205 protein-coding genes and 3 pseudogenes (1 of these 208 only partly in view) are annotated in these 225,018 nt (G+C 67.9%); 119 read left to right on the forward strand and 89 right to left on the reverse strand.

The features are described 5' to 3' along the window. The 5 genes and pseudogenes from CFB39_RS32155 to CFB39_RS32165 all read left to right on the forward strand — a co-directional run. Positions 1-1,733, forward strand: a 1,733-nt coding sequence (locus CFB39_RS32155; RefSeq protein ID WP_144030344.1) for an RHS repeat-associated core domain-containing protein, incomplete at its 5' end; no start/stop codon positions are given. Positions 1,734-1,741: 8 nt separating this feature from the next. Continuing rightward, positions 1,742-2,149 carry a hypothetical protein gene (locus CFB39_RS39775; protein WP_144030345.1) on the forward strand — a complete coding sequence of 136 codons (408 nt, stop codon included), beginning with the start codon at positions 1,742-1,744 and terminating at the stop codon, positions 2,147-2,149. Positions 2,150-2,243: 94 nt separating this feature from the next. Continuing rightward, positions 2,244-2,642: pseudogene (locus CFB39_RS32160) on the forward strand (DUF4329 domain-containing protein); the annotation flags it as partial. Next, on the forward strand, positions 2,632-2,967 hold the full coding sequence (locus CFB39_RS39780) for a hypothetical protein (RefSeq protein WP_124579295.1): 336 nt from the start codon (positions 2,632-2,634) through the stop codon (positions 2,965-2,967). The pseudogene CFB39_RS32160 and the gene CFB39_RS39780, both read left to right, overlap by 11 nt. 143 nt (positions 2,968-3,110) lie before the next feature. Further along, positions 3,111-3,422, forward strand: a complete 312-nt coding sequence (locus CFB39_RS32165; RefSeq protein WP_373452759.1) for a hypothetical protein — start codon at positions 3,111-3,113, stop codon at positions 3,420-3,422. Between the two features lie 310 nt (positions 3,423-3,732). Here CFB39_RS32165 and deoC read toward each other — a convergent pair whose 3' ends face one another. Next, entirely contained in the window at positions 3,733-4,413 is a 681-nt protein-coding gene (gene deoC / locus CFB39_RS32170; protein ID WP_089475975.1) for a deoxyribose-phosphate aldolase, read from the reverse strand. A 146-nt stretch (positions 4,414-4,559) separates the two neighbouring features. Here deoC and deoR point away from each other — a divergent pair, with 146 nt between their 5' ends. Beyond that, a complete protein-coding gene (deoR, locus tag CFB39_RS32175; RefSeq protein WP_089429503.1) occupies positions 4,560-5,330 on the forward strand; it encodes a DNA-binding transcriptional repressor DeoR in 771 nt (256 codons plus the stop codon). Positions 5,331-5,352: 22 nt separating this feature from the next. Here the strand turns inward: deoR and CFB39_RS32180 are convergent, their stop codons facing one another. Genes CFB39_RS32180 through rbsK form a run of 3 tightly spaced genes read right to left on the reverse strand, consistent with a single transcriptional unit; the run spans position 5,353 to position 8,749 of the window. Continuing rightward, on the reverse strand, positions 5,353-6,405 hold the full coding sequence (locus tag CFB39_RS32180; protein ID WP_089475976.1) for an aldose 1-epimerase family protein: 1,053 nt from the start codon (positions 6,403-6,405) through the stop codon (positions 5,353-5,355). Positions 6,406-6,407: 2 nt separating this feature from the next. Further along, positions 6,408-7,781, reverse strand: coding sequence for an L-fucose:H+ symporter permease (gene fucP, locus CFB39_RS32185; protein WP_089429505.1), 1,374 nt, complete (start codon positions 7,779-7,781; stop codon positions 6,408-6,410). A 41-nt stretch (positions 7,782-7,822) separates the two neighbouring features. Further along, entirely contained in the window at positions 7,823-8,749 is a 927-nt protein-coding gene (rbsK, locus tag CFB39_RS32190; RefSeq protein WP_089429506.1) for a ribokinase, read from the reverse strand. An 811-nt stretch (positions 8,750-9,560) separates the two neighbouring features. Here rbsK and CFB39_RS32200 point away from each other — a divergent pair. Beyond that, positions 9,561-10,238, forward strand: a complete 678-nt coding sequence (locus CFB39_RS32200) for a heavy metal response regulator transcription factor (protein WP_027786146.1) — start codon at positions 9,561-9,563, stop codon at positions 10,236-10,238. Continuing rightward, a complete protein-coding gene (locus CFB39_RS32205; protein WP_089475977.1) occupies positions 10,235-11,695 on the forward strand; it encodes a heavy metal sensor histidine kinase in 1,461 nt (486 codons plus the stop codon). Before CFB39_RS32200 ends, CFB39_RS32205 begins: the two co-directional genes overlap by 4 nt. Here CFB39_RS32205 and CFB39_RS32210 read toward each other — a convergent pair. Genes CFB39_RS32210 through CFB39_RS32220 form a run of 3 tightly spaced genes read right to left on the reverse strand, consistent with a single transcriptional unit; the run spans position 11,673 to position 17,967 of the window. Further along, positions 11,673-13,232: an efflux transporter outer membrane subunit gene (locus CFB39_RS32210; protein ID WP_089475978.1), complete on the reverse strand. Its 1,560-nt coding sequence runs from the start codon at positions 13,230-13,232 to the stop codon at positions 11,673-11,675. The genes CFB39_RS32205 and CFB39_RS32210 overlap by 23 nt on opposite strands. A 31-nt stretch (positions 13,233-13,263) precedes the next feature. Beyond that, complete coding sequence (locus tag CFB39_RS32215) at positions 13,264-14,679, reverse strand: efflux RND transporter periplasmic adaptor subunit (protein ID WP_089475979.1); 1,416 nt, start codon at positions 14,677-14,679, stop codon at positions 13,264-13,266. A gap of 48 nt (positions 14,680-14,727) precedes the next feature. Further along, a complete protein-coding gene (locus CFB39_RS32220; protein ID WP_089475980.1) occupies positions 14,728-17,967 on the reverse strand; it encodes an efflux RND transporter permease subunit in 3,240 nt (1,079 codons plus the stop codon). Positions 17,968-18,234: 267 nt separating this feature from the next. Here CFB39_RS32220 and CFB39_RS32225 point away from each other — a divergent pair, with 267 nt between their 5' ends. Next, positions 18,235-18,702 (forward strand): MEKHLA domain-containing protein, encoded by a 468-nt coding sequence (locus tag CFB39_RS32225; protein ID WP_089475981.1) that lies wholly within the window; start codon positions 18,235-18,237, stop codon positions 18,700-18,702. A gap of 236 nt (positions 18,703-18,938) precedes the next feature. Further along, positions 18,939-19,247 carry a DUF4148 domain-containing protein gene (locus tag CFB39_RS32230; RefSeq protein ID WP_089476506.1) on the forward strand — a complete coding sequence of 103 codons (309 nt, stop codon included), beginning with the start codon at positions 18,939-18,941 and terminating at the stop codon, positions 19,245-19,247. A 71-nt stretch (positions 19,248-19,318) separates the two neighbouring features. Here the strand turns inward: CFB39_RS32230 and ansP are convergent, their stop codons facing one another. Beyond that, positions 19,319-20,809: an L-asparagine permease gene (gene ansP / locus CFB39_RS32235; protein WP_089475982.1), complete on the reverse strand. Its 1,491-nt coding sequence runs from the start codon at positions 20,807-20,809 to the stop codon at positions 19,319-19,321. 457 nt (positions 20,810-21,266) lie between these two features. Between ansP and CFB39_RS32240 the strand changes: the two genes are divergently transcribed. The 6 genes from CFB39_RS32240 to CFB39_RS32265 all read left to right on the forward strand — a co-directional run bounded on the left by CFB39_RS32240 (position 21,267) and on the right by CFB39_RS32265 (position 24,956). Beyond that, on the forward strand, positions 21,267-22,073 hold the full coding sequence (locus CFB39_RS32240) for a transporter substrate-binding domain-containing protein (protein ID WP_046546696.1): 807 nt from the start codon (positions 21,267-21,269) through the stop codon (positions 22,071-22,073). Positions 22,074-22,162: 89 nt separating this feature from the next. Continuing rightward, the gene (locus CFB39_RS32245) at positions 22,163-22,849 is read left to right on the forward strand and encodes an amino acid ABC transporter permease (protein ID WP_089429512.1); all 687 of its coding nucleotides are present in this window, start codon (positions 22,163-22,165) and stop codon (positions 22,847-22,849) included. Beyond that, positions 22,846-23,496, forward strand: a complete 651-nt coding sequence (locus tag CFB39_RS32250) for an amino acid ABC transporter permease (protein ID WP_089475983.1) — start codon at positions 22,846-22,848, stop codon at positions 23,494-23,496. The genes CFB39_RS32245 and CFB39_RS32250 overlap by 4 nt, the downstream gene beginning before the upstream one ends. Continuing rightward, positions 23,483-24,232 carry an amino acid ABC transporter ATP-binding protein gene (locus CFB39_RS32255; RefSeq protein ID WP_089475984.1) on the forward strand — a complete coding sequence of 250 codons (750 nt, stop codon included), beginning with the start codon at positions 23,483-23,485 and terminating at the stop codon, positions 24,230-24,232. Before CFB39_RS32250 ends, CFB39_RS32255 begins: the two co-directional genes overlap by 14 nt. A gap of 173 nt (positions 24,233-24,405) precedes the next feature. Further along, entirely contained in the window at positions 24,406-24,690 is a 285-nt protein-coding gene (locus CFB39_RS32260; protein WP_089475985.1) for a DUF4148 domain-containing protein, read from the forward strand. Beyond that, the gene (locus CFB39_RS32265) at positions 24,687-24,956 is read left to right on the forward strand and encodes a hypothetical protein (protein WP_089475986.1); all 270 of its coding nucleotides are present in this window, start codon (positions 24,687-24,689) and stop codon (positions 24,954-24,956) included. The genes CFB39_RS32260 and CFB39_RS32265 overlap by 4 nt, the downstream gene beginning before the upstream one ends. Here the strand turns inward: CFB39_RS32265 and CFB39_RS32270 are convergent. Then, positions 24,884-26,026 (reverse strand): FAD binding domain-containing protein, encoded by a 1,143-nt coding sequence (locus CFB39_RS32270; protein WP_089475987.1) that lies wholly within the window; start codon positions 26,024-26,026, stop codon positions 24,884-24,886. The two genes, CFB39_RS32265 and CFB39_RS32270, sit on opposite strands and share 73 nt — an antisense overlap. 143 nt (positions 26,027-26,169) lie before the next feature. Between CFB39_RS32270 and CFB39_RS41190 the strand changes: the two genes are divergently transcribed. The 4 genes from CFB39_RS41190 to CFB39_RS32290 are packed head-to-tail and all read left to right on the forward strand — an operon-like array spanning position 26,170 to position 29,732. Then, on the forward strand, positions 26,170-26,511 hold the full coding sequence (locus tag CFB39_RS41190) for a hypothetical protein (RefSeq protein WP_179257767.1): 342 nt from the start codon (positions 26,170-26,172) through the stop codon (positions 26,509-26,511). After that, complete coding sequence (locus tag CFB39_RS32280) at positions 26,493-27,230, forward strand: YoaK family protein (RefSeq protein ID WP_089475988.1); 738 nt, start codon at positions 26,493-26,495, stop codon at positions 27,228-27,230. The genes CFB39_RS41190 and CFB39_RS32280 overlap by 19 nt, the downstream gene beginning before the upstream one ends. Positions 27,231-27,282: 52 nt before the next feature. Further along, positions 27,283-28,236, forward strand: coding sequence for a VOC family protein (locus tag CFB39_RS32285; protein WP_089475989.1), 954 nt, complete (start codon positions 27,283-27,285; stop codon positions 28,234-28,236). A 14-nt stretch (positions 28,237-28,250) separates the two neighbouring features. Continuing rightward, positions 28,251-29,732 (forward strand): alginate export family protein, encoded by a 1,482-nt coding sequence (locus CFB39_RS32290; protein WP_089476507.1) that lies wholly within the window; start codon positions 28,251-28,253, stop codon positions 29,730-29,732. 322 nt (positions 29,733-30,054) lie between these two features. Here the strand turns inward: CFB39_RS32290 and CFB39_RS32295 are convergent, their stop codons facing one another. Continuing rightward, positions 30,055-30,336, reverse strand: a complete 282-nt coding sequence (locus tag CFB39_RS32295) for a XapX domain-containing protein (protein WP_089475990.1) — start codon at positions 30,334-30,336, stop codon at positions 30,055-30,057. 307 nt (positions 30,337-30,643) lie between these two features. Between CFB39_RS32295 and CFB39_RS32300 the strand changes: the two genes are divergently transcribed. The 3 genes from CFB39_RS32300 to CFB39_RS32310 all read left to right on the forward strand — a co-directional run bounded on the left by CFB39_RS32300 (position 30,644) and on the right by CFB39_RS32310 (position 33,572). Beyond that, entirely contained in the window at positions 30,644-31,330 is a 687-nt protein-coding gene (locus CFB39_RS32300) for a hydrolase (RefSeq protein ID WP_046546706.1), read from the forward strand. 165 nt (positions 31,331-31,495) lie between these two features. Beyond that, positions 31,496-31,663: a DUF1427 family protein gene (locus CFB39_RS32305; RefSeq protein WP_089475991.1), complete on the forward strand. Its 168-nt coding sequence runs from the start codon at positions 31,496-31,498 to the stop codon at positions 31,661-31,663. Between the two features lie 19 nt (positions 31,664-31,682). Then, a complete protein-coding gene (locus CFB39_RS32310) occupies positions 31,683-33,572 on the forward strand; it encodes an amidohydrolase (protein ID WP_089475992.1) in 1,890 nt (629 codons plus the stop codon). A 325-nt stretch (positions 33,573-33,897) separates the two neighbouring features. Here CFB39_RS32310 and CFB39_RS32315 read toward each other — a convergent pair whose 3' ends face one another. Then, positions 33,898-34,818, reverse strand: a complete 921-nt coding sequence (locus CFB39_RS32315; protein ID WP_089475993.1) for a helix-turn-helix domain-containing protein — start codon at positions 34,816-34,818, stop codon at positions 33,898-33,900. A 398-nt stretch (positions 34,819-35,216) separates the two neighbouring features. Here CFB39_RS32315 and CFB39_RS32320 point away from each other — a divergent pair, with 398 nt between their 5' ends. The 3 genes from CFB39_RS32320 (at position 35,217) to CFB39_RS32330 (ending at position 41,071) form a co-directional block, all read left to right on the forward strand. Then, a complete protein-coding gene (locus CFB39_RS32320; RefSeq protein ID WP_089475994.1) occupies positions 35,217-38,276 on the forward strand; it encodes a winged helix-turn-helix domain-containing protein in 3,060 nt (1,019 codons plus the stop codon). A gap of 144 nt (positions 38,277-38,420) precedes the next feature. After that, positions 38,421-40,319 carry an amidohydrolase gene (locus CFB39_RS32325; protein ID WP_256991497.1) on the forward strand — a complete coding sequence of 633 codons (1,899 nt, stop codon included), beginning with the start codon at positions 38,421-38,423 and terminating at the stop codon, positions 40,317-40,319. 74 nt (positions 40,320-40,393) lie between these two features. Further along, entirely contained in the window at positions 40,394-41,071 is a 678-nt protein-coding gene (locus tag CFB39_RS32330; protein WP_089475996.1) for a phosphohydrolase, read from the forward strand. 78 nt (positions 41,072-41,149) lie between these two features. Here the strand turns inward: CFB39_RS32330 and CFB39_RS32335 are convergent, their stop codons facing one another. The 7 genes from CFB39_RS32335 to CFB39_RS32365 form a co-directional block, all read right to left on the reverse strand. Next, on the reverse strand, positions 41,150-42,262 hold the full coding sequence (locus tag CFB39_RS32335) for an alkene reductase (protein WP_089475997.1): 1,113 nt from the start codon (positions 42,260-42,262) through the stop codon (positions 41,150-41,152). Between the two features lie 89 nt (positions 42,263-42,351). Continuing rightward, on the reverse strand, positions 42,352-43,569 hold the full coding sequence (locus CFB39_RS32340) for an MFS transporter (protein WP_089475998.1): 1,218 nt from the start codon (positions 43,567-43,569) through the stop codon (positions 42,352-42,354). Positions 43,570-43,746: 177 nt separating this feature from the next. Then, complete coding sequence (locus CFB39_RS32345; RefSeq protein WP_089475999.1) at positions 43,747-44,664, reverse strand: LysR family transcriptional regulator; 918 nt, start codon at positions 44,662-44,664, stop codon at positions 43,747-43,749. A 102-nt stretch (positions 44,665-44,766) separates the two neighbouring features. Beyond that, on the reverse strand, positions 44,767-47,028 hold the full coding sequence (locus CFB39_RS32350) for a molybdopterin cofactor-binding domain-containing protein (protein WP_089476000.1): 2,262 nt from the start codon (positions 47,026-47,028) through the stop codon (positions 44,767-44,769). Continuing rightward, positions 47,028-47,528, reverse strand: coding sequence for a (2Fe-2S)-binding protein (locus CFB39_RS32355; protein ID WP_039362674.1), 501 nt, complete (start codon positions 47,526-47,528; stop codon positions 47,028-47,030). Before CFB39_RS32355 ends, CFB39_RS32350 begins: the two co-directional genes overlap by 1 nt. Continuing rightward, positions 47,525-48,811, reverse strand: a complete 1,287-nt coding sequence (locus tag CFB39_RS32360) for a cytochrome c (protein ID WP_089476001.1) — start codon at positions 48,809-48,811, stop codon at positions 47,525-47,527. Before CFB39_RS32360 ends, CFB39_RS32355 begins: the two co-directional genes overlap by 4 nt. 336 nt (positions 48,812-49,147) lie before the next feature. Beyond that, complete coding sequence (locus CFB39_RS32365; RefSeq protein WP_089476002.1) at positions 49,148-49,420, reverse strand: UBP-type zinc finger domain-containing protein; 273 nt, start codon at positions 49,418-49,420, stop codon at positions 49,148-49,150. 226 nt (positions 49,421-49,646) lie between these two features. Between CFB39_RS32365 and CFB39_RS32370 the strand changes: the two genes are divergently transcribed. Further along, entirely contained in the window at positions 49,647-50,918 is a 1,272-nt protein-coding gene (locus CFB39_RS32370; RefSeq protein WP_089449366.1) for an NAD(P)/FAD-dependent oxidoreductase, read from the forward strand. Positions 50,919-50,943: 25 nt separating this feature from the next. On the opposite strand, the gene CFB39_RS32375 is transcribed toward CFB39_RS32370, so the two are convergent. After that, positions 50,944-52,404, reverse strand: coding sequence for an efflux transporter outer membrane subunit (locus CFB39_RS32375; protein WP_089476003.1), 1,461 nt, complete (start codon positions 52,402-52,404; stop codon positions 50,944-50,946). Further along, on the reverse strand, positions 52,401-53,447 hold the full coding sequence (locus tag CFB39_RS32380; protein WP_089476004.1) for an HlyD family secretion protein: 1,047 nt from the start codon (positions 53,445-53,447) through the stop codon (positions 52,401-52,403). Before CFB39_RS32380 ends, CFB39_RS32375 begins: the two co-directional genes overlap by 4 nt. 83 nt (positions 53,448-53,530) lie before the next feature. Here CFB39_RS32380 and CFB39_RS32385 point away from each other — a divergent pair, with 83 nt between their 5' ends. Beyond that, the gene (locus CFB39_RS32385; protein ID WP_089476508.1) at positions 53,531-55,099 is read left to right on the forward strand and encodes an MFS transporter; all 1,569 of its coding nucleotides are present in this window, start codon (positions 53,531-53,533) and stop codon (positions 55,097-55,099) included. Between the two features lie 85 nt (positions 55,100-55,184). Here CFB39_RS32385 and CFB39_RS32390 read toward each other — a convergent pair whose 3' ends face one another. After that, a complete protein-coding gene (locus CFB39_RS32390; RefSeq protein ID WP_089476005.1) occupies positions 55,185-56,165 on the reverse strand; it encodes an alpha/beta fold hydrolase in 981 nt (326 codons plus the stop codon). 369 nt (positions 56,166-56,534) lie between these two features. Between CFB39_RS32390 and CFB39_RS32395 the strand changes: the two genes are divergently transcribed. The 4 genes from CFB39_RS32395 (at position 56,535) to CFB39_RS32410 (ending at position 61,555) form a co-directional block, all read left to right on the forward strand. After that, complete coding sequence (locus CFB39_RS32395) at positions 56,535-56,966, forward strand: DUF3331 domain-containing protein (RefSeq protein ID WP_089476006.1); 432 nt, start codon at positions 56,535-56,537, stop codon at positions 56,964-56,966. A gap of 543 nt (positions 56,967-57,509) precedes the next feature. Beyond that, positions 57,510-59,318, forward strand: a complete 1,809-nt coding sequence (locus tag CFB39_RS32400) for a winged helix-turn-helix domain-containing protein (RefSeq protein WP_089476007.1) — start codon at positions 57,510-57,512, stop codon at positions 59,316-59,318. A 240-nt stretch (positions 59,319-59,558) separates the two neighbouring features. Continuing rightward, complete coding sequence (locus CFB39_RS32405) at positions 59,559-59,972, forward strand: DoxX family protein (RefSeq protein ID WP_089476008.1); 414 nt, start codon at positions 59,559-59,561, stop codon at positions 59,970-59,972. Between the two features lie 89 nt (positions 59,973-60,061). Then, the gene (locus CFB39_RS32410; RefSeq protein WP_089476009.1) at positions 60,062-61,555 is read left to right on the forward strand and encodes a mechanosensitive ion channel family protein; all 1,494 of its coding nucleotides are present in this window, start codon (positions 60,062-60,064) and stop codon (positions 61,553-61,555) included. A 35-nt stretch (positions 61,556-61,590) separates the two neighbouring features. On the opposite strand, the gene CFB39_RS32415 is transcribed toward CFB39_RS32410, so the two are convergent. Next, on the reverse strand, positions 61,591-62,499 hold the full coding sequence (locus tag CFB39_RS32415; RefSeq protein WP_089429538.1) for a LysR family transcriptional regulator: 909 nt from the start codon (positions 62,497-62,499) through the stop codon (positions 61,591-61,593). A gap of 121 nt (positions 62,500-62,620) precedes the next feature. Between CFB39_RS32415 and CFB39_RS32420 the strand changes: the two genes are divergently transcribed. Further along, a complete protein-coding gene (locus tag CFB39_RS32420) occupies positions 62,621-63,526 on the forward strand; it encodes an AraC family transcriptional regulator (protein WP_089476010.1) in 906 nt (301 codons plus the stop codon). A 186-nt stretch (positions 63,527-63,712) separates the two neighbouring features. Here CFB39_RS32420 and CFB39_RS32425 read toward each other — a convergent pair whose 3' ends face one another. After that, positions 63,713-64,390 (reverse strand): hypothetical protein, encoded by a 678-nt coding sequence (locus CFB39_RS32425; protein ID WP_089476011.1) that lies wholly within the window; start codon positions 64,388-64,390, stop codon positions 63,713-63,715. A gap of 106 nt (positions 64,391-64,496) precedes the next feature. Here CFB39_RS32425 and CFB39_RS32430 point away from each other — a divergent pair, with 106 nt between their 5' ends. After that, the gene (locus CFB39_RS32430) at positions 64,497-65,660 is read left to right on the forward strand and encodes an aldose epimerase family protein (RefSeq protein ID WP_089476509.1); all 1,164 of its coding nucleotides are present in this window, start codon (positions 64,497-64,499) and stop codon (positions 65,658-65,660) included. Between the two features lie 27 nt (positions 65,661-65,687). Here CFB39_RS32430 and CFB39_RS32435 read toward each other — a convergent pair whose 3' ends face one another. Continuing rightward, positions 65,688-66,545, reverse strand: a complete 858-nt coding sequence (locus CFB39_RS32435) for a PhzF family phenazine biosynthesis protein (protein WP_089476012.1) — start codon at positions 66,543-66,545, stop codon at positions 65,688-65,690. Between the two features lie 246 nt (positions 66,546-66,791). Between CFB39_RS32435 and CFB39_RS32440 the strand changes: the two genes are divergently transcribed. Further along, entirely contained in the window at positions 66,792-67,448 is a 657-nt protein-coding gene (locus tag CFB39_RS32440) for a CoA pyrophosphatase (protein WP_089476013.1), read from the forward strand. A 32-nt stretch (positions 67,449-67,480) separates the two neighbouring features. On the opposite strand, the gene CFB39_RS32445 is transcribed toward CFB39_RS32440, so the two are convergent. Beyond that, the gene (locus CFB39_RS32445; protein ID WP_089476014.1) at positions 67,481-68,452 is read right to left on the reverse strand and encodes an AraC family transcriptional regulator; all 972 of its coding nucleotides are present in this window, start codon (positions 68,450-68,452) and stop codon (positions 67,481-67,483) included. Positions 68,453-68,546: 94 nt separating this feature from the next. Between CFB39_RS32445 and CFB39_RS32450 the strand changes: the two genes are divergently transcribed. The 3 genes and pseudogenes from CFB39_RS32450 (at position 68,547) to CFB39_RS40985 (ending at position 70,371) form a co-directional block, all read left to right on the forward strand. Next, entirely contained in the window at positions 68,547-69,377 is an 831-nt protein-coding gene (locus CFB39_RS32450) for an oxidoreductase (protein WP_089476015.1), read from the forward strand. 279 nt (positions 69,378-69,656) lie between these two features. Continuing rightward, positions 69,657-70,172, forward strand: a pseudogene (locus CFB39_RS40980) (alpha/beta fold hydrolase); the annotation flags it as partial. Positions 70,173-70,200: 28 nt separating this feature from the next. Beyond that, complete coding sequence (locus CFB39_RS40985; RefSeq protein WP_256991535.1) at positions 70,201-70,371, forward strand: alpha/beta hydrolase; 171 nt, start codon at positions 70,201-70,203, stop codon at positions 70,369-70,371. 141 nt (positions 70,372-70,512) lie between these two features. Here the strand turns inward: CFB39_RS40985 and CFB39_RS32460 are convergent, their stop codons facing one another. Then, a complete protein-coding gene (locus tag CFB39_RS32460; RefSeq protein ID WP_089476016.1) occupies positions 70,513-71,433 on the reverse strand; it encodes a LysR substrate-binding domain-containing protein in 921 nt (306 codons plus the stop codon). A 165-nt stretch (positions 71,434-71,598) separates the two neighbouring features. Between CFB39_RS32460 and CFB39_RS32465 the strand changes: the two genes are divergently transcribed. Then, a complete protein-coding gene (locus CFB39_RS32465) occupies positions 71,599-72,249 on the forward strand; it encodes a LysE family translocator (RefSeq protein WP_089476017.1) in 651 nt (216 codons plus the stop codon). Between the two features lie 58 nt (positions 72,250-72,307). Continuing rightward, positions 72,308-72,682 (forward strand): gamma-glutamylcyclotransferase family protein, encoded by a 375-nt coding sequence (locus CFB39_RS32470; RefSeq protein WP_089476018.1) that lies wholly within the window; start codon positions 72,308-72,310, stop codon positions 72,680-72,682. A gap of 43 nt (positions 72,683-72,725) precedes the next feature. Here the strand turns inward: CFB39_RS32470 and CFB39_RS32475 are convergent, their stop codons facing one another. Both CFB39_RS32475 and CFB39_RS32480 read right to left on the reverse strand, forming a co-directional pair. Then, a complete protein-coding gene (locus CFB39_RS32475; RefSeq protein WP_373452756.1) occupies positions 72,726-73,442 on the reverse strand; it encodes a DUF3142 domain-containing protein in 717 nt (238 codons plus the stop codon). A 7-nt stretch (positions 73,443-73,449) separates the two neighbouring features. After that, positions 73,450-75,618, reverse strand: coding sequence for a hypothetical protein (locus CFB39_RS32480; protein WP_089476019.1), 2,169 nt, complete (start codon positions 75,616-75,618; stop codon positions 73,450-73,452). 455 nt (positions 75,619-76,073) lie between these two features. Between CFB39_RS32480 and CFB39_RS32485 the strand changes: the two genes are divergently transcribed. The 3 genes from CFB39_RS32485 to CFB39_RS32495 all read left to right on the forward strand — a co-directional run bounded on the left by CFB39_RS32485 (position 76,074) and on the right by CFB39_RS32495 (position 79,163). Next, positions 76,074-77,594 (forward strand): hypothetical protein, encoded by a 1,521-nt coding sequence (locus tag CFB39_RS32485; RefSeq protein WP_089476020.1) that lies wholly within the window; start codon positions 76,074-76,076, stop codon positions 77,592-77,594. A gap of 32 nt (positions 77,595-77,626) precedes the next feature. Beyond that, positions 77,627-77,962, forward strand: coding sequence for a hypothetical protein (locus CFB39_RS32490; RefSeq protein ID WP_069249419.1), 336 nt, complete (start codon positions 77,627-77,629; stop codon positions 77,960-77,962). Between the two features lie 148 nt (positions 77,963-78,110). Then, a complete protein-coding gene (locus CFB39_RS32495) occupies positions 78,111-79,163 on the forward strand; it encodes an AraC family transcriptional regulator (protein ID WP_089476021.1) in 1,053 nt (350 codons plus the stop codon). Positions 79,164-79,208: 45 nt separating this feature from the next. Here CFB39_RS32495 and CFB39_RS32500 read toward each other — a convergent pair whose 3' ends face one another. From CFB39_RS32500 to CFB39_RS32510, 3 genes are all read right to left on the reverse strand, one after another. After that, positions 79,209-80,621, reverse strand: a complete 1,413-nt coding sequence (locus CFB39_RS32500; protein ID WP_089476022.1) for a 3-deoxy-D-arabino-heptulosonate 7-phosphate synthase — start codon at positions 80,619-80,621, stop codon at positions 79,209-79,211. Between the two features lie 142 nt (positions 80,622-80,763). Continuing rightward, entirely contained in the window at positions 80,764-81,537 is a 774-nt protein-coding gene (locus CFB39_RS32505; RefSeq protein WP_179257768.1) for a GNAT family N-acetyltransferase, read from the reverse strand. Positions 81,538-81,591: 54 nt separating this feature from the next. After that, a complete protein-coding gene (locus CFB39_RS32510) occupies positions 81,592-82,353 on the reverse strand; it encodes a 2-keto-4-pentenoate hydratase (RefSeq protein WP_089476024.1) in 762 nt (253 codons plus the stop codon). Positions 82,354-82,648: 295 nt separating this feature from the next. Between CFB39_RS32510 and CFB39_RS32515 the strand changes: the two genes are divergently transcribed. Both CFB39_RS32515 and CFB39_RS32520 read left to right on the forward strand, forming a co-directional pair. Next, complete coding sequence (locus CFB39_RS32515) at positions 82,649-83,128, forward strand: universal stress protein (protein WP_089429556.1); 480 nt, start codon at positions 82,649-82,651, stop codon at positions 83,126-83,128. Between the two features lie 11 nt (positions 83,129-83,139). Beyond that, positions 83,140-83,331: a DUF2964 family protein gene (locus CFB39_RS32520; protein WP_089476025.1), complete on the forward strand. Its 192-nt coding sequence runs from the start codon at positions 83,140-83,142 to the stop codon at positions 83,329-83,331. 103 nt (positions 83,332-83,434) lie between these two features. Here the strand turns inward: CFB39_RS32520 and CFB39_RS32525 are convergent, their stop codons facing one another. Further along, positions 83,435-84,619, reverse strand: coding sequence for a tetratricopeptide repeat protein (locus tag CFB39_RS32525; protein ID WP_256991498.1), 1,185 nt, complete (start codon positions 84,617-84,619; stop codon positions 83,435-83,437). 301 nt (positions 84,620-84,920) lie between these two features. Between CFB39_RS32525 and CFB39_RS32530 the strand changes: the two genes are divergently transcribed. Next, entirely contained in the window at positions 84,921-86,654 is a 1,734-nt protein-coding gene (locus CFB39_RS32530) for a site-specific integrase (protein WP_089476027.1), read from the forward strand. A 92-nt stretch (positions 86,655-86,746) separates the two neighbouring features. Here the strand turns inward: CFB39_RS32530 and CFB39_RS32535 are convergent, their stop codons facing one another. Next, positions 86,747-87,313 (reverse strand): SMI1/KNR4 family protein, encoded by a 567-nt coding sequence (locus tag CFB39_RS32535; protein ID WP_089476028.1) that lies wholly within the window; start codon positions 87,311-87,313, stop codon positions 86,747-86,749. Positions 87,314-87,603: 290 nt separating this feature from the next. Between CFB39_RS32535 and CFB39_RS32540 the strand changes: the two genes are divergently transcribed. Both CFB39_RS32540 and CFB39_RS32545 read left to right on the forward strand, forming a co-directional pair. Next, positions 87,604-87,927, forward strand: a complete 324-nt coding sequence (locus tag CFB39_RS32540; RefSeq protein WP_089476029.1) for a TfoX/Sxy family protein — start codon at positions 87,604-87,606, stop codon at positions 87,925-87,927. Between the two features lie 89 nt (positions 87,928-88,016). Beyond that, the gene (locus CFB39_RS32545) at positions 88,017-88,928 is read left to right on the forward strand and encodes a hypothetical protein (RefSeq protein WP_089476030.1); all 912 of its coding nucleotides are present in this window, start codon (positions 88,017-88,019) and stop codon (positions 88,926-88,928) included. A 26-nt stretch (positions 88,929-88,954) separates the two neighbouring features. On the opposite strand, the gene CFB39_RS32550 is transcribed toward CFB39_RS32545, so the two are convergent. Then, complete coding sequence (locus CFB39_RS32550) at positions 88,955-91,132, reverse strand: DUF4132 domain-containing protein (RefSeq protein WP_089476031.1); 2,178 nt, start codon at positions 91,130-91,132, stop codon at positions 88,955-88,957. Between the two features lie 132 nt (positions 91,133-91,264). Then, entirely contained in the window at positions 91,265-91,825 is a 561-nt protein-coding gene (locus tag CFB39_RS41290) for a helix-turn-helix domain-containing protein (RefSeq protein ID WP_089476032.1), read from the reverse strand. 606 nt (positions 91,826-92,431) lie between these two features. On the opposite strand from CFB39_RS41290, the gene CFB39_RS32560 reads away from it, so the two are divergent. Next, entirely contained in the window at positions 92,432-93,856 is a 1,425-nt protein-coding gene (locus CFB39_RS32560; RefSeq protein ID WP_089429568.1) for a PLP-dependent aminotransferase family protein, read from the forward strand. Between the two features lie 53 nt (positions 93,857-93,909). Here the strand turns inward: CFB39_RS32560 and CFB39_RS32565 are convergent, their stop codons facing one another. From CFB39_RS32565 to CFB39_RS32575, 3 genes are all read right to left on the reverse strand, one after another. Next, the gene (locus tag CFB39_RS32565; protein ID WP_089460086.1) at positions 93,910-95,349 is read right to left on the reverse strand and encodes an MFS transporter; all 1,440 of its coding nucleotides are present in this window, start codon (positions 95,347-95,349) and stop codon (positions 93,910-93,912) included. Between the two features lie 166 nt (positions 95,350-95,515). Beyond that, the gene (locus CFB39_RS32570; RefSeq protein ID WP_089476033.1) at positions 95,516-96,667 is read right to left on the reverse strand and encodes a CaiB/BaiF CoA-transferase family protein; all 1,152 of its coding nucleotides are present in this window, start codon (positions 96,665-96,667) and stop codon (positions 95,516-95,518) included. A 7-nt stretch (positions 96,668-96,674) separates the two neighbouring features. Next, positions 96,675-97,616, reverse strand: coding sequence for a hydroxymethylglutaryl-CoA lyase (locus tag CFB39_RS32575; protein ID WP_089476034.1), 942 nt, complete (start codon positions 97,614-97,616; stop codon positions 96,675-96,677). A 155-nt stretch (positions 97,617-97,771) separates the two neighbouring features. Here CFB39_RS32575 and CFB39_RS32580 point away from each other — a divergent pair, with 155 nt between their 5' ends. Further along, positions 97,772-98,689, forward strand: coding sequence for a LysR family transcriptional regulator (locus tag CFB39_RS32580; RefSeq protein ID WP_089476035.1), 918 nt, complete (start codon positions 97,772-97,774; stop codon positions 98,687-98,689). Positions 98,690-98,763: 74 nt separating this feature from the next. Here CFB39_RS32580 and moaD read toward each other — a convergent pair whose 3' ends face one another. The 5 genes from moaD to fdhD form a co-directional block, all read right to left on the reverse strand. Then, on the reverse strand, positions 98,764-99,021 hold the full coding sequence (moaD, locus tag CFB39_RS32585) for a molybdopterin converting factor subunit 1 (protein ID WP_089476036.1): 258 nt from the start codon (positions 99,019-99,021) through the stop codon (positions 98,764-98,766). 56 nt (positions 99,022-99,077) lie between these two features. Beyond that, positions 99,078-99,647 carry a molybdenum cofactor biosynthesis protein MoaE gene (locus CFB39_RS32590; protein WP_089476037.1) on the reverse strand — a complete coding sequence of 190 codons (570 nt, stop codon included), beginning with the start codon at positions 99,645-99,647 and terminating at the stop codon, positions 99,078-99,080. A gap of 46 nt (positions 99,648-99,693) precedes the next feature. Next, complete coding sequence (moaA, locus tag CFB39_RS32595; protein ID WP_089476038.1) at positions 99,694-100,818, reverse strand: GTP 3',8-cyclase MoaA; 1,125 nt, start codon at positions 100,816-100,818, stop codon at positions 99,694-99,696. A gap of 211 nt (positions 100,819-101,029) precedes the next feature. Next, entirely contained in the window at positions 101,030-102,244 is a 1,215-nt protein-coding gene (glp, locus tag CFB39_RS32605) for a gephyrin-like molybdotransferase Glp (protein ID WP_089476039.1), read from the reverse strand. Then, the gene (gene fdhD, locus CFB39_RS32610) at positions 102,244-103,131 is read right to left on the reverse strand and encodes a formate dehydrogenase accessory sulfurtransferase FdhD (protein ID WP_089476040.1); all 888 of its coding nucleotides are present in this window, start codon (positions 103,129-103,131) and stop codon (positions 102,244-102,246) included. The genes glp and fdhD overlap by 1 nt, the downstream gene beginning before the upstream one ends. Positions 103,132-103,559: 428 nt before the next feature. On the opposite strand from fdhD, the gene CFB39_RS32615 reads away from it, so the two are divergent. From CFB39_RS32615 to CFB39_RS32635, 4 genes are all read left to right on the forward strand, one after another. Continuing rightward, positions 103,560-104,960, forward strand: coding sequence for a cytochrome ubiquinol oxidase subunit I (locus CFB39_RS32615; RefSeq protein ID WP_089476041.1), 1,401 nt, complete (start codon positions 103,560-103,562; stop codon positions 104,958-104,960). Between the two features lie 3 nt (positions 104,961-104,963). Next, entirely contained in the window at positions 104,964-105,971 is a 1,008-nt protein-coding gene (cydB, locus tag CFB39_RS32620) for a cytochrome d ubiquinol oxidase subunit II (RefSeq protein ID WP_089476042.1), read from the forward strand. 175 nt (positions 105,972-106,146) lie between these two features. Beyond that, positions 106,147-107,067, forward strand: coding sequence for a bestrophin family protein (locus CFB39_RS32625; protein WP_089476043.1), 921 nt, complete (start codon positions 106,147-106,149; stop codon positions 107,065-107,067). 210 nt (positions 107,068-107,277) lie between these two features. Beyond that, the gene (locus CFB39_RS32635) at positions 107,278-107,664 is read left to right on the forward strand and encodes a VOC family protein (protein ID WP_089476044.1); all 387 of its coding nucleotides are present in this window, start codon (positions 107,278-107,280) and stop codon (positions 107,662-107,664) included. Positions 107,665-107,688: 24 nt separating this feature from the next. On the opposite strand, the gene CFB39_RS32640 is transcribed toward CFB39_RS32635, so the two are convergent. Beyond that, positions 107,689-108,129, reverse strand: a complete 441-nt coding sequence (locus tag CFB39_RS32640) for a nuclear transport factor 2 family protein (protein ID WP_179257769.1) — start codon at positions 108,127-108,129, stop codon at positions 107,689-107,691. Between the two features lie 498 nt (positions 108,130-108,627). Between CFB39_RS32640 and CFB39_RS39795 the strand changes: the two genes are divergently transcribed. Together CFB39_RS39795 and CFB39_RS32645 are read left to right on the forward strand one after the other, a co-directional pair. Beyond that, positions 108,628-110,199 carry a hypothetical protein gene (locus tag CFB39_RS39795; protein ID WP_144030347.1) on the forward strand — a complete coding sequence of 524 codons (1,572 nt, stop codon included), beginning with the start codon at positions 108,628-108,630 and terminating at the stop codon, positions 110,197-110,199. A gap of 131 nt (positions 110,200-110,330) precedes the next feature. Continuing rightward, complete coding sequence (locus CFB39_RS32645) at positions 110,331-110,741, forward strand: VOC family protein (protein WP_089476046.1); 411 nt, start codon at positions 110,331-110,333, stop codon at positions 110,739-110,741. 120 nt (positions 110,742-110,861) lie between these two features. Here CFB39_RS32645 and trpS read toward each other — a convergent pair whose 3' ends face one another. Further along, complete coding sequence (gene trpS / locus CFB39_RS32650; protein WP_089476047.1) at positions 110,862-111,875, reverse strand: tryptophan--tRNA ligase; 1,014 nt, start codon at positions 111,873-111,875, stop codon at positions 110,862-110,864. 212 nt (positions 111,876-112,087) lie between these two features. After that, positions 112,088-112,243, reverse strand: coding sequence for a hypothetical protein (locus tag CFB39_RS40400; RefSeq protein WP_174970848.1), 156 nt, complete (start codon positions 112,241-112,243; stop codon positions 112,088-112,090). Positions 112,244-112,553: 310 nt separating this feature from the next. On the opposite strand from CFB39_RS40400, the gene CFB39_RS32655 reads away from it, so the two are divergent. Next, positions 112,554-113,126 (forward strand): DUF6396 domain-containing protein, encoded by a 573-nt coding sequence (locus tag CFB39_RS32655; RefSeq protein WP_256991499.1) that lies wholly within the window; start codon positions 112,554-112,556, stop codon positions 113,124-113,126. 223 nt (positions 113,127-113,349) lie between these two features. On the opposite strand, the gene CFB39_RS32660 is transcribed toward CFB39_RS32655, so the two are convergent. Continuing rightward, positions 113,350-113,637, reverse strand: a complete 288-nt coding sequence (locus tag CFB39_RS32660) for a hypothetical protein (protein ID WP_089476512.1) — start codon at positions 113,635-113,637, stop codon at positions 113,350-113,352. A gap of 302 nt (positions 113,638-113,939) precedes the next feature. Between CFB39_RS32660 and CFB39_RS32665 the strand changes: the two genes are divergently transcribed. The 4 genes from CFB39_RS32665 to argE all read left to right on the forward strand — a co-directional run bounded on the left by CFB39_RS32665 (position 113,940) and on the right by argE (position 117,671). After that, the gene (locus CFB39_RS32665) at positions 113,940-115,316 is read left to right on the forward strand and encodes an NAD(P)/FAD-dependent oxidoreductase (RefSeq protein WP_256991500.1); all 1,377 of its coding nucleotides are present in this window, start codon (positions 113,940-113,942) and stop codon (positions 115,314-115,316) included. Positions 115,317-115,391: 75 nt separating this feature from the next. Next, positions 115,392-115,829 (forward strand): RidA family protein, encoded by a 438-nt coding sequence (locus tag CFB39_RS32670; RefSeq protein ID WP_089476048.1) that lies wholly within the window; start codon positions 115,392-115,394, stop codon positions 115,827-115,829. Positions 115,830-115,837: 8 nt separating this feature from the next. After that, positions 115,838-116,515: a DUF1028 domain-containing protein gene (locus tag CFB39_RS32675; protein ID WP_089476049.1), complete on the forward strand. Its 678-nt coding sequence runs from the start codon at positions 115,838-115,840 to the stop codon at positions 116,513-116,515. Then, a complete protein-coding gene (argE, locus tag CFB39_RS32680) occupies positions 116,508-117,671 on the forward strand; it encodes an acetylornithine deacetylase (RefSeq protein ID WP_089476050.1) in 1,164 nt (387 codons plus the stop codon). The genes CFB39_RS32675 and argE overlap by 8 nt, the downstream gene beginning before the upstream one ends. 81 nt (positions 117,672-117,752) lie before the next feature. Here the strand turns inward: argE and CFB39_RS32685 are convergent, their stop codons facing one another. Then, entirely contained in the window at positions 117,753-118,676 is a 924-nt protein-coding gene (locus CFB39_RS32685) for a LysR substrate-binding domain-containing protein (RefSeq protein WP_089476051.1), read from the reverse strand. Positions 118,677-119,069: 393 nt separating this feature from the next. Here CFB39_RS32685 and CFB39_RS32690 point away from each other — a divergent pair, with 393 nt between their 5' ends. Continuing rightward, the gene (locus tag CFB39_RS32690; RefSeq protein ID WP_089429590.1) at positions 119,070-120,491 is read left to right on the forward strand and encodes a cytosine permease; all 1,422 of its coding nucleotides are present in this window, start codon (positions 119,070-119,072) and stop codon (positions 120,489-120,491) included. Positions 120,492-120,548: 57 nt separating this feature from the next. On the opposite strand, the gene CFB39_RS32695 is transcribed toward CFB39_RS32690, so the two are convergent. The 5 genes from CFB39_RS32695 to CFB39_RS32715 form a co-directional block, all read right to left on the reverse strand. Continuing rightward, positions 120,549-122,828: an FdhF/YdeP family oxidoreductase gene (locus CFB39_RS32695; RefSeq protein ID WP_089460105.1), complete on the reverse strand. Its 2,280-nt coding sequence runs from the start codon at positions 122,826-122,828 to the stop codon at positions 120,549-120,551. A 126-nt stretch (positions 122,829-122,954) separates the two neighbouring features. Next, positions 122,955-125,804: an ATP-dependent Clp protease ATP-binding subunit gene (locus tag CFB39_RS32700; RefSeq protein WP_089476052.1), complete on the reverse strand. Its 2,850-nt coding sequence runs from the start codon at positions 125,802-125,804 to the stop codon at positions 122,955-122,957. A gap of 634 nt (positions 125,805-126,438) precedes the next feature. Then, complete coding sequence (locus CFB39_RS32705) at positions 126,439-126,708, reverse strand: hypothetical protein (RefSeq protein ID WP_089429593.1); 270 nt, start codon at positions 126,706-126,708, stop codon at positions 126,439-126,441. 104 nt (positions 126,709-126,812) lie between these two features. Continuing rightward, positions 126,813-127,628 (reverse strand): family 1 encapsulin nanocompartment shell protein, encoded by an 816-nt coding sequence (locus CFB39_RS32710; RefSeq protein ID WP_089476053.1) that lies wholly within the window; start codon positions 127,626-127,628, stop codon positions 126,813-126,815. 513 nt (positions 127,629-128,141) lie between these two features. Next, a complete protein-coding gene (locus CFB39_RS32715; RefSeq protein WP_089476054.1) occupies positions 128,142-129,203 on the reverse strand; it encodes a Dyp-type peroxidase in 1,062 nt (353 codons plus the stop codon). A gap of 364 nt (positions 129,204-129,567) precedes the next feature. On the opposite strand from CFB39_RS32715, the gene CFB39_RS32720 reads away from it, so the two are divergent. The 6 genes from CFB39_RS32720 (at position 129,568) to CFB39_RS32745 (ending at position 133,272) form a co-directional block, all read left to right on the forward strand. Beyond that, complete coding sequence (locus CFB39_RS32720; protein WP_089476055.1) at positions 129,568-129,948, forward strand: LysR family transcriptional regulator; 381 nt, start codon at positions 129,568-129,570, stop codon at positions 129,946-129,948. Next, the gene (locus CFB39_RS32725; RefSeq protein WP_089476056.1) at positions 129,945-130,394 is read left to right on the forward strand and encodes a phosphate-starvation-inducible protein PsiE; all 450 of its coding nucleotides are present in this window, start codon (positions 129,945-129,947) and stop codon (positions 130,392-130,394) included. Before CFB39_RS32720 ends, CFB39_RS32725 begins: the two co-directional genes overlap by 4 nt. Before the next feature lie 54 nt (positions 130,395-130,448). Then, positions 130,449-130,646 (forward strand): hypothetical protein, encoded by a 198-nt coding sequence (locus CFB39_RS32730; RefSeq protein ID WP_089429598.1) that lies wholly within the window; start codon positions 130,449-130,451, stop codon positions 130,644-130,646. A 63-nt stretch (positions 130,647-130,709) separates the two neighbouring features. Then, positions 130,710-131,165 (forward strand): DUF1269 domain-containing protein, encoded by a 456-nt coding sequence (locus CFB39_RS32735; protein ID WP_089429599.1) that lies wholly within the window; start codon positions 130,710-130,712, stop codon positions 131,163-131,165. A 34-nt stretch (positions 131,166-131,199) separates the two neighbouring features. Continuing rightward, the gene (locus CFB39_RS32740) at positions 131,200-131,454 is read left to right on the forward strand and encodes a hypothetical protein (RefSeq protein WP_089476057.1); all 255 of its coding nucleotides are present in this window, start codon (positions 131,200-131,202) and stop codon (positions 131,452-131,454) included. A 393-nt stretch (positions 131,455-131,847) separates the two neighbouring features. After that, a complete protein-coding gene (locus CFB39_RS32745) occupies positions 131,848-133,272 on the forward strand; it encodes a PLP-dependent aminotransferase family protein (RefSeq protein ID WP_069249479.1) in 1,425 nt (474 codons plus the stop codon). Positions 133,273-133,315: 43 nt separating this feature from the next. Here CFB39_RS32745 and CFB39_RS32750 read toward each other — a convergent pair whose 3' ends face one another. Next, positions 133,316-134,476: an NAD-dependent formate dehydrogenase gene (locus tag CFB39_RS32750; protein ID WP_089476058.1), complete on the reverse strand. Its 1,161-nt coding sequence runs from the start codon at positions 134,474-134,476 to the stop codon at positions 133,316-133,318. Between the two features lie 235 nt (positions 134,477-134,711). Between CFB39_RS32750 and CFB39_RS32755 the strand changes: the two genes are divergently transcribed. Both CFB39_RS32755 and CFB39_RS32760 read left to right on the forward strand, forming a co-directional pair. Further along, on the forward strand, positions 134,712-136,244 hold the full coding sequence (locus CFB39_RS32755) for an FAD-dependent oxidoreductase (RefSeq protein WP_089476059.1): 1,533 nt from the start codon (positions 134,712-134,714) through the stop codon (positions 136,242-136,244). Positions 136,245-136,281: 37 nt separating this feature from the next. Next, a complete protein-coding gene (locus tag CFB39_RS32760; protein ID WP_089449437.1) occupies positions 136,282-136,659 on the forward strand; it encodes a DUF5594 family protein in 378 nt (125 codons plus the stop codon). Between the two features lie 37 nt (positions 136,660-136,696). Here the strand turns inward: CFB39_RS32760 and CFB39_RS32765 are convergent, their stop codons facing one another. Continuing rightward, positions 136,697-136,915: a DUF6566 family protein gene (locus CFB39_RS32765; protein ID WP_011349700.1), complete on the reverse strand. Its 219-nt coding sequence runs from the start codon at positions 136,913-136,915 to the stop codon at positions 136,697-136,699. A gap of 134 nt (positions 136,916-137,049) precedes the next feature. Between CFB39_RS32765 and CFB39_RS32770 the strand changes: the two genes are divergently transcribed. From CFB39_RS32770 to CFB39_RS32785, 4 genes are all read left to right on the forward strand, one after another. Further along, on the forward strand, positions 137,050-137,688 hold the full coding sequence (locus CFB39_RS32770; protein ID WP_089476060.1) for a MarC family protein: 639 nt from the start codon (positions 137,050-137,052) through the stop codon (positions 137,686-137,688). 45 nt (positions 137,689-137,733) lie between these two features. Then, positions 137,734-138,198, forward strand: coding sequence for a DUF1269 domain-containing protein (locus CFB39_RS32775; RefSeq protein ID WP_089476061.1), 465 nt, complete (start codon positions 137,734-137,736; stop codon positions 138,196-138,198). Positions 138,199-138,651: 453 nt separating this feature from the next. Continuing rightward, positions 138,652-140,019: a sigma-54 dependent transcriptional regulator gene (locus tag CFB39_RS32780; RefSeq protein ID WP_089476062.1), complete on the forward strand. Its 1,368-nt coding sequence runs from the start codon at positions 138,652-138,654 to the stop codon at positions 140,017-140,019. A 37-nt stretch (positions 140,020-140,056) separates the two neighbouring features. Then, positions 140,057-142,360: an ATP-binding protein gene (locus tag CFB39_RS32785; protein ID WP_089476063.1), complete on the forward strand. Its 2,304-nt coding sequence runs from the start codon at positions 140,057-140,059 to the stop codon at positions 142,358-142,360. 109 nt (positions 142,361-142,469) lie between these two features. On the opposite strand, the gene CFB39_RS32790 is transcribed toward CFB39_RS32785, so the two are convergent. Beyond that, on the reverse strand, positions 142,470-142,901 hold the full coding sequence (locus tag CFB39_RS32790) for a CBS domain-containing protein (protein ID WP_089429609.1): 432 nt from the start codon (positions 142,899-142,901) through the stop codon (positions 142,470-142,472). 475 nt (positions 142,902-143,376) lie between these two features. On the opposite strand from CFB39_RS32790, the gene CFB39_RS32800 reads away from it, so the two are divergent. The 6 genes from CFB39_RS32800 (at position 143,377) to CFB39_RS32825 (ending at position 146,683) form a co-directional block, all read left to right on the forward strand. Then, positions 143,377-143,682, forward strand: coding sequence for a hypothetical protein (locus CFB39_RS32800; RefSeq protein ID WP_089429611.1), 306 nt, complete (start codon positions 143,377-143,379; stop codon positions 143,680-143,682). A gap of 161 nt (positions 143,683-143,843) precedes the next feature. Then, positions 143,844-144,152, forward strand: a complete 309-nt coding sequence (locus CFB39_RS32805) for a hypothetical protein (RefSeq protein WP_089476065.1) — start codon at positions 143,844-143,846, stop codon at positions 144,150-144,152. A 213-nt stretch (positions 144,153-144,365) separates the two neighbouring features. Further along, positions 144,366-145,826 (forward strand): RNA polymerase factor sigma-54, encoded by a 1,461-nt coding sequence (locus tag CFB39_RS32810; protein ID WP_089476066.1) that lies wholly within the window; start codon positions 144,366-144,368, stop codon positions 145,824-145,826. 77 nt (positions 145,827-145,903) lie between these two features. Further along, positions 145,904-146,092 carry a DUF3008 family protein gene (locus CFB39_RS32815; protein ID WP_089476067.1) on the forward strand — a complete coding sequence of 63 codons (189 nt, stop codon included), beginning with the start codon at positions 145,904-145,906 and terminating at the stop codon, positions 146,090-146,092. Between the two features lie 46 nt (positions 146,093-146,138). Further along, a complete protein-coding gene (locus CFB39_RS32820) occupies positions 146,139-146,300 on the forward strand; it encodes a DUF1328 domain-containing protein (RefSeq protein WP_089476068.1) in 162 nt (53 codons plus the stop codon). Next, entirely contained in the window at positions 146,297-146,683 is a 387-nt protein-coding gene (locus CFB39_RS32825; RefSeq protein ID WP_089476069.1) for a DUF3022 domain-containing protein, read from the forward strand. Before CFB39_RS32820 ends, CFB39_RS32825 begins: the two co-directional genes overlap by 4 nt. A 161-nt stretch (positions 146,684-146,844) precedes the next feature. Here the strand turns inward: CFB39_RS32825 and CFB39_RS32830 are convergent, their stop codons facing one another. Next, the gene (locus CFB39_RS32830) at positions 146,845-148,164 is read right to left on the reverse strand and encodes a sodium:proton antiporter (protein ID WP_089476070.1); all 1,320 of its coding nucleotides are present in this window, start codon (positions 148,162-148,164) and stop codon (positions 146,845-146,847) included. A 37-nt stretch (positions 148,165-148,201) separates the two neighbouring features. Beyond that, entirely contained in the window at positions 148,202-148,558 is a 357-nt protein-coding gene (locus tag CFB39_RS32835; protein ID WP_089476071.1) for a DUF3175 domain-containing protein, read from the reverse strand. Positions 148,559-148,735: 177 nt separating this feature from the next. Here CFB39_RS32835 and CFB39_RS32840 point away from each other — a divergent pair, with 177 nt between their 5' ends. The 3 genes from CFB39_RS32840 to CFB39_RS32850 all read left to right on the forward strand — a co-directional run bounded on the left by CFB39_RS32840 (position 148,736) and on the right by CFB39_RS32850 (position 150,105). Further along, positions 148,736-149,107, forward strand: coding sequence for a DUF3022 domain-containing protein (locus tag CFB39_RS32840; protein WP_089476072.1), 372 nt, complete (start codon positions 148,736-148,738; stop codon positions 149,105-149,107). Between the two features lie 200 nt (positions 149,108-149,307). Then, a complete protein-coding gene (locus tag CFB39_RS32845) occupies positions 149,308-149,649 on the forward strand; it encodes a DUF1488 domain-containing protein (protein WP_089476073.1) in 342 nt (113 codons plus the stop codon). A 228-nt stretch (positions 149,650-149,877) separates the two neighbouring features. Beyond that, positions 149,878-150,105, forward strand: a complete 228-nt coding sequence (locus CFB39_RS32850) for a hypothetical protein (protein ID WP_089429619.1) — start codon at positions 149,878-149,880, stop codon at positions 150,103-150,105. Here the strand turns inward: CFB39_RS32850 and treY are convergent. From treY to CFB39_RS32895, 9 genes are all read right to left on the reverse strand, one after another. Further along, a complete protein-coding gene (treY, locus tag CFB39_RS32855) occupies positions 150,092-152,866 on the reverse strand; it encodes a malto-oligosyltrehalose synthase (RefSeq protein WP_089476074.1) in 2,775 nt (924 codons plus the stop codon). The genes CFB39_RS32850 and treY overlap by 14 nt on opposite strands. Next, a complete protein-coding gene (malQ, locus tag CFB39_RS32860) occupies positions 152,863-155,091 on the reverse strand; it encodes a 4-alpha-glucanotransferase (protein ID WP_089476075.1) in 2,229 nt (742 codons plus the stop codon). The genes treY and malQ overlap by 4 nt, the downstream gene beginning before the upstream one ends. Then, positions 155,088-156,959: a malto-oligosyltrehalose trehalohydrolase gene (gene treZ / locus CFB39_RS32865; RefSeq protein WP_089476076.1), complete on the reverse strand. Its 1,872-nt coding sequence runs from the start codon at positions 156,957-156,959 to the stop codon at positions 155,088-155,090. The genes malQ and treZ overlap by 4 nt, the downstream gene beginning before the upstream one ends. Next, positions 156,956-159,082: a glycogen debranching protein GlgX gene (glgX, locus tag CFB39_RS32870; RefSeq protein ID WP_089476077.1), complete on the reverse strand. Its 2,127-nt coding sequence runs from the start codon at positions 159,080-159,082 to the stop codon at positions 156,956-156,958. The genes treZ and glgX overlap by 4 nt, the downstream gene beginning before the upstream one ends. A gap of 32 nt (positions 159,083-159,114) precedes the next feature. After that, entirely contained in the window at positions 159,115-161,322 is a 2,208-nt protein-coding gene (gene glgB / locus CFB39_RS32875; RefSeq protein WP_089476078.1) for a 1,4-alpha-glucan branching protein GlgB, read from the reverse strand. Then, entirely contained in the window at positions 161,319-164,732 is a 3,414-nt protein-coding gene (treS, locus tag CFB39_RS32880; protein ID WP_089476079.1) for a maltose alpha-D-glucosyltransferase, read from the reverse strand. The genes glgB and treS overlap by 4 nt, the downstream gene beginning before the upstream one ends. Continuing rightward, on the reverse strand, positions 164,732-168,124 hold the full coding sequence (locus CFB39_RS32885) for a maltotransferase domain-containing protein (RefSeq protein WP_089476080.1): 3,393 nt from the start codon (positions 168,122-168,124) through the stop codon (positions 164,732-164,734). Before CFB39_RS32885 ends, treS begins: the two co-directional genes overlap by 1 nt. Before the next feature lie 147 nt (positions 168,125-168,271). Beyond that, on the reverse strand, positions 168,272-168,760 hold the full coding sequence (locus CFB39_RS32890) for a phage protein NinX family protein (protein ID WP_089476081.1): 489 nt from the start codon (positions 168,758-168,760) through the stop codon (positions 168,272-168,274). Positions 168,761-168,838: 78 nt separating this feature from the next. Then, a complete protein-coding gene (locus CFB39_RS32895) occupies positions 168,839-169,123 on the reverse strand; it encodes a hypothetical protein (protein WP_373452760.1) in 285 nt (94 codons plus the stop codon). A gap of 343 nt (positions 169,124-169,466) precedes the next feature. Here CFB39_RS32895 and CFB39_RS32900 point away from each other — a divergent pair, with 343 nt between their 5' ends. Beyond that, positions 169,467-169,709: a DUF6566 family protein gene (locus CFB39_RS32900; RefSeq protein WP_089476083.1), complete on the forward strand. Its 243-nt coding sequence runs from the start codon at positions 169,467-169,469 to the stop codon at positions 169,707-169,709. A gap of 109 nt (positions 169,710-169,818) precedes the next feature. On the opposite strand, the gene CFB39_RS32905 is transcribed toward CFB39_RS32900, so the two are convergent. Further along, positions 169,819-170,493 (reverse strand): HAD family hydrolase, encoded by a 675-nt coding sequence (locus CFB39_RS32905; protein WP_089476084.1) that lies wholly within the window; start codon positions 170,491-170,493, stop codon positions 169,819-169,821. 214 nt (positions 170,494-170,707) lie between these two features. Here CFB39_RS32905 and CFB39_RS32910 point away from each other — a divergent pair, with 214 nt between their 5' ends. Continuing rightward, positions 170,708-171,892 carry a sugar transporter gene (locus CFB39_RS32910; RefSeq protein ID WP_089476085.1) on the forward strand — a complete coding sequence of 395 codons (1,185 nt, stop codon included), beginning with the start codon at positions 170,708-170,710 and terminating at the stop codon, positions 171,890-171,892. A gap of 60 nt (positions 171,893-171,952) precedes the next feature. On the opposite strand, the gene CFB39_RS32915 is transcribed toward CFB39_RS32910, so the two are convergent. Continuing rightward, positions 171,953-172,729, reverse strand: coding sequence for an SDR family NAD(P)-dependent oxidoreductase (locus CFB39_RS32915; RefSeq protein ID WP_089476086.1), 777 nt, complete (start codon positions 172,727-172,729; stop codon positions 171,953-171,955). 184 nt (positions 172,730-172,913) lie between these two features. Here CFB39_RS32915 and CFB39_RS32920 point away from each other — a divergent pair, with 184 nt between their 5' ends. The 14 genes from CFB39_RS32920 (at position 172,914) to CFB39_RS32985 (ending at position 187,090) form a co-directional block, all read left to right on the forward strand. Beyond that, positions 172,914-173,816, forward strand: coding sequence for a LysR family transcriptional regulator (locus CFB39_RS32920; RefSeq protein WP_089476087.1), 903 nt, complete (start codon positions 172,914-172,916; stop codon positions 173,814-173,816). 250 nt (positions 173,817-174,066) lie between these two features. Beyond that, entirely contained in the window at positions 174,067-174,504 is a 438-nt protein-coding gene (locus tag CFB39_RS32925; protein WP_144030348.1) for a hypothetical protein, read from the forward strand. A 303-nt stretch (positions 174,505-174,807) separates the two neighbouring features. After that, positions 174,808-175,521: a helix-turn-helix transcriptional regulator gene (locus CFB39_RS32930; protein ID WP_089476089.1), complete on the forward strand. Its 714-nt coding sequence runs from the start codon at positions 174,808-174,810 to the stop codon at positions 175,519-175,521. 7 nt (positions 175,522-175,528) lie between these two features. Then, entirely contained in the window at positions 175,529-177,106 is a 1,578-nt protein-coding gene (iaaH, locus tag CFB39_RS32935) for an indoleacetamide hydrolase (RefSeq protein WP_144030349.1), read from the forward strand. Positions 177,107-177,672: 566 nt separating this feature from the next. Further along, complete coding sequence (locus tag CFB39_RS32940; protein WP_089476091.1) at positions 177,673-178,809, forward strand: muconate/chloromuconate family cycloisomerase; 1,137 nt, start codon at positions 177,673-177,675, stop codon at positions 178,807-178,809. 56 nt (positions 178,810-178,865) lie between these two features. Continuing rightward, positions 178,866-179,810, forward strand: coding sequence for a catechol 1,2-dioxygenase (gene catA, locus CFB39_RS32945; RefSeq protein WP_089476092.1), 945 nt, complete (start codon positions 178,866-178,868; stop codon positions 179,808-179,810). A 121-nt stretch (positions 179,811-179,931) separates the two neighbouring features. Next, positions 179,932-181,290: a Rieske 2Fe-2S domain-containing protein gene (locus CFB39_RS32950; protein ID WP_089476093.1), complete on the forward strand. Its 1,359-nt coding sequence runs from the start codon at positions 179,932-179,934 to the stop codon at positions 181,288-181,290. Next, positions 181,287-181,775 carry a benzoate 1,2-dioxygenase small subunit gene (gene benB, locus CFB39_RS32955; protein ID WP_089476094.1) on the forward strand — a complete coding sequence of 163 codons (489 nt, stop codon included), beginning with the start codon at positions 181,287-181,289 and terminating at the stop codon, positions 181,773-181,775. Before CFB39_RS32950 ends, benB begins: the two co-directional genes overlap by 4 nt. 45 nt (positions 181,776-181,820) lie before the next feature. Then, on the forward strand, positions 181,821-182,843 hold the full coding sequence (gene benC, locus CFB39_RS32960) for a benzoate 1,2-dioxygenase electron transfer component BenC (protein ID WP_089476095.1): 1,023 nt from the start codon (positions 181,821-181,823) through the stop codon (positions 182,841-182,843). A gap of 2 nt (positions 182,844-182,845) precedes the next feature. Next, entirely contained in the window at positions 182,846-183,616 is a 771-nt protein-coding gene (gene benD / locus CFB39_RS32965) for a benzoate diol dehydrogenase BenD (protein ID WP_089476096.1), read from the forward strand. A gap of 91 nt (positions 183,617-183,707) precedes the next feature. Beyond that, the gene (locus CFB39_RS32970; RefSeq protein WP_089476097.1) at positions 183,708-184,106 is read left to right on the forward strand and encodes a RidA family protein; all 399 of its coding nucleotides are present in this window, start codon (positions 183,708-183,710) and stop codon (positions 184,104-184,106) included. A gap of 231 nt (positions 184,107-184,337) precedes the next feature. Next, a complete protein-coding gene (locus CFB39_RS32975; protein WP_089429641.1) occupies positions 184,338-185,150 on the forward strand; it encodes a creatininase family protein in 813 nt (270 codons plus the stop codon). Positions 185,151-185,211: 61 nt separating this feature from the next. Beyond that, the gene (locus CFB39_RS32980) at positions 185,212-186,387 is read left to right on the forward strand and encodes a YncE family protein (RefSeq protein WP_179257770.1); all 1,176 of its coding nucleotides are present in this window, start codon (positions 185,212-185,214) and stop codon (positions 186,385-186,387) included. A 220-nt stretch (positions 186,388-186,607) separates the two neighbouring features. Beyond that, positions 186,608-187,090 carry a DUF1641 domain-containing protein gene (locus CFB39_RS32985; protein WP_089476098.1) on the forward strand — a complete coding sequence of 161 codons (483 nt, stop codon included), beginning with the start codon at positions 186,608-186,610 and terminating at the stop codon, positions 187,088-187,090. 10 nt (positions 187,091-187,100) lie between these two features. Here CFB39_RS32985 and CFB39_RS32990 read toward each other — a convergent pair whose 3' ends face one another. Beyond that, the gene (locus CFB39_RS32990; RefSeq protein ID WP_089476099.1) at positions 187,101-187,811 is read right to left on the reverse strand and encodes a response regulator; all 711 of its coding nucleotides are present in this window, start codon (positions 187,809-187,811) and stop codon (positions 187,101-187,103) included. 435 nt (positions 187,812-188,246) lie between these two features. Between CFB39_RS32990 and CFB39_RS40405 the strand changes: the two genes are divergently transcribed. Genes CFB39_RS40405 through CFB39_RS33000 form a run of 3 tightly spaced genes read left to right on the forward strand, consistent with a single transcriptional unit; the run spans position 188,247 to position 189,086 of the window. Further along, the gene (locus tag CFB39_RS40405; protein WP_175240584.1) at positions 188,247-188,417 is read left to right on the forward strand and encodes a hypothetical protein; all 171 of its coding nucleotides are present in this window, start codon (positions 188,247-188,249) and stop codon (positions 188,415-188,417) included. A 29-nt stretch (positions 188,418-188,446) separates the two neighbouring features. Beyond that, positions 188,447-188,812, forward strand: a complete 366-nt coding sequence (locus CFB39_RS32995) for a hypothetical protein (protein ID WP_256991501.1) — start codon at positions 188,447-188,449, stop codon at positions 188,810-188,812. Positions 188,813-188,831: 19 nt separating this feature from the next. Further along, on the forward strand, positions 188,832-189,086 hold the full coding sequence (locus CFB39_RS33000; RefSeq protein WP_226207943.1) for a hypothetical protein: 255 nt from the start codon (positions 188,832-188,834) through the stop codon (positions 189,084-189,086). Positions 189,087-189,147: 61 nt separating this feature from the next. Here CFB39_RS33000 and CFB39_RS33005 read toward each other — a convergent pair whose 3' ends face one another. The 3 genes from CFB39_RS33005 to CFB39_RS33015 all read right to left on the reverse strand — a co-directional run bounded on the left by CFB39_RS33005 (position 189,148) and on the right by CFB39_RS33015 (position 190,644). Further along, complete coding sequence (locus tag CFB39_RS33005; RefSeq protein ID WP_089476100.1) at positions 189,148-189,687, reverse strand: GNAT family N-acetyltransferase; 540 nt, start codon at positions 189,685-189,687, stop codon at positions 189,148-189,150. 408 nt (positions 189,688-190,095) lie between these two features. Then, entirely contained in the window at positions 190,096-190,317 is a 222-nt protein-coding gene (locus tag CFB39_RS33010) for a hypothetical protein (protein ID WP_039371644.1), read from the reverse strand. A gap of 63 nt (positions 190,318-190,380) precedes the next feature. After that, on the reverse strand, positions 190,381-190,644 hold the full coding sequence (locus CFB39_RS33015) for an HPr family phosphocarrier protein (RefSeq protein WP_174970737.1): 264 nt from the start codon (positions 190,642-190,644) through the stop codon (positions 190,381-190,383). A 124-nt stretch (positions 190,645-190,768) separates the two neighbouring features. Here CFB39_RS33015 and CFB39_RS39800 point away from each other — a divergent pair, with 124 nt between their 5' ends. The 3 genes from CFB39_RS39800 to CFB39_RS33025 are packed head-to-tail and all read left to right on the forward strand — an operon-like array spanning position 190,769 to position 192,232. Continuing rightward, the gene (locus CFB39_RS39800; protein WP_144030350.1) at positions 190,769-191,011 is read left to right on the forward strand and encodes a hypothetical protein; all 243 of its coding nucleotides are present in this window, start codon (positions 190,769-190,771) and stop codon (positions 191,009-191,011) included. Then, positions 191,008-191,352: a zinc ribbon domain-containing protein YjdM gene (locus tag CFB39_RS33020; RefSeq protein WP_089476101.1), complete on the forward strand. Its 345-nt coding sequence runs from the start codon at positions 191,008-191,010 to the stop codon at positions 191,350-191,352. Before CFB39_RS39800 ends, CFB39_RS33020 begins: the two co-directional genes overlap by 4 nt. Positions 191,353-191,395: 43 nt before the next feature. After that, positions 191,396-192,232, forward strand: a complete 837-nt coding sequence (locus CFB39_RS33025; protein WP_089476102.1) for a spermidine synthase — start codon at positions 191,396-191,398, stop codon at positions 192,230-192,232. A 32-nt stretch (positions 192,233-192,264) separates the two neighbouring features. On the opposite strand, the gene CFB39_RS33030 is transcribed toward CFB39_RS33025, so the two are convergent. Together CFB39_RS33030 and CFB39_RS33035 are read right to left on the reverse strand one after the other, a co-directional pair. After that, on the reverse strand, positions 192,265-192,450 hold the full coding sequence (locus CFB39_RS33030; RefSeq protein WP_021158209.1) for a ribbon-helix-helix protein, CopG family: 186 nt from the start codon (positions 192,448-192,450) through the stop codon (positions 192,265-192,267). An 87-nt stretch (positions 192,451-192,537) separates the two neighbouring features. Further along, the gene (locus tag CFB39_RS33035) at positions 192,538-193,296 is read right to left on the reverse strand and encodes a YoaK family protein (RefSeq protein ID WP_089476103.1); all 759 of its coding nucleotides are present in this window, start codon (positions 193,294-193,296) and stop codon (positions 192,538-192,540) included. Between the two features lie 270 nt (positions 193,297-193,566). Here CFB39_RS33035 and CFB39_RS33040 point away from each other — a divergent pair, with 270 nt between their 5' ends. The 3 genes from CFB39_RS33040 (at position 193,567) to CFB39_RS33050 (ending at position 196,062) form a co-directional block, all read left to right on the forward strand. Beyond that, the gene (locus tag CFB39_RS33040) at positions 193,567-193,917 is read left to right on the forward strand and encodes a hypothetical protein (RefSeq protein WP_089444220.1); all 351 of its coding nucleotides are present in this window, start codon (positions 193,567-193,569) and stop codon (positions 193,915-193,917) included. Beyond that, on the forward strand, positions 193,914-194,126 hold the full coding sequence (locus tag CFB39_RS33045; protein ID WP_006489184.1) for a twin transmembrane helix small protein: 213 nt from the start codon (positions 193,914-193,916) through the stop codon (positions 194,124-194,126). The genes CFB39_RS33040 and CFB39_RS33045 overlap by 4 nt, the downstream gene beginning before the upstream one ends. Positions 194,127-194,619: 493 nt before the next feature. After that, entirely contained in the window at positions 194,620-196,062 is a 1,443-nt protein-coding gene (locus CFB39_RS33050; RefSeq protein WP_089476104.1) for a sensor histidine kinase, read from the forward strand. 13 nt (positions 196,063-196,075) lie between these two features. Here the strand turns inward: CFB39_RS33050 and CFB39_RS33055 are convergent, their stop codons facing one another. Next, a complete protein-coding gene (locus tag CFB39_RS33055; RefSeq protein ID WP_089476105.1) occupies positions 196,076-196,549 on the reverse strand; it encodes a thioesterase family protein in 474 nt (157 codons plus the stop codon). A 231-nt stretch (positions 196,550-196,780) separates the two neighbouring features. Between CFB39_RS33055 and CFB39_RS33060 the strand changes: the two genes are divergently transcribed. The 7 genes from CFB39_RS33060 to CFB39_RS33090 all read left to right on the forward strand — a co-directional run bounded on the left by CFB39_RS33060 (position 196,781) and on the right by CFB39_RS33090 (position 205,314). After that, positions 196,781-197,719, forward strand: a complete 939-nt coding sequence (locus CFB39_RS33060) for a response regulator (protein WP_089476106.1) — start codon at positions 196,781-196,783, stop codon at positions 197,717-197,719. 860 nt (positions 197,720-198,579) lie between these two features. Further along, the gene (locus CFB39_RS33065) at positions 198,580-199,509 is read left to right on the forward strand and encodes a TauD/TfdA family dioxygenase (protein WP_089476107.1); all 930 of its coding nucleotides are present in this window, start codon (positions 198,580-198,582) and stop codon (positions 199,507-199,509) included. Positions 199,510-199,555: 46 nt separating this feature from the next. Continuing rightward, positions 199,556-200,587 (forward strand): ABC transporter substrate-binding protein, encoded by a 1,032-nt coding sequence (locus CFB39_RS33070; RefSeq protein WP_089476108.1) that lies wholly within the window; start codon positions 199,556-199,558, stop codon positions 200,585-200,587. 64 nt (positions 200,588-200,651) lie between these two features. Next, complete coding sequence (locus CFB39_RS33075) at positions 200,652-201,641, forward strand: ABC transporter ATP-binding protein (RefSeq protein ID WP_089476109.1); 990 nt, start codon at positions 200,652-200,654, stop codon at positions 201,639-201,641. Next, positions 201,638-202,525, forward strand: coding sequence for an ABC transporter permease (locus CFB39_RS33080; protein WP_089476110.1), 888 nt, complete (start codon positions 201,638-201,640; stop codon positions 202,523-202,525). The genes CFB39_RS33075 and CFB39_RS33080 overlap by 4 nt, the downstream gene beginning before the upstream one ends. Before the next feature lie 167 nt (positions 202,526-202,692). Continuing rightward, positions 202,693-203,910, forward strand: coding sequence for an acyl-CoA dehydrogenase family protein (locus CFB39_RS33085; RefSeq protein ID WP_089476111.1), 1,218 nt, complete (start codon positions 202,693-202,695; stop codon positions 203,908-203,910). A gap of 42 nt (positions 203,911-203,952) precedes the next feature. Further along, a complete protein-coding gene (locus tag CFB39_RS33090; protein ID WP_089476112.1) occupies positions 203,953-205,314 on the forward strand; it encodes an LLM class flavin-dependent oxidoreductase in 1,362 nt (453 codons plus the stop codon). A 2-nt stretch (positions 205,315-205,316) separates the two neighbouring features. On the opposite strand, the gene CFB39_RS33095 is transcribed toward CFB39_RS33090, so the two are convergent. The 4 genes from CFB39_RS33095 to CFB39_RS33110 all read right to left on the reverse strand — a co-directional run bounded on the left by CFB39_RS33095 (position 205,317) and on the right by CFB39_RS33110 (position 209,748). Next, a complete protein-coding gene (locus tag CFB39_RS33095) occupies positions 205,317-206,504 on the reverse strand; it encodes an LLM class flavin-dependent oxidoreductase (RefSeq protein WP_089476113.1) in 1,188 nt (395 codons plus the stop codon). Between the two features lie 109 nt (positions 206,505-206,613). Further along, complete coding sequence (locus CFB39_RS33100) at positions 206,614-207,138, reverse strand: c-type cytochrome (protein WP_089476114.1); 525 nt, start codon at positions 207,136-207,138, stop codon at positions 206,614-206,616. Further along, positions 207,131-208,414, reverse strand: coding sequence for a sulfite dehydrogenase (soxC, locus tag CFB39_RS33105; protein WP_089476115.1), 1,284 nt, complete (start codon positions 208,412-208,414; stop codon positions 207,131-207,133). The genes CFB39_RS33100 and soxC overlap by 8 nt, the downstream gene beginning before the upstream one ends. Before the next feature lie 149 nt (positions 208,415-208,563). Then, complete coding sequence (locus tag CFB39_RS33110) at positions 208,564-209,748, reverse strand: porin (protein ID WP_089476116.1); 1,185 nt, start codon at positions 209,746-209,748, stop codon at positions 208,564-208,566. Positions 209,749-210,230: 482 nt separating this feature from the next. On the opposite strand from CFB39_RS33110, the gene CFB39_RS33120 reads away from it, so the two are divergent. Both CFB39_RS33120 and CFB39_RS33125 read left to right on the forward strand, forming a co-directional pair. Next, positions 210,231-210,575 (forward strand): DUF3088 domain-containing protein, encoded by a 345-nt coding sequence (locus tag CFB39_RS33120; protein ID WP_089476118.1) that lies wholly within the window; start codon positions 210,231-210,233, stop codon positions 210,573-210,575. Between the two features lie 46 nt (positions 210,576-210,621). Beyond that, positions 210,622-211,620 carry an ABC transporter substrate-binding protein gene (locus CFB39_RS33125; protein WP_089476119.1) on the forward strand — a complete coding sequence of 333 codons (999 nt, stop codon included), beginning with the start codon at positions 210,622-210,624 and terminating at the stop codon, positions 211,618-211,620. Positions 211,621-211,754: 134 nt separating this feature from the next. On the opposite strand, the gene CFB39_RS33130 is transcribed toward CFB39_RS33125, so the two are convergent. Continuing rightward, positions 211,755-212,174 (reverse strand): hypothetical protein, encoded by a 420-nt coding sequence (locus CFB39_RS33130; protein ID WP_256991506.1) that lies wholly within the window; start codon positions 212,172-212,174, stop codon positions 211,755-211,757. 328 nt (positions 212,175-212,502) lie between these two features. Between CFB39_RS33130 and CFB39_RS33135 the strand changes: the two genes are divergently transcribed. Together CFB39_RS33135 and CFB39_RS33140 are read left to right on the forward strand one after the other, a co-directional pair. Next, positions 212,503-213,624 carry a DUF2827 domain-containing protein gene (locus CFB39_RS33135; protein WP_089476120.1) on the forward strand — a complete coding sequence of 374 codons (1,122 nt, stop codon included), beginning with the start codon at positions 212,503-212,505 and terminating at the stop codon, positions 213,622-213,624. A gap of 589 nt (positions 213,625-214,213) precedes the next feature. Next, positions 214,214-215,602, forward strand: a pseudogene (locus CFB39_RS33140) (ISNCY family transposase); the annotation flags it as partial. Between the two features lie 77 nt (positions 215,603-215,679). Here CFB39_RS33140 and CFB39_RS33145 read toward each other — a convergent pair. From CFB39_RS33145 to CFB39_RS33180, 8 genes are all read right to left on the reverse strand, one after another. Further along, positions 215,680-216,681: a LysR substrate-binding domain-containing protein gene (locus CFB39_RS33145; RefSeq protein WP_089476121.1), complete on the reverse strand. Its 1,002-nt coding sequence runs from the start codon at positions 216,679-216,681 to the stop codon at positions 215,680-215,682. A gap of 522 nt (positions 216,682-217,203) precedes the next feature. Continuing rightward, positions 217,204-218,697: an aldehyde dehydrogenase gene (locus CFB39_RS33150; RefSeq protein ID WP_089476122.1), complete on the reverse strand. Its 1,494-nt coding sequence runs from the start codon at positions 218,695-218,697 to the stop codon at positions 217,204-217,206. A gap of 16 nt (positions 218,698-218,713) precedes the next feature. Next, a complete protein-coding gene (locus tag CFB39_RS33155; protein WP_089476123.1) occupies positions 218,714-220,045 on the reverse strand; it encodes an FAD-binding oxidoreductase in 1,332 nt (443 codons plus the stop codon). A gap of 6 nt (positions 220,046-220,051) precedes the next feature. Then, on the reverse strand, positions 220,052-220,939 hold the full coding sequence (locus tag CFB39_RS33160; RefSeq protein WP_089476124.1) for a dihydrodipicolinate synthase family protein: 888 nt from the start codon (positions 220,937-220,939) through the stop codon (positions 220,052-220,054). A 161-nt stretch (positions 220,940-221,100) separates the two neighbouring features. Next, a complete protein-coding gene (gene glyA, locus CFB39_RS33165) occupies positions 221,101-222,396 on the reverse strand; it encodes a serine hydroxymethyltransferase (protein WP_089476125.1) in 1,296 nt (431 codons plus the stop codon). 128 nt (positions 222,397-222,524) lie between these two features. Then, on the reverse strand, positions 222,525-223,406 hold the full coding sequence (locus CFB39_RS33170; protein ID WP_089476126.1) for a glycine betaine ABC transporter substrate-binding protein: 882 nt from the start codon (positions 223,404-223,406) through the stop codon (positions 222,525-222,527). A 153-nt stretch (positions 223,407-223,559) separates the two neighbouring features. Continuing rightward, positions 223,560-224,447: a proline/glycine betaine ABC transporter permease gene (locus CFB39_RS33175; RefSeq protein ID WP_089476127.1), complete on the reverse strand. Its 888-nt coding sequence runs from the start codon at positions 224,445-224,447 to the stop codon at positions 223,560-223,562. Beyond that, positions 224,444-225,018, reverse strand: partial view of a glycine betaine/L-proline ABC transporter ATP-binding protein gene (locus CFB39_RS33180; protein WP_089476128.1) — the 3' portion only. It continues 715 nt past the right edge of the window; the window shows 575 of its 1,290 coding nt (coding positions 716-1,290); its start codon lies beyond the right edge, outside the window — the gene reads right to left on this strand; it ends in the stop codon at positions 224,444-224,446. Before CFB39_RS33180 ends, CFB39_RS33175 begins: the two co-directional genes overlap by 4 nt.

The raw sequence follows: 225,018 nt of genomic DNA on the forward strand, positions 1-225,018 counted from the left end.
ACGACGAGGGCGGCAATGTCACGCGTGAACACCAGCACTTCCGCTTCCTGAAGAAAGCGAGTGTCGCGGTGTGGCGCCACGAATACGACGTGCTGAACGAGCGCGTGGCGACGATCCGCCCGGACGGTCACCGGGTGGCGGTTCTGACCTACGGCAGCGGCCATGTGCACGGCGTGCTGCTCGATGACACGGAACTGGTGCAGATCGAACGGGACGCGTTGCATCGCGAGATCGAGCGGGTGCAGGGCAATGGCCTGACCCAGACGCAAGAATACGATGCGGCGGGAAGGTTGCTACGCCAGAAGCTGAAGGTGACCCGGAGCGAAACGCCGGGTGGAAAGCGGCTCGTGCAGCGCAGCTATACCTACGACCGCGCGGGTCAGCTGGAGCGGATCGAGGACACGCAGAACAGCATGCGGACCTATCGCTACGATCCGGTGGGTCGGCTCGTGGCGGCCACCGGCATGCTGGGTGAGGAGACGTTCGCATTCGATTCGGCGAGCAACCTGCTGGACGACGCGCAGACGCGGCACTTCGAGGCTGATCCTGCGCGCGGCATACCGGGGTATTCGAGTCGAATCCTGGGGCGCCCGGCGCTGCTGGACAACCTGCTGCGCGAGTACGCAGGCACGCACTATAGGTGGGACGAATACGGCAACCTGATCGAACGTCGGAAAGATGGCGATCAGGCGTGGTTCGAGTGGGATGGCTTTGATCGGCTCATTCGGTTCGATACCGTCAAGGTGAGCGTGCGTTACTGGTACGACGCGCTGGGCCGACGGATGGCGAAGGAATCGAATGCGCGCGTCCGGGTCAGTTCGCTCGACGGTAGCGACTACCATGCAATCGAGACGGCGCGGCTCAATGCGGAGTATGGCTATGGTCTGACGCTATATGGATGGGACGGCGATACGCTGGCGTGGGAGAGCGGCAAGGGCGAGTATGGTGGCAATGGCCGCACGACGCACTATGTGTACGAGCCGAACAGCTTCGTGCCGATGGTGCAGGCGACGCATCCGGGATGGATTCCGCTGCACGAACGGCCGGACTATGATGAACATTACGACATCGACCGGGACCCGCTGTGGAGTCGCACGAACAGGCCGGTGGCGTTTGCGCGGATCGGCTATTACCAGTGTGACCAGATCGGCACGCCGCAGGAAGTGACGGACGAGCAGGGTGAGATTGCGTGGAGCGCGCGTTACCGCGCGTGGGGTGAAGCGAAGGAGGTGATCAGCGAGGCGGCGCGCAAGGCGGGTATTCGGAACCCGATCCGCTTCCAGGGGCAGTACTTCGATCATGAGACGGGGCTGCATTACAACCGGCATCGGTACTACGATCCGCAGACTGGGCGGTTCATTAGCAAGGATCCGATTGGTCTGCGAGGCGGGACCAACTCATATATATACGTGCCGGACCCAACGACCTGGATCGATCCGCTTGGTTTAATGGGCTACCGAGTCGCGACGCGAACTGCTGAGCGAGTCAAATTAGGGCGAGATCTTACTGACAAGCAAGCAATTTCTCGTGTGCGGAGAGGTGGAGACGTGCATGCAGACAATCGTGGTGAAGCTATAAGCCTGGGTAAGCGGTGTGCATGCGGCATACTGATGAAGCATGATGCTCACCCGGACAGGGTTACTGGCAGTACGGAAGGAAGATTGCCGCACGTTCATCCAAATAATCATGAAGGTGTGATCGGGGATGCGCACATATTCTATCCGAAAAAATAGGAATAGTGATGTCTTATTTTTTAGTTTATTTTGAAAAAAGTAATTCAAATTCAACGGACTACAGTGGATTCTTATCCGTTGGGAAATTTTCCATTCCTTCTGATATTTTCGGGGGGTGGGTAAATGTATTGTATGAGGACAAGGAAAGGGTGGCGGCGCTTGTAACGGATTGGAGTCGTCAGGCTGCAAATGATATGTTCAAAAGAGAGGGGGAGGGTGCTAGGCGTCAATTGATTGATTTTATAGGTAAAAGATTAAAAAACAAAAGCGTAGTTGCGTGCCTGGCCGGCTATATTGAAAATAACTCAGGTGACTTGGTGGCGATGGAGAAGGAGAGGCTATTGAGGGTTGGGCAGATTGGAGAGTTTCTTGCAAGGCGTATCGACGCGGGGAGATGTATCGAGATAATTGATTAATCGGTTTTCCCGGCAGAGTGAAGTTGCGTGGGATGTGGGCTATGTGTGCCAGTTCACATGAGTTCATGGAGGATACGCAGATACTGCTGCACGCAGTGCGCTGAATTCAGTCATGGGGAAATCCGTCCGGATGAACAAGGAATTCGGTGGTCCGATTCATCAAAAAGCAGGCCGGTACTTCGCGACGATTCCAGAGCCGGGTACAGGCTGCACCTTCCTTCCCGCCTTGGCCTTGCCACAGGTTCCGAAAGGGGCAACCATCGTAGGTGATTACCATACGCACGGCGATTATTCGGTGCAGAACATGAACGGCGAAATCGTTAGAACTTCAAATCTGGCCAGAGATGATTTTGATAGCGACAATTTTTCGGTGAAGGATAACTTGCTCACACTAGCGGCAACGGCAAAAAATAAGTGCCATCGCTCTTATTTAGGCACGCCAAGCGGAAAGATAAAGGTTTTCACGGTAGCAGGAGGTTCTCGTGAACTATAACGAAGAAGAAGTGATGGGTTTGGTCAGGAGATTCCCGCCAGATTTTATGTTTGATGGGGTGGTGTTTAAGTTTTTTGGGCGAGCCTTGGATGATTTTAAAGAATTTTCTAAGGGAAGGTGGCCTTTGGGGAATTATACTGTTTCCGTTAATTCTGAGTCGGATGGGCGTATGGTCGCTATTTCGTTTTCTCCGATTACGGTTGACCTTGTGGATGATATTCCGTTTGAAATTGCGGATCGAGGAGTGTACAAGAATGGAATGGGCGTTACTTATGTGTACTCCACTGGAGATGGAAAATTGCTGAAGAAAATTTACATGAGATAATTTTTTAATAATTCTATTATTTATGATCTTATTTTTCAAATTATCTGGTGGAAAAATCGGGAAAATATAAAAAATTACGAATTAATGCGTAAAGGCTGCGCTATAACCGGCACAGGTACTACGATCCGAACTCGGGACGGTTCATCAGCAAGGATCCGATTGGGCTGGAGGGCGGGCTTAACGCGTTCCAGTCCGAGCCCAACCCGTTTGGTTGGTTGAACCGTTGGGGCTGTCGAAGCAATGTGCGAAATGCTTGCCAAGTTGCAATGACTATACGTCCCATGAGCCGAAAAAGAAGGACGCATCCATCGGTCTGCAGCATTGTTCGCGCGTGCCCAAGCGTGACTGATGCAACGGCAGGACGCCACCCAAGGGCGCCCGCGCGCCGGGGTCGGTGCGCGAAGGCGTCGAATTGTGTTCGTTGGTCTGGCCGTCGGCCGGCTGCCACACGGTGATTGTCCGCGTTCGTCTCCGTGGCGTAACCGCGCACTGACTTCCCGGTACGTTGGGTGCCGGCCGTGTTGTAGTGTCCCCACGCATTGCTTGACGGTCGCCAGCACGTGTGGCCGGTCATGCCATCAGCCAAAATGAAGCTGCGCCACAGCGCGACTGCGATGCCGATCACTCGCGGGATGCCGGATCTCAACCAGACGGAGCGCGTTCTTATCGGACGGGCGAAGGAGATCCGCGCGAACCATCGCGCGGGAGCGCCAAACATACCACCGCGCCCGCGTCCGCCAATCCGTCGGCAACCTGCGGCGCCCGTCAATACCCCGATCCACTCCCCCCCTGATCCGTCACGATCGCCACCCCCGAACTCGTACCGAGCCGCGTCGCGCCGGCCTCGATCATCGCCAGCGCGGCCGCGCGGTCGCGCACGCCGCCCGACGCCTTCACGCCGAGCACGGGGCCGACCGTGCGGCGCATCAGCGCGACATCGGCGAGCGTCGCGCCGCCGTGGCCGAACCCGGTCGACGTCTTCACGAACGCGACGCCGAGATCGCGGCACATCTCGCACACGCGCACTTTCTCGTCGTCGGTCAGCAGCCCCGTTTCGAGGATCACCTTGAGCGGCACCGCGCCGCATGCCTGATGCACGGCGTCGATGTCGGCCTTCACGTCGTCGGCGCGGCCGCTCTTCAGCGCGCCGATGTTGATCACCATGTCGATCTCGCCGGCGCCCGCCGCGATCGCGGCGGTGGCTTCGAATGCCTTGGCGGCCGACAGCCCGGCGCCGAGCGGAAAGCCGACCACCGCACAGACGAGCACGCCGGTATCGGCCAGCTCGCGCGCGGCGAGCGGCACGTTCGCCGAATTCACGCAGACCGAGTAAAAGCGATGCTCGGCCGCCTGGCGGCAGAGTTCGCGGATCTGCGCGTCGCTCGCGTCGGGCGCGAGCAGCGTGTGATCGATGGTTTGAGCGAGTTGGGCGTTGGAAAGCGGCATGTTTCAGGACTCCACGGAGCGTGTGCCGGAAGGGCACACGTAAAGTTGATGTTTTCACATCGGTTTGTTACAAATACGACATTCCGGCCGGGCCCGCGCGCCCGGCACGACGAGCGACGGATGCAGCGGGCACGCAGGATACTGGCATGGAAACGAAGAAAGGCGAACGGATCAAGACATTGATGAACGTGCTGCAAGGGCAGAACGCGATTCATCTGAAGGAAGTGGCCGAGCTGTTCGGTGTGTCCGAGATGACGATCCGCCGCGATCTCGCGGACAACCCGCACGGCTTGAGCCTGATCGGCGGCTACGTGACGCGCCACTTCGCCGCGCAGCGCAGCGACATCGGCGAGTACGTGGTCAGCACCGAGAACGACCGGCAGACCGAGGAGAAGCGCCGCATCGGCAAGCTGGCCGCGCAGTTCGTGACGACCGGCGACACGATCTTCGTCGACTGCGGCTCGACCACGCCGTTCATCGTCGACTTCATTCCGGACGACCTCGAATTCACCGCGGTCTGCAATTCGCTGAACGTGTTCGCGAAGCTGCAGCAGAAGCCGCATTGCAGCGTGATCCTGTGCGGCGGCGTGTACCACCGCAAGAACATGGTGTTCGAGTCGGTGGCCGAGACGGGCATCCTCGACACGGTGCGCGTGTCGAAGGCATTCATCTCCGCCGCCGGCGTGAGCGACCGATGTGGCGTCACCTGCTTCAACTTCCACGAAGTCGACGCGAAGAAGAAGGTGATGGCGCGTGCGCAGAACCGCTTCCTGCTCGTCGACCACACGAAGTTCGACGAAGTGCGCGCGGCGTACTTCGCCGAGCTGACCGACTTCAACTACGTGATCTCGGACGGGCAACTGAGCCGCCGCTACGAAACGGCGATCCGCGAACACGGGATCGCGCTCGTGACCTGACGCCGCGCCGCCGCGCATCGCTTCACGCATGGCGGGCTTCCGCCGCGCTCAGGTAGCCGGTGACGACTTCGAAGCGGCGCGTCGCGCCCGGCGCGAGCGCCGCCACATGGCCCTTGCGGCGTTCGGCTTCATACCCCTCCGGCTCGCAGGTCGACGGCAGCGCGAACGCGGCGACCTGCTGGTCCGCGTTGTGCAGGATCCAGCGTGTCGCGAGCGGGAATTGCTCGGGGCGGTACGCGGTGTGGAAGGCGCCGCCATCCGGATGTTCGAGCAGGAAATGCGCGAGCCCGTCTGCATCCGTTTCCGCACCGTTCATGAAGAACACGATCTCCGGGTCGTACAGCGCGGGCGCATCGAGCGTGTGAAGCCGTTCCGGCTCGTGCGCGAGCGTGGCCGTGTAGTCGCGCCATGCGGCGGTCGGCCTGACGTGCGCGGGCACGCTGTCGCGCAATCGCAACCCGCCTCGAGGCAATGCCTGCACGAAGCGACCGCCCGGCACGTACGCATAGTTCAGATGCGCCATGTACATCAGGTCCATCGGCGCGCCGCCGAGATTCGTCACGTCCATCGCGATCGTCATCTGCGCGTCGTGCTCGGCGAGCCGCACCGACGGGCGCGCCATGTAGTGGCTGCCGAATCCCTGCACGTATTCGTATTCACCGGTCACCTCGACGAACGCGCCGCGCGCATCCGCGCCGACGACGACGCTCGCGCGATCCATCGGCGCGCACGGCATCTCGCCGTGCAGCGCATGCGTATCGTCCGGCCCCGGGCAACCGTTGCGCAGCAGCCCGCTGTGGAACATGAAGCAACCGTAGGTATCGATGATCGATGCCGCGCGCTTCGGCTGCCGGAACATGTGCTTCATCGTCAGGTCGCGGCCGTCGAACGCGGCGGCCCAGATCATCTGGCCGAGATACGGCAGCACGACGAGGTGGCCGCGACGGTTCTCGAGCTTCAGCGCCTCGACGCCGGACGGATACGCGAACGCGGTGACGGCGAGCCCGTCGGTGCGATACAGCGTGCGCGGCGTGTCGCGGAAGTCGTCGCGGCGCAGTTCGATTTCGCCTCGCATGCTCAGGCTCCGGACGTGTTGCGCGTGGCGGCGTAGCGCGCGGGCGCGTTGCCGTCGGCGGCTGCGTCGGGCGTCGCGGCCGGCAGGTGGCGCAGGCAGTAGAAGCCGTAGTAGACGATCACGACGAAGCACGCGAGCGGCACGACGAACGCGAGCTGCATGTTGCCGCCCGTGTGATCGGAGATCAGCCCCTGGATCAGCGGCACGACCGCGCCGCCGACGATGCTCATCACGAGGATCGAGCCGCCGTATTCGGTGTCCTTGCCGAGCCCGTCGATCGTGAGGCCGTAGATCGTCGGCCAGCACGGGCCGAGGAACACGCTCACGCCCACGGCCGCATAGACGGCAGTGATGTCGTGCACGCTGATCGTGTACGCGAGCAGCGCGATGCACAGGATGCCGTAGACGATCAGCACCTTGGCCGGGCCGACACGCTTCATCACGAGCGTGGCGACCAGCTTGCCGACGAAGAAGGCGAAGAACGTCGCGAGCAGGTAGTGCGACGCGCCGCGCTCGGTCAGGCCGCCGATCTGCATCGCGAGCCGGATCGTGAAGCTCCACACGCCGACCTGCGCGCCGACATACAGGAACTGCGCGACCACGCCCGCGACGAAGCGCCGGTTGCCGAACAGGCGCGCGAGCGTGCCGCGCGCGTCGATCCGGTGCGTGGCCACGCTCGGGCCGTTGCCCTTGCAGGCCGGGTAGGGCGTGAGCGCGAACACGATGAACACGGCCACGAGCACGACGATCAGCCACTTGTACGGCTCGAGCGTGGCCTGGATCATCGCGAGCTGGTGCACGTGCGCGTCGGCGGCCGACATCGCGGCCAGCTGCGCATGCGACGCATCGCCTTCCTTGAAGATCAGGAAGCTGCCCATGTACACGCCGGCCATCGCGCCGAACGGATAGAACGTCTGCGAGATGTTCAGCCGCCGCGTGCTGGTTGCGCGCGGGCCCATCAGCGTCGAATACGAGTTCGACGCGGTTTCGAGGAACGACAGGCCGGCCGCGATCACGAACAGCGCGACGAGAAACATCCCGTACTTCGCCATCGACGCGGCCGGGAAGAACAGCAGGCAGCCGGTCGTGTAGAGCAGCAGGCCGACGAGGATCGTCGTCTTGTAGCTGAACTTCTTCACGACGGTCGCGGCCGGAATCGCGAGGAAGAAGTAGCCGAGATAGAACGCGGACTGCACGAATGCCGATTCGAAATCGGACAGGAAGAACGACTTCTTGAATTGCGCGATCAGTACGTCGTTCAGGTTCGCGGCGGTGCCCCACAGCGCGAACAGGCAGCACAGCAGCGTGAACGCGAAGAGCGGCGTGCGGTTCAGGTAATAGCCGTCGGGGGTGTGTTCGATCCTGGCTCGGCTCATGGGTGTCTCCTTCCCAATTGTCTTGTCGATGAAGGCGCCGCTTACATGCCGGCGTCGCGGAGGAAGCGTTCGAACGTCGCGGTGTCGGCGTACGACTTCTGCGTGCCGAGGCCCGTGACCGAATGCGCGGCATACGCGGACGCGTAACGCATCGCGTCGAGTGCGTTGCGTGACGCGGCATAGCAGCGCGCGAAGCAGCCGATGTACGCATCGCCGGCGCCCGTCGTGTCGCGTGCGTCGACCGGCACGCCCGGCACATGCCGCACGCCGTCGCGCGATACCAGCAGCGAACCGTTGCTGCCGAGCGTGACGAGCACGTGCTTGAGCCCGCGCGCGACCAGCGCTTCGGCGGCGCGCGCCGCGCTGTCGCGCGAATCGACCGGCATGCCGGACACGATCGCGAGTTCGGTTTCGTTCGGCACGAAGAATTCGACGGTGCGGATCCGCTCGAAATCGAGATCGGCCACCGCGGGCGCGGGGTTCAACAGCACCGGAATGCCGTGCCGCGCGCCGAATGCGATCGCGTGATAGACGGTGTCGAGTTCGATCTCGAGTTGCAGCACGATCAGCGCGCATGCGGCGAGCTGCGGCGCGGCCGCGTCGATGTCGGCCGGCGTCAGGTGGCGGTTCGCGCCCTTGACGATCAGGATGCTGTTGCTCGAATCGGGTTCGACGAAGATCGGCGCGACGCCGCTCGGCACGCCGGCGACCTTGCGCACGTGCGTGGTGTCGATGCCTTCGCGCTCGAAGTTGCGGATCGTGTTGTCGGCGAAGACGTCGTCGCCGACCTTCGTGACCATCACGACGCGCGCGCCGAGGCGGGCGGCCGCGACGGCCTGGTTCGCCCCCTTGCCGCCGCAGCCGAGCTCGAAGTTCGGTGCTTCGAGCGTTTCGCCCCGGGCGGGCATGCGTGCGACGTAGGTCACGAGATCGACCATGTTGCTGCCGATGACGGCGATTGTCTCCATCTGCGTCTCTTCCTTGGTATGGGATGCGCCGCGCGCGTGGTGGGCGGCGGCTTGCAATATTCGATAATAAAATCACATAAAATGTGAAAATGCAATCATACGATGTTCGGAGGGTTACTTTTGTCGGGGCGCAGCTGTGCCGGCATGTGCTATCGATGCCGCCTGATGCAAGCCTTGATCCGGCCGGGCGGCGCTTTAGGCGCTGTTCCGATGCGCTCGTCCGGGCCGTGACGAAACCGCTCGACGAAACGTCGCTCAGCAAGCTCGGCGTTGCTCAATGGGTGCGGCGTGCAGGCATGAGGGAATCCGAACGCAGCGGAAGGGGGGGCCTCACCTTGCTGGGCGGCGGCCTGATGTGAACGGCAGTGCACCGGCTTCGGCAGGGCCCGCGCGCGAGAATCCGGACGCGACGGCCACGCGAATGGCCAGCACGTCGGCGACGATCCTCGACGCGTTCGATCCGACGTGCGGGTTCGCGCAGGCCGGCTCCAAATAGCGGCGGCAGCGGCTCGGGAGGGCGCCTTTAAGTTCGGTTGCATACGCAGTGGCGACGCGTGCGACGTGCGGACATCGCCGTCCGGGTCGTGCTCGGTTCCCGGCATCCGCACCGCGCCCGCGTGCGCCGGGCTACTCGCCTCCGGAATACCGATCGGCGCCGCCAATGGGGATTCGGGGGTTCGCCACCGCACGCCACGCTGACGGCCCGATTACCGTTTTGTCATCCACCCCGTTCCCGCTTGCGCCGTACAGTGCTCCGTCGCCGTTTCCCGGTAACATCGCCGCATGTCACCACGACCGCGACGGAACCGCCATGCGCATCCTGATAGTTGAAGACGAGCCGAAGACGGGCGCCTACCTGAAGAAGGGCCTCGAGGAATCGGGGTTCAGCGTCGATCTCGCGAAGGACGGCGGCGAAGGGCTGACGCTCGCGCAGGAAGAACGCTACGACGTGATCGTGCTCGACGTGATGCTGCCGGTGCTCGACGGCTGGGGCGTGCTGAAGCGGCTGCGCGACACGCATACGACGCCGGTGCTGTTCCTGACCGCGCGCGACGACGTGCAGGACCGCGTGCACGGCCTCGAGCTCGGCGCCGACGATTACCTGGTGAAGCCGTTCGCGTTCGTCGAGCTGCTCGCCCGCATCCGCACGCTCGCGCGGCGCGGGCCGCCGCGCGAAACCGAGCATCTCGCGGTGGGCGACCTCGAAATCGACGTCGTGCGCCGCCGCGTGAAGCGCGGCGCCACGCGGATCGACCTGACGCCGCGCGAATTCTCGCTGCTGCAGCTGCTCGCACGCCGGCAAGGCGAGGTGCTGAGCCGCACGCAGATCGCGTCCTACGTATGGGACATGAATTTCGACAGCGATACCAACGTCGTCGAAGTCGCGATCCGGCGCCTGCGCGCGAAGATCGACGACGCATTCCCGGTGAAGCTGATCCACACGGTGCGCGGCGTCGGCTACGTGCTCGAGCCGAAGGACGACGCATGAGGTGGCCGCGTTCGCTGGCCGCGACGCTCGCCCTCGCGATTGCCGCCACCACGCTGGCCGCGTTCGGGCTCGTCGGCGTGTACGTGTACGCGAGCCTCGAGCGGCAGGTCAATACGCAGGACGACCTCGACATCGTGCTCGCCGCGCGCCATACGCGCCGGCTCGCGGGCGAGCTCGAATCACTCGACGCGGTGCGCGCGCATACGGAGCGGCTCACGAGCCAGGTGCTCGGCAACGAGGCGCTGTCGATGGTCGTCACCGATGGGCAGGGTGACATGCTGGTGCGCCACAACGTCACGCTCGCCGCGCTCGACGACGCGCGGCCGGCCGCGTCGGCGCCGCTGGCCGACGCGCAGCTGGTTGCGCCGAATGCGACGCCGATACCCGCGAACGACCGGATCACGGCCGATCGACTCGTCACATGGATCGCGGCGGGCGGCACGCCGATGCGCGGCGTCGTGATCGAAGCCTTGCTCGGCGACCGCACGCCGATTCACATTGCGATCGCGCGCAACATGCGCGACCGGGCCGCGCTGCTCGACGGTTATCGCGACCGGCTCAAGCTCGCCGGCGGCCTCGGCGCGTTGTTCGCGTTGCTGCTCGGCTACGGGCTGATCCGCACGGCACTCGAGCCGCTGCGCGAGATCGTCGACAACACCGGCCGGATCACGGTCGACAAGCTCGACACGCGGCTCGACGCTTCGCGCGCGCCGCGCGAGCTGCGGGCGCTCGTCGATGCGCAGAATGCGATGCTCGGCCGCCTGCAGCAGGCGTTCTCGCATCTGTCGCAATTCAGCGCCGATCTCGCGCACGACCTGCGGACGCCGCTGAACAACATGCGCGGCGCGACCGAAGTCGCGCTCGCACGGCCGCGGCCGGCCGACGAATACCAGGCGCTGCTCGAATCGCATCTCGAGGAATACGACCGGCTCGCGCGGATGATCGACAACGTGCTGTTCCTCGCGCGCGCCGAGCATCCGAGCTTCGTCACGCGGCAGCGGGCGTTCGACGTGCGCGACGAACTCGAACGCATCGCCGGGTATTTCGAGGGGCTCGCCGACGAAGCGGGCTCGACGCTGCGCGTCGAAGGGCAGGGGCGGCTGACCGCCGACGTCGAGCTGTTTCGCCGCGCGATCGGCAACCTGCTCGCGAACGCATTGCGTTACACCCCGGCCGGCGGTGTCATCACGCTCGTCGTCGACGAAACGCCGGATGCGGTGCGCGTCGTCGTCGCCAATCCCGGCGAGCCGATCGATCCCGCGCTGCTGCCGCGGATCTTCGACCGGTTCGTGCGCGGCGACCCGGCGCGCAGCGGCGGTGCGCCGGGCGGCACGGCCGGGCTCGGCCTCGCGATCGTGCGGTCGGTGATGGAGCTGCACGGCGGGAACGCGCGCGTCGAAAGCGATGCGGCCGGCACGCGTTTCATGCTCACGTTCAGCCGGCCGTCGACGTCGTAACGGCGGTATCGTGCGGCGCGGCGGCCGCGTCGCTTGCGATGCCCGTCTGCGTCTGCGCCGCCGCGCCGGGCGCCGGCTCCGCCTGCCAGCCACCGCCCAACGCCTTCAACAACCCGACCTCGGCCTCCATTCGCCGCGCGTCGATCTGGTCGGCCGTGCGCCGGTTCGTCAGCGCGATCGTCTGTGCGGTGACGACGTCCAGGTAGCTGACGGCACCTGCGTTGAACCGGTTCGTCGTCAGCCGCAGCGACAGGTCGGCCGCATCGGTCGCGCGCAGCTGGCTGCGTGCCTCCGACGCGAGCGCATCGAGCGACGACAACTGATCCTCGACCTGCTGGAACGCCACCAGCACGGTTTGCCGGTAATCGGCGACCGCGCCGTCGTATTGCGCATGCGCGCCGCGCAGCGACGCACTGCGGCGCCCGCCGTCGAACAGCGTGCCGGCGAGCTGCGGGCCGAGCGACCAGAACAGGCTCGGCGCGGTGAGCCACGGCGCAAAGAACGAACTCTCGAGCCCGGCGCTCGCCGACAGCACGAGGTCCGGGAAGAACGCCGCGCGCGCCTCGCCGATCCGCGCGTTCGCGGCCGCGACGCGGCGCTCGGCCGCCGCGATGTCGGGCCGCCGCTCGAGCAGTTGCGACGGCACGCCGGGCGGGATGGCCGGCACGTCGTACGACTGCAAGCGCGGCGGCAGCGCGAACGTCGACGCGCTTTCGCCAACCAGCGTTGCGATCGCATGCTGGAGCTGCGCGCGCGATGCGTCGATGTCGGTGTCCTGCGTGCGCGTCGCCTCGAGCTGCGTGTCGGCCTGCGCAACCGCCGACGCGTCGATCGCACCGGCCGCGAGCTGCTGCTTCAGCAGCGTCAGTGCGTCCGCGTACGCGTGCACGGTGTCGTCGAGCAGCTGCTTCTGCGTGTCGAGCGAGCGCAGCGCGAAATAGTCGGTCGCGAGCTCAGCCGTGACCGACAGCTTCACGGCCTGCAGGTCGGCCGTGCTCGCGGCGGCGTTCGCCTGCGCACCCGCCACCGCATCGCGCACGCGGCCGAATACATCGGGTTCCCAGCTCGCGGCCACGCCGGCCTGATAGTCGGGCGTGGTCTTGCCGGCCAGCGACGAGCCGAGCCGGTTCTGCGACACGCGTGCGCGGCTTTGCGCGACGCCCGCGGTGATCGTCGGCAGGAACCCCGCATGCTGGTAGTCGACCATCGCGCGGGCCTGCTGCAAATCGGCGAGCGCTTTCTTCACCGTCTGGTTCGATACGTCGACGCGCGCTTCGAGCGCGTTCAGGTCGGCGTCACCGAACACCGTCCACCACGCGCCGCGCGCGACGGCGTCGGCCGGCATCGCGACGTGCCAGCCGGCTTGCGCAGCCGGTGCGGTCGAGGCGGTCGGTGCGCCCGCGTAGTGCGCCGGTACGGCGACCGCGGGCGGTGAATATGGCGGCAGCGTCGTGCAGGCGGTCAAAGCGGCCAATGCAGCGGCGGCGCCGAGCGCGACGGCGCGGCGGGCGAACGGGAGCGGATGAGCGAGGCGCATGGCAGATATCTCGTCAGGGGTCTTCGATAGGTCAGCCGCGTGCGGGCGCCGAGGCGGGTGTCGATGCGGCCGGCGCGGCCGGTGCTGCGCCGCTCGCGCGCATCGGCGGCACGCCGCCCGCACCGCTCGCGGGCGCGGGTTGCGCGCGTTGCGCGGACGAAGCTGAAACCGGTGCCGCCGCATGCGCAATCGACACGATCTTCACGACTTCGCCGGCCGTGATCGCATCGCCCGGGTTGTCGATCACGCGATCGCCTGCCGCGAGCCCCGAGACGATCTCGACGCGTGTGCCGAAATCGCGCCCGATCTGCACGCGCTCGAGCGCGGTGCGTCCGTTCGCGGCGACGGTCGCCACCGTCACGCCGTCCGGCCGGAACAGCAGCGCGCTGACGGGCAGCTCGAACGCGGGCGCGGCGCTCGCGACGACGAGGTGCGCCTGCGCATACGCACCGGGCAGCAGCGCGCCGTCGGCGTTGTCGACGTCGATTTCGACGCGCAGCGTGCGCGTGACCGGATCGATCGCGCCGGCCGTGCGCGCGACGCGCGCGGCAAAGTGCCGCCCCGGATACTGCTGCGTGGTCAGGTAGACCGGCGTGCCGGTCGAGACGTCGGCTGCGCTGTCCTGCGGCACGTCGACGAACACGCGCAGCGTGCCGGTCTGCTCCAGATGGAACAGCTCGCCGGACAAGCCCGGACTGCCCGGCGTGCCGCCCGCGGTGACGAGCGTGCCGACGTCGACGTTGCGCGCGGTGATCACGCCGTCGAACGGCGCGCTGACCGCTTCGTACGACACCAGCTCGTTCAGGTGCGCGACGTTCGCCTGCGCGGACGCGAGCATCGCACGCTTCGCGTTCATGTCGGCCACCTTCGTGTCGGTGTCCTGCTGCGACACCGATTGCGACGTCAGCATGTCCTGCCAGCGCTGCGCGGTCGATTTCGCATAGTCGTAGTTCGCCTGCGCGGTGGCCGCGTCGGCGCGCGCCTGGCGCAACTGCGCATCGAGATCGGGCGCGGCGATCTGCGCGAGCGGCTGGCCGGCCTTCACGTGCGCGCCGAGATCCGCGCTCCAGTGCGCGATATAGCCGCTGGTGCGCGCATAGATCGACGCTTCCGCGAACGGCATCACCGAACCGGGCAGCGTCAGCGTCTGGTCGGCGGGCGCCGTGCCGGGCGCGATCACCGATACCGGCAGCGCCTGCTGCGCGGCCACCTGCGCGCGCTGCGCGGCGCGCGCATCGATGCGCGGCACGATACCGATCGCGAGCAGCGCGGCGGCGAGCGCGACGGCGGCGAGCGGCACGGTCAGCCAGCGGGCGCGTCGGCGGTGCGGCGCGTCGGGCGCCGCCTCGCGGGAGCCGGGCGGGACGGCCGCGCGTTCGATCGTGCTTCCGGCAGGGTGGGCCGCGTCGGCGGCCGGCGGGGCGAGGGGTTCGATCGAGTCGTTCATGATGGGGGTTCGAGGTTGGACGAATCGGATGGAAGGGCGGCGGCGCGATCAGCCCAGCGCCGGCGTATCGGCGGCGGGCTGCGCGCGCCGTGCGGCCGCGGCCTCGCGACGCCGGTCGAGCCACGCGTGGACGAAGCCGAACACGACCGGCACGAACAGCAGCGTCGACACCGTGCCGAACGCGAGCCCGCCGATCACCGCGCGGCCGAGCGGCGCGTTCTGCTCGCCGCCGTCGCCGAGGCCGAGCGCCATCGGCAGCATCCCGATCAGCATCGCGAGCGCGGTCATCAGCACCGGGCGGAAGCGGCTGAACCCGGCGTCCAGCGCGGCCTGCCACGGCGGCGCGCCGCCGGCGAGCAGTTCGCGCGCCGTGTTCACGACGAGGATGCTGTTCGCGGTCGCGATGCCGATGCACAGGATCGTGCCCGTGAGCGCAGGCACGGACAGCGTCGTGCGCGTGACGAACAGCATCCACGCGATGCCGGCGAGCGACGCGGGCAGGCCGCCGATGATCACGAGCGGGTCAAGCCACGACTGGAAATTGACGACCATCAGCAGGTAGACGAGCGCGATCGCGAGCACGAGGCCGCCGAGCAGTCCCGTGAACGACTCGTGCATCGCCTGCACCTGGCCGCGCAGCACGATCGACGAGCCGGGCGGCAGTTGCGCGCGGGCTTCGTCGACGAGTTTCGTCACGTCGGCGGTGACGCCGCCGAGGTCGCGCCCCTGCACCGACGCGAAGAGGTCGAGCACCGGCTGCACGTTGTAGTGCGACACGACCGCCTGCTGCGTGGTGCGCGAGAAGCTGCCGAGCGTGCCGAGCAGGTTCTGCGCGGGTGCGCCGGCCGCCGGGCCGCCGGCCGGCGTCTGCGGCGCGCGGGCGGTGCCGGCGGGCAGCGGCACGTTCGCGAGCGCCTGCAGCGAATTCACCGTGTACTGCGGCGTCTGCACGAGCACCGGGTAGCTGACGCCGTTGCGCGGATCGAGCCAGAAGTTCGGCGTGGTCTGCGAGCTGCCGGACAGCGCGATCAGCAGGTTCTGCGCGACGTCGCGCTGCTGCAGCCCGGCCAGGATCGCCTTCGTGCGGTCGACGTTCACGTCGATCGCCGGTTCGTCGCCGGGTTGCTGGATGCGCGCGTCGACGAGGCCGCGCACGCCGCGCAGCTTCGCGAGCAGCGCGTTCGCGACCGCGCGGTTCTGGTCGAGCTTGTTGCCGACGATCTGGATGTCGATCGGCGCGGGCAGCCCGAAATTGAGGATCTGGCTGACGATGTCTGCCGGCAGGAACGCGAACGTCACGCCGGGGAACGACTGCGCGAGCACGTTGCGCAGCGTCGCGACGTACGCGGCCGTGGACGCATGGTTCGGCTTCAGCGTGATCAGCACGTCGGCGTCCCCGGTGCCGATCGGGTCGGACGCGTCGTACGTGAGGTTGATCCCGCTCACCGGCACGCCGATGTTGTCGAGCACGCCCGCGAGCTGGTCCGCCGGGATCACGCCGCGGATCTTCGCTTCCACTTCGTCGGTGAGCCGTGCGGTCTCCTCGATCCGCGTGCCGGTCGGCGCGCGCAGGTGCAGGCGGATCTCGCCGGTATCGACCGACGGAAAGAAGTCCTGGCCGGCGAACGCGAACAGGCTGGTCGATGCGACGCAGGCGAGCAGGAACGCGGCCGCGAAGCGGCGGCGCCGCGCGATCGCCGCGGCGAGCAGCGCGCGATAGCGCAGCCGGACGGCCTCGAAGCGATGTTCGAACGCGGCCTGGAAGCGAACGAGGCGGGCGAACACGCCGCGCGGCGGCCGGCCGTGGCCCTTCGCGCGCATCAGCGCCATCGCGAGCGTCGGCACCAGCGTGCGCGAGAAGAAGTACGACGCGATCATCGCGAAGATCACCGCTTCGGCCAGCGGCACGAACAGGTAGCGCGCGACGCCGGTGAGCAGGAACATCGGCACGAACACGATGCAGATCGACAGCGTCGACACGAAGGTCGGCACCGCGATCTCGCCCGCGCCGGTCAGAATGGCCTCCTCGAGCGGCGCGCCGAGCTCGAGATGATGCGTGATGTTCTCGATCGCGACGGTTGCGTCGTCCACCAGGATCCCGACCGCGAGCGCGAGCCCGCCGAGCGTCATGATGTTGATGGTCTGGCCGAGCACGGCGAGTGCGAGCAGCGACGTGAGCACCGCGAGCGGGATCGTGATCGCGATGATCAGCGTCGCGCGCCAGCTGCCGAGGAACAGCAGGATCATCAGCGCGGTCAGGCAGGCGGCGATCAGCGCCTCGCGCACGACACCCTGGACCGCCGCCTTCACGAACACCGACTGGTCGTCGAGCGGCGAAATGTGCAGCGCCTTCGGCAGCCCGGCCGCGATCTTCGGCAGCATCGCCTTCACCTGGTCGATGATCGTCAGCGTCGACGCGCTGCCCGTCTTCTCGACGGTCAGCAGCGCCGCGCGTTTGCCGTCCACGCGCACGATGTTGGTCTGCGGCGCGTAGCCGTCGCGCACGTGAGCGACGTCGCGCACATAGACGACCGTGCCGCCGATCGTCTTCACCGGCAGGTCGTTCAGCGCGGCCACCGTCTGCGTGCTGCCGTTCATCTGCACGTCGTACTCGTGCGTGCCGATCTTCGCGGTGCCGCCGGGCAGGATCAGGTTCTGCGCGTTGATCGCGTTCACCACGTCGATCGGCGCGAGGCCCTTCGCCTGCAGCGCACGCGTGTCGAGATCGACGACGATCTGGCGGATCTTGCCGCCGAACGGCAACGGCACGGCCGCGCCCTGGACGGTCGCGAGCTGCGTGCGGATGAAGCTGTTGCCGAGGTCGTACAGCTGCTGCTCGGCGAGCGTGTTGCTCGACAGCCCGAGCTGCAGGATCGGCACCGTCGACGCGTTGTACGTGATGATGTTCGGCGGCAGCGTGCCGGGCGGCAGGATGCGCAGGATCGACGCGGCGTTGCTCGAGGCTTCCGCGATCGCGCGATTGATGTCGGCGCCCGGGTGGAAGAAGATCTTCACGACCGACACGCCGTTCAGCGATTGCGATTCGATGTGCTCGATGTCGTCGACGTCCGACGTGAGCGCGCGTTCGTAGTTCGACGTGATGCGCTTGGCCATGTCTTCGGCGGAGAAGCCGTTGTACGACCAGACGATGCTGACGACCGGAATGTCGATGTTCGGGAAAATGTCGGTGGGCGTGCGCAGCAGCGCGAGCGGCCCCGCGATGAAGATCAGCAGCGCGAGTACGACGAACGTGTAGGGCCTGCGTAACGCCAGCCGGACGATCCACATGATGGTGCTCCTCGAAGCGGGGAATGGACGCGCATTCGATGCGACGAGCACGCAGTCTGCCGGCGCGGCGTTGACCCGACCCTGACTCGAAGATTACGAAACCGTTATCTGCGCCGGCGCGGCGGCAGCGGCCGTGCGGCGGGCCGCGCAGCGCGATGCGGGCTGGCCAGACACGCGCCGCCGACGGCGGCGCGCCGCTTCATCCATAATGTCCGGCGGCAAACCTTCGCTCATTCGCGTATCTCGCCGATTTCAGGAGCCAGACCGATGTCGTTGCGCACCGATGCAAACTTCTTCCTCCTTCTTGCCGACTCGTATCACCGCCTCGTGAACCGGCCGCTCGTGCCCGACGGCATGAGCGCATCCGACGGCGCCGCGTGGCTGTACGACACGGCGCCGTTCGGCATCCTGGCGCACGACACGGCGGCCGATCCGGTGTTCGTGTACGGCAACCGGCGCGCGCAGGCGATTTTCGAGTACGACTGGGATGAACTGACGGCGTTGCCGTCCCGTCTGTCGGCGGAGCCGATGGAGCGACACGAGCGCCAGGTGTTTCTCGACAAGGTGATGCGCGATGGCTTCGTGGCCGAATACCGCGGCGTGCGCGTGACGAAGTTCGGCAAGCGGTTCTGGATCGAACGCGCGACCGTGTGGCAGCTCATGGACGCAGACGGACTCGTGCACGGCCAGGCCGCGATGATTCCGGAAGTACGGCCGCTCGACGCGCCCGCATGAACGCGACGATCGACGGGCACGCGCGTCGCGTCGCGGGCCCGCGCGATGTCCGGCGAACCGGGGCGGCCCGCCCACGACGGACGCGAGCGATCAGATAACAAAACCGTAATCGAAGCCTCACCTTCAGGAAAGCGCGCGAATCGCAGAATGAATCCAACTCTTCATCACATCGATGGGGAGCGGATGTCCGGCCTGATCCGCGGACGCGAACACGCCATCATTGAGAGGTGAACATCATGAACAACCTGATTCGTGCAGTCCTGCTTTCCTGCGCACTGAGCGCACCGATCGTCGCATTTGCGCAAACCGCCGACCATGCGCTCACACGGGCCGACGTGCGCGCCGATCTCGTCCGCGTCGAACAGGCCGGCTATCGGCCGATCAGTAACGATCCGAACTATCCCGACGACATCCAGGCCGCCGAGTCGAAGGTCGCCGCGCAGCAAGCGCAATCGGCCGCCGCGCGGCCGAGCGTCGCCGCAAAGCGCACTGATGCGCAATCGCTCGCGTCGCTCGACGAGCACCCGTTGTACGACCATCACTGAGCGCGATTGGCGACCGCCGTCCGCGGCCCGACGGCGGTTCCTTCAACGGACGGCACGCATGCCGTAGCGAGTCAGTCGTCGCCTTTCTCGAGCACGTTCTGCGTCAGCGCGATCGACGGAATCGTCGGCTTGAGCAACGCGCGGCGCGCGCGACGGCTCAGCCATTTCCAGCCGGCCACGAGCAGCAGCGCGACCAGCGGAATCGAGGCGATCGTCCATGTCCCGTTCGGGTAGTCGAATGCCATCAACACCAGCACGCCGAGCAGGAACAGCAGCGTGAGCCACGACGTCACGGGCGCGCCGGGCATCCTGAACGATACGTCCTCCACGTCGCCGCGCCTGACCGCGGCGCGGAACTTCATCTGGCACACGACGATGAAGCCCCATGTGCTGATGATGCCGAGCGACGCGATGTTCAACACGATCTCGAACACGCTCGACGGCACGAGATAGTTGAGCAGCACGCCGACCACATAGATCGCGACCGTCACCAGAATGCCCGCGTACGGGACGGATTGCCCGCTCATCCGCGCGAGGAACGCCGGGGCCGAGCCGCCCATCGACAGCGAACGCAACACGCGCCCCGTCGAATACAGGCCGGAATTGAGGCTCGACAGCGCGGCCGTGAGCACCACCAGGTTCATCACCGAGCCGATGCCCGGCACGCCGAGCGCGCCGAAGAACGTGACGAACGGGCTCTGGCCCGCCTTGTACGCACTCCACGGCAGCAGGCAGACCAGCAGCACGACCGATGCGACGTAGAAAATCGCGATGCGCCAGATCACGTTGTTGATCGCGCGCGGCAGCACCTTGCGCGCATCCTTGCATTCGCCGGCGGCCGTGCCGACCAGTTCGACGCCCGCGAACGCGAACACCACGCCCTGCACCAGCACCAGCGCCGGCATCAGTCCGTGCGGAAAGAACCCGCCGTTGTCGGTGATCAGATGCAGGCCGGTGCCATGGCCGGACACCGGCATGCCCGTGCCGAGGATCGCCGCGCCGATCATGAGAAACAGCACGATCGCGGCGACCTTGATCAGCGCGAACCAGAACTCCATTTCCGCGAACCATTTCACGCCGATCAGGTTCATCGTCGCGACGATGCACAGCGCGACGAGCGCGAAGATCCACTGCGGCACGGCCGCGAACGGCGCCCAGTAATGCATGTAGAGCGCGACGGCGGTGATGTCGACGATGCCGGTCATCGCCCAGTTCAGGAAGTACATCCAGCCTGCGACGAACGACGCCTTCTCGCCGAGGAATTCGCGTGCGTACGACACGAAGCTGCCGCTGCTCGGGCGATGCATCACGAGCTCGCCGAGCGCGCGCAGGATCAGGAACGAAAACGCGCCGCAGACGAGATAGACGATCGCGAGCGCGGGGCCGGCGGCCTGCAGCCGGGCGCCGGCGCCGAGAAACAGCCCGGTGCCGATGGCCCCGCCGATCGCGATCATCTGCACCTGTCGATTGCCGAGGGTCTTGTGATAGCCGGCTTCGTGCGATTCGAGCCAGCTGCGTTTGTCGGTTTCGCCGGTTGTCGACGGGTCGGGAATCGATGCCATGACGGGTTCCTCGCGCAGGGAGGGGATGGGATTCGTCCCGGTCGCGGACGATCGGGACCGCCGGTACCGGAGGTCCGGCGCGCGCAATCGAGCGCGCCCGTCCAGATTGCGGTTCGTCGGACGTGACGAAAGGCACGGTACGTCGCGAACGTATTCAGCCGTAATTCCGGTCACAAACGGAATGCAAATTTGGACTGAGCCTGGTCGAATCCATGCATAGGTGTCGGCGCCGGGTGAACCGGACAGGTAATTTGGTGCGCCGGCGCGCGCTGCGGGGGCAACCGTTACCGACGGCGCCGGCTCATGCACCGAAATGAGGAATCCGGCACATCGAATTTTTCGTCTCGCGCCGGTGCGGCAAGCGTTTCACGGCGATGGCCCGGTTTTTGCTGGAGTGGTGTCGGCCGCGCAATCGTTGCGCGCTGCCCGACGACATACCAGACAAGGAAGATTCACCGTGAGCCCGACGACCCGACCGTTCCCCCGACGCACCTGGCTGGCTGCGCTGCTCGCCGCCCCCGTGATCGCGCTGTTCGCCGCCGCGCCGGCCCACGCCGATGCGCTCGACACCATCGCGAAAAACGGCACGCTGCGCGTCGCGGTGCCCGAGGACTATCCGCCGTTCGGTTCGGTCGGCACGGACATGCAGCCGCAGGGCTACGACATCGACATGGCAGGCCTCCTCGCCAAGGCGCTCGGCGTCAAGCTGAAGCTGGTGCCCGTGAACAGCGCGAACCGGATTCCGTACCTGACGACCAACAAGGTCGACATGGTGATTTCGTCGCTCGGCAAGACCCCGGAGCGCGAGAAGGTCATCGATTTCTCGAGCGCGTACGCGCCGTATTTCCAGGGCGTGTTCGGGCCGTCCGACGTGAAGGTGAGCGCGCCCGCCGACCTGACCGGCAAGACGGTCGGCGCGACGCGCGGCGCGCTCGAGGAGATCGCGCTGTCGCAGCTCGCGCCGAACGCGACGATCAAGCGCTTCGAGGACAACAACGCGACGATCCAGGCGTTCCTGTCGGGGCAGGTGCAACTGATCGCGGCCGGCAACATCGTCGCGGCGGCGATTCTCGCGAAGAATCCGCCGCGCCGCCCCGAGGTCAAGTTCGTGATCAAGAATTCGCCGTGCTTCGTCGGCGTCAACAAGAACGAACCGCGCCTGCTCGCGAAGATCGACGATGCGATCGCGCATGCGAAGCAGGACGGCTCGCTCGGCGAGCTGTCGCGCAAGTGGCTCGGCCAGCCGTTGCCGGCCGGGCTGTGACGTATCGCAGTGCAGCCTGACACGTTGCCGCGGCCGGGATGCCCGGCGTGGCGCGTGTCGTTGTCCGAACCCGAATTCATCCGCTTCCCATGAGCTACCAGCTTCAATTCGGCGAACTCGCCGATTACGCCGGCGTGTTCGCGAGCGGCGCGGCGATCACGCTCGCGCTGACCGCGGTCGCGACCGTGCTCGGCGCGGCCGTCGGCGTGCTCGGCGCGGCCGCGTACAGTGCCGACGCGCGCGCGGCCGTGCGCTTGCGCCCGCTGATCGGCGCGTACGTCGAGGCGATTCGCAATACGCCGTTCGTCGTCCAGCTGTTCTTCATCTTCTTCGGCTTGCCGGCGCTCGGCGTGCACATCGACGAGTACACGGCCGCGATCCTCGCGATGACGCTCAACCTCGGCGCGTACTCGGTCGAGATCGTGCGCGCGGGCGTGGCCGCCGTGCCGAAGGGGCATCTGGAGGCGGCGTCCGCGCTGGCGATGTCGCGCGCGCAGATGCTGCGCCACGTCGTGCTGCCGCAGGCGCTCGCCAAGGTGTTTCCCGCGCTGTCGAGCCAGATCGTGATCACGATGCTGGGTTCGGCGGTCGTGTCGCAGATCTCGGTGGCCGACCTGACCTATGCGGCAGGCTACATCCAGTCGCGCAACTTCCGTGCCTTCGAGACGTACTTCGTGATCACGCTCGCGTATCTGGCGATGGCGCTGCTGATGCGCGCCACGCTCGGCGCGATGGGCCGCCGCCTGTTCTCCCGCCGCGTGCGAGGTGCGCGATGACCGATTTCACGTTCGGGCAGATTCTCGCGAACCTGCTGCTGGCCGCGCGCTGGACGATCGTGCTGTCGATCGTGTCGTTCGTATCCGGCGGCCTCGTCGGGCTCGGGCTGCTCGTGATGCGCGTGTCGAATTCGACGGCGCTGCGCGGCATCGCGAAGCTCTATATCGAAGTGTTCCAGGGCACGCCGTTGCTGATGCAACTGTTCATCGTGTTCTTCGGCCTGCCGCTCGTCGGGCTCGACGTGCCGCCGTGGGTCGCGGCCACGGCGGGGCTCACGTTCTTCACCAGCGCCTATCTGGCGGAGATCTGGCGCGGCTGCGTCGAGGCGGTGCCGAAAGGGCAGTGGGAGGCGTCGGCCAGCCTGGCGATGAGTTATGTCGAGCAGTTGCGTCACGTGATCCTGCCGCAGGCCGCGCGCATCGCGATCGCGCCGACGGTCGGCTTCGGCGTGCAGGCGGTGAAGGATACGGCGCTCGTGTCGATCATCGGCTTCACCGAGCTGACGAAGGTCGGTATCGCGATCTCGAACGCGACGTTCCGGCCGTTCGTCGTGTATGGCCTCGTCGCGCTGATCTATTTCGCGCTCTGCTATCCGCTTACCCGTTATGCGCGCACGTTGCAAAGGAGATGGCATGCCGCTCGTTGAAACCCGGGGTCTCGAAAAGAACTTCGGCACCCATCATGTGCTCAAGGGCATCGACCTAGCCGTCGAGCGCGGGCAGGTCGTGTCGATCATCGGCCGCAGCGGCTCGGGCAAGAGCACGCTGCTGCGCACGCTCAACGGGCTCGAGAGCATCGACGCGGGCACGATCTCGGTCGACGGCGAACGCGTCGATGCGCGGCATGCGGACTTGCGTGCGCTGCGGCTGAAGGTCGGCATGGTGTTCCAGCAATACAACCTGTTTCCGCACCTGAGCGCCGGACAGAACGTGATGCTCGCGCAGTCGGTGGTGAAGAAGTCGCACCGCCAGCAGGCGCGCGCGATCGCGGAGCTGATGCTCGAGCGCGTCGGCCTCGGCGACAAGTTCGACGCGTTTCCGGAACACCTGTCGGGCGGCCAGCAGCAGCGCGTCGCGATCGCGCGTGCGCTCGCGATGAAGCCGAGCGTGCTGCTGTGCGACGAAATCACGTCGGCGCTCGATCCCGAGCTCGTCGGCGAGGTGCTGGGCGTGATCGAGCAACTCGCGCGCGAGGACATGACGCTGATCATGGTCACCCACGAGATGAACTTCGCGCGGGCGGTGAGCGACAGGATCGTGTTCATGCACCAGGGACGCGTGTGGGAGAGCGGGACGGCCGACGAGATCTTCGAGCGTCCGCAGACGGTGGAATTGACGCGGTTTCTCGGCAGCGTGCGGAACCCGGAAACGGTTGCGCGCTGACAGACACGGCCGTGCGGCCGGGCCGCGACCTGATGACAAGACCGTAATCGAAGCCTCACCTTCCGGAAAGCGCGCGAATCGCAGAATGGACACCACTCCTCATCGCATCGATGCGGAGCGGATGTCCGGCCTGATCTGCGGACGCGAACACGCCATCTCGAGAGGTGAACGTCATGAACAACCTGATTCGTGCAGTCCTGCTTTCCTGCGCACTGAGCGCGCCCATCGCCGCATTCGCGCAAACCGCCGACCATGCGCTCACCCGCGCCGACGTGGTCGCCGACCTGATTCAGGCGGAGCGCGACGGCACGCTGCCGACGTCGAACTGGGACTATCCGCCGAGCGCGCCGACGATCGCGCGCAATCGCGAGCTGTATGCGATCGCGCACGGCGAGCCGCGCACCGCGACGGCGAGCGTGCGGACGGGCGCGGCTGTTTCAACGGCGAGCGCGCAATGAAGCCGGCTGCCGTACTGGCGCGGGTGGCGGGCCTGGCGCTCGCCGCGTGGCTGGCGGCGCATGGCGCGCCGGCCGCCGCGCGTGGCCAGCCGCTACTGCCCGACGACGATGGCGGGCGCGCCAGCGTGCTGCGCGAGCTCGATCCGTCGAGCGAGGCGCTGCGCCGGCCCGCCCACACGCGGCCGGCCCACGTTCAAGCCGCGCCCATCAGGCGGGCGCCCAGCGCGATGCCGCGCGCGGCGATCACCGCGCTCGCGGCGCGCTGACGGGCGTCCCAGCCCGCCAGCGCGGCGTCGAACCCGCGGCCGTGGCCGACTTCACGCAGCGCTTGCGCGAGGCCGACCGTGTCGTCCGCCGCTTTCGCGACACCGGCCGCCGTGTGCGGGCGAACGAGGCACGCGGCGTCGCCCAGCAGCACCGCACGTCCCACCGCCATCCGTTCGACCGCGAGATCCTGGATCGCCTGCGCGAACGGCGCGGGTGTCGCGTCGACGAGCGCGGCGAGCGTCGGCGCGAGCATCCGGCCACCGGCGTCGACGAGCTCCGCGCGGTTGTCGTCGCGCATCGCGCCGGGCGGCAGCGACCCGTCGCGCTGCGTGCCGTCGCGCGCGACGAACAGCGACCGCAGCCGGTCGGACGCGAGACGCCGGTACCAGACCCAGTTCACGCGCCGCTTGCCGGCCTCGATCGCGCCGTCCGCGCCGGGCACCAGATAAGCGAGGAACAGGTGCGCGTCGCCTTGCTGGAACGTGAAGCGCTCGCGCAGCAGATCCAGCACCTGTTCGGGCAGCGCCCGCTCGTCGACGAGCCCGCGCCATGCGACATAGCCCGCATACGTCGGCCGCACGTCCGGCATCAACTGGGCTCGCACCGCCGAGCGGCCGCCGTCCGCACCGATCAGCAGGTCGGCCGTCTCGGCGTGGCCGCTCGCGAAATACGCGACGATCCGCTCGCCGTCCTGCTCGAATCGCTCGAACGCGTCGCCCGCATGGACGATGCCGGCCGGCAGCGCGCGCTTCAACGCCGTGTAGATCACGTTCCATGCGGTCTGCGTTTGCGGCATCGTGAAGCGTTGCACGATGCGGTCGTGCGCATCGACGTAGATCCGGTCGATCGAATCGACGGCGGCCTCGCGCGGCAGCGGTACGTTGCCGAATGCGAACGCCCGCTCGATCGGCGGCTGCAGCACGATGCCGCCGCCGCGGCTGTCCAGGTCGTGCGGGGATTGCTCGAATACGCCGACGTCCCAGCCGGCCGCGCGCAGGGCGGTCGCGGCGAACAGCCCGCCGACCGACCCGCCGACGATGACGGCCTTGCGGCCCGATCCGTGTTCCATCCGATGTCTCCCGATGATGGCCGAGCATAGGGCAAGCAACGGACGCAGCGGTTGAATCGTTCTGAAGCGGCCTGCGTGACAGCGTGACGCGTGCGCCGCCGCTCAGCCTCGGCGGCGCTTGGCGGGGGCGGCGCAGGAGCCGGATGCCACGCGGTGCGGTGCGCCGGCGTGCCGTTCAGGAACGCGTCGACCTGCCGTTCGATTTTGGCGTCGAGATCGTCGGGCACCGCCAATCCGTATACCCGTTTGCGCACGCCGAGCGGGAAGAGGCTCGCGTGCAGGCTCCAGCCCCGTTCGATTTGCGCGTTGCGCTGCGCTTGCGCCGCCGGCGTTGCTTCAGAAAAATTCAGTTCGCCGCCATGACTTTCAGGTGGACGTCCCCTAGTCTTGCTACCGAACCGCCGCACGGGCCGGGCGCGCAGGTCGAGGGCGCGGACTGCGCCGGCAAAACCAAGGAAACCACGACATGCAACCTGGACAAGTAACGGCCGCCGGTGCGGCCGCGCCCGATCGCCTGCCCGGCGAGGACGTCTTTCTCGCGTCGATCGCGGGCTATGTCGACACGCTCGGCTTCGTCGCGCTGTTCGGCCTCTTCACCGCCCATGTGACCGGCAACTTCATCCTGATCGGCTCGGGCCTGGCCGGGGTCGGGCAGGGGCTGCTGATCAAGTGGCTCGCGTTTCCGGCGTTCATCGCCGGGATCGTGGCCGCGCGCCTGCTCGACCACCGGATGCGCGTGCGCGGTCACGGCGCGCGTGCCTGTTCGCTGTATGCATTGCAGGCGATCCTGCTCGCCGGCTTCATGTTCGCGGGGATCGCGGCGTCGCCGATCGGCAGCGCCGACGCGCCCGCGACGATCGTCTGCGGGCTGCTCGGCGCGGCGGCGATGGGCGTGCAGAACGCGCATGGCCGGCTGACCGCGCGCTCGGTGGTCGCCAACACGGTGATGACCGGCAACGTCACGCAGGCCGTCATCGATGCCTTCGACTGGCTCGTGCCGATCGCCGCGCCGGCCGAACGGGACGCCGCCCGCGCGCGGCTGCAGCGCACGCTGCCGCCGGTGGCCGGCTTCGCGCTCGGCGCGGGCGCCGGCGCGACGGCGTACCTGTATGCCGCGTTCTGGGCGCTCGCGCTGCCGCTCGCGGCGCTGGGCTTTCTCACGTATCGATCCGCACGCTTGGCCGAACTGCCCGCCTCGCGCTGAACCCGTTTTCGCGCGCGGCGTGCCGCTGCGCGCCACCTTCAAGGAGAACCCGATGATTTCACTGAACCTGCGCCACGTGCTGCGCATGACGACTGCGTCGACGGCGATGCTCGCCGCGTTGCTGGCGGCCGCCCCGTCGCATGCCGACGAAACGCATCTGGACGACACGGCGCGCCAGCCGGCCGCCGCGCGCTTCCCGGCGGTCGCGGTCGGCCCGCAGTACGACACGACGCACGTGTGCGTCGCGCCGGAAGACTTCGACCGCTTCACCGACAGCTTCGTCGCGACGTTCGGCGGCAAGAAGTCGAAGCAGGGCGTGTTCCAGGTCACGCCGACGCCGAGCCAGACGATGTCGCAACTGGTGCTCACGCCGGTCGGCACGATCTCGGTGTTCGGCTTCAAGACGCCGATCCCGTATCCGTTCTGCGAGGAGCGCACCGGCTATCTGGTGACCGACATGGACATGGCCGTGAAGTCGGCGCGTGCGCATGGCGCGGACGTGGTCGTCGCGACGTTCCCCGATCCGATCGGGCGCGACGCGATCATCCGCTGGCCGGGCGGCGTGAACATGCAGCTGTACTGGCATACGCAGGCGCCGAATTACGACGCGCTGCAGACGGTGCCGGAAAACCGCGTGTACGTGTCGCCGGAACGCGCGGGCAAGCTCGCGCACGACTTCGCCGCGTTCTCGCACGGCAAGATCGTGTCGGACGTGCGCAAGGCGCCGGGCATCGAGATCGGCCGGCCGAACGACACGTACCGCCGCATTCGCATCGAATCGGGCTTCGGCAAGATGACGGTGCTCGCGACGGACGGCCATCTGCCTTACCCGTTCGGGCGCGAGATGACCGGCTATGAAGTCGCCGACCTGGCCGCGACGCTGGAGAAGGCGAAGGCAGCCGGCGTGACCGTGCTCGTGCCGCCGTTCACGTCGGACGGCCGCGACGCGGCGCTCGTGCAGTTCCCGGGCGGCTACGTCGCCGAAATCCACGCACGGTCGAAATAACGGTGCGCCGGCCGATCAAACCATCGTGGCGCGGCGCGCTGCCGGGCGTCGTGCTGGCCGGCGGCGTCGCGCTGCATGCCGGGACGGCGGCCGGTGCCGATGCGCCGGCCGCAGCAGCCGCAGCAGCACCCGTCGTTCAGCCGCAGGCGCCGGCGGCCGCGAGCGCCGCCGTGTCGTGCACCGCGAAGCGTCCGACCGTGCTGTTCAACCGCTGGCAGGAGGACTGGTCGGTGCTCGCGAACCCGTGCGTGCCGCGCAAGCCGTTCGACGCACTGAAATACGTGCCGCTCGGCGACGACCCGTCGACCTACCTGTCGCTCGGCGCGAACCTGCGCGAGCGTTTCGAGCTGAACAACGCGCCGCTGTTCGGCCTCGGCTCCGCGCACGACGACAACTACGTGATCCAGCGCACGAACGTGCACGCGGACCTGCGCTATCGCGGCCATCTGCAGGCGTTCGTGCAGTTCGTCGATGCGCGGCCGTTCGGCAAGAATACGGTCGGCCCGGTCGACAAGGACCAGCTCGACATCGAGCAGGCGTTCGTCGCGTATGTCGACCAGATCGGCCCCGGCACGTTGAAGACGCGGGTCGGCCGGCAGGAGATGGCGTTCGACTTGCAACGCTTCGTGTCGGTGCGCGACGGGCCGAACGTGCGGCAGGCGTTCGACGCGCTGTGGGCCGATTACGAAATCGGCAAGTGGCGGCTGATCGGCTACGTGACGCGCCCGGTGCAGTATCGCGACGCGGCCGCGTTCGACGACGTGTCGAACCGGCACCTGCGATTCGACGGCGTGCGCGTCGAGCGCAACGGCACGGGGCCGGGCGACCTGTCCGCGTACTGGTCGCGCTACACGCGCGACAACGCGCGCTTTCCGGATGCGTCGGGCACCGAGCGGCGCGACGTGTTCGACATGCGCTATGCGGGCAAGGCCGACGGGCTCGACTGGGACGTCGAGGCGATGCTGCAGACGGGCCACGTCGGGCAGGACACGGTGGGCGCGTGGGCGTTCGGCGCGTTGGGCGGCTATACGTTCGCGAAGACGGCCGGCACGCCGCGCATCGGGATCCAGGTCGACGGCGCGTCGGGCGATGCTCACCCGGGCGACCGGCGCGTGGGTACGTTCAACCCGATGTTTCCGAACGGCTATTACTTCACGCTCGCCGGTTATACCGGATACAGCAACCTGATCCACGTGAAGCCTTCGCTGACCTTCAAGCCCGCCAGCTCGGTAACGGTGCTCACCGCCGTCGGCTTCCAGTGGCGGCAGACGACGGCCGATGCGATCTACGGACAGGGCATGTCGGCCGTGCCGGGCACGGCGGGCAAGGGCGGCGCGTGGACGGGGATGTACGCGCAGGCTCGCGTGGACTGGCTCGTCAATGCGAACACGGCCCTGGCCGTCGAGGCGGTGCACTTCCAGCTCGCGGATTCGATTCGCGCGCTGGGCGCGCGTAATGCCGACTATGTCGGCGTGGAAGCGAAGTTCGGTTGGTGACGCGGCACGCGCCGCCGCTTCTGCAGGGCGGCGCGCGTGTAACCGAACGACGCCGGGCACGGGGCAGGTCGCCCAACGACCTGCGCGAATACGTCGTTCAGAGGGTGCCGATCGGAAAAGTCGCAAATGGCCCCGATCTCGGCGAAGGTCAGATCGGCGTGCCGATCAGATGCGGAGTCCGCGTCATGCGTCGTTCGAGCAGCCGGCGGTGCTGCCGGCGGACGGTCGCAGAAACAGCGGCGTCACGCAGGCCATTGACGAACGTCTCGAGACACACGCGAGCGCCCCGACCGTCCTGGTCGGATGCGCTCGAACCTTCCGATCACAGCGGTGTCGATTCGCGGCGCTTCGCGCCAGCGTCGGTTGCATGGGCGCCCGGCAGCGCACCGAACATGTGCTGGCTGCACTTCGCGTCGCGCCATGCGGTTCCCAGCCGGATGCCGCTGAACACCCGTCGTGCCAGTGGAAGAATCTGTTCGCCGGCCAGAATGCCAAGCAGGCCCGCCAGGGCGACCGCGGGCGGCGCCGGCGATTGCACGCCGATCAGCGCATAAACGATGCCGGCGAGGATGCCGGCGAACAGCGAAGCAGTGTACGGTTTCATAGGTCTGGAATGGTGTGACGGCAGTTGGAAATATGGATAACTACCGATCTTGAGTCGATCCGAAAGTCCTGGGTCAGCCTATCAGTTCTGCCTGTTCGTTGCGGGTCCGTTCAATGAAATTCAGATCTTTTCAGCCTGGATTCATGAAGGTCGCGAGAATCAGAACAATTAATTGGTGTGGCCGCGCATTAGTCGATTGAATGACGCAGGCCGGCTGCCGAGTCTTCCGCCCCAGCGCATTCGACGCGTCGCGGATTCGTCGGCCCGGCGAGCCTTATTTCTCTCTGCGTCAAAGGACATCACCGCCATGAGCAACCCGAAGCTTGAAGTACTTACCCCGCACAACAGCCAACTGATCTTCATCGATCAGCAGCCGCAGATGGCGTTCGGCGTGCAGTCGATCGATCGCCAGACGCTGAAGAACAACGTCGTCGGGCTCGCGAAGGCCGCGAAGGTCTTCAACATCCCGACCACGATCACGACGGTCGAAAGCGACAGCTTCTCCGGTCACACGTATCCGGAGCTGCTCGACGTGTTCCCGAACCAGAAGACGCTCGAACGCACGTCGATGAACTCGTGGGACGACCAGAAGGTGCGCGACGCACTGGCCGCGAACGGCCGCAAGAAGGTGATCGTGTCCGGTCTGTGGACCGAAGTCTGCAACACGACGTTCGCGCTGTGCGCGATGCTCGAAGGCGACTACGAAATCTACATGGTCGCCGACGCATCGGGCGGCACCACGCAGGCCGCGCACGACTTCGCGATGCAGCGCATGGTGCAGGCGGGCGTCGTGCCCGTCACGTGGCAGCAGGTGCTGCTCGAGTGGCAGCGCGACTGGGCGCACCGCGAGACGTACGACGCCGTGATGGCGATCGCGAAGGAGCATTCGGGCGCGTACGGGATGGGCGTCGACTACGCGTACACGATGGTCCACAAGGCCGCGCCGCGCACCGCGACGCCGCACGAGTCGATCGCGCCCGTTCCGGCGAAGTAAGCGCGGACGGCCCGCGATCGCTGTTGCCGGTGCGGCGGGTTCGAGGCGAACGCGCCGCATTGGCTCCCTTGCGCGGGCGGCGGACGTGACGAAACACGAATGCCGCCCGCAGCAGGCTGATCGGAACACGGCCGCTGCATTCGAAATTTCCGGGAGATTGATCGCATGGAACCTTATCTGGTTTCCCTTGGTGCGGGCCTGCTGATCGGTGTGATTTACAGCGTCATCAAGGTTCGCTCTCCCGCACCGCCGCTGATTGCGCTGGTCGGGTTGCTCGGCATGCTGATTGGCGTGCAAGCGTTGCCCACCGTGAAACAGCTGCTTGGCTTCTGATCAACAAGAGGTAATGCATATGACCGCAACCGTGACCCAACCGGATCTGATCCTGCATAACGGAAGATTCACGACGCTCGACCGCGCAAACCCCGTCGCGACGGCGGTCGCGATTGCCGCCGGCCGCTTCGTCGCCGTCGGCAGTGACGCGGACGTGATGCCGCTCGCGGGCCGCGCGACGAAGGTGGTCGATCTCGGCGGCCGTGGCGTGCTGCCGGGTCTGATCGACAACCACTGCCACGTGATTCGCGGTGGACTGAACTACAACATGGAACTGCGTTGGGACGGCGTGCCGTCGCTCGCGGTCGCGATGGAGATGCTCAAGCGCCAGGTGGCCGTGACGCCCGCGCCGCAGTGGGTCCGCGTGGTCGGTGGCTTCACCGAGCATCAATTCGTGGAGAAACGGCTTCCGACGATCGACGAACTCAATGCCGCCGCGCCGGATACCCCGGTGTTCATCCTGCACCTGTACGATCGCGCGCTGCTGAACGCGGCCGCGCTGCGGGTGGTCGGCTACACGAAGGACACGCCGGAGCCGCCGGGCGGGACCATCGTTCGCGATGCCGCCGGCAACCCGACCGGCCTGCTGCTTGCGAACCCGAACGCGACGATCCTCTACGCGACGCTCGCGAGGGGCCCGAAGCTGCCATTCGAGTATCAGTACAATTCGACGCGCCATTTCATGCGCGAGCTGAACCGGCTCGGCGTGACGGGCGTGATCGACGCGGGCGGCGGCTCGCAGAATTATCCCGACGACTACGAGGTGATCCGCAAGCTGCACGACTCGGGCGAGATGACGATCCGGATCGCGTACAACCTGTTCACGCAGAAGCCGAACGCGGAGAAGGAAGACTTCGTGAACTGGACGAAGAGCGTCAAGTACCACGACGGCACCGACTATTTCCGCAACAACGGCGCCGGCGAGATGCTGGCGTTTTCCGCGGCCGACTTCGAGGACTTCCGGGTGGCGCGCCCGGACCTGCCCGACCAGATGGAGGACGATCTCGAAGGCGTGGTGCGCGTGCTCGCGGAAAACCGTTGGCCGTGGCGCATGCACGCGACCTATGACGAGACCATCAGCCGCGCGCTCGACGTGTTCGAAAAAGTGAACCAGGACATCCCGCTCGACGGGCTGAACTGGTTCTTCGATCATGCGGAAACCGTCACCGAGAAATCGATGGACCGGATCGCCGCGCTCGGCGGCGGCATCGCGGTGCAGCACCGGATGGCGTACCAGGGCGAATACTTCGTCGAGCGCTACGGCGCGCAAGCCGCGGAGGCCACGCCGCCTGTGGCGAAGATGCTCGGCAAGGGACTCAAGGTCTCGGCCGGCACCGACGCGACCCGCGTGGCGTCGTACAACCCGTGGGTGTCGCTCGCATGGCTCGTCACCGGCAAGACGGTCGGCGGCCTGCGGATGTACCCGCAGCGCAACCTGCTCGATCGGGAGACGGCACTGCGCATGTGGACCGAGTACGTGACGTGGTTCTCGAACGAGGAGGGCAAGAAAGGGCGCATCGCGGTGGGGCAGCTGGCCGACCTGGTGGTCCCGGATCGCGATTTCTTCGGGTGTGCCGAGGACGACATCGCCGGCACGACGGCGTTGCTCACGGTCGTGGGCGGAAAGATCGTGTGGGGCGCGGGGCCGTTCGCGTCGTACGATGCACCGATCCCGCCCGCGATGCCCGACTGGTCGCCCGTGCGTGAGTTCGGCGGCTATGGCGGCTGGGGCGCGACGCAGCGCGCCGGCGCGCCGCTGCAACGGGCGGCCGCCGCTGCGATGTGCGGTTGCGCGAACGCATGCAACGTTCACCAGCATGCGCATGCGAGCGCGTGGGCAAGTGCGCTACCGACGTCCGACGCAAAGGGCTTCTGGGGCGCGTTCGGGTGCTCCTGCTGGGCGGTCTGATACGGCGCGCAGACCCATTGCGACTCCGCGACGTGGGTCCGCGCGCTTCATCGCCCTTCACGCTGTTTGCGAGCCACTGGGACTGATCGGCGGGCTCGTCCTCGTCACTTCTGCTCGACCATGGACGAGACCCGGCTGGCAGTCGTCCCGCCATTCGGTGACGATACGACGACCGGGATAAAGCGACGAGCCCGCTCCCTCCACCAAACAGGTGGATGGAGCGGGCTGGCGCCGCAATATGTCGGATCAGACGGATGGCGGCATGAACCTCGATTGAACAATCGGCCGGCCGATCGGCGCGCGCGACCGCGACCGCGCAGCGGCTTCAGCGCGAGCGTGCGCGCCGCCACGCGCCGGGCGGATGGCCGACGATCCGCGCGAAGATTCGGTTCAGATGGCTCTGGTCCGCGAAGCCGCACGCGATCGCGATGTCGGCGAGCGTCATGTCGGACGTCTCGATCAGTTCGCGCGCACGCGTCACGCGCTGTTCGAGCAGCCACTGGTGCGGCGTGCGGCCGGTGGTGCGCGAGAACGCGCGGATGAAGTAGCCGCGCGACAGGTCGCATTCGTTCGCCACTTCCTCGATCGATACGCCGAGATCCGCCTTTTCCAGCAACAGCTCCTGCGCGCGCGCCAGTTTCGCCGGCGACAGGCTGCCCTTGTGGTCGAGTTCGCGCGGGCGCGCGTTGCCGTAGCGGCGCACGAGGTGCGTGCCGATCGCGAGCCCCACCTGCTCGATGAACAGCGCGTTCAGCGGGCCGGGCGCGTCGAGGCTGCCGGCCACCGCGTGCGCGAGATGGCCGAGCACCGGGTCACGCACGTCGGGGCGGCACGTGAGGCCGCCGATTGCCTGCCCGCCGTGCTCCGGGCCGACGCGCTCGAGATACGCATGCGGCAGCTCGACCAGCACGAAGTCGAAGTTGCCGTACAGGTCCGCATGGAAGTGGCGCGAGAAATCGCGAATGTAGATCGAGTGATGCTGGAACCGGCGCTCGCTCGCGCCGGCGCGCCCGTAGAGCGTGCGGCGATGGCCGGCGGCCAGCGACACGCCGACCAGGAAGCCGCGGTCGCACGCGGGCATGTCGATGTGTTCCACGTGCGCTTCGCGCATGCATTTGCGGTGCAGCCGCAGGCCGCCGGTGGCGGTCTCGACATCCTTCGACAGCAGGCTGGCCACGCAGCCGAGCGTGTCCTTCGGCGGTGGGGGCGGAGATACCGCCGGCGCTGCGGTAACGGAGTCTGACATGGAATTCCCGGGCAAGTGACTCGGCGCGCGAAATGGCGAGTCCAGTTTAGCGACGCAAGTGAACATTCAAAATGAATTTGCACAAACGTCCGCTCGCGAATCTGACGAATTGCTTTCAATGACGGCACGCGGCCGCCGCATCGCCCGTCACGACCGGCGTGCGAGCGGCCCGGCAGAGTATCGCGCCCTACTTTTACATGCAAGCGAATGCGCCGATCGCGTGATCCGGCCGCCGTCCACAGTGCATTTTCCTTCAAGATTTTCGTCGCGCGCCCGTCTACACTCGGCCCGTAATTCAACAGTGTCCGGCCGGCGCCACGGTGCGCCGGGGCCGGACATCCTGCCGGGTGGACTGCCGCGTTCACCGGGCGGTCATCCTGAGGGACCCGGAGGCGGCCATGATCCAGATCGGAACGTTGTCGGTGGATTTCGAGCAGCGCGACATTCGCCGTCAGGGCGCGTCGCTGCGCATCGGTGCACGCGCGCTCGACATTCTCGAAGTGCTGCACCGCGCGAGCGGGGCGGTCGTGTCGAAAGACGACATCATGGACGCGGTCTGGCCCGGGCTGATCGTCGAGGAAAACCGCCTGCAGGTGCATGTGGCGACGCTGCGCAAGGCGCTCGGCACGAGCCGCGATCTGATCAAGACGGTGCCCGGGCGCGGCTACCTGCTGGTCGCGTGCGCGTCGCCCGGCCCGGAACCGATGCCCGCGGCCGACACGCCGGCCGCCGTCCCGACTGCCGTACCGACCGATGCCCACGCGTCGTCGCTGCCTGCGCCGCTCGTCGGACGCGACGCCGAAATCGCGCAGATCGTCGAGATGCTCGAACGCACGCCGGTCGTCACGCTCGTCGGCGCGGGCGGGATCGGCAAGACGAGCCTCGCCGTACGCGTGGCCCACGCGGTGCGCAGCCGCTCGCGCGAGCGCGTGCTGTTCGTGGAGCTGGCGCGCGCGGGGACGCGCGCCGACATGCTGATCGCCGTCGCGGCCGAGCTCGGCCTGGACACGCAGCGCGTGCCCGCCATCGAGGACATCGGCGCCGCATTCGCGGCGTCGCGCTACCTGCTCGTGTTCGACAATGCCGAGCACATCGTCGACCTCGTCGCGAACCTCGTCGAAACGCTGACGTCGTGCGCCGGCTCGCTGCGCGTACTCGTGACGAGCCGCGAGCCGCTGCATATCTCGGCCGAAGCGGTGCTGCGCATGAGCCCGCTCGTGGTGCCCGACGACGACGCGCGCAACGACGAGATCGTGCGTTGTTCCGCCGTCGAGCTGTTCCTGGAACGGGTTCGCACGGCCGCGCCGGATTGTCCGGTCGACGAAGCCGGCATGCGGCTGATCGCCGATATCTGCCGGCGGCTCGACGGGCTGCCGCTCGCGATCGAACTGGCCGCGGCGCGCGTCGCGACGCTCGGGCTCGCGGTCGTCGCGTCGCGGCTGGACGACCGGCTGAACCTGCTGACCGGCGGGCTGCGCTCGGCGCTGCCGCGTCATCAGACGCTGCGGGCGACGTTCGACTGGAGCTACGTGCTGCTCGACCCGGCCGCGCGTGCGCTGTTCCGCCGGATGGGATGCTTCATCGGGCCGTTTACGTTCGATGCCGCGCACGCGGTCGCCGCCGAGCCCGGCACATCGGCCGCGGACATGATCGCGGTGCTCGGCGAACTGGTCGCCAAGTCGCTGGTGACCGTCGAATTCCACGGCGCATCGGCGCGGTACCGGCTGACCGAATCGACGCGCGCGTATGCGCTGGAAAAACTGCACAACGAGGGCGAGTTCGAGCGCATCGCGGCGCGTCACGCACGATACGAGCGCGAGCAAGGGCATGAACGCGAGCGCGAGCACGGGCACGCGGCGGCGAGCGTGGACGCCGCGCGGCGCGACGATGGGGGCGCCGAAACATCGAACGACGCATCAGCGGATGCGGTCACCGGAGCACCGAACGACGTAACAGCCGGTGCGGTCACGGCAGTGCCGAACGACGTAACAGCCGGTGCGGTCACGGCAGTGCCGAACGACGTAACAGCCGATGCATCAACCGACGCGCCCGTCCTGGCCGCCGACGCAACGCCCGTGCCCGAAGCGGACCGCCTGGCGCGCGCGCTGCTGGAGCCGGCACGGATGCACGAATGCGCGGCGCGGGCGCGCCAGGTGCTTGACGCTTTCGACACGGCGGCGGCCGACCCGGTCGATGCCGCGCGCGAGATGCGGTTGCGCGCGGCCTGCGCGTCGGCACTGCTGCATACGGACGGCGACGCCGTGGCCGCGGCCGCGATGTGGGACCGCACGCTCGGTCTTGCCGCCCAGGTCGGCGACGATACGTTCGATGCGCGCGCGCTGGTCGGGCAGTGGCATACGATGCTGACGCTGTCGGACATTCACGAATCGCTGCGCTACGCGACACGCTTCGAGCGCGCGGCCGAGCGGCGCGGCGACCGCTCGCAGCGGCTCCTGGCCAACGCGATGGTCGCAACGTCGCTGCACTACTTCGGCGAGCACGCGCAGGCGCGCGAGCGGCTCGAGGCGGCGACGGCCGAACTCGTCGCGGTGGGCGAGCCGCCGTGCGCGCAGGCAGCGCTCGGCGTCGACATGACGACGCTCGCGCGCACGATGCTCACGCGGCTCGTCTGGATGCAGGGCGACCCCGACCATGCGATGCGCATCGCCGCGCAAGCGGTCGAGTGCGCGCGCCGCGGCCCGTCCGCGCTCGCGCTTTGCGTGGTGCTGGGGGCGGCCGCCGTGCCGATCGCCCTGCGCTACGGCGACCACGACATCACGTCCGACTATCTCGCGACGCTGCGCACGACCGCGAGCGCGCACGGCTTCGACATCTGGCGCAATCACGCGGAATGCCTGACCGGCCAGTTCGACATCCAGGCCGGTCATCCCGGCGCGGGCCTCGCGCGGCTCGAACCCGCGCTGCGGCGTGTCGAGGCGAGCGGATTCCGGCGGCTGCTCGCCCCGTTGAACGTCGCGTATGCGGAGGGCCTCGTGCGCGTCGGCCGCGCAAGCGAGGCGCGCATGCGGCTCGATGCGACGCTCGCGCGCTGCCGTGCGCACGGCGAGCATCTGTTCGTGCCGGAACTGCTGCGCGTGACGGGCGTCGCGATGCTCGAACAGGCACGCTCCGCGGCCCCCGACGTCGCGCTCGCGTACGAGGCCGACGGGCATCGTCATCTGCAGATGGCGATCCAGACCGCGAACGGGCAGGGCGCCGCGATGTGGGCGCTGCGCGGCGCGCTGGATCTCGCCGATCACCTGATCGAGCGCGGGCGCACCGCGCACGCGTCGACGCTGGTCGCCGGCGTCGCGCGGCACTTCGATCCGCATTCGCGCGCGCATGATGTGCGGCGCTTGCTGCGCGTGCAGAATTTCGTCCGCCAGGACGCGCCGCCGCCGCCGTCCCGCACGCGTGCGCGCCACGACGCCGCCGACGCGGCGCAGCAGGCCGCATAGCGATGCGCGCGTTCCAGGCAGCCGCGCGACTGCGCGACCGCGGCATGCGTGCCGATGCGTGCGACACAGCCGTGTTCCGTCGTTCGACGATGCGCCGCACGCGCGGCGCGGCGCTGCGTGCGCGTGCGCACGGGAGGCCCGACGGTGCTTAGAGCGACGGAACCCGCGCGCGCGGCGGACCTCGTCGTCTTCAACGGCAAGATTGCGACCCAGGACGAGCAGCGCTCGTTCGTCAGCGCACTGGCGGTGAAGGACGGGCGCATCGTCGCGACCGGCGGCGATCGCGACGTGCTGCGTCATGCACACGGTGACACGACCTGCATCGACCTGAACGGCCGCACGGTGATCCCCGGCCTCGTCGACGCGCACCTGCAGGCGATCCGCGGCGGCACGCACTTCAACCTCGAGCTGCGCTGGGACGGCGTGCCGTCGCTCGCCGCCGCGCTCGACCTGCTGCATCGGCAGGCCGAGCGCACGCCCGCACCGCACTGGGTGCGCGTGGGCGGCGGCTGGACCGCGCTGCAGTTCGCGGAAAAGCGCGGCCCGACGGTGGCCGAGCTGAATGAGATCGCGCCCGATACGCCGGTGTTCGTCCGGCATTTCGGCGACAGCGCGTGGCTGAATGCGGCCGCGCTGCGCGCGATCGGCTACGGGCGCGACACGCCCGATCCGCCGGGCGGCGAATTGCGGCGCGACCGCCATGGGCGGCCGACCGGGCTGCTGCTCGCGCGCCCGGATCCGGCCGTGCTGGCCGCGGCGCTCGCGCACGCGCCGGTGCTCGGCGCGGCCGACCGGATCAACTCGACGCGGCAGTTCATGCACGCGCTGAACCGCGTCGGCGTGACGAGCGCGATCGACGCCGGCGGCGACGGTCTGGCGTATCCGGACGATTACGCGGCGGTCATCGCGCTGGCACGCCGCGGCGAACTGACGACGCGCATCACGTACGCGCTGGGCGCACGGCACGCCGGCCGGGAAATCGACGACTTCGCGCAGTGGATCGCGCTGACCTCGCCCGGCGACGGCGATGCGTTCCTGCGCGCGAACGGCGCGGGCGAGCGGCTGCTGTTTTCGGCGGTCGACCTGGGGAATTTTCTCGACCCGCGCACCGAGCTGCCCGCGTCGGTCGATGCGGAACTGGCCGCCATCGTCCGGCTGCTGGTCCGCCACCGCTGGCCGTTCCGGCTGCATGCGACCTACGACGAGTCGATCGGCCGCTTCCTCGACGTGTTCGAGGCGGTGAACCGCGAGACGCCGTTCGCCGGGCTGCGCTGGTGTTTCGACCGGTGCGAGACGATGTCGGATGCGAACATCGCGCGCGTGGCGGCGCTGGGCGGCGGCGTGACCGTGCAGCCGCGCATGGCGTTCCAGGGCGAGGCGTTCATCGCGCGTGACGGGGCGGCCGCGGCGACGCGCGCACCGCCGATCCGCGCGATGCTCGCGGCCGGGCTGCCGGTCGGGGCAGGCTCGGGCGCGCTGGATGCGGGGAGCTACAACCCGTTCGTCGCGCTGTACTGGATGGTGTCGGGGCGCAGCGTCGGCGGCACCGTGCTGTATCCGGCGCGCAACCGGCTCGGCCGGATGGAGGCGCTGCGCCGCTACACGATCGGCAGCGCATGGTTCTCCGCCGACGAGCATCGCAAGGGGGCGCTGGTGCCCGGCCGTTACGCGGACTTCGTGGTGCTCAGCGACGACTATTTCACGATCGACATGGCGCGCATCCCGCAGTTGTCGTCGGTGCTGACGGTCGTCGACGGCAAGGTCGTGCACGCGGAACGGGAATTTGCGTCGCTCGCGCCGCCGCCGCCGCCCGTCAGCCCCGGATGGTCGCCGGTCGCCGACGGCGGCGGCGCGCCTGCAGCCGGTGCGAACGGGCACGGCAGCCCGCGCGCATCGGCGGCGGGCGACGCGTGCATGAACCCCGGCACCGATGCGTGCCGGGCGCGCGGCCCCGGGCGCCGCTTCGCGCGGCCGCGCTATCCGACGGCCAGCGCGGCCGGCGACCGCTGCGACGCGTGCGGCGGCCGCTGCGCCGCGTGCTAGCCGGCACGCACCACATCGCGCGGGTTTGCCTTGACCGATTTTTCGTCCCGTGCACGGGACAGGAAGGAGACACGATGAACGTTGCGCACACGCGCGCACCGTCGACCGCCGACGAAGTGGCCGGCGTCAGCATTCCGCGCACGACGCTTGCGGTCGAGGCGGCCGACGCGGCGCGCGCAGCGTTGCCTGCCGCGCTCGCCGATCATGCCGCGCGCGTGTTCGTGTTCGCGTCGCTCGCCGCGCGGCGCGCGGGCGAAGGGTGCGATCCGGATGCGCTGTACGTCGCCGCGATGTACGCGAACATGGGGCTGAGCCCCGCTTACTGCCGCTCGCCCGAACGTTACGAGCTCGACGGCGCCGATGCCGCGCACGCGCTGCTGGTGCGGCATCGGCGCTCGCGCAGCATGCGCGACGACGTCTGGCACGCGATCGCGCTGCATACGACGCCCGGTGTGGCCGCGCGTGCGTCGCCGCTCGCCCGCGCGCTGGCCCGTGCCGTGTCGACCGATTTGATGGCAACCGATTTCGACAGCTACACCGACGACGAGCGCACCGCGCTGCTCGCCGCGTACCCGCGCGGCAGCGGATTTCGCGAAACCTTCCTTGCCGCGGTCGCACGCGGCGTCGAGCATCGGCCGCAGTCGACGTTCGGCACGTGGAGCGCCGACGTGCTCGAACGCGCGGACCCGGATTTCCAGCGGCCGAATTTTTGCGGGCGCGTGCTGGGGGCGCGCTGGAACGACGACGCGTGACGGCGCCGTTGCGCCGCGCGGGCCTGGTGTCGCGATGGGGTGCGTGACGCCCCGTGCCGTGCGCGGGGCATTCGCCGGTTACGCGGGCGATTCGGCCGCGTCGTGCCGCGCATAGTCGACGTAGCCCGCGCGGTCGCCGCCGTACCAGCCGACGTTTTTCGGCTCCGCGAGCGGGGCGCGTGCGGCGAGGCGCTCGACGAGATCGGGGTTCGCGATATAGGCGCGCGCGAACGCGACGAGATCGGCGTCGCCTGCGTCGATCAGCGCGTTCGCCGCGTCCGGTGAAATGCCGCCGTTGACGATCAGCGTGCCGCCGAATGACCGGCGCGCGTGCTCGACGATACGCGGCAGGTCGGGCTCGCCGCTCCAGCCGTTGGTGTCGGCCGCGTGCAGGTAGGCGACACCCGCGTCGTCGAGCATCCGGCCGACGTACGCGAGCGTCGCATCCGGATCGGCATCGCGCACGTTGTTGTACTTCGCGTACGGCGAGATCCGCACGCCGACGCGGCCGAGCGGCATCACGCCGCCGACCGCGTCGACGATTTCCGCGAGAAAGCGCGCGCGGTTCGCGACCGAGCCGCCGTAGCGATCGTCGCGGCGGTTCAGCGTCGACGACAGGAACTGGTGCGGCAGGTAGCCGTTGGCCGCATGGATCTCGACGCCGTCGAAGCCGGCGGCCATCGCGCGCGTCGCCGCTTGCCGGAATTCATCGACGGCCGCGACGACTTCGTCGGTCGTCATCGCGCGCGACGGCGTCGCGTGAATCTTCGTGTAATAGCCGTTCTGCAACTGCGCCCATACCTGCAGCTGTTCGAGGTCGTCGTTCACGCCGGACGGCGACAGCGGCGCGGCGCCGCCGAGCAGCGTCAGCGAGCTGACCCGGCCGCCGTGCCACAGCTGCGCGAAGATCCGGCCGCCGTTCGCGTGCACGGCATCGGTGACGACCTTCCAGCCGGCGGCTTGAGCATCGTCGACGAGCCCCGGCGTCAGCTCGAATGCGGCGGACGCCCGGCTGACGTTGGTCGCCTCGGTCACGATCAGGCCGGCCGACGCGCGCTGCGCATAGTACTCGGCCATCAGTTCGGTGGGCAGCCCGCGCGACGGCGCGCGCGAGCGCGTCATCGGTCCCATCACGACGCGGTTCGGCAGCGCGAGGCCGCGCAGATCATAGGCACTGAGCAGGGAAGACATGATGGACTCCTTTTCTTCGACGTGGAACGGGACGGCGACGCGCCCCGCGAACGAATCGGTTTGAAGTTTGAAGAGGGCGGCGGCGGGGTTCAGCCGAGTACGTGACGTTGCGCGTGCGGCCGCCCGACGAGCAGGTAGTGCGCGAGCGCGACGATCGGGAACGCACCGGCCACCGCCGCGACGAGCGACCAGCCGCCATGCTCGTACAGCGGGCTCGCAAGCGCCGAGCCGACGGCGCCGCCGACGAAGATGCTCGTCATGTACAGCGCGTTCAGCCGGTTGCGGCTTGCCGCGTGCAGCGCGTAGATCTCGCGCTGGCCGAGCACCATGTTCATCTGCACCGCGAAGTCGAGCACGATGCCGGTCACGACGAGCCCGTACAGGCCGGTGCCGTGCACGAACCCGATCGCGTACGACAGCGTGCCGGCGACCAGCGCGATCAGCGTCGCGCGCACCGTATGGCCGGCGTCCGCGAGGCGCCCGGCCACCGGTGCCGACGTCGCGCCGATCGCCCCGACCAGCGCGAACAGGCCGATGGCCGACTGCGACAATCCGTAGTGACGCGTCAGCTCGACCGGCACGGCGGTCCAGAACAGGCTGAACGACGCGAACATCAGGCCCTGGTAGAACGCGCGATGGCGCAGGACGGGCATCGTGCGGACCAGTTGCAGCAGCGAGCCGATCAGCTCGAAATAGGTCGCGCGATGGTCGGGCTGGCGCGGCGGAATCGTCAGCGCGAGCACGGCCGTGACGAGCGTCATCAGCACGGCGGCCGCCGCGAACACGAAACGCCAGCCGAACGCGTCGGCCACGACGCTCGACAGCGGGCGGGCCAGCAGGATGCCGAGCAGCAGCCCGCTCATGATCGTGCCGACCACGCGGCCGCGCGAATGATCCGGCGCGAGATGCGCGGCGAGCGGCACGAGGATCTGCACGGCCACCGAGCTGAAGCCGATCAGCAGCGAAATCGCGAGAAAGAGCCCGGGCGTACGCACGAACGCCGCCGCGGCGAGGCTCGCAATCGACACGACGGCCGTCACGATCATCAGCTTGCGGTTCTCGAGCAGGTCGCCGAGCGGCACGATGAAGAACAGGCCGAGGGCATAACCGATTTGCGTCAACGACACGATCAGGCTCGCCGTGCCGCCGGACAGGTGCAGGCCCGGCGCGATGAGTTCCGTGATCGGCTGCGCGTAGTACAGGTTCGCGACGATCGCGCCGCAGCTGAATGCGAACAGCAGGATCAACCCCTGCGTGAGTTGGGTGCCGTGCGCAGGCGGCGCGTGCGGCGTTGAATCTGCTGACATGGTGGACTCCTTGAGAAGAGAGAGGTGGGTCACCGTGTCGCCGCGCCTGCACGGGGTTCGCCGGGGGCGCGATACGGTGCACCGCGTTGCCGCCCATACTATTGACCGGTCGATCAAACCGGAATCGAGCCGCAGCGCAATCGAGCTTTGCGCGACACGCAAAGGTGCCGCGTCCGGTCAGCCGCGCTTGCCCTGCAGCGTCGGAATCTGCTCGAACAGGCCCGCGAGCCAGTCGACGAACACCTTGAGCTTGACGGGCACGTGGCGATTGGGCGGATACAGCACCGAGATCGGCCGGGCAGGCGCGTTGAAATCGGTCAGCACTTCGCGCAGCCGGCCCGATTTCAGATAGGGCTCGACGAGGTACAGCGACGTCTTGATCAGGCCGATGCCCGCGATGCCGCACTCGATGTAGTTGTCCGCATCGTTGACGGCGACCGTGCCGCACATCTGCACGACGCGCGGCTCGCCGTCGACGACGTAGTCCCACACGCGGGGACGCCCGGTATCGGCCGAGATGTGGCTGACCGCCACGTGCTGCGCGAGATCGTCGACGGTCTCCGGCTCGCCGCACCGTGCGAGGTACGCGGGCGACGCGCACGTGCAGGTGGTCAGGCTGCCGATGCGCCGCGCGATCATCCCCGAGTCGTCGAGCGCGCCGATGCGCACCACGCAGTCGACGCCTTCGCCGACGAGATCGATCTGCCGGTCGGTCACGCCGAGCTCGATCATGATGCCGGGATGGGCGTCGAGGAACGCGGGCAGCGCGGGCACCACGACCTGCTTGGCCATCGCCGGCGGCAGGTTCACCTTCAGCCGGCCGCGCGGCACGTTGCGCGCCTGCGAGACCGACGCCTCCATGTCGTCGATTTCGCGCAGCACCGCGACGGAACGTTCGTAGTACGCCTGGCCGTCCTCGGTCAGCGAGATGCGGCGCGTCGTGCGGTTCAGCAGCCGGCAGCCGAGGTGCTGTTCGAGCGCGCTGAGCAGCGCGGACACGCGCGGCGTCGTGAGGCCGGTCGTGTCGGAGGCGCGCGTGAAGCTGCCGGATTCGACGATGCGCGTGAACACGCGCATCGAAAGCAAGGTATCCATCGTCGGGAAGGCTCCAGTCCTGTTGGGTCGCGGCGCCGGTGCATGCCGGCGCCGTCCGTCTTGTCGGGTGTGTCGGTCGCGCTAGCGGGCGCGACCGAATTGCTATGCGTCGATGCGTTGTCTCAGCGCGTCGCCGGCGAACGGCATTTCGCGCATGCGCTGGCCGGTCGCGTCGAAGATCGCGTTGGCCAGCGCGCCGGCGGTCGGCCCCATCGACGCCTCGGCCGCACCGAGGAACGGCGCGCCCGGGCGATTGATCAGATGGACCTTCACGCTCCGCGGGGCGGCCGAGAAGCGCAGGATCGGGTAGCTGCTCCAGTCGAAGCTGCGAATCCGTTCGGTGTCGTACTTCAGCGCCTCGTACAGCGTCCAGCTCGCGGCCTGCACGATGCCGCCCTCGATCTGGTTGCGGATCCCGTCCGGCGACACGACCTGCCCCGCGTCGACGGCGGCTTCCGCGTGCTCGAGCGTCACCTGGCCGGTTTCCGGCACGACCGACACCTCGACCGCGATCGCGACGTACGCCATCAGGTTCTTGTACTTGCCGAACGCGAAGCCGACGCCGCGGTTGCGCGCACGCGGCGGCCGCGGCCAGCCGAAGTGCTGCGCGGCGAGCTGGATCACCTGAAGCGCGCGATGATCTTCCATGTGGCGCAGCCGGAATTCGACCGGATCGACACCGGCCGCGTGCGCGAGTTCGTCCATGAAGCTTTCGATCGCCCACACGTTGGTGTGTGCGCCGAGCGAGCGCATCGCGGACGTCTGCAGCGGCATCGTCGGCGAGAAATTGTTCACGATGTGCTGGTTCGGCAGCGCGTACAGCGGAATCGCGTTGCGATCGGCGCCGCCTTCCGGTTGCAGCATCGGCGTCGACGGCGCGGGCACGAACGGCGGCTCCAGCATCCGCGCCGGCAGCAGCCGGCCGGCGTTGACGATCCGCTCGTTGTGCGAACTGCTCCACAGCGCGTAGTTCCAGTCGACGATGTGGCCGCTCGCGTCGAGCGAAGCGCTGACCTCGGTCACCATTGCCGGCGTGAAGTGATCCCACGTGTGTTCCTGCTCGCGCATCCACTGCACGCGAATCGGTTTGCCGGGCATCGCGGCGGCGATCAGCGCCGCGTGCGCGGCGGCATCGTCGGCCCCGTTGTGTCCGTAGCAGCCGGACCCTTCGGTGTGAATGCAGCGCACGCTCGCCTTCGGCATCGACAGCATCTCGGCCAGCGCGTCGCGCAGCGGGTAGACGCCTTGCGAATGGGTCCACACCGTCATCGCCCCGTTGTCGAGGTGCGCGACCGCACACGACGGCCCGATCGAGCCGTGCAGCAGGTAGTTCTTCAGGAACGTCGCGTTCAGCGTCTTCACGGCCGGCGCGGTGGCCGTGTGCGTGTTGGCGATCTCGATGCGCTGCGTCGAGATCCGCTTCAGGTCGGCGTGCACGGTGGCGCGATCGGGCAGCGTGCGCCCGGGCGACCAGCGGCACGCGGCGGCCAGCGCGCGCTGGGCGACCACCGCCTGCCATTCGCCCTGCGCGACCACCGCGAGCATGCTGCCGTTGCGCACGATCCGCACGACGCCCGGCAGCTTCAGGATCGCCGCTTCATCGAACGACAGCAGCTTCGCGTCGTACACCGGCGGCATCACGACGCGGGCATGCAGCATGCCGGGTAACTGCATGTCCTGCACGTAGCTGACGCCGCCCGTTACCTTGTTCGGGATGTCGACGCGCGGCAGCGACGTGCCGATCACCGTGAACGTCGCCGGGCTCTTCAGTGGCGACGTAGGCGCGGCGTTGCGATGCAGGTCGACGGTGCGGATCGCGTCGCCGTAGGTCATCGTGCGGCCGTCGGGCGCCTTGATCACTGCGTCGGCGGTCGTCAGCGTGCGCGCGTCGACGCCGAAGCGCTTCGCCGCGCCTTCCACCAGCAGCGCACGCACTTGCGCGGCCGCGTTCAGCAGCGCGGAACCGCTGTCGGCCATCGTGTGGCTGCCGGCAGTCAACCCCTCGTCGGGCGAGGCGCCGGTGTCGGCTGTCAGGAACGTGATCAGCGACGGCTTCATGTCGAGTTCCTCGGCGGCCACCTGCAGCAGTGCGGTGCGCACGCCGGTGCCGAGCTCGACCTTGCCGGTAAATACGGTGACCTTGCCGTCCGGCGCGATCTTGATCCACGCGTCGAGCAGCGGATTGGTCTTCAGGCTGCCGGCGAGCGTCTGGGTGGTTTTTGCCACGTGCACGGCCGCGCCTTCGTCGGCGATCACCAACTGCGCGGCCGCGCGCGACGCAGGCGCGAGCGTGAACGCGACGAACAGCGCGCCGGAGACGATGAAGTGCCGGCGGCCTTCGTCGATGTCGTCGTGGGAATTCATCACAGCCCCTTGCTGATCGTGACGGGAGCGGAAGCCGGTTCCGGGGGCGGCAGCCCGGCGACCGAGCGCACGGCCGCGAGGATCCGCATATGCGTGCCGCAGCGGCACAGGTTCGGCTCCATGTGCGTACGCAGTTCCTGTTCGGTCGGCTTCGGGTTGCGCTCGAGCAGGGCCTGCGCGCGCATGATCATCCCCGCGATGCAGTAGCCGCACTGCGCGGCCTGATGCTCGACGAACGCGCGCTGCAGCGGGCCCGGATGCTCGGCGGTGCCGAGGCTCTCGATGGTGCGCACGCTGCGCGCACCGACCGCGGCCACCGGCATCAGGCACGAGAAGGTCGGCTTGCCGTCGACGATCACCGTGCAGGCGCCGCATTGGCCGAGGCCGCAGCCGAACTTCGCGCCGTGCAGGTGCAGGTCGTTGCGCAGCGCGTACAGCAGCGGCGTGGACGGATCGATGTCCAGCGTGTGCCGCACGCCGTTGACGGTGAGGGTAATCATCGGGCGGTGTCCTCTTTTCTGAGCGTCGCGGCCATCGCGTCGACGCCGGACCATGCGGGGCGATCGGTGTAGGTCGCGCGCACGTACGCGGCGAGATCGGCGATCTGCGCGTCGTCGTACTGGTCGATGAACGACGGCATGTAGTTCAATGTGTCCTCGCCGTGCCAGCCGATGCCGTTGAACATCATCTGGATCGCATTGCGCGGCGTATCGGCGTTCACGGCCGTGCTGAACGAAAGCGTCGGCCGCTCGCCGATCGACTGCATCGGCGCGGCCGGCCCGTGGCACTGCGCGCACGATGCCTGGAACAGCACCGCGCCGCGCTGCGCGGCGGGTGTCGTCGCGGCGCGTTCGGCCGGATTCGCGGCCGCGGCGTCGCGCCCGTTCGCCGGCTTTTGGATCGACAGGATGTACGCGGCGATCGCCTCGACGTCTTCCGCCGGCACCGTCGCGAGATCGCGCGTGACCGGCAGCATCGGTCCGGCCGCCGCGCCGTGCTCGCTCGCGCGGCCGGTGCGCAGGTACGTGACGAGCTGCGCCTGCGTCCACGGCCGTGCGGCCTGGCCGAGCGCATTGAGCGGCGGCGCGTCCCAGCCGTCGACGATGCCGCCGTCGAACGCACGGCCGCGCTGCTCGCCGCCGATCGCGTTCAGCGGCGAATGGCACGACGCGCAGTGGCCGAGCCCGTCGACGAGCGTCCTGCCGCGGTTCCATTGCGCGGACTGCGCGGGGTCGGGTCGATACGCGCCTTCGCGCAGGAACAGCACATTCCAGAACGCGACCAGCGGCCGGAAGTTCAGCGGAAATATCAGGTCGTTGGCCGGTGTCGTCGCGCGAACCGGCGTGCGGGTCATCAGGTACGCATACGCGGCGGCGATGTCGTCGTCCGACATCTTCGTGAAATGAATGTACGGAAACGCCGGGTACAGCGGCTGGCCGTTGCGCCCGATGCCGGTGCGCAGCGCACGGGCGAACGCGTCGCGCGACCAGCGGCCGATGCCGGTTTCAGGATCCGGCGTGATGTTGGTCGCATAGATCGTGCCGAACGGCGTCGCGAGCGGCAGGCCGCCGGCGAACGGCTTGCCGTCCTTCGCGGTATGGCACACGACGCAGTCGCCCAGCGCGACGGCGCGCGCGCCGGCGCGCACCAGCTGCGGATCGAACGACGCGGGGGCGGGCGGATCGATCGGCGCGATCGACGGCCGCACCATGATGCCGATCGCGACCGCGCAGGCCGCGATCGCGATGCCGGCCGCGCCGATCCAGAGTCGTTTGTGCTTCATGCGCGCTCCAGGCGAAGTGGTGCGGCGCACGTGATGCGATGCGCGGCAACACCGGACGATGCGCATCGGCCGTGCGTGGCCGTCCGATGCGGCCGCGACCGGCTTGCGGCGCGGCGGTGATTGGCGACGGGAATCAAGTTGTCACTCCAGCAGTCGATAACGGGCACAAGCGCCGTCCTGCGCGGCAGCTCGTGAACGCAGTCTACGCAGCGGCCGCGATCATGGCCTGAAGCGGCGCTGAAACGTTCTGAACGGTGTCCGGCCCCGGATCGACCGGGGTGCGGCGCGCGGGGCCGATGACGGGCGCGCCGTGTCGCGGCGGCCCCGCGCGTCGCGTCAAGACGGAATCTCGCCGGCGACGACTTCGTCCGCGTAGCACCAGATCCAGCGCTCGCCGGGCTCGATCGAGCGGACGAGCCGATGGCCGGTGTCACGGAAATGCCGGCTCGCATGGCGATTCGGCGACGAGTCGCAGCAACCGACGTGCCCGCAGATCAGGCACATTCGTAGATGCACCCAGCCGCTGCCCGATCTGACGCATTCCTCACAGTCGTCCTTGTCGGTGTCGAACACGCGTGCTTCGTCGAGATGCGTACAGGCGTTGGCCATCTTGCGCTCCGATGCCGGCGCGGGAGCGACGCTCGCGGCACGGCCGGCATGCGGCCGCAAGCGGGAGGGATACGCGGCATTGTGCAGCGTCGCGTCGCGGCCGGACCTTAATTGTCATGAAGCGGCCCGCGCGGTGCACGGCGGCGGCGTACAGTCGCGAATGCGTTCGGCCACGCCGCGGCACCGGCCGAACCGCATCCGACATCGACATCATCGGGAGGCGCTCATGGATCAACCGCAACACGTGCGGATCGTCGGTCTGCCGCGCAGCAGGGACGCGTACGCGATCCGCGATTTCCTGCAGCGGCGCATGATTGCGTACGACTGGTGCGAGCTGACCTCCGACGCCGACTGCGCGCAGGTGCTCGGCATCGCGCCGCTGCGCGACATCCGGCTGCCGGTCGTGATCTTTCCGGACGGCTCGCGCCTGTACCAGCCGACCCTGGCCGAGATCGCCGCGCGGCTCGGCTGGGTCGCGCGCCCGCGCTTCGTCGAATACGACGTGTCGATCTACGGCGCGGGGCCGGCCGGGCTGTCGGCGGCGGTCTACGCGGCGTCCGAAGGGTTGCGCGCGGTCGTGATCGAGCGCGGCGCGATCGGCGGGCAGGCCGGCACGAGTTCGCTGATCGAGAACTACATGGGCTTCCCCGACGGCATCCCCGGCGCGGCGCTCGCGGAACGCGCGCGCGAGCAGGCGGTGAAGTTCGGCGTCGAGTTGCTGACGATGCGCGAGGGCGTGCATGCGACGTTCGTCGACGGCAAGATCCGCGTCGAGCTCGCCGACGGGTCGATCCTGGTCGCGCGCGCGAACATCTGCGCGACCGGCATCGAATATCGCAGCCTCGGGCTGCCGGAGGAGCCGGCGTTTCTGAATGCGGGGCTGTTCTACGGCGCCGGGTCGAGCGAAGCGCCGATGTGCGCGGGCGAGCAGGTATTCATCGTCGGCGGCGGCAATTCGGCCGGCCAGGCCGCGATGAATTTCTCGCGGCATGCGCGCCAGGTGACGATGCTCGTGCGCGGTGCGTCGCTCGCGGACACGCTGTCGCGCTACCTGATCGACCGGATCGAGCGCACGCCGAACATCGAGGTCCGCTACCGGTCGAGCGTCGCCGCGCTGCACGGCGACGGCTGGCTCGACGCGATCGAGCTTCGCTCGGCGGACGGCACGCGCGAACGGCTGCCGGCCACGCGCCTGTTCGTGTGCATCGGCGGCGCGCCGAATACCGACTGGGCGAAGGACACCGACATCATTCGCAATCCGGACGGTTATCTGGTCACCGGTGGCGACCTGTACGACTGTCCGTCGTTCGAGCGCGTGTGGCCGCTCGAACGACGGCCGTATCACCTGGAAACCAGCGTGCCGGGATCGTTCGCGGCCGGTGACGTGCGATCGGGATCGGTCAAGCGCGTCGCGTCGGCGGTCGGCGAAGGCGCGATGGCGGTGACCTTCGTGCACCGGTTTCTCGGCGAGGATGCGCATCGGCTCGCGGGCGCGTGACGCGCTCGCGGGCCGTTCGATCCATTCATCGCGCGTCGGCCTGCGTCGCGTCGCGCAACCCGTCCCGGCCGGCGCGCGCCGGTGGCGTCCAGCCGCCGCCCAACGCACGCACGAGACTCACCGTCGCGACGGCCAGCGCCTGCCGGCTGTGAATCAGCTGGCGCCGCGCATTCAGCGCATCGCGATCGGCGTCGATGACTTCCAGATAGCTGACGTACCCATGCGCATAACGGCTCATCGACAGCCGCGCGGCCGCATCCGTCGCGCGCGCCGCGTCGTCGTAGCGCACGATCCGCTCTTTTTGCGCGGCGATGTCGTTGAGCGCGTCCTGCACGTCGCGCAACGCGCCGATCGCGGTGGCGCGATAGTTCGCGTCGGCTGCGTCCATGCCGGCCCGCGCGGCGGCCACCATCGCCTCGCGCTTGCCGCCGTCGAACAGCGTCAGCGCGACGTTCGCGCCGAGACTCCACAGTGAACTGTTGCGGTCGAGAAACGTGCGTAGATCGCGGGTCGCGAAGCCGCCTTCCGCGGTCAGCGTCAGTGTCGGCAGCCACGCGGTGCGCGCGATGCCCAGTTCGAGCGACGCCGCATCGGCGCGCCGTGCCGCCGCGAATACGTCCGGGCGTTGGGCAAGCAGCGCGGATGGCAGTCCTGCCGGCACCTCCGGCACCTGCACGGGCACGGCGCGCGCGTCGACGTCGAACGCGGTCGGCGACACGCCGGTCAGCACCGCGATGGCGTCGACGAGGTTCTCGCGCAGCCGGCGGCTCTCCGCGAGATCGGCATGCGCGGTATCGAGATCGGCCGACGCGCGCAGCCCGTCGAGATCGCTCGCCGCGCCGGCCCGCACGCGGGCGGCGATCACGTCGAGCGCGGTGCGCCGCAGCCCGATCGCGCGCGTGAGCGTCACGAGATCGTCGTCGACGTAACGCAGCGTCAGGTAGTCGACGGCCACTTCGGCCGCCACCCGCAGCCGCACCGCATCGCGATCGGCCGCCGCCTGCAGCACGTTTTGCGCGCCGATGTCCGCGCCGCCGCGCAAGCGACCCCACAGATCGACCTCGTAGCTCGCGGCGACGGGAACCGACCAGTTGTGCATCGTGCGCTTCGGCAGCGCGTTGTCGACCGTGCCGGATACGCGCGTGCGGCTGAACGACGGATCGACACGCACGGTCGGCACCAGCGCGGCATCGCGCACGCCGAGCAGCGCCTGCGCCTGGTCGACGCGTGCGGCCGCCGCGCGGATATCGAGGTTGTGCGCGAGCGCGGCGTCGACGAGGGTGCCGAGTTGCGGGTCGCCGAACCACGCGGGCCACGCGGCGAGCGACGGCGTGCGCGTATCGGGCGACGTATTGGTCGACGTATTGGTCGACGGATCGGCATGGCGGAACCCGTCGTGTCCGACCGGCACGGGCGCGAGCGGCTGCGGCGCGATCGAGCACGCGGCGAGCAGGCCGGCGGCGAGTACGGCGGCGGCGCGCTTCATCGCGATTCGCCGCCGGGTTGCAGCGTGACGACGACCGACAGCCCGGGCCGGATGCGCGGCTCCGTCGCGGCCGGGCCGTCGAGCAGGATCTTCACGGGCACGCGCTGCGTGACCTTCGTGAAATTGCCGGTCGCATTGTCGGGCGGCAGCAATGCGAACTGGGCGCCCGTCGCGGGCGACAGGCTGTCGATGCGGCCGGTGAACACACGCTGCGGCAGCGCATCGAAGCGCAGTTGCACGGCATCGCCGGCGCGCACGCGGCGAAGCTGCGTCTCGCGGAAATTCGCGACGATCCAGGGGTGCGGCTCGACCAGCGTGAGCAGCGCCTGGCCGGGCGCGACTTGCTCGCCGGTCTCGACGGTCTTCTTGCCGACGTAGCCGTCCGACGGCGCGACGACCGCCGTGTAGCCGAGCTGCAGCAGCGCGTCGCGCAACTCGGCATCGTTCTGGCTCGCCGCGGCATCGGCTGCCTCGGCGGCGGCGACGGCGCTGCGCCGTTGCGCATCGGCCGCCGCGACGCGCGCGCGGGCCGACTTGCGGGCGGCATCGGCCGCATCGAACTCCTGCTTCGACAGGCCGCGCGGCGTCTCGCGGGTCAGTTCGCGTGCACGCGCGTAATCGAGTTCGGCCTTTTCCGCATCGGCGTGTGCGGACACGAGCGCCGCGTCCGCCTGCTCGATCAGCGCGTGTGCGCGGCTCGCATCGGCATGAGCCTGGGCGACGCGTGCGCGCTGCGCGGCGACCCGCACGTCGAAATCGCGCCGGTCGATCTGCACGAGCGCGTCGCCGGCATGCACGAACTGGTTGTCGTCGACGAGCACGCGCTCGACGGTGCCGGCGACGCGCGGCGAGATCACGTGCAGGTGCCCGGTCACGTACGCGTCGTCGGTGCCGCGATCGCGCGCGTCGAACTCGTACACGAGCAATCCGACGAGCAGCAGCGCGAGCGTCGCGATCGCCGCGATGGCGGGCCGGCGTGAGCGTGCGGGCGCGGCGGGCGGCGGCGCCGAAGCGGCCGGCGTATCGGCAGAAGGTGAGGTCATGGTCGACAAACTCCATCGTACGGACGGGATTCGATGCATCGCGTTATGCTTGCGCCAGCTTGACAGCGGGGAGCCGCTTGACGATGAACACCACGTTTGCAACCGGTCGTGCCGCGCCGGCGGCGGCGCCGGACATCCCGACGTTCCGCTCGATCGCCGCGATCGCGGCCGTGCTGCTCGGCGCGATCATCGCGACGCTGACCTCGCGCATCACGTCGCTCGGGCTCGCCGACGTGCGCGGCGCGCTCGGCATCGGCGTCGACGAAGGCGCGTGGATCAACACCGCGTTCACCGCGTCGCAGATGTTCGTCGGGCCGCTGGCGATCGCCGCGGCGTTCATGTTCGGCACGCGCCGCGTGCTGGTCGCGGGCGCCGTCGTGTTTCTCGGCGCCGAAACCGTGCTGCCGCTCTGCACGCAATTCGGCGCGTTCGTCGTGTTCCAGGCGATCGCGGGGCTCGCGTCCGGCGTGTTCGTCCCGCTGACGGTCGGCTTCGTCGTCCGGACGCTGCCGCCGCGACTCATTGCGTTCGGCATCGCCGCGTATGCGATGAATCTCGAGATGTCGCTGAACCTGTCGGCCACGCTCGAGGGCTGGTACAGCGAACACCTGAGCTGGCGCTGGCTGTTCTGGCAGAACGCGGTGCTGACGGTGCCGTTCATCGCGTGCCTGCTGCTGTCGCTGGCGGACGAGCCGGTCAAGCGCTTCGCGTCCGGCCTCGATGCACGCGGGATGCTGCTCGGCGCCGGCGGCTTCGCGTGCCTGTGCGTCGCGCTCGACCAGGGTGAACGGCTGTTCTGGCTGCAGTCGCCGCTGATCGTCGTGCTGCTGTCGCTCGGCATCCTGATGGTCGCCGCGTTCCTGATCCATGAGCTCGCGTCGCCGCGCGCGGGCCTCGACCTCGGCTATCTCGCGCGGCCGAACGTCGCGCTGCTGATCGTGCTCGTCGGCCTCGTGCGCTTCACCGTGCTCAATACGAGCTTCATCCCGTCGCTGTTCCTCGCCAGCACCTACGGGCTGCGGCCGTTGCAGATCGGCGATACGCTGCGCTGGATCGCGATTCCGCAGCTGTTGTTCGCGCCCTGCGTCGCGCTGCTGCTGCAGCGCGTCGATCCGCGCCGGCTGATCGTGGCCGGCTTCGTGACGGTGGCGATCGCCTTCGCGCTCGGCGCGCGCCTCACGTCCGCGTGGGCCGAACCCGACTTCATTCCGTCGCAACTGCTGCAGGCGCTCGGGCAGACGATGGCGCTGACGTCGGTGATCTTCTTTTTCGGCAAGCACGTGACGGCGGAACACGCGTTGACGTTCGGTGCGGTCGTGCAGACGACGCGCCTGCTGAGCGGGCAGCTCGGCACGACGTCGATCGCGGTGATTCAGCGGATCAGGGAGGGTACCCATTCGAATCTCGTCGGTCTGCATGTGTCGCTGTCGGATCCCGAGACGCTCGAGCGGCTGCGCGCCGGTGCAACCTCGCTGGTCGCGCACGGCGCCACGGTCGCGACCGGCAACCAGGCCGCCTACGCGCTCGTCGATCGGGCGGTGCGCGTGCAGGCGACCACGCTCGCGCTGGCCGACAATTTCCGCGTGGCGATGGCGTGCGCGCTCGCCGGTGCGCTGATCGGCATCCTGCTGCGGCCGGTGCGCTCGCCGTGAGCGCGGCGCGGCTGAATTTTTCTGAAAAATCCTGAACGGCACGTCTGCCGAAGCGGCATGCGCGCCGCGACGGCAGACGGCGCGCTTACGCCTGCAGGAACGCGAGCAGCTCGGCGTTGATGCGATCGGCGTTCACGACGCACATGCCGTGCGACCCGCCTTCGATCACCTTCAACTGCGCGTGCTTGACGATCTTCGACGACAGCCGGGCCGAATCGTCGATCGGCACGATCTGGTCGTCATCGCCGTGCAGCACGAGCGTCGGCACGTCGATCTTCTTCAGATCGTCCGTGTAGTCGACTTCGGAAAACTCCTTCACGCACAGATACTGGCCGTGAATGCCGCCCATCATGCCCTGCGACCAGAACGCGTCGATCGTGCCCTGCGACGGCTTGGCGTTCGGGCGGTTGAACCCGAAGAACGGCACCGCGAGATCCTTGTAGAACTGCGAACGGTTCTCGGCGACGTTCTTGCGGATGCCGTCGAACACCTCCATCGGCAGGCCGCCGGGATTGGTCGGCGACTTCACCATCTGCGGCGGCACCGCGCCGATCAGCACGGCCTTCGACACGCGCTTCGTGCCGTGGCGGCCGATGTAGCGCGCCACTTCGCCGCCGCCCGTCGAGTGGCCGACGAGCGTGGCTTCGCGCACGTCCAGGGCGTCGAGCAGGGCGGCCAGATCGTCCGCGTACGTGTTCATGTCGTTGCCGCGCGACGGCTGGCTCGAACGACCGTGGCCGCGACGGTCGTGCGCGATCACGCGATAGCCGTGCTGCACGAGGAACAGCATCTGCGCGTCCCACGCGTCCGCACACAGCGGCCAGCCGTGCGAGAACACGACCGGGCGGCCGGTGCCCCAGTCCTTGAAGTAGATCTGCGTGCCGTCCTGGGTGGTGATCGTGTTCATCGAATGGGCTCCTGGGTGGGCTGAAGTGGCGCTGCGGGCGGGGGTGCCGGCCGCGGCCGCCATCGCGGGCAGCGCTGCCGCCGCGACGGCCGTCGCGCCGGCAAGCAGCATGTCGCGGCGGCGCGCCGACGAAACGGCGTCGGTCTGTACGGGGTGCATCTGGACTCCTGAAATAAGCGGCGCAACGATGCCGCGCGGGATGGTGGATCGGTGATGACCGGCCGCGGCCATCCCGCCGGCAGCCGGTCCGCTTGCGTCGTCGCACGTCGGTTCGTGCCGCGTGGACGAACGAATGCCGTCGGGAGCGTATCGCGGCGCGCCGTGCGCCGTACTGAAATCCGGCTGAATTTTCTTGAACGCGCCGCGCCGTGGACAGAAATCTGCCGCGCTGCAGAAAAATTAAGCGCGCGACCGGGACTCTTCAGCGAGCGGCGACTATCGTCGACATCGGATCATCCGCGCATCTTTCGCGCCGCGCGCACGGATCCGACCGCCCGCACCGCCCGTCACTCGCCTGGATATGCCGCCATGGATGCCTTCAATCGCTGGGAGCACATGATCACGTCGCTCGGGCCGCCTTCCGTGGCGGGCGTCCGGTCGATGCCGATGCCGCGCGCGCGACAGGCGGACGGCCCGCGCCGCGGCCATCGCGGCGACGCGCCGACGCCGTCGAGCGGCGACATACGCCGCCGCAGCGCGATCGTCACCGCCGAGCGGCAGACCGATTCGTCGATGCTGGTGTCGTGGAGCGACCCGACGCACTGCCGCTACGACGAGCAGCGCTGGATCAGCGCGAAGGCGCGCGGGATTGGGCGTTGCGCGCTCACCGGCGGGCCGATCCGGGTCGGCGATGCCATCTACAAGCCCCAGTGGCGCGGCGCGAAACGGCCGGCGAACTGCCGCGAGATGATTCTGGCGTCGGCGCTCGACGTGTTCGCCGCGCGGCAGTCCCGGCCATGACTTCGGCAGCGCGGCGCAGCGCCGGTTGCGACCGGCGCGATACATCGTGAAGCCGCCAGCCGCGGAACGGAGGCGACCGCGACACGCTCGCCGATACCGCGCGACGAATGGCCGCTGTTTGCACCGGCCCGATCGCACGGCTGCTCGAAGCGGGAATCATTCCGCTACCGGTGCGGAGCGATGCTCGACCGGCGCAACATGCGGAGCCCGCGCTCATTCGATCGACCGGCCGAATCGAAAGGGAAATACGTCGAATTTTTCAGAGCCGGCGATCATATCGTCTGATATATGGAAATCACATTTACAAACGAATCGGCAATTCGCACATGAATCGTGCGCTGCCGTGCCGCGCCTGCCGCATGGCGGTGCAGACGGCCACGCGCGTGCCACACATCATCATGGCATTTTTCGTCATTTCAAAAAATTCGATCGCTTCATTCTGATAATTTGAATCATTCTGCTACGTAAATACCGTAGCATTGACGCGAAACCGGCGCGCGGTTTAAACCATGCGCCGTTGAATGTCACCATCAAGAAATTGCGATGATCCGAATTGGAACACTTCACGTTTTTCTCGACAGACGTGAAATTCGTTCGAACGGCAAGCTGTTGCGCATCGGTAGCCGCGCATTCGAGATTCTCGAGCTGTTGATTCGGGCGAACGGCGCACTGGTATCGAAAGACGAAATCATGCAGCGCGTGTGGCCGCACACCGTGGTGGAAGAAAACAACCTGCAGGTGCACATCGCGTCGCTGCGCAAGGCGCTGGCCGACGACCGGAACCTGATCGTGACGGTGCCGGGCCGCGGCTACCGGCTCGTCATCGAGCAACATGACGACGGCGGCGCGCCCGTGCGCCCCGCGATGTCGCGGCCGTCCGCCGCGCCCGGCGCGCTGTTCGGCCGCGAACGCATGGTCGGCGAGGTACTGGCCGCGTTGCAGGACGCACGCATCGTGACGCTGGTCGGCGCGGGCGGCATCGGCAAGACGCGAATCGCGATCGAAGCAGCCGCGCGCGCGGACGCGCGTTTTCCTGAAGGCACCGTGTTCGTGTCGCTCGCGACGGTCGCGTGCCCACGCTTCGTGCCAGATGCGCTCGCGGGCGCGTTCGGCATCGCGCAGCCGACCGGCGCGCTGACCCTCGAAGCGGTGCTCGCCGCGGTCGCACGGCGCCGGATGCTGCTCGTGCTCGACAATTGCGAGCACCTGCTCGATGCCGCGGCGCGGATCGCGAGCGCGCTGACCGATGCGGACGACGGGCTGTGCGTGCTCGCGACGAGCCGGGAATCGCTGCGCATCCACGGCGAGCGCGTGTGCCCGGTGTTGCCGCTCGACGTGCCGGACGAAGGCGCGGCCGAACACGATGCGATGCGCGCGAGCGCCGTGCAGTTGTTCGCCGCACGCGCCCGCGCGGCCGATCCGCGTTTTCCGCTCGATGCGCGCAGCCTGTCGCTGATGGCGTCGGTCTGCCGCCGGCTCGACGGTCTGCCGCTCGCGATCGAACTGGCCGCGGCGCGTGCCGCCGTGCTCGGCATCGACGTGCTGGCCGCCCATCTCGACGATCATTTCCGGCTGCTGACGGGCGGTTTCCGCACCGCGCTCCCGCGCCATCAGACATTGCAGGCGATGTACGACTGGAGCGACCGGCTGCTGGGCGATGCCGAGCGCCTGCTGTTGCGCTGGCTCGGCGTGTTCCGCGACGGTTTCTCGATCGAGGCCGTGCGCGCGGTGGTCGGCCCGAACGGGCTGGCCGGCGCCGACCTGCTCGATACGATCGCGGGCCTTGTGTCGAAATCGCTGCTGATCCTCGAGACCGCGCACGGCGCGCCGCGCTACCGGTTGCTGACGACCACGCGCGCGTATGCGCAGCAGCAGCTCGACGCGCACGGCGATGGCGCGGCGGCCGCGCGTGCGCACGCCGGCTATTTCATCGCGTTGTTCCGGCAAGCGGCGCATGGCGGTGGCACGCGGGGCAGCGATCACGGCGGCTCCACGCAGCTCGAGGCGGTGCGGCGTGAACTCGGCAACCTGCGCGCCGCGCTCGACTGGGCATTCTCGGCGAACGGCGATGCGGCGCTCGGCGTCGCGCTCGCGGCCGTCGCGGTGCCTTGCCTGTTCGACCTGTCGCTCGTCGACGAATGCCGCGAACGGGCGCGCGTGGCGCTCGATGCGATGCGCGATGCCGACACCACGGCAGAGGCCGCCGATGCGCGCGTGCGCTTGCTCGCCGCCTATGCGGCGGCGCTCGCGCATACGGCCGGATCGACGCAGGCGGTGCACGACGCGTGGTCGGAAGTGCACGCGCTCGGCTTCGATGCGGCCGAGGCGGAGCTGCCGGCGCGCGACGGCTGACGGCGGATGGGCGGTGTGCCTGCCGCGCTTCAGAACGTTTCAGCGCGGCTCAAGGACACGGGCACGCGGCACGCGTAGATTGCGTGCGTAAGGCGCGGCCATTCCGGCACGCTTGCGTGGCGATCCCGTGCGCGCGCCGAGATATCGCGACGCCATCCGCCACGCGGGCGTCGCGACGCGTGCGGTGACACCTGCGCCACCTGCGCCGCCGCGTACCCGCCCAACCGGACGAACCGCCGCATGAAACTTCCCGAATCCGACCTTTCCCGCCACGCGGCCGACCTCGGCCTGCTGTTCCTGCGCGTCACCGCCAGCGTGCTGCTGCTCGTGGTTCACGGCTTGCCCAAAGTGCTCCACTACACGTCGGAAGTCGCCGCCATCGAGGATCCGTTCCATCTCGGCCGCACGCTGTCGATCCTGTTTGCGATCTTCGCGGAAGTCGTGTGCCCGGTCTTCATGATCGTCGGCGTATGGCCGCGCCTGGCCGCGCTGCCGGTGATGATCATCACGCTCGTCGCGCTGGTGTTCGTCCATCCCGACTGGTCGCTGCGCGATGCGCAGTTCGCGTGGATGCTGCTGATCCTGTTCGGCACGATCGCGATCGCGGGCGCCGGCCGGTATGCGTTGCCGGGCGTGGTGCGCCGCCGCGAGTAACGTGACGCGGGCGTCGCCCGCGCCTCTCATCCCGTCGCAGCGGCGACGGTCCGACCGTTACGCTGCCGTCGCCATCGTTTCGTTCCGATATGCTGAATCTCTCCGACACGGCGCTCTACGGCGCGCCGATCGTGCTGGCCGATCTCGTCGCGTGGCGCCTGTTCGGGCGCGGCCGCGGCGCGATGCGGGCCGTCTGGCGCTGCGCGGCGTTCGCCGCACTGACCGCCGTGCTGTTCGCGCATGGCGTGAGCCCGCTCGCCGTTCCCGCGTCGGCCACCGGCCTCGATCGCGTCGCGCTCCAGGCCATCTGCATCGCGTGGTGGCTGCAATGCGCGATCGTCTTCAGCCTGCTGCTCGATCATCTGCTGTTGCCGCCCGCGTGGCGCAGCCAGCGGCTCTTTCACGACATCGCCGCGGGCGTCGTGTTCGGCGCGGCGGCGGTCGCGGCGCTGGGCTACGTGCTCGGCCTGCCGTTGAGCGGCGTCGTCGCGACGTCCGGCGCGGTGGCGGTGATCCTCGGTCTCGCGCTGCAGAACACGCTGAACGACGTATTCTCCGGGCTCGTGCTGAATACCACGCAGCCGTTTCGGCTGCACGACACCGTGTCGATCGGCGAAATCGAAGGGCGGATCGTCGAGAGCAACTGGCGGGCGACGAAGCTGATCGACAGCCTCGGCAACCTGGTCGTCGTGCCGAACAGCGCCGCGGCCCGCGCCACCATCGTGAACCTCAGCGAACCGTCCGGCCTGCACGGCGTGACGCTCACGCTCGACGTCGATCCCGCGGTGCGGCCGGCGGTCGTGGTCGGCGCGCTCGAGCGCGCGGCGGCCAGTTCGCTCGACGTGCTCGCGCGCCCCGCGCCGGTTGCCGTCGTGAAGGCGTTCGGCACCAACGCGATCCGCTACGAGCTCCTCGGCTACGTCGACGCGCTGCAGAAGACGACGGCCGTGCGCAACGCGCTGTACGATCTCGCGCATCGGCATCTGGCCGCGGCAGGCACCGCGTGGCGGCCGCTTGCGAGCGCCGCGCCGGCAGCGGCGCCGGACGGGCGCGACGGGCACGATCGGCGTGACGTGTCGCGCCGGTTGCTGCTGTTGCGTGCGGTGGACCTGTTCGCGCGCGTCGACGGCGACGATCTCGCCGCGCTGGCCGATGCGCTGGTCCCGCGTTCGTTCGGCCAGGGCGACGTGATCTATGCGTCGAATTCGGATACGCGCGTGCTGACGATCGTCGAATCCGGCGTCGCGGCCGTATTCGTGCCGGGCCCGGCGGGCGACGTCGAGGTGCGGCGCATGGCGCCCGGCGATGCGATCGGGCAATCGGTCGTGCTGGCCGGCACGCGCCTGCATGCGACCGTGCATGCGGTGACCGCGATGACCGTCCTGCAACTGCGCAGCGAGGACCTGTCGGCGCTGATCCGCAGGAAGCCGGAGCTCGGCAGGCTGATGTGCGAATCGGTGACCGAGCACATCGCGGCCGAGGAAAGGATGATGATCCCGCCGGTCGAGAAGGCGCACGCGTCATTCAGCCTGATCGCATGGCTCGAGAAGGAAATGAAGCGCGTGCACGATTCGATCGTCTGACGCGGGGCAGTGACCTTCGCTGGCGCCGAACGCGATCAGGCGAGCTGCAAAAGGCGATCGACGAGGTCGGGGCGATCGAGTTGCTCGACCCACCACAGGAGTGCACGACCGGCCTCGTCGCTGCGCCAGGCGAGATAGCAATGCGTGGTGTCGCGCATGCCGGTCACGCTGCGGGCGACGAGCTTGCCGTCGGCGATCGCGCGGGCGGCGATGCATTCCGGCAGCGTGCCCACCGCCAGGCCTTCGCATTGCGCATCGAGCTTGGCCGCGAGCGTCGGCACCGCGAGCGTCGGCTGGCCCGCGTCGATCGCAACCGATTGCGGCGGCAGTTCGCGCGACGTATCGCTGATCACCGCGCCGCGATACCGGACGACCGTTGCCATCGACAGCGGCTCGGGAAGCGCGGCGAGCGGATGGGTCGGCGCAACGGCGAACACGTGTTTCAGCGCGCCGATCGGGCGCGCGATGATGTTCGGCAGTTCGGGCGGCGCGCCGGCGGCGCCGACGACGAGATCCGCGCGGCGCGAGATCAGCGCGTCCCAGGCCCCGCCGAGCACTTCGGTCGACAGCCGCAGCCGCGTGTCCATCTCGAGCGCATAGAACCGGTGCACGAACGGCCACATCGCATCGAACGGCAGGATCTCGTCGATACAGATGCGGACCTCGGTTTCCCAGCCTTCCTGCGCACGCTGCGCCTTCATCTCCAGCTGTTCGGCCGCATGCAGGAGCCGCCGGCCTTCCTCGACGACGATGCGGCCCGCGTGCGTGAGCTTCGCGCGTCGCCCGCTGCGGTCGAACAGCATGACGCCGAGATCGCTCTCGAGTTTTTGTACCAGGTAGGTCAGGGCGGACGGCACGCGATGCAGCAGTTCCGCGGCTTCGGCGAACGTTCCGGTACGGTCGATCGCATCGAGGGCTTCGAGCGCTTCGAATGACAGCTTCATCGCGAGTTCCGGGTGGAGGAGGCTGGCGCATCATACCAGCGCGTGCCGCACGAAGGGCAGCGCGCGTCATGGTGGTTTGCTAGACTGACACGCCTCGTCATTCACTTGCTTGTCTCCACTCATGACTGCGCGTCAGGCGGACAACGCTTCTTCCGATTTCATCCCGGCCGACGTCCGGCAGACCGTCGTCGCGCAAGCGCTGCCGAAGGGACAGGTCAGCATCGTCCGGCTGAAGTCGCTGCGCCGCAACAGCGGGCTCACCGCGCCCTATCAACTGGAGAATTCGGATCTCATCGTGTTGCAGTTGCGCCCGTTCGGCGAACAGGATCTGTGGCTCGACGGCCGCCGCGCGCCGTTCGTGCCGTACGGCGCGGGCACGGTCACGGTTTACGATCTCGATCGCGAGTGGGTTGCCGATCTGAAGGGCGCGTTCGACTGCCTGCATTTCCACATGCCGCGCCCGCTGCTCGAGGAAACGGTGGACGACCTCGGCGGCCGGCAGCGGCCGCGGCTTTACCTGCCGCCTCATCTGAGCGCGCACGACCCGATCATCCATTCGCTCGGCCAGTCGCTGCTGCCCGCGCTCGCGCGGCCGGGCGAGGCGTCGCAGATCTTCATCGATCACGTCGGGCTCGCGTTCCAGGCGCACGTCGCCCACCGTTATGGCGGCGTCAGCGAGCGACGGGAAAAGACGTACGGGAAACTCACGCCGTCGCAGGAGCGCCGTGCGAAGGAATTGCTGCTCGAGCATCTCGACGGCAACCTCGGGCTGGCCGACGTGGCGAGCGCATGCGGGCTGTCTCGCAGCTATTTCGTGAAGGCGTTTCACCAGACCACCGGGCTGCCGCCGCATCGCTGGCTCATCGTGCAGCGCATCGAACGGGCGAAGGAGTGGATGCGCAATCCGAGCCTGCCGTTGAGCATGATCGCCGACGCGTGCGGTTTCGCCGATCAGAGCCACTTCTCGCGGACCTTCACGCGCCTGACCGGCGTCAGCCCTCGCCGCTGGCGCGTGGACCATACCTGAGCGTCGTGATGCGGGGCCGGACAGGCGAGGTTCGCTTCGTCATCCGGCATCGGAACGTGTGCATCCTGCGCGGCTCGATTCGGCCGGGTGCGGGGCGGGCGCGGTAGCGGCGATCGCACGTGCGGCGCGCGGCTTGCGCCACGCCGGCCGGATTAGCGCGCGCCTGTAGCGGTGTGCGCAGGGTGCTTATGCGTAGAAGCCGATCAGCATGTCGAGATTGCGTTGCGCGTGCGGCTCGAGCGGCGCGAATTCCGCCGATCGAAACAACGGGGCCTGCGCGCGCAGATGTTCGAGCGCTTGCCTGCGGCCGGCGCGGAAGGCTGCCGACGGTGCATCGGGATCCTGCGCCCACTCGCGCGCGATCGCGCGGTCGTACTCGCGCAGCCGGTCGGGTGCGGCCGCGAGGATCGCGAGATCGGCGTCGAGAAAAATTTGCGCGGCGCGCTGCAATTCCGGATCGGCGGCGAACCCGTCAGGCAGCCGGTGCGATTTCGTCGCCAGCACCAGGTCGCGGGCAACGGACACGTGCGATGCATGCGCATGCAACCAGGCTGCGTCGCAACGCGCGTGCGTGACCTGCGCGAGCCATTGCGCGCTGAGCGCTTCGTTGTCCGCATACGCCGGCAGCGTCGTCGCGTAGACGATATCGTGCGCCCACACGGCGAGCTCGATGGCCGGCCACAGCGGGTCCGCACGATACGGCGCGAGGTGCGCGAACAGTTCCGCCAGATGGGCGAGCGTGTGGTAGAAGCGCTGCGGCTCGCCGTACGCGCGTTCGACGAGCGGCCACACGGCCGGCGTGCCGAAGCAGGCGTCGCAGGCGGCGCGCAGCGTGCGCGCGATATCGGGATCGAGGGCGTTCATGGCGGCGATCGGCTCGGGCGGGCGATGCGCGCAGCATAGCAAACGTGGCCGCGAGCAGGCATGCCGCTTGCGCACGCGCACGGATTGCACCGTATCGGAGGTTGCCATGAAACGAATCTGGCCGCGCTTCCCGCTGCTCGCGATCTGGGCGGTCGGGGCGCTCGCGCTGTACGCAGACCTCGCATCGGCGGCGCCCGATGTCTCGATCAGCCGCGCGGATGACGGAACGACCGCGGCCGGGCAGCGGGTGAGCCAGTACACGCTGGCGAACCAGCGCGGCGTGACGCTGAAAGTCATCACGTACGGCGCTATCGTGACCGCGCTCGACGTGCCGGATCGAACCGGCCACGTTGCCGACATCGTGCTCGGCTTCGATTCGCTGCACGACTATGAAGCGCACAACGGCAACGTCCATTTCGGCGCACTGATCGGCCGGTATGCGAACCGCATTGCCGGCGGGCGGTTCCCGCTCGATGGCCGGACGTGGACGCTGCCGGTCAACGACGGGCCGAACACGCTGCATGGCGGCCCCGGCAGTTTCGACGCGAAGGTATGGACGGTCACCGGTACGCACAGCGACGCGAACGGTTCGAGCGTCACGCTGCGCTACGTGAGCCCCGACGGCGAGAACGGCTTTCCCGGCACGTTGACGACGGACGTCACCTACACGCTGACGCGTGACAACCAGATCCGGATCGACTATCGCGCGACGACCGACAAGGACACGGTCGTCAACCTGACCAACCACAGCTATTTCAATCTGGCGGGGCAGGCGGGCGGCAGCGTCGAGCGGCAACTGATCGAGATCGCCGCCTCGCGCTTCACGCCGACCGACGAGACGTCGATTCCGACCGGGCAACTGGCGAGCGTGGCGGGTACGCCGATGGATCTGCGCCAGCTGACGCCGATCGGCGCGCATTTGCGCGACGCCTATCCGCAGCTCGTCACGGCGCATGGGTACGACCAGAACTGGGTGCTCGACCAGGGCGGCCAGCCGGCGCCGGCGTTTGCCGCGCGCGCCTATGATCCGGCGTCGGGGCGCTTCCTCGAGTTGTACACGACGCAGCCGGGGCTGCAGTTCTATACGGCCAACGGATTGAACGGCAGCGTCGCGGGCAAGGGCGGGACGGTCTATCGGCAAACCGATGCGTTCGCGCTGGAGGCCGAGCATTTTCCCGATTCGCCGAATCATCCGGCATTCCCGACGACGGTGCTCAAGCCCGGCGAGACGCTGCACGAAGTGACGGTGTGGCGGGTGGGGGCACGATGAGCCGGGGCGCGGCCCGGATCGTCTCCGCTACAGGTTGACCACGCCGCGCCCGAGTTCGATCACGCGGCCGCCCACGCCGATTTCGCCGCTCGCGCTGACCGACAACCGCAACCGGCAAGGTCGGCCGACGGCGTCGCCCTGTTCGACCTGAAACGCGGCCGGCAGGTCGCGCTTCATCGCAAGCAGCCACCCGCCCAGGTTCGCGCAGGCCGACCCCGTGCCCGGGTCTTCCGAGACGCTGCCTTGCTTCACGAAGAAGTAGCGCGACACCACCGTCCCCGGACGCTCGGCATCGAACGCGAAGACGTAGGCGGTCTTGCGGCCGAGGCTGCTGGTCGGCCAGATATCGAGGCAGGCGCTGTCGGGCTGCGCGCGGCGCACGGCGGCGGGATCCTTGAGCGCGACCAGCAACTGGTCGGCGCCGGTGTCGACCCAGATCGGCGACGTGAGCAGATCGTCTTCCGTGAGCCCCAGCAAGGTCGCCATCCGGGCGTCGGACAATTCGCACGGCGCCGTCTTCGGCATGCCTGCGTGCGGCGCGGTGAACGTCCACACGTCGTCGTGCGCGCTCACGTCGACCACGCCGGCCTTGAATTCGAGCGCGAGATCGTCGCCAGCGCCCAGCAAGTCGCGCACGACATGCGCGGTGCCGAGCGTCGGATGGCCCGCAAAGGCCATTTCATAACCGGGCGTGAAGATGCGAACCCGCGCATGGGCGCGCTCCGACGGCAGCACGAAGGTCGTTTCGGACAGGTTGAACTGCACCGCGAGCGCCCGCATGGTCACGTCGTCCATGCCGCGCGCATCGTCGAATACGCAAAGCGGGTTGCCGCCGAAAGTCGATTCGGCGAATACGTTCAGCAGGCGGAAGGCGTAGGCAGGCATTTGAATCTCGTGTGGGTGCGGCAATCGACGGACCGAGGGGCACGTTTGTCGGCGGCTTGCGGCAGAGCGGCGGCGACATCGCGTCGCAATGCGGTGCGTCATTGTGCCCGCAAGATGCGATGAAAGGGCGCCATCCGGGCTGGCCGTTTTTCATGCATGATCGGGTTTCTCCGGTTTGCCGATGGAGATTCGGTTCGATCACTCGACTATCCGCAACGTGCAGGTTCGAGCGTGCAGGGGGAAGACATGGGATCTGACGCAAGCGCTCCGGATACCGGCGGCGACCAAGCGAATGCCGGCTCGCCGCAAACGCTCCTGGACGCGATCGTCCGTGGCGTCGAAGGCCACGGCATCCCTGCCGGCACCGACTGGCCGACCGCGATGCAAATCCTCGCGGACAACGATGGGCAGTGGAAATTCTCGGCGGTGCTGGTCCCGATCGTCGCGCGGCGCGAGCCGACGATCCTGCTGACCACGCGCGCGTCGGACCTCAGCGAATACTCGTCGCATGTGAGTTTTCCGGGCGGACGCCCGGCCGAGTCCGACCGCGATATCGGCACGACCGCCTTGCGCGAGGCATTCGAGGAAATCCGCCTCGCGCCTGACGCGGTCCGCGTGGCCGGCAGCTTGCCGATCCACAAAACCAGAAAACGCAATCACGCGATCTTTCCCGTGGTCGGCATCGTGCCGGAAACGGCGATATGGGAGGCGGCGCCCGCGGAAGTCGCGGAGATCTTCGAGTTTCCGTTCGCCGTGCTGCTGAATCCGGATCTGCTGCGGCAATACACGGACGGCGAGCGCACGGGCGCATGGTACTGGGCGGAGCAGACGCAGGACATCTGGGGCGTGACGGCGCTCATCCTGAGGTCGCTCGCCGGTCTGGTCCGCGATGCCATGCGTTGACGGCATGCGTGACGATCGCACGCCGATGCACGTCAATGCGACGACACGAATTGTGCATCCTCGAAGGCTTCCGGAATCGCGAAGCTGTCGCGCATGCGCTGCGTTTCCTTCGCCGGCGTCAGGCCGAACAGGCGCTTGAATTCGCGGCTGAACTGCGACGGGCTCGCATAACCGACCGCGTAGCCGGCCGCCTCCGCCGTCAGGTCCTCGCGCACCATCAGCAGGCGCGCCTGATGCAGCCGTGTCGACTTCAGGTACTGCATCGGCGACACCTGCGTGATCGCCTTGAAGTGGCTGTGAAAGCTCGGCACGCTCATGCCGGCTTCGTCGGCCAGTTGCGGCACGTCGAGCGGCTGCGCGTAATCGGCATGGATCACGCGCAGTGACCGGCCGATCCGGCCGAACTGCCCGCGCATCGCCAGCGCGCTGCGCATCGCGCTGCCCTGCGCGCCGGTCAGCACGCGGAAATACAGCTCGCGCAGCAGTGCCGGGCCGAGCACCGCGGCGTCGAGCGGCCGGTGCATCGCCTCGACGAAACGCAGCACCGATGCTTGCATCGCTTCGTCCATCGGCGTCGACATCATGCTCCTGGGCGCCTGCACGGGCTCCGCAGTCCCTTCGCGGTCGATCTGCGCCGCGAGTTCGGCGGCCAATGTGAAATCGAGGTGCAGGTACAGCGCGAGCAGCGGGCGTTCGGGCGTGGCGTCGGTTTCCATGCTGAACGGCACGGGCACGGACACCGCCAGATAGTGGTGCTCGTCGTACAGATAGCGCTCGCCGCCGAAGTAGCCGCGCTTCGATCCCTGGCACACGATCACGATGCCCGGGTCGTACAGCACCGGCGTGCGCGACAGCGCGCGGTTCGAACGCAGGATGCGCACGCTCGGCAGCGCCGTCAGGTTGTAGCCTTCGTCGGGCGCCAGCGTGCGCAGCAGCGCCACCAGGCGCTTCCGGTCGCGCGGCGGCAGCGTCGGGGATCGGGCGGGGCGGGGATCGGCACTCATAGTTTTGTGCAAGAAAATCAGCGGAATCGGGCTTATTCGACGTGGCTCGTCAGACTAGTATGCACGCTCCAATCGACATTCGGGAGAAGCTCACATGGCATCCGGCAAGCTCATGCTCATTACCGGCGTCAGCAGCGGCTTTGGCCGCGCGCTCGCGCAGGAGGCCCTCGCGGCGGGTTACACGGTGGTCGGCACCGTGCGAAGCGCGCAGGCGGCGCAGGATTTCGACGCGCTGTCCGCGCAGGCGTTCGCGCGGGTGCTCGACGTGACCGACTTCGACCGCATCGACGGCGTCGTGGCGGAAATCGAGGCGAACGTCGGGCCCGTCGACGTCCTGGTGAACAACGCCGGCTACGGGCACGAAGGGATCATGGAAGAGGCGCCGCTCGCGGAGATGCGCCGGCAGTTCGACGTGAACGTGTTCGGCGCGGTCGCGATGATGAAGGCGGTCATCCCTTACATGCGCGAACGGCGGCGTGGCCACATCCTGAACATCACGTCGATGGGCGGCCACATCACGATGCCCGGCATCGCGTACTACTGCGGCAGCAAGTTCGCGCTGGAAGGTATTACCGAAACCGTCGGCAAGGAGCTGGCGCCGTTCGGCATCGCGGTGACGGCCGTGGCGCCGGGTTCGTTCCGCACCGACTGGGCCGGCCGCTCGATGGCGCGCACGCCGCGCTCGATCGCCGACTACGACGCGCTGTTCGACCCGATCCGCCAGGCGCGCGAAGAGAAGAGCGGCAAGCAGCTGGGCGATCCCGCGAAGGCCGCGCGGGCGATGCTCGCGGCGATCGCGGCGGACCACCCGCCCGCGCACCTGCTGCTCGGCAGCGACGCGCTGCGGCTGGTACGCGGCAAGCTGGCGGCGCTGGACGCGGAAATCCGCGCGTGGGAGGCCGTGACGGTGTCGACGGACGGTTGACGTGCCGTGCCGCACGATCGTTCGCCCGTAGCGGGTTCGTCCGCGTTGTCGACATCGTCGACGGTCATTCGCAACTTGGCATCCTCGTTTAACAAACCTGTCCGATAATGGCTGCCGGCCAGTGCGCCGTTCATCCACCTCACAGGAGTCATCGCGATGCCATACGTCACAACGAAGGATCACGTCGAGATCTTTTACAAGGACTGGGGCCCGAAGGACGCGCAGCCCATCGTCTTCCATCATGGCTGGCCGTTGTCCGCGGACGACTGGGATGCGCAGATGCTCTTCTTCGTCCAGAAGGGCTATCGGGTGGTGGCGCACGACCGGCGCGGCCACGGCCGGTCGGCGCAGGTGTCGGACGGCCACGACATGGATCATTACGCGGCGGACGCGTTCGCGGTCGTCGAGGCGCTCGACCTGCGCAATGCAGTGCACATCGGCCACTCGACCGGTGGCGGCGAAGTGGCGCGCTACGTCGCGAAGCACGGCGAGCCGGCCGGCCGCGTCGCGAAGGCGGTGCTGGTCAGCGCGGTGCCGCCGCTGATGGTGAAAACCGCATCGAACCCGGAAGGCTTGCCGATCGAGGTGTTCGACGGCTTCCGCAAGGCGCTCGCCGACAATCGCGCGCAGTTCTTCCTCGATGTGCCGAGCGGCCCGTTCTACGGGTTCAACCGCGAAGGTGCAACCGTGCATCAGGGCGTGATCCGCAACTGGTGGCGACAGGGGATGGAAGGCAGCGCGAAGGCGCATTACGAAGGCATCAAGGCGTTTTTCGGAAACGGACCAGACGGAAGACCTGAAGTCGATCTCCGTCCCGACGCTCGTGCTGCATGGCGAAGACGACCAGATCGTGCCGATCGCGGATGCCGCGCTGAAGTCGATCAAGCTGCTGAAGAACGGCACGCTGAAGACGTACCCGGGCTACTCGCACGGGATGCTGACGATCAACGCGGACGTCCTCAACGCCGACCTGCTGGCTTTCGTGCAGGCGTAACAGTGTGAGCGCAGGCCCGCTTCGGCGGGCTGCGCTGCCATTGCGGGCCGGCGGCGCGCAGTCGTGCCCGTCGCGCTGCCGGCCGCGCGGCCGGATCACCGGCCGCTGCGGTTTAGGGCCCGTTATTAGCGTGAACAGGCCCTAGCCCGGGCCGTTGAAGCGGATGCCCGGAAACGTCAGGCGCGGCAGCCGGCTTTCCAGAAACGCGAGCAGCTCGCGCACCTGCGCGGCCTTGGCTGAATCGTCCGGCCACACGAGGTGGTACGCGTCCCCCGTATTGACGGCGGTCTTGAACGGCAGCACGAGCTGCTTCTCGTCGATGGCCGTCGCGCACAGCGCGAGATCGCCGATCGAAATGCCGTGGCCGGCAATCGCCGCCGCGATCCCCTGTTCGAGCATGTCGAACACCTGCCCGCGCGTGATGTCCACCTCGAGATCATGGCCGCTGCCCTTGAGCCAGCGGCGCCAGTCGCGCCGGTCGGGCGACGGATGGATCAGCTCGCACGCCGCCGGATTCGTGCGTGCGACCGTCGCGGTCGCCCGCGAGCACACCGGAATCAGCCATTCGTCGAACAGCTTCACGCACTGCGTGGCCTCTCCGAACTTGCCCGCGCCGAGCAGGATCGCGCAATCGTAGGATTCGCTGAAGAAATCGACGGTATCGACGTCCATCCACACGCTCGCGATCTGCACCTCGAACGCGGGCCGCGTGGCGCGAAACGCGGCTAGGGCGTCGAGCAGCCAGCGCATCGTGAGCGTGGACGGCGCCTTGAGCCGCAGCACGTCGCGTTGCGACTGGAACAGCACGCACGCTTCCTCGATCTGCCGGAAGCCGCGCCGCAGGCCCGACGCGAAGATGTGCGCTTCCGCCGTCACGGTCATTTTCGGGCCGTGCCGGACGAACAGCTTCCTCCCGAAGTACGCCTCGAGCGTCCGCACGTGCTTGCTCACCGCGCTTTGCGTGAGGCTCAGCTCCTCGGCGGCCAGCGTAAACGAACCGGTGCGCGCGGCGCTTTCGAACGCGCGCAGCGCGTAGACAGGCGGGAGCGGTTTGGCCTTCATGGGTTTAGAGCAGGAATAAAACTCATGTCATCCGGCAGGATTTTCCGTTTTTCAACAGCAGGCCGGGTACGCAATACTTCAGAAAGCCGTGCAATCCGGTGCGCTGAAGCACGATGATGCCACCGTGGCGGGCACGCGCGTCCATTCACCCAACAACTTTTTGTCATGGGACTTCATTACCCACTGCTGTTCGCCTATCTCGCCGCGATCGTGCTGCTCATCGCGACGCCCGGCCCGGTCGTCATGCTCGTGGTCGGCACCGTCGCGCGGCGCGGCTTCCGCCAGGGGATGCTGACCGCGGTGGGCGCGAATGCCGCGAGCCTCGTGATGATCGCGGGGGCGATGCTGATGGTGTTCGGCGTCGTGCTCGTCAGCGAGCGTCTGTTGACCGGGTTGCATGTGGCCGGTTGCGTGTTCATCGCGGTGCTGGCCGTCCGGACGCTGCTCGGCGAATGGCGCGCCGGCCGCACGCGTAACGGCAACGACGCGCGGGAAGGCGAACCGGCGTCGCAGGCGCGCGGCTTGCCGGGCGTCGTGCGCGGCTTTCTCGTCGGCATCGCGAATCCGAAGGACCTGCTGTTCTTCGTCGCGTTCTTTCCGCAGTTCGTCGGCATCACGCCGGATTCGCGCGTGAGCCTGGCCATCCTGGCCGCACTGTGGATCGCGGTCGATTTCACGATCCTGACCAGCTACATGGCCGCGATCAACCATCCGCTGATTCATCGCAAGCAGCGCTGGATCACGGCGTCGTCGGCGGGCGCGCTGCTCGTGATTGCGCTCGCCGGGCTCGGCAGCACGATCGCGGGCGCCGCGTAAGGCCGCCGTCGATCTGCGAGACGCTTCGTTCGCTCCCACTCCTTGACCGAGTTCGATCATGTCCAGCACCCCTCCGACTTTCTCCGAACACCTCTTTTCCTATGGCACGCTGCAACTCGAACCCGTGCAGCTCGCGACCTTCGGCCGCAAGCTCGACGGTCGCGAGGACGCGATGCCCGGCTACGCGATGACGATGCTGAAGATCGACGATCCGGAAGTGGTGGCGACGAGCGGGAAGACGCATCATCCGGTGGTGGCTTATACCGGCCAGTCCGGTGATCGTGTCACCGGCACCGTGTTCGCGATCACGCCGGCAGAACTGCAGCACGCGGACGACTACGAAGTCGACGCGTATCGCCGCGATCGCGTGGTGCTCGAATCGGGCGTCGCCGCGTGGGTGTACGTGGACGCGACTTCGCCGCGACCGGCCTGAATCCGGCGCGCGAACAGGCGCGTTGCTGTCGCGCCTTCGCCTGCTAGTCGTTGCGCAGGAACACGACGTAGCCGCGGAACCACGGATTCGTCGCGAGGTACGGCGGCGCGTCCCATTCGCCGCCCTGGATGATGCCGATGCGAAACGGCAACTGCAGCCGCGCGACGCGCGGCAGGTAGTCCGCATAGTCGGGGATCGTGCGGCGGCCCTGGTAGGTCTGCACGACCACCTCGTCGACGATCCCCCTGAGCTGGTTGACCTGGTCGGTATCGATGCGGCTGCTCCAGTCGAGCAGCCCGGTGATGCTCAGCCGGCAATCGGCGGGCAGCGTGTCGCGCAGCGCCCGCAGGAATTCGAGGTAATCCTGCAGGTGGCGCGTGCGCGCATCGAAGTCGATCTGGATGCCGGTGATCGTGCGGCCCGACGCGCGCCAGCGCGTGAGCTGCGCGAGCATGATCTGCGTGACGCGTGGCGTCCAGCGCAGCGTATGTGCGCGATAGACGAGCCATACGCGCGCCTGCGGCGCGGGCGGCAGCGCGACGCCCTGCGCGATCACGCGAACCTGCGACTCGTCCCGTGGCGACGCCTCGATCTGCCCTTGCAGCACGTAGACGGCACGTGCGCCGTACACGACCGCCTGCGGCTTCACGCCTGCCCACAGCCAGAACGCGTCGTACCGCGCGGCGTCGACGGTGCCGGCCAGCGCGATGCGTCCGGCCAGCAGCAGTGCGAGGCACGCCAGGCATGCGATGCGCGTCACGCGGCGCTTACCAGTAGTAGCGAAGCTTCTGCGCCCACGGGCTGCCCGCGTAGCTGGCCTTCAGCGTATCGAACCAGCGCTTGCGCACGTTCTTCGGCACGTCCTTGCCGCCGCATTCGTTGGAGCCGCCCGGTGCATAGCACTTGATCGCGCGGTAGTACGCGTAGGCGCGGTCGTTCGGGTTCGCCTGCGCATCGGCCATCACCGTCATGTAGCTCGACATCCGCTCGAACGGCTTGCCCGCGAACTGCGACGGCGCGGCGCCGAGCGTCGGCGGAACGCGCGTGGCGGCCGTCGTCGACGCGTTGCGCATCCACAGTGGCACCGGATCGTTTTCGAGGCCGGGCGCGGGCGGGTGCAGGCGCACGAAATCGGCGAGACAGTTCAGCCCTTTCGCATCGGCGGGATTCTGCTGGAGCATCGTGGCGATGTCGTGCGCGGACGGGCACGTATAACCGTCTTCGTTCCTGGCGCCGGCCGCGATGAACGGCTTCAGCGGATCAGCCGGCTTGCCGGACACCAGCGCGGCATCGGCGATGAACTCGGCGTAGTGCGAACGCGTGAGCTCCTTGTACAGCAGCGTGTACAGCGCGGTGTCGCGCAGCGCGCCGCCAGTCGCCTGGTTTTGCGCCTGCGCGCGCAGCAGGTCCGCATTGGCCGAGCGTTGCAGCAGCACGGCGCGGATCGCGGCGTTCTGCACGGGCGAATCGTCGGCGAACGCGTCGTTGACGAGTCCGGCCTGCTCCAGGTTGATCGCGAGCGCGAGTTCCAGCGCCTCGCGCTGGAAGCGGAACGTCGCGAGCGGGATCAGGTCGCGCCACAGCTGGCGGGCCTTGTCGGACTGGCCGCTATCCTCCAGCGCGAACCCGCGCAGCGCCTGCTGGCTCAGGCCGAAGTAGTCGAGCGGCTCCGCGGGCGTCTGCGGCAGCAACGCGAGCGCGGCGTCCGGCTTGTGCCCGATCTGGACGTACCAGGTCGCGAGCAGGTAGTCGTACAGTGCGGGCGCGTTCGCGAAGCGCGGCTTCTGCGCCTGCAGGTCGTCCAGCGTCAGCGGCTTGCGGCTCGAATCGCTGCTGTCCGACGTGCGCATGCGCAGCAGGTCGACGGTCGCGAGCACGGTCGGTGACTGGATCTGGCTCGCGTCGAATTCCGACCCGAACAGCAGCTTGCTGTCGAGTTCGTTCGCGAGCTGGATCAGCGGCACGTTCGACGTCGCCGGCGACCAGCGCGCGAGCGCGTGGCCGTACAGGTCGGCCTGCTGCGTGACGTTGCCGCCAAGCCACGCGACCCGCCGCAACAGCCCGTTTGCGGAGGTCGCATAGCGCCCCTGCGGGTACACCTTCAGGTAAGTGCGAAACACCGTGTTCGCGGCGTCGAGCGACACCTTCGTCACGCGGCCGCGCGTCGGCGTGGGGCTGTCGTGGTCGAACACGTTGGCCTGCGCGGCGTTCAGCTGCGCGCGCCCGGCCATGTAGAGCCCGGTTTCCTTCAGCCACGGGTTCGCGCTGTGCGACGCGCTCGCGAAGGCCCGGGTCGCGGTGAGGAAGTCGGCGCGGTAGAACGCGTTCGTGCCGTCGAGGTACGCGGCGAACTGCTGGCCGAGCGGCGACTTGACCGGCGGTTTGGTCCACGCGGCACTCGCGCCGCCGGCGGCGCAGGTCTTCTGCGCGATGTCGGCGCGCGCCGCGCGCAGCCGTGAGGCTTCGTCGGCGGGGAGGCCGCCGGCACCGCCCAGTGCGTCGTTGAACGCATCGGCGCCCGAGGCCATGCTGCGGCAGATGCTGCCTTCGCCGTCGGCGTACTGGTTCGACGGCGCTTCGGCATCCGTTGCGCTGCCGGTCTTGTCGGGCTCCTTCTGCCCGATATAGATCCATCCGGAGAAGTCCATCGGGAACGGCACGATGATCTGGTTGATCCGGTCCTTCGCCGGGATCGTCTTCGGGTCCGGAAACGCCTGCGCGACCTTGGCGCTGTCGACCATCATCAGCATCGCGTTGATGCGCGTGTCGTTGGCGGGGCTCAGCATCGGCACGTTGGCGCAGGAGTAGGTGTTTGGCCGGAGCGTGGTCGGCGCATAGCAGCCGTCGTCGCCGCTGGCATGGGCAACAGGAATCCAGAACAGGCTGGCCGCCAGCGCGGCGAACAGGTGTCGGTGCAGCAATGGGCTTTTAGGCATTTCTTCTTGTGCCGGGTATGGGGCCGCAGCGGCCGGGTCTCTCAGGTGAGGCGTTTCGCCCCGGCGCGTATCGTACCGCACCGGTCGCTTCGGCCGCGAGCGCGCGCAGGCCGGCCGGCAGCCGCATCGAATGCGGGCCGGCGAAATGGAAGTCCACTTACTGTAGACGCAACGCCACCTTGAATCCGGACCGCCTGAATTAAGATGCAGCCGGCAGTGACGGACATCCGACGATAGACGACCTGTCGTCGTCCTCGCTGCCCGACGGGGGCGGTCTGCCGGAAGCGGCGTTCGCATCGATCCGCACGACGGAGTCGATCATGATTGAGGGCGAGCGGACGCCGGTTTCCATGCCTATTCAATAGTATTGCTTATCAATAGGCCGATCGATGCGAGGCATCGTGAGGCGAACGGCAGACGAGAGTGCGCCGGCACACGAAAAGAAGAGGATTCCGATGAAACCCATTACATGGATGGTCATGGCAGTCGCGCTCGCGCTGTCCGCCTGCGGCGGCGACGATGTCGCCACGAACGGCGGCGCGTCGTCGTCGTCGCCGAACACGCCCGGTTCACCTTCCGGCCCGACGTCGCCCGGTGGCGGCTCGAACGGCGGCTCGAACGGCGGGCCGACGGGCGGCGGCGGGACGACGCAACCGCAGGCCGGCTGGTCGAAGGCTGCCGCCGTGGACGGCAACGGGCCGGAAGGCCAGCCCAGCGTGACCATCGACGCGAGCGGCAACGCGCTCGCCACCTGGATGACCAATGGCCCGGCCGGCACGAACGGCAACGAAATGTGGGGCGCGCGCCGTGTGGCGGGCTCGGGCTGGGGCAGCGCGACGCGGCTCGACACGGGCGACGGTTCGCATGCGATGAACACGCTGACCGGCGTGCAGCCGAAACTGGTCGGCAATGCGAGCGGGCAGGCGGTCGCGTTCTGGACCGAATGGACGCCGGGCGCCAATACGTACGCGTTGTGGGCGCGCCCGTACAGCCCGGGTAGCGGCTGGGGCACGCCGGTCACGCTGGCGCCGGACATGGCCGGGTCGTCCTATTCGGCCGGCATGGACAGCCAGGGCAACGCACTCGTCACGTGGACGCAGTCGATCAGCCTGCTCGATACGCGCATCGCGTGGACGCGCTATACGCAGGCCGGGCAGTGGTCGCCGACGGCGCTGGTCCAGATGCCGGTGCAGAGCGGCCCGGACGCCGTGACCGGCGACACCGACAACGTGCGGCCGATGCTGTCGGTCCTGTCGTCCGGCCGGGCGGTGCTCGCATGGCGGCAGACCAACCATACGAAATCGGCGCTGTGGACGGCCACGTACGACGCGACCAACGGCTGGACCAACGTCAACCAGGCCGTATCGAACTCGAGCCTGTTCACGACGATCATCTCGCCGGTCGCCGGCATGGATGCGAAGGGCAACGTCACGCTGGTCTGGGGGCAACTCGACGTGACGGGCGGGAAGCTGTACACCGCCACGATGTCGCAGCGCTATGTATCCGGGACCGGATGGCAGCCCGCGCAGCCCGTCGCCCCGGCGATCGTGGTGCCCACGGGGTTCATCCCGACGCCGATGCTGACCGTCAACGAAAACGGCGTGGCCGCCGCGATGTGGGCGGAAGGCGGCGCGGTGCTGCAGGCGAGCGTGTCGGACGCCAGCGGAAACTGGGGGCCGCTGCAGAAGCTGACGGAACACCTGAACGGGGCGGCGCTCCAGTACCCGCCGCTGGTGATCGACGCGGCCGGCAACGTGACGGTCGCCTGGGAGGACACGGGCACGCCGAACGCGTCGGTCCTCCTCGTGGCCGGCTACCGGAACGGCGCATGGAGCACGTCGACGGCGGATCCGCAGGATGGAACGTGGCCGGCGCTGGCCGTCAACGCGGCGGGGGCGATGGCGCTCGTCTGGCAGGGGTTTGCCGCGAACATCGGCAGCCAGATCCAGTCCAGTTTTTATACGCCGGGCTCGTAATCGTGTCGCGTCGGGCATTCGAAGGAGAAGCCATGAAGCAAGTCTTGCAGTGCACCGTTGTCACCTTGCGGACCGCGCTGGGCGCGGCGGCCGCCGGCCTCGTGTTGTCCGCGTGCGGTTCGACGCAGATGAACATGGTCGACGTGCAGACGTCGACCGCGAAGACGCTCGGCCTCGCGTCGTCGGACGAAATCACGATCGCCAACGTGCAGTACGGGAAGAAGGACGGGCTGGGTGGCCAGAAGGTGGGTTACGACGCGACGACCGGCAAGGGGCGGCGTTTCGGCTGTACGGTGTTCATGATTCCGGGGCTCACGCCGATCGATCGGCCGACGTACAACAACTGGGAATGCCATCCGCAACGCTGATGGCCGCGAGATCGACGGCGCCTGTCGCAGGGCGCCGGTCGGCCGCTTGTGTGGACGACATGCCGCGCCGGCCTTGCGCCGGCGCAATTTGGTCCGATAATCGACGAACCGATCTATCCTCCCGTGTCGGCTCGATAAAAAAACTGTCATGGATCAAGCGGCATTCGTCCCTGTTTTCAAGTTTCGCACGATCGACTACCCCGAACAGGACCGGTTCCACGTCTGGGTCAAGGACATGCTGTGCGACTACCGTCTGGATGACGACGGCGGCCACGGCGCGTTCGACGCGGAAGCGAGCGGCGCGGCGCTCGGCCCGCTGATCCTGTCGGGCCGGCAATGGCGGTCGCGCGCACCGGCCTATCGGGTCAATCGCACCACACGGCGAATCCGGCTCGACGGCCAGGATTCGATCCGCTTCACATTGTTGCTCGGCGGCCGGCTGGCCAGCTACACCGGCGGGCCCGAACTGGTCAAGCGCGCCGGCGACGTGTTCGTCTACGACGTCGCGCAGGTCAACGACTGCCGGGTCGAGGCCGGCGACGTGATCAGCCTGGTCGTGCCGAGGTACCTGCTGCCGAGCCATGCCGCACAGGCGCACGGCCAGACGCTGACGAGCGGCGTGGGGCGGCTGCTCGGCGACCACATGCTGTCGCTGTTCCGCAACCTGCCGACTCTGCGCACGCACGAGATCCCGAGCATCGTGCAATCGATGTTGCTGCTGCTGGCCGCGGCCATTTCACCCACCACGCAGGCGCTGCACGACGCACGCGGCCCGATCGACGGGGCCCTGGCCGAGCGGATCCGGCGCTACATCGACGTGCATCTGCTGGAGCCCGACCTCGATCCCGACCGGATCTGCCGCGACATCGGCGTGTCGAGAGCGCGGCTCTACCAGTTGTTCAAGGAGGACGGCGGCGTGATGCGGCAGATCACGCGCCGGCGGCTGCGCCATGCGTACCACGTGCTGGGCGACCCGCAGCGCCGGCATCGGCGCATCGCGGAAATCGCGTGGGCGCACGGCTTTCCCGACGAGAAGTATTTCCACCGGCTGTTCAAGGCGGAGTTCGGCCACACGCCGAAGGAAACGCTCGAATGCGCGACCGCGCCGGTGCTGCTGCCATGCGATGCGGCCGAGGATCGATGGGCGGACGGCGGCCGCCTGACAGGATGGACGTTGCCGTTCGGCGTACTCACCAACTGAGCGGGCGGGGCATGCCGGCCGCCGCACGGCGGTTCGTGTCGTGCGTCACGCGTACGCGCTGCTCGCCACACCGCCTTCATCGACATCGTCGATCGCGGCCCGCAAGTCGTCGATCGCCACCATCAGCTCGCGGACCTGCCGCAACGAAGGGTACTGGTGCAGCACCGCATGCCATTGCGGCAGCGTCAGCAGCGCGTGCCAGACCACACCGAGGCCGTCCGGATCGGCATCCGGCCGCTGCGCGAGCGCGCTCGCGTATTCGAGGCTCGCCTGTGCCGACAGCAACTGCATCCGGCTGGCGGCGCCCAGCAGGCGCGGCGTCGTGTCGGCGGACGCATCGCAGCAATAGAGCACTTCGCGTGGCAGCGTCGCTTCATCGGTCGTCAGCGCGCGCAGCGACGCGCCGTGCACGCGCACCGTGCCCTGGTGCGTCTCGAACGCATAGAGCGTGTCCGGGTCGGCCTGCGCGAGCAGGTTCAGCCCGCGCAGCAGCCGCGGCAGATCGGTCGTCGCGGCATCCGCGGACGCTTTCGCTTCGACGAGGAAGCGCACGTTCCACACGGGCGCCGGGTCATCGCCGCGCGGGCGTTCGAGCAGGATCGCGTCCCATTCGGTTTTCGCGCGATCGTGGCGGCCCGGAATCGATGACGGCACGCGCATCGACGTCACCACCCGGTACGTGCGGCGTGCGTCGACGGCGTCGAGCCGGCGCGCCAGCGCGTCGAGCGCCTGCGCGGCCAGCGCTTCGACGGCCGCGCCGCGCTGCTGCGACGCGACGCCCTGCGCGACGGCGACGGTGCTGCCTTCGAGCGGGCCCTGGCGCACCCACAGCGCCCGGTAGCGACGCACGTGCTCGTCCGATGCCAGTGCGGCGACGCGCAGCATGCGTTCGAGCGCGGGGCTGTCTTTCAGCTTGACGATGTCCTGCTCGAACGCGGCGTCGGTCGCCATGTCGGGCAGGGAGAGCAGGTGCAGCAGCGTGTCGTGCAGGTCGGCCCACGACGCGGTGGTGGCCGCCGCATGCAGCCGCGCGAGGCCGTCGCGTTGCCAGGGGCGGGCGCTGCGCTCGAGCTTGGCCGGGTGCGCGATCGCGTTGACGGCCGAGTGCAGCGCGCGACGGTCCTGCTCGGCGTGCGCGGACAACGACGCGTATTCGCGCACGCTCGGCGCATCGTGCCGCAGCACCGCCGCCTGAAAGGCGGGATCGCCGGCGTGCGTATCCATCGCATCGCGGATCATCCGCGCGAGGGCGTCGATGAAGCGCTGCCGTAGCGCCGCGTCGGGCGTCCGTCCGTCGCTTCGCATCCGGCGCGCTTCCTCGATCACGATCGCGAGCGTGGCGGCCGGGTTCGCGGCGTCGGCCGGCGACAGCGTGCTGTCGAGCGGCGGCAGCCGGTAGCGGCGCGCGACGGTGCGCAGGGTTTCGTCGAGCAGGGCGGGAAGCGGTGTCAGCGACATGGTCGGTATCGGCTTGAAGGCGATGCGCGTGCCCGGGGGTTAGGGGGTGGTGGACGCGATGATGATGTGCAACGTTATCACGCCGGGGCTTGCGAGATGGGGAAGGGCGTTGCGAAGGGGCGGGATGCGAGGGCCCGCGGCATCAGGTGCGCACGATGTTCCTAGCCAGCGTCTCGATGGTCAGGCTTTCGTCTCGAGGCCTGCCGACGCCTGCGTCGAACGGGTAGCCCGTCCGCTCGCCCGTTCGTATATAGCCGCGGCGCAAGTAGAAGTCGATCAGTTCGCGGCGCGCCGACAGGACGACCATCACGGCCGTCCCGATCCGCCAGTTGCGAACGGCGAATTGCTCAGCTTCGTGCAGCAACGCCTTTCCGAGCCCGTGGTCCTGCATCGAGGGCGCGACGGCCAAGGTGCCGATATAGGCCGCGTTTCCGTCTTTCGTGACTTCGATGCAGCCGGCGATACTGCCGTCGATCTCGGCGACGAGCAGGATGGAGTCCGGGGCCCGCAGCGTCGCGCGGAGCTGCGACGACGTGATCCGCGGGCCGTCGATCAGTGCCGATTCATGCGTCCATCCGCCTGCAGAAGTCGTCGGCCGATACGCCGCATTGACCAGTTCGACGAGCGCGTCGACGTCTTGCTCGCGTGCTGCTCGGTAGCTAGCGGCGCGCTTGATCGCGCCTGTCGTTTCATCCATTGAAGCCCTCGGTGTCCGTTGCTGCGGTTTGTTCAGCACCTCATGTCGTCCAAGGATAAACGAACGATCTTCCGGCGTTGGCATCAGCATGGCGCTGCTCGGCAAATCGCTGTCGGCATCGGCATGGGTCGGACTCGGATGCGTGGCCGCGATGACATTGCCGTCACGGCAGCGCGGGCAGTCACGCACCTGACAACGGTCGCGAACCACGCCACGCATCGATCTCCGCTGCCACGCTGCGATCGGCACAACCACTCCCGCGCACCACAGGCATCACGCCGTCAACGTCACCGACAGGCTGCCGAGTTCGCCGAAGCGCACCGTCAGCGCATCGCCGAGCGGCACGTCGATCGCGCCCGCGTACGAACCGGTCGTCACGATCTGCCCGGCGCGCAGGGGATCGCCGCGCGAGGAGAGGAAATTGACGAGCCACACCAGCGGCTTCAGCGGATCGCCGTCCGGATGGCGGCCGTCGATCGTGCGGTTCAGTGCGCCTTCGAACGACAGCGCCAGCGTCTCGAGCGGCACGTTCAGCCCGCCGGGCACGACCGGGCCGACGCACAGCCCCTGGTTGAATTGCCCGTCGGCCAGCAGCTCGAACTTCGACGCGCGCGCGGGCTCCGCATAGCGGCAACCGAGCACTTCGAGCACGATGCGCACTTCGCGGATCGCGGCGCGCACGTCCTGTTCGTCGTACGGCTGTTCGCGTGCAGGCAGGTCGCGATCGAGCACGAACGCGATTTCCGGCTCGATCCGCACGATCGGGCCGCCGACAACGCGGTACTGCGCATCGGCCTCGCGAATCGTCGACGCGAAGATCGGCGCGAGGATCACGCGGTCGGGCGGCGGCAGCGCGCATTTCCAGCCGCCGACGGGTTCGCCGAGAAGGTCGGCCACGCGCTGCTGGATCGCGAGCGCAGTCTCGACGTCCTCAGGGCGCAGCGCATCGGGCAGCAGCGGGCCGGGCGAGCCGGCATGGCGGGCGGCGACGAGATGCTGGGCGGCGCCGTCCACGCGTTCGGTAGTCGTTGTCATGTCGGTTGAGCGAGTTGAAAGTGGGCCGGCAAATAAGGGCCGGACGAAAGTCGCACATTCGATGATAGCGCTTTCGGCACGATGACCGCTCGATTGCGCTGCTTCGGCTTCGGTGTCAGCCAGGTTTGCGACCTGGCCGCAAGCGAGCGGTATCGGCGCCGCGTCGCGGCGCTTTGCCGCACGGACGGCCTCCGGTCGACCTTGATCGCCATCAACATTCGAACCCGCCATCCGCCGATGATGGTGACAAGGCCGCGCGATCGGACGCGTGGCAACTCACCCCAGCGAGGTTCGCATGTACGAGAAGATCATGGTGGCCGTCGACGGCAGCGCTTCGTCGAAGCAGGCGCTTGCCGAGGCAGTGAAGGTCGCGCTGGCAGGCGACGCACACGTCAGCGTCGTGTATGTGGTGGACAAGTCGGTGCTGTTCACTTACGCGGGCCGTTTCGATCCGCACGCACTGGTCGAGGAGATCCGCGACGACGGGCGCAAGGTGCTGCGCGAAGCCGAGCAGATCATCGCGTTGGCCGGCGCGAAGGGCGAGGCCGAACTCGTCGAGACCGAAAGCATCGGCGAGGACATCGCGGAGCGCCTGCAGCGCTACGTGAAGGAAGGCGGGTTCGATCTCGCGGTGGTCGGCACGCACGGGCGGCGCGGGATCCGGCGCGTGCTGCTCGGGAGCGTCGCGGAGCGCTTCGTGCGCGGCTCGAAGTGCCCGGTGCTGCTGATTCGCGGCGACGATGACGACGTCGCGGCTACCGCCGCGGCTGCCTGACGCGGCGCGCGATGATTCGCCGCCAGTCCCGCATCGTCGTCGCGGCGATCGCCGTGTTCGTGTCGCTCGCGGGGATGATGGGCGTCGTGTCGGGGCTGCTGTTCGACAACGCGATGGCGCTGCACGGCGGCGCCATCGCGCTGGTCGTCGGCGTGGCCGGCTTCGTCGTGATGCTCAACCCGGGCGCGAAGGGCGAAGAGTGAGGCGGGCAGGCCCGCACGGCTGCTTGCGTCCGACCGGGCGGGAGACAGCCGGCACCCGCTTTCCGCAAGACCGGCAGCAGTTGCCGCCGCGCGGCTTTTCCACTTATTCGCTGGCGGTACCCGGCGCCTTCGTGTCGTCCTGCCCGATCCGTATCGCCAGCCGCTTCAACGTTTCCGCCAGCTCGTCGTTCTTCGGCTGAGTCTTCCGCGCTTGCGCGAACACCTCGCGCGCTTCATCCTGGCGGCCCAGTTTCCACAGCACTTCGCCCTTGTGCGTCAGCCCGGTTGCTTGGGCTTCGCTTGCGGTCTTGTCCGTGTCGCCGCTCTTCGCGAAGATCGCAATCGAGCGGTCGAACCACATCAGCGCCTCGTCGTTGCGGCCGAGGCGATACAGCGCCCAGCCCTTGCTGTCGAGCGCATACGCATCGTCCGGCGATTCCGCCAGATGCGCGTCGATCATCGCGAGCCCGCGCTCGACTGCGACGCCGGCGTCGGCGAGCCGATAGCCGATGTCGTTCCGCCGATCGTCGGGAATCCTGTCGAGATCGAGCGCGGCGGCCACGCGCCCCTCGTCGCGTTCGGCGATCGCGAGCGACAGCAGCTTGGCGACGATCTGCTGCCGCAATTCGCTGCTGATCCGGTCGCGGTTGGCGACCAGGCTGCCGAGGTATTGCGTGTAGAGGTCAGGCGCGCCCGGCGCATTCGCGCTGTTCGCGATGGTCAGGCCCGGGCCCGCGCACCAGTCGGTGTCGGCCGACCCGGTGAGCGTGCCGGCGTAAAGATTGACGTTGCGCGGCGTGCGCGATTGCGCGTAGTAGGTGTAGCCGTTCGCATCCGAATAGCCGCACGCCAGGTATTCGTTCTCCACGTCCAGCACGTACGGGAAATGGCCGATCGGTGCCGAGCCGCCCGGCTCGACCAGCCGGAACGATTCGCCGAGATCGCCGTCGCCGACGATCGGGTTGAACACCCATTGCTGCTCCGGATGCAGCTTCGGCAGCCGGACCCGGACGGTGCGCCCGGCCGCGTCGGTCGTGCCGAAGATCACGCTGTCATGCTCCTCCGGCTTGACGGGCAGCCCCGCGATGACCTGACCGGGCAGGAACAGCCGGTAGCGCGCATTCGGCAGCGGCTGGTGCGTGACGGGGTTGCGCAGCACGAACTGGTGAACGTAAGCCCCTTTTCCGAGCGACGCGGTCGGTGCGATGTAGGTGCGTGCGTAGGCGGCGGGCAGGGCGGTGCAGCTCAAGGCCGCGGCAACGAGCGCGGCGAGAAGGCGGGATGTCATGAAATGGCGGTTCTTGTTGGTAAAAGTGTGATTGACCGACGGCCGGAATTGCATTGGACGACCCACGCAGCCTTTGATATCCGGCTGCGCATTCCGATTCGGATGGCCGGATCGTCCAGCGCAGTTCAATGCGGAACCCGCCTGTTAAAACGTGATGCGGAGAAGCGGCAGACGGACGACGCAGGAATGCAGTGCGGAGCATAGCAGGCCGTGTCGCGCGTCTCGCTCGTGAACGCGCCTCACGCCCGACACCTCACGCACGACGTATCCGGCCGCGCGCGCTTCTGTCAAACTCGCGGTCATGAAACCGCGCCTCGCCTCACCGTCTTCCTCCGATTCCGCGCCTGCGCCCGCAGGCTTTCCCGACGCCGACGAACTGGCCGCGCTGCGTGCGTGGTACGCGGGCATGACCGTGCGCCAGGCCGTCGAGCGCTACCTGCCCGATCGGCTCGGCGAAGGGCGCTCGGCGCGCGGCGTGATCGGCGGGATTCGCCGCCGCCTCGTGCGCGTCGCGCGGCAGGTGGGCCGGCCCGATCTCGCGGAGCGGCTCGGTCATGCCGACGGTGAACGTATGCAGGAAGCGAAGGCGGCCGCCGAAGCGATCGGCCTGCTGCGCCATGCGCGTGCGCCGGTTCCGCAGATCAGTGACGACGTCGGCCTGTGGCTGCCCGCGCGTGCGGTCGGCGCGCTGCGTGCGCACGGGATCGCGACGCTGGCCGATCTCACGGTGCGGATTCCGCGCCGGCGCCAGTGGTGGCGTGCGATCGCGGGCCTCGGCATGGCCGGAGCGCGGCACATCGAGGCGTTTTTCGCCGCGCATCCGGCGCTGACCGAACGGGCGCGCGCGCTGATCGCGGCGACGCCGCGCGGCAGCATCGTGCCGTGGGAGCAACTGAAGCTGCCGCACGAGGTCGACGGCTCGGCCGGCACCTTCCGCGCGCCGCGCGCGACCAGCACGCTCGATGCGGACAACGATTACGCGGCCGTGCACGCGTGGCTGTCGCTGCACGAATCGGCCGCGACGCGGCGGGCGTACCGGAAGGAGGCCGAGCGGCTGATCCTGTGGGCGATCGTCGAGCGCGGCCGCGCGTTGTCGTCGCTGACGACCGAGGATGCGGTCGCGTATCGCGCGTTCGTACGGCGCCCGACACCGCACGAGCGCTGGGTCGGGCCCGTGCGGCCGCGCAGCGCGCCCGACTGGCGGCCGTTCTCGGGGGCGCTGTCCGCGCGCTCGGCCGCCTACACGCTGTCGGTGCTCGGCGCGCTGTTCCGCTGGCTGATCGAGCAGCGCTACCTGCTCGCGAATCCGTTCGCGGGCGTCAAGGTGCGCGACACGCGCGGCCCGAACGCACTCGACACGTCGCATGCGTTCACCGAAGGCGAGTGGCTGCTCGTGCGCACGATCGCCGACGGGCTCGAGTTCCGCAAGGGCACGCCGGCCGCGCCGCAGTCGGGCTGGACGCCGGCCGCCGCGCAACGGCTGCGCTTCATTCTCGATTTCGGCTATGCGACCGGGCTGCGCGCGAGCGAGCTGGTCGGCGCGACGCTCGGCGACATCGAGACCGACGCGCACGGCGACGCGTGGCTGAAGGTGATCGGCAAGGGCAGCAAGGCGGCGCGCGTCGCGCTGCCGCCACTTGCACGCACGGGGCTCGACCGTTTCCTGGTCGCACGCCGGCTGCCGGTCACGCCGTCGCGCTGGCGGCCCGATACGCCGCTGATCCCGAGCCTCGCGGAAGACGGCGCGGCCGCGATCACGAGCGTGCGGCTGTGGAAGGTGATGCAGCGCTTCTTCGCGCAGACGGCGGATCAGGTCGATGCCGACAACCCCGCGCTCGCGCAGAAATTGCGGCAGGCAAGCCCGCACTGGATGCGTCATACCCATGCGACGCACGCGTTGGCGCGTGGCGCGGAGTTGACGACCGTGCGCGACAACCTGCGCCATGCGTCGATCTCGACGACGTCGATTTACCTGCATGGCGACGACGTGAAGCGGGCGCGGCAGATGTCGAGCGCGTTCGCGGCCGAGAAGTAACGGCGTCTTGCCGATCGGCGCCGCGTCCGGAGACGGGGCGCGGTTGCAATCGGCGCCGCGCCGCCATGCGTTGTTCCGTGGTCGCGGGTCGTTCAATCACCGGCCGGATCGTCACGCTCCGCCGCCACGCGGGCGAGCCATTCCGCAAAACTCGATGCGATGCGTTCGCGCTGCTCGTCGTCATGCCAGACCCGGATCACCTGCCCGACCGTGCCGCCTTCCGCTGGATCGAGGTCGACGCACAGATGATTGCCGCTGCCGTCGTGCGTGAACGGAATCCACTTGAGGTTGTACCAGTCGTCGCGGATGCCGGCGGCGGGGTCGGACGTCATGTCGTCGAAGTCGCCGCCGGAAACGAGCTTGTTCCAGATCGACCATTGCGCGCCGATCTCGTGTGCGCTCAGCATGGCATCGCCTTCGGCGAAGACGGTGTCCGGATCGGCTTGTCCGTCGTGCAGCCGGAGGCTTTCCAGCAGGTCGTCCGGCAGCGTCGTGCCCAGCGCGGCATGCAATGCGGCGATCGCGTGCTCCGGGGCCGGTCCGTTGAGTCCGCCGGGCAGGCGTGCCGGATCGGCGGCGATCCAGCCTTCGATCCGTTGCCACGATTCGCGAACGGCGGGGACGGTTGCGCCGGCAATGGATGTGTAGGGTACGTTCATCGGGTTCCTTGCAGAGATGCTTCGGGGCGCACCGCGATTCGGTGGGCTGGCCCGTGCCGCTCTCCCGGCACGTCGGCGAAGCACATTTTTTGTGAAGCGCTATTGGACGATTCACCGCGCCGTCATGCAACTGTCAGGGATATCAGGAGGGGGCGGGCGATTGCGATGGGACGTGCGTGACCTGAATGCTCACACCGCTTTCCAACGGATGATGCCCCGCAGCGCATCCGCCAATCAGGCGGAACGGTCGGCCACCCACCGCGGTCATAAACTTTTTCAAAGGAACAGCGATGGCATCGAGCCAAGGCACGGTCGATTTCATCGTCGAGCAGATGGCGGCGGCCGGCACGGTATCGGCGCGCAAGATGTTCGGCGAATACGGCGTTTATTGCGACGGCAAGATGGTCGCGCTCGTCTGCGACGATCGGCTGTTCGTCAAGCCGACGGCCGAAGGCCGCGCGTTTCTGGGCACGTGCGAAGAAGGTTCGCCGTATCCGGCCGCGAAGCCGCACCTCGTCATCGCCGGCGAGCGCTGGGACGATCGCGAATGGCTGTCGGCGCTGATCCGGATCACGGCCGCGCAGTTGCCGGTGCCGGTGAAACGGAGCCGATAACGGCGCGTTCGCATGCGATGTTGCGCTGCGGCCAGGCGTATTCTGTGACACATGTGCGCGACCATCGCGCATCCGGTGGGAGCACAAGAATGAAGACATCCGGACACCCGCGCGGCACGCGCCTTGCTCGCCGCGCCCGGCACGCGCTCGTCGCGGCCCTGTGCTTGGGCTGGAGCGCGCTGTCGTTCGGCGCGGACGATGCGGCGACACTGCTCGAGCGTTACCGCAGCCTCGGCCCGCAACTGAAGGACAACGCGTTTCACCGGCCGCTGGTGCTCGAATCGGCGGAAGCGTCGTCGTCGCTGAAGGGCGACATCTACGCGGTGGTCGACTATCCGTACGCGGTCGTGAGCGGCCAGCTCGACGATCCCGCCCAGGGCCCCGCGAACTGGTGCGCGGTGCTGATCCTGCACCTGAACACGAAGTATTGCCACGCGTCGACCGGCAGCAACGGCCCGGTGCTCGACGTGAACCTCGGCCGCAAGATCCAGCAGAAGCTGCCGGACACCTACCGCGTGCAGTTCCGCTATCGCGTGGCGGCCGCGACGCCCGACTATTTCCAGGTCGACCTGACCGCCGACAGCGGGCCGATGGGCACGAAGGATTACCGGATCGCGCTGGAGGCCGTGCCGGTCGGCGCGTCGCGCACGTTCCTGCATCTCACGTATTCGTATGGCTTCGGCACGGTGGGCCGCATGGCGATGAAGACCTACCTCGCGACCGTCGGCAGCGATAAGGTCGGCTTCACGACCGTCAGCGGCGGATCGGCCGCGCAGCCGCAGTACGTCGGCGGCGTGCGTGGGCTGCTGGAGCGCAACACGATGCGCTACTACCTCGCGATCGACACGTATCTCGCGACGCTCGACAAGCCGCTCGACCAGCGCCTCGCGCGCTGGTTCGATGCGACCGAGCAGTATCCGCAGCAACTGCACGAGGTCGAGCGCGGCGCCTATCTGCAGATGAAAGCGCAGGAGGTGCAGCGGCAGCAGGCGGCGCGGTAGGCGGTGCATGCCGCCGCATCGCCGCCTCAGTCGAGCAACCCCGCGATCACATCGACGATCCGCTGCAGCAGCGCTTCGTCATAAGGCAGCCACGGCACCGCGCGCAGCGGCGACGGCGGCGGTTCGATCGAAGGTTCGACGGGTTCGCCGTCGCGCGTCACGCGCCCGGTCGCGCAATGCACCGACCACGCGCCGACGCGCACATGGCGTTCGTCGAGCGTCACCCGGCCTTGCGCGATCGGCTCCGCGAACACGAGCGCGAGCACCTGCTTGCGATGCCGCGCCATCGCGCCGAGCGGCAGGTCGGACAGCCGGTGCAGGCGCTGCTCGCGCGCGTTCCGCGCGGCGCGCTGGCGCACCGGGTCCGCCGGCGTGTCGGCCGCGCGCGTCGCTTCATCGTCGAGCGCGAAGGCGGCGACGCTGACGAGCAGGTCGACCGCACGCGCCACCTCCGAGAACACGACGGGATCGATTTCGCCGATCGGCGCGGCCATCCAGCGCCGCTCGAGCCTGCGTTCGACGTGCAGCCGGCCCGACGTGCCCTGGCCGTCCGTGCCGGGAAAGAGCCGCGCGGCGACGCTGAAGGTCGCGCGCACGTCGCCGAACTCGCGTGCCAGGCCGTCGTCGTACGCGCGGATCGACCAGCCTTCGCGGCGCGCGACGCCGAGCAGCGGGCGGCTCGCGAGGACATGACCTTCGAACATCGCGGAATGACTGGTCGCGGTGTCTTCGTCGGCCGCCACGTAGAACTCGCGGAACGCCTGCCGAACGGGCTGCCGGATCACACGGCCGACGATCGCGCGCTGCCACGCGAGCCGCTCGTCCGCATCGGCCAGCAGCGGATGCCAGAGCCGGATCTCGCTGTCGACGTCGAGTTCGCACGCCACGCCGGCGGCGTCGCGCAGCACGATCTCGCCCTTCGCGATATCGGGCATGAACGAGACCGTCGCGCCGTCACGCGCGCGTGCCTGCCAGATCGTGCGGGTCGAGAACGCGGCGCCGGCCGGCGCATCGACGAGGCGCTCGCGCCATTCGGCATGGCCGAGCGTCATCGACTGCCAGAAACCCGCTTCCATGCAGGTGGCGAGCATCGTGAGCTGCTTCTTGTCGGGTTTCGCGTCGAGCGTCATGCGCAGCGCGGTGTGCGGCCGTTCGCCGAGCGCGCGTTCAGCGGGCTTCAGGTTACGCGCGAGCTTCTTCTGCACGCCCGCGTGGCGCACGGTGGCCAGCGCATCGCGCAGCGCACGCACGCTCTCGGGTGTCGGGATCGTCTCGACCGCGTGGCCGAGCGCGATCGCAAGCGATTGCGACGGCGCGGTTTTCGCGGCGGTCGGCGCGACGCACACGCCGGTCAGCAGCGGCCCGATCAGCGGGGGGAGCCACGGCGCGTCGCGATAGGCCGCGACGCGCGCCGCGCGCGCGACGACCTGCGCGTCGTCGGTCGTGAACGCGCGATCGGCCTGATAGGGGACGTCACCCGCGTGAATCGCGGCGACGTGCCGTGCGGCTTCGGTCAGCGTGTCGCGCGCGAAGTCGACGTAAGCGGGCTCCTCCGCGAGCGTGGCGGCCGGATCGTCGGCGTTGAACCACAGCCGTTTCGGCGCGAAATAGCCGTCGTTCGTCGCGGCCAGCGCGAGCAGCGCCGCCGGCCCGAGTTCGGGCAGCACGTCGAGCTCGCGCACGCGAAACGGGGAATCGGCATTCAACTGCGCATACGCATCGCGCAAGGCCGTGATGTCGCGCCGGCCGGCGAACGCGTGCAGGGCATATTTCCCGTACACGGAGAGTCTTTGCAGGCCGTCGTTCTGCGGTTCGCCGAGGATGCGCGCGAGTTCGGCCTGCAGTGCGGGCGCGGGCAGCGCGTCGAGACACGACAGTTCCTGTAACGCGCGCCGCCACGCGCCGGCCGGAATGTCACGGAACAGTTCGAGCGCGGCTTCGGCGTCGACGAGCGGCGCGAGCTCGAGCGCGTCGATCTGGGTGCGCAGCGAGCGCGCGAACTCGGCGCGCGGATCGTCGTACGCGTAGTCGTGTTGCGCGACGTATTCCTCGGTGCGGCGCAGCGCGGGCCACACCGCGCCGAGCGCGTGCGCGTCGAGCGTCGACAGGTCGAGCGGCGCGCCGGTGAAGCGCGGGTGGTCGGCGGTGCCGGTCAGCCGCGCGATGAGCTGGCCGACGATGGGCGGGTGGACAGATTGGGTCATGATGTTCGGCGGCCCTCGCGTGGCGGCATCGGATCGGCTTGGGTAGTGTCTGGCGTCAGCGCGGGCGCAGCCGCTCGACCATCGCGCAGCGTTCCGATCGGCTGGCCGTCGATTGCGGCGATGAGAGTGCGCTCAGTCATGCGGCGCCTCCTCGCCAGTGGCGCGCGGGCGCTCAGGCACGGCTTCGCCGGCGGCTGTCAGCACGCGGCGCGCGATCTCGGCCGCGCGCGCGGCGGCTTCGCTGCCGGCAGCGGTCGTCCTGGGGCGAGGGCGGCGCGTGCCGTCGGCTCCCGCACCGGCTGCCTCGCCGGGCGACAGCACGAGCCGCGCGGCCGCGAGCACGCGCGCAGGGGGCGGCGGGGTGGTGTCCGTGGTTGCCTCCGTGCGCAACAGCAGGCGCTCGGCCGCGCGCCGCGCGCGGACATCGGCCCGATGGCTCGCGCGGGCCGACTGGCGCTCGAGCAGTTCGTTGCTCGCGTCGGGGATGTCGACGACGACCTGCACGCCGAGCCCCTGCAGGATCTGGAACACCTTGCCCCACTGGATGGTGTCCGCGCCGCGCTCGGCCTTGACCATGAACGACTCGCTGACGCCGACGCTGCCGGCCGCGTCGTCCTGGCGCAGTTGCTGTACTTTCCGCGCGGCGCGGATCACGCCGCCGATGTCGGATGCCTGTTCGATCGTGTATCGCATGGTTAGGCCCCGCTACCGTTGCCGGCGCCGCAGGATAAAAACTGTGAGGTCAAACAGTATTGCGTCTCGATGGAAGAATTCAAGCGAAAACCGTGCGATCGACGAGTTTTGGCTCATTCATGACGATGTCGAGAGAGAAACTGTTAGATCGAACAGTTTTTACTTACGAATGGCCGGCAACGTGTACCGGCCACCCGCGACCGCAGCGTGCATTCGCGGTTCGTTGTCGTGCCTTCCCCGAAAGCCCCGCTCACCGTCCGGCGTCGCTGCGCGCGATTCACCGCCCTCGCGGCCCATTCTTAAGACGTACAGTTTTCCTGCCGTGAGCGATGCGCGCCGAACTGTACTCTTGTTCGCGCGATCGATGTGTGTACTCGTCGCCAACTGTTCTGCTCTTAAGATTCCACCATCAAGTGCACAGTGCCACAGATCCAGTCGTACCGGAACCCTGTCGGCGCATCTTCAAGAGAGAGCCAGTGCGATGGAAAAGGCAAAACCGGAGGGAAAGATCAGGAATCACGACGGCCCGGCCGGCGGGCGAAACACGGGCGTGTCGGACGCAAATGGCAGGGCAGCACGGCTGCGCGAGCTGGCGGGAGGCACGCGATGAAACTCTATGAAAAACTCGCGGACGACATCGAGCGCCTGATCCGCCAGGGCGTGTACCGGCACGGCGACCGGATTCCGTCGGTGCGGCAGGCGAGCCAGCAGCACCGGATCAGCATCACGACCGTGCTGCATGCGTATCTGTTGCTGGAAAGCCGCGGGCTGCTCGAAAGCCGGCCGCAGTCGGGCTATTTCGTGAACCTGCGGCGCGACGACAGCCATGCACCGGTGCGCGAGCTGCGGCCGTCGAAGCCGATCGCGATCTCGTCGTCGGTCGACGTGAGCCGGCTGGTGCTGTCGACGCTGCGCTCGATCGGCACCGACGACGCGGTGCCGCTTGGCTCGCCGTATCCGGACCCGAGCCTGTTTCCGTTCGAGAAGCTGAACCGCTACGCGTATGCGGCCGGCCGCGACAAGTCGCTGTGGGGCGTGACGGACGGTTTGCCGCCCGGCCATCCGCGGCTGATCCGGCAGATCGCGCGCCGCTACCTGGAAAACGGGATGTCGGTGGACCCGAACGAGATCATCGTGACGGTCGGGGCGACGGAGGCGATCAACCTGTGCCTGCAGGCGGTCGCGAAACCGGGCGACACGATCGCGGTGGAGTCGCCGACGTTCTACGCGATGCTGCACGCGATCGAGCGGATGGGGATGAAGGCGATCGAGGTCGCGACGCATCCGGAATACGGGATCGACATCGCGGCGCTGGCCGCGATCGCGAAGTCGCAGCCGATCGCCGCATGCATGGTGATGCCGAACTTCCAGAACCCGCTCGGCTTCCAGATGCCGGACGAGCGCAAGCGCGAGCTGGTCGAGTTCGCGACGAAGACCGGGATGCCCCTGATCGAGAACGGCGTGTACAACGAGCTGTATTTCGGCGATGCGCATCCGAGTTCGCTGAAGTCGTATGACCGCAGCGGGATCGTGCTGCACTGCTCGTCGTTCTCGAAGAGCCTGACGGCTGCATACCGGATCGGCTGGGCGCTGCCGGGCCGCTATCGTGACCAGGTCGAGAAGCTGAAATTCCTGAACACGCTTGCGACGCCGTCGCTGCCGCAGCTCGCGATTGCCGAGTTTCTCGAACGCGACGGCTACGAGCATCACCTGCGGCGCCTGCGCAAGGCGTATGCGCAGCAGGCGAACCTGATGCGCGCGATGGTGTCGCGGTTCTTTCCGGAGGGCACGCGCATCTCGAGCCCGGCGGGCGGGTACGTGCTGTGGGTCGAGCTGCCCGCGCAGATCGATGCGATGCGGCTTTACCAGCTCGCGCTGGAGCAGGGGATCACGATCGGGCCCGGCTACATGTTCTCGATCACGGACAGCTACCGGAACTTCATCCGGTTGAACTACAGCAGCCCGTGGTCGCCGGAGATCGAGCAGGCGGTGATCACGGTCGGCAAGCTGGCGGCGGCGTGCATGCGGTAGAAGGGGGCGTTCTTGCCTGGCGCCGTCCGGCGTAACCCGGACGGCGCCAGGCGTCAGCGATTGAGCTCCTCGAGCCGCACGCCATTGGTCCTCGGGCCGAACGCGCCGATGACGACGACCACGACGAGCATGAACACGGTGATCCCGGTGAACACGCCGGGCACGCCGAAATCCTTCAGCAGCGCAGCGATGATGAAGCCCGACATCATCGCGCCGGCGCGGCTGGCCGAATACGCGATGCCGCTCGCGCGGGAGCGCACCTCGGTCGGGAACAGCTCGCACTGGTACGCGTGATAGGCGACGGAGATCGTCTGCCCGGCGAGGCTGATCAGCACGCCGAATACGATGAGCGGCACGACGGTCCTGACCTGCGCGAACGCGAGCCCGCAGACGATCACGGCGAGCGCGCCGCCGACGATCAGGTGCTTGCGCTGGATCCGGTCCGCAAAGCGCATCGCGAGCAACGGCCCGGCCGGCAGCGCGAACGCGATGACGAACGCGTACAGCAGGCTCTTCGTGACGGTGATGCCCTGGCCGATCAACAGTGTCGGCACCCAGTTCGCGAATCCGTAGTAGCCGATGGCCTGGCAGAAGTTGAACACGACGAGCATCAGCAGACGGGTGCGATAAGGCGCACGCCACAATGCCGCGAACGCCGCGCGGTGCACTTCAGGCGCTTCGCTTGTCGGCGCGGGCGGCGGCAGCGGCATGCCCGACTCGCGCTCGGCGATCGCTTCCATCCGGCTCACGATCCGCTCGCTTCGTTCGGCATCGCCGTGCGCGGCCAGCCACCGCGGGCTTTCGGGCACCGCACGGCGGATGAACCAGACGATCACGGCGCCGGCCGAGCCGGCCAGCACCACGATGCGCCAGCCGTCGAGCCCGAACACCGTCGCGGGCACGAGCCACCACGACAGGATCGCGGCGACCGGCGCGGCGGCGAACATCACCACCTGGTTGAACGCGATCGCGCGGCCGCGCATCTGCTGCGGGACGAGTTCGGTCACGTAGGTGTCGATCGTGACGATCTCCAGCCCGACGCCGATGCCGGTGATGAAACGCCACAACAGCACGCCTTCGGGCGTCGTCTGGAACGCCATGATGGCCGAGCCGATCGAGTACCACAGCAGCGAGTACGTGAAGACGGCGCGGCGCCCGTAGCGGTCCGGCATCCAGCCGAAGCCGAACGTGCCGGCGAACAGCCCCGCGAAGGTCGCCGCGATGAAGGCGGCGATGCCGGTGAAGCCGAAGAATGCCTGCGTGGTGGTCTGCAACAGGCCGCTTTTGGCCATGCCCGGTGCGATGTAGCCGGTGAAGATCAGGTCGTAGACTTCGAAGAAGCCGCCGAGGGAGATCAGCAGCACGAGCATCCACTGGTGCCGGGTGATCGGCAGCCGGTCCATGCGCGCGGAGATGTCCGCGCCGGCGCGGATGCCGGCGCGTACCTGCGGCGTATCGAGCGGGGCGCCGCCCGCGGTGACGGTCTGATGCATGGGTTGTCTCCAGATCTTCTGACCGGCGGCATGCTTCTTCGAGCTGCCTGCCTTGATAACGGTTATAGACGCACGCGGCGTGCACGGGGTGCCGGATTCATGGCGGCGCGCGACCGCGCCTGGATCGACGCCCGCAACCTGCTGCCGGGCCTTCGGCGGCTGCCGCTCATGCGACCGCGCGGCGTGTCAGCCGTGCCAGCACTTCCTGCGTGTGCTCGCCGACGCGCGCGAGCGCCTGGCGCACGCCGGGCCGTCGTCCGCCCATCGTGATCGGCAGCAGCACGACATCGGTCGTGTGGCCGTCGTCGGTCTGCATCGGCACCAGTCCGCCGCTCGCTTTCAGGTGCGGATCGTCGAGCAGTTGTTCGGGACGGACGATCGGCGCATACGGAATGCCGGCCGCTTCGAGTTTCGGCGACAGCTCGGCGGCGCGATGGTCCTTCAGGATCGCGCCGAGCCGTTCGAGCAACCGCGGCCGCACGGCGACCCGCTGCGCGTTGGTGGCGAACTCCGGTTCGGCGGCGAGCCCGGGGCACGCGAGCACGTCGCACAGCGTGACGAACTGCCGGTCGCTGACCGCGCCGATGAACAGCTGTTCGCCGTCCGCGAGCGTGAACACGTCGTAGACGCTCCACGCCGACACGCGCGCCGGCATCGGCGGCGGCGGTTCATGCGTCATCGCGTATTGCTGCATGTGCTGCGCGCACAGGAACACGCAGTTCTCGAACAGCGCGCTCTGTACTTCCTGCCCGCGGCCGGTGCGTTCGCGTTCGCGCAGCGCGGCGAGCACGCCGATCGCACCGAACATGCCGCCCATGATGTCGTTGACCGACGTGCCGGCGCGCAGCGGCCGGCCGACCGGTCCCGTCATGTAGGACAACCCGCCCATCATCTGCACGACTTCGTCGAGCGCGAGACGCCGGTCGTACGGGCCGGGCAGGAAGCCCTTGTGCGTCACGTAGACGAGCGCCGGGTAGCGGGCCGACAGCGTGTCGTAGTCGAGGCCGAGCGTCGCCATCAGGCCGGGGCGGAAATTCTCGAGCATCACGTCGCAGGTGCCGATCAGTTCGACCGCGGCCTGCTTGCCCTCGGGCGTATGGAGGTCGAGCACGACGCTCTTCTTGTTGCGGTTGAACGAACGGAAGAAGCCGATGCCGAGGCCGGGCAGGTTGCGCGTCTTGTCGCCGCCGGGCGGCTCGATCTTGATCACTTCGGCGCCGAGATCGGCGAGGATCATCCCGCACGTCGGTCCCATGACCATGTGCGTGAATTCGATGACGCGAATGCCGTCGAGTGGAAGTCGGGTGTCGTGGTTCATGATGGGTTCAGGCGGTGAGGGTGGCCGCGGCGGCGTGGGTGGCCGGCAGGCCCGCGCGCCACAGCGCGCCGTGCAGCGTTTCGCCGTCCAGCCAGCGCGCGACCTTCGCGCGCAGCGTCAGCAGCGCGGCAATGTCGATGCCGGTCTCGATTCCCATGTCGGCAAGCATGAACGCGAGGTCTTCGCTCGACGCGTTGCCGCTCGCGCCGGGCGCATGCGGACAGCCGCCGATGCCGGCGAGCGTCGCGTCGAAGCGGGCGACGCCCGTTTCGAGCGCCGCGTACACATTCGCGAGCGCGAGGCCGCGGGTGTCGTGAAAATGGCCGCACCAGAAGCGCTCGCCGGCGGCGGCGCGCGCCTTGCCGAACAGTTCGCCGACGGCGGCCGGCCCCGCGTAGCCGACCGTATCGGCGATGCTCACGCGGTCGGCGCCGGCATCGAGCAGCGCATGCAGGTAACGCAGCACCTCCGACTGCGCGACGCGGCCCTGGATCGTGCAGCCGAACGCGGTGCCGATGCCGCCTTCGATCTGCGTCTTCGAGCCGGCCGCGTCGCGCGCGGCGCGGATGCGCGCCACCTCGGCGACGACTTCGTCGGGCGTCTTGCGCAGGTTCGCGATGCTGTGGGCGCGGCTCGCCGAGAGCGGCACCAGCATCAGGTCGGCGCCCGCGTCGAGCGCGTGTTCCGCGCCCTTGAGGTTCGGCACCAGCACCGACACGCGCAGGCCGGGCAGCGTCTTCGCGTACGCCACGAGCTCGGCCGTATCGGCCAGTTGCGGGAGCAGGCGCGCCGGCACGAACGATCCGACCTCGATTTCGCGCTGGCCGGCCGCATACGCGTCGCCGATCCACTCGATCTTCCGTTTCGTCGGAAGAATGCGCGGGATGCTTTGCAGCCCGTCGCGCAAGCCGACTTCGCGTATGACTGCATGCTGGGGGAACGACCGCATGTCGCTTGTCTCCGTTGATTTCACCCGTGTCGATGCACCGGCGTCGTGCTAACTTTAGACATTCCTGATGGACATTAAAGCGGTATTTCGGAACCGCCATGTTTCCGAAATGGAATGCCTGATTGCCTGATTGCCTGATTGCCTGGAGACGGCGGATGCGTGACATCGACCTGAAAACGCTGCGGCTGCTGGTGGCCGTGTGCGATCACCGCAACATGGCGCGGGCGGCGGAGGCGGTTCATATCGAGCCGTCGGCGATCAGCAAGCGCATCGCGCAACTCGAAAGCGACCTGGGCGTGCCGCTGCTCACGCGATCGCGGCGCGGCGTCGAGCCGACGGCCGCGGGCAATGCGCTGCTCGAGCACGCGCGCAGCGTGCTCTTCACGATGGAGCGCATCGCGAGCGATGTCGCCGCGTTCGGCGGCGGGCTGAAGGGGCGTGTGAGCATCTGCGCGTCGGCATCGGCGATCGCGGAAGCACTGCTCGACGACATCTCGTCGTTCATGCGCGAACCGGCTAACGAGAACATCCGGGTCGACGTGGAAGAGCGGCTGTCGTCCGAACTCGTGCGGCAGTTACGTGAGGGCGCGGCGAGCGTGGGCGTGTGCTGGGACAACGTCGATCTTCAAGGTTTGCAGCATCGGCCGTATCGGCAGGACCGGCTGGCGCTGGCCGTGCATCGCGATCATCCGCTCGCGAACGAGCCGTCGCTGCGCTTCGAGCAGACGCTGGGCTACGAGCATGTCGGCCTGCTGCCGACGACCGCCGTTCACACGCTGCTGCAGCGCGCGGCTGCCGATGCCGGCACGACCGTGTCGTATCGCGTGATCGTGTCGGGTTTCGATGCCGCGTTTCGCGTCGTAGCGGCCGGGCTCGGGATCAGTGTCGTGCCGATGGAAGTGGCCGACACGTATCGGCCGGTGTTCGGCATCAAGGTGATCCCGCTCGTCGACGCGTGGGCGAAGCGCCGGTTCGTCGTTTGTTTCAGGAGCTTCGACGCGCTGCAACCGGCCGCGCAACGGATGGTCGACTATCTGTCGAGCCGGGCCGCGATGCCGGCCGCGAGCGGCTGATACGCAGCGTCGATGCGTGTGACCTGCAACGGGCAATCGATGTCGCGCCGGGTTCCTTCCGGCTCGTCGTGACCTCAGCCGCCCGTCACCGGCGGGAAAAACGCCACCTCGCTATCCTCCCGCACGACGAATCCCCCCGTCACCATCTCGAGATTCACGGCGGCCCGCACGGGCCGGTCCATCCGCAGCGCTTCCGCGCTGCGCGCGTCGCGTGCGGCCAGCGTGTCGCGCAGCGCGTCGACGGTGAGTTCGCGCGCATCGATCTCGACGGTTTCCTCGTCGAGATCGAGTTGCTCGCGAATGCTTGCAAAGTATTTGATCGTCAGTTTCATCGCGATGTCTTGAAAGGAATCACTCGGCGGAATCGGAACACGCGCAGCGCATACGCTCAACCCCAGCGCCGCATCGCCTGGTCGTCGTGCGCTTTCGCCTCGACCCAGCCGGATACGCCGTCGTGGCGGATCTCCTTCTTCCAGAACGGCGCATGGGTCTTCAGGAAGTCCATCAGGAATTCGCACGCGTCGAACGCGGCGCCGCGATGCGCGGCGGCCACCACGACCAGCACGACCGCCTGGCCGAGCGGAATGCGCCCGACGCGATGCACGATCCTGATCGTTTCGAGCTGCCAGCGCGCGCTGGCTTCCTCGACGATGCTCCATAGCGCCTGTTCGGTCATCGTCGGATAGTGCTCGACCTCGAGCGCGATCACGTCATCGACGTCGCCTTCGTTGCGCACGACGCCGAGGAAATTCACGACCGCGCCGACATTCGGATTGCGAACGATCGGCGCGAGCTCGGCGCCGGCATCGATCGACGCGTACTGGACGCGCACTTCGAAGCCCGCGGCAATCGACGGTGGCGGTTCGGGATGCGGGTCGGTCGCGTTGTCGGGCGCGGAGCTGCCCGCGTGCAACGGATCGTCCGGCAGCCCGGCACGGGATTCGGTGAAGCTCGTCATGACGATTCTCCTGTAGGCGGTGCGGCCTGGGGCGCGCGGCGGCCCCTCAGCCGCCGACCAGCGACATGCGCACGGTCGGATAGGTCTTGCCCGGCGCGCGGGCAGGCCGTGCGGCCCGGCGCTCGGAATAGCGGTCGTCGCGGTGCGTCCAGCGCTCGCGCACGGCGGCGGCGAGGTCGGCGCTCGACGCTGCGTCGTCGAGCCACGGCCGCAGGTCGGTGCCTTGCGTCGCGAACAGGCACGTGTAGAGCTGCCCGTCGGCCGACACGCGGGCGCGCGAGCAGGTGCCGCAGAACGGATGCGACACGCTCGCGATGAAGCCGACCTCGCCCGCGCCGTCGATGTGCGCGCAACGGATCGCGGTCGCGTCGTGCGCCGGTTCGCCGACGAGCACGAGCGGATAGTGTTCGTCGATCAGCTCGCGCATCCGCGCGGCCGGCACGACCTTGTCGCCGGACCAGAAGCTCGCGCCGCCGACGTCCATGTATTCGATGAAGCGCACGGCCACGCCGGAATGCCGGAAGTGCCGCACGAGCGGCAGGATCTGGTCGTCGTTCGCGCCGCGCTCGATCACCGCGTTGACCTTGACCGGCGCGAGCCCGGCCGCCTGCGCGGCCTCGATGCCGGCCAGCACGCGCGACACGGGCACGTCGGTGTCGCTCATCCGGCGGAACACCGCGTCGTCGAGCGCATCGAGGCTGACCGTCACGCGCGACAGGCCCGCGTCGCGCAGCATGCGCGCCTTCGCGGCCAGCAGCGAGCCGTTGGTCGTCAGCGCGATCTCGACGGGCTTGCCGTCGACGGTCGTCAGCGCGGCGAGACGTTCGATCAACGCTTCGAGGTTGCGGCGCAGCAGCGGCTCGCCGCCCGTGATGCGGATCTTTTCGACGCCGAGCGACGTGAACGCACGGGCGATCTTTTCGAGTTGCGCGAACGACAGCCGCTCGGACGACGGCATGAACGCATAGTCGGCGCCGAAGCTTTCGCGCGGCATGCAGTAGCCGCAGCGGAAATTGCATTGATCGATCACGGACAGGCGCAGGTCGCGCAGCGGGCGGCCGAGCGTGTCGGTCGTGCGGGGGAAAGCGCCGGGCGATGCGCCGCCGGAAAGTGCGGCAGCGGCCGGCGCGGCGGAAACGATGGCATTCACGATCGGTTCGTCGGCCTGCAAGAAGTAAGCGGTGGGGCGTCGCCGGTCGGCCGTGCGTGTGCGGATGGGCAGGCGCACGGCGCGTGACGAGCCTCATCGTGAGGATAGTCCGCGGGGTTTTCGCGGCAGGGACACAATCGCGCCCGAATTGCAGGGATACAGTTCGCCGGCCGGCCGGCGTGGCCGGCGCGGCGGTGAAGGCCGTGAATCGGGCGGGTGAGCGGCGTCACGCTCATGCGAGCCAGTGCGCGAATTCGTAATACGGTACCGCGTCGCCGCACACGATGCGCTGCCCGGCCGGCAGCCGCGCCAGCCCGCTCGCCTGCACGAGCGATTGCAGCGTGCCGGCGCCTTGCTGGCGCAACGTGTCGAGCGCGGGCGTGCCGTCGAGGCCGACGGTGCAGTGCACGCGCTCGAAGCGTTCGCGCTGCGGATCCGGTTCGAAGTCGGCGTCGATCGGCAGCGACGGCACGATCGGCATGCGTGCGCTGCGCCCCTGCAGGCGGCGGATCAGCGGCGCGACGAACAGCGCGAACGCGGTCATCGCGGCCCCCGGATTGCCGGGCAGCAATACCACCGGCCGCGTGTCGAGCCGGGCGAGCGCAACCGGCTTGCCCGGCTTCATGCGCACGCCGGCGACGATGAACGACGCGCCGAGCGTGTCCAGCGCGGGGCGCAGCAGATCCTTGTCGCCGACCGATGCGCCACCGACGCAGATCACCAGGTCGCAACCCGCGTGCAGATCGCGCAGCGCACGATCGACGGCGGCCGCGGTGTCGGCCGCATGCAGGCGCATCGCGACTTCGGCACCGGTTCCCGAAACGAGCGCGGCGAGCATCGGCGCATTGCTGTTGTATATCTGTTGCGGCGCACGCGGCTGCCCGCACGCGACGAGCTCGTCGCCGGTCGTCAGGATGCCGACGCGCAGCGCCGGGCGCACGTCGACGCGCGCGAACCCCTGCGCGGCGGCCACGCCGACGTGCATCGGGCCCATGCGCACGCCGGCCGGCACGAGCCGGTCGCCGGCGCGCACTTCCTCGCCCTGGCGGCGGATGTGCGAGCCGCTGCGCTGCGGCGCGTCGAACGCGACCCAGCCGTCCCGCTCGCGTGCGTGTTCCTGCATCACGACGGTGTCCGCGCCGGGCGGAATCACGCTGCCGGTGAAGATGCGTGCGGCCGTGCGCGGGGCCAGCGGCGCCGGCGTGTCGCCTGCGTAGCAGCGTTGCGCGACGTGCAACGGCTCGCCGTGCGCGAGATCCGTGTAACGCACGGCGTAGCCGTCCATCGCACTCTGGTCGGCCGGCGGCTGGTCGAGTACGGCGACGAGCGGCGCGGCCAGCACGTGGCCGGCGGCTTCCGCGATCGGGACGGACGTGGTGGCGCCGAGCGGCGCGAACGCACTCGCGAAATGCTGCTGCGCGGTGTCGAAATCGGTCAGGAGTTTCATCAGGAAAGCGCCGGATGCGCTTGAGCGAGCGCGGGTTGAGAGGGTTGATCGGGTTGAGAGGGCCGAGCGACGTCGGGCGACACGTACTCGACGAAGCCGTCGTTGCGGCAGAAGCCGACCAGCCTGACGCCGGCTTCGCGGGCGACGTCGATCGCGAGCGAGGTCGGCGCCGAGATCGTCGCGATCATCGGGATGCCGACCCGCGCGGCCTTGCGCACCAGCTCGTAGCTTGCGCGGCTGGACAGGAACACGAAGCCGTCGTGCAGGTTCGCGCGGCGCCGCGCGAGCCGGCCGATCAGCTTGTCGAGCGCGTTGTGGCGGCCGACGTCCTCGAACACGTCGAGCACGTCGCCGTCGCGGTTGCACCACGCGGCCGCATGGATGCCGCCCGTCTCGCGCATCAGCGTCTGGTGGGCCGGCAACGCGCGCGCGGCCCGTTCGATCGCTGCCGCGCCGATACCGGCGGCCGTGCCGGCGGCGGCGATGCGCGGCGGGTGCAGGTCGAGCTGCGCGATGCTTTCGATCCCGCAGACGCCGCAGCCGGTGCGGCCGGCCAGCGCGCGCCGGTGCGCCTTCATCGCCATGAATGCCTGCTGCGACACGGTCAACCGCACTTCGGCGCTGCCGGCCCAGCATTCGCTTTCGATGTCGAACACGTCCGATGCGCGCTCGACGATACCTTCGCTCAGTGCGAAGCCGAGGCCGAACACGTCGAGGTCGATCGGGGTCGCCATCATGACCGTATGTGCAATGTCGTTGAACACGAGTGCAACCGGCGTTTCCTCGACGACGCTGTCGACGGTGTCGCGCGCTTCGCCGGCACGGTGACGCGTCACCTGACACGCGGTGCTGCCGGTCGGCGCGTCGCGGCGGATGCAGGACTCCATGCGGTTTTCTCCAGGCGGATCGGCCGGCGGGCCGGCCGGGTCGGGCGGGTACGCCGGACCAGGGGAATCGGGAGGCTGCCGGGCGGGCGCGGCCGAAGGGGCGCGCCGTCGCTTCCGGCAGGCGTTTCATGGGATGTTAAGGGGGATGACAGGCACGCCGGATATACAGCGCTGCAGCGCCGAAAGCAGTACAGCTGACCATCCCGCAGGCACGAAATGTGTTTTCCGTGCACACATCTTCGGCGGCGTAAGCAGCACAGTTTCAACGCACGTTCGAACGATTGCGAGTATCGTTGCAAACGCGATATCGTCATTCACGCTTCGATGCCATGCGAGTGACCGTTTGTGTTCGCATGTGTTGTCGCCAAGCCGTCGCGCGATTTCCTGCTTCGAGCGTACGTCCTCACAACCACGAGCAAATTACGGTCATGGAAATCTTCGATGCGTTCCATCTCGCCCGCTTGCAATTCGCGTTCACGGTGTCGTTCCACATCGTGTTTCCCGCGATCAGCATCGGTATGGCGAGCTTCCTGGCAGTGCTGGAATGGCGCTACCTCGTCACCGGCGATGCCGCCTACAAATCCATGTTCCAGTTCTGGTCGAAGATCTTCGCGATCGGCTTCGGGATGGGCGTGGTCTCCGGCGTCGTGATGGCGTACGAGTTCGGCACCAACTGGGCCGGCTTCTCGCGCGTCGCCGGCAACATCACGGGCCCGCTCCTCACGTATGAAGTGCTGACGGCGTTCTTCCTCGAAGCCGGCTTCCTCGGCGTGATGCTGTTCGGCTGGCAGCGCGTGAGCCCCCGCGCACACTTCTTCGCGACGCTGATGGTCGCGGTCGGCACGCTGATCTCGACGTTCTGGATCCTCGCGTCGAACAGCTTCATGCAGACGCCGCAGGGCTACAAGATCGAGAACGGCCTCGTCGTGCCGGTCGACTGGTTCAAGATCGTCTTCAACCCGTCGTTCCCGTACCGTCTCGTGCACATGACGATCGCGGCGTTCATCGTCGCGGGCTTCATCGTCGCCGCGTGCGGCGCGTGGCACCTGCTCAAGGGGCGCCGCGACGAGCCGGTGAAGCGCAGCTTCTCGATGGCGCTGTGGATGCTGCTGGTGCTCGCGCCGATCCAGATCGTCGTCGGCGATGCGCACGGGCTGAACACCCGCGAATACCAGCCGGCGAAGATCGCGGCGATCGAGGGGCTGTGGGAAACCGAGAAGGGCGGCACCGCGCTGAACCTCTTCGGGTTGCCCGACATGCAGGCCGAAACCACGCGCTATGCGATCCAGGTGCCGCACCTCGGCAGCCTGATCCTCACGCACAGCTGGGACGGCGAGATTCGCGGGCTGAAGGAATTCCCGCCGCAGGACCGCCCGTATTCGCCGATCGTGTTCTGGACGTTCCGGATCATGGCGGGCCTCGGGATGCTGATGCTGCTCACCGCGCTGCTCGGGCTGCTGCTGAGAAAGGGCGGGCGCCTGTATGAAACGCGCTGGTTCCAGTGGTTCGTGGTGGCGATGGGGCCGTCGGGCATCCTCGCGTTGCTGGCCGGCTGGATCACCACCGAGGTCGGGCGGCAGCCCTGGACCGTGTACGGCGTGCTGCGCACCGTCGATTCGGTCGCGCCGCTCAGCGCGCAGCAGGTCGGCGTGTCGCTGCTGATCTTCGTGGTCGTGTATTTCCTGGTGTTCGGAACGGGTATCTATTACATGATGAAACTGATGAAGCGCGGGCCGGCTGCCCAGGCCGGGTATATCGAGCTGCACCGGCATCCGGGGCTGCGCAAGAGCGCGCTGTCCACGCCGCTGAACGTCACCGAAGCGGAGTAAGCCATGCACATCGATCTTCCTGTCATTTGGGCCGCGATCATCGGCCTCGGCGTGTTCATCTACGTGATGCTGGACGGCTTCGATCTCGGCATCGGCCTGCTGTTTCCGTTCTTCGACGCGAAGGCCGAGCGCCAGGTGATGCTCGACACCGTCGCACCGGTGTGGGACGGCAACGAGACGTTCCTGGTGCTCGGTGGCGCGGGGCTCTACGGCGCGTTCCCGGTCGTGTATTCGACGCTGCTGCCGGCGAACTACCTGCCGCTGGTGCTGATGCTGGTCGGGCTGATCTTCCGCGGGGCGGCGTTCGAGCTGCGCGCGAAGGCCACGCGCACGCAACACATGTGGGATCTCGCGTTCATCGGCGGCTCGGCGCTGGCCGCGTTCTGCCAGGGGATCGTGCTCGGTTCGCTGCTGCAGGGCATCAAGATCGAGAACAACCAGTTCGCGGGCGGGCCGTTCGACTGGCTGTCGCCGTTCAGCCTGCTGTGCGGGATCGGCGTGCTCGTCACGTATGCGACGCTCGGCTGCGGCTGGCTGATCCTGAAGGTCGACGGCGAACTGCAGCGCAAGATGCGGTTGCTGATGAAGCCGCTCGCGGGCGTGCTGCTCGTCGTGATGGGCGTGGTCAGCCTGTGGACCGTGATCGGGCTGCCGGCCGTCGCGCATCGCTGGTTCGGCAGCGGCAACCTCGGCTGGTTCCTGCCGGTGCCGGTGCTCGTCGTCGCCTGCGTGTGGGGCATCTTCCACACGGTGAAGCGCGAGCACGAGGCCACGCCGTTCCTGCTGACGCTCGCGCTCGTGTTCCTCGGCTACACGGGGCTCGTGATCAGCATCTGGCCGAACATCGTGCCGCCGTCGCTGTCGATCTGGGACGCGTCGTCGAGCCACTCGAGCCAGCTGTTCGCGCTCGTCGGCACCGTGATCGTGCTGCCGATCATCCTCGTGTACAACGCGATGCAGTACCGCGTGTTCCGCGGCAAGGTGCGCGAGGGCGATATCGGCTATCACTGAGCGGCCATCACTGAACGCCGCATGATGTGACGGGCATGGCGGGCGCGGGCGTATCATCACGCGCAGCGCGTTGCCCGCCCCGGCCTTCACCCGACAGCGGCCCGCCACGCGCGGGCCGTTGCGCATCGGGCGCCGGCGCGCCGTTTGATGCATTCCCTGCAGTCGAGAAAACACCATGATCGTCCGACCACAACAAAACTGGCTCAGGATGCTGTTCGTCTGGAACGGCTCCGTGCTGCAATCGATCATTCCGCAGCTCGTGTTCATGGCGGTCGTCAGCACGCTGGCGGTCTTCACGAACGGGCGCATCTTCGGCGAGAAGATCCCCCTCAACACCGCGCCGTTCACGCTGTTCGGGCTCGCGCTCGCGATCTTTCTCGGCTTTCGCAACAGCGCGAGCTTCGAGCGTTTCAAGGAGGCGCGGCATCTGTGGGGCAACCTGCTGATCGCGGCGCGTACGCTGACGTCGCAGTTCAATCGCTACCTGCCCGACAGCGTGAGCGACGCCGAGCGCAACCGGCTCGCCGACCTGCTGATCGCGCTCACCTATGCGCTCAAGCATCAGCTTCGTCATACCGATCCGACCGCGGACCTGCAGCGCATTCTCGGTGCGGAACGCACGGCCGAGCTGGGCGGCAAATGCTTCAAGCCCGTCGCGATCCTCGACGAGCTGCGCGGCGGCATCGTCCGTGCGTTGGGCCGTGCGCCCGGTAGCGACGCGACCTGCTGGATGTTCGAGACGCAGCTCGACGAGGTCGGCAAATCGGTCGGTGGTTGCGAACGCATCCTGTCGACGCCGATTCCGTTCTCGTACAGCGTGCTGCTGCATCGCACCGTGTATGCGTATTGCGTGCTGCTGCCGTTCGGCCTCGTCGATTCGACGGAGTTCTTCACGCCGCTGATCTGCGTGTTCATCTCGTACACGCTGATCGCGCTCGAAGCGATCGCGAGCGAGGTGGCCGAGCCGTTCGGCCTCGCGCCGAACGCGCTGGCACTCGATGCGATGACGCGCACGATCGAGCGGTCGGTGCTCGAACTGGGCGACCGCCCGCTGCCGGAGGAATTCGTGCCGGCGTCGACGTACCAGATCACGTAGGCGGCGGCACGTCGCGGCGCTGTGTCGATTTCGAGCCGGCGTCGGGCGGCAGGGTCGTGCGTTTCCTGCACGATCCCGACCGCGATGCGGCGATCGCCGACGACTTCGACGGCTACCTGCGCAAGCTGATCGACGACGGTGATGCGTTTGTCATCGATTTCGACGAAGAATAGTGGCAGGGCGGTGGCTGCCGCGACAGGAGCGATTGAAATGCGAATCTACGTGACGAGTATCTTTGTCGACGACCAGGACACGGCGTTGGCGTTCTATACCGACAAGCTCGGGTTCAAGCTGAAGAACAACGTGCCGGTGGGCGAGACCCGCTGGCTGACGGTAGTGTCGAAGGACCAGCCGGACGGCACCGAGCTGCTGCTCGAGCCGAGCAACCATCGCGCGGTCGGCCCTTACAAGCAGGCGCTGTACGAGGACGGCATTCCGGCGGCATCGTTCCAGGTCGACGATCTCGATGCGGAGTTCGCGCGACTCACGGATCTCGGTGTGCGCTTCACGTTGGAGCCGATGGACGCGGGGCCGGTGCGCGTCGCGGTCGTCGACGATACGTGCGGGAACCTGATTCAGCTTATGCAGATGAAGTGACGCCATGCGCCGCGCGCGGGGCGCTCAGCGCACCGCGACCGCCGGCGCATCGTGCATCCAGCTGCGCTCCTGCGTGCGGCGGTGGATGCGCCACCCGCATTCGGTACGCACCAGCAGGTCGCGATACCAGAGCCCGACGAAGCACACGCGCTCGTCGCCGGCGTCATCGATCGTGATCATCATCGCCTGGCCGGCCGTTCGCGCGGTCGCCGCGTCGCCGTCGACGGTCAGCAGCGACGTCGAGATCGTGTGCTGCGTGCCGCGCATCGCCGACGTCACCTGTTCCAGATAGGCAGCAATCTCCGCACGGCTGCCAGCCGGGCCGCCGAAGGCCGAGTAATCGAGCGTCGCATTGGCCGCGAAGAGGCGTTCGAATTCGTGCCAGTCGTGGCGGTCGACGGCGTGGCAATAGCGGGTCAGCAGATCCTGGATCTCCATCCGGTCGATCGTTTCCTGGGGTGTCATGGTGTCGTGGGTAGGTGGATGACGGGGAAACGATAGCGGGGGCGGGCGGGGGTGACATCGGCGGAGTGGACTAAGAGGCGGTTTCAAAGAGTCCCAATGGGGCCGCCAACTTTCGCGGTGAGCAGCTAACCGCATGCATCGCAACTATCAAGGCTCAGGCGACGGGCCAACCGATCATTGGCGACGAATTGCGGACTTGGATGCAGCCGTTGCTGCCTTCGTCCAGGCTGCGGTTCGGCAAGAACCCGGGCCGCCTGCATGTTTCGATAGCACCGGTTCGCCGAGCGCATCCATACCTGACTGCATCACTTTGGCCGCCGCTGTATTCGCTTTGAGCATCGCGCGGACATTCGCCGTGCACTAATCAAGCTCGGCGGCTACCCGATCTGCGGGAATACCCTTCAACGTACGGATCGACATCTTTGAAAAAAACTGTCAGATCGATGAAAGTGGGGTGGGGTTACGATTATAATTTCCTCTGATTCGGAGGGTAGTCAAATGAAAAAAATTCATCCCTTTATATTATCTTTGGCTTTTTTATTCGGCTGCGCCAATGCGCCCGTTAGTCAGTCGCCCAGTCAGCTTGCAGCAACGCACGGGTATGTATATGTTTCCATCCCGAAAGAGAGCGCGATCGATTATGTGCAGCTGGAGTCTCTGAAAGAAAATTCCACTTTTTTGCTGCAGCCGCACCCCGGTTTTGATTCAAATGGTGCGGGGCTTTGGGTTCCGGCTGGAGAATATCGGCTGGCAAAATGGCAAAATTACAAGTTGAATGATTATCCGAAGATAGAAGTTCAGCAAGGCCGAATAACGGATCTCGGTGGCCTGATTCAATTGCCGATTGGGGGGTATAGATTTGTAGTGCTCCCGGTCAAGCACAGGGAATTTGATGAAAATTTGAAATCCATTCAAAATGAATACCAATCGGTTTTGGTGTCGAAAGATCCGATCGAGTGGGAGGTTCAGAAAGCGCCCGCATCCATTGAAACCCTGTATCCCCTTACAGGGCTTGGTTTGCTGGCCGATTTGTTGATGGATTATGAGCGGCACGTCAACATGCCGGCCATAAGCAAGCAACTTGCCGATGCGAAGACGGTAAATGATTTTCTCCTGTTATGGAAAACTGCAGCTCCACCATTGACTCGGAAATTTGAACATGACGCGTCTGGCAACCTGTACTACGGCGCGGATATGGGGCAAATCCGGGTCAGAGGCCCTCAGGGGGGCTGGAGAGCCCTGGATACAGGATCCCTACACGAAGTAACTGCCGTCAAGGCAGATGGCAAGGCACTTGTGGCCGGATTCGACAACGGTGTTATTCGTGTCACAGAAGATGGGGGGGTGTCCTGGAAAACTCTTGCCGCCATGGGGGGGGATGCCAGAATCGTGGATATCGATAGAAAAGCCAACCAATGGTTCGTAGCGGTGGCGCGAGGTGTGGTAAATGGCGCCGTCTGGAAGGAGGTCAATAATATCGAGGTCTATCAATCTGGGTCGAATAACCTGCGGGATCTGGTCAAGATAAAACAAATTGGCGGAGAAAAGGGATTCAAGGCAATTAATGTGTTTCCCGGGCAGGTCGAGTCAACTGATGATTTCTACTATGTTGGCACCCCGTCTCAACTGCTAAGAATGAATTTGTCCACAAAGGCGTGGGCCCCGGTTACCCCGCCCACCGATATGACTGGCTTTCACGCTTCATCTGCATCCGGAGTGCTGACGGCATATCATGCTCAAGGAGCATTTTCCAAATTGTACTTGTCAAGCGACAATGGGGAATCATGGGTGAAATACAATACTCCGCCTTACGTTTTCTCGGATATTCGTTTTGACAATCTCAGTGACGGGAGGGCGGTGCGTTGGAATATGGGAGCATTTAGCTCGGATCTGGAATTGAGGGAATTTGATCGTCAGGGCGGTTCGTGGAAAACGCTGACGGAGGCGCCACATGGCTGCCGGCGCATGTTGCCGGACACGACCGGCATGCCAAGATTTTGCATAACGGCAGCCGGCAGTATTCTCAGCTATACAGATTCAAAGTGGTCGGTTGAATATGCTGCAGACTAGCAGGCTGTTGAAACAGGGGGCTGGTCGGCGAAGCACGTTTCGGGAAGCAAAGCGTCAGCGGATTCTTCTTCCGCTGTCGCTTGGGGGCGGCGGTCAGGTAGACTCGTGTGCCCTTCGACGGAGGAGATGCGATGCAACTGCTTGATCACGTATCAATCAGCGTGCCGGATATCGAACGGGCACGCCCGTTCTACGATGCCATCATGGCCGCGCTGGGCGCAGCCAAGGTCTATGACCGGCCGACCGCGCTCGGCTACGGCGAACGCTGCAATGCGAACGACACCGCATCGACGTTTCTGGCGGTCTATCTGGATCCCGCTGAAATCGGCGCGAGCAAGCGGCACTGGTGTTTCAAGGCCGCGAGCCGCGAGCAGGTGGATGCGTTTTTCGAGGCCGGCCTGGCGACGGGCGGGCAGTCCGACGGTGAACCCGGCTTGCGGCCGCGTTACCACGGCGACTACTACGGCGCGTTTCTCGTCGACCCGGCCGGCAATCGGGTCGAGGCGGTGTGTCATGCGTCCGTGCCGGCGAGCGCATCGTGATGAGGTTGCGGTTGCGTCAACGCTTGCTTGCGCGTGTGACTCGGCGGTGAACGCCGCGCGCCGGCCGGATTCCGTCAGGCGGCGCGCGGAGCGCACTCGCATGCTCGCCGCCTGCGTTGCTCAATCGAAGTAGTTCAACCCCATCGCGCCCTTCACCTCGGCGAGCGTCGTGCCGGCCACGTCCCGTGCGTGCATCGTGCCGCGCTTCAGGATCGCCATCACTTCGGCCTTGTCGGCCTCGAATTCGCGACGGCGCGCGCGGATCGGCTCGATCAACGCCTGCAGCCGCTCGTTCAGCACGCGCTTGACGACGCTGTCGCCGAGCCCGCCGCGACGGTAGTGCGCCTTCAGCTCGTCGACCTTCTGCACGTCAGGTTCGAACGCATCGAGGAACGTGAACACGACGTTGCCCTCGACCTGGCCGGGATCGCTCACGCGCAGGTGGTTCGGGTCCGTGTACATGTCCTTCACGGCCTGCGTGATCTCGTCCGGCGTCGAGCCGAGCGTGATCGCGTTGCCGAGCGACTTGCTCATCTTCGCCTTGCCGTCGATCCCCGGCAGCCGCGTGACCGCCGACAGCACGGCCTCGCATTCGACCAGCACCGGCTGCTCGACGGTCGCGTTGAAGCGGCGCACGAGTTCGTTGGTCTGCTCGATCATCGGCAACTGGTCGTCGCCGACCGGCACGTGTGTCGCCTTGAACGCGGTGATGTCGGCCGCCTGGCTCACCGGGTAGGTCAGGAAGCCGGCCGGGATGTCGCGCTCGAAACCGCGCAGGCGGATCTCTTCCTTGATGGTCGGATTGCGTTCGAGGCGCGCGACCGTGACGAGGTTCAGCAGGTATTGCGTCAGCTCGGCGAGCTCGGGCACTTGCGACTGCACGACGATCGTCGAGATCGCCGGATCGATGCCGACCGCGAGATAGTCGAGCGCGACTTCGATCACGTTCTCGGTGACGCGCTGGCGGCGGCCCATGTTGTCGGTCAGCGCCTGCGTGTCGGCGAGCAGCAGGAACTGCTTCGCTTCGTGCTGCATCTGCACGCGCGCGCGCAGCGAGCCGATGTAGTGGCCGAGGTGCAGCGGGCCGGTCGTGCGGTCGCCGGTGAGGATGGTCGGTCGGGCGGGGTGGGTCATGTTGGTCGTGGCTCCAGGTTATCGAAGCCGCCAGCCATGGTGTCTGCGCAGAAACGCAAATGCCGCCATCGCTGGCGGCATCACGTTTGGGACATGCAAAAGGAAACGGGCCGCCTGGGTCAGGCGCGCCACCAGCAATGCACGTTCGGCGAGGCGGGTCGGGTTTCCATTGCGTGAGTATAGCGTAGTGCGGGGACGGATGGCCGGGCGCGTCAGCGGATCACCGACTCCATCGCGAGGTACGCGGTTTCGGCCGACGGCCACAGCAGGTACAGCAGGCCGGCCATCAGCAGCAGCGCGCCGGCGCGCGCCAGCGGCGTGCGGTCTTTGTGCTGCGGGGGGCGGGGGGGCTGCTTCGAGTTCTTCATGCTTTCAGACTTGCCGGCGCGAAAGGCGCCGCTCCAACGGTTGCTGCAACGGGTCGCGCGGGGCGATGCCGGGGTGTTGCGGGGTTCAACGGGGGCTGTGGGGCACCGCGTTGCCTAGGGTGGACGGCACGGATGGCGGGTCGAGGTCCATTAAAAGGGATCGATCGGGTATCCTGTGCTCGCTTTCCATGCCGAGGCGACCGGCATCCTACCAGTTTGGCGATGTGTGCATAGTCAAGAATTGTCGGGAGGCGTGCGGCCGGAGGCGGCACCTCCGACTCGCGGCGGTTCACAACGCTTGCGGTGCGACATGGACGGGATGGGCATAAAACAGGATGCCAGCCGCGCCTATGCATTCTGGCAATTGGCCGCCAATATGGGCAGTCCGAGTGCGATGGCGTATCTGGGTGGCAAGATGGACGCGCTCTACGACGACCCCAAGGCGGGGTTCTGGGGCAACCGCAAGATCGCACTCCAGATGCTTGAATGTGCGGTCGCGCAGGGCAACGGGCGTGCGGCGTATGTGTTGGGAACGACGATCGCGGGCGATCGAGCCGAGTTGGGCGAGAACAACGAACGTGCGCTCAAGACGTTGCATGCGGGCGTGAAATTCGGTAGCGCCGAGAGTGCGGGATGGTTGAGTGCGTCGTTTGGCAAGGGGGACGCGCTGGTTGGCCATGTCAAGGATGAAGCCCGCGCCGAGCGCTACGGTGTCCTTGCCGATCGCCTGGAACGCGACCCCGACCTGCGTCTGCCGAACCTGGACAAGGTGGTGCCTCTGCCGCCCGCCAAACTGCCCAAGTGGGACGGCAACAAGGAGACGTTGATCGACGCGGCGAAGGCGGTGACGCCGGCAGCGAGTACACGCCTACTTTCGATGTGACGGCGTGGAAGGTCCCGGGGATGCAGTTGATCAGGCAGTCATGCCACTGCGCATTTTCAAAAAGAGACGCGGCCATCTCTTGTCAGACGAGGCCGCGTTCAAGCTGATCTGGAAAAGTGTGATGACGCGGTTTGCGCTCATTGAACGGAGCGCTTTGGCATCGGAATCCGGGTTTTAACCCGCGTCACACGGAAGTCGCGCGTACTCCACGCGGCGGTCGTCACTATTCACGATGCTCGTGCTCATGTTCATGCTCGCGCCACGGATCACGATCGCGCGGATGACGATGCCTCCACTCGTCGCGTTCCCAGTAGCGATGGCCGTCCCAGTAGCGGTCGCCGTGCACGCCGATCTCGACCGATACACCGGCCCCCGGGGCGGGCTCTCGCTCTTCATACCTCGGTTGCGGTGCACCGTAGCCTTGCGCGAAGGCCGTGCTGGTCGCGGCGAGTGCCCCGCCTGCCACGAGGGTCGCCAGAATGCGACGCGTTGCAATTGTCAGGGGTTTCATCGAGCCGTCCTCCATTGAATGCCGACCACGACTCGCGCGCATGATTCGTTCCCGTATGGCGCGGCAGATGCCTCGCTCGCCACGTCGACCTGCCGCCGCGTCACCTCGCAGCGAGTGCCGACCCGGCGTCGGAACGCATGATGTCTCCGTCCGGAGGTATCCCTGATCCCCCAGCTTTTTTCTCGTCAACAACCACAAAAAACATCATTTCGCCTACGCCTGGCTGTCAGCAGAATGTCTCCATTCCAACTCACGCGACAGCCCGAACGTCGCGCCGAGCCGCACTTCCGAAGGAGACAGCCGTGGCAGTCGAAACAACCTCAATCGATACGCTCGTCGTCGGCGCCGGTCAGGCCGGCGTGGCCATGAGCGAGCACCTGGGCAAGCTGGGCGTACCGCATCTCGTGCTGGAGCGCAGCCGCATCGCCGAACGCTGGCGCACCGGGCGCTGGGATTCACTGGTCGCGAACGGCCCCGCATGGCACGACCGCTTTCCGGGCCTCGAATTCGACGGCCTCGATCCCGATGCGTTCGCAACGAAAGACCAGGTCGCCGATTATTTCGAAGCGTATGCGCGCAAGTTCAACGCGCCGATCCGCACCGGCGTCGAGGTGAAGCAGGTCGTGCGCAATGCCGGCAAGCCGGGTTTCATCGTCGAGACGTCCGACGGCACGATCGAGGCGAACCGCGTGGTCGTCGCGACCGGGCCGTTCCAGCGCCCGGTGATTCCGCCGATCGCGCCGGACGATGCGCGCCTCGTGCAGATTCATTCCGCCGACTATCGCAACCCGGCGCAGCTTCCGGAAGGGGCGGTGCTGGTGGTCGGCGCGGGGTCGTCGGGCGTGCAGATCGCCGACGAGCTGCAACGCGCGGGCCGGCAGGTCTACCTGTCGGTCGGCCCGCACGATCGGCCGCCGCGTGCGTATCGCGGCCGCGATTTCTGCTGGTGGCTCGGCGTGCTCGGCGAATGGGACAAGGAAGTCGCGACGCCCGGCCGTGAGCACGTGACGATCGCGGTGAGCGGCGCGCGCGGCGGCCACACGGTGGATTTCCGCAAGCTCGCGAACCAGGGCGTGACGCTCGTCGGGCTGACGAAGTCGTTCGACGGCGGCGTGGTCACGTTCGAACGCGATCTCGCGATCAATCTCGCACGCGGCGACGAGAACTACCTGTCGCTGCTCGACGCGGCCGACGCCTACGCGGCGCGCAACGGCCTCGACCTGCCGGAAGAGCCGGAAGCCCGCCGTATCCTGCCGAACCCCGACTGCGTCGCGCATCCGATCCTCGCGCTCGACCTTGCCGGCGCGGGCGTGACGTCGATCATCTGGGCGACCGGCTACGCGGTCGACTACGGCTGGCTGAAGGTCGACGCGTTCGCCGACAACGGCAAGCCGCAGCACCAGCGCGGCGTGTCGAAGGAGCCGGGCATCTATTTCCTCGGGCTGCCGTGGCTGTCGCGGCGCGGCTCCAGCTTCATCTGGGGCGTGTGGCACGACGCGCGGCACATCGCCGACCACATCGCGATCCAGCGCACCTACCTCGACTACCACGACGCATCGCAGCGCCGCTCGACTTCGCACGCGGAGCAGGACGGCGCCGCGCCGCACGCCGACGCGCAGCCGCACGCCGATACGCAGCCGCTCGCCGACCCGCAGCCGCTCGCCGACGCGGTGAACTGACCGAACCCCCGCCGCCTGCCGCACCGCGTCTGCTTCCGGTGCGGCGGCGTGACCCCTGACGACTGAAGGATTCCGATGAGCCAACCCACCCATACCCGTATCCGCATGTTCAACACGAAGGATACCTACCCGAACCAGACGCTCGACAACGACCTGTGCCAGGCCGTGCGGGCCGGCAACACCGTCTACGTGCGCGGCCAGGTCGGCACCGATTTCGACGGCACGCTGATCGGCCTCGGCGATCCGCGCGCGCAGGCCGAGCAGGCGATGAAGAACGTCAAGCAACTGCTGGAGGAAGCCGGCAGCGACCTCACGCACATCGTGAAGACGACGACCTACCTGATCGACCCGCGCTATCGCGAGCCGGTGTACCAGGAAGTCGGCAAGTGGCTGAAGGGCGTGTATCCGATCTCGACGGGGCTCGTCGTGTCCGCGCTCGGCCAGCCGCAGTGGCTGATGGAAATCGACGTGATCGCCGTGATCCCGGACAACTGGCAGCCGAACCGCGCGTAGGAGGCGACATGACTTTCTCCATCGTCGGGCGTTGCCCGGAGACGGGCCAGCTCGGCATCGCGATCAGCTCGTCGAGCATCGCGGTGGGCGCGCGCTGCCCGTGGGTGCGCGCGGGCGTCGGCGCCGTCGCGACGCAGAACATCACGCTGCCGGCGCTTGGGCCGCAGATCCTCGACCTGATCGAGCACGAGCAGCTCGCGCCCGCCGCGGCGCTCGACCGCGCGCTCAGCGCGAACGGCTGGAGCCAGTACCGGCAGGTCACGGTGATCGACGGGCAGGGGCAGACGGCGTGCTTCACCGGCAAGGAAGCGCTCGGCACGCATCACGCGGTGCAGGGCGAGCAATGCGTGGCGGCCGGCAACCTGCTGGCCGCGCCGGCCGTGATCGACGCGATGGCGCGTGCCTTCGAACAGGCGCCCGGCCTGCTCGCTGATCGCCTGCTGGCCGCGATGCACGCGGCGATGGCGGCCGGCGGCGAGGCGGGGCCGGTGCATTCGGCCGCGCTGAAGGTGGCCGGTGACGTGACCTGGCCGATCGTCGACCTGCGTGTCGACTGGGCCGACACCGATCCGATCGGGCAGCTCGATGCGCTGTGGCACGCGTATCGGCCGCAGATGCAGGACTACCAGACGCGCGCGCTGAACCCCACCGCCGCGCCGAGCTACGGAGTGCCGGGCGATGAATGACACGTCGAGCCGCGCATTGCTGGAACGGCTGATCGGTTTCGCGACGGTCAGCCGCGAGTCGAACCTCGAGATGATCGGGTTCATCCGCGACTATCTCGCGGGCTTCGGCGTCGAGAGCGAATTGTTCTACAACGCGGAACGGACGAAGGCGAGCCTGTACGCGACGATCGGGCCGCGCGATCGCGGCGGCATCGCGCTGTCGGGCCATACCGACGTGGTGCCGGTCGACGGGCAGGCGTGGACGGTCGAGCCGTTCCGGCTGACCGAGCGCGACGGCCGCCTGTACGGCCGCGGCACGGCCGACATGAAGGGCTTCATCGCGTCGGTGCTCGCGGCCGTGCCGGCGTTCGTCGCGCGGCCGCTGAGCATGCCCGTGCATCTCGCGTTCTCGTACGACGAGGAAGTCGGCTGCCTCGGCGTGCGGCCGATGCTCGATGCACTGGCCACGCGCGAGCACCGGCCGCGCCTGTGCCTGATCGGCGAGCCGACCGAACTGAAGCCGGTGCTCGGTCACAAGGGCAAGCTCGCGATGCGCTGCCATGTCAAGGGCGCTGCTTGCCACTCGGCGTACGCGCCGTCGGGCGTCAACGCGATCGACTACGCGGCGAAGCTGATCGGCCGGCTCGGCGAGATCGGCGCGGCGCTCGCGCGGCCCGAACGGCACGACGAACGATTCGATCCACCGTTCTCGACCGTGCAGACCGGGCTGATCAAGGGCGGCCGCGCGCTGAACATCGTGCCGGCCGAATGCGAGTTCGATTTCGAGGTGCGGGCGTTGCCGGATTTCGATGCGCATGACGTGCCGAGAAAGCTGCAGGACTATGCGGAATCCGAACTGTTGCCGAGAATGCGCGCGGTGCAGGCCGATACCGACATTCAACTGCAGCCGCTGGGCGCCTATCCGGGGCTGGCGACCGCGCCGGACAGCGAGGCCGCGCGCCTGCTCGCGATGCTGAGCGGCTCCGATGCGTTCGGCACGGTGGCGTTCGGCACCGAGGGCGGGCTGTTCGGGCAAGCCGGCATTCCGACCGTGGTGTGCGGGCCCGGCAGCATGGACCAGGGGCACAAGCCCGACGAGTTCGTCACGCTCGACCAGCTCCACGGCTGCGACGCGATGCTGGCGCGGCTGGCCGCCCATCTTTCCGCCGCCGCCTGACGCGGCGCGCCTGACCGACACGCACGCACCGCCTCCCGCGGCGCGTGCGCTTTCGTGTACCTTCCGGTTCCTTCAGGTTCCTTATCGCACCGTTTCCGCGACGATCTGCGCGAGCCGCTCGCGGCAGAAATCGACGAACGACTGCGCCTGCTTCGTGAGCTGACCGCGCTTCAGCCGCGCGCTCACGAGCCCCGACGGGCTCACCGTTTCGCTGAGGCCGATCGTCACGACGCGCTGGCCGTCGTACGTGTATTCGGAATGTGGGCGCGTGACGAGCAGCGAGAAGCCGAACCCCTGGCCGACCATCCCGCGCACCATCTCGATCGACGGCGATCCGAACACGATGTTCGGCGTGAGCCCGAGTTCGTGAAAGAGGCTGACGAAATACGTGCGGCTCGGCTGCACGTCGAGCAGGATCATCGGCTCGACACAGAGGTCGCGCAACGACACGTGCGTCTGGCCCGCGAACCGGTGGTTTTCCGGCAGCAGCACGTACGGCTGCTGCGGCGGCATCAGCGGCTCGGTCTCGATCGTGCCGTCGAGATCGTGGTCGTACATCAGCGCGAGATCGAACGTGCCGGACGTCAGGCCCTGCACGAGTTCCTGCTGGTCGCCGTCGCGCAGCCGGATGTTCACGCCCGGGTAGCGCTCGCGAAAGCCCGCGATCAGTTGCGGCAGATAGAGCGGCGCGACCGTCTCGAAGCAGCCGATGTCGATCTGCCCGGTGATCACGTCGTTGTCGGCGAGCGCGTTCTGTTCGAATTCGTGCGCGATGCGCAGCAGTTCCTGCGCCTTCCGGTAGAAGCGCGTGCCGCTCGGCGTCAGCGACACGCCCTGCGCGTGATGGCGGATGAACAGCTTCACGCCGAAGCTTTCCTCCAGACCCTTGATCGCGCTGGAGATCGACGGCTGCGCGATGAAGAGCTGGCGCGACGCCTCGGCGACGCTGCCGGATTCCACCGTCGTCACGAAGTATTTCAGTTGCCGCAAAGTGTAGTGAGCCACAAGCACCTCTGATGCACGGCCCCGGCGTGCCGCCGCGGGCGCAATCTGTCCATGGTTTGCGTAGCACCTTACCTGAAAGCCCCCCGGCGCCGAAATGTCCGCTGCAGAGCTTTTTCGTATGTCCCGGAAATATTTTTAGTATTTTCCGGTCGCGCGGGTCGTGGCGCACCATCGTCTCCAACCTGGATCAAGAAGCAAACGAAGCGGCCGCGCACGCACCGGCGTGACATGGCATCCGCCCCCGCATGCGCATCGTCCGCTTCGCTCGACCCGCCGCCCGTGCACGCGGCGCGTCGTCGCTCGCGTATCCGGACCCGATTGCCGGCGCGCCCCCCAACGCGCGCCGGCTGACACGGCAAGCGCGCATCGCCGCGCAGGACAGGAGACATCACCATGACGAACGTGGACCGCAACGCGTCCCCGATGATAGAGAAGCACACGATCGGCTACGTGCCGCCCGCGGAGCGCCACGGCAAGGTGCGCGACCTGTTCACGCTCTGGTTCGGCGGCAACATCGCGCCGCTGCCGATCGTGACCGGCGCACTCGGCGTGCAGCTCTTCCACCTGAACCTGATGTGGGGCATCGTCGCGATCGTCGTCGGCCAGGCGGTCGGCGGCGTGCTGATGGCGCTGCATTCGGCGCAGGGGCCGCAGATGGGCATCCCGCAGATGATCCAGAGCCGCGCGCAATTCGGCTCGTGGGGCGCGCTGCTCGTGACCGTGATCGCGGCCGTGATGTACGTCGGCTTCTTCGCGTCGAACATCGTGCTGGCCGGCAAGTCGGTGCACGGCATCGCGTCGTCGGTGCCGGTGCCCGTCGGCATCGTGATCGGCGCGGTGGGCTCGGGGCTGATCGGGATCGTCGGCTACCGGTTCATCCACATCCTGAACCGGATCGGCACGTGGGTGCTCGGCATCGGCATCCTGGTCGGCTTCTGGATGATCCTCACGCACGTGACGACCGACGATTTCCTGACGCGCGGCGGCTTCAACTTCGCGGGCTGGCTCGCGACGGTGTCGCTGTCGGCGTTGTGGCAGATCGCGTTCGCACCGTACGTGTCGGACTATTCACGCTATCTGCCGGAAAACGTCGGCGTGGCGTCGACGTTCTGGGCGACCTATCTCGGCTGCACGATCGGCTCGACGCTCGCGTTCATCTTCGGCGCGGTCGCGGTGCTCGCGGTGCCGGCCGGCGCGGACGCGATGGATGCAGTCAAGCAGGCGACGGGTCCGCTCGGCCCGCTGATGCTCGTGCTGTTCCTGCTGAGCGTGATCAGCCACAACGCGCTGAACCTGTACGGTGCAGTGCTCGCGGTGATCACGTCGGTGCAGACGTTCGCATACAAGTGGATCCCGACCGCGAAGGCACGCGCGGTAGTGTCGGTCGTGATCTTCGTCGCCTGCTGCTACGCGGCGATCGGCGCGTCGACGAACTTCGTCGGCAACCTCGTGGATCTCGTGCTCGCGCTGCTCGTCGTGCTGGTGCCGTGGACGGCGATCAACCTGATCGACTTCTACGTGATCCACAAGGGCAAGTACGACATCAAGTCGATCTTCATGGTCGATGGCGGGATCTACGGCCGCTTCAATCCGCAGGCGCTGCTCGCGTATGCGATCGGCATTCTCGTGCAGATTCCGTTCATGAACACGCCGATGTATGCGGGCCCGATTCCCGCGCATCTCGGCGGCGCCGACCTGTCGTGGCTGGTGGGGCTCGTGCTGACGTCGCCGCTGTACTACTGGCTCGCGACGCGAGACAGCGCGTACCGGCGCCGGCAGACGGGCGCGACGATGCCGCCGACGGCGGCGCGGTAACAACGGGGAAGGAAGGGGGCCATCGCATCCGTTCAGACACGGTGGCCCGTTAGTACGTCAGACCACTGCCGAGCGCGCGACGCGCACCGGCACCGACTTGTACGACGGCGTGCCGCTTTCCTTGTCGATGTAGTCGAGCGGCACGAGCACGTTCGCTTCCGGGTAGTACGCGCCGACCGACCCCGGCGCGATGTCGTACTCGATCGCGGTGATCTTCTCGAGGCGCAGCGCGCGACCCGATGCGGTGACCGTCTCGATGTCGACGAGATCGCCGTGTTCGAGCCCGTACTTCGCGAGATCGGCGGGGTTCATGAACAGCACGTCGCGCCGGCCGAACACGCCGCGATAGCGGTCGTCGAGCCCGTAGATCGTCGTGTTGTACTGGTCGTGGCTGCGCAGCGTGATCAGCCGCAGCACCTGCTCGGCGCCGAGCACGTCGGCGTCCTCCTTTACGCCCTTGTAGACCGAGAACATCGCCTTGCCGGTTGGCGTCGGCCACACGCGCTCGGTGGGCGGCAGCGGCAGGCGGAAGCCGCCCGGCGTGCGGATGCGCTCGTTGAACGCCTCGAAGCCGGATACCGTCTTGTCGATCAGGTCGCGGATGCGGTCGTAGTCGTCGATCAGGTCGAGCCACGCGACCTTGCTGGCCGGTAGCGTCGCATGCGCGATGCCCGCGACGATCGCCGGCTCCGAGCGCAGCTGGTCGGACGCCGGCTTGAGCTTGCCGGCCGACGCGTGAACCATCGACATCGAATCCTCGACGGTGATCGACTGCCGGCCGGTGGCCTGCATGTCGAGCTCGGTGCGGCCGAGCACCGGCAGGACGAAGGTTTCCTTCGCGACCAGCAGATGCGAGCGGTTCAGCTTGGTGCCGAGATGCACGCTCAGGTCGAGCTTCGCCATCGCCGGGAACGACTGTTCCGGATCGGGCAGCGCGACCGCGAAGTTGCCGCCGAGGCACAGCAGCGCCTTCGCGGTGCCGTCGATCATCGCCTGCATCGCCTGCACGGCGTCATGCCCGTGATGCGCGGGCGGCGTGAAGCCGCACACGTCCTCGATCTTCTTCAGGAACTCGGCCGACGGCTTCTCGGTGATGCCGACCGTGCGGTTGCCCTGCACGTTCGAGTGGCCGCGCAGCGGGCACACGCCGGCGCCGGGCTTGCCGATGTTGCCGCGCATCAGCAGCAGGTCGGCGATCAGGCGCACGGTTGCGGTGCCCTTGTTGTGCTGCGTGACGCCCATCCCGTACGTGACGATCGTCGCGTTCGACTTCGCGTACGCGAGCGCGACCTGTTCGAGCTGCGCCTGGCTGAGCCCGCTCGCGCGCTCGATGTCGTCCCACGACGTGGCTTCGAGGTCGGCCGAGAACGCGTCGAAGCCGTTGGTGTGCTGCGCGATGAAGTCGCGGTCGAGCACGTTGCCGCGCTCGGCTTCGAGCTGCAGCAGCGCCTTCATGATGCCCTTCAGCGCGGCCGCGTCGCCGCCGGCGTCGACCTGGTAGTACGTCGATGCGATGCGGGTCGAGCCGAACGACGCCATCTCGATCATGTCCTGCGGATCGGCGAAGCGTTCGAGCGCGCGCTCGCGCAGCGGGTTGAACACGATGATCGGCACGTTGCGGCGCGCGCACTCGTGCAGCGTGCCCATCATCCGCGGGTGATTCGTGCCGGGGTTGTGGCCGATCGAGATGATCAGCTCGCAGTGGTCGAAATCCTCCAGCGATACGGTGCCCTTGCCGATGCCGATCGACTGCGGCAGGCCGACGCTGGTCGGCTCGTGGCACATGTTCGAGCAGTCGGGGAAGTTGTTGGTGCCGAGTTCGCGCGCGAACAGCTGGTACAGGTACGCGGCTTCGTTCGACGCGCGGCCGGACGTATAGAACTCGACCTGGTCGGGCGGCAGCGCGCGCAGCACTTCGCCGATGCGCGCGAACGCGTCGTCCCATTCGATCGCGCGGAACGTGTCGGTCGCGCGATCGTAGACGAGCGGATGCGTGAGCCGGCCCATGTTCTCCAGCTCGTAGTCCGACATGCGCAGCAGCGACGACACGGTATTCGCCGCGAAGAACTCGGGCGTCACGCGCTTGGTCGTCGCTTCCCACGTGACGGCCTTCGCGCCGTTCTCGCAGAACTGGAACGTCGACTTGTGTTCCTTGTCGGGCCAGGCGCAGCCGGGGCAGTCGAAGCCGTCGGGCTGGTTGGTCCGCATCAGCACGATCGGCGCCTCGATGGTTTCCATTTGCGTGCGCACCGCATCGGCTGTCGCGCGAAGCGCGCCCCAACCACCGGCGGGCCCGTCGTACTTCCTGATGCCTGGCACTTCGCGTCGATTTGTCATGTTGAATCTCCATCAGCCTTACCCGGTGCGGGCGGCTCGGTTTGCGCCGTGTCGCGGCGTGGGGCGGCTCCGTCCGGTGGACGGAGCCGGTCATGCATGCCCCGGGCGTGCGGGGCATGCTGTTTTTCAGTGCGCGTCCTTCTTCGCGCCCGACGACTTCTTGCCGGACGCTTTCGCGGCAGGCGCGGGCGGCGGTGCGTCGGCGGGCGTGTCGCCCGTCTTCGCATCGTCGGTGGCCTTGGCCGCCTTGCCGTTCGGCTTCGCCTTGCCGTCGGCGTCCTTCTTCGCGTCCTTGGTCTCCTTCGCTTCAGGCGCGGCGAGCTTGGTGAACTTCACTTCGTCGCTGGCCTTGTCGTAGTCGACCTCGCACTTGTCGCCCGACTTCAGCCGGTCGGCGAGGATCTCCTTCGCGAGCCGGGTCTCGATGGTCTGGCGGATCTGGCGCTTCAGCTCGCGTGCGCCGAACTCCGGCTGGTAGCCGGCTTCGGTCAGGTGCTCGACGAGCGCATCGCCCATCACGAGCGTGATGTCCTGCGCGGCGGCGGTGCGCACCACGCGGTCGAGCTGGATCTGCACGATCGCGCGGATGTTCTCCTTCGACAGCGCGTGGAAGACGATCACCTCGTCGATCCGGTTCAGGAACTCGGGGCGGAAATGGCCCTTCAGCACCTGCATCAGTTCCTCGCGGATCGCCTTGTCGGTCTTGCGCGCGGCTTCCGGTTGCGTGAGGTTGTCCATGATGATCGCGGCGCCGAGGTTGCTCGTCGCGATGATGATCGTGTTGCTGAAGTCGACCACGCGGCCCTTGCCGTCGGTCAGGCGGCCGTCGTCGAACACCTGCAGCAGCACGTTGTAGACGTCCGGATGCGCCTTCTCGATCTCGTCGAGCAGGATCACGCTGTACGGGCGGCGCCGCACGCGCTCGGTGAGCTGGCCGCCTTCGTCGTAGCCGACGTAGCCGGGCGGCGCGCCGATCAGCCGCGCGACCGCGTGTCGCTCCATGTACTCGGACATGTCGATGCGGATGATCGCCTGCTCGTCGCCGAACACGGTCTCGGCCAGCGCCTTCGCGAGCTCGGTCTTGCCGACGCCCGTCGGCCCGAGGAACAGGAACGTCGCGATCGGCCGGTGCGTCTGGCCGAGCCCCGCGCGCGACAGCCGCACGGCATCGCTGACGGCCACCACCGCGTCGCTCTGGCCGACCACGCGCTCGCGCAGTTGCTCTTCCATCTTCAACAGCTTCTGGCGTTCTTCCTGCGTGAGTTCGGAAACCGGGATGCCGGTGAGCCGCGACACGACCTCGGCCACCGATTCGACGGTGACCTCGAGCGTTTCGGAGCCCGTCTTGCGCTGCCACGCCTCCATCATCTCGTCGACGGATTTCTGCTTCGCGTTGATCTGCTCCTCGAACTGCTTCGCTTCGTCGAAGCGCTTGCGCGACGTGGCGTAGTCCTGCTCGCGCTTCAGTTGCGCGATCTGCGCTTCGCCTTCCTGGATGTCGACCGGGCGCGAGGTCGCGCCGATCCGCACGCGCGCGGCGGCCTGGTCGATCAGGTCGATCGCCTTGTCGGGGAGGAAGCGCGACGTGATGTAGCGATCGGCGAATTCCGCGGCCGCGACGAATGCGTCGTCGGCGAACGTGACCTGGTGGTGCGCCTCGAGGCTGTCGCGCAGCCCGCGCAGGATCACGATCGTCTGCTCGACGCTCGGCTCCGGCACGAACACCGGCTGGAAGCGCCGTTCGAGCGCGGCATCCTTCTCGATGTACTTCTGGTATTCGTTGAGCGTCGTCGCGCCGATCAGGCTCAGCTCGCCGCGTGCCAGCGCTGGCTTCAGCACGTTCGCGATGTCGAGGCCGCCTTCGCCGCCGCCCTGGCCGGCACCGACGATCGTGTGCAGCTCGTCGATGAACAGGATCAGTTCGTCCTGCTTCGCGGTGACTTCGTCGATCAGCTGCTTCGCGCGCTCCTCGAACTCGCCGCGGTACTTCGCGCCGGCCACCATCGAGTTGATGTTGACTTCGACGAGCCGCTTGTCGCGCAGCACCTCGGGCACGTCGCCGTTGACGATCCGCTGCGCGAGCCCTTCGACGATCGCCGTCTTGCCGACGCCCGGCTCGCCGATCAGCACCGGGTTGTTCTTCTTGCGGCGCGCGAGCACCTCGATCGTGCTCTCGATTTCCTGCGCACGGCCGAGCACCGGGTCGAGCTTGCCCTGGCGCGCGATCGCGGTGAGGTCGCGGCCGAACTTGTCGAGGTTCGGCGTGCCGGTCGGCGCATCGACGCGGCCGTCCTCGGCGCCTTTGCCGACCACCTTCACGACCTTCTGGCGCAGCGCCTCGGGCGTCACGCCGTATTTCTTCAGCAGCGTGCCGGCGACGCTGTCCGGCACCGACGCGAGCCCGATCAGCAAGTGCTCGGGGCCGATGTACGAGTGGCCGAGATCGCGCGACGCCTGGAACGCGTACTGCACGGCCTTCTTCACGCGCGGCGAGATCGACAGCTTGTCGAGCGGCGCATCGGGATCGGCCGTGCCGGTATGCGCATGCGCGTCGATGTACGACTTGATGTCTTCCGGCGACAGCTTCAGTTCCTTCAGCAGCGCGGCGCACACGTCGGTGTCCGCGAGCGCATACAGCAGGTGTTCGGAATCGAGCTCGCTGCGGCGCAGCTCGTGCGCCTTCTCGGCCGCGCGCTGCAGCAACTCCAGCGTCTGCTCGCTGAACGCGTCGGTCGGGTCGACCGATTCGCGCGGAATCTCGGCGGCGAGCGGCGATTCGTCGTCGAGCCCGCCGAACAGCGACGACGAGCCGCCACCGCCGAGCAGCGAATCGAACGGGTTCAGCATGCTCTGATGCCGCATCAGCTGACGGAAGTGGTAATCGCAGATCGAGATCGTCTTGCGCTCGCCGTCCTGCATCACGGTTGCGCGCGCGACGGCCGGCCGCGCGTGGCAGATATCGCAAAGTGCGGGCATGGTGGTCTGGCTCCTGTCGGTGAAAGTGGGTCGAAGGGTGAAGTCCCGATGCGGTGCGGCGCTTGGGCGCATGCCGACCGCAAACGCACGACACGCGGCACGGCGGCGCGCGGGCGGCACCGGTGCTGTCACGCAGCGCGCGTCGGCGTCGTGCACGGTCGCGGTCAGGGCGGCAAGCGTGCGTGCCGGGAGGAGCCCACGGCATCGCTTCGACTGCGTTCAAAATAGCGAATCGGCGGAGGCTATCCAAGGCACAGTTCCGCACCGGCCCGGCCGTGAATTGCACCCTCGCATGCGCGCGCGCACGGGCGGCAAGGAGTACAGACGGGCGGGCGCACGGCGCCACGGGCGTGCGCGGCGTGCGCAGCGTGTGATGACAGGAAGCGGAAGCGGGCGGCGCGCGAACGGATCGCGGTGCGACATCGGCGCGCAGGGCGCCGGTTATCGGGGGATCAAAGGCAGCACGGATGGGGCGGCGCGACGCAAGCGCGGCAGGGGGCGCGGCACGGGGCGCGTGCCGCGAGCGGCCAAGCGCCACCACGCACGCACCGCAGACGATGCGTGTGGGGCGGCCGCAGGCGAGGGCGGGTTGCACGGTCCGGGCCGGACACGGCGCAACCGTGGCGTGCCGCGGTCAGTCCGAGAGGGTCATCGCCAGCCGCTGCCGGGCGATCTGCTTCACGTCCTTCGACAGTGCCGCATTCGGCAGGCCATTGGCCCAGACGGAGAACGAATCCTCGATCAGGTTGCGCGTGTCGGGCGGCAACTCCGCCAGGACCAGCGACAAGACGGTGAACAGCACGGCGGTGTCGCCGGCCTGGCTGCTCGCGTTCGCGTCGACCGCCTGCTTCAGGTGGTCGACCGACGCCTGCAGCGCCTGCAATGCCTCATTCGACTCGCTCATCACACACTCCATGCAAGATGGGTTTGATCGGCGACGAACATGCGGCCGGCGGGGCGGCCGCTCGCGCGCGACACCCGGCGGGCATCGCGCGCAGGCAACCGCGGTCAGGCCGCCGTGCTGGCCTGCGGCGCCACGGCCACCGATGCTTCGCTCGTGAGCATCAGGAACGTGAACGTTTCGCGCAGGTACAGGCGGACGACCTTGTCGGTATGGCTCGTGTAGCCGATCGATACGTCTTCCCCGAGGTGCAGCTCGTAATCGCCGCCGCGCGTGGACAGCACGCAGCCGCCGCTGATCGCCGGCGCCCAGATGATCTCGCCGCTGACGATCCGCTTGATATGGCCGAGGACCGGATAGCCCTGGTCGCGCGCTTCGCTGAGCGCCGTGTACGCATCCGAGCCGAGCACGACCGAGTACGGGCCGTCGACGCCGGCAAGCCGCAGCGCTTCGAGCGCGTCGCTGATCGCGTCGGGATACGCGCTCACATCCGCCGGCAGCGTGAGCTTGCGGTTCGACGTGCCTTCGCGGATGCCGAGAATGCCGGCGGCCCGGTAGCCGTCGAAAATTGCGTCGTCCTCGGCGAACGCGAGCCGCTGCGCGGCGTCCTTCGCCGGTTGCCAGTCGGCGTCGCGCGCGCCGCGCTCGACGCTGTCGATCGCATCGCGGCTCAACTCGAACGGCACCGTCAGCTCGACGATCGTGCGGACTTCGCGCAGCCGCGCATTCACCAGCTCGCGCGGGGCGGCGACGTCGACGAGGTGCCCGGTGCCGACGGCCGACAGCTCGGGGCCTTCGGGGCCGTCGACATCGACGACGCGGCGGCCGGCCACCGATCGTTTGAACGTGCGTGCCACTTCCTCTTCGATTTGCTCCCAGGCGGAGGACGAGATCGGGGCGAGTTCGCGGTGCAGGTTATTCATGGGTTTGGGTTGCCTCACGTCAGCGAAAACACTTCATGGTGGCCGATCGGCTGACGGACTGCGTCTGAGCCCGGCAGGCCGATCGAGGACGAAATGCATATTAGCAGGCTCTATTGACACCGCTGCAGCACAAATCGAAACGACACGCTGCGGTGGCGCAACTGTTCTGCAATTCACGTGCGAGGAGAGGGTGTGCGCTTGTGCTGCACGCCGCGACGGATGGCGATGCCCGGGGGCGCACCGGCGCCCGCGTCGCTCGGGCCGGGCTCGATGGCGTGCCGAACCATAGGCGGCCGACGGCCGATCGCGTGTCGCGCATTCTTACGAACATTCATCCGGCAGGGGTTCCGGACGCCGGGGCTCGGCCGCGTTCAGTCGCCGGGGCCGAGCACGGCTGAATCATAGGCGCAGTCTATTGAAGCTTCGCAACGAGTGAAGGGCGTGCATGGCGCCACCATGCGTCTCGCCCGGCGCGGGGTCGGCGCGCCGGACTGCCCTTGGTGACGATGTGCGTTACGACGGCACGCCTTTCAGCGAGCCGATCTTCAGCGAGCCGTCGCGATGCGGCGCGGAAGATGCCGGTTCCGGCTCCGCGGCATCGGCGGCCGGCGCCGCGCGATCGGCGAGCGCTTCGAGCAGGTCGGCGGACGGCACGAAGAACAGCGAGCCGGTGACCGCGCGGCTGTAGTCGAGCAGGCGGTCGTAGTTGCCGGGCGGGCGGCCGACGAACATGTTCTCGAGCATCTGCTCGATCGGCGCCGGCGAACGCGCGTAGCCGATGAAGTAGGTGCCGAATTCGCCCGCGCCCGGGCGCCCGAACGGCATGTTGTCGCGCAGGATCTTCACTTCCTGGCCGCCCTCGTCGAGCGTGGTCAGCGAGCTGTGCGAGCACGACGGCTTCACGTCCGGCGCGAGCTCGATGTCGGCGAGCTTGGTGCGGCCGATGATGCGCTCCTGCGTCTCGACCGCGAGCGCGTTCCAGCCGGCCATGTCGTGCAGGTACTTCTGCACGATCACGTAGCTGCCGCCGGCGAATTCCGCGTCCTCGTCGCCGATCACCGTGAAGTCGACCGCCGCGCGGCCTTCCGGGTTCTCGGTGCCGTCGACGAAGCCGATCATCGCGCGCTGGTCGAAATTGCGGAAGCCGTGCACCTCGTCGACGACCGTGACGGCATCGCCGAGCGCGCCGAGCAGCTGCGTCGCGAGTTCGAAGCACAGGTCCATCGCTTCCGCGCGAATGTGCAGCAGGATGTCGCCGGGCGTCGCGACCGCGACGCGCTGCCCCGCGCCGAATTCGCGGAACGGATGTAGCGCGGCGGGGCGCGGGTTGCCGAACAGCGCATCCCACGCGTCGGCGCCGAAGCCGCACACGCAGGTGAGGTTGCCGCCCGGCACGCGCTTGCCGACCGAGCGCACGAGCGCGGCGATGTCGCCGCACCATGAGCGGATCGTGTCGGCGTGATCGGCGCCGGGATTGATCGTCGCCACGAGGAAGATCGCGCTGCGCGTGATCGTGCTGTGAACGTTTTGGGGGAGCGGGGGAGGTGTCTGCATCGTGGGCTGCCGGTCAGTCATGTCGGGACGGAAGTGCCGTGGCGCGCGAGGGCGAACGGTTGAACTGTGTCATGCGACTGTTCTCTTTGTGTCACGCGGATGAAGGACGCTGTGCGGGCATCCCGCAACGGGCCGCAGCGGTGGCGGCCGCACCGGGCGCGCGACCTGCCCGCCCCGCGTGACGTCGTCGAGCAAGCAATCTAGCAGCTTCGGCCGGTCTTTGGAACACGAATCGCCAAACTGTCATGCGAATCCGTCAAACAGGGCCGGATTTTGGCCGGCGCCCGCTCAGCTGTACTCCTGGCGCATGCAGCGCTGTGCTCTTGAGCGTGCGTGCCGCGTGCAGTAGATTAGGTCCCGCTGCGCCGCCACGAGGAGCGTCATCATGAACCTGCTGGAAGCGATGCGTGTGTATGTCGCGGTGGTCGAGCATGGCGGCCTGTCCGGTGCGGCGTCCGAGCTGCAACTCGACGAAGCGCAGGTGAGCGAACGGATCGACGGCCTCGAACGGTATCTCGGCTGCCGCCTGCTGCTGTGCCGCGACCACGACGACGTCGCCTGCACCGATGCGGGTGACGCGTTCCACGTGTGCTGCCGCCGGACGCTGTCCGCGGTCGAGCAGGCGACCGGCGCGGCCGGCCCGCATGCGACGGACAAGCCGGATCGGCCCGACGCGCACGATACCGTGCATGCCAGCGCGCGCGACGCGACGTTCCCGCCGCCGCCCGGCGCCGCTCATGCCTCAACCCAGCGACTGTCACCTTGAATACGACCTCCATTCCCTGCTCGCCCGCCGAGCGCATCCGCCGCCGCTTCGGCCATTTCCTTCACGCGGCCGAACTGGCCGGACTGATCGTGATCGGGCTCGCGACCGCGTTCGCGATGGCGCAGGAAGCGTGGAAGGTCGTACTCGCGGGCGAGGTGTCGCTGACCGACCTGCTGCTGATGTTCCTGTATCTCGAAGTGCTCGCGATGGACGTGCGCTACCTGCGGCTTGGCCGCTTGCCCGTGCGGTTTCCGCTGTTCATTGCGATGACGTCGCTCGCGCGCGACCTGATACTGCGCGGCGCAACCGACAGCCCCGAGCGGATGCTGATGACGACGGTCGGGATCGTGCTGCTCGCCGTCGGCGTGCTGATCCTGAGTTTCGGCCAGCACCGCTTCCCGGCCGACGTCGCCGATGTCGAGGACGATGCGCAGGCGCGCCGGTAACGCGCGGCCGGCCGGCCGCATGCATTTTCGCTGTCCCTGCAAGGAGGGAGCCGGATGAGCACACATTCCGTTGAATCGAAGCGGGCGATCGAGCTGCAGCACGCGGCGTCGGACGCCTACCGGCTGGCGCGCGACACGCGCGATGCCGATCCGGCGCTCGCCCGTGCGCCCACCGTCACCGGGTTGCAGCGAGAGGCGGCGTACGCCTATGCCGACGCGGCACGTGCACGCGAGGCGGCCATCGGCATCTGAAACCCCGGCGTGCCGCATCGGTTGCGGCGCTGCCACTGACCCTCCCACCGAGCGAGGTATCGCATGACCAAGCAACTGATCGTCGCCGTGTTCGGCAGCGTCGACACGGCTCGCCAGGCCGCGAACGATTTCGAGGCGCTGTCGGAGAAGGACGAAGGATTCCACATCGAGAACGGCGTCGTCGTCGAGAAGGACGCGACCGGCAAGCTCGCGGTCCTCCACGCCGAATCGCGGCCGTTCAAGGGCGGCGTGATCGGCGCGATCGCGGGCGGCTTGCTCGGCCTGCTCGCCGGGCCGCTCGGCGTGGTCACCGGCATGGCGGCCGGCGCGGGCGCCGGCATTCTCGCGGAAGCGGCCGGCAACGCGCTGCTCGACGGCACGTTCGTCGAGACGGTGGCGGCGCGGCTCGTGCCCGGCAGCGTCGCGATCATCCTGGAAGCGAAGGAAGACACGCCGTTCTCGGTCGACAACGTCGTGACCGGATTCGGCGGCAAGGTGTTTCGCCAGTCGCTCGATTGAGCGTGTCGTCGTCGAACCGTAAAGGGAGAACCGCATGCGCATCGAACAATCGTACCGGCGCTTCGACATCACGGCGACGCTGTCGCCGCTGCCCGGCCACGGCAACCGCGCGATCGCGAGCGTCGAGGTGACGACCGACGATCCGGCCCGCCTCGCCGATCTCGGCACCGGGCAATTCCTGCAGATCCGCAAGTGGGTCGAGTCGAACGACATCGCGTTGCTGACGGTGGTGTTCGACGAGTGCAAGGTCGCGATCGATCACTACGCGGACAACGTCGACGACGCTTGAGCGCACGGGGGGCCGGCGCATCAGCCGGCTTCACGTGACTTGCCGCCCGACGGCCGCCGGTAAACCGCGACGACGCACGCCGGCACCGCGTCCGGCGAATGCTTGCCACGCGATCGCGCGGGGCCGTTTGCGGTCGCGTTCGAATCTGTTCACCACGCCGGCCGGATTTCACGTTTCCTCGCCAAACTGTCACTTACATTCGTCGAAATGACGCAGTAGGATGCCGAACCTTGTCTAGATGAGATTCGCATTGCTATCCGCCTTCAATTTCGATAACGGACGAGGTTCGCACCGGGACGCCCGCGCCCGGGCACGGCTATCCGGCTTCGTGCACCCGCGCGGCCATGCCGCCCGTGCATCGCACGCCGGTTCACCGCTGGCGGGGCGAGGCGGATGAAGCTCTACGAGAAATTTGCAAACGACATAGAGAGACTCATCCGGCAGGGCGTATATCGACACGGCGATCGTGTCCCTTCGGTGCGGCAGGCGAGCCAGCAGCACCGGATCAGCATCACGACCGTGCTGCATGCGTATCTGTTGCTGGAAAGCCGCGGGCTGCTCGAAAGCCGGCCGCAGTCGGGCTATTTCGTGAACCTGCGGCGCGACGACAGCCATGCGCCGGTGCGCGAGCTGCGGCCGTCGAAGCCGATCGCGATCTCGTCGTCGGTCGACGTGAGCCGGCTCGTGCTATCGACGCTGCGCTCGATCGGCACCGACGACGCGGTGCCGCTTGGCTCGCCGTATCCGGACCCAAGCCTGTTTCCGTTCGAGAAGCTGAACCGCTATGCGTATGCGGCCGGCCGCGACAAATCGCTGTGGGGCGTGACGGACGGCTTGCCGCCCGGCCATCCGCGGCTGATCCGCCAGATTGCACGCCGCTACCTGGAAAACGGGATGTCGGTGGACCCGAACGAGATCATCGTGACGGTCGGCGCGACGGAGGCGATCAACCTGTGCCTGCAGGCGGTCGCGAAACCGGGCGACACGATCGCGGTGGAGTCACCGACGTTCTACGCGATGCTGCACGCGATCGAGCGGATGGGGATGAAGGCGATCGAGGTGGCGACGCATCCGGAATACGGAATCGACATCGCGGCGCTGGCCGCGATCGCGAAGTCGCAGCCGATCGCCGCATGCATGGTGATGCCGAACTTCCAGAACCCGCTCGGCTTCCAGATGCCGGACGAGCGCAAGCGCGAGCTGGTCGAGTTCGCCGCGAAAGCCGACCTGCCGATCATCGAGAACGGCGTGTACAACGAACTGTACTTCGGCAACATGCATCCGAGCACGCTGAAGTCGTTCGACCGGCACGACATCGTGCTGCATTGCTCGTCGTTCTCGAAGAGCCTGACGGCCGCGTACCGGATCGGCTGGGCGCTGCCGGGCCGCTATCGCGAGCAGGTCGAGAAGCTGAAATTCCTGAACACGCTCGCGACGCCGTCGCTGCCGCAGCTCGCGATCGCCGAGTTTCTCGAACGCGACGGCTACGAGCATCACCTGCGGCGGATTCGCAAGGCCTACGCGCAGCAGGCGAACCTGATGCGCACGATGGTGTCGCGATTCTTTCCGGAAGGCACGCGCATCTCGAGCCCGGCGGGCGGGTACGTGCTGTGGATCGAACTGCCTGCGCAGATCGACGCGATGCGGCTGTACCAGCTTGCGCTGGAGCAGGGGATCACGATCGGGCCCGGCTACATGTTCTCGATCACGGACAGCTACCGGAACTTCATCCGGCTGAACTACAGCAGCCCGTGGTCGCCGGAGATCGAACAGGCGGTGATCGCGGTCGGCAAGCTCGCCGCCTACTGCCTCGACTGAGTGAGCCGCCGCGCGTCCCGCGTCGTGCGGCACGCGCGCGGCGTCACGTCAGCCGGTACGACTGCGCGCCCGTTCCCGCGAGCGTGCCGCCGTCGACGATCAGGTATTCGTTGCGGATCGGCTTGCCGTCGAACCAGCACTGCAGGATCTCCAGCGTGCCGGCCGCGTAGCGGGCCTGCGCGGACAGCGACGTGCCCGAGATATGCGGAGTCATCCCGTTGAACGGCATCGTGCGCCACGGGTGATCGGCCGGCGCCGGCTGCGGAAACCACACGTCGCCGCCGTAGCCCGCGAGATGCCCGGACGTGACGGCGTTCACGACCGCGTCGCGGTCGACCAGCCTGGCACGCGCGGTGTTGATCAGGTACGCGCCGCGTTTCATGCGCGCGATCATCGCCGCGTCGAACAGGTGCTCGGTCGACGGGTACAACGGAATCTGCAGGTTGACGATGTCGACGGCGCTCGCGAGCGACGCGGCATCGGCGTGATACGTGAGCCCGAGTGCCTGCTCGATCGATGCATCGAGCCGGTGGCGCTGCGTGTAGTGCAGCTGCAGCCCGAACGGTTGCAGCCGGCGCAGCACGGCGAGCCCGATGCGCCCCGCGCCGACCGTGCCGAAGTGCATGCCTTCGACGTCGTAGCTGCGCGACACGCAATCGGCGATGTTCCAGCCGCCTTGCTGCGCGATCGCATGCGACGGCAAGTAGTTGCGCACCAGCGCGAGCGTCGTCATCACCACGTGCTCGGCCACGCTGATGCTGTTCGAGCCGGTGACTTCGGCGACGGTGATGTGCGCACGCGCGGCGGCGTCGAGATCGACGTGATCGGAGCCGATGCCGGCCGTCAGCGCGAGCTTCAGCTTCGGCGCGCGGGCGATCCGTTCGGCCGTCAGGTACGCGGGCCAGAACGGCTGCGAGATCACGACGTCCGCTTCAGGCAGCCGGCGCTCGAATTCGGAGTCGGGGCCGTCCTTGTCGCTCGTGACGATCAGCGTGTGGCCGTGCGCTTCCATGTAGGCGCGCAAGCCGAGCGCGCCGGACACCGAGCCGACGAGTTCGCCGGGACGAAAACCGGCCGGCCCGGCCGGCGTCGGCGCGGTCTGCCCGTCCGCGTAGTGCGTGATGATCGGAATCGCATCGCGCACGTAGCGCGGCGGGTAGCCGTCCACGGGATCGGGGTAGAGGACGCACAGGACGGTGGCCATCGGGTAGTACTCCTGGTGACGGGGAGAAGGCGGCACGCGGCTTGCGCGGGATGCGCGGCGTGCGTCGCGGGCCGCTGCCGTGTTGCGCCGCAACGTTGATGACGTTCTACGCCCGTCATGGATCTCGTACAAGCTACAGTGCGTGTTTGCGTGCGCTGCGGGGACGTCTGTACCTGTTCTTTTCAGGCGGGATGTCGATAATGGGATCGTTACCTGACTTTTCGGGAGCCACGTCATGACTGAAAGCGACGATTCGTCGTCACGCCCCGATCTCACGCAAGGCATCGCGCTCGACGAGCTCGCCGACGGCGCAATGATCGAGGGCCATGTCGGCGATGCAGCGGTGCTGCTCGTGCGCCGCGCCGATGAACTGTTTGCCGTGGGCGCGCAGTGCCCGCACTACGGCGCGCCGTTAGCCGACGGCCTGCTGGAAGGCGACACGATCCACTGCCCGTGGCATCACGCGGCGTTCTGCCTGCGCACCGGCGCGCTGCTGCGCGCGCCCGCGCTCGACGGGCTGCCGTGCTGGCGCGTCGAACGCCGCGACGGCCGCGCCGTCGTGCTCGACGAGCGGCCGGCCGCCGTGCCGCCTGTGTTGAATGCCGCCGGACTGCCCGCGTCGGTGGTGATCGTCGGCGGCGGTGCGGCTGCCATCGCGGCGGCGGTGACGCTGCGGCAGGAAGGCTATCCGCATCCCGTCACGCTGCTCACCGCCGATGCCGATCCGCCGTATGACCGCCCGAACCTGTCGAAAGACTATCTCGCCGGCACGGCCGATGCCGACTGGCTGCCGCTGCGTGCACCGTCGTTCTATGCGGACCATCACATCGACGTGCGGTGCGGCACACGCGTCGTACGCATCGACCCCGCGCAGCAGGCGGTCGAACTGGCCGACGGCAGCCGCGTCGGCTACGGCGCGCTGCTGCTTGCAACGGGCGCCGAGCCGAACCGGCTGACCGTGCCGGGAGCGGATCTGCCGCACGTGTGCGTGCTGCGCTCGCGCGCCGATTGCGACGCGCTGATCGGCAAGCTGAAAACCGCACGCCGCTGCGTCGTGGTCGGCGCGAGCTTCATCGGGCTCGAAGCGGCCGCCGCGCTGCGCACGCGCGGGCTAGACGTGCAGGTCGTCGCGCCCGATGCGCATCCGATGGCGCGCGTGCTCGGCGAAGCGCTCGGCAGCACGATCCAGGCACTGCACGAGTCGCACGGCGTCGTGTTCCATCTCGGCGCGACGCCCGCGCGGATCACGCCGGACAGCGTGACGCTGTCGACCGGCGACGTGCTGCCGGCCGATCTCGTGGTGGTCGGCATCGGCGTGCATCCGAACGTGGCGCTCGCGCAGGACGCGGGGCTGGCCGTCGACCGCGGCGTGACGGTCGACCGCTTCCTTCAGACGAGTGCGCCCGGCATCTACGCGGCCGGCGACATCGCGCGCTGGCCCGATCCGCTGACGGGCGAGCGGATTCGCGTCGAGCACTGGGTCGTCGCCGAGCGGCAGGGCATCGCCGCCGCGCGCAACATGCTCGGGCAGCAGCGGCCGTTCGACGCGGTGCCGTTCTTCTGGAGCCAGCATTACGACCTGACGGTCAACTATGTCGGGCACGCGGAGCAATTCGATCGTGTCGAGATCGATGGCGACCTCGGCGCGCACGATTGCTCGATCGCGTACTGGCGCGGCAACACCCGGCTCGCGGTCGCGACGGTCGGTCGCGATCTCGACAGCCTGAAGGCGGAAGCGGCATTCGAGCGGCAGATTGCAGCCGCGTGACAGCAGTGTGACGACATGATTCGAACCCGGAGGCGAGATGAATCCCGATGTGCGTGCCCGTTTCGAAACCGAGTTTGCGCCGCGCATCGCGGCGCGCGTGCTCGGCCTGTATCAGCCTGGCGAAGTGAGGGTGGACGTCGTGCCGCACGACGGGCAGGGCAGCCCGACCTGTGTCGACGTGATCGGCCTCACGTCGACGGTCGGCTTGCCGAACCGGCTGAACGCGCGGCTCGCGTGGCGTGACGATGCGATCGATGCGTTGCTGGCCGAGCCCGACCGCAGCCGCTTCGACCGCTACCTCGCGGCGCTGCCGGTCACGATCGAACGCTGGCAGATGGAGTTGCCGGTCGATTTCAGCACGCGCACCCAGCGCGATCGCGAGATCCTGATCGGCGATCTGGATTTCGATGCGTGAACGCGCCGTGCGATGCGCGCGGATGAGCCGGGTGCCGCTAGCGGTCGCGTGTCTTGATGATCACGCGGCCCTGGTCGATGCCGCCGCGCAGGGCTTCGTCGCACGTGAGCCATTCGGGGGTGACGAGTTCGGGCGCGGGCAGGTCGACCGGCGCGCCGTCGCGGAAGATCCGCACCTGCGCGACCCACGCGCCGTTCGCGTTGCGCGTCGCGTCGACGCGAATCTCGTGATCCATGAAGGTGTCGGTGGCTTGCATCGGTCGGGGCCCTCCGTCGTACGTGAACGCGGTGCGTCGATCGTAGCAGCATGGCGTGCGCCATGCATCCGAAACGAAGCGGAACCTGCGCGCGATTCGACGCATGTGTCGACGCGCGATACGGGAGCGAACCTGTGGCCTTCGACCTGACCTTTTCGATCAAGGTGTTCGCGGCGCTGTTCGCGATCATGAACCCGATCGCGAACATCCCCGTGTTCCTGTCGCTGACCGAAGGCGCGGCGGACAGCGAGCGCCGCAAGGTCGCGCTGACGGCCGCGATCGGCGTGACGGTCGGCTGCATCGTGTCGGCGGTGGCAGGCGGCACGATCCTGCATGTGTTCGGCCTGACGATCGACGATTTCCGCCTCGCGGGCGGGCTGCTGGTGCTGCTGATCGCGCTGTCGATGCTGCATGGCGCGCCGAGCCGCCAGCATTCGCCGGGCGACGACGAAGGCGCCGATCCGGCCGCGGCCGAGCGCGTCGCGATCTATCCGCTGACGATCCCGTTGCTCGTCGGCCCCGGCACGATCGCGACGATGATCGTGCTCGGGCACACCGCGTTCTCGACCGGGCAGGCATTCGCGTTCGCGCTCGGGCTCGCCGCGTTTCTCGTGTTGCTGGCCGCGTCGCTGCTGTCGGCACCGCTGATCGGCCATTACCTGTCGCCGCGCGTGACGGCGGTGACGCAACGGCTGATGGGCATGATTCTCGCGGCGATCGCGATGCAGATGATCGTCGCGAGCCTGAAGGCCGCGTTCGGGCTGCCGCACTGAGTGCCGCCCCTCTCGAACCGGCCGCCTGATTTCACGGAGTCGCTGATGAATACGTTGATCGTGTTGTCCTATCCCGACCTCGCGGCCGCCCATCGCGCGCTCGCCGAACTCGATACGTTGCGCGACCGGCACGTCGTCGCGCTGACGGGAGTAGTGATCGTCGAGTGCACAGCTGATGGACAGTTGCGCGCGCATGCGGTCGACCCCGCTCGCACGCCGCCCGGATCGCTGCTCGACAGTGTGGTCGAACACATCGAATCGTCGCTCGATGCATGGCGCGAGAAACCGGTGGACGACGCACTGATCGACCGCGTCGCGCGCAAGGCGCGCCCCGGCACCGTGTCGCTGGGGCTCGCCGCGACGCAACTCGATATCTACGCGTTGAGCACGGCGCTCGCACCGTTCGGCGGAGACGTGATCGACACGACGCTGTCGATCGACGACGAACTGAAGCTCGTCGAAGCGATCTCGAAAGTACGTGACGGCGGCAGTCAGGCGGCGTCGGACTGACGGATCGGCGAAGCGGATAGAACGTGAGATCCGCGGCAGCAGGGGTCCGAATCGAACGCGAGCCATCGAGCGGCCCCGATCGTCATCCGAGCATTCCGAGATGCGAAAAATCAGACCGGCAAGTTTGACCGCATGGCGCGTCAACGTGCGTAAAAGACGCGATCTGCGCGGTTTCACGCCACATGATCCTCTTGAAACGATGGCGTTCTTACCGATTGCCGCGCATTGAATCTGGCAATGCGGATGATGGGGGCGGATAGATTTATTCGATGACCGGCGAATGCGCGACATGCCTCTCCTATACTCATAGGGACTGCTTTTCACGGGAGGACAGCCCATCCGCACGAGTGCATCGATCAAGCCCTATCGTCGTGCGACCGGTGGCCGGACCTCGCTGAAACCTGCCGCGGTCCCGGCGGCTAAGTGCGCCGGGCTGCTTCACAAGGAGCCACGATGCCCTACGTCCTGATCGTCGAAGATGACGCCGATACGCGCGCCATGCTCGCGGCGGTCGCGCACACGCAGCAGCTTGCGTGCGACACGGCCGCGACGCTCGAGGAAGCGCGCACGCTCGTCACGACGCACCCCCCCGACCTCGTGCTGTGCGATCTCGTGCTGCCGGACGGCAACGGGATGGATCTGTTCGATGCGTTGCCGAAGCATTCGCACTGCGAAATGGTGCTGACCACCGGCCACGCGAGCCTCGAAACCGCGATCGACGCACTGCGGCGCGGCGCGACCGACTACCTGGTGAAGCCGCTCAACATGCAGCGGCTGAACAGCATCTTCGCGCGCGTGCCGCGCACCACCGCGCTGCATGAAGAGATTGCCGAACTGCGTTCGGAGCTGCAGCGCCTCGGCCGTTTCGGCCGCATGCTCGGCAGCTCGCCCGCGATGCAGACCGTCTACGACGCGATCGGCCGGGTCGCGCGCACCGAGGCATCGGTGCTGCTGACGGGCGAATCGGGTACCGGCAAGGAGCTGGCCGCGCAGACGGTGCACGACCTGAGCCTGCGCCGCCGCGGCCCGTTCCTCGCGGTGAACTGCGGCGCGATCGCCGCGAACCTCGTCGAGAGCGAGATGTTCGGCCACGACCGCGGCAGCTTCACCGGCGCGGAGCGCCAGCACAAGGGCTTCTTCGAACGCGCGGACGGCGGCACGCTGTTTCTCGACGAGATCACCGAGATGCCGCTCGAGTCACAGGTCAAGCTGCTGCGGGTGCTCGAGACGGGGCGCCTCACGCGGCTCGGCTCGACGCGCGAGATCGACGTCGACGTGCGTATCGTCGCGGCGACCAACCGCGACCCGGAGGCCGCGATGACCGACGGCAAGCTGCGGCCCGACCTGTTCCACCGGATCAACGTGTTCCCGATCCCGCTGCCGTCGCTGCGCGAGCGCGGCGACGACATCCCGATGCTGGCCGATGCATTCCTGCAGCAGTTCAACGCCGAAAGCGGCCGGAACCTGCGCTTCGCACCGGCCGCGCGCGACGCGCTGAAGACCTATGCGTGGCCCGGCAACGTACGCGAGCTGCGCAACTTCGTGCAGCGCGCGAGCATCTTCTGCGACGCGGACGTGATCGATACGCTGCCGCCGCCGATCATGGACGAACTGTCGAACCTGGCCGATTCGCACGAGGATCGTGTGACCGTGCCGTTCGGCACGTCGCTCGAGGAAGCCGACCGCAAGCTGATCCTCGGCACGATCGCGCAATGCGGGGGCGTGAAGGCGCAGGCGGCCGAGGTGCTCGACGTCAGCCTGAAGACGATCTACAACCGGCTCGCGCAGCTCGAAGACGAAGTGGACAAGCCTGAATCCTGATGCCGCCGCGACCGACCCGCCGGCAGGAGTGTGATCGATGATCGACATTTCGCGGACCCGCGCCGGCAACTACGTCACGGCCGTGATGCTGGTTGCGATCGCCACCGTGCTGCAGGCGCTCGCGATCCGCTTCGGCGGCGTGAACCTGCCGCTCGTCCTCTACTATCCGCTGCTCGCGGGCGCCGCGTGGGCGACGTCGTTCCTGTTCGGGATGGCCTCGACGGTCGTCAGCGGCCTGCTCGTGTGGACGCTGTTCCTCTCGGATCCCGCGGCCTATACGCAGCCGCTGCCCGACCGGCTCGTGCGGCTCGGCACCTTCGTGCTGATCTGCGCGCTCGTCTGCGCGATCGCGTCGATGCTGCGCCACGCGCGCTTCACGAGCGATGCGGCGCTACGGCGTGAAGCGGCCGCCCGCCGGCGGCTCGAAGCCGTGCTGCAGGCGTTGCCGCATGGCGTGATCGCCACCGACACGAACGGGCGGCTCACTTACCTCAACGCCGCCGCGGCCGCGCTCGTCGGCTGCCGGCCCGACGATGCGATGGGCCGCGCCGCGCGCGACGTGCTGCGGATCGTCGATCGCGACGGCCGGCGCGTTCAATCGACACCGCTCGATCTCGCGCTCGGCGGCGAGGGTGTCACATCGGATCGCCACTGGCTGCAGGCGGAGGGGAGCGAGCCGGTGCCGATCGTCGAGGTGGCCGCGCCGCTCGGCGATGCGGACGGCAACGTCGACGGCGCCGTGCTGCTGCTGCGCGACGCCGGTGCCGACCGTTCGCGGGCCGATGCGTCGCGGTTGCAGCGCGCGGTCGTCGACGCGTCGCCCGACGCGATCGTCGGCATCGATAGCGACGGCCGCATCGTCAGCTGGAACCCGGCCGCGCAACGCATGTTCGGCTACGACGAAAGCCAGGCGCATGGGCGCATGTTCGAATCGCTGGTGGCGATGCGCTGGCTGAAACGCAAGCCGCTCGTGCAGTCGTTCGACGACATGCACGCGGCGGTCGGGCCGATCGACCTGCTGTGCGTGCGGCGCGACGGCCGGCGCTTCCGGGCGACCGTGTCGGCGGGCCCGGTACGCGGCGACGTGCGTGCCTCCGTCGCGTTGTCGCTGACGCTGCGCGAAGCCGGCGCGCAGCGCCGCCGCGACCTGCGCGCGCAGCGGTCGCTGCAGGGCGCACGCGATGCGCGCGACCAGGCCGATACGTCGAACCGGCTGAAGGACGAACTGCTCGCGACGGTGTCGCACGAGCTGCGCACGCCGCTGAACGTGATCTACGGCTGGGTCGAGGTGCTGCGCAATTCGGGCGACAGCGCGCTGCAGCAGCAGGCGGTCGACGCGATCGATCGCAGCGCGCGTTCGCTCACGCGGATGGTCGGCGACATCCTCGACGCGTCATCGCTCGCGACCGGCAAGCTGCAGCTCGACGCGCGGCCGGTGGACGTCGTGCGGCTGTTCTCCGATTCGGTCGGCGCGTTCCAGACGGCCGCGTCGTCGGCCGGCATCGTGCTCGAATTCGACTGTGCGGCGTCGACCTGCGTGGTGTCGGGCGATGCCGAGCGCTTGCGGCAGATGCTGTCGAACCTCGTGTCGAACGCGCTCAAGTTCACGCCGTCCGGCGGCAGCGTGACGGTCGGGCTCGCCCGCAACGATGCGCGGGTGGTGCTGACCGTGAGCGACACGGGGCAGGGCATCGTGCCGGCGTTCCTGCCGTACGTGTTCGACATGTTCCGCCGCGCGGAGGATTCGCCGGCGTCGTCGCGGCGCGGGCTTGGCCTCGGCCTGTCGATCGTGCGGCATATCGCCGAACTGCACGGCGGCGGCGTGACGGTCGAGAGCGCGGGCCGCAATCGCGGCGCGACGTTTACGGTGACGCTGCCGGCCGGCTGGCAGCCGGCCGGCGCGATGGCGTGGGGGAATGCGCACGTGGACGGCCATCGCGCCCCGTTGACGCTCGATACGCAACGCATCCTGATCGTCGACGACGATCCGACGACGCGCGAGAGCCTCACCGCCGCGCTGACGACGTTCGGCGCGGCCGTCGCGATCGCGTCGACGGGGCGCGAAGCGCTCGCGGTGGCCGCCGACCTGCGGCCGACCGTCGTGCTGTCCGATCTCGCGATGCCCGACGGCGACGGCTTCTGGCTGCTCGACGCGTTGCGGCGCACCGGCATGAACGGCGGCGGGCCGCCCGGCATGCGGGTGCTCGCCGTGACCGCGCATGCGGGCCTGGCCGACGAACGCCGCGCGCTCGAGGCCGGGTTCGACGGCTATCTGTGCAAGCCGGTCGACGTGCGCGAACTGGCGGACAAGATCGTGCGCGTGACGAAGCAGGACGGCTGACGCGGCGGCCGTCCGTCGTTGCCCTGTCGCGACGGCCCGTTTCGTTGATGCGGGGCCGGCCTTGACCGGCGGCCGGCAGGCAGTATCGCGCGCGGCCTGCGATGCGCCATCAGGTCCGCTTCGGCTGCGACACGCCTTCGAGCGTGTTCGCGACGTCGTCGCGCGCCGGGCCGGCCGAGCGCGTCGCGATGTCCGCGAGCGACAGCATCCCGACCAGCCGCTTGTCGTGATCGACGACCGGCAGGCGTCGCAACTGCGCATCGGCCATGTAATGCTGGATCTCGTCCAGCGAATCGTCCTCGAAACACCACTCGATCGGGCCCGACGCGACTTCCTGAATCCGCGTCTCCGGCGGCTTGCCGACCGAGATCGCGCGCACCGCGAGGTCGCGGTCCGTCACCATCCCCACCAGCCGGTTGTTGTCGCACACGGGGAGCGCGCCGATGTCGTAGCGCTCCATCAGCTGCGCGGCATGGCGGATCGAATCGGTCGGCGCGATGCGCACGACGTCCTGCGACATGATTTCGTTGACGCGATGCATGACGACCTCCTGGCGGGTTGGATGGGGTGATTCCTCTGCTCTGCGGATTCGGCAAACCGCGTTCCGTCCGGCACGCGCGGCCCGTCGTTCGCCGTTGCGTTTGCGCGGGTGCTGCCGGGGCCTTTCGTCATGCGTATCGCGTAATGCCGCCCGACGCGCGGAACATGTCCTCGAGCGGCGGGTCGATAGGGCATTCCGAATGACGAATGGCGCGTGCGCCTGTGGTCCCGGTGCTTCCCCGGCGGCGACGGATCGGTGCGTCGTTCGTGCAGCGGCGCGTCATGGCCGGGCCGGGTCGCATCCTTCATGGCGACGCGCCCGCGGACGACGAAGACGCGAACGTTGCCGCAACGACCATGCCCGCGCTCGGCACGCGGCACGCGACTTGCCGTGTCGACGGCGAACACGACGAAGATGACGACGATCATGTGCGGCGCGACCCGTGCCGGCCGCGCGCACATCACACGGAGGCACGATGACGATTCCAAAACGGCGAGAGGGCGTGCGCTACGAGCTCAACGTTTGCGGGGGCGGGTTCGATTCGGTGAAGAGCCACTTCCAGGAATGGAAGAGCGAACCGCTGATCTACCGGCCCGAGCGCCGGATGTTCGAGGGCAAGGCGGACGTACGGCCGCTCGGGGAAGAGACGTTCGGCTCGACCGAGCCGGCGCGATTCGCGCTGCAGCGTGCGTGCGAGCCCGCCGACACGTATGCGCTCGCGGCCCGCGTGCGCGACGACGGCCGCGAGCTGTGGCTCGTGATGGCCGCGTACGACGCATAGCGTCGCGCAGGCAGGCATCGCAGCGAACGACGGTGGTCCGAAACGCGCGGCACACCGCGGGACGATGTGCTTGACGCGTGAACGGACGGCACGTGGATTGCGAATTGGCGGGGACCTGCCCAACCGATTCCGCGGCTGCCGCGGATATCAGGAGGTGTTCGATGAAACCGATCCGCACGATCCGCACGGGCGCATGCCTGCTGGCCGCCGCGTGCGCGCTGGCTGCATGCACGCAACCTGGCCCCTACGGCGCGCGAGGCGCGCCGCCCGCGCCGCCCGGCGCCCACCCGCCGGCGCCGGGCACGACGATGCCCGATGCCAATACGCGTTACGAGACGCGGCCGTCGCCGGGCAACACGTTGCCGCCGGGCGCGACGGGCGGCGACCCGGCCGACGTGCCGCCACCGGGCCCGAACGGCACGCCGGGCGACCCGACGCTACCGGGCACGCCGCCGCCGCCGCTGTACTGAAACATCCCACGGCCGGTGCGTGGCGGGACGGTGCGCGAAACGCGTGCCCAAAACTTGCCGACAGCTTGTAAAAAAGCGGCCCTCGACGCGCTGCAAGACGGGGTACGAACCCGCGCGACCCGCGACGCGGAGCGTTCGGGCCGCTTGGCATGGAAGCTGCATCAATCCTGACCGAATACGAAACGAAACCGTGAAACGTCAGGAGGACCATCGATGTCCGTCTCGCTTGCGCTGCAGATGCGACAGCATCTGGCACTTACGCCGAGGCTTCAGCAGTCGCTGCGGTTGCTGCAGTTGTCCTCGCTCGAATTTCAACAGGAATTGCGGCAGGCGCTCGATCAGAATCCGTTCCTCGAGGATGGCCACGGCGACGAGGAGGCTGCCGCCGACGCCCCCGGGCAGCTGGCCGAGGCCGCCGCGCCCGATGCGGCACCCCAGCCCGACGACGCTCGCACGCAGGATGGCGAAGCCCCCGAAGTGCCCGAGGTGTCCGAAGTGTCGTTGACGGCCGCGCCCGCGCCGCGCGGCACGAGCCGCCAGGGCGACGATGCGGGCGGCCAGTCGCCCGGCGAATGGCTGGCCGCGGAGCCGTCGCTGAATCAGCAGCTGCACGATGCGTTGCGGCTCTATCCGTTGAACCGCCGTGACCGCGAAGCCGCGCGCCTCGTGATCGACGCGCTCGACGACGACGGCTACCTGCGCCAGGAACTGGGCGAACTGCTGGTCGCGGCTGACCCCGCGCTGCTGCTGTCGGAGCAGGATCTCGCGGTCGCACTGCGGCTCGTGCAGATGCTGGACCGCCCGGGCCTGGCCGCGCGCTCGCTGTCCGAGTGTCTCGTGCTGCAACTCGACGCGATTCCGGCCGGCACGCCGGCGCTCGCGGAAGCGAAAGCGATCGCGCGCGAGCATCTCGAGCGTCTGGCCCGCCGCGAGACGGCCGAGATCCAGCGGCGGCTCGGCTGCGACGCGCCGACGCTGCAGGCGGCCTGCGCGCTGGTGCGCGGGCTCGACCCGCGCCCCGGCAATCATTACGGCAGCACGCGCGGCGACTACGTGGTGCCCGACGTGATCGTGCGTCAGGTGCGCGACGAGTGGATCGTGACGATCAACCCGGCCGTGCTGCCGCGCGCGCGGCTGCATGAACGCTATGCGACGCTGTTCGCGCAGTCGAGCGGCGAACGCGATTCACCGCTTGGCCAGCAATTGCAGGAAGCGCGCTGGCTGATCCGCAACGTGCAGAAGCGTTTCGAGACGATCCAGCGCGTCGGCGAATGCATCGTCGCGCGGCAGCGCGATTTCTTCCGCTACGGCGAGATCGCGATGAAGCCGCTCGTGTTGCGCGACATCGCCGAGGAACTCGACCTGCACGAATCGACCGTATCGCGCGCGACGGGCAACAAGTACATGGCCACGCCGCACGGCACGTTCGAGTTCAAGCATTTCTTCCCGCGCAAGCTCGAGGCGGCCGGCAAGGGCGTGTGCTCGGCGGCGGCCGCGAAGGTGTTGATCCGCGACATGATCGCGGCCGAGCGGCACACCGATCCGCTGTCCGACGTCACGCTCGCGCAGAACCTCGCGGGCCGCGGCATCCTGCTTGCGCGTCGCACGGTGACGAAGTATCGCCAGGCGATGAAGATTCCGCCGGCCGACCTGCGCCGCCGTGACGCCGCATGACGGCGGCCCGGGCGAACCTGTCGCGTGCACGTACCGACCGTCGCGTCGGCGCGTGCGCCCGCGACAGGCGCGCAACCATGCCGGCAAAGTCTCGAGCCCGGCAGAGCGCGGCGGGCGCCGCGCTGTCGGCCGGGCGCGGCAACACGAAAATGCGGGACCTCATGCCGCCGGCGACGCCGACGGCCAGGTCGATGAGCGAAAAGGAACGTGAAAAAATGGCGTCCACGCCGCGATGCGGCAAACCGGAGCACAAGCACGATGCGTGACCGGCGACGACGTGTATTGACCACTGCTGCCATCCAGGAGGTATCCATGCTGCGATACGCGGTCATCTTCTTCATCATCGCGATCGTCGCGGCCGTGTTCGGCTTCGGCGGGATCGCGGCCGGCGCGGCCGAGATCGCGAAGATCCTGTTCTACATCTTCGTCGTGATCTTCCTCGTCACGCTGCTGCTGGGCGTCATGCGACGATGAGCGGCGCACCCATCCGGTCGCAGCGCATCGCGGAACTCGAGCATGCGCTCGCGATCGGCTTTCCGTCGGAATCGACCGTCGTCGTGCACGCGGACGACGCGTCCGGGCGGCTGACGATCCAGGTGTCGTGGGTGCGCGTGCCGTCCGACGAGGACGCGCGCGAATGGCGTTGCACGGTCGACCTGCGGTTCGAGCCCGACGTGATCACGCGCTATGCGTCGCTCAGCGCGGCCGACCGGCTGCGCGTGCGCACGGTTCTGTGCGACCGCGCGCGGCGCGCGGTGGACGAGCGCAAGCCGCGCGTCGAGGAGACGGCGATCGAATGCAACGTCGCGCTCGACGTGACGCGCGCCGAACTCGACGCTGCGCTGCGCGCACCCTGACGCCGCTGCCGCTCGCGGGGCGGCGGCGCGGCGATCCGCGTGGCTGCTGCATCCCGAACGCGGCGAGCGCGTGTCGATGTCGATGCTTCCCTCACACCCCTGCGGCGCCACCACCCACGTGGCGGCCTGATTGCGTGGCAGCGCGCATCGTCATGCACGCGTCAGCGCCGATGCTGCAGCCGGTGATACCAGTTCATCAGCGGCGTCGCGGTGATCCCGTGCGCGATCACCGATGCCGACACGACGGCCAGCACGGGGGCCGCGAGCGGACGCACCGCGGCGGACGGCCCGTGTTCGAGCGCGAACAGCAGGTAGTAGAACGAGCCGATTCCCCGGATGCCGAACCACGCCATCAGCCGCCGCTGCGCATGCGTCGCGCGCGAACCGGTGAGCGTGACCAGCACCGCCAGCGGGCGCACGGCGACGAACAGCACGACGGCCAGCGAGACCGCGCCCCACGTCAGCAGCGGGCCGGGCAGCGTCATGAGCACGCTGCCGATCATCGTCATCACGATGGCTTCGGCGATCCGTTCGAGTTCGATCGTGAAGCCGAGCACCGATTCGGCCATGAACGCGTGCGCTTTGTCCGGATGCTTCTCGGTGGCGACGACGTCGGCCGAATCGATCTGGCCGATCACTTCGCGCGGCGCGCGATCGCCGCTCGCGCGGTGCTCGACCCGGCGCATCGCGACCCCGGCCGCGAACGTCGCGATGAACCCGAATGCATGCGCGTACTGCGCGGCGCCGAACGACAGCACGATCAGCGCGAGCGCGAAGAAGCCTTCGAGGCCGAGCGCCTGCGCGTGGCGCGTGCGCAGCCAGCCGATCGTCTTCGTCGTGATCCAGCCGAGGCCGCCGCCGATCGCCACCGCACCGGCGATGCCCCACAGCGCGGTGAGCGCGAACGCGCCCGACAGCGGCGGCAGCCCGTGCGTCGTGCCGGGCGCGCCGCACAGCGCGAGCCCGGCCAGCGCGAACGGCAGTGCGATCCCGTCGTTCAGGCCGCCTTCGCCCGACAGCGCGAAGCGCACGAGATCGCGATCGCCCGGGTCGTGCACCTGCACGTCGTGCGCGAGCACCGGGTCGGTCGGCGCGAGGATCGCCGCGAGCAGCAGCGCGGGGCCCCAGTCGAGCCCGAGGGCGAGCATCGCGCACGCGGCCAGCAGCGGCACGGTGAGGCCCATCGCGAGCAGGCCGAGGCGGCATGGCACGTGCCACAGGCGGTCGGTGAGCGGCACGCGCAGCCGCAGCCCGATCGCGAACAGCGAGACGAGCAGCGCGATCTCGACGATTTCACGCAGCAGCCGTGCGTCGCGTTCGAGATCGAGATCCAGCAGGCCCGCGCCGGCCGGGCCGAGCACGACGCCGAGCACGAGATAGATCATCGCGGTGCTGACGGGCAGGTGGCGCAGCGCGGACGTCGCGACGCCCATGCCCATCAGCACCGCGCCGACGATCAGGTACCAGAGCGTCTCGTGCATGTGTGCCGTGGCAGGCCGATCAGGTGGTCGCGCACCGTCAGGGCTTGCGGCCGAACGCCTCGCGCAGCTTCCGCTTCGCGCGTTCGAGCGTGGCGCGGCGCGTTTTCGGCAGGTTGCGGCCCGCGCGGTTCACGTAGAAGTTCAGCATCGACATCGCCGACTGGAATGGCGACCCGTGGCGGCGGCGGCTGTGTTCGGCCGAATGCTTCAGCGACGCGGCGATCGCGGCCGGGTCGTCGGACTTGAAGATATTGGGTTCGATGTCGAGCGCATCGCTGTTTTGCGTGACATCGGCGGACCAGCGCTTGCGGTGGTGCGGGTCGTTGCCGCGGGCGCGGCCCGGGCGTCGCGTCAAGTGCTTGCCATGCGCGTGGGTAGCGGTAGCGGAAGGCATCAAGTCGGCTCCATTGGGGTGACAGGGACGTAGTGACGGGTTCGGCGACGCAAACCGCGTGCCGCGCGGCGCGCGTGATCCGTACGACGAACCCGTGCCGGCCGCGGCACGGGTGTTGCTGCAGAAGAGGGGCTGGACATGCCATCCCGCCATCACGCCATCACGCAGGAGGACATCATGCAATCGCATTCCCGGATCTGGCTGGAAAACGACGAGATCGACAACGATGCCGATGGCGACATGATCGACGCCGACGATCTCGATACGACGGTCCATGTCGACGTCTCGACGGGCAGGATCGTGTTTCAGGCGGCGTGGGCGGAGGCGGCCGATCCGCCGCCCGAGACCGCGCGGCATTCGGTCGTGCTTGTGCTCGACTGCGACACGATGGAACGCTATGCGGATCTCGACGAAAGCACGCGGATGCGCGTGCACGCGATCCTGCACGCCACGGTGGAGGATCTGCTCGAGCGCCTGCCCGACGAACACGTGACGCTGACGGTCGAGCTGACCGATGCGATGCTCGACGCCGCGCGTCTTCTGCAGTAGCCGCGTCGATGGGCTTTCCGATACTCGATTGGCGCGCGCGAACGGGCGGCAGGCATGCCGCTTGCTGCCGCACTGGCATGACGCGTGCCACCAAGTGGACGGAGGGTTCATGAACAGAAGGTCGAGGCATTGCAAGGTAGCCATGCTCGCGGTCGGGGACGCACCGGTCGATCGCCTTTCGGCGCGGGGCGCCTGAAGCCATGGCCGCCGATTCCGCACGCCGTGTGACGCTGGTCGACGAGCCGCCCGTGTTCGACGGGGCGGCGCTGCAGTTGCGTTTCGTCGTCGATGTCGATGGCGAGCCGCAAACCTGGGCCATCACGGTCGAAGCGCTGGAAGATCATTTCGGCGCACGCTCCGCGCTGGAGGACGACTTGCGCGATGCGTTCGAACAGGGCCGCGCGCGCATCGAAGCCGCATGCGCAGACGTGCTGGGCGACAGCAACGACAACGGTAACGGCGGCATGGTGCTGCACAGCGGCTATTTCCGTGCGCCCGCCGGCCGTGCGCGAGCGGGCCTGTCCCGGTCTCGGGGATCCTGACCCCGGCTGGCTTTCCCGGTGCGTGTGTGCCGGTTTGCCTCCCGCGGTTTGCCTCCCGCATTACACACCGTTGAAAACTTTGCACCGCGCACGGGCCGCCGTGTGGTGCCACATCGCGCTGCGCGCAGGCGGCCCGGATAACGAGGGCGCCACGCAACCCGGCATGGTCCCTGCATGCATTGCTGCTCGCCGGCGCGCATCTCGCGCAGCCGCCAACGGGGAACGAGCATGCTGACCGCCCATGAATTCGCCACGCTGCTCCTGGTGCATCGCGCACCGGAGCAGATCCAGATCGACCGCGAGGATGTCCTTGCGCTGGTTGAACAGCACCTGATCGTCATGCAGCACGACGACGCGTCCGGCGAGCGCCGGCCCGCGTTGACGGCCGACGGGTTGTCGGTCGTGCAGTGCGTGCAGCGCAACGACGCGCGAGAGCCCGACGTCACCGACGCGTGACGGGCGGATGCGCGGCGACGAGCACCGCGACAGGCAAGGACGCCAGGCAGCGGTCGAGCGGCAAAATGCCTCCCGCCACGTCGACCGCATCCCGCGCCTCCAGCCCGTCCATCCACGGCCCGTCGATATCGCGCGGCAGCACGACCGCCGTATCGCCCCATTGCGCGGGCTCCACGCGCGGCAATTCCGGCGCTTCGCCGAGCAGTCGGCTCGCGAGCCGCGTCGCGACCACCACCACGGTGGCCTCGTCGCTGCACCGTGCGAACGCCACCGCATGACGTCCGAGCGGGCCGCGTACGCGCAGCGGCACGTAGGCGCCATCCGCGAACGTCGCCGGCCATCGCGCGCGCAGCGCCAGCATGCGCTCGACCAGCGCCCGCTTCACGCGCGCATCGGGCCACGCCGCCAGATACGACGCGACCGGCCCGTCGACCCGCTCGGCCGCGAGCGCCGCGAACGGCACGTCGCGGCGGTTGTCCGGATCGACGAGCGAGTGATCCCATGACTCAGATCCTTGATACAGGTCGGGCACGCCGGGCGATGCCATCCGCAGCACGGCCTGCGTCAGGCTGTTGACGACGCCGGCCGGCGCGATCCGCGCGACGAACGCATGGAGCCGATGGGCGAAGTCGCCGGCGCCACGCGGCTTCAGGATCGCGCGGACGAACGCTTCGCAATCGCGCTCGTAGCGAATATCGGGCGCGAGCCAGTCGGTGTGACGCTTCGCCTCGCGCAGCGCTTTCGTCTGCCACTGCACGACGCGTTCGGTGAGCGCCGCGAGCCCCGCCGCATCGTCGGGCGCGAGTTCGGGCGGCCAGCAGCCGACGAGCGTCTGGTACAGCATCGCCTCGGCGGCCGGCCCCGGCGCCCACGCGAGGTCGCGATGCGCGCTGCCGCGATGCGGCCGGTTGAGCGCGGACCAGTCGAGCGACACCGCGCGCCACGCATCGGGCATTTCGCTGAGCACGGCGAGCCGCGCACGCGCGTCCTCGCCGCGCTTGTGGTCGTGCGTGGCGGTGGCGACGAGCCCGTGCGGCACGGTGCGCGCGCGGCGCCGGTTGCGCGCATGGAACGCGCCGCGCGACAGGCTGAAGTCGCCCGCGTCGGCGCCGACTTCATTGCGCGACAAGAGCCGGCCGTAACGATAGTGAGCCGTATCCTCGACGCCCTTCGCGGCCAGCGGCGCGGTGAGCTGCGCGAACGCGACGCGCGCCGCGTGCAGCGCGGCGGCATCCGCGCGCGGCACGCGTACGACCGGCAATCCGAGCCAGGTGGCGACGTGATCGAGTGCGAACCGGTCGGCAGGATCGACGGCCGCGACCGCCCGTTCGTACGCTTGCGCGAGCACGCGACGGTCGGCGTCGGCAGGTTCTTCGTCCTGCACCGGATACATCCGGTACACGGGCAACTGCACCGCGAGTTCCCCCAGTACGCGTCGAATCGCGATCCGGCTCACGTCGCGCGTCGCGGGTGCCGCACGCGCCACGCGGTGCAGCGCCCGCGCGGCGCGCGCATGCTCGACGGCGAGCTGGCGCATCAGCACGCGCCGCTTGCCGTCGAGCGCTTCCTGCGCGAACGTGCGCGACGAACCCGACACGTGGGCCCAGTGCGCGGCGAGCGGCGCGGCGCCGGCCGGATCGTGCAGCAGCGCGCCGACATCGTTCATGAAGTCGTAGCCGGTCGTGCCGTCGACGGCCCAGTCGGCGCGCAGCGTTTCGCCGGGCGCGAGGATCTTCTCGACGACGATGTACGGCCGCGCGTCGCGTTGCGCGGCCAGCCGCTGATGCAGCCGCCGGCCATACGCGCGCGGATCGGCGAGGCCGTCGACGTGATCGACGCGCAGGCCGTCGATGTAGCCGGCCGCATGAAGCCGCAGCGGCAGCGCATGGACGGCATCGAACACCGCATCGTCGTCGACGCGGATGGCCGCGAGCGTCGCGATGTCGAAGAAGCGCCGCCAGTTCAGCTCGTCGGCGGCCGTGCGCCACCACGCGAGCCGGTAGTGCTGGCGTTCGAGCACCTGGTGCAGGCAGGCGCGCGAGCGCGCGCGGCGCGGATCGGCGCCGCGCAGCACCGCGTCGAGCGCGTGCGGGCCGTGCGTGGCCGCGTGATCGCGCAGCGCCGCATGCGCGGCGGCCAGTCGCGTGCTGTCGCGCGGCGGCGCGGCGTCGAAGCGTTCGGCGAGCGCGTTCAGGTCCGCACGGTTCGCGATGCGCAGGAGCTCCGCGTAGGTGGCGGCGGCCACCGGCAGCCGTCGCCCGGGGCACGACACGAAGAAGCGCCCGGTGGCCGGATCGGCGTCGAGCGTGATGTCGCCGGCCGCGAGCGCTTCACCATACGGCGTGCCGAGGCAGGGCAGCAGCACCTTGCCGTCGAGCGCCGCGTCGGGCGGATGCCAGTCGATGTCGAAGTAGTGCGCGTACGGGCTCGCGGGGCCCCATTCGAGCACGTCGTTCCACCAGCCGTTCGACGAACCGCCGACGCCCATGTGGTTCGGCACGATGTCGACGATCACGCCCAGCCCGTGCGCGCGCAGCGCATCGACGAGCCGGACGAAACCGGCTTCGCCGCCGAGCTCGGGGTTGAGCGTGCCGTAATCGACGGTGTCATAGCCGTGCCGCGAACCGGGTTCGGCCGTCGCGACCGGCGACAGGTACAGGTGGCTCACACCGAGCCGCGCGAAATAGCCGGCGTGCGCGGCCGCGTCGTCGAACGTGAAGCCCGCATGCAGCTGCAGTCGCAGCGTCGCGCGTGGCGTCATGGGCCGGGCTCCCGCGAACCGCGTGCGCGCACCACGGCCGCGATGCGGTCGCGCACGTCGGCGTCGAACAGCGTGTCGATCGCGCGCGGCAGGCGCTGCCGCCAGTTCGGGTGCCCGCAGGGCGGCCCCGGCAGGTTCGGCTGCGTGTCCAGCGCCAGCAGGTCCTCGAGCGGCAGGATCGCGAGCGGCGACGGGCTGCGCGCGACGTACGCGAGTATCTCGGCGACCGGCGGCGAATCAGCCGGCGGGGCGGGGGTGCCGGCCGGCGCGCAGCCTGCTTCCTGCAACGCTCGCCACAGCGCCGCGCGTTCGGTGGCGCGTGCAGCATGCGCGGCGACGACGTCGGGATCGACGGCGGGTGGCGGGGTGGCGGGGCCGGCTTCCGGGGGCGGCGTGGTGTCCGCGGTGTCGGGCGGGGCGGCTGCGCCGGGCACGGTCGTGTGCCGATCATCCGCGCTCGCTTCATCCGGCGGTGGGGGCGGCGCTGCGTCGCGCGCCTCCGCGTCGTCGGACTGCTGCGCCGCCTCGGCCGCGATCCGCCGCCAGGCCAGATCGACCCCGCGCCACCAGCCGGCCACGGTCGGCAGATCGTGCGTCGACGGCATCGCGATCGCGTCGCGATCCCATGCGGACGGCGGCCGGAAGGTGCCGCCGGCGTCGCGCTCGAACCACAGCACGCGCATCCCGGCGATGCCCTGCGCGCCGAGCCGTTCGCGGAAGCCGGCCGGCACCGTGCCGAGATCCTCGCCGATCGCGAGCGCGCGATGACGGGCCGCCTCGAGCGCGACGAGCCGCACGAGATCGTCGACCGGATAGCGCAGGTACGCGCCGTCGCGCGGCGAGCCGCCGTCCGGCACGATCCACATCCGCGCGAAGCCGAGCACGTGATCGATGCGGATGCCGCCCGCATGCGCGAACGCCGCACGCAACAGTTCGACGAACGGCACGAAGCCTTGCGCACGCAGCGCGGCGGGCGTCCAGGTCGTCACGCCCCACGCCTGGCCGGCCGCATTGAACAGGTCGGGCGGCGCCCCGAGCGACACGCCGCGCAGCAACGTCGCGCCGTGCGCCCACGCGTCGCTGCCGGCGCGATCGGAGCCGACCGCGAGATCGGCGACCAGCCCGGTGGCCATGCCCGCGCCGCGTGCCGCATGCTGCGCGTCGCCGAGCGCGCGCGACGCGCACCATTGCAGGTACGTGTGGAACGCGACCGTGTCGGCATGGGCGTGCGCGAACGCATCGACTTCAGCCGAGCCCGGTTCGCGCCACGGCGCCGGCCATTTCCGCCAGTCGACGCCCGCCCCGTGCTCGAAGCAGAACGCCTGCAACGCGTCGAAGCGCGCATGCGCATCGAGCGCCGCCCCGCCCGCGGCGCGAAACCGCTGGAATGCGTCACGCGACGGGTCGTCGCCGGCGCGCCACGCGTCGAAGCACGCCCGCAGTCGCCGCAGTTTCAGCGGCAGCACGTGCGGCCAGTCGATCAGCGGCGCGTCGGCCGCGGCACCGGTTACGTGCTGCGCGGCCGCGGCGCCCGGCACCGCGTCGCAGTCCAGATACGCGACGTTGTGCCAGCGCCGCGACGACGGCGAATACGGGCTGTCGTGCGCGGGCAGCGCCGGAAAGCCGGCGTGCGTCGGGCTGATCGCCACCGCTTGCGCGCCGTGCCGCGCCGCATGCGCGGCCAGCCGCGCGAGCGCGGTGTAGTCGCCCGCGCCGTCGTCGCCGGCGCGGCGCAGGCTGTAGAGCTGCGCCGCGATGCCCCAGCGGCCGCCCGCATCCGCCGCGCGCGGGTCGACCGGTTGCGGGCGCGGCGGCGCGATCGTGAGCCCGATGCGCTGGTCGCCGACGTCGAGTGCGTGATAGCCGGGGATCGCGAGCGGCGGCAGCGTGCCGTGTTCGCCTTCTCCGCCGACGCGCCCGTCGACATGCCCGCCCGCTTCGAGCGTGATCCGGAAGCGCGCGCCCGGCGGCGCGATCCCGGCCGGCAGGGGCGGCGGCACGCCGGCGTCGCCGGTGACGATGCGCGGGGGCGCCGCGTTCGCGTCGGCGAGCGCGGCGGCGCTTTCCACTCGCTGGGTCGCCGTGCTGCACGGCCAGCCGAGCGCGTCGACGAGCGCGACGAGGGCGTCATCGTCCACCCGCCGCGCGATGCCGCCCGCGTCGGTCCAGTCGGTTTCCAGGCCGGCCGCGCGCGCGAGTTCGGTGATCGACACGTCGGAAGTCATGATCGTCCCTGCCCATTCAGGCGGTGCTGCCGCGCATCGTGGTTGACCTCGCCGTCGCGCCACGCGATGCACGCGCGGGGCGGCAGCCGCAGGTCGCGCAGCCGGTCGCGTGCACGTGGCGGCGTCTCGAACACGATCTTGCCGACCGGCAGCGCGGGCAGCACCGCATCGTGCGCGCCGAGGTTCAACGCGATCGTCAGCGTGCTGCCGTCGCCGAGGCGCCAGCGCGCGGCCAGCGCCTGCGGGTCGCCATCGCCCGCGAGCAGGTCGACGCCGAGCGCGCGGGCGCCGGGCAGGTTCGGCGTCACGAGCGCCGCACGCACGGTCAGGGCGCTGCGGTAGAAGCGCCGCCATGCATCGGTGTCGGGCGTGGTTTCGTCGCTGCTGCCGTGCAGCGTCGAACGCACGAACGTCGCGATGTCGTTCGGATCGGGAATCGCGTCGCGATGCGCGGCATCCGTGAACGCCGGAAAGGCCGCGAATTCACGGCGCCGGCCCTCGCGCACCGCGTCGGCAAGCGCGCCGCGATAGTCGGTGAAGAACTGGAACGGCTGCGTGCTGCCGTCTTCCTCGCCCATGAACAGCAGCGGGATCGACGGCGCAAGCAGCAGCAGCGCGGTCGCCGCGCGCACCGCGTCTTCGTTCGCGAGCGTGCGCAGCCGTTCGCCGAACGCGCGGTTGCCGACCTGGTCGTGGTTTTGCAGGAACGCGACGAACGCGGTCGGCGGCAGGTGCGCGCTCGGCTCGCCGCGCGGGGCGCCGTCGTGCAGCGGCGACGGCTCGCCCTGGTACGCGAAGCCTTCGCCGAGCGTGCGCGCGAGATGGCGCAGCGGCGCGTCGGCGTACGCGCGGTAGTAGCCGTCGCGCTCGCCGGTCAGCAGCACGTGCGCGCTGTTGTGGAAATCGTCGTTCCATTGCGCGTCGAAACCGCCGGGCCCGAGCAGGCTCGCCGCGTTGCGCTCGTTCTCGAGCACGAGGTGCACATGGCGCGTGTCGCCCGCGTACGCGCGCACGCGGCGCGCGAGTTCGCGCAGCCACGTGTCGTCGTCGATCGCGTGCGCGGCATCGATGCGCAGCCCGTCGAAACGGAATTCGTGGAGCCAGTACAGCGCGTTCTCGATGAAGAACGCGCTCGTCTGCTCCCGCGAAAAGTCGATCGCCGGCCCCCACGCGGTCTGACGGTCCGCGCGGAAGAACGCGGGCGCGTAGCGCGGCAGCAGGTTGCCTTGCGGGCCGAAGTGGTTGTAGACGACGTCGAGAAACACCTGCAGCCCGAGCCCGTGCGCGGCATCGATCAGCGCCTTCAGTTCCTCGGGCCGTCCGTACGACGGATCGGGCGCGAACGGCAGCACGCCGTCGTAACCCCAGTTGCGCGCGCCGGGAAACGTGTTGACGGGCATCAGCTCGATCGCGGTCACGCCGAGCGCGGCGATCTCCGGCAGCCGCCGCTCGACGCTCGCGTGGCCGCCGCATGCGCCGATGTGCAGCTCGTACAGCACCGTCTCGTGCCACGGGCGGCCGTGCCACGTGTCGTGGCGCCAGCGGTACGCAGCCGGATCGACGACCTGGCTCGGGCCGTCCACGCCGCCGGGTTGAAAGCGCGACGCGGGATCGGGCACCGCGAGATCGCCGTCGAGCCGGTAGCGATACAGCGTCCCGGGGCCGCACGGCACGATGGCCTCGAACCAGCCGTCGCCTAGCGCGGTCATCGGGACGGCGGGCCGGTTTTCGCCTTCGATTTCGACGGCGGCCGTGCGGCTCGCGGGGGCCCACAGCCGGAAGCGCGTGCGGTCGGGCTCGACGCAGGTCGCGCCGAACGACGTGTCGAACGCATGCGAACCCGAGGGACGGGCGGGGCGTGATCTCATGTCGGGTCTCCCGGAGACAGGTCGGGCGGCACGGCGGCCACCGCGATCGCGGCCGCGTGCGCGGCGACGTCGAGGCCGTCGGCCGGCCACGAGCGCGGGCCGGCGTCGGGCGTGGCCGTGTCGACCAGCACGCGATAGTCGAGCGCCGGCGCGGGCGGCGCGAACACGACCGTCTCGGACGACGCGTTCAGCATCACGAGCAGCGCCTCGGTGCGCCCGGTGCGGCCCGTGCCGACGCGCCGCATCGTCAGCGCGCGCCGCTCGCGGTCCTGCCACGCGGGCACGGTCATCGGGTCGCCGTGCTCGTCGAACCAGCCGATCTCCGCCATGCCCGGCGCCGCTTCGCGGTCACCCGACGGATAGCGCGGCGTGGACATCACCGGGTACATGCGCCGCAGCGCGGCAAGCCGTGACACGAAGCGCATCAGCGTCACCGCTTCGTCGCCGCGCGCCTGATCCCAGTCGAGCCACGACAGCTCGTTGTCCTGGCAGTACGCGTTGTTGTTGCCGTGCTGCGTGCGGCCGAACTCGTCGCCGGCCACCAGCATCGGCGTGCCGAGCGCGGTAAACAGCGTCGCGAGCATCGAGCGCGCGACCCGCGCACGTACCGCGCGGATCGCCGGGTCGTCGGTCGGCCCCTCGACGCCCCAGTTCGCGGTGCAGTTGTCGTCGCGGCCGTCGCGGTTGTCCTCACCGTTCGCGTCGTTGTGTTTCGTCGAATACGACACGAGATCGGCGAGCGTGAAGCCGTCGTGCGCGGTGACGAAGTTGACCGACGCCCACGTATGGCGCCGCTGGTGGTTGAACAGGTCGGCCGACCCCGCGAGCCGCGCGGCGAGCTCCGGCCGCTGGCCCGGGTCGCCGCGCCAGAAGCGCCGCACCGTGTCGCGGAAGCGGTCGTTCCATTCGGCGAATCCGGGCGGGTGGCGGCCCAACTGGTAGCCGCCGGGGCCGAGATCCCACGGCTCGGTGATCAGCTTGCGCTGCGCGAGCACCGGGTCCTGCCGCAGCGCGTCGAAGAACCCCGCGCCCGGATCGAAGCCGTGTTCCTCGCGGCCGAGCGTCACGCCGAGGTCGAAACGGAAGCCGTCGATGTTGAACGCGGTGGCCCAGTAGCGCAGCGAATCCATCACCATCTGCACGACGCGCGGATGCGACAGGTTCAGCGTGTTGCCGCAGCCGGTCTCGTCGACATGAAAGCGGCGGTCGTCCGGCCTCAGCCGGTAGTAGCTCGCGTTGTCGAGGCCGCGCCACGACAGTGTCGGGCCGAGCTCGTTGCCCTCGCACGTATGGTTGTAGACGACGTCGAGCACGACCTCGATGCCGGCCGCATGCAGCTGGCGGATCGCGATGCGCATCTCGTCGAGCCGGCGCGTCGCGAGATACGCGGGCTCCGGCGCGAAGAACGCGGCCGTGTCGTAGCCCCAGTAGTTGCGCAGCCCGCGGTTCACGAGCGCGCGCTGCTGCAGGAACGCGTGGACGGGCAGCAGCTCGACCGTCGTCACGCCGATCGACAGCAGGTGATCGATGAACGCCGGATGCGCGAACGCCGCGAACGTGCCGCGTTCGGGCGGGCGCAACCCGGCACGCCGCATCGACGCGCCGCGCACGTGGGTCTCGTAGATCACCGTGTTGCGCCACGACACGCGCGGGCGCCGGTCGGTGCTCCAGTCGAACGCCTCGTCGACCACCACGCACTTCGGCATCGCGGGCGCCGAGTCGCGCCGGTCCATCGACAGGTCCGCGCGGTTCGAATGCAGGCGATAGCCGAACAGCGCGTCCGACCAGCGGAACTGGCCGACCAGCTTGCGCGCGTACGGGTCGAGCAGCAGCTTGGTCGGGTTGAAGCGATGGCCGTGCTGCGGCTGGTACGGGCCGTCCGCGCGAAATCCGTACACGGTGCCCGGATGCGCGTTGGGCAGGTAGCCGTGCCAGATCTCGTCGGTGCATTCGGGCAGGTCGAGGCGCGCCAGCTCCTTGCGGCCGGTCGGATCGAACACGCACAGCTGGATGCGGTGCGCGTGCGCGGAAAACACCGCGAAGTTGGTCCCGAGGCCGTCCCAGGTCGCGCCGAGCGGATAGCTGCGGCCGGATTCGAGACGGGCGGGCAGGGCGGTCGGCATGGGGCGGATCTCCGTGTCCAGGGTGCGGGAAATCAGGCAGGGCGCAGCCATAGCGTCGCGAGCGGCGGCAGGCGCAGGGTGGCCGACCACGCCTCGCCGTGCGCGGGCACGGCTTCGGCCCACACGGCGCCGTCGTTGCCGGCGTTGGTGCCGCCGTACGGCGCGGCATCGGTGTTCATCAGTTCGCGCCACTGTCCGGGCGCGGGCAGGCCGACGCGATAGCTCGTGCGCGGCACCGGCGTGAAGTTGCAGACGGCGACCACCAGGTGCCCGGCGTCGTCGCGGCGCGCGAACGCGAACACGCTGTTGTCGCGGTCGTCGCCGATCAGCCAGGAGAAGCCGGCCGCGTGGCAGTCGAGCGCGTGCAGCGCCGGCTCGGCCGCATACGTGCGGTTCAGGTCGCGCACGAGCCGCTGCACGCCGCGATGCGCGGGCGCATCGAGCAGGTCCCAGTGCGGCGTCGCGTCGTGCGCGAACTCGGCCCATTGCGCGAATTCGCTGCCCATGAACAGCAGCTTCTTGCCGGGGTGCGCCCACATGAAGCCGAAGTACGCGCGCAGCGTCGCGAGCCGCTGCCACGCGTCGCCGGGCATCTTCGCGACGAGCGAGCCCTTGCCGTGCACGACCTCGTCGTGCGACAGCGGCAGCACGAAGCGCTCGGAGAACGCGTACACGAGCCCGAACGTCATCCGGTCGTGGTGATAGCGGCGATGCACCGGGTCCTCGCGCAGATACGCGAGCGTGTCGTGCATCCAGCCCATGTTCCACTTGAAGTCGAAGCCGAGCCCGCCGTCGCCGGTCGGCGCGGTGACGCCCGGCCACGCGGTCGATTCCTCCGCGACGGTGACGACGCCGGCCGGCGCGGCCGCCCCGTGCAGCGTGTCGTTCAGCATGCGCAGGAACGCGACCGATTCGAGGTTCTCGCGGCCGCCATGCACGTTCGGTACCCATTCGCCTTCCGCGCGCGAATAGTCGCGGTACAGCATCGACGCGACCGCGTCGACGCGGATGCCGTCGACGTGATACCGGCGCGCCCACGCGAGCGCCGACGCGGCGAGGAACGCGCCGACTTCCGTGCGCCCGACGTTGAACACGCAGGTGTGCCAGTCGGGATGCAGCCCTTCGCGCGGATCGGCGTGCTCGTACAGCGCGGTGCCGTCGAACTGCGCGAGGCCGTGCGGATCGTCGGGGAAGTGCGCGGGCACCCAGTCGACGAGCACGCCGACGCCGGCCGCATGCGCGCGGTCGACGAAGCGCGCGAAGCCGTCGACCGGCCCGAAGCGCGCGGACGGCGCGAACTGCGCGAGCGGCTGGTAGCCCCACGAGCCGCCGAACGGGTATTCGGCGATCGGCATGAACTCGACGTGCGTGAAGCCCATGCCCTGCACGTACGGAATCAGCCGCTCGGCGAGTTCGTCCCAGGTCGCGCTGCGGTTCATTTCCTCGGGCACGCGTTGCCACGATTCCGCATGCACCTCGTAGATCGACCACGGCACGCGGTAGCGGTCGGTGTGCGGCCGCGCGTGCATCCAGCCGTCGTCGTGCCACGCGAACGCGTCGAGCGCCGCGACGTCGGCGACGACCGACGCCGTGCGCGGCGGCGCCTCGGTCGCGCGCGCACAGGGATCGGCCTTGTGCGGCAGCACGCGCCCGTCGGCCGCGCGCACCTCGTACTTGTAGCACTCGCCTGCGCCGATGCCCGGCACGAACAGCTCCCACACGCCCGACGGCCGCCGCAGCCGCATCGGATGGCGGCGGCCGTCCCAGCCGTTGAAATCGCCGACCACCGACACGCGCTGCGCGTTCGGCGCCCAGACCGCGAAGCGCACGCCGTCGGTGTCGTCGATGCGCGTGGGCGCCGCGCCGAGGCAGTCGAGCACCGCGGCCGGGTCGCCGGCGGAGAAGCGGGCGAGCACGGCGTCGTCGAGCAGCGTGCCGAACGCATACGCGTCGTCGATCACCTGCCGCGCGTCGGGCCAGTCGATCGCGAGCAGATAGTGGGGCGCGCCGCCGTCGCGCGGGATCGTCCCCGCGAAGCAGCCGGCGCGATCGACGCACGCGAGCGTGCCGAGTTCGGCGCCTTCCGGCGACAGCGCATGCACGCTTTTCGCGCCGGGCAGCAGGGCGCGAACGACGACCTCGCCGGCCTGCCCGTGCGGGCCGAGGCACGCGAACGGATCGGGATGACGGCCGGCGAGCAGCGCATCGATGTCGGATCGTTCGAACAGCGTTCCGGTCATTGCGTCCCTCCTTCGGCGGATGCACCGCCGTCACCGAGCAGCCGTTCGACCAGCGCGGCGAGCCCGCCGACCGGCACGCTCAGCCAGTCGGGCCGGTTCGCGGCTTCGTAGCACAGCTCGTACGACGCCTTGTCGATCAGGAACAGCGCGAGCAGGCGATCGGCGTAGCGCGGGTCGACGAAACGCGCGGGGGCCTGCTCGGTGGCCGTGCGATAGCAGTCGACGAAGCGGTCGGCGGCGGCCTGCCCGAAGCGGTCGAACAGCGCGCGCTTGCGGCCGGCCGCCTGCGGCGGCGCCTTCTCGATCGCGAACTGCGCGGTCGCGCTCACGTACGACAGCGACCGCAGCAGCCCGGCCACGTCGCGCAGCGGATGCGATTTCGCGCGACGGTGTTCGAGCGGGCGTGCCGGCTCGCCTTCGAAGTCGATCAGCAGCGCGTCGCCCTGCACGTCGAGCACCTGGCCCAGATGAAAATCGCCGTGGATCCGCATGCACTGCGCATCGAGCGTGCGCGGCACGAGCTCGCCGAGCGCGCGGACGGCCGCGTCGCGCGACGCGAGCAGCGTGTCGGCCGCCGCGCGCATGGCCGGGTCGAGCGCATCGAGCCGCGTATGCAGCACGTCGAGCGCGTGCTGGAACGACGCGATCGCGTCCGCGCACCAGCCGTCGACGTGTTCGGGCGTTGCATGCTCCGGCGCGAACGCGGGATCGTCGGACGGCTGCGCGAGCGCGACGTGCAGCTGGCCGAGCCGCGTGCCGATGATCCCCGCGAACGCCGCATAACCGAGCAGCGCGTCGGGTTCCTCGTTGGCGTCGTCGGTGTGCTCTTCGTCGGCGGCCGGCAGCGCGAGCTCGTCCACCGCGCGCCGCAGGAAGTCGAACGAGCGCGTCCACGCGTCGCCCTGGTTGTCGACGTAGCGCTGCAGGATCGCGACCGTGTGCGGCGTGCCGTCCGGATCGACGTGCACGACTTCGCCCGCGAGCGTCGCGGTGTTCGGGTAGCCGATCCGCGTCAGGTACCGGCTCATTTCCGCTTCCGGATGTATGCCGTGCGCGACCTTGCGCACCAGCTTCAGCACGATCGCGTCGCCGATCACGAGCGAGCTGTTGCTCTGCTCGGCCGCGAGCCAGCGCACTTCGGCGTCGTCGCCGGGATCGAGGGCGGCGAGCGCGTCTTCCGGCAGGAACGCGAGCCGGCCGCCGTCGGTGGTCGGCACCGTCGCGCTGTCGCGCAGCTTGCGCAGCATCCCGTGCGCGAACGCCGGCAGCGCGAATGCGTCGGTCAGGTAGCCGACCGAATGGCCGCGCCGCACGCGCGCCAGCGCCAGCTGCGTGAACAGCGGCTGCGAGGTCTCGCCGCCCCACGCGGCCGCGAGCGGCACGACGTAGCGTTCGACGTCGCCCGTCGCACCGGATTCGACCCAGGCCTCCGCGTACTGGAACGGTTCGCCGGGCACCGGCGTGACGACGTTCAGCCGGGCCGTGCCGATCGCGCGGTCCTTCGACGCGAACCAGCGCCGCCGCGCGAGCCACGAGGGCAGCGCATCGTGCGCGAGCACGTGCAGCTGTTCGACGTTCGGCCGCGTATCGCCGCGCCGCATCACGAGCGTCACGTATTCGGGCAGCGGCTCCGCGTGCGGCTGCCGCCACGACGGCTCGCGGCCGTGCTCGGCGAGCACGAACCACAGGAACCCGTACGGCGGAAAGGTCAGCAGGTACGTGAGCTGCCCGATCGGCGGAAACGGCGAATCGGACGTCATCTCGATCGGCACGCGGCCCGCGAATTCGGACAGGTCGAGCTCGACGGCCTGCGATGCCCGCGACAGGTTCGCGACGCACAGCACCGGATCGTGGCCGTCCAGCTCGCGCAGGTACGCGAGCACCTTGCGGTTCTCCGGGCGCAGGAAGCGGATCGTGCCGCGCCCGAACGCCTGCGACGCGCGGCGCGTCGACAGGATGCGGCGCGTCCAGTTCAGCAGCGAATGCGGGTCGCGCGTCTGCGCCTCGACGTTGACCGCGTCATAGCCGTACAGCGCGCCCATCACCGGCGGCAGCACGAGCTGTTCGGGGTCGGCGCGCGAGAAGCCGCCGTTGCGGTCCGACGACCACTGCATCGGCGTGCGCACGCCGTCGCGGTCGCCGAGGTGGATGTTGTCGCCCATCCCGAGCTCGTCGCCGTAGTAGATCACCGGCGTGCCGGGCATCGACAGCAGCAGCGAGTTGATCAGCTCGATGCGGCGCCGGTCGCGTTCCATCAGCGGCGCGAGCCGGCGCCGGATGCCGAGGTTCAGCCGCGCGCGCCGGTCGCTCGCATAGGTCTGCCACAGCAGGTCGCGCTCGGAGTCGGTGACCATCTCGAGCGTCAGCTCGTCGTGGTTGCGCAGGAACACGGCCCACTGGTTGCTCGGCGCGAGCTCCGGCGTCTGCCGCATGATGTCGACGATCGGGAAGCGGTCCTCGCTCGCGATCGACATGTAGATGCGCGGCATCAGCGGGAAATGGAACGCCATGTGGCATTCGTCCTCGTTGCCGAAATATTCCTGCACGTCTTCCGGCCACTGGTTCGCCTCGGCGAGCAGCATCCGGTTCGGATACTCGGCGTCGATCGTCGCGCGGATCCGCTTCAGGATCGCGTGCGTCTCGGGCAGGTTCTCGTTGCTGGTGCCTTCCCGCGCGACGAGATACGGCACCGCGTCGAGCCGCAGCCCGTCGATGCCGAGGTCGAGCCAGAAGCGCATCACCTGCATCACCTCGCGCACGACGGCCGGGTTGTCGAAGTTCAGGTCCGGCTGGTGCGAATAGAAGCGGTGCCAGTAGTACTGGCCGGCGATCGGGTCGTGCGCCCAGTTCGACGTTTCCGTATCGAGGAAGATGATCCGCGTGCCCGCGTATTTCGTGTCGGTGTCCGACCACACGTAGTAGTCGCGATGCGTCGAGCCGGGCTTCGCGCGGCGCGCGCGCTGGAACCACGGATGCTGGTCCGACGTGTGGTTGATCACCAGCTCGGTGATCACGCGAATGCCGCGTGCATGCGCTTCGCGGATGAAGCGCCGCACGTCGGCCAGCGTGCCGTAGTCGGGATGCACGTCGCGATAGTCGGCGATGTCGTAGCCGTCGTCGCGGCGCGGCGACGGGTAGAACGGCAGCAGCCAGATCGTGTCGACGCCGAGTTCGGCGATGTAGTCGAGCTTCGCGATCAGGCCGGGGAAATCGCCGATGCCGTCGTTGTTCGAGTCGTAGAACGACTTCACGTGCACCTGGTAGATGATCGCGTCCTTGTACCACAGCGGATCGTCCGCGCAGAGCGCCGGCGCGCGGCGGCGTGCGCGGCGCCGGCGCGGGGTGCCGGCCGGCGCCAGCGACGGGAATTGCGCGCGGCGTACGTCGTCGAGGGAATCTTCGCGTTTCATCATCCGTGGGCTCCCGAGGAGGGCCGGGCGTCGCCCGGTTCGCGCGCCGCCGCCCGCGCGGCGCCTGGAGACGGCGTGAGCCGCCAGATCGCATACGGGCGCACATGCGGATCGAGCGAGACGTACTGGCGATGCCCGCGCCAGGTTTCCGCATGCGTGGCGTCCTGTTCGAGCGCGTCGAGCGGTTCGCCGTCGACGAGCCCCAGCCCACGCCACAGCGACGCATCGAGCGTGAAGTTCGCGACCTGCGGATGCCACGGATCGGTGCTGATCGCGACGACGACCACGCTGTCGTATGCCGGCGTCGCCTTCACGAACACGAGCACCGCGTCGTTGTCCGCGTCGGCGAACGTGAGGCCGAGATGCGTCTGCAGCGCCGGGTGCGCGCGCCGCGCGCGGTTCAGCCGCGCGACCTCGGCGCCGATATGCGCGGCCTTGCTCCAGTCGCGCGCCCGCAGCTCGTACTTCTCCGCGTCCGCGTATTCCTCGCTGTCGGGCAGCGGCGCCGATTCACCGAGTTCGAAGCCCGAGTACAGGCCCCACGAGCCGGCCAGCGTCGCCGCGAGCGCCGCGCGGATCACGAACTGGGTGCGCGGCGCGTTCTGCAGGTGGCGCGGGTTGATGTCGGGCGTGTTGACGAAGAAGTTCGGCCGGAAGAACTCGCGCGCCGGGCCGGTCGTCAGCTCGGTCAGGTAGTCGATGAATTCGCGCTTCGACTCGCGCCACGTGAAGTACGTGTACGACTGCGAGAAGCCGACTTTCGCGAGCCGATACATCATGGCCGGCCGCGTGAACGCTTCCGACAGGAACACCACGTCCGGATGCCGGCCGCGCACGTCGTCGATCATCCACGCCCAGAACGGCAGCGGCTTCGTGTGCGGATTGTCGACGCGGAAGATCCGCACGCCCGCGTCGACCCAGAACAGCACGGCGTCGCGCAGCGCGAGCCACAGGTCGGGCAGTGCGTCCGGCGCGTAGAAATCGGGGTTCACGATGTCCTGGTAGCGCTTCGGCGGATTTTCCGCGAAGCGCAGCGAGCCGTCGGGCCGCCACGCGAACCAGCCCGGATGCGCGGCGAGCCACGGATGGTCGGGCGAGCACTGGATCGCGAAATCGAGCGCGATCTCGAGCCCGTGGCCCCGGGCGGCATCGACCAGCGCGCGGAACGATTCGAGCGTGCCGAGCTGCGGATGCACGGCCGTGTGGCCGCCGTCCGGCGAGCCGATCGCGTAAGGGCTGCCGACGTCGTCGGGGCCGGCCTTCAGGCTGTTGTTGCGGCCCTTGCGCGCGGTCGTGCCGATCGGGTGGATCGGCGGGAAATACAGCACGTCGAAACCCATGTCGCGGATGCGCGGCAGATGCGCGATCACGTCGTCGAACGTGCCGTGCCGGTGCGGATCGTCGCTCGCCGAGCGCGGAAACATCTCGTACCAGCTGGAGAAGCGCGCCGCGCGGCGCTCGACGTCGACCGGGAAGGTCGTCGTGTCGTGCGTGACGAACGGGCGGTAGCGCAGCGCCGCGAACGCGTCGGCGAGCGGCGCCGCGCCGAGCTGCGCGAGCCGCGCGTCGGCCGGCGCATCCTTGAATTCGGCGACGAGCCGTTTCATCTGCGTGAGCGCGCGCGCGTCGCGCGGATCGGCGAGCTTGAGTGCGGTCGCGAGCAGCAGCTGCGCTTCGCGCAGTTCGAGCGTCACGTCCTGGCCGGCCGCGTGTTTCTTCGCGACATCGTGGACGAGCGAGCCCCAGTCGTCGCGCCAGGCAATCACGCAAAATTCATGGCGGCCGAGCCGGTCGAGCACGACGCGGGCGTGCCAGCCGTCGTTCGGTTCGGCTTCGAACGGGATTTCGCGCCAGTCGTCGTCGCCGGCGGCGCGCCACTGCAGCGCGGCCGCGAGATGCGCGTGCCCGTCGGTGAAGATCGATGCGTGGACGACGAGCGTCTCGCCGATCACGCGCTTGACCGCGAAGCGGCCGCCGTCGACCGACGGCTCGACGCGCTCGATCGCGATCCGGTCGGCCGCGAGCGCCGCGGACAGCGCGCCGCGCTCGTGTGCGGCGTCGTGGCGGGTCGTGACGGGCGGCGCCCGCCACGCATGCAGCAGCGCGTACGCGCCCGGGTCGAGCGTGAACGGTTCGAGCGCGGCCGGCGGGTGGGTTTGCGTGCCGCCGTGCGTGGCGACATGCGTGAATCCGCCCGGCACGCCGGGCAGGATCGTCGCGGGGTCGACCGTCACCGCTGCGTCGAGCTCGGGATTCAACGCGATCAGCAGCGCCGCGTCGTCGTGTTCGAGCGACGGCCCGGTGCCGCGCAGCAACGCGGTCGCCGGTGCGCCGGGTGCGCTCAACTGCGCGATTTCGCCGCGCGCGGCCGCGACGGGCGTGGCGCGGCGCCACGCGTTCGCGTCGGCGATCGTGCCCGACAGGTCGAAGCGCGCGCGCTCGAACGCGGCGCGGTAGCGCGCCGCATCGGCGTCGCGCGCCATCAGCGGCACCGTGACGCCGCGCTCGAAGCCCATCGGCACGAGCCAGCCGGTGCCGACGGCGGCAGCGGTCCACAATGCGCGGCGATAGGCGCGCACGACGAGGTCATCCGACGCGCCGGGCCAGTCGTCGGCGAGGCGCGGGCCGTCGAACGCGTCGGGAAACGCGATCGGCGCGCCGATGCGCCGCAGCAGCCGGTGTTCGTCGACGAACCACGGCGCGCGCAGATCCCACCAGCGCACCGATGAAAACACCGCGTCGAACCCGCTGCCTTCGAGCTGCGCCAGCGCGTCGCGTGCATGGCCGGGCACGCCGGCGAGCACCGCGACATCCGGGCGCGTACGGCGCAGCGCCGCGCGCCAGCCGGGCCACCAGTCGGCCGGCAGATGATGCGGCGCGTCGATCAGGAAGCCGGCCGCGCCCGCATCGGCGAACGCGGCGAGGTGCTGGCACCACCACGCGGACAGCGCATCGCGCGCGGCTTCATCGCCGAGGTTCGCGTGGGCGACATCCAGCGCGTGCGCGGTGCCGCGCGGATCGATCAGCGCGTCGTCGTGCGTGCGCTCGACGTACCAGTCCGGATGCTCGGCGCGCAGCGGGTTCTCGCGCGCGACCCGATCCGGCACGACTTCGAGCAGCAGGCGCAGCCCGTGGCCGTGTGCGAGCTGGGCGAGCCGCGAGAAGGTTTCGAGCGCGCTCGCGCGGGTCGCGAACGCTTGGGACGGCCGCCGGAAATCGGCCACGTGGCGCGGAAAGCCGGCGACGCTCGCGGCCCAGAACGCGCCGACGAGCACATGATCGAAGCCCATGCCGGCGACATGCGCGAACGTCTGCGGCCATGCGTCGAGCGGTCCGACGAGGCGGGCGTCGCAGAAGTAGAGGTGCGGAGAAAAGGGCGGCGTGGAGTCCATGGCGCGGGCGTACGGGCGGCAGTCAATGACGCCGGTTCGCCGCAACACGCGTGCCTGCCGGGTGGTGTCCCGTGGGGCAAGGGCGGGTCGGAAACCCGCGGCGGCGGGGACTGTCGTTTTTACATGACCGCTGGGTACTGCATGCACTTACATGCGCGGTACCGAGCGGATATCCGTGCTGTCGCCCGTGGCGCGATCGTCATCGGCTTCGGGAAGCGGCACGCCGGGGTCGCAGCGCACCACCGCACCGTGTTCGATCCGGTGCGGGAACGGCGGCGGTGCATCGATTTCGTCGCCGAAGCGTGCGCGCACGAACGCCCGGAGCAGGGCCACGCGCACATCGCGTCCGTGCGCGCCGCAGGTGGACGGCCCGTCGACGAAGATCGCGTCGCATTCGACGTCGTCACCGTGCCGTGCGATTCGAAGATCGTCGACACGGTCGAGCACCGCGCCCGCGTCGGACCACGACGCCGACGGCACGAAACACGTGTCGAGCCGCCTGAGCGCGTCGCACGCGGCCGTCACGACCAGGTGCGGTGCGACGGCGGTGAAACGCAGCGTGTCTTCGTCGTCGGCGCACAGCGCGCGTGCACACCAGTAGTCGAGATCGTTTCCGTCGAGTGCGTCGGTTCGCATGGGCCGGCTCCGTCCGATCAAAACGGGCTCACCGCGCAAGCGACGTGCCCGCTGCGGGGCGTCGCACGTCTGGCACGATCACCATGCATCGACGTCCCGGTTGCCGTCGATCCGCTGCAGCAGCACGTCGCAACGCTCGCGCAGCGCGTTCAGTTCCGGTGAATCGGCGTCGAGCCGCACCCGTTCGCCGCTGTCGGGATCGCGGTTCGCGATCGCGATGTCGTAGATCCCTTGCGCGATCGTCGCGGACGCGTCCGCGATCTTGACCCGCGCAAGCCATCCGCATTCGGCGTGATGGCACGCGAGCCACATCCGCTGCACGTCGACGAGCTGACCGGTCGTGAGCCATGCACCGGACCGCATGCGCGCAGCCAGCTGGCTCGTCACGAGATAGGAGAGCAGATCGGTCGTTTGAGTCACAACGAGGCTCCTTGGCGAAGGGTCGGGACGGTCGATCCGCGAGCCGGGTCGCGGGAGCGGAGCCGGGGAAGGCGTCGGTGCGCGGATCGTCGTCCGGTTGCAGGGGAACCGCTTCGCGGGCTCGCGGTGCGTGCCCGTGGCGGTCCGGTGCGCGAGCGGCGCGCAAACCGCGTGCCTGCGGGCGGGTACCGGGCACGACCCGTGCGCGCCGGGCCGACGGGGCGCGCGGCGGGCATGCGGCGCGTATTTTTTGCATCGCCATCGCAGATAGGCACAGGAGGCCACCGTGCAAAATCAACAGGATGCTCAGATTCGGGACCCGTATCGCGGGCACGAGATCCGCGTGTGGGCGCGCCGCAACGACAGCGGCGCGTGGCGTGACGAGGTGCAGGTGTATGTGGGCGGCGAGCGCATCGAGCTGGTCGTGCCGGCGGCCGATGGCCCCGACTGGATGACCGAAAACGAAGCGCTGCTCGCGGGTGTCGAGCGGGGGCGCTATCTGATCGACAAGCGCATTGACGACGATTGAGCCGCGCGGCGGCCGCCTGCCGGTTCCGCGCAGGCGTGGCCGGTGGTCGTTCACGGCCTGACGAAACCGACGGCGCGCCGGCGCGGGCGCCGTCGGCGAAGCAGGCGTTTCAGGGCCGCGCGGCAATCTCGTCGAGATGCCACAGCAGATCGGCCGGATCGTCGTACACGCGCAGCGCGCCCGCGCGTTCGAGTTCGTCGCTGCCGTACCCACCCGACAGCAGCCCGACGCCGAGCGAGCGGCCGCGGGCGGCGGCGAGCATGTCCCAGATGCTGTCGCCGACCACGACCGTGTGTTCGATCGGCACGTTCAGTTGCGCGGCGGCCGTCAGGAACAGGTCGGGGTCGGGCTTCGCGTACTTGACCTGGTCGCGCGTCACCACCACGTTCTTCGCCGGGTCGACGCCGAGCGCTTCCAGATTGATGGCGGCGGTTTCCATCCGTCCGCTGGTCGCGATCGCCCAGCGAATGCCCGCCGCCGACAGCGCGGCCAGCAGCTCACGCGCACCCGGCAGCGGCCGGACCTGCGCGCGCAGCCGCTGGTACGCGGCCGCATGGAGGCGCGCCAGCCGCTCGACGCGCTCGGCGTCGAGGTCGCCCGACGTCTCGCGCAGCAGCTGATTCAGGAACAGGCCGCCGCTCATGCCGATCTTGCGGTGGATGCGCCACACCGACAATTCGATGCCTTCCGCATCGAGGGCTTCCTTCCACGCGAGTACGTGCTGGTAGACGCTGTCGACGAGCGTGCCGTCGAGATCGAACAGAAAAGACGTTTCAATGCGCATGTGTACCTCCTGGCTCGAAAGGGGGCGAGCGAACGGGTCGTGAGAAGCGTATCGGCACATTATCGGCGCACGGCCGTGTCATGACCATGTCCCGCGGCTCACCGACGCCCCCCCGCGCCGCGCCGTGTCATGGGCCGCTGGTACAATCGCGGCGATCGCCGGGCCGGGTTCTCCGCGCCGCGCGCCCCCAACCCTCGTCTCGCCGATTCCAGGTATGGCTACACCGGACGCCGTCAGTTCCAAGCACTCGTGGTGGGGTGTCCTGACCCTGGCACTCACCGCCTTCATCTTCAATACCACCGAATTCGTGCCCGTCGCGCTGCTCAGCGCGATCGGCGACAGCCTGCACATGCAGCCGACCGACGTCGGCCTGATGCTGACGATCTACGCATGGGCCGTGGCCGTCGTGTCGCTGCCGCTGACGCTCGCCACGCGCCATGTCGAGCGTCGCAAGCTGCTCACGTGGGCGTTGCTGGGGTTCATCGCGAGCCACGTGGTGACCGGCGTCGCGTGGAATTTCGCGGTGCTGATGGTTGGCCGGCTGGGCATCGCATGCGCGCATGCGGTGTTCTGGTCGATTTCCGTGCCGCTGGCCGTGCGGCTCGCGCCGAGCGACCGGAAAAGCCGCGCGCTCAGCCTGCTGGCGATGGGCACGGCGATCGCGATGGTGGCCGGCATTCCGCTCGGGCGCGTGGTCGGCGAGACGTTCGGCTGGCGCGTCACGTTCCTGATCATCGCCGGCGCGGCGGGCGTCGCGTTGCTGCTGCTGCGCGCGACGTTGCCGGTCTTGCCGAGCGAGGGCGCCGGGTCGCTCAGCAGCATCGGCGTGTTCCTGCGCAAGCCCGCGCTGGTGGCGCTGTACGCGATCACCGTGCTCGTCGTGTCCGCGCACTTCACGTCGTACACGTACATCGAGCCTTTCGTCCAAAGCGTGAACCACGCGAGCAGCAGCCGGATCACCTATGTGCTGATCCTGTTCGGCGTCGCCGGCATACCGGCCGCGATCTGCTTCAACCGCCTCTATCCGCACCGGCCGGACGACTTCCTGCTCGGGTCGATCGTCGCGCTGGCGGGCTGCCTGCTGATCCTGTTCCCGTGCGCGCTGAACATCGTCACGCTGTCCGTGCATACGCTGGTCTGGGGCGGGGCGATCGTCTGCTTCGGGCTGGCGATGCAGGCATGGGTGCTGAAGCTGGCGCCGGAGGGAACCGACCTCGCGGTGTCGATCTTCTCCGGGCTGTACAACGTCGGGATCGGCGCGGGCGCGCTGATCGGCAACCATATCGCCAGCGACTTCGGGCTGCCGTGGGTCGGCACGTTCGGCGGCGTGGTCGGCGCGGTGGCGGTCGGGATCGCGTGGCTGGCGCTGCGGCTGCACGCGAGGCAGGCGGTGGCGTAGCCGACGCCGGGTGGCGGCATGCGGCGCACGCCGCCACGGCCCGGCCTCGCGCGTTGCCCGTCATGCCACCGAGTAACCGCCGTCCGCCACGAGCGCATGCCCCGACACATAGCTGGAATCGTCCGACGCGAGGAACGCGACGATCGTCGCCATCTCCTCGGCGGAGCCCCAGCGTCCTGCCGGTGTCGATGCGGCGAATGCCTGTTGCGCTTCTTCCGACGGCCAGATGCCGCGATGATGGAACGGCGTTTCGATCAGCCCCGGGCACAGTGCGTTCACGCGCACGCCGCGTTTGAACCATTCGATCGACGCGGTCTTCGTCATCCCGATCACCGCGTGCTTGCTCGCGATATACACCGACGCATTCTCGAAGCCGATCAGCCCGCCCATCGATGCGTTGTTGATGATGCTGCCCGAACCCTGCCGCAGCATGATTTCAGCGGCGTACTTCATCGAGTTGAACACGCCGCGCACGTTCGGTTCGAACACCTTGTCGAACCGCTCGGCATCCTGCTCGAGCAGCGGCGCGAACACGCCTTCCGTGCCGGCGTTGTTGAGCGCGATGTCGAGGCGTCCGTAGGTTTCTACTGCGAAATTGAACAGCTTGCGCAGATCGTCTTCGTTCGCGACATCCGCGACGAAGGCCTTCGCTTCGCCGCCGGCGGTCACGATTTCATCGACCAGTCGATCGAGCTCGGCCTTGCGCCGCGCGGAGACGACGACCTTGGCGCCGCGCCGCGCGAGTTCGATCGCGGACGCGCGGCCAATGCCGGAGCTGGCGCCCGTGACCACGGCGATGCGGCCGTCGAGTTGGGTCGGTTTCGTGGTTGCGTTCATGATGAGATTCTCCAGAGTGAGGGATGAAAGCGGCGCATGGGGCTGAGTTGAATCGGTTGCGATCCACGCTTGAAGGGCATTGTGGTCGCTCGCCGGTCGTAAAAAAATGGAACAATGGCGCATTCAGAATTCCCGTTTCGGGAATGAAAAGCGCTGCCGCATGCGCGTGCCACGAGGGTTCTCCATGCTCAACCGACTCGACATCCTGAAGATCTTTTCCGCGGCCGCCGCGGCACCCACGTTCCGCGAGGCGGCGGCGCGCCTGGGCGTGTCGCCGCAGGTCGTGACGCGCGCGGTGCGCGAACTGGAGGAGATGCTCGGCGAAACGCTGTTTCACCGGACGACGCGGAGCATCCGGATCACCGCGTTCGGGCAGTCGTTCGCCCGTGATGCGCAGACGGCGCTGGCGGCCGTCGACGGGCTGTTCGGGCCCGCGACGGGCCAGGCCGACGAGCCGGTGGGCGTCGTGCGGATCACGGCGCCGTCGGGCATGGGGCGTCGTTACGTGCAGCCGATCCTGAGCGATCTCATGCAGCGGTATCCGGGGCTCGTGCCCGACTTGCGGCTGTCGGACGTGCCGTCGCCGGTGGTCGACGAGCAGATCGACATCGGTGTGCGTGTCGGGGCGATCGGCGACAACCGCTTCGTCGCGCGCATGGTCGGGCCGCTGCCGATGTGGATCGTCGGCGCGTCGTCGCTGATCCGGCGGCTGGGTGAGCCCAAAAATCGCAAGGAACTCGAATCGATGCCGGTCACGTGCCTGATCGATCGCGCGAGCGGCCGCGCGTGGCCGTGGATGTTTCGGGGGGAGCACCAGTTCGTCCCGTCGTCGCCGGCGTATCTGACCGACGATACCGAGGTGGAGATCGAGGCCATCTGTGCGGGGGTGGGGCTGGGGCAGTGCTCGGAATACCTCGTCCGGCCGTACGTCGACAACGGGCGCCTCGTGCGGCTGCTGCCCGGCCTCGAACCCGAGCCGTGGAAGCTGCACGTCTATCGGCCGCGGCGCGGGCCGATGCCCCGGCGCATCCGCGTGGTGTACGACGAGCTGGTGGCGAAGCTGGCGGACGCGACGTGGCGAGGGTAGGCAGTGTGGCCGGGCTGCGGATCGCGTCGTCGTGTTGGCGCGAAGCGGTGTCAACCACCGCTCGACGACGTCGGCGCACCGGCGAAACAGTCACGTGCGAGTAACGAGCGTAGCGGGCGGCCATCCAGCCCGGCGTGGTCGCGCCATTCGCCATTCGCCGCCGTGCACGCGGCAAGCCGACATATTGCGGCATCATCATGGATGCCGATGCACCGGCACCCGGTGCTCGCTATTCGACTGGAGACTCTGCATGCCGATACCCCGGATTGAAACCCGCGACGCGATGGGCGACCCCGATGTGGTCTATCTCAACCCGGATCACGTGCTGTGGATGTCGCAGCCGACCGCTGCGCAGCGGCGGCCGGGCGGCACGGCCATTCGCGTGGACGACCGCGTGAAGGGCGGTTCGTTGCTGATGGCCGACAATCCGCCGGCCGCTCAACTGCTGCAGGATCTCGGGCCGTTCGTGACGGTGACGCTGGCGAACCCGTCGTCCGACTATCCGGACGGTTTCGTCCATGTGCGTGCGCAGGCGATCGTCAAGATCGCGACGGACGACCACGACAAGCCGCTCGCCGAGCGCACGCTCGGCTGGGTCCACGTCAAGGATGGCTCCGCGTTCAAGGTCCGGGATTACGCCGGCGTGGCCGCGCAATGGCAGGCGTCGGTGGGGGCTGCCGGCCTTTGACCGGGCCTTCGCGTTGGTGCCATGACGCAGCGGCTCGGCGCACCGCAGTGGCCCGGCCGTTGTTCCCTCGGGAAAACGGCCGTTTTGCCTCGTGCTTCCTGCGAGTCGCCCAGGTGTCGAAGGGCCGCGCGAACCATGAGCCCGCTCGGCGCCGCAGTCAATACGCGATCCGCCGTACGTCGATCCGCCGGGTAACATGGCGCATCGCGACGCACCCGTGCCCGTGCGGCCTTCGCCGCGACACCCCCCGTCGAAGCGCTCGATGCAGGTGTTCTCCACCGGCTTGCCGAGGAACCGTCCGTCATGAACCTTTCCGCGTCCGATATCACCCCGGAGGAACTCCGGCTGTTCGGCGACACCGTCGCCCGCCTGGAAGAACTGGGGCCGGTCGTCGACGTGAGGACGGTCGTGCTGCCCGCGATCACGCAGCTGCTCCGCGCCGATTTCGCCGCGTCGTTCGATTGCGACGAACACACCGGCCTGTGGCGCAACGGCTTCGCGTACAACCTCGATCCGTTGCAGATCGCCCGGTACGAAGCGTGGTTCCAGCATATCGATCCGGTCACGCCGCCACTGCGCGCGCGCCGCGTGGCGACCTGCGTCGACGAGGTGGTGAGCCGGCGCGAGCTTGAACAGACCGAGTTCTACACCGATTTCCTGTACCGCGACGGCATGCACCACGGCATCAACGTCTACGCGTTCGACGGCGCGACCCATGTGGGCGACCTGCGCATCTGGCGAGCGCAAGGGCGGCCCGATTTCACCGAACGCGACAAGCTGCTGCTGAACGGCATCGAGCCGTTTTTCCGGCGCGCGCTGCTGCGGCGGCGCCATGCGTGTACGGGGCTGACCGAGCGCGAGAGCGACGTCGCGCGGCTGGTTGCCGCCGGTTATACCGACAAGGACGTCGCGCGCACGCTCGGCATCGGGGTGCCGACGGTCCGCACGCACCTGCGGCGCGTGATGGCGAAGAAGGGCGTCGCCAACCGCGCGAGCCTGGCGGCCGCGCTGGCGTAACGGCGGGTTGCACGGCCGTCGGCCAAGGGTCATCCATTGTGATGATGGGCGTCAAAATCGGCGCGCCCTACCTTGTGACGATCCCCCGTTACGAGGAACGACGACGATGCCCACCCTGGGAACCCTGACGCTCACCGAAGCCCGGCACGCGATCCTGCGCCGTGAGTTTTCCTGCGTCGAATACGCGTACGCCATGATCGAGCGGCACGCTCGCTGGCGCTACCTGAACGGCTTCACGTGCGTCGACGATGCGCGGCTGCTCGCCGAAGCGGCCCGCTGCGACCGCGACCTCGCGACGTCGTCCACCCCGCACGCGCTGCTGGGCCTGCCGATCGCGATCAAGGACAACATCGACACCGCGTGCCTGCCGACCGGCAACGGCACGCTGGCGCTGCACAACCGCGTGCCGCCGCAGCATGCGCCGGTCGTCGCGCGGCTGCTGGCGCAAGGGGCGCTGATCGCGGGCAAGGCCAACCTGCACGAACTGGCGCTCGGTGTGTCCGGCAACAACCGCGTGACGGGCACGGTACGCAATCCCTATGACTTCAACCGGATTCCGGGCGGCAGCAGCAGCGGCTCGGGCGCGCTGGTCGGCGCGGGCGTGGTGCCCGCCGCGCTCGGGACGGACACCGGCGGCTCGGTCCGGATTCCGGCGGCGCTGTGCGGTGCCGTCGGCCTTCGCCCGACGGTGGGGCGCTACCCGTCGGGCGGCGTGGCGCCGATTTCGCGCACGCGCGACACCGTCGGCCCGATCGCGCGGTCGGTCGAGGACATCGCGCTGCTCGACGCGATTCTGTCCGGCACCGGCGCCCACGCGCCCATGTCGCTGCCGACCCGTGGCACGACACGCCCCCTGCGCCTGGCGGTCCCGCGCACCACGTTCTGGCGCGGCCTCGCGCCGGACGTCGAAAGGGTGGCGAATGCCGCGGTGGCGAAGTTGGCGCAGGCGGGATTCGAGTGCGTCGATATCGACCTGGACGACTATCCGGGTTTTTTCGACGATGAGCCGGCCACCATCGCGATGTATGAGTTCCGTTCGTCGATGCACGCGTATCTGGTCGAGAACGGCTACGACCTGTCGGTCGACGACATCGTCGCGAACGTGGGGAGCCCGGACGTCGCGAAGATCGCCCGCCATATCACCGGCCCCGACGGGATCGGCGAAGCGGCGTACCGCACCGCGCTCGACCGGCGTACGCGGTCGCGTGCCGCGTATCGGCAGTGCCTCGCCGACAGCGGCGCCGACGCGCTGGTGTTTCCGACCACGATCGCCACCGCCTGCCCGATCCCGGCGGGCGACGTGATGATGCTTAACGGGCAGCCCGCTTCGGTGTTCGCGACTTACATCCGGAATACCGAGCCGGGCAGCAATGCCGGCGTACCGGGCATGACCGTCCCGGCCGGCCTCACGGCGGCCGGGCTGCCCGTCGGCCTCGCACTGGATGGGGCGGCCGGCACCGATCGCGAACTCATCGCGGTCGCGCTGGAAGTCGAGCGGGTGCTCGGGCGGCTACCGGCGCCGGATGATGGATTCGGGGTGGAGGGCAGGTTGGGTGGGGACGCGGGTGTCGATGGGGAGTCGTGATGCGTTGCCGCCGCGCCCCGGGGGCGGTGCGGCGGTTGAATTGCCGGAGCCGGTGAGGCTCGCGACGAAGCCAGCGAGCATTCGCGTGAAGCGGACTGCCCTGACGCCGAGCCCTTCGCACGCCCGATCCGATGCACAAGCACCGCTGACGTGAATCCCGCCGGCGCCGCAGCGTCTTGACCCGACAACCGCTCGAACCAACGCACGCGAAGCCGGCCGCCAACCGCGCATATCGAGAAATCTGGCCACGAGCCCCCCGAGCGAAGCATCAGGAAAACCCTGACAGCGGCCTGCCGAGGCCGCTTTTTTGCGTCGCCGCGCGCATGCCGGCCGATCCCTTTCGCGTCTCCGGCCGTCCGCCTCCCGGTTGACCGCTCCTCTCGATCCAGCGCGGCTCCCCAGCCATATTGCCTGTCATTGAGGGTATGGTGACAAGCTAAATCAACCGAATATCCGCGAATTTCAATACCTGTCAGGTATTGAAATGACCGCCTAAAAGTATTGGACGCTCAATCCGGCCGAGACGTATAAATCGCCTCAAGAACTTCACCCACACGGCGTGCCCCATGTCCTCCGTCACCATCGAACGCATCGAAACCCGCCTCGTCGACCTGCCGACGATCCGCCCGCACAAGCTGTCGGTGGCCACGATGCATGGCCAGACGCTGATGCTCGTGAAGGTGTGCTGCAGCGACGGCGTGACGGGCCTCGGCGAAGGCACGACGATCGCCGGCATGGCGTACGGCCCGGAAAGCCCCGAGGCGATGAAGCTCGCGATCGACACGTATCTCGCGCCGGCGATCATCGGCAAGGACGCGACGCGCATCCAGACGCTGATGGCGTTCGTCGGCAAGCTCGCGAAGGTCAATCACTTCGCGAAGAGCGCGCTCGAAACCGCGCTGCTCGACGCGCACGGCAAGCGGCTCGGCGTGCCGGTGAGCGAACTGCTCGGCGGCCGCCGCCGTGACCGCCTGCCGGTCGCATGGACGCTCGCATCGGGTAACACGGCCACCGACATCGCCGAAGCCGAACGGATGCTCGACCAGCGCCGCCACAACGTGTTCAAGCTGAAGATCGGCGCGAAGTCGCCGGAAACGGATATCCGCCACGTGGCCGAGATCAAGCGGGCCGTCGGCGATCGCGCGGCGGTGCGTGTCGACGTGAACATGGCGTGGAGCGAAACGCAGGCCGCGCGCGCGATTCCGGCGCTGGCCGATGCCGGCTGCGAACTGGTCGAGCAGCCGGTGGCCTCGGCCGCGGCGCTGGCGCGCCTGATGCGCCGCTTCCCGGTCGCGCTGATGGCCGATGAAATCCTGCAGGGCCCCGATAGCGCGTTCGAGATCGCGAAGCACCACGGCGCCGACGTGTTCGCGATCAAGATCGAGCAAAGCGGCGGCCTGTTCGCCGCGCAGCGCGTCGCCGCGATCGCGGATGCGGCCGGCATCGAGCTGTACGGCGGCACGATGCTCGAAGGCGCGTTCAGCACGGTGGCGTCCGCGCACCTGTTCGCGAGTGTCGCGAACCTGCAGTGGGGCACCGAACTGTTCGGGCCGCTGCTGATCACCGAAGAGATCCTGACGCAGCCGCTCGATTACAGCGACTTCGAACTGACCGTGCCGGACGGCCCTGGCCTCGGCATCGAACTCGACGAGGACAAGGTCAGGCGTTTCACCCGCGACGGGCTGACGAAAGTCGCGCGATAGATAACCCGAGCCAGTCAACGGCCGTCATTCCCCCCAATACACGTGGAGACACCATCATGAGCGTCAAAGTTTTCGAGTCCCGGGAAGTGCAGGATCTGCTGAAGGCCGCGTCGAACGCGGGCGCGAACGGCACGAACGGCGGCAACGCGCGCACGCAGCAGGTCGTGCTGCGGCTGCTCGGCGACCTGTTCAAGGCGATCGACGATCTCGACATCACGCCCGACGAAGTGTGGGCCGGCGTGAACTACCTGAACAAGCTCGGCCAGGACGGCGAAGCGGCGCTGCTCGCGGCCGGCCTCGGCCTCGAGAAGTATCTCGACATCCGGATGGATGCCGCGGACAAGGCGGCCGGCCTCGACGGCGGCACGCCGCGCACGATCGAAGGGCCGCTGTATGTGGCCGGCGCACCGGTGCGCGACGGCGTGTCGAAGATCGACCTCGACGAAGACGACGGCGCGGGCCCGCTCGTGATCCACGGCACGGTCACCGGCCTCGACGGCAAGCCGGTCGCGGGCGCGCTGGTCGAATGCTGGCACGCGAACTCGCACGGCTTTTATTCGCACTTCGACCCGACCGGCAAGCAGAGCGAGTTCAACCTGCGCGGCGCGGTAAGAACGGGCGCCGACGGCAAGTACGAATTCCGCACGCTGATGCCGGTCGGCTACGGCTGCCCGCCGCAGGGCGCGACGCAGCAACTGCTGAACGGCCTCGGCCGCCACGGCAACCGCCCGGCGCACGTGCACTTCTTCGTCGACAGCCCCGACCACCGCAAGCTGACGACGCAGTTCAACATCGACGGCGATCCGCTGATCTGGGATGACTTCGCGTATGCGACGCGCGAGGAGCTGATCCCGCCCGTGGTCGCGAAGACCGGCGGCACGGCGCTCGGCATGAAGGCCGATGCGTACCAGGACATCGAGTTCAACTTCGTCCTGACGCCGCGGGTGCAGGGCAAGGACAACCAGATCGTCCACCGCCCGCGCGCAGCCGCGACGGCGTAAGCGCCAACCGCCCGCCGGCGCGGCGCCGATACGCCGCCGCCGGCCGGGTACCCGCGAGATTCAACCGATTACCGATGCGAGCGTGCTTGCAGGACGCGGCACGCGCATGGGAGGAGCCAACATGTCCGCCACGATCGACCAAGCCACCGACCTGGATCACCTGCTCGCCACCGCCGTCCAGGACGACAAGGAGGCCGGCGTATTCCGCTGCCGCCGTGACATCTTCACGAACGCCGAGCTGTACGAGCTCGAGATGAAGCACATCTTCGAAGGCAACTGGGTGTATCTGGCGCACGAAAGCCAGATCCCGGCCAACAACGACTACTACACGACGTGGATCGGCCGCCAGCCGATCGTGATCACGCGCGACAAGACCGGCGAGCTGCACGCGGTGATCAACGCCTGTGCCCACAAGGGCGCGATGCTGTGTCGCCGCAAGCACGGCAACAAGGGCAGCTTCACGTGTCCGTTCCACGGCTGGACCTTCTCGAACACCGGCAAGCTGCTGAAGGTGAAGGACGAGAAGACGACCGAGTATCCGGTGCAGTTCAACACGCACGGCTCGCACGACCTGAAGAAGGTCGCACGCTTCGCGAACTACCGCGGCTTCCTGTTCGGCAGCCTCAGCGCCGACGTGCTGCCGCTCGAGGACTACCTCGGCGAAGCGCGCGTGATCATCGACCAGATCATCGACCAGGCGCCGAACGGGCTCGAGGTGCTGCGCGGCAACTCGTCCTACATCTACGAAGGCAACTGGAAGATGCAGATGGAGAACGGCTGCGACGGCTACCACGTCAGCACCGTGCACTGGAACTACGCGGCGACGATGGGCCGCCGCAAGGAAGACGGCACCAAGGCCGTCGATGCGAACAGCTGGAGCAAGTCGGTCGCGGGCGTGTACGGCTTCGACAACGGCCACATCCTGCTGTGGACGCAGACGATGAACCCGGAAGTGCGGCCGGTGTACCAGCACCGTGACGAGATCAAGGCGCGCGTCGGCGACGTGCAGGCCGACTTCATCGTCAACCAGACCCGCAACCTGTGCGTGTACCCGAACGTGTTCCTGATGGACCAGTTCAGCACGCAGATCCGCGTGGTGCGGCCGCTCGGCGTCGACAAGACCGAAGTCACGATCTTCTGCTTCGCGCCGAAGGGCGAGAGCGAGGCCGACCGCACGATCCGGATCCGCCAGTACGAGGATTTCTTCAACGTGACGGGCATGGGCACCGCCGACGACCTCGAGGAATTCCGCGCATGCCAGGCCGGTTACGCGGGCATCACGGCGATGTGGAACGACCTGTCGCGCGGTGCGCCGTTGTGGATCGACGGGCCCGACGAGAACGCGAGGAAGATGGGGCTGAACCCGCGCATTTCCGGCGAGCGCAGCGAGGACGAAGGGCTGTTCGTGTGCCAGCACGAACACTGGGTGCACGTGATGCGCGATGCGCTGAAGAAGGAACGCGGGGAGGTGGCAGCATGAGCTTCGATTACCGGACCATTTGCGCGGCGCTGTATCGCGAAGCGCGCCTGCTCGACGATCGCCAGTGGGACGCGTGGCTGACCTGTTACACGGAGGACGTCACGTACTGGATGCCCGCATGGGACGACGACGATCGGCCGACCGACGATCACCAGAGCCAGATCTCGCTGATGTACTACCCGGACCGCGGCGGCCTCGAGGATCGCGTGTTCCGGATCAAGACCGAGCGCAGCGGCGCATCGACGCCCGAGCCGCGCACCAGCCACAACGTGACGAACGTCGAGGTGCTGGCCGAACGCGACGGCGAGGTGGACGTGCGCTACAACTTTCACACGCTGAACCACCGCTACCGCGTGACCGATCACTTCTTCGGCACGATGTTCGTCACGTTGCGCCAGGTGGGCGACGAACTGCTGATCGCGTACAAGAAGATCGTGCTGAAGAACGACTACATCCGGCAGGTGCTCGACGTCTATCACGTCTGACGCCCGTTGTTTCGTCATCAAAGACAAGGAAGTGGAGGCGACGCCATGTCCAGCTACAAGATTGCACTGAACTTCGAGGACGGGGTAACCCGCTTCATCGACTGCAAGGCCGGCGAGAAGGTACTCGACGCGGCCTTCCGCGCGAAGATCAACCTGCCGATGGATTGCTCCGACGGCGTGTGCGGCACCTGCAAGTGCCGCGCCGAAAGCGGCAGCTACGACCTCGGCGACGATTACATCGACGACGCGCTCACCGAAGACGAAAAGGACGGCGGCCTCGTGCTGACCTGCCAGATGGTGCCGCAAAGCGATTGCGTGATCGCGGTGCCGACGTCGTCGGTCGCGTGCAAGACCGGCCAGAGCAGCTTCGCCGCCACGGTGACGAAGGTCGAGCAGCACAACGACGCGGCCGTCGTGCTCGAACTGGACGTCGGCGCGGCCGCGCCCGTGTTCCTGCCGGGCCAGTACGTGAACATCGACGTGCCCGCGAGCGGGCAGCACCGGTCCTACTCGTTCTCTTCTGCGCCGGCCGATGCGAAGGTCAGCTTCCTGATCAAGAAGATCCCCGGCGGCGTGATGAGCACGTGGCTCGAATCGGCGCAGCCCGGCGACACGCTGGAACTGCACGGGCCGCTCGGCAGCTTCTACCTGCGCGACGTGCAGCGGCCGCTGCTGTTCCTCGCGGGCGGCACGGGGCTGGCGCCGTTCCTGTCGATGCTCGAGGTGCTCGCGCGTGCCGGGTCGCAGCAGAAGGTGCATCTGATCTACGGCGTGACGCGCGAGCTCGACCTCGTGCTGGTCGACGCGATCGAAGCCTACGCGGCGAAACTGCCGAACTTCAGCTTCGCGACGGTCGTCGCGGACGCCGCGTCGAGCCATCCGCGCAAGGGCTGGGTCACGCAGCACATCCCGGCCGAGGCGCTGAACGACGGCGACGTCGACGTGTATCTGTGCGGGCCGCCGCCGATGGTCGACGCGGTGCGCCAGTATTTCGACGACGAAGGCGTGAAGCCGAACAGCTTCCACTACGAGAAGTTCACCCCCAACGTCACGGCAAAGGCGGCGTGATCATGCAACGATTCTCTGGCAAGGTCATCGTCGTCACGGGCGCCGCGCAGGGCATCGGCCGTGGCGTCGCGCTGCGCGCGGCGGCCGAAGGCGGCAGGGTGCTGTTCGTCGATCGCGCGGATTTCGTCGCCGACGTCGTGGCCGAAGCGACCGGTGGCGAGACGGCCGGCTTCGTCGCCGATCTCGAAACCTACGACGGTGCGCATGCGGCGATCGCACATGCCGCGCAGACGTTCGGCGGCATCGACATCCTGATCAACGGCGTCGGCGGCGCGATTCGCATGCGCCCGTTCGCCGAATTCGAGCCCGCGCAGATCGATGCGGAAATCCGCCGTTCGCTGATGCCGACGCTCTATACGTGCCACGCGGTGCTGCCGCACCTGCTCGCGCGCGGCGGCGGCACGATCGTCAACATCTCGTCGAACGCGACGCGCGGCATCCGCCGCGTGCCGTACTCGGCGGCGAAGGGCGGCGTCAATGCGCTGACGGCGGCGCTCGCGATGGAATACGCGGAGCACAACATCCGGGTCGTGGCGACCGCGCCGGGCGGCACCAGCGCGCCGCCGCGCCGCGTGCCGCGCAACGCGGCCGGCGACAGCGAGCAGGAACAGGCATGGATGGGCGAGGCGGTGCGCCAGGTGACGGAGTCGACGTTCTTCAAGCGCTACGGCAGCCTCGACGAGCAGATCGCGCCGATCCTGTTCCTCGCGTCCGACGAGGCGAGCTACATCACCGGCACGGTGCTGCCGGTCGCGGGCGGCGATACGGGTTGAGCGATGTGTCGTGGCGCCGCCTGCACGTGTTCAACCCGTGTTCATCGACAACCCACCGGCCGGTGCGAAGACGCCGGCCACGGAGACCCTCATGCGTGATCGCAAAGCCATCGTTCCGTCGGGCATGGAAGCGGTGTACGAGAAAATCGGCTACGCACCGGGCCTGAAGGTCGGCGATACGCTGTACGTATCCGGCCAGATCGGCCGCGATGCGGCGATGCAGCTCGTCGAGGGCCGTGAAGCGCAGATCGTGCAGGCGTTCGAGAATCTGAAGCTTGTGCTGGAGGCGGCAGGCGCATCGTTCAACGACGTGGTCGACCTGACGACCTTCCATACCGACATGCGCGACCTGCCGTTGTTCATGCAGGTGCGCGACCGCTACCTCGCGGCGCACCCGAAGCCGGCGTGGACGGCGGTCGGTGCGCACATGCTGGGCGGCGCGCCCGGCTATATCGTCGAGATCAAGGCGGTGGCCGTGTTGCCGGCGTGATGGGCGCTGATGAGGAGCGGGTGCGTGGTGCCTTGGTCCGCGCCTCGAATCGGCTCGTCGCGTGCTGACCGGGAGCGACAGGCTCGGCGACGCAAGCCGGCATCCTGACGAAATCCTTTCTTTTTACCTGCGGCGTGAAGCGTCATGCGTCGGTCAGCGACAAGTCGCGCGAGTTCGTTTATGGTGCGAGGGAACGCCGCGTCGTTTCTTTCCTTACGCCGGGAATCCGCGATGAAATGCCTGCCACGCGCCATCCTCGCCGCCCTCGCTGTCACCGTCGCGCAAGCCGTGCTCGCCCAGGCGCCGGGCACGGTGCAACTCGAAGACATGACCTGGACCGAACTGCGCGACAGCATCCGGGCCGGCAAGACCACGATCCTGATTCCGATCGGCGGGACCGAGCAAAGCGGCCCGTACGTCGCGCTCGGCAAGCACAACGCGCGGGTCAGGGTGCTGTCCGAGCGGATCGCGGAAGGGCTCGGCAACGCGATCGTCGCACCCGTCATCGCCTATGTGCCCGAGGGCGGCTATGCGCCGCCGACGTCGCACATGCGCTTCCCGGGCACGATCACCGTGCCCGACGACGTCTTCGAAAAGACGCTCGAATCCGCGGCCAACAGCTTCCGCGTCCATGGCTTCACCAACATCGTGTTCCTCGGCGACCACGGCGGCTACCAGAACGACATCAAGCAATCCGTCGCCCGGCTCAACAAGTCGTGGGCCGGCACGGGGGCGCGCGCGTTCGTGCCGGCCGCGTACTACGGCACCAGCTCCGACGGTTATGACCAGATCCTGCGCGAGCACGGCGTGCCGGGCGCGGAGATCGGCACGCATGCGGGGCTGGCCGACACGGCGCTGCTGCTGGCGGTCGAGCCCCGCATGGTCAGGGTCGACCAGCTGCGCAACGCCGCGAAGCCGGGCGCCGTCGACGGCGTCTACGGCGGCGATCCGCGTCATGCGAGTGTCGAACTCGGCCGGCTGGGCACCGACGCCATCGTGTCGCGCACCGTCGATGCGATCAGAAAGGACATCGCCGGCCGCTGACGCGGCCGCGCCATCGCGCTACCTTTGTCGTCGTTCCCTTCAATCGAACCGGGACATCGTCATGCAACCGCGCTTTCGCCGTCATCTTCGCTTCTCACGTCCCGCGATCGTCATCGTGGCGGCGCTGGCCGTCGGTGCCCGCGGGGCGATCGCGGCGGCCGCCGTCGCGACCGTACCCGGCATGCCGCCCGTCCTCCATCCCGACAACCTGTACAGCGAGGCGCAGGCCGGCCGCATGAGCGCGGCGGTAGCGGGCGCGTTGCCGCGCATCTACGTGCCGAACCTGAGATCGAACGACGTCTACGTGATCGATCCGGCCACGTACCAGGTCGTCGACCGGTTCGCCGTTGGCCGCAGTCCGCAGCACGTCGTGCCGGCATGGGACCTGCAGACGCTGTGGGTCGCGAACAATGCGGAAGGGCGAACCGACGGCAGCCTGACGCCGATCGACCCGAAGACGGGCAAGCCCGGCCAGCCGGTGAGCGTCGACGATCCGTACAACATGTATTTCACGCCCGACGGCCGGGACGCGATCGTGGTAGCCGAAGCGCATGCGCGGCTCGACTTCCGCGACCCGAAAACGATGGCGCTGAAATCGAGCCTCGATGTGCCGCACTGCAAGGGCATCAACCACGCCGACTTCTCGATCGACGGCCGGTATGCGCTCTTCACGTGCGAGTTCGGCGGCAAGCTGGCCAAGATCGATTTCGTGAACCGCAAGGTGGTCGGCTATCTCGAGCTCGACCGGAAAGGAATGCCGCAGGACATCCGCGTGTCGCCCGACGGCAAGGTGTTCTATGTCGCCGACATGATGGCGGACGGGGTCTACGTCATCGATGGCGACGCCTTCACGAAGATCGGCTTCATCCCGACCGGCGTCGGGACGCACGGCCTGTACCCGAGCCGCGACGGCACGAAGCTCTATATCGCGAATCGCGGCTCCAATCGCGTCCATGGGCCGCGTCACGGCAAGGGCAGCGTCTCGGTGCTCGATTTCGCGACCCGCCAGGTGGTCGCGACCTGGCCGATTCCCGGCGGCGGCAGCCCCGACATGGGCAACGTCAGCGCGGACGGCACCACGCTGTGGCTGTCGGGCCGTTTCGATGACGTCGTCTACGCGATCGACACCACGAGCGGCGCGGTCCGGTCGATTCCCGTCGGCATGGAGCCGCACGGCCTGACGGTGTGGCCGCAACCGGGCCGCTATTCGCTGGGCCATACGGGAAACATGCGGTAGGGCGGCGGCCGGTCAGCGCGTACCGGCCCGGCCGTTCGACACGCGGGCCGCATGGCTCGCCGATGAAACCCGCGCACGCAACCGCCGCGGCGCAAGCGGCGCGCGGTTCGCGCACCTGCCCGGCCTGCCGCCGGGCGGGCGGCGTCAGACGAACGACACGCAACCGGCGCGCGTGGCCGCCGTCGCGGCGGCCACGTGGCGTCCCAACCGGAGAAAGCCGATGACCGAACGTCAGTCCCCCGAAACGACGCCTCCGCACCCGGAGCCCAGCGCGCACGATGCGCTCGAACATTTGCTCGGCAGCCTGCACCGGCATGGATTCCTGCATTTGGCGACCGAGGTCGTCAGCGCGAACGCGCGGCTGGCCGACACGTTCGTCGATGCGCTCGACAAGCCGGGCATGCAGAGCGGCATGCAGAATCTCGCGGTGCTGTTGATGGCGCTGTCGCGCATTCCGCCCGAACAGTTCGGCAAGGCCGTGTTCGCGGCCGCCGACGCGCTGCATCACGTCGGCGCGTGGCGGCCGGAACAGCACGAGCATGTCGCACCGGGCGTGCGCGGCGTCTACCGACTGCTGCACGACGAAGCGCTGTGGGACGCGCTGACGCCGTTGCTCGAAGGGTTGAAGGTGTTCGCGCAAGGGCTGGCGCGCGCCCCGGAGACGCCCGTTACCGCGCCCGGCGAGAAGACGACGGGCACCTGAGCGCAGCGCGTCAGTCCCACGCGTGCTTGCTGAACTGATAGCCCTTGCCGCGAATCGTCTTGATTCGCTTCGGTTCCGTCAGGTCGTCACGCAGCTTGCGGCGCAGCTTCGAAATGCGGCCGTCGATCGAGCGGTCGAAGCCGTCGAACTCGATGCCGCGCAGCAGCAGCGTCAGGTCTTTTCGGCTGACCACCTCGCCGGCGCGGCAGACGAGCGCCCACAGCAGGTCGAACTCGGTCGACGTCAGGCGGGGTGCGCTGCCGTCGGGAAGACGAACCTTGCGATCGGCCCGGTCGATCGAAAACTTGCCGAACTCGAAACGATGAGGCGATGCCGGCTCGACATCGTCCGGGCGCATGCGCACCCGTCGCAGGTGGGCCTTGATCCGCGCGAGCAGGATGCGCGGCTCGATCGGCTTATGGAGAAAGTCGTCCGCGCCGAATTCCAGGCCGAGCAACTCGTCGAACTGTTCGTCGCGAGCCGTCATCATGATGACGATGCCGTCGTACTGCGTGCGTGCGTCGCGACAAATCTCGAAGCCGTCCTTGCCCGGCAGGTTGATGTCGAGCAGCACCAGGTCGGGGTGACGCGCGACGATCGTGGCGACGGCGTCGGTGCCGTCGAACAGGCGGTCCACCTCGTACTGATGCGTGCGCAGATAGTCTGCGATCAGTGCGGACAATGGGACGTCGTCTTCGACGAGCAGGATTCGGATGGGCATCGCTAAACGAGGGGGTGAAACGGGAAAGTGGCGAGCGTTCAAGCCCAGTCCGACCATGGGGTGACTGAAGAGACGCGCATGATACGTCCAAACAATCCGGTGGAATGTGGCGAAATCTGCATCGCTCGACCGCCCGGTGCGCACGCGAATCACCCGGCCCGGGCAGCCACGCAAATGGGGCGAAGGGGTGGAGTCGTGTCGTCGCGGAACGGGGCGATGGTTGGACGATAAGGTCAGGCGTGGAATCCGGTTAAAGGCCGGCAGGGACGGCGGACGCGGTGTCGTTCGCACGAAAACGTTTGCGGAAAAATGGCGCGTGAAAAGCACGCCCGCCTGGGCCCGCAAGCCGGTAAAGATTGCTCGACATATCATTACAAAATATTACGAAACGGGCAACGGACAGGTCCTTACAATCGTGGCGACTCGGTGGCGAGCATGACGCACACCGGCTACCGGCTGGCCGCCGAAGGGAATGCCAATGCGATGGCGGTGACCGACAGCGTGCCATTGCTCGCGTGGTGCGTCCGTTCGGCGCGGCACTGCCGGTGCCCGACGCGCGCGAATCAATGTCGACGTCACCCCGCCTTCCAGGCGGCAAACGTCTGACCGGCACGATGCGCTGATAGGAATGCGAAATGACGCCGCTTCAAATCATCCGGAGTCTCGATTCACTCACGAACGCGATCGAAGTCGCGGTCGCCCACGCCGACTGGAGCGAGGCCGTCCGGGCAGCAGAAACACGTTCGGCGTTCTTGACGGCGCTATCACCCGATCAACCCGACGAGGTTCACGCGGCGATCCGGAGAATGCGGGAGATCGATATCCGGATCTCGATCACCGCACGGGAAACGCTGGAGGCACGCGTCGCGGAGAGCCGGAAGGCGTTGCACGCAACCCGGCTGGCGACCCAGCCGCCGTCGCCCGGGGCGGATGCCATGGCCGCCCGATCCCCTTCGTGGCGCTCAGCCATTTCACGGCGCTTCGCGCCGTACACGCATTGACACGGACAGGTCCTTGAACATGCCGGTCAGGTCTCAACATTTCGGTGGCGGTATGCGATTTCGAAAACGCATCAGTTATGTCGATGCAACACGGTGGTTCGCGGATGGCGACCACGATCGGGTGGAGACCCGTGAAGGCGGACGCGCGATCGCCACACCGGAAGGCTGGCGTTCGGTGAAGTCGGGTGACTGGATCTTGCGCGATGATTGCGGCAACTGCTGGCCGATGGACAACGGGCTCTTTACGAGCCTGTATGAACCGGTCGTGGAGTGAGCGGCGAGGGCGCGCCGGTGCCGTCCGTACGGCCCGCCCGCGTCACCCGTCCGCCGGCAACCTAGCGGCGCGCGCGCGAAAACAGCAATGAGTCGGTATCGTTGAACCGGATCTGCACCGGCTCCCCATAACCCGCCTTTTCCGCCACGCGGATCGACGCGACGTTGGTCGGCGCGATCAGGCACACGCTGCGCTCGAACCGCTGTTGCCCGTCGAGCCATGCCAGCGCGGCCGAGAGCGCCTCGGTCGCGTAACCCTTGCCGTGCGCCCACGTCGCAAGGGCCCAGCCGGCTTCCGGCACGCCGCGAATCGACGGCTCGATGAGCCGGTGGAAATCGGCGAAGCCCAGATCGCCGACATAGCGGCCCGACGCCTTCTCGCGAATCGCCCAGTACCCATAGCCGAGCAGCGGCCACAGCCCGCGATACGCGAGCATGCGCATCCACGAGTCGCGCGGCGCGGACGGCTTGCCGTTGAAGATGTGCTCGACGACATTCGGCTCGGCCCACATCATGGCGAGCGCCTCGAAGTCGCCGAGCGGATGGCCTTCGAGGATGAGACGCGGCGTATCGAGAACGGGCGGGGAGGAGACAGGCGGCATCGTGGCTTCCGGAGAGGAGGGGCATGGGACGGTCAGGCCGTCAGCATGTCGATGCCGCGCTGGTTGGGTTCCGTTCACGCACCGGCAGGCAGATCGGCCGGCGATGTACCTCGGCGAGCGACGACGTGCGATTGACGGCAGGCGACGGCGGCCCGCTGCGAGCGGGCATATCCAATTCGGCAAGACAGGGAGCCGGAATGATAGCAAAACCCTTTGCACGGACGGGCTGCGGTGCGGCCGGCCGGAGGTGGTGCCGCCGCATCGACGACGTCGCACGGGAAGCGGGCGCAATTCCATCGGCTTCCCGCGCGATAGTCGGACTTTCATGCGGCGCGCAGCCCTTCCGATGTGCCGCCGTCACTCGACATGACGCTCGGAGGGGCAATCCGATTCGCGGCCGCAGGCGGTCTACTTCCGGTTCTTCAGGAAGGTCCGGCCTTCGGCCGTGATCGAGGCGCCCGAGCGGCCGTGTGCGGGATGGCTGACGAAGCCCGCGCTGACGAGTTCGCTCGCGATCGACCAGCCGAGCGCCGGTGCGTCGCGCCCGTAGCGGACATCGGCGAGGCGTTCGAGCGCCCAGATGGCGGAGGCCGACAGGTTCGGGGTGTTGGACGTGAAGTTGTCGCTCATCGCTTCCTCGTGAAAAGGGGATTCGGGGTGGGCGGGATGCCGTGACATCGGGTGGCGCGCCGGTCAGCGCGCTTGCAGCACGGGCAGCAGCGCCTGCAGGGCTGCCTCCTCGTCGGGGCCGGTGGCCAGCACCTGTGCGGACGTGCCGCCGTGCACCTGCAGCGCCGCGACGGCGGCGCTGTCCTTCGCATCGCTGCTGATCCCGTTCGCGATCAGCAGGATGTCGCTTTCGAAGCCGCGCGCCGCGTCGGCGGCGGCTGCTCGTGCGGCGTGGCCGCGGTTGCGGTTCCACGCGGGGCCGATTTCAACGAACACAACGGTTGCCACGATGTCGGAGAGCCTCTGGACGGAACGTCGGGATCGGTGTGCGGCGCCGGGCCGGCGGTGCGCCAGGCAGGCGAGAAACGCGCTGTTCCGCACGACTCCGGAACGCCGGCAGCGCTGCCGGGGCATGCATATCCTGCGCGGATGTGCCGGCATTCTCGGTGAAACGGGCCGCAAATCCGGCGAACGGCGCGAAAACGCCTATTATAATACAGCAGCCAAGATATGTGTATTGCATTATAATGTCGTGTGCGCCGAAGGCGGCTCGCCGACCCGTCGGCGCGTGCCTTCACGCGGGCCGGGCGACGCTGCCAGCGCGCCCGGCCTTTTTATCGACGACTCAACTCCCCCTGAATGGAAGCCGCAATGAACGCCGCCCCCGCCTGCCCGCAATGCGCGATGGAAAACACTTACCCGGACGGCACGCTGACCGTATGCGCGGACTGCGGCCATGAATGGTCGGCCGGCGCCGGCGCCGACACGGGCGACGAACCGGCGGGCGACGTCGTCAAGGACGCCAACGGCAACGTGCTGTCGGATGGCGACTCGGTCGTGCTGATCAAGGATTTGCGCGTGAAGGGCTCGTCGATCACGCTTAAGATGGGCACCAAGGTCAAGAGCATCCGGCTCGTCGGCGGCGATCACGAGGTCGACTGCAAGACCGACATGGGTGGCTTCATGCTGAAGGCCTGCTACCTGAAGAAAGTCTGAGCGCGCACGCTCCAATCGACCGTCAGTAACTGACTGCCCGTTCATGGCCGAGGATCGAATTTCCTACGACGCGTTCGTCAGGTTCCTGGCGACGCCGCTGAACGACGGCCGGCCGTTCGTGCTGGAGACGCAGCACGCGCTTTCGCTGCACTTCGACCATTTCGGCACGCAGAGCTTCATGTCGCTCCGGGATCCGGGCCGGCTCGAGCTCGGCTATACGCGTGTGATGATGGGCTTTCTGCTGCTGCAGCCCGAGCCCGCGCACATCTGCATGCTCGGGCTCGGCGGCGGTTCGCTGGCGAAGTACTGCTACCGGCACTTGCCCGGCGCGACGATCGACGCGGTCGAGATCAACCCGGACGTGATCGCGCTGCGTGACGTTTTCAGGATTCCCGTTGATGACGGCCGGTTCACGGTGGTGTGCGCCGACGGCGCGGATCATCTGGACAGGGCGGATGTCCGGACGGACGTGATCCTGCACGACGCGTTCGTCGCCGACGGCATGCGGGGCCGCTGTACGGGCGCCGCATTCCTCGCCGCCTGTCACGCTCGCCTGAGCGAAAACGGCGTGCTGGCAATCAACTTCATGGACGACGATCCCGCGCTGCCCGAGCATCTCGAGCAGTTGCGATCGGTGTTCGGTGCGTCGTATACGCTGGCGCCGTGCGGCGACGACAACAACTTCATCGCGTTCGCATGGAAGGGGGGCAGCCGGCTGCCGTCGCTGCGGATCCTGCTCGAACGCGCCCTTGCGTGTGCGCGGGCCGGCGAGCTCAAGCTGGCGGCCACGGCGAGGCGGATGAAGGCCGGGGAGAGCGTCGACCCGCAGCGGCTGGTGATGCGTGCGCAGCCGCACGGGCGATGGGAAATCGGCGCGTAGCCTGCAGGCAGGCGCGGCCTGTACGGCCGTCTTTACTTCACGCGCTTGCCGAGCGCGCTCTTGGTCTTGTACGTTACGCCGTGGCGGTCGAGATACTCGCGGATCAGTTGCCGCACGACTTGCGACGGCGTGAGATCCTGCTCCGCGCAGAGCATCTCGAAGGCTTCCTTTTTCGCGGGGTCGATCAGGACGGTCAGGCGGGCGGTTTTCGTTTCCATTGCGGGGCGAGGGTGGTCGGTATGTTAATCAAATTATAATCGATCCGCCTTCGGCGCCACCGCCGAAAGCGCACTCCCGGTGCGCGATCAGCGCCTGCTGCGGAGCAACGCGAGCAGGTCGTCGATCACCGGCACGATCGCGAGCGTGACGAGTACCGCGGCAAGCGGCACGGTCGATACGTAGCCGACGTGCTTGAAGCCGATCGCGCCGGCCAGGCCGCCGATGAAGAACGACGCGAGCATCGTCGCGTGAATCCGCAGTTTCGAGCGGTTGGCGACCACCGCATGCGCGTCGACATCGACCGCCGACCGGTTCCAGTAGAACAGCTTCCCGAGCTCGATGCCGAGGTCGGTCACGATGCCGGTCATGTGCGTCGTGCGGATCTCCGCGCCCGAGAGCTTCGTGATCGTCGCGTTCTGCAATCCCATGATGAAGCACAGCAGCGTCACGGTCACCGGCACGAAGAAGGTTTCCCACAGCGCGAGGTGGCTGCCGAGCAGCCCGAACAGGAGCAGCAGCGCGGCCTCGACCAGCAGCGGCAGCATGAACTGGCTGTGCAGGCCGCGACGGCGGCCCCAGTTGACGAGGATCGCCGAGCAACTGGCGCCGATCAGGAACGACCCCAGCGAGCTGATGCCGGCCAGCGCGAGCCGCACGTCGCCGAGCGCCGTCTGGTCGGCGATCGCCGACACGATGCCGCTCATGTGCGACGTGTATTGCTTGACCGCGAGGAAGCCGCCGGCATTGGCCGCGCCGGCGACGAACGCCAGTGAAAACCCGAGCTGACGGTTCGCGGTCGCGCTGCGGTGTTTTCCCGTCAGGTTTCGAAAGTACTGCGCTGGCATAGGGGCTCAGGGGCTTCGCTCAATCGCCGCGAATCGCGGGCACGGACGTGACGACCGGCACCGGACGACAGGGCGGGCACGCCGCCTGCGCACAGGTGCCGGGTCTCTCGAATCATGTGATGAACATGATAATGCCATTATCATACTCTGTTAGTCGAATAGGGCTTTCAGTACAATGTCATCCGGCGCGGCCTGACAGCGGCCCGACTGCGGCTTCGCTGCCGCACGGCCGCGCCGCCCGCCTTCGCGATCACTTCTGCCCACCGCTTCATGACCCCGATCAAGTTCATTCTTCGCTATACGGCGATCCCGTTCACGGCCATCGTGGCTGTGGTGATCTGGACTGTCATACCATCGTCGAAAGAGATCGATGCGAGACAATATGCGGCGCTGTCGCGCGCGTACGCGAGTTTCCCGCTGCCGTTCCGGCGCGAGATCTCGGAAACGATGGACCACGGCCGGATCAACGACCGGCGCTACCAGGCGCTCGTGCGCGATTCGCTGGGCAATGGCGTCGCGCTGGACTGGCCGGCGTCGGGCGTCGGCGCGCTCGCCGACGAGCGGCACAAACTGGCCGAACTGATTCAGGCCGATTCCGATCTTCAAGGGCATCACCAATGAAAACTCTGCTGGTTTCCGTGGCATTCGCGATGATCATCGCAAGCCTGATCTTCGCGCTGTATTTCATGAATCACGATCGCGGCAAGTCCAAGCGGATGGCTTGGTCGCTCGCGGCACGCGTCGGGCTGTCGGTCACGCTGTTCCTGTCGTTGCTGATCGCTTACAAGCTGGGCTGGATCGAGCCGACCGGGCTGCCGATCGGGCGCTGAAAGGCGAACGCCCCGTTGCATGCGGGGCGTTTGCGCAAATGCGAGTTCGGGTCTCCAATCGAGCTATTGTGATAAGAAAACTTATCGTGATGATGGAGTTGTGTGATCAAAAATCAGGGTTCGCACGACGCGCGACAGAGACTGCCCGTGCGGCAACGGCAGCGCAGGGGCGTTGACACGGGTCTTCGCAACACCACGGCCAGTGACAAACCTGAATTCGCGACGTGCAGCCTCATGAATTCACGAGACCTTCGCACCTTCCGGCCAACGTTGAACGGCGAGGTGACAACCTTGCTTCGCAAACCGCGACAATTTCATTCTGGTCAACGCTACCCGGCACACGGCACCGCGCGCGCAACAGTTGTGATGCGCAGAGGCCCCATGGACAAAGCCGCCGCGCTCGCTCGCCGAGCGCGGCGTGCTACTCTCGCGAACGGCACCGGCCAGGACGGTTCAGTGGTGCGCGACCCGTAAACATGGTGGATTCACGCATATGTACTCGATCTTGCCTGCGTTCGTATCTGCGTTGTTTCTCGGGTTTGGCCTCTACGTGCTGGCCACCAAGGGGCTCACGCGGGTATCCGTCCCGTTCGCCCTGATGTGCGCGACGACCTTCGTCTGGCAGGGAACGTGGGCCTTCCTGTTCCAGACGACCGACGCGGACGTCGCCAACGTGCTGGTCAAGGCCGGCTATCTGTTCATCCTTTTTCTGCCGACGACCTTCTATCATTTCGTGACGGAGATCGTGTCGCGTCGGGACGAGCGGCCGATCATATTCGCGTCCTACGGACTCAGCGTCCTGCTGGCCGTGCTGCTGGTCACGAGCAATGCGGTCGTCGATGGATTCCGCCCGCATTTCTTTGGCCCGTATCCCAAGGCGGGCCCGCTGCATCCGTTGCACGTCGCGCAGACGGTACTCCTGGTCTGCCGCAGCGGTTGGCTCCTGATCGAGGCAAGACGTCAGGGGCGGGCGCGAGACGTCCGGCAGTTGCTCACGCAATGCCTCGTCAGCCTGGGCCTCTACTCGCTCGCGGCGACCGACTATGCGGTGAACTACGGCGTCGACTTCTATCCGGTGGGGGTGCTGTTTATCGCGATCAGTCTCGGGATGCTCGCGACGTCGATCGTCCGCTATGGCCTGATGGGCCCCTATCTGCTGGCCGCGACGGTCGCGCACGAAGTGGCCACGCCGCTGGCGGCGATCGGCCTGCACGCGGACGAGCTGCGCGCTGTCCTGCCGGAGCTGCTGCGCGGGTATCGGCTGGCGGTGGAGCACCGGTTGTGCGCCGACGGTTTGTATCCCGGACAGCTGGAGCGGCTACCGACGCTCGCGTCGTCGATCCGGCGCCAGGTCGACACCACGAGCACGGTGGTCGAGATGTCCCTGGCGTCCTTTACGCTGGACCGACTCGATCGCCACAGCTTCGCGGCCTATCCGATACGGGCCTGTGTCGACGCCGCCGTGGATCGCTTTCCGTTCCGTCCAGGTGAGCGGGACCGCGTATCGGTCGACGCGATCGATACCGACATCCGGTTTTTCGGCTCCGACTCGCTCGTGATCTTCGTGATCTTCAATCTGCTGAAAAACGCGCTGTACGCGATCCACGCCAACGGCCGTGGGCAGATCGAGATCGACGCGCATCGCAGCAACGGTTACTGCGTAGTGCGTTTCAGCGATACGGGGCCGGGCATCGCCCCTGATGTGCTCCCTCAAATCTTCGACGCCTTTTTCTCGACCAAGTCGCACGGTCGCGGCGCCGGCATGGGCCTGAGTTTTTGCCGCCGCGCATGTGAAGCGCTCGGTGGCACCATCACGTGTGAATCCGTTCCCGGCGTGCGGACCACGTTCACGATCCGGCTGCCGGAGCCCGGCGCGCCGGCGGACCCGACACTGAACGGTCCGCCGGCGCTCCCCCCGCGCTATCGCGTCGGGTAGGGCGGTCTCACATTCAGTTCGCGGTGGACGGCAGGATCAGCTCATACGCCTTGACCCGCTCGATGATGCCCGGCGGAAACCGGCGGATCCGCTTGTCGGAACCGGCAAACACGATTTGCTGGTACCCCAGCGACACCTGCCGCCCGTCCACGCAGAAGCGGAACAGCAGATAGGCCGAGCATTGCCGAACCTCGAACGTATTGAGAAAGCAATCGACGCGTTGGAACGGAAACGTCTCATGGACGTATTCCTGATGCGCGCGCTTCGTCACGAATGCCCCGCCGGCCCCCATCAGGTTGTTGTGGATGCATTCGTGAAACCAGCGTTCACGGCACACGCCCTGCCACTCGAAATAGCGTGCGAAATAGGTATTCATGAAGGCATTGGAATCCTTGAGGTAAATGTCCACCACATGGTGGAAGGTTTTCTCGGAAATATGGGCCGTTTCGTTGGAAAGGACGTGAAGAATCGCGTCTCGCGTCAACATGGATAACTCCTTGAATCGCTACTGGCGGTAGCGGCGCATTCCTTCAACGAGAAGGAATGGCCCGATTCTCCCCGTGCAATTCCGCGAAGCGGTGCAGTCGAAACGTGCCGAATTAGCGGATGAAGAGCAGTTGATGTGCGTCGCACTTTCGCCGGATAATTGCCGCGATAATCATTCGCGGCAAAGCGTCTCCGTTGCCGCATTTTCTTTTGCTGATTTATCGAGACCCTTATGCAACCCTTCGTCAGGCAGCCGGTGCTTTACCCCGTGTCCGTGGTATTTGTCGACGACAATCCGGATTTCCTGCAGGCGCTGCGGGGCGCATTTCCGGACGAACGCCTGAACCACTTTTTTTCCCACCCCCGGGCCGCGCTCGACTTCGTGTCGTCGCGTGACGCGGAGACACCCCCCACGGCCGCGGACTATTTCGGTGCGGAGAAAACCGGCGGGAATGCGATCGGCGAGGATGCGCTCGCCGATCCTGCCCGATTCGAGGCGGTGGGCGCGGTGGTCGTCGACTATTCGATGCCGGAGGTCGACGGCATCCAGTTCCTGACCTCCATCCGCAACGCGAACTGCATGAAAATCCTGCTCACCGGCATCGCCGACGAGCGCGAGGCGGTGGCCGCGTTCAACGCGGGACTGATCGATTGCTATCTGAAGAAAACCGACGTCGAGATGGCGCGCAAGCTGGCGAGCGCGCTGGACGACGCGAAACGCAAATGCTGCGCGGCCCGCGGGCACATCAGCCTGCATGAAGCGGGAGCGACCTACCGGGATCCACGGATCGTCAAACTGATCGATGAGGTGGCCGCGCGGGAAGGCATCGTCGAATACTACTGGCGCCCCAATCAGGACGCGGTGCTGATGTTCGATGCCGTCGGCGCGCCCAGTGTATTTCTCGCCTGGAGCGAAGAGGACTGGGCGTTCCACTGCGATATCGTGTCCGACGCGGGCGGACCGGCCGAATTGCGCCAAGACATGGAAGCGCGCCGCATCATGCCGCTATTCTGGCCATTTCAGGCCTATCGGCCGGGCCTCGCGGACATTCGCCGTGCGGCCCCGCTGCCCGTTCCGGGATGGCACGGCACGTTTTATAGCTGGATCCGGCTGGATGATCCGGCCACCGAGCACGAACTGCCCACATTGGCCAAATGGCGTCACGCGTAAAGGATCATCCGCTCATTTTCAAACGGGCGGTGCTGTCGTCGGCTCGGTAGCCACTCAAACTGGAACAATCCCTGTCAATGTTGTCAGTTATCAGCGGCGCGGGATTTTGTTTCAATACACACCTTGTTCCGAGGGCCGCCCACTTTTCCACTATTCCAATAGACGGCACATTCGTTCAGTGCAGACCGTTGACCAACGGTCTGCACGCGCTCTCAATATCGATCGATTCTCGATCTGATATTGTCACCACACTTCACAAAAGCTGCAGCGGCAAACGATCCGCGAATTTCCGACTGGTGCGTTGAAGCGCATTTTCACGGCGCGTCGATTGAGCTCGTTTGCCGCATTGCGTCCGTCGGGCGCGTCATGCATTGAAATGGACGCCCTCAGGCGCCCAACGCCATTGATACGTGTCGGAATGCGGCAATCGAACTGCAATCGAAAGCCTCGCGGTGATCGTCGCGAAATGCGGGATCGGACCCGCATCCGACCGAGCGGTATTTCAACGGCCTGTTATCCGCCCGACTCCGCCCGACTCACTCGCAAAGTCATGGCGATACGCGCGGGGCGAGCAGCCCACGATGCGCTTGAATGCATGTCCGAACGCGCCATCCGAGTCGTAGCCGAGCCCAGCACGCGAATGTCCTGAAGGCGCCGTGCACGTACCCGACCCGTCGACGGAATCGCGACGGCCGCCGCGATCGGCCGTCTTCGCACGTGAGCCCGCCGCCCGCCGCCGCGCCGTATGCGGGAGCAGCGATCTTTATCAGCGCAGCAGATAAACGTATCGGAATCGCTTCGTTGACGCCGTCCGGCACGCACTCGTAGATTCGCGTTTTGACCGAATCAGGAGCCGTGCCGTGACGACTACCGCCATCCGCGACGACGCATCGCTTTGCGCCGGGCATCCGCCCGCGTCGCGGCCGCGCGTTGCGGCGCAGCATTTCGACATCGTGCCGTTCGATGCGCCGCTCGGTGCCGAAGTGGTCGGCCTCGACCTGTCGCAACCGCTCGACGCTGGCGACTTCGCGCGCATTCATCGCGCGCATCTCGACCATCACGTGCTGGTGTTTCGCGACCAGCGCATCACGCCGGACGAGCACATCGCGTTCAGCCGCCGCTTCGGCCCGCTGCAGATCCACGTGCTGCACCAGTTCGCGCTTGCCGGCCATCCGGAGGTGCTGATCGTGTCGAACGTCGTCGAGAACGGCAAGCCGATCGGGCTCGGCGACGCGGGCCATTTCTGGCACTCCGACCTGTCGTACAAGGAAAAGCCGAGCCTCGGCTCGCTGCTGCATGCGCAGGAACTGCCGGCCGAAGGCGGCGACACGCTGTTCGCGAACATGCATCTCGCGTGGGACACGCTGCCGGCCCATCTGCGCCGCGCGGTGGAAGGGCGGCGCGCCGAGCATACGTATCTCGCACGCTATGCGGAGCTGCAGGCGCGCAGTCCGTGGCGGCCGAACCTGTCGCCCGAGCAGATCGCGCAGGTTGCCGCGGTCGTGCATCCGGTCGTGCGCACGCATCCGGAAACGGGCCGCAAGGCGCTGTTCGTCAGCGAGCATTTCACGACGCGCATCGTCGGGCTGCCCGACGACGAAAGCCGCGCGCTGCTCGACGAGCTGTTCGCACACAGCGTGCGTGCCGAGCATGTGTACCGGCACCCATGGCGCGAGCACGATCTCGTGTTCTGGGACAACCGTTCGCTGATGCATCTCGCCGCCGGCACCCCCGACCACCTGCGCCGCAAGCTGTATCGCACCACGATCGAAGGCGACGCGCCTTTCTGAGCTACGTGCCGCGTCAATCTTCCGCCCCATCCTGACTGGAGTTCCGATGCCGTTTTCGTTTTTGCCGGCGCGCCGCGCGCTGGCGGCCGCACTGACCGCAGCGCTTGCGTTCGCCGGCGCGCTCGCCCCGCAAGCCGCGCACGCGGAAGGCCGCATCCGCATCGCCGAGCAGTTCGGCGTCGTCTACCTGATGCTGAACGTCGCGCGCGACCAGCAGTTGATCGAAAAGGAAGGGCGCAAGGCCGGCCTCGACATCAAGGTCGACTGGGTCCGGCTGTCGGGCGGCGCGGCCGTGAACGACGCGCTGTTGTCCGGCGCGGTCGACATCGCGGGCGCGGGCGTCGGGCCGCTGCTGACCGTGTGGGACCGCACGCGTGGCCGGCAGAACGTGAAGGGCGTCGCGTCGCTCGGCAATTTCCCGTACTACCTCGTCAGCAGCAACCCGAACGTGAAGACGATCGCCGACCTGGGCACGAAGGACCGCATCGCGGTGCCGGCGGTCGGCGTGTCGGTGCAGTCGCGCGTGCTGCAGTACGCGGCCGCGAAGCAGTGGGGCGACAAGCAGTTCGACAAGCTCGACGCACTCACGCAGGCGATTCCGCATCCGGACGCGACGGCTGCCATTCTGGCGAACAGCAGCGTGATTACCGGCCACTTCGGCAATCCGCCGTTTCAGGAGCAGGAACTCGCCGGCAACCCGAATGCGCACATCGTGCTGAATTCCTATGACGTGCTCGGCGGCCCGAGCTCCGCGACGGTGCTGTATGCCACCGAGAAATTCCGCGACGACAACCCGAAGACCTATCGCGCATTCGTTGCCGCGCTGGCCGATGCCGCGCGCCAGATCGCGGCCGATCCCGAGCGCGCGGCCGATACCTATATCCGCGTGAACGCATCGAAGATCGATCGCGCGCTGCTGCTGAAGATCCTGCGCAATCCGCAGGTGCAGTTCAAGACCGCGCCGCAGAACACGCTCGCGCTCGCGCAGTTCATGCATCGCACCGGCGCGATCCGCAACGAACCGAAGTCGTGGCGCGACTACTTCTTCGACGATCCGGCGACGGCCGGCGGCAGTTGAGCGGAGCCGCTTCGACGCCGCGATCGACGCTTATGCGTCGGTGCGGTTTCGATATGGGCAATCGATGGTTGGTCCGCGAAAGGTCTGGCCGCATGCTGATGCTTTACCCGCAAGAGATTCGATCGTGAACGCCACTTCTCCCCGAACCTGGCTGCCGCCGTATGCGGCGCGCGGCGGCGCGGCGCCTGCCGTCCACCCCGTGCCCGACGCGCAGGTCGCCGGCCGGCCCGCGCCGGATGCCGCGCAGGCCGGCGCGCACAGTGAACGCCTGCTCGTCATCGACCGCGTGAACCTCGAATACCGCAGCGGCGCGCGGATCGTGCGCGCGACCCACCAGGTCAGCTTCGACGTGTATGGCAGCGACCGCTTCGTGCTGCTCGGCCCGTCGGGGTGCGGAAAGTCGACGCTGCTGAAGGCGATTGCCGGCTTCATCGAGCCCGTATCGGGTTCGATCGCGCTCGACGGTCGGCCGGTGCGCGGGCCGGGCCCTGACCGCGTCGTGGTGTTCCAGGAGTTCGACCAGTTGCCGCCGTGGAAGACGGTCGTCGAAAACGTCGCGTTTCCGTTGCGTGCCGCCGCAAGGTTGTCGCGCGCCGAAGCCCGGGAGCGCGCGCTGCATTATCTCGACAAGGTCGGGTTGAGCGGGTTCGCCGACGCCTATCCGCACACGCTGTCGGGCGGCATGAAGCAGCGCGTCGCGATCGCGCGCGCACTGGCGATGCAGCCGCGCGTGCTGCTGATGGACGAGCCGTTCGCCGCGCTCGACGCGTTGACGCGCCGCAAGATGCAGGAGGAACTGCTGCGCCTGTGGGACGAATTCCGTTTCACGCTGCTGTTCGTCACGCATTCGATCGAGGAAGCGCTCGTCGTCGGCAACCGGATCCTGCTGCTGTCGCCGCATCCGGGCCGCGTGCGTGCGGAACTCAACAGCCACGAGCATTCGCTCGACAACGTCGACACCGGCGACTTCCGCGACAACGTCGCGCGGATCCATCGCCTGCTGTTCGATACCGACACGACCAGCGCCCCGACGACGGAGGCAGCCGCATCATGAGCACGATCGATCCGGCCCTGCCGCCGCTACCGCCCGTGCGCACCGAATACGAACGCACGCTCGACACGCTGCCCGACGCCGAGCGTGCCGTGCCGGCTCCGCTGTGGCGTCGCGTCGCCGGTGCGGGATGGTTTCGGCGCAGCGTCATCGCACTCGTGCTGATTGCCGCATGGGAGATCGTCGCGCGCATCGTCGCGAACGATCTGCTCGTGCCGACCTTCGGCGCGACGCTGGCCGCGTTCGTGCAGGGCATCGAGTCGGGCGAACTGCTGGTGAAGACGGGCATCTCGCTGTCGGTGTTGCTGCGCGGCTACGCGCTGGGCGTGTTCTTCGCATTTGCGTTGACATCGCTCGCGGTATCGACACGCATCGGCCGCGACCTGCTGGCGATGCTGACGTCGATGTTCAATCCGCTGCCGTCGATCGCGTTGCTGCCGATCGCGCTGCTGTGGTTCGGGCTCGGCACCGGCAGCCTGCTGTTCGTGCTCGTGCACGCGGTGCTCTGGCCGCTCGCGCTCAGCATGTATACGGGCTTCGCGGGCGTGCCGGCCACGCTGAAGATGGCGGGGCGTAACTACGGCCTCACGGGCCTGCGCCAGATCGCGCTGATCCTCGTGCCGGCCGCACTGCCGTCGATCCTGTCGGGCCTGCGCGTCGGCTGGGCATTTGCGTGGCGAACGCTGATCGCGGCCGAGCTGGTGTTCGGCGCGAGCGCGGGCCAGGGCGGGCTCGGCTGGTACATCTTCCAGAACCGCAACGAGCTGTATACGGATCGCGTGTTCGCCGGCCTCGCGGCCGTCATCGTGATCGGCCTGCTCGTCGAGAACCTCGTGTTCGACACGCTCGAACGCGTGACCGTGCGGCGCTGGGGCATCCAGCACTGATGTCACCGCACGCGGCAATTCCCGGCGCATGCATAACGTAAGCTGAAATCGGCTTTTCACGCGCGCCGGGTGCGTCCCTATACTTTGCAATGCTGCGCATGCGGCGGTTCGCGCATATCGCGATCGCACTGCGCAGCGCCCGATCTTCCCGAACAAGGACTTGCCGAATGACTGCCCGTGATGCCGTCGATCCGCGCGACGCGTTGCGCGACGCGCTTGCCGCGCTACCCGATCTCGCGAACGCGATCGGGCAGGATGCCGCGCAACGCGAGGCGCGTCGCGAACTGCCGTTCGAGGGGTTTGCGATCTTCCGCCGCTCGGCGCTGGGCGTGCTGCGGATTCCGGTGGCGCGCGGCGGCCTCGGCGGCACGCTCGTCGATCTGTTCGATACGATCGCGACGCTGGCCGCCGCCGATTCGAATCTCGCGCACGCGCTGCGGATCCACTACGACCAGATCGAGACGCTGCGGCTGTCACCGCGCACGCCGTTCAACGACGCACAGCTCGAGCGGGCGCTGGCCGGCGCGATCTTCGGCGGCGCATCGACCGAGCGCGGCACGTCGCGGCCCGGCGAGAACACCACGGTGTTGCGTCGGGACGGCGATCACTATCGCGTGACGGGCCGCAAATACTATTCGACCGGCACCGCGTTTGCCGATTTCGCGCGTATCAACGTGGAGAACGAGCAGGGTGACGCGGTCGCCGTGATCATTCCTGTCGCGCGGGACGGCGTGCAGGTACTCGACGACTGGGACGGCATGGGCCAGCGCATGACCGCGAGCGGCAGCCTGCTGCTGAACGACGTGCAGGTGTTCGCGGATGAGGTGGCCGCGCGCGACGGCTCGACGCTCGTCGGCCGCCATTGCGGCGCGCTGCGGCAGCTGCATCTCGTCGCGACGGGGGCGGGCATCGTGCGCAACGTGGTTGCCGATGCGCGCCGCTACGTGCTCGCGCACGGCCGCCCGGTGCTGCACAGCCCGGCGCCGACCGCACGCGACGATCATTTCATCCAGCAGGTCGTCGGCGAGCTGTCCGCGCACAGTCATGCTATCGATGCGCTCGTGCGCGAAAACGCGCGGGCGCTCGACCGTTCCGCCGACGCGATCGAAGCCGGCGATGCCGATGCACATGCGCTGGTGCTCGACAGCGCGCTCGCGACGGCACGCACGCAGCTCATCGTCAGCAAGCTGGCGCTGCATGCGGCGGAGCGGCTGTTCGAAGTCGGCGGCGCGTCGGCGACGGCGCGCGAACACAACCTCGACCGGCACTGGCGCAACCTGCGCACGATCTTCAGCCACAACCCGTTGCTGCACAAGGCGCGCGTGATCGGCGACTACGAGCTGAACGGCGTGACGACACACCTGACCGAAGGCCGCGTGTTCTGACCTGGCCGCGCGCGCGGCCCTCTTTTCCGGAAACCCTTCCCGATGACGACCCGCACCGGACACCTGCATCTCGGCGCATTCCTGTACCCGACCGGCCATCACATCGCCGCATGGCGCCACCCCGGTTCGCAGGCCGACGCGGGCGTCGACTTTCGCCACTACGTGCGGCTTGCCCAGGCGGCCGAGGCCGCGAAATTCGATCTCGTGTTTCTTGCCGACGGCGTGGGCACGCGCGGCGACGACGTCGAGTTCCTGAGCCGCACCGCGCACAGCTACGTCGCGCAGTTCGAGCCGCTGACGCTGCTGTCGGCGCTCGCGGCCGTTACCGAGCGAATCGGCCTCGTCGGCACCGCGTCGACGAGTTTCAACGAGCCGTTCCACATCGCGCGCAAGTTCGCATCGCTCGACCACATCAGCGGCGGTCGAGCGGGCTGGAACCTGGTCACGTCGTCGAGTGCGCACGAGGCGCGCAACTTCAATCGCGATGCGCATTTCGATCACGCCGAACGCTACGCGCGCGCGGAGGAGTTCGCGGATGTCGTGCGTGGCCTGTGGGATAGCTGGGACGACGATGCATTCGTGCGCGATCGCGCATCGGGCCGCTTCTTCGATCCCCGCAAGCGACACGTGCTCGACCATCGCGGCCGCTTCTTCCAGGTGCGCGGGCCCTTGAACGTCGCACGACCGCCGCAGGGACACCCGGTCGTCGTGCAGGCCGGTTCGTCGCCGGCCGGTACGCGGCTGGCCGCGCGCACCGCCGAAGTGATCTTCACCGCGCAGCAGACACTCGACGACGCCGTCGCGTTTTATGCGGACGTGAAGGGCCAGCTCCCGGCGTTCGGCCGCGATCCCGATACGCTGAAGATCATGCCCGGCGTGTTTCCGGTGGTGGGCCGTACCGAGAGCGAAGCGAAGGAGAAATTCGACGCGTTGCAGTCGTTGATCGACCCGGCGGTCGGGCTCGCGCTCGTATCGGGCCTCACCGGCGGGTTCGACCTGTCCGCCTATCCGCTCGACGGCCCGATTCCGCCGCTGCCGGAGACGAACGCCAGCAAGAGCCGGCAGGCACTGACGATCGAGCTCGCGCGCCGCGAAAACCTGACGATCCGCGAACTCTATTTGCGTGTCGCAGGCGCGCGCGGCCACTGGCAGCTCGTCGGCACGCCGGAGCAGATCGTCGACCAGCTCGAAGAGCGCTTCGTGCGTTACGGCGCGGACGGCTACAACGTGATGGCGCCGACGTTGCCCGGTGGCCTCGACGATTTCATCGCGCTGGTGCTGCCCGAGTTGCGCCGCCGCGGGCTGTTTCGCGACGACTATGCGGGCCATACGCTGCGCGAGCATCTGGGGCTGCGGCGGCCCGTGCGCCGCGCCACCGCCGCCCGTACCGAAACGGCTGCCTGACGTCAGCGCCGCAAACCAGCATCGCGCAGTAGCGGCAGCACACGCTCACCAAAGAAGTCGAGATCGGGCTTGAAGTCGTAGAAGCTCAACTGGATGCCGTCGATGCCTGCACGGTGCAGGCGCACGATGGTATCGGCGACTTCTTCCGGCGAGCCGGTGATCGAGATATTGCCGCCGATCGCGCGCGAGGCAGCCTGCGAGCGCTGTTCGAAGCCGCCTCGCCACGCATGCGCGTCACTGTCGAAACGGTGGAAGCTGCCTTCGTCCGCATGCGCGACGATCGCGTCGCGGTACGCACGCGCTTCCGCCGCCGTCTCGCGGCAGATCACGAGCGGGTTGAGCAACGTGCGGATCGTTCGGCCGCGCGCCGCGGCGGCTGCCTTCACCCGTGCGGTATGCGCGGGCAGCGCAGCGACCGCGCGTTCGGCATCCGTGCCGGCCGGGCTCGTGACGAACACGATGTCCGAGTAGCGTGCGGCGAAATCGATACCCGCATCGGAGCCCGTCGCGTTGATCAGCAGCGGGCGGCCGTAGCGCGGCTTCGGCGTCACGAATGCGCCGCCCAGCCGCCAGCTCGACAGCTCGGGCGTGTAGCTGAAATTGTCCGGTTGCGCCCACAACTGCTGGACCGCGTCGAGAAATTCGGCGGCCATTTCATAGCGCCGGTCGTGTTCGATCCGGTTCCAGCCGAACATCTCGTGCTCGATCGCGCGGTGGCCGGTCACGACGTTGATCCCCCAGCGTCCGCGCGAGATGTGATCGAGCGTCGCGGTGAATTTCGCGAAATGCAGCGGATGCCAGGGCCCGTAGAGCACGTGGCTCGTCGCGACGAGGATGATCCGTTCGGTGCGCGCGGTCAGCGCGGCCAGCGTCATGAACGAGTCGAGCGCTTGACCGTCGAACACACCGCCGTACCCGCCTTTCGGCAGCCACTGCGACAGCGCGAACACGAGGTCGAAGCCGAGTGCCTCCGCGCGCGCGACCAGATCGGCGTTGTAGTCGAAGGTCCAGTCGGTCGTGCGCGGCAGCGTCGACGCGCTCCAGCCGCCGGCCTGGATCGGCAGGAACAGCCCGAGCATCAGCGGCTGCGCGAGGACGCGCGACACCGGGCTGTCGGGGAAATCCGCCGGTGAGCGCACGTCGACGAACGGCGACGGCGCGACCGGAGCGGCGAGGGACGTGTCGCTCATGAAGGCTTCCTTGCGGGTTGGACATGTAGCGGACGACAACGCGCGGCACGTGCGGCGGCGAATCGCCCGGGTGTCATGCACGATGTGCGTGCGCGCGGTTCGAGCCGCGTCATAGCGTGCCGGGCCTCGGATCGGACACGAACCCGTCGCGGTTCGGCATCCGCACGCGTGGCAGCGTGCGCGCGTCGAGCCGTGCATCGCCGGGCACGATGCCGTTCAGATGGAGCACATACGCGGTGACCGCATAGACTTCGTCCGCGCTCAGCGATTGCGGCGCGTTGTACGGCATCGCGCGGCGGATGTAGTCGAACAGCGTCGTCGCGTACGGCCAGTAGCTGCCGACCGTCTTTTTCGGCTTCGCGCTCGCGAGCGAGCCCAGTCCGCCGACGAGCGGATCGCCGACGCCGCCTTCGCCGCCGGCGCCGTGGCACATCGCGCATTTGTCCGCGAACACGTGAGCGCCGCGCGCGACCGTGCCCGAGCCGGGCGGCAGGCCGCTGCCGTCGGGCGCGACGTCGATGTCCCACGCCGCGAGCGCCGCACGCTCGGCCGGCTGGCCGAGACCGTAGCCCGCGCCGAATGCGCTCGGAACCAGCAGGGATGCGACGAGCAGGCAGGCAAGCGGCTTACGCATTGCGCACCTCGCCGTCCGCGCCGACGCGCCAGTTCTGGATGCCGTTGTAGTGGTACTGCGAGTTGACGCCGCGCACGGCGACGAGCGCTTCGCGGGTCGGCTGCACATAGCCGGTGTCGTCGGTGGCGCGGCTTTGCAGGTCGGCGGGCTCGCCGTTCCAGATCCAGTCGGCTTCGAAGCGCGTCAGCGCGCGATCGCGCACGTCGCCCGCGAGTCGAGCGGGCCGCCAGGTACGGCCGCCGTCGGTCGAGACGTCGACCGCGCGAATCCGGCCGCGTCCCGACCACGCGTAGCCGCCGATCGGGTAATAGCCGTGCGCGGCGAGCCGATGGCCGGCCGACGGCCGCGTGATGACCGACTTCGCATCCATCTCGAACACGAACTGGCGGGCGCAGCCGCCGGGCAGCAGGTTCGTGTATTTCGACGTTTCCTCGCGCGTCATCTCCGGCGCGCGCACCAGTTTCAGCCGCCGCAGCCACTTGATGTTCGTGTTGCCTTCGAAACCCGGCACGATCAGCCGTACCGGATAACCGTTCTCGGGGCGCAGCCGTTCGCCGTTCTGCGCATAGACGACGAGCGCGCGCTCGAGGATCCGGTCGAGCGGCAGGCTGCGCGTCATTGCCGCGCCGTCGGCGCCTTCCGCGAGCAGCCAGCGTGCGTCCGGATCGATGCCGGTTTCGTCGAGCAGTGTCGAGAGCCGAACGCCTGTCCATTCGCAGCACGACAGCAGCCCGTGCGTGAACTGAACGGGCAGCCCGCTCGGGCCGTTCCATTCGCTGCCGGTGTTGCCCGAGCATTCGAGGAAGTGGATCCGCGACTCGGACGGAAAGCGCAGCAGGTCGTCGATCGTGAACACGCGCGGCTCGCGCACGAGGCCGTGCACGACGACGCGATGACGCTGCGCATCGATCTCCGGCACGCCCGCATGATGACGCTCGTAGACGAGTCCGTTCGGCGTGATGTCGCCGAACAGGTCGGCGAGCGGCGTCATCGACGAGCCGGAGCCGGGCAAGGCCGGCGTGCGGGCGCTGCGGCGGATCACGTCGCGTTCGTGCGGCCCCGGCACGCCGTAGGGCGGTGACAGTAGCGGCGCACCCGGGCCGCGGGTCCAGGGCGGCACGTCGAGCGGAGAGAGCGGAGAGAGCGGGGCGGGCGGCTGGCTCGCCAGCGCGCCGCCGGCAGGCAGCATCGCTGCCGCCCAGCCGCCGGCGAGCCGGCGCAGTGCTGCACGCCGGCCGCTGCGCGGTGGATGGGGCGGGAAACGGGAGTCGGTCATGGTCGAACGCGTATCGTGCGCCGGGGCAGCGCGCGGGGAAACGCCCATTCTCGGCAACCGAAACCGGTGCGACAAACAACGATTCCCGCTTTGCTTATCGCACCACGCTGCACCGCGCCCGATGCGCCCGATGCGCCCGATGCGCGCCGTCAGAACTTCACGCGCAGCCCGCTGACGAACGCGACCTGGCGGTTCGTCGACGAAGCACTCCCGATGTTCGAGATCGCCGCGATCTTGCGATAGCCGCCCGACGTTGCCGTGCTCGCATCGCCGGCCGCGAGCTGGTAGATGCCGGACAGGTAGATATCGGTGCGCTTGGACAACGCATAGTCGAACCCGAGCGTGAACTGGTGCCAGCGCGGCTTCAGCGTCTGGCCGCCGGTGCCCGGCAGGCCGCTCGCGCGCCCGTCGGTGAACGTATAGACACCGATCAGCGTGGCGGCCGGCGTGATCTGGTAACGCGCGTTCGCGTCGTAGTTGTTGAACTTGCGCGACGAGCCGTCGAGATAGTCGAGCTGCGTGTGGCTCCACGCGAAGCCCAGCGTCGCCGGGCCAAGCGCGTAGTTCGCGCCGACCACGCCGATCTGCTGCTTCAGCACGCCGCCGTTCAGCCCGTAGAAGAATCCGCCGCTGTAGTCGTTGCCGGTGGTGGAGGTCGCACCGCCCACCGCGCCGCTCGTATTCGACGTCGAATTCGGATGATTGATGCGGACATAGCCGGCGCCCACCGACAACGGGCCGTTCACGTAGTTCGCCGACGCGCCCCACGCGTTGTTGTTCGAGAACCCGGTGCCCGCGCCACCGTTGGCCTGGTTGCTGAACGCATAGAGCAGGTCGGCCGTGAAGCCGGCGATCGTGTCGCTGCGGAACTTCACTGCGTTGTTCAGCCGGAAGCTCTGGTTCATGTTGTCGTTGTCGCCCACGTGCGTGGCCGGCGACCAGAAGCCGGACCCCGAGTACTGCGCAACGAGGTCGGTGATCGGCTCGTACTGGCGGCCGAAGGTCAGCGTGCCGAGCCCCTTGCTGGCGAGGCCCACGTATGCGGAGCGGCCGAACAGGCGGCCGCCCTGGCCGAGCCCGCCGTCGCTCGGCCGGAACCCGCTTTCGAGCGTGAAGACCGCCTGCACGCCGCCACCGAGATCTTCCACGCCTTTCAGGCCCCAGCGGCTGCCGCTCAGCTTGCCGCTCGTCTGCTGGATGTTGCTCGCGCCACCCTGATTGTTCGTATAAGCGAACCCGGCATCGACGACGCCGTACAACGTGACCGAACTCTGCGCATGCGCGCTGACCGAACCGATCGAAACCAAACCCAGGACTACCGTTTTTTTGATCATGACTATCCTCTTTTTATGGGTACATCTGCGAGGATCACGATCCTATTGATGACGGCGGTGCCGGCGAACGGTCGATCCGTGGTTTGCAAATCGCTGCGCGGCCGATTTGCAATATGCGTTGCCGCAAGCCCTGCATGTGCGCCGCGATCGCGTCCGGCACCCATGCTGCGGCGAACGTATCGCGCGAACGGCGAACGTCAGGCACCGGATACACGCGGGCGCCGTCATATCGATCGCTGAAATCGTTCGATGTGCGCACTACCTGCGGCCCGGCGCGCGATGTTTTTACGCAACGCCCGCTGGGCGGCGGGCGCCCGATGCGCTACGCGCGGCCGCATATCGATTCCGCAAAACGTTGGTAGGGCCATGCGACGCATGCCGGTAGAGTCGGGCATCCGGCCTCGGGCCGGCATGCTCCGGGAACGGAAGGGCGCCCACGCGCATTCGTCCCGGCTGAACAACGAACACGGGAGCTGTCTGTCATGAGTCGCGATGTGCTGTTTCTGCTGGAACCGGGCTTTGCCGATCCGAAGCATCCGGGCCAGCGCTTCGTCTGCCCGCATGGATTGTCGATCGAGGGGCTGCTCGCGAGCGCGCCCGATCGCGCGAGTCGAATCGACGTGAAACGTGTCGGCTTCGAGCGGCCGCGGCACGCGGTGATCGACGCGCTCGACGATGCGCACCAGGGGCTGCCGGTCCTCATGCTCGGCCGTGACCAGCCGGCGCCGGACGACGCACAGACGCTCGGCGACGTGCGCTTCGTCACCGACGCGCGCCGCATCCTCGAACTGCTGGCCGAGCGCCACGGATTTCCGGTGCTGCATTGACACGGCGCCTTTCACTTCCCGTTTGATCGACCGACAGGAGCATCCGATGTCGTCAATTTCGGCGGCACGTCGCCGTTTGCTGCTTGGCGGCGCCGCGGTGGCGGCGGCGCCATGGGCCGCGAAGGCCGCGTTCGCCACGCCCGCGGCCAGCACCGATCTCGCCGGCACCACGCTGCGCGTCGCAACCTACAAGGGCGGCTGGCGCGCGCTGTTGCAGGCGGCCGGGCTGGCCGACACACCATACCGGATCGACTGGCGCGAGCTGAACAACGGCGTGCTGCACATCGAGGCCCTCAACGCGGATGCGCTCGACATCGGTTCGGGAAGCGAAATTCCGGCCGTGTTCGCCGCGCGACAGAAGGCCAACGTGCGGCTCATCACCCGCGTGCGCGAAGACCTGAACAACCAGGTCACGCTCGCGCGCAAGGACACGCCGATCCGCAGCATCGCGGACCTGAAGGGCAAGCGTGTCGGGTACGTGCGTGCGACGACGTCGCACTACTTCCTGTATCGCCAGCTCGCGGAGGCCGGCCTGAGCTTCGACGATATCCAGCCGATCAACCTGTCGCCAACCGATGGCTTGTCCGCATACGATCGCGGCGACATCGACGCATGGGCGATCTACGGCTACAACGGCCAGCTCGCGCGCAATCGCTACGGTGCACGCGTGCTGAAGACGGGGAAGGGCTATCTGTCGGGCAACTTTCCGGTCTATGCGAACCCGCGCACGCTCGACGATGCGCGCCGTCGCGCGGCGACGGGCGATCTGCTGCTGCGATTTCGACGCGCGTATGCATGGGCGAACGCGCATTTCGGCGACTACGCGCTCGTGCAGAACCGCGAGACGCGCGTGCCGGTCGCCGATCTCGTCGCGATGTTCGACCAGCGCAGCGAAGACTACGCGCTGCTGCCGGTGACGCCCGACGTGGTGGCGCAGCATCAGCAGGTCGCGGACGTGTTTGCGCGGATCGGTGTGCTGGATGGGCCGGCCAATGTCGCGCCGCTGTGGGATACGTCGTTCAACGCGCTGGTCGCGGCGACGTGATCGGGGGTAATGGGAAGACGGCCGTGTGAGTGGGGGATTGAGGGCACATGCGCTTTCGGGAAACGCTGCTTTCCCTTCGTGAGCGAGGCTTCACGCCCTGCGCGGACCCCGATGGGAGATTTTTTTCGACCGGGTCAGGCGAACGTCGTCGCGACCATGATGCCGAACACGACGCCGATCGCAATCCCGCAGAGCCGGCCGTAAATCGATGCACGCACATTGTCGTCGAGCACGAACGGCGAGCGTTTGTGCTTCCATACCGTGCTGAATGCAACGGGGCGCGTCAGCAGGGTGATGCACGCGATCAGCACCGGCGTGGCGATGAGCATCGCGACGCGCGGCCCGTTCCAGTCGACGCCGTGCATCGCCAGCGAAACGATCGCGGCAAGCGGAACCTCGACGCACAGGCCCAGCAACGAACCGTTGACGAAGGAATCTCCGGGGGACTGGAACATGATCGGTCCTGGCGTGCGGATGAAATCGGCGCCCGGCTCGAGCTCCCGAAGATAAAAAACCATGGCCGTTGCCCAAGGTCGATCGACCGCATTCGACATTAGCCAGGATGACGGGCGGATAGTACGGCAAATCATTCGCACGTTGGCGGGTATTCAAGCTATTTAACAAATGGGCCGGGTAGGCGCGCATTTTCGCGCTCAGGGCTGCCGGGACATCGTCGACTGGATCCGACGCGATTTCAATCGACAACCGCACTTCCTCGAATACGAAACCCTGCGCGCCGCTGTATGACATGCCGTACGTGAAAACGAGGCAGGGTCAACCGTGCCGAGCCGCATGTCAGATTTTGACAGTTCTTGACAGCTGGAGACCAGTGCAGCGCTATGATCTAACTCTTTGTTGGACGGGCATCCTGGAGAACCTCCCATGAGTTTGGCACGCTCACTCAGCGTCGGTATCACAATTGGCCTTCACCACGCGGCAGAGAGTCTCTGGGTCAACGGCATCAAGCAGAACGCCTTGTATCTGATGAAGCTCTTTCAACACTCGCCTCTTGGCCATCGGGTCACCCTCGTCAACACCACGAACGTCAAGATCACGTCGGAACTTCCGTGGGATACCACGCAGTATCCGATCCGTTCGTTCGACGATGCGAAAGACTCGCTCGATGTGCTGATCGAACTCGGGGGGCAAATCGACCAGCAGCAAACCGCGTATCTGCAGGCACGCGGCACGAAAGTGGTGAGCTACTGCTGCGGGCCGGAATACGTGCACATGATGCAGGCGATGATTTTTGGCCGACGGCATGCGGAAACGGTATTCATCAACCAACGTTACGATCAAGTGTGGATCATCCCGCAAGTTGTCGATACCAGCGCGAGCTACTTCAGCGTATTACGACGCCAGCCGGTTCGTGAAGTCCCGTTCGTTTGGGACCCGATGTGCGTCGAAGAGCGGTCGGCAGCGCTTCCGCATCGCGGGGAGTATCGTCCAACCGGGCAATCGAAGCGCCTCTCCATCATGGAGCCAAATATCGACGTTACGAAGTTTTGCCTCTATCCGCTCTTGATTGCAGAACTGGGCTATCGGAAGTTTGGCGAAAAGATATCTTACGTGCACGCGACGAACACGGAGCATCTTGCAAAAAACAGCCCCGAATTTGTTGGCATCGCGCACCACCTCGACCTGGTGAGAGACTCAAAGATAAGCTTTGTCGGCTATTACAACACCCCTCAATTTCTTTCGGAACATACCGACATTGTAATATCCCATCAATCAGGGCTCGCGCTGAATTACTTCTATTTCGATGTGTGCTGGAACGGGTATGCATTGATCCATAACGCATACCTCTGCCGTGAGCTTGGTTATTTTTATAATGGACAGGATGCGGAGGAGGGTGCACTGCAACTCGGGCAGGCAATCGATTCGCACGATGAGAAATGGGTTGATTACAAAAAACAGCAGCGGGAATTTATCGGTGGATTTTTGTCGACAAATTCGAGACAAATCGAATCATACGACAGGCTCCTGATCGGTCTTTTTGATTAAACTACGACATTTCATTGGGGAAATCAGTAAGCCGCTGACTGAAGCGAGGGAAGTTTGACTCGGAATGGGCGTGTCGCTGCCGCCTCGAGGTCGGTATTGACGGCGAGCCGGTAGCATCAAGTGGAGCGACGTTGGTCTTACACGTTGAGTGCGCTATTCGCTGATCAACGCTTATCTCGAACAGCACGCTCGCTGCCGATGTGCCTGCTTGACGTCGACTACCATACCGCGCTCTGGCCAGACAATGCCGCCGCCATTTCCGATATCGGTCTGCTCCAGGCACCCAATGTCGCTTGCCGATACAGCTGCATGGACCTGTACCACGGCGTATCGCGATGGCTGTTGGACCAACGTTCATCGCAGGCAGCCGACAGCAGCACCCACACGGGCCGTCCGAGTGCTCCAGCGAGGTGGGCCGGTCCTGTATCCACGGCAATCAACAAATCTTATTTATTTGACATAATGCTTATGATCAATTTTTTTAATTGTAGTGGCTAGATTGAAATGTCCGCTTTTGGCTACATAGAAATGTCCGCTTTCGGGCCGCGTAAGCTGACCGGCCGCCGGGTGTCCGGCGCCGGAGGCTGCAATGGCTGCAACGGAGCGGATCACGATGACGATGCGGGAGCTAGACAGGTTCAAGGTCATTCAGGACGTAGCGGACGGCAAGCTCAAGCCATGGCGTGCAGCGGAACGGCTGGAGTTGACGACACGCCAGGTTCGCCGACTGGTCGCCCGGCTTCGTGAGCACGGCGCGGCGGGATTGGTGTCGGGACACCGAGCGAAGCCCGGCAACCGCCGTCTCGACCCGGGAGCCGCCGACCGGGCGCTGTCGATCATCCGTGACCGCTACGCCGATTTCGGGCCGACGTTGGCCTGCGAGAAGCTCTGGGAATGTCACGGCATTCGGCTGGCCAAGGAAACGGTCAGGAAGCTGATGACGGATGCTGGGCTCTGGATTCCGCGGCGGCAACGCCCCCCGAAGGTCTACCAGCCACGAGCGCGTCGTGCGTGCCTGGGTGAACTGATCCAGATCGACGGCAGCGACCATCGATGGTTCGAGGAACGGGCGCCGGCCTGCACGCTGCTGGTGTATGTGGATGACGCGACGAGCCGGCTGATGATGCTGCACTTCACGCAGACGGAGTCGACCTTCAGCTACTTCGAGGCAACGCGGGCGTACATCGAACGCCATGGCAAGCCGGGAGCGTTTTACAGCGACAAGGCCAGCGTGTTTCGCAACGTGAAGCCGGGCAAGACTGGCAATCGCGTGACGCCGTTTGGCCGGGCGATGTACGAGCTGAACATCGACACGTTCTGCGCGAACAGCAGCTCGGCCAAGGGGCGCGTGGAGCGAGCGCACCTGACGTTGCAGGATCGGCTGGTCAAGGAGATGCGATTGCGCGAGATCAACACGGTGGCCGACGCCAACGCTTACGCGCCCTCCTTCATGGCCGCCTACAACACGCGCTTCGCGAAGCCGCCAAAGAGCGACTTCAATGCGCATCGGCCGTTACGGACCGACGAGAGCCTGGAGCGGGCGCTGACGTGGCGTGAGCCGCGGAAAGTGACGAAGTCGCTCACGGTTCAGTACGACCGGGTGATGTACTTGCTGGACGATACGCCGGTCAACCGGAAGCTGATCGACCGGCAGATCGAGGTGTGGGAGTACCCGGATGGACGGATTGAACTACGGGCTGACGACCGGGTATTGGACTACAGACAGTACGATCGCCTAACCGAAATCGATCAAGGCGCAGTCGTGGAGCACAAGCGCTTGAGTCATGTGCTGGAGGTCGCGCAAGCGCTTCAGGCGCAACGCGATAACAGTCGAATCGGTAAAGCTCCGTCACGAACACATCGCGGCGACTCAACCCGGACCGACCGAAACGAACCCCAAGCGGGCAAGAAGAAGCAACGCGAGATCACGCAGGCCGACGTCGAGCATGTGATCGTGGAGCTGGCGCAACGTCGACAAACCGCAAAGCCAGCAGACAAACCTGGCCGTCGGTCTCCAAAAGCCGGATGCCGATTGGCGCTGGCCGGGGCAGCGTGTCATCGACCGATCTCGACGCCGGCATCGAGCCAGCCGCGCATCATGATAGCGACCTCGTCACGCAGCCACTGGCGGAACAGTCGGTACTCCGGGCGCGCGTGCGCATTCCGGTGCGTGATCAGGTAATGGTGGCGATCACGAAACACGAGGACATCCTGCACCGGGCGCACCAGCACGCCCGCGTCGATCTGCCGGTGCACGAGGTGGTGCCAGCCCAGCAGCGTGCCCTCGCCGGCCTCGGCCTGCGCGACGAGGAGCCGGTAATCGTTGCTTTCCAGATACTTGCTCCCGGCCAGCGTATCGGTGCCGTCGCTCTGCTGGAACCAGTTGCGCCACACGCGCCAGTCGACGTGCTCGCACACCTGGGCACGGCCGAGCATCGACAGGTTCAGCGTCGGGCACGACAGCAGGTCCAGCGGCTTCAGCGACCGGCCATGAAAATGCCGCTCGCGAAACGACGGGCTGCACACCGGATACACGATGTCGTGGAACAGCGGTTCGGCTTCGAACTCCGGGGCGCGCGGCGGGTTCTTCGTAATGATCACGTCAGGCTCGATGAGGCCGTCGAGCTCCATGAAATGCTCGGTGACGATCACGTGCAGCTGGATATCCGGAAACCGCTCGCGAAACGCGGGCAGTCGCGACGACAGCCACAGTGCGGAAAACGTGTGCGATGCACAGACCATCAGCGCGTGCTTGTCGGTCCGGCGCACCGCCTCCGCCGCCTCGGCGATGTTCATGATCGACAGGTACGACGCGTTGTACAGGACCCGCCCGGCATCCGTCAGCGCGATATGCCTGCCCGTGCGCTCGAACAGCGAGACGTCGAGCGAATCCTCGAGTTCCTTGATCTGCCGGCTGATCGCGGCCTGCGTCACGCACAGTACCTCGGCTGCCTGAGTGAAGCTCTCGTAGCGCGCCGCCGTCACGAAGCAGCGCAGCGCGCGCAGCGACGGCATCTGCGCGAGAAGTCGGTCGGCAAACAATTGCTTCTTCAACATGGCTTCCACTCTCAAAACGGCGGTCGGACGCTGCGCCGACGAACGCGTCGACGGCAGTCCCGCCGGTGGCCCTCAGTCAGTCTCGCCGCAAACCTTTCAATTAGCCGATATTGCAGCTCGCGCATCGGTCAGGCGGCTCGCAAGAGCGAGCTCGACCGCGCAAACGGCGTCACGATGGCGCCATTTTCGATCGATTGTGCACCGCATCGCAATTATCGGAAGCGATGAGGGGCGGCAACACGCACATCCGGCAGACACCGCCGCTCCGCGCCTGGCCAATGCGCGGCACACCGCAGCCGGTACCGTCGCGGTGTCGCGACACGCCGCCAGATGCGGACCGCCCTTCCCTTCGCGCACCACCTGCGGGGCACTCACGGGCGATCGGCCGGTGACCATGCCCGCACAACAGGGTGCAGCACGACATCGTGGTCGATCGGCGGCAGAGCGCGCCGCCGCCGAAACCGCTCCTCCAAGCGCCATCGCGGGCCGTGCGAGCCTGCGATGCCGCGCGCTCCGCATCGCTCAGTCGAGCTTCAGCCAGGTGGTCTTCAGTTCGCAATATTGATCGTGCGCGTACACGGATTTGTCGCGGCCGCCGAACCCCGACTGCCTGAATCCGCCGAACGGGGTCGACAGGTCGCCTTCGCCGAAGCAGTTCACCGTGACCGTTCCCGCGCGAATCCGTGCCGCGACCTTGTGCGCACTGTTCACGTTGTCGGTCCAGAGCGACGCAGCGAGCCCGTAGCACGTATCGTTCGCGATCCGCACAGCATCTTCGACGTCCTCGTACCCGATGAAACAGACGACCGGCCCGAACACTTCGTCGCGTGCGAGGCTCATCTCGGGCGTCACCTGGTCGAAGATCGTCGGTTCGACGAACCAGCCGCCGGTTTCGGCGAGAATTGCCTGCCCGCCGCACACCACGTGCGCGCCTTCCGCCTTCGCCTTCTCGATATGGCCGAGCACCTTGTCGTAGTGCTTCTGCTCGATCAGCGCACCGAGCTTCACGTCCGGGTCGAGCGGGTCGCCGGTCTTCCAGCCGCCGAGCACCACCCGAACCTTCTCCAGCAGTTCCGCCTTGAGGCTCGAAGGCACGAGGATCCGCGAACCGGCGCTGCAGTTCTCGCCCATGTTCCAGAACGCGGCCGCGACCGCCTGTTCGGCGACCGCGTCGAGATTCGCGACGTCCGGCAGGATCACCTGCGGGTTCTTGCCGCCGCATTCGAGCACGACGCGCTTCAGGTTCGTATCGGCCGAGTAGTGCAGGAAGCGCTTGCCGGTCGCGGTCGAGCCGGTGAACGCGACGAGATCGACGTCCGGATGGCGGCCGATCGCCTCGCCTGCCTCGCCACCGAACCCGGTGACGACGCTGAACACGCCCGGCGGCACGCCGGCTTCCCGCGCGAGATCGGCGATGCGCAGCGTCGACAGCGACGTCTGCTCGGCCGGCTTCACGACAACGCTATTGCCCACCGACAATGCGGGGCCGATTTTCCACGCGAGCATTAGCGCCGGGAAATTCCACGGCAGCACGGCGCCGACGACACCGATCGGCTCGCGCGTGATCATGCTGACGACACCGCTGCCGGACGGCGACAACGCGTCGTAGCGCTTGTCCGTCACCTCCGCGTGCCAGCGGATGCACGCGGCCGACTCGGGAATGTCGAGCCCCAGGCACTCGCCGATCGGCTTGCCGGCTTCCAGCGCCTCAAGCAGCGCGAGTTCCTCCGCATGCTCGTCGATCAGCTGCGCGACGCGCAGCAGCACCGCCTTGCGATGCGCGGGCGCGGACTTCGACCAGACACCCGACTCGAATGCTTCGCGCGCAGCCGCGACCGCGCGATCGACGTCGCGCTCATTACAGCGCGCTACTTCGGCGAGCACCTTGCCCGACGCCGGGTTGAGCGTCGCGAACGTCTCGCCCGACGCCGCCGCACTGCGCTCGCCCGCGATGAACGCGCGGCCGTCGAGCGACAACGCGTTCGCCTTCTGCTTCCAATCCTGATGGGTCGTCATGTCGTTTCCTCAATGATCAAAGCTCGGCACCGGCCGAGAATTCCTTCGCCCAGATCGTCGCCGACACGGCAAGGTCGACGAGCGGCCGAACCGGCAGCGGCCGCGGATGCGGCTGCTTCAGCAACTGCTGCACGAGACTGTTCGATTCGCCGAGCGCGTATTCGGCGATCAGCTTGCCGGACGACGACCCGCGGCTCAGCCCGAGACCGTTGCAGCCGATCGCCTCGTAGAGACCGTCGTCGCGCTTGCCGAACAATGCGCCGTTGTTCGCGGACAGGCACAACGGCCCGCCCCACGTATATTCGAGTTCAACGCCACCGAGCATGGGGAAGCGGCGCTCGAACGAGCGCTGATGCAGATGCCGCGCCTTCGCGAGATCCGCAGGCGACACCCTCACGTCCGGCCTGAACGCGAAATGGTTACGCACGCAAATGCGATCGGTGATCAGGCGCCGCACCGTCGTGCCCATCGGATCGGCCGGAATCACCGCCCACGACCGCGTTCCGCCGAGCTTCGCGACTTCGTCGGCATTCATCTGCCGCGTGAGCGACGCGAACGTATAGACGGGCAGCAATCCGTTCGAATGGATGCCGAAGGTCGCTGCGTACGCATTCGTGCACAGGATGACCTGCTTTGCGACGAGGGTGCCGCCGGCGAAATGCAGCGCGCGCGTGTCGCCGCGCGGCTCGATCCGCGTGACCGGGCTGAGCTCGAACACCGTCACGTTGTCCGGCTGCGTGGCCGCGAGACCGCGCATCAGCGCGGCGGGCTGCACCGTGCTGCAGCCCGGCGTGAACAGCGCGCCCGTGTAGAAGTCGGTGCCGGTCACGGCCCGGATGGCCGGCTGGTCGAGCCACTCGAACGCTTCGCCGATGCGCGACAGGCCGTCCGCGAAATGCGCGAGCGCCGCGGCGCCCTTCCTGTTGACCGACGCGTGGAATTTGCCGTCGTCGCGCCAGTCGCAATCGATGCCGAAGCGCCGCACGATATCGCGCACATAGTCGATGCCATGGCGCTGGAACCGCACGTCGGCGCGGTCCTCGTCGATGCTGCGCGAGTAGCTTTCGCTGCTGATGTCGTGCGGCAGGTCGACGAAGAATCCGGAATTGCGCCCGGCAGTCGTGCGGCCGATCCGGTCGGCCTCCACGAGCGCGATCGACGCGCCGGGCGCGAGCTCCGCGAGCCGTCGCGCCGCGCACAGCCCCGTGATGCCGCCGCCGACGACGGCCCAGTCGAACCGGCCGTCGGACGTGACGGTGCGCGCGTCCGGTGCGGGCGGCAGGCTCTCCCACCAGCCGTTCATACCGTCCGGCGCCGGAAACCGCGCGAATTCCAGATTCGAACGCATGATGAATTACCGGCCGTTGCGCAGCAGCGGCTTCACGAGCTTCGCGAACGCGTCGCGCTCGTCGCCCGACAGCGCGCCAAGCGGTGCGCGTGCGACTCCGACCGGCAAACCGGCGAGCTCGCACCCGTAACGCACGTACTGAATGAACTTGCCGCTGCGCTCGAGCAGTTCGAGCACCGGCAGCAATTGCGTCATCAGCTTGCGGCCGGTCGCGAAATCGCCGCGCGTGACGCACGCATCGAACAGGTCGGTGTGTGCTTCCGGCAGGAAATTCGACGCACCGCCGACCCAGCTGCGCGCGCCCCATGCGAAGAACTCGAGCGCCTGGTCGTCCATGCCGCAACTCAGCACGAGCCGGCCGCTGAAATGCGTGGACAGGTGATGCAGATGCGCGATGTCGCCGGTGCTCTCTTTCATCGCGACGAAATTCTCGCGCCCGAGCAGCGTCTCGAGAATCCCGTCACCGATTTCGGTGCCGGTGCGGGCCGGAAAGTTGTACAGCATGATCGGCATGTCGAGCGCGTCGTCGATCGTGAGCAGGTGCGCGAGCAGTTCCTGCTGCGTCGGCTGCGCGTAGTACGGCGCTGCCACGAGCAGCGCATCCAGCCCCGCACGTTTCGCTTCGCGGCCGAGGCGCAGCACTTCCTTCGTCGTCGTCGCGTTGATGCCCGCGGTCAGGAACGTCTTGCCGCCGGCAGCAGCCGCGACCGTGTCGAACGTGCGCACGCGCTCGTCGAAGCTCAACGCGTAGTATTCGCCCGTCGTGCCGCCGACGCCGAGGCCGGACACGCGGCCGGCGAGATCAGCCGCATGCCGGCCCAGCAGCGCGTGATCGATTTCGCCGTCCGCGTCGAACGGGGTGACCAGCGGTGTGTGTACGCCCTCGAAGCTCATTTCAATTCCTCATTCAGGTGAGTGGGTGCCCGGTTGCCGTCGTTACGCAGGAGCCGGCACTGGACAAGACGTCGGCGCGCGCCACGCGTGTTTCGCGCAGCCACGCCGATCGATTCGTCATGCGGTTCTAACCATGCGTCCGCCCGATCCGGTTCCGGCGATCAGGCAAACGCGTCCGCGTGTGCATAGATCGGAAACTGGGCGCACAGATCGCGCACGCGAGTGCGGACCGCGCGCTCGACGCCCTCGTCCCCGTCCGGATTGCGCTCGAGCGCCGCCACGACCGCGAGGATCATGTCGCCGATCTGCTCGAACTGCGCGGGCCCGAAGCCGCGCGTCGTGCCGGCGGGCGTGCCGAGCCGGATCCCAGACGTGACGGTCGGGTTTTCCGTATCGAACGGAATTCCGTTCTTGTTGCAGGTGATGCCGGCACGCTCCAGCGCCTTCTCGGCCTGCATGCCGGTAATGCGCCGCGCGCGCAGGTCGACGAGCAGCAGGTGGTTGTCGGTGCCACCGGTAACGAGCGTCAGGCCGCCGGCCGTCAGCACCTGTGCGAGCGCTTGCGCGTTGAGCAGCATCTGGTCGATATAGCGCGTGAACTCCGGGCGCAGGGCTTCCGCGAAGGCCACCGCCTTGCCCGCGACGACATGCATCAGCGGGCCGCCCTGAAGCCCCGGAAATACCGCCGAGTTGATCTGCTTCGCGACGTCTGCGTGGTTCGTCAGGATGAAACCGCCGCGCGGGCCGCGCAGCGTCTTGTGCGTGGTCGACGTCACGACGTCGGCGAACGGCACCGGGTTTGGGTGGCGGCCGGCCGCGACGATGCCGGCGATATGCGCCATGTCGACCATCAGCTTCGCGTCGACGCTGTCGGCGATCTCGCGGAACGCAGCAAAATCCAGCGCGCGCGGATACGCGGAATAGCCCGCGATGATCAGCTTCGGCCGATGGCGCTGCGCGAGCCGGCGCACGTCGTCGTAATCGATGCGCTGCGTGTCCGGGCTCACGCCGTACTGCACCGCGTTGAACCACTTTCCCGACAGCGCGGGGCGTGCGCCATGCGTCAGGTGGCCACCCGCATCGAGCGACATCCCCATCACCGTGTCGCCCGGCTTGACGAGCGCGAGCATCACCGCGCCGTTGGCCTGCGCGCCCGAGTGCGGCTGCACGTTCGCGTGGCTCGCGTCGAACAGCGCGCACGCGCGGTCGATCGCGAGCGCCTCGATCCGGTCGACATGGTCGCAACCGCCGTAGTACCGGCGCGACGGATAGCCTTCCGCGTACTTGTTCGTCAACACGGTGCCCTGGGCTTCCAGCACCGCCGCGGACGCGATGTTTTCGGATGCAATCAGTTCGATCTGCGTCTGCTGGCGACGCAACTCCAACGCGATTTCAGATGCGATCACCGGATCGCGGCTCTGGAGTGTTTCGGCAAAAAAGCGGGCGTTCTCGTTCACTTGGTGACTCCGCGACGCGATTCGTTACGTGCTGCGTGGATTCAATGCACCGCGCGCTGCCAGGCCGGCGCCGTCGTGACGGCCCCAGGCCCCGGGCCGCCGGCATCGGCCAGCGCACGCGCGTGGCCCTATTGCTGCAGCCAGGCCTTCAGCTTCTCCGGATGGGTGTCGACGAACTTCTTCGCGGCGCTCGCGTAGTCGTTCGTGCTGTTGCCTTCGAACTCGATCGCCTCGACGTCGGCCAGCGTCAGCTTCAGGTGCTTGAAGAACACGTCGGCGCGCGGAAACTTGCCCGCGAACCTCTTCGATGCGAACGCGTGGATCTGCTCCTCACCGCCCAGCGTGCCCTTCGGGTCCTTCAGGTAACGCATCTGCCACTTCTGGAACAGCCAGTGCGGGCTCCAGACCGTCGCGACGATCCACTGCTTCGACTGGTACGCACGCGACACGCTGGCCAGCATCCCGGCCTCGCTCGACGCCTGGAGGGTGTAGCCATCCAGGCTGTAGCCCTTGATCGTCCGCTCCGACGCCTGCATCAGGCCGCCGCCCGGTTCGATGCCCTGGATCGTGCCGTTCAGCTTGCTCTTGACCTCCGGCTTGGTCAGGTCGGCGATCGACGACAGCTCCGACTCCGGAACGTAGGTCGGCACGGCCCAGCCGTTCTTGCCGCCGGTGTAGATAACGCCCACGTCATCCAGGTCGTTCTTGTACTTCGCGTAGTACGCACCGTGCGTGACCGGCAGCCAGCCACCGACCATGATGTCGAGATCGCCACGCGCGACGCCCTGATACTGGATGCCGATGTCGGCCTGCACGAACTGCACCGGCTGCTTGAGTTGCGTCTCGAGCACGTACTTCGCGACGTTGGCCACCGCGAGCACGTCCGCCCAGTTGGTGACCGCGATCTTGACCGGCTCCGCCGCCGACGCGGCACCCACACTTGCGCTGCAGGCGACCACCGTCGATATGGCAAGTTTCGCGAGAAGCGACTTGAACGTATTGGTATTCATCTAGTACTCCTTTTTAATCACGCGAATCTTTCGAAGATGAGGAACGCCTTCGATCGGCGTTTCCGGTCTCCACGAACTGCTACACCGGTTCCGCCGCGACACCGTGGCCGCGGCGCTTCATCGTCCTTCAATGATCGTCGACTGCCGTGTCCGTCAGGTCCGTGCCGCGCCGCGCGGCTCAGCCTTGCCGGCGCGCGCGAGCGGCCTTTTCACCTTCTTCTTCGCCTTCACGCCGAAGCTCTCGGTCAGGCGATCCAGCACGATCGCGAGCAGCACGACGCCGAGCCCGCCTTCGAAGCCGATCCCGATGTCGAGACGCTGGATCCCGCTCAGCACGTATTCGCCGAGGCCGCCCGCACCGATCATCGACGCGACCACCACCATCGACAGCGCCATCATGATCGTCTGGTTCACGCCGGCCATGATCGACGGCAATGCGTTCGGCAGCTGGACCTTCCACAGCAGCTGCCAGTCGGTGCTGCCGAACGAACGGCCGGCCTCGATCAATTCCTCGCGCACCTGCCTGATGCCGAGTGTCGTCAGCCGCACGACGGGCGGCATCGCGAACACGATCGTCGCGATCACCGCCGGCACGCGTCCGAGCCCGAACAGGATCACGGCCGGGATCAGGTACACGAATGCGGGCATCGTCTGCATGAAGTCGAGCAGCGAGCGCAGGATCATGCCGATCCGGTTGTTGCGCGCCCCCCAGATGCCGAGCGGCACACCGATCACGAGGCTGAAGAATGTCGCCGCGGTAACGAGCGCGAGGGTCGACACCGTCTGCGCCCACAGGCCCATGTAATGGATGACAAACAGCGCGCAACCGACGAAGATCGAAAACACGACGCCCCGGCGCCACAGCGCGAGGCCCACCAGGATCACGACCATCGCGATGAACGGCACGGCGGCGAGACCGTCCTCGAGCAGCTTCACGACTGCGCCGAGGCCCGCCGAGAACGTGTCGAAGCCGCCACGGAAATGCAGAAACAGAAAGTTGACGACATTCTCCGCGAACTTCCCGATCACCGACGAATTCATGCTGCCCTCCGTTGCATCATCTGCTTGAGTATCGTCCGGCAGGACACGACGCCCGCCAGTCGTCCCACTCCGTCCGTCACCGGCACGTCGTGCTGCTGCGTCAGCGCGATCGACGCGAGCCGATGCAGGTCCGTATCGATCGACACCGCGTTGAAGTCGTTCAGGAACGCGTCGCGAATCGGCTTCGCGCCGGACCGGTGCAGCGTGGCGGGTGTGACGCAGCCAAGGTAACGGCCGGATTCGTCGCACACGTAGCCGCATTCCGCGCCGCTGTCGATCAGCTGGTTCAGATAACGGTCGGACGGCGTGAGCGCATCGCAGCGAAGCAGCCCGCGCTCGACCGGCGTCATCATGCTCGATGCCTTCATGAAGCGCGACACGTCGACGTTGCGGAAGAAGTCCTGCACGTACGCGTCGGCCGGCGTCTGGATGAGTTCGGCGGGCGTGCCGACCTGGATCAGGCAACCGTCCTTCATGATGCCGATGCGGCCGCCGATCTTGACGGCTTCCTCGATATCGTGGGAGATGAACACGATCGTGCGCTGCTCTTCTTTCTGCAGGCGCAGCAGCT

The organism is Burkholderia sp. AU6039, assembly GCF_002223365.1.
Classification (GTDB): Bacteria; Pseudomonadota; Gammaproteobacteria; order Burkholderiales; family Burkholderiaceae; genus Burkholderia.

Excerpts from the sequence above, each read along its gene's own strand:
- CFB39_RS39775 (WP_144030345.1), top strand. The coding sequence starts at position 1,742 with ATGTCTTATTTTTTAGTTTATTTTGAAAAAAGTAATTCAAATTCAACG.
- deoC (WP_089475975.1), bottom strand. The coding sequence starts at position 4,413 with ATGCCGCTTTCCAACGCCCAACTCGCTCAAACCATCGATCACACGCTG.
- deoR (WP_089429503.1), top strand. The coding sequence starts at position 4,560 with ATGGAAACGAAGAAAGGCGAACGGATCAAGACATTGATGAACGTGCTG.
- CFB39_RS32180 (WP_089475976.1), bottom strand. The coding sequence starts at position 6,405 with ATGCGAGGCGAAATCGAACTGCGCCGCGACGACTTCCGCGACACGCCG.
- fucP (WP_089429505.1), bottom strand. The coding sequence starts at position 7,781 with ATGAGCCGAGCCAGGATCGAACACACCCCCGACGGCTATTACCTGAAC.
- rbsK (WP_089429506.1), bottom strand. The coding sequence starts at position 8,749 with ATGGAGACAATCGCCGTCATCGGCAGCAACATGGTCGATCTCGTGACC.
- CFB39_RS32200 (WP_027786146.1), top strand. The coding sequence starts at position 9,561 with ATGCGCATCCTGATAGTTGAAGACGAGCCGAAGACGGGCGCCTACCTG.
- CFB39_RS32205 (WP_089475977.1), top strand. The coding sequence starts at position 10,235 with ATGAGGTGGCCGCGTTCGCTGGCCGCGACGCTCGCCCTCGCGATTGCC.
- CFB39_RS32210 (WP_089475978.1), bottom strand. The coding sequence starts at position 13,232 with ATGCGCCTCGCTCATCCGCTCCCGTTCGCCCGCCGCGCCGTCGCGCTC.
- CFB39_RS32215 (WP_089475979.1), bottom strand. The coding sequence starts at position 14,679 with ATGAACGACTCGATCGAACCCCTCGCCCCGCCGGCCGCCGACGCGGCC.
- CFB39_RS32220 (WP_089475980.1), bottom strand. The coding sequence starts at position 17,967 with ATGTGGATCGTCCGGCTGGCGTTACGCAGGCCCTACACGTTCGTCGTA.
- CFB39_RS32225 (WP_089475981.1), top strand. The coding sequence starts at position 18,235 with ATGTCGTTGCGCACCGATGCAAACTTCTTCCTCCTTCTTGCCGACTCG.
- CFB39_RS32230 (WP_089476506.1), top strand. The coding sequence starts at position 18,939 with ATGAACAACCTGATTCGTGCAGTCCTGCTTTCCTGCGCACTGAGCGCA.
- ansP (WP_089475982.1), bottom strand. The coding sequence starts at position 20,809 with ATGGCATCGATTCCCGACCCGTCGACAACCGGCGAAACCGACAAACGC.
- CFB39_RS32245 (WP_089429512.1), top strand. The coding sequence starts at position 22,163 with ATGAGCTACCAGCTTCAATTCGGCGAACTCGCCGATTACGCCGGCGTG.
- CFB39_RS32250 (WP_089475983.1), top strand. The coding sequence starts at position 22,846 with ATGACCGATTTCACGTTCGGGCAGATTCTCGCGAACCTGCTGCTGGCC.
- CFB39_RS32255 (WP_089475984.1), top strand. The coding sequence starts at position 23,483 with ATGCCGCTCGTTGAAACCCGGGGTCTCGAAAAGAACTTCGGCACCCAT.
- CFB39_RS32260 (WP_089475985.1), top strand. The coding sequence starts at position 24,406 with ATGAACAACCTGATTCGTGCAGTCCTGCTTTCCTGCGCACTGAGCGCG.
- CFB39_RS32265 (WP_089475986.1), top strand. The coding sequence starts at position 24,687 with ATGAAGCCGGCTGCCGTACTGGCGCGGGTGGCGGGCCTGGCGCTCGCC.
- CFB39_RS32270 (WP_089475987.1), bottom strand. The coding sequence starts at position 26,026 with ATGGAACACGGATCGGGCCGCAAGGCCGTCATCGTCGGCGGGTCGGTC.
- CFB39_RS41190 (WP_179257767.1), top strand. The coding sequence starts at position 26,170 with ATGCCACGCGGTGCGGTGCGCCGGCGTGCCGTTCAGGAACGCGTCGAC.
- CFB39_RS32280 (WP_089475988.1), top strand. The coding sequence starts at position 26,493 with ATGCAACCTGGACAAGTAACGGCCGCCGGTGCGGCCGCGCCCGATCGC.
- CFB39_RS32285 (WP_089475989.1), top strand. The coding sequence starts at position 27,283 with ATGATTTCACTGAACCTGCGCCACGTGCTGCGCATGACGACTGCGTCG.
- CFB39_RS32295 (WP_089475990.1), bottom strand. The coding sequence starts at position 30,336 with ATGAAACCGTACACTGCTTCGCTGTTCGCCGGCATCCTCGCCGGCATC.
- CFB39_RS32300 (WP_046546706.1), top strand. The coding sequence starts at position 30,644 with ATGAGCAACCCGAAGCTTGAAGTACTTACCCCGCACAACAGCCAACTG.
- CFB39_RS32305 (WP_089475991.1), top strand. The coding sequence starts at position 31,496 with ATGGAACCTTATCTGGTTTCCCTTGGTGCGGGCCTGCTGATCGGTGTG.
- CFB39_RS32310 (WP_089475992.1), top strand. The coding sequence starts at position 31,683 with ATGACCGCAACCGTGACCCAACCGGATCTGATCCTGCATAACGGAAGA.
- CFB39_RS32315 (WP_089475993.1), bottom strand. The coding sequence starts at position 34,818 with ATGTCAGACTCCGTTACCGCAGCGCCGGCGGTATCTCCGCCCCCACCG.
- CFB39_RS32320 (WP_089475994.1), top strand. The coding sequence starts at position 35,217 with ATGATCCAGATCGGAACGTTGTCGGTGGATTTCGAGCAGCGCGACATT.
- CFB39_RS32330 (WP_089475996.1), top strand. The coding sequence starts at position 40,394 with ATGAACGTTGCGCACACGCGCGCACCGTCGACCGCCGACGAAGTGGCC.
- CFB39_RS32335 (WP_089475997.1), bottom strand. The coding sequence starts at position 42,262 with ATGTCTTCCCTGCTCAGTGCCTATGATCTGCGCGGCCTCGCGCTGCCG.
- CFB39_RS32340 (WP_089475998.1), bottom strand. The coding sequence starts at position 43,569 with ATGTCAGCAGATTCAACGCCGCACGCGCCGCCTGCGCACGGCACCCAA.
- CFB39_RS32345 (WP_089475999.1), bottom strand. The coding sequence starts at position 44,664 with ATGGATACCTTGCTTTCGATGCGCGTGTTCACGCGCATCGTCGAATCC.
- CFB39_RS32350 (WP_089476000.1), bottom strand. The coding sequence starts at position 47,028 with ATGAATTCCCACGACGACATCGACGAAGGCCGCCGGCACTTCATCGTC.
- CFB39_RS32355 (WP_039362674.1), bottom strand. The coding sequence starts at position 47,528 with ATGATTACCCTCACCGTCAACGGCGTGCGGCACACGCTGGACATCGAT.
- CFB39_RS32360 (WP_089476001.1), bottom strand. The coding sequence starts at position 48,811 with ATGAAGCACAAACGACTCTGGATCGGCGCGGCCGGCATCGCGATCGCG.
- CFB39_RS32365 (WP_089476002.1), bottom strand. The coding sequence starts at position 49,420 with ATGGCCAACGCCTGTACGCATCTCGACGAAGCACGCGTGTTCGACACC.
- CFB39_RS32370 (WP_089449366.1), top strand. The coding sequence starts at position 49,647 with ATGGATCAACCGCAACACGTGCGGATCGTCGGTCTGCCGCGCAGCAGG.
- CFB39_RS32375 (WP_089476003.1), bottom strand. The coding sequence starts at position 52,404 with ATGAAGCGCGCCGCCGCCGTACTCGCCGCCGGCCTGCTCGCCGCGTGC.
- CFB39_RS32380 (WP_089476004.1), bottom strand. The coding sequence starts at position 53,447 with ATGACCTCACCTTCTGCCGATACGCCGGCCGCTTCGGCGCCGCCGCCC.
- CFB39_RS32385 (WP_089476508.1), top strand. The coding sequence starts at position 53,531 with ATGAACACCACGTTTGCAACCGGTCGTGCCGCGCCGGCGGCGGCGCCG.
- CFB39_RS32390 (WP_089476005.1), bottom strand. The coding sequence starts at position 56,165 with ATGCACCCCGTACAGACCGACGCCGTTTCGTCGGCGCGCCGCCGCGAC.
- CFB39_RS32395 (WP_089476006.1), top strand. The coding sequence starts at position 56,535 with ATGGATGCCTTCAATCGCTGGGAGCACATGATCACGTCGCTCGGGCCG.
- CFB39_RS32400 (WP_089476007.1), top strand. The coding sequence starts at position 57,510 with ATGATCCGAATTGGAACACTTCACGTTTTTCTCGACAGACGTGAAATT.
- CFB39_RS32405 (WP_089476008.1), top strand. The coding sequence starts at position 59,559 with ATGAAACTTCCCGAATCCGACCTTTCCCGCCACGCGGCCGACCTCGGC.
- CFB39_RS32410 (WP_089476009.1), top strand. The coding sequence starts at position 60,062 with ATGCTGAATCTCTCCGACACGGCGCTCTACGGCGCGCCGATCGTGCTG.
- CFB39_RS32415 (WP_089429538.1), bottom strand. The coding sequence starts at position 62,499 with ATGAAGCTGTCATTCGAAGCGCTCGAAGCCCTCGATGCGATCGACCGT.
- CFB39_RS32420 (WP_089476010.1), top strand. The coding sequence starts at position 62,621 with ATGACTGCGCGTCAGGCGGACAACGCTTCTTCCGATTTCATCCCGGCC.
- CFB39_RS32425 (WP_089476011.1), bottom strand. The coding sequence starts at position 64,390 with ATGAACGCCCTCGATCCCGATATCGCGCGCACGCTGCGCGCCGCCTGC.
- CFB39_RS32430 (WP_089476509.1), top strand. The coding sequence starts at position 64,497 with ATGAAACGAATCTGGCCGCGCTTCCCGCTGCTCGCGATCTGGGCGGTC.
- CFB39_RS32435 (WP_089476012.1), bottom strand. The coding sequence starts at position 66,545 with ATGCCTGCCTACGCCTTCCGCCTGCTGAACGTATTCGCCGAATCGACT.
- CFB39_RS32440 (WP_089476013.1), top strand. The coding sequence starts at position 66,792 with ATGGGATCTGACGCAAGCGCTCCGGATACCGGCGGCGACCAAGCGAAT.
- CFB39_RS32445 (WP_089476014.1), bottom strand. The coding sequence starts at position 68,452 with ATGAGTGCCGATCCCCGCCCCGCCCGATCCCCGACGCTGCCGCCGCGC.
- CFB39_RS32450 (WP_089476015.1), top strand. The coding sequence starts at position 68,547 with ATGGCATCCGGCAAGCTCATGCTCATTACCGGCGTCAGCAGCGGCTTT.
- CFB39_RS32460 (WP_089476016.1), bottom strand. The coding sequence starts at position 71,433 with ATGAAGGCCAAACCGCTCCCGCCTGTCTACGCGCTGCGCGCGTTCGAA.
- CFB39_RS32465 (WP_089476017.1), top strand. The coding sequence starts at position 71,599 with ATGGGACTTCATTACCCACTGCTGTTCGCCTATCTCGCCGCGATCGTG.
- CFB39_RS32470 (WP_089476018.1), top strand. The coding sequence starts at position 72,308 with ATGTCCAGCACCCCTCCGACTTTCTCCGAACACCTCTTTTCCTATGGC.
- CFB39_RS32480 (WP_089476019.1), bottom strand. The coding sequence starts at position 75,618 with ATGCCTAAAAGCCCATTGCTGCACCGACACCTGTTCGCCGCGCTGGCG.
- CFB39_RS32485 (WP_089476020.1), top strand. The coding sequence starts at position 76,074 with ATGAAACCCATTACATGGATGGTCATGGCAGTCGCGCTCGCGCTGTCC.
- CFB39_RS32490 (WP_069249419.1), top strand. The coding sequence starts at position 77,627 with ATGAAGCAAGTCTTGCAGTGCACCGTTGTCACCTTGCGGACCGCGCTG.
- CFB39_RS32495 (WP_089476021.1), top strand. The coding sequence starts at position 78,111 with ATGGATCAAGCGGCATTCGTCCCTGTTTTCAAGTTTCGCACGATCGAC.
- CFB39_RS32500 (WP_089476022.1), bottom strand. The coding sequence starts at position 80,621 with ATGTCGCTGACACCGCTTCCCGCCCTGCTCGACGAAACCCTGCGCACC.
- CFB39_RS32505 (WP_179257768.1), bottom strand. The coding sequence starts at position 81,537 with ATGCGTGGCGTGGTTCGCGACCGTTGTCAGGTGCGTGACTGCCCGCGC.
- CFB39_RS32510 (WP_089476024.1), bottom strand. The coding sequence starts at position 82,353 with ATGACAACGACTACCGAACGCGTGGACGGCGCCGCCCAGCATCTCGTC.
- CFB39_RS32515 (WP_089429556.1), top strand. The coding sequence starts at position 82,649 with ATGTACGAGAAGATCATGGTGGCCGTCGACGGCAGCGCTTCGTCGAAG.
- CFB39_RS32520 (WP_089476025.1), top strand. The coding sequence starts at position 83,140 with ATGATTCGCCGCCAGTCCCGCATCGTCGTCGCGGCGATCGCCGTGTTC.
- CFB39_RS32525 (WP_256991498.1), bottom strand. The coding sequence starts at position 84,619 with ATGACATCCCGCCTTCTCGCCGCGCTCGTTGCCGCGGCCTTGAGCTGC.
- CFB39_RS32530 (WP_089476027.1), top strand. The coding sequence starts at position 84,921 with ATGAAACCGCGCCTCGCCTCACCGTCTTCCTCCGATTCCGCGCCTGCG.
- CFB39_RS32535 (WP_089476028.1), bottom strand. The coding sequence starts at position 87,313 with ATGAACGTACCCTACACATCCATTGCCGGCGCAACCGTCCCCGCCGTT.
- CFB39_RS32540 (WP_089476029.1), top strand. The coding sequence starts at position 87,604 with ATGGCATCGAGCCAAGGCACGGTCGATTTCATCGTCGAGCAGATGGCG.
- CFB39_RS32545 (WP_089476030.1), top strand. The coding sequence starts at position 88,017 with ATGAAGACATCCGGACACCCGCGCGGCACGCGCCTTGCTCGCCGCGCC.
- CFB39_RS32550 (WP_089476031.1), bottom strand. The coding sequence starts at position 91,132 with ATGACCCAATCTGTCCACCCGCCCATCGTCGGCCAGCTCATCGCGCGG.
- CFB39_RS41290 (WP_089476032.1), bottom strand. The coding sequence starts at position 91,825 with ATGCGATACACGATCGAACAGGCATCCGACATCGGCGGCGTGATCCGC.
- CFB39_RS32560 (WP_089429568.1), top strand. The coding sequence starts at position 92,432 with ATGAAACTCTATGAAAAACTCGCGGACGACATCGAGCGCCTGATCCGC.
- CFB39_RS32565 (WP_089460086.1), bottom strand. The coding sequence starts at position 95,349 with ATGCATCAGACCGTCACCGCGGGCGGCGCCCCGCTCGATACGCCGCAG.
- CFB39_RS32570 (WP_089476033.1), bottom strand. The coding sequence starts at position 96,667 with ATGAACCACGACACCCGACTTCCACTCGACGGCATTCGCGTCATCGAA.
- CFB39_RS32575 (WP_089476034.1), bottom strand. The coding sequence starts at position 97,616 with ATGCGGTCGTTCCCCCAGCATGCAGTCATACGCGAAGTCGGCTTGCGC.
- CFB39_RS32580 (WP_089476035.1), top strand. The coding sequence starts at position 97,772 with ATGCGTGACATCGACCTGAAAACGCTGCGGCTGCTGGTGGCCGTGTGC.
- moaD (WP_089476036.1), bottom strand. The coding sequence starts at position 99,021 with ATGAAACTGACGATCAAATACTTTGCAAGCATTCGCGAGCAACTCGAT.
- CFB39_RS32590 (WP_089476037.1), bottom strand. The coding sequence starts at position 99,647 with ATGACGAGCTTCACCGAATCCCGTGCCGGGCTGCCGGACGATCCGTTG.
- glp (WP_089476039.1), bottom strand. The coding sequence starts at position 102,244 with ATGAAACTCCTGACCGATTTCGACACCGCGCAGCAGCATTTCGCGAGT.
- fdhD (WP_089476040.1), bottom strand. The coding sequence starts at position 103,131 with ATGGAGTCCTGCATCCGCCGCGACGCGCCGACCGGCAGCACCGCGTGT.
- CFB39_RS32615 (WP_089476041.1), top strand. The coding sequence starts at position 103,560 with ATGGAAATCTTCGATGCGTTCCATCTCGCCCGCTTGCAATTCGCGTTC.
- cydB (WP_089476042.1), top strand. The coding sequence starts at position 104,964 with ATGCACATCGATCTTCCTGTCATTTGGGCCGCGATCATCGGCCTCGGC.
- CFB39_RS32625 (WP_089476043.1), top strand. The coding sequence starts at position 106,147 with ATGATCGTCCGACCACAACAAAACTGGCTCAGGATGCTGTTCGTCTGG.
- CFB39_RS32635 (WP_089476044.1), top strand. The coding sequence starts at position 107,278 with ATGCGAATCTACGTGACGAGTATCTTTGTCGACGACCAGGACACGGCG.
- CFB39_RS32640 (WP_179257769.1), bottom strand. The coding sequence starts at position 108,129 with ATGACACCCCAGGAAACGATCGACCGGATGGAGATCCAGGATCTGCTG.
- CFB39_RS39795 (WP_144030347.1), top strand. The coding sequence starts at position 108,628 with ATGAAAAAAATTCATCCCTTTATATTATCTTTGGCTTTTTTATTCGGC.
- CFB39_RS32645 (WP_089476046.1), top strand. The coding sequence starts at position 110,331 with ATGCAACTGCTTGATCACGTATCAATCAGCGTGCCGGATATCGAACGG.
- trpS (WP_089476047.1), bottom strand. The coding sequence starts at position 111,875 with ATGACCCACCCCGCCCGACCGACCATCCTCACCGGCGACCGCACGACC.
- CFB39_RS40400 (WP_174970848.1), bottom strand. The coding sequence starts at position 112,243 with ATGAAGAACTCGAAGCAGCCCCCCCGCCCCCCGCAGCACAAAGACCGC.
- CFB39_RS32655 (WP_256991499.1), top strand. The coding sequence starts at position 112,554 with ATGGACGGGATGGGCATAAAACAGGATGCCAGCCGCGCCTATGCATTC.
- CFB39_RS32660 (WP_089476512.1), bottom strand. The coding sequence starts at position 113,637 with ATGAAACCCCTGACAATTGCAACGCGTCGCATTCTGGCGACCCTCGTG.
- CFB39_RS32670 (WP_089476048.1), top strand. The coding sequence starts at position 115,392 with ATGAGCCAACCCACCCATACCCGTATCCGCATGTTCAACACGAAGGAT.
- CFB39_RS32675 (WP_089476049.1), top strand. The coding sequence starts at position 115,838 with ATGACTTTCTCCATCGTCGGGCGTTGCCCGGAGACGGGCCAGCTCGGC.
- argE (WP_089476050.1), top strand. The coding sequence starts at position 116,508 with ATGAATGACACGTCGAGCCGCGCATTGCTGGAACGGCTGATCGGTTTC.
- CFB39_RS32690 (WP_089429590.1), top strand. The coding sequence starts at position 119,070 with ATGACGAACGTGGACCGCAACGCGTCCCCGATGATAGAGAAGCACACG.
- CFB39_RS32695 (WP_089460105.1), bottom strand. The coding sequence starts at position 122,828 with ATGACAAATCGACGCGAAGTGCCAGGCATCAGGAAGTACGACGGGCCC.
- CFB39_RS32700 (WP_089476052.1), bottom strand. The coding sequence starts at position 125,804 with ATGCCCGCACTTTGCGATATCTGCCACGCGCGGCCGGCCGTCGCGCGC.
- CFB39_RS32705 (WP_089429593.1), bottom strand. The coding sequence starts at position 126,708 with ATGAGCGAGTCGAATGAGGCATTGCAGGCGCTGCAGGCGTCGGTCGAC.
- CFB39_RS32710 (WP_089476053.1), bottom strand. The coding sequence starts at position 127,628 with ATGAATAACCTGCACCGCGAACTCGCCCCGATCTCGTCCTCCGCCTGG.
- CFB39_RS32715 (WP_089476054.1), bottom strand. The coding sequence starts at position 129,203 with ATGACTGACCGGCAGCCCACGATGCAGACACCTCCCCCGCTCCCCCAA.
- CFB39_RS32720 (WP_089476055.1), top strand. The coding sequence starts at position 129,568 with ATGAACCTGCTGGAAGCGATGCGTGTGTATGTCGCGGTGGTCGAGCAT.
- CFB39_RS32730 (WP_089429598.1), top strand. The coding sequence starts at position 130,449 with ATGAGCACACATTCCGTTGAATCGAAGCGGGCGATCGAGCTGCAGCAC.
- CFB39_RS32735 (WP_089429599.1), top strand. The coding sequence starts at position 130,710 with ATGACCAAGCAACTGATCGTCGCCGTGTTCGGCAGCGTCGACACGGCT.
- CFB39_RS32740 (WP_089476057.1), top strand. The coding sequence starts at position 131,200 with ATGCGCATCGAACAATCGTACCGGCGCTTCGACATCACGGCGACGCTG.
- CFB39_RS32745 (WP_069249479.1), top strand. The coding sequence starts at position 131,848 with ATGAAGCTCTACGAGAAATTTGCAAACGACATAGAGAGACTCATCCGG.
- CFB39_RS32750 (WP_089476058.1), bottom strand. The coding sequence starts at position 134,476 with ATGGCCACCGTCCTGTGCGTCCTCTACCCCGATCCCGTGGACGGCTAC.
- CFB39_RS32755 (WP_089476059.1), top strand. The coding sequence starts at position 134,712 with ATGACTGAAAGCGACGATTCGTCGTCACGCCCCGATCTCACGCAAGGC.
- CFB39_RS32760 (WP_089449437.1), top strand. The coding sequence starts at position 136,282 with ATGAATCCCGATGTGCGTGCCCGTTTCGAAACCGAGTTTGCGCCGCGC.
- CFB39_RS32765 (WP_011349700.1), bottom strand. The coding sequence starts at position 136,915 with ATGCAAGCCACCGACACCTTCATGGATCACGAGATTCGCGTCGACGCG.
- CFB39_RS32775 (WP_089476061.1), top strand. The coding sequence starts at position 137,734 with ATGAATACGTTGATCGTGTTGTCCTATCCCGACCTCGCGGCCGCCCAT.
- CFB39_RS32780 (WP_089476062.1), top strand. The coding sequence starts at position 138,652 with ATGCCCTACGTCCTGATCGTCGAAGATGACGCCGATACGCGCGCCATG.
- CFB39_RS32785 (WP_089476063.1), top strand. The coding sequence starts at position 140,057 with ATGATCGACATTTCGCGGACCCGCGCCGGCAACTACGTCACGGCCGTG.
- CFB39_RS32790 (WP_089429609.1), bottom strand. The coding sequence starts at position 142,901 with ATGCATCGCGTCAACGAAATCATGTCGCAGGACGTCGTGCGCATCGCG.
- CFB39_RS32800 (WP_089429611.1), top strand. The coding sequence starts at position 143,377 with ATGACGATTCCAAAACGGCGAGAGGGCGTGCGCTACGAGCTCAACGTT.
- CFB39_RS32805 (WP_089476065.1), top strand. The coding sequence starts at position 143,844 with ATGAAACCGATCCGCACGATCCGCACGGGCGCATGCCTGCTGGCCGCC.
- CFB39_RS32810 (WP_089476066.1), top strand. The coding sequence starts at position 144,366 with ATGTCCGTCTCGCTTGCGCTGCAGATGCGACAGCATCTGGCACTTACG.
- CFB39_RS32815 (WP_089476067.1), top strand. The coding sequence starts at position 145,904 with ATGCCGGCAAAGTCTCGAGCCCGGCAGAGCGCGGCGGGCGCCGCGCTG.
- CFB39_RS32820 (WP_089476068.1), top strand. The coding sequence starts at position 146,139 with ATGCTGCGATACGCGGTCATCTTCTTCATCATCGCGATCGTCGCGGCC.
- CFB39_RS32825 (WP_089476069.1), top strand. The coding sequence starts at position 146,297 with ATGAGCGGCGCACCCATCCGGTCGCAGCGCATCGCGGAACTCGAGCAT.
- CFB39_RS32830 (WP_089476070.1), bottom strand. The coding sequence starts at position 148,164 with ATGCACGAGACGCTCTGGTACCTGATCGTCGGCGCGGTGCTGATGGGC.
- CFB39_RS32835 (WP_089476071.1), bottom strand. The coding sequence starts at position 148,558 with ATGCCTTCCGCTACCGCTACCCACGCGCATGGCAAGCACTTGACGCGA.
- CFB39_RS32840 (WP_089476072.1), top strand. The coding sequence starts at position 148,736 with ATGCAATCGCATTCCCGGATCTGGCTGGAAAACGACGAGATCGACAAC.
- CFB39_RS32845 (WP_089476073.1), top strand. The coding sequence starts at position 149,308 with ATGGCCGCCGATTCCGCACGCCGTGTGACGCTGGTCGACGAGCCGCCC.
- CFB39_RS32850 (WP_089429619.1), top strand. The coding sequence starts at position 149,878 with ATGCTGACCGCCCATGAATTCGCCACGCTGCTCCTGGTGCATCGCGCA.
- treY (WP_089476074.1), bottom strand. The coding sequence starts at position 152,866 with ATGACGCCACGCGCGACGCTGCGACTGCAGCTGCATGCGGGCTTCACG.
- malQ (WP_089476075.1), bottom strand. The coding sequence starts at position 155,091 with ATGACTTCCGACGTGTCGATCACCGAACTCGCGCGCGCGGCCGGCCTG.
- treZ (WP_089476076.1), bottom strand. The coding sequence starts at position 156,959 with ATGAGATCACGCCCCGCCCGTCCCTCGGGTTCGCATGCGTTCGACACG.
- glgX (WP_089476077.1), bottom strand. The coding sequence starts at position 159,082 with ATGCCGACCGCCCTGCCCGCCCGTCTCGAATCCGGCCGCAGCTATCCG.
- glgB (WP_089476078.1), bottom strand. The coding sequence starts at position 161,322 with ATGACCGGAACGCTGTTCGAACGATCCGACATCGATGCGCTGCTCGCC.
- treS (WP_089476079.1), bottom strand. The coding sequence starts at position 164,732 with ATGAAACGCGAAGATTCCCTCGACGACGTACGCCGCGCGCAATTCCCG.
- CFB39_RS32885 (WP_089476080.1), bottom strand. The coding sequence starts at position 168,124 with ATGGACTCCACGCCGCCCTTTTCTCCGCACCTCTACTTCTGCGACGCC.
- CFB39_RS32890 (WP_089476081.1), bottom strand. The coding sequence starts at position 168,760 with ATGCGAACCGACGCACTCGACGGAAACGATCTCGACTACTGGTGTGCA.
- CFB39_RS32895 (WP_373452760.1), bottom strand. The coding sequence starts at position 169,123 with ATGCGGTCCGGTGCATGGCTCACGACCGGTCAGCTCGTCGACGTGCAG.
- CFB39_RS32905 (WP_089476084.1), bottom strand. The coding sequence starts at position 170,493 with ATGCGCATTGAAACGTCTTTTCTGTTCGATCTCGACGGCACGCTCGTC.
- CFB39_RS32910 (WP_089476085.1), top strand. The coding sequence starts at position 170,708 with ATGGCTACACCGGACGCCGTCAGTTCCAAGCACTCGTGGTGGGGTGTC.
- CFB39_RS32915 (WP_089476086.1), bottom strand. The coding sequence starts at position 172,729 with ATGAACGCAACCACGAAACCGACCCAACTCGACGGCCGCATCGCCGTG.
- CFB39_RS32920 (WP_089476087.1), top strand. The coding sequence starts at position 172,914 with ATGCTCAACCGACTCGACATCCTGAAGATCTTTTCCGCGGCCGCCGCG.
- CFB39_RS32925 (WP_144030348.1), top strand. The coding sequence starts at position 174,067 with ATGCCGATACCCCGGATTGAAACCCGCGACGCGATGGGCGACCCCGAT.
- CFB39_RS32930 (WP_089476089.1), top strand. The coding sequence starts at position 174,808 with ATGAACCTTTCCGCGTCCGATATCACCCCGGAGGAACTCCGGCTGTTC.
- CFB39_RS32940 (WP_089476091.1), top strand. The coding sequence starts at position 177,673 with ATGTCCTCCGTCACCATCGAACGCATCGAAACCCGCCTCGTCGACCTG.
- catA (WP_089476092.1), top strand. The coding sequence starts at position 178,866 with ATGAGCGTCAAAGTTTTCGAGTCCCGGGAAGTGCAGGATCTGCTGAAG.
- CFB39_RS32950 (WP_089476093.1), top strand. The coding sequence starts at position 179,932 with ATGTCCGCCACGATCGACCAAGCCACCGACCTGGATCACCTGCTCGCC.
- benB (WP_089476094.1), top strand. The coding sequence starts at position 181,287 with ATGAGCTTCGATTACCGGACCATTTGCGCGGCGCTGTATCGCGAAGCG.
- benC (WP_089476095.1), top strand. The coding sequence starts at position 181,821 with ATGTCCAGCTACAAGATTGCACTGAACTTCGAGGACGGGGTAACCCGC.
- benD (WP_089476096.1), top strand. The coding sequence starts at position 182,846 with ATGCAACGATTCTCTGGCAAGGTCATCGTCGTCACGGGCGCCGCGCAG.
- CFB39_RS32970 (WP_089476097.1), top strand. The coding sequence starts at position 183,708 with ATGCGTGATCGCAAAGCCATCGTTCCGTCGGGCATGGAAGCGGTGTAC.
- CFB39_RS32975 (WP_089429641.1), top strand. The coding sequence starts at position 184,338 with ATGAAATGCCTGCCACGCGCCATCCTCGCCGCCCTCGCTGTCACCGTC.
- CFB39_RS32980 (WP_179257770.1), top strand. The coding sequence starts at position 185,212 with ATGCAACCGCGCTTTCGCCGTCATCTTCGCTTCTCACGTCCCGCGATC.
- CFB39_RS32985 (WP_089476098.1), top strand. The coding sequence starts at position 186,608 with ATGACCGAACGTCAGTCCCCCGAAACGACGCCTCCGCACCCGGAGCCC.
- CFB39_RS32990 (WP_089476099.1), bottom strand. The coding sequence starts at position 187,811 with ATGCCCATCCGAATCCTGCTCGTCGAAGACGACGTCCCATTGTCCGCA.
- CFB39_RS40405 (WP_175240584.1), top strand. The coding sequence starts at position 188,247 with ATGACGCACACCGGCTACCGGCTGGCCGCCGAAGGGAATGCCAATGCG.
- CFB39_RS32995 (WP_256991501.1), top strand. The coding sequence starts at position 188,447 with ATGACGCCGCTTCAAATCATCCGGAGTCTCGATTCACTCACGAACGCG.
- CFB39_RS33000 (WP_226207943.1), top strand. The coding sequence starts at position 188,832 with ATGCCGGTCAGGTCTCAACATTTCGGTGGCGGTATGCGATTTCGAAAA.
- CFB39_RS33005 (WP_089476100.1), bottom strand. The coding sequence starts at position 189,687 with ATGCCGCCTGTCTCCTCCCCGCCCGTTCTCGATACGCCGCGTCTCATC.
- CFB39_RS33010 (WP_039371644.1), bottom strand. The coding sequence starts at position 190,317 with ATGAGCGACAACTTCACGTCCAACACCCCGAACCTGTCGGCCTCCGCC.
- CFB39_RS39800 (WP_144030350.1), top strand. The coding sequence starts at position 190,769 with ATGCATATCCTGCGCGGATGTGCCGGCATTCTCGGTGAAACGGGCCGC.
- CFB39_RS33020 (WP_089476101.1), top strand. The coding sequence starts at position 191,008 with ATGAACGCCGCCCCCGCCTGCCCGCAATGCGCGATGGAAAACACTTAC.
- CFB39_RS33025 (WP_089476102.1), top strand. The coding sequence starts at position 191,396 with ATGGCCGAGGATCGAATTTCCTACGACGCGTTCGTCAGGTTCCTGGCG.
- CFB39_RS33030 (WP_021158209.1), bottom strand. The coding sequence starts at position 192,450 with ATGGAAACGAAAACCGCCCGCCTGACCGTCCTGATCGACCCCGCGAAA.
- CFB39_RS33035 (WP_089476103.1), bottom strand. The coding sequence starts at position 193,296 with ATGCCAGCGCAGTACTTTCGAAACCTGACGGGAAAACACCGCAGCGCG.
- CFB39_RS33040 (WP_089444220.1), top strand. The coding sequence starts at position 193,567 with ATGACCCCGATCAAGTTCATTCTTCGCTATACGGCGATCCCGTTCACG.
- CFB39_RS33045 (WP_006489184.1), top strand. The coding sequence starts at position 193,914 with ATGAAAACTCTGCTGGTTTCCGTGGCATTCGCGATGATCATCGCAAGC.
- CFB39_RS33050 (WP_089476104.1), top strand. The coding sequence starts at position 194,620 with ATGTACTCGATCTTGCCTGCGTTCGTATCTGCGTTGTTTCTCGGGTTT.
- CFB39_RS33055 (WP_089476105.1), bottom strand. The coding sequence starts at position 196,549 with ATGTTGACGCGAGACGCGATTCTTCACGTCCTTTCCAACGAAACGGCC.
- CFB39_RS33060 (WP_089476106.1), top strand. The coding sequence starts at position 196,781 with ATGCAACCCTTCGTCAGGCAGCCGGTGCTTTACCCCGTGTCCGTGGTA.
- CFB39_RS33070 (WP_089476108.1), top strand. The coding sequence starts at position 199,556 with ATGCCGTTTTCGTTTTTGCCGGCGCGCCGCGCGCTGGCGGCCGCACTG.
- CFB39_RS33075 (WP_089476109.1), top strand. The coding sequence starts at position 200,652 with ATGGTTGGTCCGCGAAAGGTCTGGCCGCATGCTGATGCTTTACCCGCA.
- CFB39_RS33080 (WP_089476110.1), top strand. The coding sequence starts at position 201,638 with ATGAGCACGATCGATCCGGCCCTGCCGCCGCTACCGCCCGTGCGCACC.
- CFB39_RS33085 (WP_089476111.1), top strand. The coding sequence starts at position 202,693 with ATGACTGCCCGTGATGCCGTCGATCCGCGCGACGCGTTGCGCGACGCG.
- CFB39_RS33090 (WP_089476112.1), top strand. The coding sequence starts at position 203,953 with ATGACGACCCGCACCGGACACCTGCATCTCGGCGCATTCCTGTACCCG.
- CFB39_RS33095 (WP_089476113.1), bottom strand. The coding sequence starts at position 206,504 with ATGAGCGACACGTCCCTCGCCGCTCCGGTCGCGCCGTCGCCGTTCGTC.
- CFB39_RS33100 (WP_089476114.1), bottom strand. The coding sequence starts at position 207,138 with ATGCGTAAGCCGCTTGCCTGCCTGCTCGTCGCATCCCTGCTGGTTCCG.
- soxC (WP_089476115.1), bottom strand. The coding sequence starts at position 208,414 with ATGACCGACTCCCGTTTCCCGCCCCATCCACCGCGCAGCGGCCGGCGT.
- CFB39_RS33110 (WP_089476116.1), bottom strand. The coding sequence starts at position 209,748 with ATGATCAAAAAAACGGTAGTCCTGGGTTTGGTTTCGATCGGTTCGGTC.
- CFB39_RS33120 (WP_089476118.1), top strand. The coding sequence starts at position 210,231 with ATGAGTCGCGATGTGCTGTTTCTGCTGGAACCGGGCTTTGCCGATCCG.
- CFB39_RS33125 (WP_089476119.1), top strand. The coding sequence starts at position 210,622 with ATGTCGTCAATTTCGGCGGCACGTCGCCGTTTGCTGCTTGGCGGCGCC.
- CFB39_RS33130 (WP_256991506.1), bottom strand. The coding sequence starts at position 212,174 with ATGTCGAATGCGGTCGATCGACCTTGGGCAACGGCCATGGTTTTTTAT.
- CFB39_RS33135 (WP_089476120.1), top strand. The coding sequence starts at position 212,503 with ATGAGTTTGGCACGCTCACTCAGCGTCGGTATCACAATTGGCCTTCAC.
- CFB39_RS33145 (WP_089476121.1), bottom strand. The coding sequence starts at position 216,681 with ATGTTGAAGAAGCAATTGTTTGCCGACCGACTTCTCGCGCAGATGCCG.
- CFB39_RS33150 (WP_089476122.1), bottom strand. The coding sequence starts at position 218,697 with ATGACGACCCATCAGGATTGGAAGCAGAAGGCGAACGCGTTGTCGCTC.
- CFB39_RS33155 (WP_089476123.1), bottom strand. The coding sequence starts at position 220,045 with ATGCGTTCGAATCTGGAATTCGCGCGGTTTCCGGCGCCGGACGGTATG.
- CFB39_RS33160 (WP_089476124.1), bottom strand. The coding sequence starts at position 220,939 with ATGAGCTTCGAGGGCGTACACACACCGCTGGTCACCCCGTTCGACGCG.
- CFB39_RS33170 (WP_089476126.1), bottom strand. The coding sequence starts at position 223,406 with ATGAATACCAATACGTTCAAGTCGCTTCTCGCGAAACTTGCCATATCG.
- CFB39_RS33175 (WP_089476127.1), bottom strand. The coding sequence starts at position 224,447 with ATGAATTCGTCGGTGATCGGGAAGTTCGCGGAGAATGTCGTCAACTTT.